Source organism: Nonomuraea sp. NPDC050547, from assembly GCF_044457345.1.
GTDB lineage: Bacteria > Actinomycetota > Actinomycetes > Streptosporangiales > Streptosporangiaceae > Nonomuraea.
On the sequence record NZ_JBITGW010000002.1, the window covers coordinates 1 to 229829 of the forward strand.

The 229829-nt window shown below is 70.9% G+C and carries 203 protein-coding genes and 2 pseudogenes (1 of these 205 running past the window's edge); 113 read left to right on the forward strand and 92 right to left on the reverse strand.

Features of this window, described 5'->3' with window-relative positions:
• A partial coding sequence (locus ACIBHY_RS04505; RefSeq protein WP_397306242.1) for a leucine zipper domain-containing protein occupies positions 1-243 on the reverse strand: 243 nt, incomplete at its 3' end.
• Between the two features lie 128 nt (positions 244-371).
• Complete coding sequence (locus ACIBHY_RS04510) at positions 372-3803, reverse strand: AAA family ATPase (protein ID WP_397305959.1); 3432 nt, start codon at positions 3801-3803, stop codon at positions 372-374.
• A gap of 207 nt (positions 3804-4010) precedes the next feature.
• On the opposite strand from ACIBHY_RS04510, the pseudogene ACIBHY_RS04515 reads away from it, so the two are divergent.
• From ACIBHY_RS04515 to ACIBHY_RS04550, 8 genes and pseudogenes are all read left to right on the forward strand, one after another.
• Positions 4011-4205, forward strand: a pseudogene (locus ACIBHY_RS04515) (GTPase); the annotation flags it as partial.
• Positions 4206-4946: a hypothetical protein gene (locus tag ACIBHY_RS04520; protein WP_397306252.1), complete on the forward strand. Its 741-nt coding sequence runs from the start codon at positions 4206-4208 to the stop codon at positions 4944-4946. It abuts the pseudogene before it with no gap.
• Between the two features lie 15 nt (positions 4947-4961).
• Complete coding sequence (locus ACIBHY_RS04525; protein ID WP_184961307.1) at positions 4962-5171, forward strand: hypothetical protein; 210 nt, start codon at positions 4962-4964, stop codon at positions 5169-5171.
• Between the two features lie 4 nt (positions 5172-5175).
• On the forward strand, positions 5176-7395 hold the full coding sequence (locus tag ACIBHY_RS04530; RefSeq protein WP_397305960.1) for a PKD domain-containing protein: 2220 nt from the start codon (positions 5176-5178) through the stop codon (positions 7393-7395).
• A gap of 426 nt (positions 7396-7821) precedes the next feature.
• On the forward strand, positions 7822-8244 hold the full coding sequence (locus ACIBHY_RS04535) for a hypothetical protein (RefSeq protein WP_397256023.1): 423 nt from the start codon (positions 7822-7824) through the stop codon (positions 8242-8244).
• 58 nt (positions 8245-8302) lie between these two features.
• The gene (locus tag ACIBHY_RS04540; RefSeq protein WP_397256021.1) at positions 8303-8866 is read left to right on the forward strand and encodes a hypothetical protein; all 564 of its coding nucleotides are present in this window, start codon (positions 8303-8305) and stop codon (positions 8864-8866) included.
• The gene (locus ACIBHY_RS04545) at positions 8859-9449 is read left to right on the forward strand and encodes a hypothetical protein (protein WP_397305961.1); all 591 of its coding nucleotides are present in this window, start codon (positions 8859-8861) and stop codon (positions 9447-9449) included. The genes ACIBHY_RS04540 and ACIBHY_RS04545 overlap by 8 nt, the downstream gene beginning before the upstream one ends.
• A gap of 6 nt (positions 9450-9455) precedes the next feature.
• Positions 9456-9653 (forward strand): hypothetical protein, encoded by a 198-nt coding sequence (locus ACIBHY_RS04550; RefSeq protein WP_397256017.1) that lies wholly within the window; start codon positions 9456-9458, stop codon positions 9651-9653.
• 52 nt (positions 9654-9705) lie between these two features.
• Here the strand turns inward: ACIBHY_RS04550 and ACIBHY_RS04555 are convergent, their stop codons facing one another.
• Positions 9706-10080 (reverse strand): ATP-binding protein, encoded by a 375-nt coding sequence (locus ACIBHY_RS04555; protein WP_397256015.1) that lies wholly within the window; start codon positions 10078-10080, stop codon positions 9706-9708.
• 72 nt (positions 10081-10152) lie between these two features.
• Positions 10153-10923, reverse strand: a complete 771-nt coding sequence (locus ACIBHY_RS04560) for a SigB/SigF/SigG family RNA polymerase sigma factor (RefSeq protein ID WP_397256013.1) — start codon at positions 10921-10923, stop codon at positions 10153-10155.
• 177 nt (positions 10924-11100) lie between these two features.
• Here ACIBHY_RS04560 and ACIBHY_RS04565 point away from each other — a divergent pair, with 177 nt between their 5' ends.
• Positions 11101-11430: an STAS domain-containing protein gene (locus ACIBHY_RS04565; RefSeq protein ID WP_397256011.1), complete on the forward strand. Its 330-nt coding sequence runs from the start codon at positions 11101-11103 to the stop codon at positions 11428-11430.
• Here ACIBHY_RS04565 and ACIBHY_RS04570 read toward each other — a convergent pair.
• On the reverse strand, positions 11427-12122 hold the full coding sequence (locus tag ACIBHY_RS04570) for an ANTAR domain-containing response regulator (RefSeq protein ID WP_397256009.1): 696 nt from the start codon (positions 12120-12122) through the stop codon (positions 11427-11429). The genes ACIBHY_RS04565 and ACIBHY_RS04570 overlap by 4 nt on opposite strands.
• A 60-nt stretch (positions 12123-12182) precedes the next feature.
• On the opposite strand from ACIBHY_RS04570, the gene ACIBHY_RS04575 reads away from it, so the two are divergent.
• The 8 genes from ACIBHY_RS04575 (at position 12183) to ACIBHY_RS04610 (ending at position 33086) form a co-directional block, all read left to right on the forward strand.
• Complete coding sequence (locus ACIBHY_RS04575) at positions 12183-14012, forward strand: SpoIIE family protein phosphatase (RefSeq protein ID WP_397256007.1); 1830 nt, start codon at positions 12183-12185, stop codon at positions 14010-14012.
• A 95-nt stretch (positions 14013-14107) separates the two neighbouring features.
• Positions 14108-15217 (forward strand): glycosyltransferase, encoded by a 1110-nt coding sequence (locus ACIBHY_RS04580; RefSeq protein WP_397256005.1) that lies wholly within the window; start codon positions 14108-14110, stop codon positions 15215-15217.
• Positions 15218-15459: 242 nt separating this feature from the next.
• Entirely contained in the window at positions 15460-16032 is a 573-nt protein-coding gene (locus ACIBHY_RS04585; protein WP_397305963.1) for a GNAT family N-acetyltransferase, read from the forward strand.
• Positions 16026-17312 carry a lysine N(6)-hydroxylase/L-ornithine N(5)-oxygenase family protein gene (locus ACIBHY_RS04590; RefSeq protein WP_397256001.1) on the forward strand — a complete coding sequence of 429 codons (1287 nt, stop codon included), beginning with the start codon at positions 16026-16028 and terminating at the stop codon, positions 17310-17312. The genes ACIBHY_RS04585 and ACIBHY_RS04590 overlap by 7 nt, the downstream gene beginning before the upstream one ends.
• On the forward strand, positions 17309-20335 hold the full coding sequence (locus ACIBHY_RS04595) for an amino acid adenylation domain-containing protein (RefSeq protein WP_397305964.1): 3027 nt from the start codon (positions 17309-17311) through the stop codon (positions 20333-20335). The genes ACIBHY_RS04590 and ACIBHY_RS04595 overlap by 4 nt, the downstream gene beginning before the upstream one ends.
• Positions 20332-31881, forward strand: coding sequence for an amino acid adenylation domain-containing protein (locus ACIBHY_RS04600; RefSeq protein WP_397305965.1), 11550 nt, complete (start codon positions 20332-20334; stop codon positions 31879-31881). The genes ACIBHY_RS04595 and ACIBHY_RS04600 overlap by 4 nt, the downstream gene beginning before the upstream one ends.
• On the forward strand, positions 31878-32084 hold the full coding sequence (locus tag ACIBHY_RS04605) for an MbtH family protein (protein WP_397255995.1): 207 nt from the start codon (positions 31878-31880) through the stop codon (positions 32082-32084). The genes ACIBHY_RS04600 and ACIBHY_RS04605 overlap by 4 nt, the downstream gene beginning before the upstream one ends.
• A gap of 51 nt (positions 32085-32135) precedes the next feature.
• Positions 32136-33086, forward strand: a complete 951-nt coding sequence (locus tag ACIBHY_RS04610; protein ID WP_397305966.1) for an ankyrin repeat domain-containing protein — start codon at positions 32136-32138, stop codon at positions 33084-33086.
• Between the two features lie 2 nt (positions 33087-33088).
• Here the strand turns inward: ACIBHY_RS04610 and entS are convergent, their stop codons facing one another.
• Positions 33089-34336 (reverse strand): enterobactin transporter EntS, encoded by a 1248-nt coding sequence (gene entS, locus ACIBHY_RS04615; protein WP_397305967.1) that lies wholly within the window; start codon positions 34334-34336, stop codon positions 33089-33091.
• 81 nt (positions 34337-34417) lie between these two features.
• Here entS and ACIBHY_RS04620 point away from each other — a divergent pair, with 81 nt between their 5' ends.
• Positions 34418-35446 carry an ABC transporter substrate-binding protein gene (locus ACIBHY_RS04620; protein ID WP_397305968.1) on the forward strand — a complete coding sequence of 343 codons (1029 nt, stop codon included), beginning with the start codon at positions 34418-34420 and terminating at the stop codon, positions 35444-35446.
• Between the two features lie 70 nt (positions 35447-35516).
• On the opposite strand, the gene ACIBHY_RS04625 is transcribed toward ACIBHY_RS04620, so the two are convergent.
• The 3 genes from ACIBHY_RS04625 to ACIBHY_RS04635 are packed head-to-tail and all read right to left on the reverse strand — an operon-like array spanning position 35517 to position 38672.
• Positions 35517-36566: a FecCD family ABC transporter permease gene (locus ACIBHY_RS04625; RefSeq protein WP_397255987.1), complete on the reverse strand. Its 1050-nt coding sequence runs from the start codon at positions 36564-36566 to the stop codon at positions 35517-35519.
• A complete protein-coding gene (locus ACIBHY_RS04630) occupies positions 36563-37585 on the reverse strand; it encodes a FecCD family ABC transporter permease (RefSeq protein WP_397255985.1) in 1023 nt (340 codons plus the stop codon). Before ACIBHY_RS04630 ends, ACIBHY_RS04625 begins: the two co-directional genes overlap by 4 nt.
• 22 nt (positions 37586-37607) lie before the next feature.
• The gene (locus tag ACIBHY_RS04635; protein ID WP_397255983.1) at positions 37608-38672 is read right to left on the reverse strand and encodes a PucR family transcriptional regulator; all 1065 of its coding nucleotides are present in this window, start codon (positions 38670-38672) and stop codon (positions 37608-37610) included.
• A gap of 76 nt (positions 38673-38748) precedes the next feature.
• On the opposite strand from ACIBHY_RS04635, the gene ACIBHY_RS04640 reads away from it, so the two are divergent.
• Together ACIBHY_RS04640 and pruA are read left to right on the forward strand one after the other, a co-directional pair.
• Positions 38749-39666, forward strand: a complete 918-nt coding sequence (locus tag ACIBHY_RS04640; protein WP_397255981.1) for a proline dehydrogenase family protein — start codon at positions 38749-38751, stop codon at positions 39664-39666.
• Positions 39667-41292, forward strand: coding sequence for an L-glutamate gamma-semialdehyde dehydrogenase (pruA, locus tag ACIBHY_RS04645; RefSeq protein WP_397305969.1), 1626 nt, complete (start codon positions 39667-39669; stop codon positions 41290-41292).
• Between the two features lie 60 nt (positions 41293-41352).
• On the opposite strand, the gene ACIBHY_RS04650 is transcribed toward pruA, so the two are convergent.
• Positions 41353-42180, reverse strand: coding sequence for a MerR family transcriptional regulator (locus ACIBHY_RS04650; RefSeq protein ID WP_397306243.1), 828 nt, complete (start codon positions 42178-42180; stop codon positions 41353-41355).
• A 53-nt stretch (positions 42181-42233) separates the two neighbouring features.
• On the opposite strand from ACIBHY_RS04650, the gene ACIBHY_RS04655 reads away from it, so the two are divergent.
• The 4 genes from ACIBHY_RS04655 (at position 42234) to ACIBHY_RS04670 (ending at position 46483) form a co-directional block, all read left to right on the forward strand.
• Complete coding sequence (locus ACIBHY_RS04655; RefSeq protein WP_397255977.1) at positions 42234-42704, forward strand: AAA family ATPase; 471 nt, start codon at positions 42234-42236, stop codon at positions 42702-42704.
• A gap of 47 nt (positions 42705-42751) precedes the next feature.
• Positions 42752-43729: an NAD(P)-dependent alcohol dehydrogenase gene (locus ACIBHY_RS04660; protein ID WP_397305970.1), complete on the forward strand. Its 978-nt coding sequence runs from the start codon at positions 42752-42754 to the stop codon at positions 43727-43729.
• A 64-nt stretch (positions 43730-43793) separates the two neighbouring features.
• Entirely contained in the window at positions 43794-45035 is a 1242-nt protein-coding gene (locus tag ACIBHY_RS04665; RefSeq protein ID WP_397305971.1) for a YibE/F family protein, read from the forward strand.
• Positions 45036-45151: 116 nt separating this feature from the next.
• On the forward strand, positions 45152-46483 hold the full coding sequence (locus tag ACIBHY_RS04670) for an erythromycin esterase family protein (RefSeq protein ID WP_397305972.1): 1332 nt from the start codon (positions 45152-45154) through the stop codon (positions 46481-46483).
• Positions 46484-46517: 34 nt separating this feature from the next.
• Here the strand turns inward: ACIBHY_RS04670 and ACIBHY_RS04675 are convergent, their stop codons facing one another.
• Complete coding sequence (locus tag ACIBHY_RS04675) at positions 46518-47081, reverse strand: TetR/AcrR family transcriptional regulator (RefSeq protein WP_397305973.1); 564 nt, start codon at positions 47079-47081, stop codon at positions 46518-46520.
• A 90-nt stretch (positions 47082-47171) separates the two neighbouring features.
• On the opposite strand from ACIBHY_RS04675, the gene ACIBHY_RS04680 reads away from it, so the two are divergent.
• From ACIBHY_RS04680 to ACIBHY_RS04690, 3 genes are all read left to right on the forward strand, one after another.
• The gene (locus ACIBHY_RS04680; RefSeq protein WP_397255967.1) at positions 47172-48065 is read left to right on the forward strand and encodes a TIGR03620 family F420-dependent LLM class oxidoreductase; all 894 of its coding nucleotides are present in this window, start codon (positions 47172-47174) and stop codon (positions 48063-48065) included.
• 62 nt (positions 48066-48127) lie between these two features.
• Positions 48128-48466 (forward strand): PadR family transcriptional regulator, encoded by a 339-nt coding sequence (locus ACIBHY_RS04685; RefSeq protein WP_397255965.1) that lies wholly within the window; start codon positions 48128-48130, stop codon positions 48464-48466.
• Positions 48463-49377, forward strand: a complete 915-nt coding sequence (locus ACIBHY_RS04690; RefSeq protein ID WP_397255963.1) for a hypothetical protein — start codon at positions 48463-48465, stop codon at positions 49375-49377. Before ACIBHY_RS04685 ends, ACIBHY_RS04690 begins: the two co-directional genes overlap by 4 nt.
• On the opposite strand, the gene ACIBHY_RS04695 is transcribed toward ACIBHY_RS04690, so the two are convergent.
• Positions 49374-50093: a DUF427 domain-containing protein gene (locus tag ACIBHY_RS04695; RefSeq protein ID WP_397255961.1), complete on the reverse strand. Its 720-nt coding sequence runs from the start codon at positions 50091-50093 to the stop codon at positions 49374-49376. The two genes, ACIBHY_RS04690 and ACIBHY_RS04695, sit on opposite strands and share 4 nt — an antisense overlap.
• Before the next feature lie 53 nt (positions 50094-50146).
• Positions 50147-50731 (reverse strand): hypothetical protein, encoded by a 585-nt coding sequence (locus ACIBHY_RS04700; RefSeq protein WP_397255959.1) that lies wholly within the window; start codon positions 50729-50731, stop codon positions 50147-50149.
• Positions 50732-50862: 131 nt separating this feature from the next.
• On the opposite strand from ACIBHY_RS04700, the gene ACIBHY_RS04705 reads away from it, so the two are divergent.
• Positions 50863-51822, forward strand: coding sequence for a response regulator transcription factor (locus ACIBHY_RS04705; protein WP_397096777.1), 960 nt, complete (start codon positions 50863-50865; stop codon positions 51820-51822).
• On the opposite strand, the gene ACIBHY_RS04710 is transcribed toward ACIBHY_RS04705, so the two are convergent.
• A complete protein-coding gene (locus ACIBHY_RS04710; RefSeq protein WP_397255957.1) occupies positions 51811-52239 on the reverse strand; it encodes an ATP-binding protein in 429 nt (142 codons plus the stop codon). The genes ACIBHY_RS04705 and ACIBHY_RS04710 overlap by 12 nt on opposite strands.
• A gap of 161 nt (positions 52240-52400) precedes the next feature.
• Between ACIBHY_RS04710 and ACIBHY_RS04715 the strand changes: the two genes are divergently transcribed.
• The 5 genes from ACIBHY_RS04715 (at position 52401) to ACIBHY_RS04735 (ending at position 57741) form a co-directional block, all read left to right on the forward strand.
• Complete coding sequence (locus ACIBHY_RS04715; protein ID WP_397255955.1) at positions 52401-52868, forward strand: adenylyltransferase/cytidyltransferase family protein; 468 nt, start codon at positions 52401-52403, stop codon at positions 52866-52868.
• A gap of 140 nt (positions 52869-53008) precedes the next feature.
• The gene (gene thrS / locus ACIBHY_RS04720; protein ID WP_397305974.1) at positions 53009-54184 is read left to right on the forward strand and encodes a threonine--tRNA ligase; all 1176 of its coding nucleotides are present in this window, start codon (positions 53009-53011) and stop codon (positions 54182-54184) included.
• A gap of 103 nt (positions 54185-54287) precedes the next feature.
• Positions 54288-56252 carry a TRAP transporter permease gene (locus ACIBHY_RS04725; protein ID WP_397255951.1) on the forward strand — a complete coding sequence of 655 codons (1965 nt, stop codon included), beginning with the start codon at positions 54288-54290 and terminating at the stop codon, positions 56250-56252.
• Positions 56249-57193: a TAXI family TRAP transporter solute-binding subunit gene (locus tag ACIBHY_RS04730; protein WP_397255949.1), complete on the forward strand. Its 945-nt coding sequence runs from the start codon at positions 56249-56251 to the stop codon at positions 57191-57193. The genes ACIBHY_RS04725 and ACIBHY_RS04730 overlap by 4 nt, the downstream gene beginning before the upstream one ends.
• Positions 57194-57297: 104 nt before the next feature.
• Positions 57298-57741 carry a DUF1850 domain-containing protein gene (locus tag ACIBHY_RS04735; RefSeq protein WP_397306244.1) on the forward strand — a complete coding sequence of 148 codons (444 nt, stop codon included), beginning with the start codon at positions 57298-57300 and terminating at the stop codon, positions 57739-57741.
• Here ACIBHY_RS04735 and ACIBHY_RS04740 read toward each other — a convergent pair.
• The 3 genes from ACIBHY_RS04740 to ACIBHY_RS04750 all read right to left on the reverse strand — a co-directional run bounded on the left by ACIBHY_RS04740 (position 57636) and on the right by ACIBHY_RS04750 (position 61572).
• A complete protein-coding gene (locus tag ACIBHY_RS04740; protein WP_397255947.1) occupies positions 57636-58607 on the reverse strand; it encodes a magnesium transporter CorA family protein in 972 nt (323 codons plus the stop codon). The genes ACIBHY_RS04735 and ACIBHY_RS04740 overlap by 106 nt on opposite strands.
• A 22-nt stretch (positions 58608-58629) precedes the next feature.
• Positions 58630-60321, reverse strand: a complete 1692-nt coding sequence (locus ACIBHY_RS04745; RefSeq protein WP_397305975.1) for a hypothetical protein — start codon at positions 60319-60321, stop codon at positions 58630-58632.
• Between the two features lie 99 nt (positions 60322-60420).
• Positions 60421-61572, reverse strand: coding sequence for a kynureninase (locus tag ACIBHY_RS04750; RefSeq protein ID WP_397306245.1), 1152 nt, complete (start codon positions 61570-61572; stop codon positions 60421-60423).
• 99 nt (positions 61573-61671) lie between these two features.
• On the opposite strand from ACIBHY_RS04750, the gene ACIBHY_RS04755 reads away from it, so the two are divergent.
• Positions 61672-62436, forward strand: a complete 765-nt coding sequence (locus ACIBHY_RS04755; RefSeq protein WP_397255943.1) for an IclR family transcriptional regulator — start codon at positions 61672-61674, stop codon at positions 62434-62436.
• A gap of 7 nt (positions 62437-62443) precedes the next feature.
• Here ACIBHY_RS04755 and ACIBHY_RS04760 read toward each other — a convergent pair whose 3' ends face one another.
• Positions 62444-63766, reverse strand: a complete 1323-nt coding sequence (locus ACIBHY_RS04760) for an MFS transporter (protein ID WP_397305976.1) — start codon at positions 63764-63766, stop codon at positions 62444-62446.
• Between the two features lie 77 nt (positions 63767-63843).
• On the opposite strand from ACIBHY_RS04760, the gene ACIBHY_RS04765 reads away from it, so the two are divergent.
• The 6 genes from ACIBHY_RS04765 to ACIBHY_RS04790 all read left to right on the forward strand — a co-directional run bounded on the left by ACIBHY_RS04765 (position 63844) and on the right by ACIBHY_RS04790 (position 69769).
• Complete coding sequence (locus tag ACIBHY_RS04765) at positions 63844-64431, forward strand: TetR/AcrR family transcriptional regulator (RefSeq protein ID WP_397305977.1); 588 nt, start codon at positions 63844-63846, stop codon at positions 64429-64431.
• Between the two features lie 44 nt (positions 64432-64475).
• Positions 64476-65471, forward strand: coding sequence for a C39 family peptidase (locus ACIBHY_RS04770; RefSeq protein ID WP_397305978.1), 996 nt, complete (start codon positions 64476-64478; stop codon positions 65469-65471).
• Between the two features lie 4 nt (positions 65472-65475).
• Positions 65476-67329 carry a prolyl oligopeptidase family serine peptidase gene (locus ACIBHY_RS04775; RefSeq protein ID WP_397255935.1) on the forward strand — a complete coding sequence of 618 codons (1854 nt, stop codon included), beginning with the start codon at positions 65476-65478 and terminating at the stop codon, positions 67327-67329.
• Complete coding sequence (locus ACIBHY_RS04780; protein WP_397305979.1) at positions 67326-68594, forward strand: M20/M25/M40 family metallo-hydrolase; 1269 nt, start codon at positions 67326-67328, stop codon at positions 68592-68594. Before ACIBHY_RS04775 ends, ACIBHY_RS04780 begins: the two co-directional genes overlap by 4 nt.
• Positions 68595-68684: 90 nt before the next feature.
• Complete coding sequence (locus ACIBHY_RS04785) at positions 68685-69422, forward strand: lytic polysaccharide monooxygenase (protein WP_397255931.1); 738 nt, start codon at positions 68685-68687, stop codon at positions 69420-69422.
• A gap of 128 nt (positions 69423-69550) precedes the next feature.
• Positions 69551-69769 carry a hypothetical protein gene (locus tag ACIBHY_RS04790; RefSeq protein WP_397255929.1) on the forward strand — a complete coding sequence of 73 codons (219 nt, stop codon included), beginning with the start codon at positions 69551-69553 and terminating at the stop codon, positions 69767-69769.
• 3 nt (positions 69770-69772) lie between these two features.
• Here ACIBHY_RS04790 and ACIBHY_RS04795 read toward each other — a convergent pair whose 3' ends face one another.
• Positions 69773-70402: a TetR/AcrR family transcriptional regulator gene (locus tag ACIBHY_RS04795; RefSeq protein WP_397305980.1), complete on the reverse strand. Its 630-nt coding sequence runs from the start codon at positions 70400-70402 to the stop codon at positions 69773-69775.
• A gap of 89 nt (positions 70403-70491) precedes the next feature.
• On the opposite strand from ACIBHY_RS04795, the gene ACIBHY_RS04800 reads away from it, so the two are divergent.
• From ACIBHY_RS04800 to ACIBHY_RS04810, 3 genes are all read left to right on the forward strand, one after another.
• Positions 70492-71742 (forward strand): FAD-dependent oxidoreductase, encoded by a 1251-nt coding sequence (locus tag ACIBHY_RS04800; protein ID WP_397305981.1) that lies wholly within the window; start codon positions 70492-70494, stop codon positions 71740-71742.
• A complete protein-coding gene (locus ACIBHY_RS04805; RefSeq protein ID WP_397305982.1) occupies positions 71735-72094 on the forward strand; it encodes a hypothetical protein in 360 nt (119 codons plus the stop codon). Before ACIBHY_RS04800 ends, ACIBHY_RS04805 begins: the two co-directional genes overlap by 8 nt.
• A gap of 143 nt (positions 72095-72237) precedes the next feature.
• Positions 72238-73452, forward strand: coding sequence for an ammonium transporter (locus ACIBHY_RS04810; protein WP_397255922.1), 1215 nt, complete (start codon positions 72238-72240; stop codon positions 73450-73452).
• Positions 73453-73456: 4 nt separating this feature from the next.
• Here the strand turns inward: ACIBHY_RS04810 and ACIBHY_RS04815 are convergent, their stop codons facing one another.
• The 11 genes and pseudogenes from ACIBHY_RS04815 to ACIBHY_RS04865 all read right to left on the reverse strand — a co-directional run bounded on the left by ACIBHY_RS04815 (position 73457) and on the right by ACIBHY_RS04865 (position 83547).
• On the reverse strand, positions 73457-74410 hold the full coding sequence (locus ACIBHY_RS04815) for an urease accessory protein UreD (protein WP_397305983.1): 954 nt from the start codon (positions 74408-74410) through the stop codon (positions 73457-73459).
• A complete protein-coding gene (gene ureG / locus ACIBHY_RS04820; protein WP_397305984.1) occupies positions 74407-75042 on the reverse strand; it encodes an urease accessory protein UreG in 636 nt (211 codons plus the stop codon). Before ureG ends, ACIBHY_RS04815 begins: the two co-directional genes overlap by 4 nt.
• Positions 75043-75067: 25 nt before the next feature.
• Positions 75068-75763 (reverse strand): urease accessory protein UreF, encoded by a 696-nt coding sequence (locus ACIBHY_RS04825; RefSeq protein ID WP_397255916.1) that lies wholly within the window; start codon positions 75761-75763, stop codon positions 75068-75070.
• Positions 75760-77478, reverse strand: coding sequence for an urease subunit alpha (gene ureC / locus ACIBHY_RS04830; protein WP_397255914.1), 1719 nt, complete (start codon positions 77476-77478; stop codon positions 75760-75762). Before ureC ends, ACIBHY_RS04825 begins: the two co-directional genes overlap by 4 nt.
• A gap of 134 nt (positions 77479-77612) precedes the next feature.
• A pseudogene (gene ureB / locus ACIBHY_RS04835) lies at positions 77613-77909 on the reverse strand (urease subunit beta); the annotation flags it as partial.
• Positions 77899-78618: a sirohydrochlorin chelatase gene (locus tag ACIBHY_RS04840; protein ID WP_397305985.1), complete on the reverse strand. Its 720-nt coding sequence runs from the start codon at positions 78616-78618 to the stop codon at positions 77899-77901. The pseudogene ureB and the gene ACIBHY_RS04840, both read right to left, overlap by 11 nt.
• A complete protein-coding gene (locus ACIBHY_RS04845) occupies positions 78615-78923 on the reverse strand; it encodes an urease subunit gamma (RefSeq protein WP_379617326.1) in 309 nt (102 codons plus the stop codon). Before ACIBHY_RS04845 ends, ACIBHY_RS04840 begins: the two co-directional genes overlap by 4 nt.
• Before the next feature lie 28 nt (positions 78924-78951).
• A complete protein-coding gene (locus tag ACIBHY_RS04850) occupies positions 78952-79851 on the reverse strand; it encodes an urea transporter (RefSeq protein ID WP_397255911.1) in 900 nt (299 codons plus the stop codon).
• Positions 79852-80502: 651 nt separating this feature from the next.
• Entirely contained in the window at positions 80503-81666 is a 1164-nt protein-coding gene (locus ACIBHY_RS04855; RefSeq protein WP_397255909.1) for a DegT/DnrJ/EryC1/StrS family aminotransferase, read from the reverse strand.
• The gene (locus tag ACIBHY_RS04860; RefSeq protein ID WP_397255907.1) at positions 81663-82544 is read right to left on the reverse strand and encodes a phytanoyl-CoA dioxygenase family protein; all 882 of its coding nucleotides are present in this window, start codon (positions 82542-82544) and stop codon (positions 81663-81665) included. Before ACIBHY_RS04860 ends, ACIBHY_RS04855 begins: the two co-directional genes overlap by 4 nt.
• 172 nt (positions 82545-82716) lie before the next feature.
• A complete protein-coding gene (locus tag ACIBHY_RS04865) occupies positions 82717-83547 on the reverse strand; it encodes a sugar phosphate isomerase/epimerase family protein (RefSeq protein WP_397255905.1) in 831 nt (276 codons plus the stop codon).
• A 99-nt stretch (positions 83548-83646) separates the two neighbouring features.
• On the opposite strand from ACIBHY_RS04865, the gene ACIBHY_RS04870 reads away from it, so the two are divergent.
• The gene (locus ACIBHY_RS04870) at positions 83647-84441 is read left to right on the forward strand and encodes an aldo/keto reductase (protein WP_397255903.1); all 795 of its coding nucleotides are present in this window, start codon (positions 83647-83649) and stop codon (positions 84439-84441) included.
• Here the strand turns inward: ACIBHY_RS04870 and ACIBHY_RS04875 are convergent.
• From ACIBHY_RS04875 to ACIBHY_RS04960, 18 genes are all read right to left on the reverse strand, one after another.
• Positions 84428-84970, reverse strand: a complete 543-nt coding sequence (locus ACIBHY_RS04875) for a hypothetical protein (protein WP_397255901.1) — start codon at positions 84968-84970, stop codon at positions 84428-84430. The two genes, ACIBHY_RS04870 and ACIBHY_RS04875, sit on opposite strands and share 14 nt — an antisense overlap.
• Before the next feature lies 1 nt (position 84971).
• Positions 84972-86000, reverse strand: coding sequence for a phosphotransferase (locus ACIBHY_RS04880; RefSeq protein ID WP_397255899.1), 1029 nt, complete (start codon positions 85998-86000; stop codon positions 84972-84974).
• Complete coding sequence (locus ACIBHY_RS04885; RefSeq protein ID WP_397305986.1) at positions 85993-87456, reverse strand: hypothetical protein; 1464 nt, start codon at positions 87454-87456, stop codon at positions 85993-85995. The genes ACIBHY_RS04880 and ACIBHY_RS04885 overlap by 8 nt, the downstream gene beginning before the upstream one ends.
• Positions 87457-87464: 8 nt before the next feature.
• Positions 87465-88490 carry a zinc-binding dehydrogenase gene (locus ACIBHY_RS04890; RefSeq protein WP_397255895.1) on the reverse strand — a complete coding sequence of 342 codons (1026 nt, stop codon included), beginning with the start codon at positions 88488-88490 and terminating at the stop codon, positions 87465-87467.
• Positions 88490-89236, reverse strand: coding sequence for a 5'/3'-nucleotidase SurE (surE, locus tag ACIBHY_RS04895; RefSeq protein WP_397305987.1), 747 nt, complete (start codon positions 89234-89236; stop codon positions 88490-88492). The genes ACIBHY_RS04890 and surE overlap by 1 nt, the downstream gene beginning before the upstream one ends.
• A gap of 6 nt (positions 89237-89242) precedes the next feature.
• Positions 89243-90217 carry a TIGR03621 family F420-dependent LLM class oxidoreductase gene (locus ACIBHY_RS04900; RefSeq protein ID WP_397255891.1) on the reverse strand — a complete coding sequence of 325 codons (975 nt, stop codon included), beginning with the start codon at positions 90215-90217 and terminating at the stop codon, positions 89243-89245.
• Positions 90210-90950 (reverse strand): class I SAM-dependent methyltransferase, encoded by a 741-nt coding sequence (locus tag ACIBHY_RS04905; RefSeq protein ID WP_397255889.1) that lies wholly within the window; start codon positions 90948-90950, stop codon positions 90210-90212. Before ACIBHY_RS04905 ends, ACIBHY_RS04900 begins: the two co-directional genes overlap by 8 nt.
• A gap of 23 nt (positions 90951-90973) precedes the next feature.
• Complete coding sequence (locus ACIBHY_RS04910) at positions 90974-92242, reverse strand: DegT/DnrJ/EryC1/StrS family aminotransferase (protein WP_397305988.1); 1269 nt, start codon at positions 92240-92242, stop codon at positions 90974-90976.
• Complete coding sequence (locus ACIBHY_RS04915; protein ID WP_397255885.1) at positions 92239-92724, reverse strand: hypothetical protein; 486 nt, start codon at positions 92722-92724, stop codon at positions 92239-92241. The genes ACIBHY_RS04910 and ACIBHY_RS04915 overlap by 4 nt, the downstream gene beginning before the upstream one ends.
• Positions 92725-92754: 30 nt before the next feature.
• The gene (locus ACIBHY_RS04920) at positions 92755-93876 is read right to left on the reverse strand and encodes a Gfo/Idh/MocA family protein (RefSeq protein ID WP_397305989.1); all 1122 of its coding nucleotides are present in this window, start codon (positions 93874-93876) and stop codon (positions 92755-92757) included.
• The gene (locus tag ACIBHY_RS04925) at positions 93765-94037 is read right to left on the reverse strand and encodes a hypothetical protein (protein ID WP_397255881.1); all 273 of its coding nucleotides are present in this window, start codon (positions 94035-94037) and stop codon (positions 93765-93767) included. The genes ACIBHY_RS04920 and ACIBHY_RS04925 overlap by 112 nt, the downstream gene beginning before the upstream one ends.
• On the reverse strand, positions 94034-94975 hold the full coding sequence (locus ACIBHY_RS04930) for a radical SAM protein (protein ID WP_397305990.1): 942 nt from the start codon (positions 94973-94975) through the stop codon (positions 94034-94036). The genes ACIBHY_RS04925 and ACIBHY_RS04930 overlap by 4 nt, the downstream gene beginning before the upstream one ends.
• Positions 94972-96822 (reverse strand): S9 family peptidase, encoded by a 1851-nt coding sequence (locus ACIBHY_RS04935; RefSeq protein WP_397255876.1) that lies wholly within the window; start codon positions 96820-96822, stop codon positions 94972-94974. Before ACIBHY_RS04935 ends, ACIBHY_RS04930 begins: the two co-directional genes overlap by 4 nt.
• Before the next feature lie 41 nt (positions 96823-96863).
• Complete coding sequence (locus ACIBHY_RS04940) at positions 96864-97814, reverse strand: NAD-dependent epimerase/dehydratase family protein (RefSeq protein WP_397255874.1); 951 nt, start codon at positions 97812-97814, stop codon at positions 96864-96866.
• 314 nt (positions 97815-98128) lie between these two features.
• On the reverse strand, positions 98129-99604 hold the full coding sequence (locus ACIBHY_RS04945; protein ID WP_397305991.1) for a glycosyltransferase family A protein: 1476 nt from the start codon (positions 99602-99604) through the stop codon (positions 98129-98131).
• Positions 99604-100740 carry a hypothetical protein gene (locus ACIBHY_RS04950; protein ID WP_397305992.1) on the reverse strand — a complete coding sequence of 379 codons (1137 nt, stop codon included), beginning with the start codon at positions 100738-100740 and terminating at the stop codon, positions 99604-99606. The genes ACIBHY_RS04945 and ACIBHY_RS04950 overlap by 1 nt, the downstream gene beginning before the upstream one ends.
• Before the next feature lie 30 nt (positions 100741-100770).
• Complete coding sequence (locus ACIBHY_RS04955) at positions 100771-101379, reverse strand: LmbU family transcriptional regulator (RefSeq protein WP_397255868.1); 609 nt, start codon at positions 101377-101379, stop codon at positions 100771-100773.
• Positions 101380-101911: 532 nt separating this feature from the next.
• Complete coding sequence (locus tag ACIBHY_RS04960; RefSeq protein WP_397305993.1) at positions 101912-102097, reverse strand: hypothetical protein; 186 nt, start codon at positions 102095-102097, stop codon at positions 101912-101914.
• A gap of 249 nt (positions 102098-102346) precedes the next feature.
• On the opposite strand from ACIBHY_RS04960, the gene ACIBHY_RS04965 reads away from it, so the two are divergent.
• From ACIBHY_RS04965 to galE, 9 genes are read left to right on the forward strand one after another with little or no spacing between them, the layout of a single operon-like run.
• Positions 102347-103009: a class I SAM-dependent DNA methyltransferase gene (locus tag ACIBHY_RS04965; protein WP_397305994.1), complete on the forward strand. Its 663-nt coding sequence runs from the start codon at positions 102347-102349 to the stop codon at positions 103007-103009.
• Positions 103010-103035: 26 nt separating this feature from the next.
• Complete coding sequence (locus tag ACIBHY_RS04970; RefSeq protein WP_397255864.1) at positions 103036-103704, forward strand: polysaccharide deacetylase family protein; 669 nt, start codon at positions 103036-103038, stop codon at positions 103702-103704.
• On the forward strand, positions 103662-104756 hold the full coding sequence (locus ACIBHY_RS04975; RefSeq protein WP_397255862.1) for a hypothetical protein: 1095 nt from the start codon (positions 103662-103664) through the stop codon (positions 104754-104756). The genes ACIBHY_RS04970 and ACIBHY_RS04975 overlap by 43 nt, the downstream gene beginning before the upstream one ends.
• Positions 104757-104783: 27 nt before the next feature.
• Positions 104784-106049, forward strand: a complete 1266-nt coding sequence (locus ACIBHY_RS04980; RefSeq protein ID WP_397255860.1) for a beta-ketoacyl-[acyl-carrier-protein] synthase family protein — start codon at positions 104784-104786, stop codon at positions 106047-106049.
• Positions 106039-107682 (forward strand): CoA-transferase, encoded by a 1644-nt coding sequence (locus tag ACIBHY_RS04985; RefSeq protein WP_397305995.1) that lies wholly within the window; start codon positions 106039-106041, stop codon positions 107680-107682. The genes ACIBHY_RS04980 and ACIBHY_RS04985 overlap by 11 nt, the downstream gene beginning before the upstream one ends.
• Positions 107679-108620: an ATP-binding cassette domain-containing protein gene (locus tag ACIBHY_RS04990; RefSeq protein WP_397255856.1), complete on the forward strand. Its 942-nt coding sequence runs from the start codon at positions 107679-107681 to the stop codon at positions 108618-108620. Before ACIBHY_RS04985 ends, ACIBHY_RS04990 begins: the two co-directional genes overlap by 4 nt.
• Complete coding sequence (locus ACIBHY_RS04995) at positions 108617-109393, forward strand: ABC transporter permease (protein WP_397255854.1); 777 nt, start codon at positions 108617-108619, stop codon at positions 109391-109393. Before ACIBHY_RS04990 ends, ACIBHY_RS04995 begins: the two co-directional genes overlap by 4 nt.
• Complete coding sequence (locus ACIBHY_RS05000) at positions 109383-110198, forward strand: ABC transporter permease (protein ID WP_397255852.1); 816 nt, start codon at positions 109383-109385, stop codon at positions 110196-110198. Before ACIBHY_RS04995 ends, ACIBHY_RS05000 begins: the two co-directional genes overlap by 11 nt.
• A gap of 16 nt (positions 110199-110214) precedes the next feature.
• Positions 110215-111198 (forward strand): UDP-glucose 4-epimerase GalE, encoded by a 984-nt coding sequence (galE, locus tag ACIBHY_RS05005; RefSeq protein WP_397305996.1) that lies wholly within the window; start codon positions 110215-110217, stop codon positions 111196-111198.
• A 220-nt stretch (positions 111199-111418) separates the two neighbouring features.
• Here the strand turns inward: galE and ACIBHY_RS05010 are convergent, their stop codons facing one another.
• Positions 111419-112498: a DUF5925 domain-containing protein gene (locus tag ACIBHY_RS05010; protein WP_397255848.1), complete on the reverse strand. Its 1080-nt coding sequence runs from the start codon at positions 112496-112498 to the stop codon at positions 111419-111421.
• Between the two features lie 79 nt (positions 112499-112577).
• Between ACIBHY_RS05010 and ACIBHY_RS05015 the strand changes: the two genes are divergently transcribed.
• Positions 112578-113759: an amidohydrolase gene (locus ACIBHY_RS05015; RefSeq protein WP_397305997.1), complete on the forward strand. Its 1182-nt coding sequence runs from the start codon at positions 112578-112580 to the stop codon at positions 113757-113759.
• Here the strand turns inward: ACIBHY_RS05015 and ACIBHY_RS05020 are convergent, their stop codons facing one another.
• Positions 113760-115283: a serine/threonine-protein kinase gene (locus tag ACIBHY_RS05020; protein WP_397255844.1), complete on the reverse strand. Its 1524-nt coding sequence runs from the start codon at positions 115281-115283 to the stop codon at positions 113760-113762. It lies immediately after the preceding gene.
• Between the two features lie 92 nt (positions 115284-115375).
• On the opposite strand from ACIBHY_RS05020, the gene ACIBHY_RS05025 reads away from it, so the two are divergent.
• The 5 genes from ACIBHY_RS05025 (at position 115376) to scpA (ending at position 124064) form a co-directional block, all read left to right on the forward strand.
• Positions 115376-117241: a potassium transporter TrkA gene (locus ACIBHY_RS05025; RefSeq protein WP_397305998.1), complete on the forward strand. Its 1866-nt coding sequence runs from the start codon at positions 115376-115378 to the stop codon at positions 117239-117241.
• Between the two features lie 17 nt (positions 117242-117258).
• Positions 117259-118188: an S-methyl-5-thioribose-1-phosphate isomerase gene (mtnA, locus tag ACIBHY_RS05030; protein ID WP_397255840.1), complete on the forward strand. Its 930-nt coding sequence runs from the start codon at positions 117259-117261 to the stop codon at positions 118186-118188.
• Between the two features lie 114 nt (positions 118189-118302).
• Positions 118303-120171 (forward strand): peptidoglycan-binding protein, encoded by a 1869-nt coding sequence (locus ACIBHY_RS05035; RefSeq protein WP_397305999.1) that lies wholly within the window; start codon positions 118303-118305, stop codon positions 120169-120171.
• A 48-nt stretch (positions 120172-120219) separates the two neighbouring features.
• Entirely contained in the window at positions 120220-121902 is a 1683-nt protein-coding gene (locus ACIBHY_RS05040; protein WP_397306000.1) for a methylmalonyl-CoA mutase family protein, read from the forward strand.
• A complete protein-coding gene (gene scpA, locus ACIBHY_RS05045) occupies positions 121899-124064 on the forward strand; it encodes a methylmalonyl-CoA mutase (RefSeq protein WP_397306001.1) in 2166 nt (721 codons plus the stop codon). The genes ACIBHY_RS05040 and scpA overlap by 4 nt, the downstream gene beginning before the upstream one ends.
• Positions 124065-124246: 182 nt before the next feature.
• Here the strand turns inward: scpA and ACIBHY_RS05050 are convergent, their stop codons facing one another.
• The 5 genes from ACIBHY_RS05050 to ACIBHY_RS05070 all read right to left on the reverse strand — a co-directional run bounded on the left by ACIBHY_RS05050 (position 124247) and on the right by ACIBHY_RS05070 (position 130686).
• Positions 124247-124714 carry a GNAT family N-acetyltransferase gene (locus tag ACIBHY_RS05050; RefSeq protein ID WP_397255833.1) on the reverse strand — a complete coding sequence of 156 codons (468 nt, stop codon included), beginning with the start codon at positions 124712-124714 and terminating at the stop codon, positions 124247-124249.
• Between the two features lie 66 nt (positions 124715-124780).
• Positions 124781-126217 (reverse strand): serine/threonine-protein kinase, encoded by a 1437-nt coding sequence (locus ACIBHY_RS05055; protein ID WP_397306002.1) that lies wholly within the window; start codon positions 126215-126217, stop codon positions 124781-124783.
• Complete coding sequence (locus ACIBHY_RS05060) at positions 126218-127684, reverse strand: serine/threonine protein kinase (protein WP_397306003.1); 1467 nt, start codon at positions 127682-127684, stop codon at positions 126218-126220.
• Positions 127684-129297 (reverse strand): serine/threonine protein kinase, encoded by a 1614-nt coding sequence (locus ACIBHY_RS05065; RefSeq protein WP_397306004.1) that lies wholly within the window; start codon positions 129295-129297, stop codon positions 127684-127686. Before ACIBHY_RS05065 ends, ACIBHY_RS05060 begins: the two co-directional genes overlap by 1 nt.
• Positions 129298-130686, reverse strand: a complete 1389-nt coding sequence (locus tag ACIBHY_RS05070) for a serine/threonine-protein kinase (protein WP_397255825.1) — start codon at positions 130684-130686, stop codon at positions 129298-129300.
• 575 nt (positions 130687-131261) lie between these two features.
• Between ACIBHY_RS05070 and meaB the strand changes: the two genes are divergently transcribed.
• The 6 genes from meaB (at position 131262) to ACIBHY_RS05100 (ending at position 137217) form a co-directional block, all read left to right on the forward strand.
• Positions 131262-132221 (forward strand): methylmalonyl Co-A mutase-associated GTPase MeaB, encoded by a 960-nt coding sequence (gene meaB / locus ACIBHY_RS05075; protein WP_397306005.1) that lies wholly within the window; start codon positions 131262-131264, stop codon positions 132219-132221.
• Positions 132222-132534: 313 nt separating this feature from the next.
• The gene (locus ACIBHY_RS05080; protein ID WP_397255821.1) at positions 132535-133164 is read left to right on the forward strand and encodes a TetR/AcrR family transcriptional regulator; all 630 of its coding nucleotides are present in this window, start codon (positions 132535-132537) and stop codon (positions 133162-133164) included.
• A 2-nt stretch (positions 133165-133166) separates the two neighbouring features.
• Positions 133167-133595, forward strand: coding sequence for an acyl-CoA thioesterase (locus ACIBHY_RS05085; protein WP_397255820.1), 429 nt, complete (start codon positions 133167-133169; stop codon positions 133593-133595).
• Positions 133589-133933, forward strand: coding sequence for a hypothetical protein (locus ACIBHY_RS05090; RefSeq protein ID WP_397306006.1), 345 nt, complete (start codon positions 133589-133591; stop codon positions 133931-133933). The genes ACIBHY_RS05085 and ACIBHY_RS05090 overlap by 7 nt, the downstream gene beginning before the upstream one ends.
• Positions 133934-134040: 107 nt before the next feature.
• The gene (locus tag ACIBHY_RS05095) at positions 134041-136266 is read left to right on the forward strand and encodes a CehA/McbA family metallohydrolase (protein WP_397306007.1); all 2226 of its coding nucleotides are present in this window, start codon (positions 134041-134043) and stop codon (positions 136264-136266) included.
• Positions 136267-136272: 6 nt separating this feature from the next.
• The gene (locus tag ACIBHY_RS05100) at positions 136273-137217 is read left to right on the forward strand and encodes an acyltransferase domain-containing protein (protein WP_397306008.1); all 945 of its coding nucleotides are present in this window, start codon (positions 136273-136275) and stop codon (positions 137215-137217) included.
• Here the strand turns inward: ACIBHY_RS05100 and ACIBHY_RS05105 are convergent.
• Complete coding sequence (locus tag ACIBHY_RS05105; RefSeq protein ID WP_397306009.1) at positions 137214-138023, reverse strand: TetR/AcrR family transcriptional regulator C-terminal domain-containing protein; 810 nt, start codon at positions 138021-138023, stop codon at positions 137214-137216. The genes ACIBHY_RS05100 and ACIBHY_RS05105 overlap by 4 nt on opposite strands.
• An 87-nt stretch (positions 138024-138110) precedes the next feature.
• On the opposite strand from ACIBHY_RS05105, the gene ACIBHY_RS05110 reads away from it, so the two are divergent.
• Genes ACIBHY_RS05110 through ACIBHY_RS05130 form a run of 5 tightly spaced genes read left to right on the forward strand, consistent with a single transcriptional unit; the run spans position 138111 to position 142495 of the window.
• Positions 138111-139616: an MFS transporter gene (locus ACIBHY_RS05110; RefSeq protein ID WP_397255810.1), complete on the forward strand. Its 1506-nt coding sequence runs from the start codon at positions 138111-138113 to the stop codon at positions 139614-139616.
• Positions 139600-140211 carry a TetR/AcrR family transcriptional regulator gene (locus ACIBHY_RS05115; RefSeq protein WP_397255808.1) on the forward strand — a complete coding sequence of 204 codons (612 nt, stop codon included), beginning with the start codon at positions 139600-139602 and terminating at the stop codon, positions 140209-140211. The genes ACIBHY_RS05110 and ACIBHY_RS05115 overlap by 17 nt, the downstream gene beginning before the upstream one ends.
• Complete coding sequence (locus ACIBHY_RS05120) at positions 140208-141275, forward strand: acyltransferase family protein (protein ID WP_397306010.1); 1068 nt, start codon at positions 140208-140210, stop codon at positions 141273-141275. The genes ACIBHY_RS05115 and ACIBHY_RS05120 overlap by 4 nt, the downstream gene beginning before the upstream one ends.
• A 41-nt stretch (positions 141276-141316) precedes the next feature.
• Positions 141317-141841 (forward strand): hypothetical protein, encoded by a 525-nt coding sequence (locus ACIBHY_RS05125; RefSeq protein WP_397255804.1) that lies wholly within the window; start codon positions 141317-141319, stop codon positions 141839-141841.
• Positions 141842-141898: 57 nt separating this feature from the next.
• The gene (locus tag ACIBHY_RS05130; RefSeq protein ID WP_397255802.1) at positions 141899-142495 is read left to right on the forward strand and encodes a phosphatase PAP2 family protein; all 597 of its coding nucleotides are present in this window, start codon (positions 141899-141901) and stop codon (positions 142493-142495) included.
• Here ACIBHY_RS05130 and ACIBHY_RS05135 read toward each other — a convergent pair.
• Positions 142483-144237, reverse strand: a complete 1755-nt coding sequence (locus ACIBHY_RS05135; protein WP_397306011.1) for an AMP-dependent synthetase/ligase — start codon at positions 144235-144237, stop codon at positions 142483-142485. The two genes, ACIBHY_RS05130 and ACIBHY_RS05135, sit on opposite strands and share 13 nt — an antisense overlap.
• A gap of 70 nt (positions 144238-144307) precedes the next feature.
• The gene (locus tag ACIBHY_RS05140) at positions 144308-144466 is read right to left on the reverse strand and encodes a hypothetical protein (protein WP_397255798.1); all 159 of its coding nucleotides are present in this window, start codon (positions 144464-144466) and stop codon (positions 144308-144310) included.
• Positions 144467-144491: 25 nt separating this feature from the next.
• Here ACIBHY_RS05140 and ACIBHY_RS05145 point away from each other — a divergent pair, with 25 nt between their 5' ends.
• Positions 144492-145013 carry a CGNR zinc finger domain-containing protein gene (locus ACIBHY_RS05145; RefSeq protein ID WP_397255796.1) on the forward strand — a complete coding sequence of 174 codons (522 nt, stop codon included), beginning with the start codon at positions 144492-144494 and terminating at the stop codon, positions 145011-145013.
• On the opposite strand, the gene ACIBHY_RS05150 is transcribed toward ACIBHY_RS05145, so the two are convergent.
• On the reverse strand, positions 145003-146211 hold the full coding sequence (locus ACIBHY_RS05150) for an ROK family transcriptional regulator (protein ID WP_397255794.1): 1209 nt from the start codon (positions 146209-146211) through the stop codon (positions 145003-145005). The genes ACIBHY_RS05145 and ACIBHY_RS05150 overlap by 11 nt on opposite strands.
• Before the next feature lie 86 nt (positions 146212-146297).
• On the opposite strand from ACIBHY_RS05150, the gene ACIBHY_RS05155 reads away from it, so the two are divergent.
• The 5 genes from ACIBHY_RS05155 to ACIBHY_RS05175 all read left to right on the forward strand — a co-directional run bounded on the left by ACIBHY_RS05155 (position 146298) and on the right by ACIBHY_RS05175 (position 152189).
• Positions 146298-147656, forward strand: coding sequence for an extracellular solute-binding protein (locus tag ACIBHY_RS05155; RefSeq protein WP_397306012.1), 1359 nt, complete (start codon positions 146298-146300; stop codon positions 147654-147656).
• Positions 147653-148552 carry a carbohydrate ABC transporter permease gene (locus ACIBHY_RS05160; RefSeq protein ID WP_397306013.1) on the forward strand — a complete coding sequence of 300 codons (900 nt, stop codon included), beginning with the start codon at positions 147653-147655 and terminating at the stop codon, positions 148550-148552. The genes ACIBHY_RS05155 and ACIBHY_RS05160 overlap by 4 nt, the downstream gene beginning before the upstream one ends.
• Before the next feature lie 3 nt (positions 148553-148555).
• Positions 148556-149365, forward strand: a complete 810-nt coding sequence (locus ACIBHY_RS05165; RefSeq protein ID WP_379619778.1) for a carbohydrate ABC transporter permease — start codon at positions 148556-148558, stop codon at positions 149363-149365.
• Between the two features lie 227 nt (positions 149366-149592).
• On the forward strand, positions 149593-151176 hold the full coding sequence (locus tag ACIBHY_RS05170) for an ABC-F family ATP-binding cassette domain-containing protein (protein ID WP_397255788.1): 1584 nt from the start codon (positions 149593-149595) through the stop codon (positions 151174-151176).
• Between the two features lie 38 nt (positions 151177-151214).
• A complete protein-coding gene (locus ACIBHY_RS05175; protein WP_397255786.1) occupies positions 151215-152189 on the forward strand; it encodes a hypothetical protein in 975 nt (324 codons plus the stop codon).
• Between the two features lie 46 nt (positions 152190-152235).
• On the opposite strand, the gene ACIBHY_RS05180 is transcribed toward ACIBHY_RS05175, so the two are convergent.
• Both ACIBHY_RS05180 and ACIBHY_RS05185 read right to left on the reverse strand, forming a co-directional pair.
• Positions 152236-152502 (reverse strand): zf-TFIIB domain-containing protein, encoded by a 267-nt coding sequence (locus ACIBHY_RS05180; protein ID WP_397255785.1) that lies wholly within the window; start codon positions 152500-152502, stop codon positions 152236-152238.
• Positions 152503-152548: 46 nt separating this feature from the next.
• Positions 152549-153406: a phosphotransferase gene (locus ACIBHY_RS05185; RefSeq protein WP_397255783.1), complete on the reverse strand. Its 858-nt coding sequence runs from the start codon at positions 153404-153406 to the stop codon at positions 152549-152551.
• 46 nt (positions 153407-153452) lie between these two features.
• Between ACIBHY_RS05185 and ACIBHY_RS05190 the strand changes: the two genes are divergently transcribed.
• A complete protein-coding gene (locus ACIBHY_RS05190) occupies positions 153453-154343 on the forward strand; it encodes a TIGR03619 family F420-dependent LLM class oxidoreductase (protein WP_397255781.1) in 891 nt (296 codons plus the stop codon).
• Positions 154344-154475: 132 nt separating this feature from the next.
• Here ACIBHY_RS05190 and ACIBHY_RS05195 read toward each other — a convergent pair whose 3' ends face one another.
• Positions 154476-155528: a serine hydrolase domain-containing protein gene (locus tag ACIBHY_RS05195; RefSeq protein ID WP_397306014.1), complete on the reverse strand. Its 1053-nt coding sequence runs from the start codon at positions 155526-155528 to the stop codon at positions 154476-154478.
• Positions 155528-156430: an N-acetylmuramic acid 6-phosphate etherase gene (gene murQ, locus ACIBHY_RS05200; RefSeq protein WP_397306015.1), complete on the reverse strand. Its 903-nt coding sequence runs from the start codon at positions 156428-156430 to the stop codon at positions 155528-155530. Before murQ ends, ACIBHY_RS05195 begins: the two co-directional genes overlap by 1 nt.
• Before the next feature lie 57 nt (positions 156431-156487).
• Here murQ and ACIBHY_RS05205 point away from each other — a divergent pair, with 57 nt between their 5' ends.
• Positions 156488-157606, forward strand: a complete 1119-nt coding sequence (locus ACIBHY_RS05205) for an exo-beta-N-acetylmuramidase NamZ domain-containing protein (protein ID WP_397255775.1) — start codon at positions 156488-156490, stop codon at positions 157604-157606.
• Here ACIBHY_RS05205 and ACIBHY_RS05210 read toward each other — a convergent pair.
• The 9 genes from ACIBHY_RS05210 to ACIBHY_RS05250 all read right to left on the reverse strand — a co-directional run bounded on the left by ACIBHY_RS05210 (position 157585) and on the right by ACIBHY_RS05250 (position 167689).
• On the reverse strand, positions 157585-158448 hold the full coding sequence (locus ACIBHY_RS05210) for a GNAT family N-acetyltransferase (protein ID WP_397306016.1): 864 nt from the start codon (positions 158446-158448) through the stop codon (positions 157585-157587). The genes ACIBHY_RS05205 and ACIBHY_RS05210 overlap by 22 nt on opposite strands.
• A 5-nt stretch (positions 158449-158453) precedes the next feature.
• A complete protein-coding gene (locus ACIBHY_RS05215) occupies positions 158454-159464 on the reverse strand; it encodes an ABC transporter ATP-binding protein (RefSeq protein WP_397255772.1) in 1011 nt (336 codons plus the stop codon).
• Complete coding sequence (locus ACIBHY_RS05220; protein WP_397255770.1) at positions 159461-160471, reverse strand: ABC transporter ATP-binding protein; 1011 nt, start codon at positions 160469-160471, stop codon at positions 159461-159463. The genes ACIBHY_RS05215 and ACIBHY_RS05220 overlap by 4 nt, the downstream gene beginning before the upstream one ends.
• A 2-nt stretch (positions 160472-160473) precedes the next feature.
• Positions 160474-161373 carry an ABC transporter permease gene (locus ACIBHY_RS05225; RefSeq protein WP_397255768.1) on the reverse strand — a complete coding sequence of 300 codons (900 nt, stop codon included), beginning with the start codon at positions 161371-161373 and terminating at the stop codon, positions 160474-160476.
• A complete protein-coding gene (locus ACIBHY_RS05230; protein ID WP_397255766.1) occupies positions 161370-162377 on the reverse strand; it encodes an ABC transporter permease in 1008 nt (335 codons plus the stop codon). The genes ACIBHY_RS05225 and ACIBHY_RS05230 overlap by 4 nt, the downstream gene beginning before the upstream one ends.
• 7 nt (positions 162378-162384) lie before the next feature.
• The gene (locus tag ACIBHY_RS05235; RefSeq protein WP_397306017.1) at positions 162385-164220 is read right to left on the reverse strand and encodes an ABC transporter substrate-binding protein; all 1836 of its coding nucleotides are present in this window, start codon (positions 164218-164220) and stop codon (positions 162385-162387) included.
• 131 nt (positions 164221-164351) lie between these two features.
• On the reverse strand, positions 164352-165338 hold the full coding sequence (locus ACIBHY_RS05240) for a zinc-dependent alcohol dehydrogenase family protein (protein WP_397255762.1): 987 nt from the start codon (positions 165336-165338) through the stop codon (positions 164352-164354).
• A complete protein-coding gene (locus ACIBHY_RS05245) occupies positions 165314-166096 on the reverse strand; it encodes an aminotransferase class IV (RefSeq protein WP_397255760.1) in 783 nt (260 codons plus the stop codon). The genes ACIBHY_RS05240 and ACIBHY_RS05245 overlap by 25 nt, the downstream gene beginning before the upstream one ends.
• A gap of 396 nt (positions 166097-166492) precedes the next feature.
• Positions 166493-167689, reverse strand: coding sequence for a M20 family metallopeptidase (locus tag ACIBHY_RS05250; protein WP_397255759.1), 1197 nt, complete (start codon positions 167687-167689; stop codon positions 166493-166495).
• 61 nt (positions 167690-167750) lie between these two features.
• Here ACIBHY_RS05250 and ACIBHY_RS05255 point away from each other — a divergent pair, with 61 nt between their 5' ends.
• From ACIBHY_RS05255 to ACIBHY_RS05280, 6 genes are all read left to right on the forward strand, one after another.
• The gene (locus ACIBHY_RS05255) at positions 167751-168530 is read left to right on the forward strand and encodes an HAD-IIA family hydrolase (protein WP_397096688.1); all 780 of its coding nucleotides are present in this window, start codon (positions 167751-167753) and stop codon (positions 168528-168530) included.
• A gap of 15 nt (positions 168531-168545) precedes the next feature.
• The gene (locus ACIBHY_RS05260; RefSeq protein ID WP_397306018.1) at positions 168546-169193 is read left to right on the forward strand and encodes a hypothetical protein; all 648 of its coding nucleotides are present in this window, start codon (positions 168546-168548) and stop codon (positions 169191-169193) included.
• An 85-nt stretch (positions 169194-169278) separates the two neighbouring features.
• Entirely contained in the window at positions 169279-170208 is a 930-nt protein-coding gene (locus tag ACIBHY_RS05265; protein WP_379619738.1) for an acyl-ACP desaturase, read from the forward strand.
• Positions 170209-170216: 8 nt separating this feature from the next.
• Positions 170217-172178 (forward strand): ABC1 kinase family protein, encoded by a 1962-nt coding sequence (locus tag ACIBHY_RS05270; protein WP_397255755.1) that lies wholly within the window; start codon positions 170217-170219, stop codon positions 172176-172178.
• 102 nt (positions 172179-172280) lie between these two features.
• On the forward strand, positions 172281-173318 hold the full coding sequence (locus tag ACIBHY_RS05275) for a S66 peptidase family protein (protein ID WP_397255753.1): 1038 nt from the start codon (positions 172281-172283) through the stop codon (positions 173316-173318).
• A 147-nt stretch (positions 173319-173465) separates the two neighbouring features.
• Complete coding sequence (locus ACIBHY_RS05280; RefSeq protein WP_397306019.1) at positions 173466-174272, forward strand: SMP-30/gluconolactonase/LRE family protein; 807 nt, start codon at positions 173466-173468, stop codon at positions 174270-174272.
• An 87-nt stretch (positions 174273-174359) separates the two neighbouring features.
• Here ACIBHY_RS05280 and arfB read toward each other — a convergent pair whose 3' ends face one another.
• Positions 174360-174767 (reverse strand): alternative ribosome rescue aminoacyl-tRNA hydrolase ArfB, encoded by a 408-nt coding sequence (gene arfB / locus ACIBHY_RS05285; RefSeq protein WP_397256115.1) that lies wholly within the window; start codon positions 174765-174767, stop codon positions 174360-174362.
• Positions 174768-174901: 134 nt separating this feature from the next.
• On the opposite strand from arfB, the gene ACIBHY_RS05290 reads away from it, so the two are divergent.
• From ACIBHY_RS05290 to ACIBHY_RS05300, 3 genes are all read left to right on the forward strand, one after another.
• Positions 174902-175678 (forward strand): hypothetical protein, encoded by a 777-nt coding sequence (locus tag ACIBHY_RS05290; RefSeq protein ID WP_397306020.1) that lies wholly within the window; start codon positions 174902-174904, stop codon positions 175676-175678.
• Positions 175679-175743: 65 nt separating this feature from the next.
• Positions 175744-176136: a hypothetical protein gene (locus tag ACIBHY_RS05295; RefSeq protein WP_397306021.1), complete on the forward strand. Its 393-nt coding sequence runs from the start codon at positions 175744-175746 to the stop codon at positions 176134-176136.
• A 3-nt stretch (positions 176137-176139) separates the two neighbouring features.
• On the forward strand, positions 176140-179571 hold the full coding sequence (locus tag ACIBHY_RS05300) for an NB-ARC domain-containing protein (RefSeq protein WP_397306022.1): 3432 nt from the start codon (positions 176140-176142) through the stop codon (positions 179569-179571).
• Here the strand turns inward: ACIBHY_RS05300 and ACIBHY_RS05305 are convergent.
• A complete protein-coding gene (locus ACIBHY_RS05305) occupies positions 179568-179816 on the reverse strand; it encodes a helix-turn-helix domain-containing protein (protein WP_397256122.1) in 249 nt (82 codons plus the stop codon). The genes ACIBHY_RS05300 and ACIBHY_RS05305 overlap by 4 nt on opposite strands.
• A 138-nt stretch (positions 179817-179954) precedes the next feature.
• Between ACIBHY_RS05305 and ACIBHY_RS05310 the strand changes: the two genes are divergently transcribed.
• From ACIBHY_RS05310 to ACIBHY_RS05325, 4 genes are all read left to right on the forward strand, one after another.
• Complete coding sequence (locus tag ACIBHY_RS05310; RefSeq protein ID WP_397256124.1) at positions 179955-180770, forward strand: hypothetical protein; 816 nt, start codon at positions 179955-179957, stop codon at positions 180768-180770.
• Entirely contained in the window at positions 180767-181357 is a 591-nt protein-coding gene (locus tag ACIBHY_RS05315) for an HAD family hydrolase (RefSeq protein ID WP_397256126.1), read from the forward strand. The genes ACIBHY_RS05310 and ACIBHY_RS05315 overlap by 4 nt, the downstream gene beginning before the upstream one ends.
• A gap of 71 nt (positions 181358-181428) precedes the next feature.
• Positions 181429-182931: a hypothetical protein gene (locus ACIBHY_RS05320; RefSeq protein ID WP_397256127.1), complete on the forward strand. Its 1503-nt coding sequence runs from the start codon at positions 181429-181431 to the stop codon at positions 182929-182931.
• A 66-nt stretch (positions 182932-182997) separates the two neighbouring features.
• A complete protein-coding gene (locus tag ACIBHY_RS05325; RefSeq protein ID WP_397256129.1) occupies positions 182998-184503 on the forward strand; it encodes an alkaline phosphatase D family protein in 1506 nt (501 codons plus the stop codon).
• A gap of 21 nt (positions 184504-184524) precedes the next feature.
• Here ACIBHY_RS05325 and ACIBHY_RS05330 read toward each other — a convergent pair whose 3' ends face one another.
• Positions 184525-185913, reverse strand: coding sequence for an FG-GAP and VCBS repeat-containing protein (locus tag ACIBHY_RS05330; protein ID WP_397256131.1), 1389 nt, complete (start codon positions 185911-185913; stop codon positions 184525-184527).
• 67 nt (positions 185914-185980) lie between these two features.
• Between ACIBHY_RS05330 and ACIBHY_RS05335 the strand changes: the two genes are divergently transcribed.
• From ACIBHY_RS05335 to ACIBHY_RS05345, 3 genes are read left to right on the forward strand one after another with little or no spacing between them, the layout of a single operon-like run.
• Positions 185981-187210 (forward strand): cytochrome P450, encoded by a 1230-nt coding sequence (locus ACIBHY_RS05335; RefSeq protein WP_397306023.1) that lies wholly within the window; start codon positions 185981-185983, stop codon positions 187208-187210.
• A 42-nt stretch (positions 187211-187252) separates the two neighbouring features.
• On the forward strand, positions 187253-189019 hold the full coding sequence (locus tag ACIBHY_RS05340) for an HSP90 family protein (RefSeq protein ID WP_397256135.1): 1767 nt from the start codon (positions 187253-187255) through the stop codon (positions 189017-189019).
• Positions 189016-191340, forward strand: a complete 2325-nt coding sequence (locus ACIBHY_RS05345) for a hypothetical protein (RefSeq protein ID WP_397306024.1) — start codon at positions 189016-189018, stop codon at positions 191338-191340. The genes ACIBHY_RS05340 and ACIBHY_RS05345 overlap by 4 nt, the downstream gene beginning before the upstream one ends.
• Here ACIBHY_RS05345 and ACIBHY_RS05350 read toward each other — a convergent pair.
• From ACIBHY_RS05350 to ACIBHY_RS05365, 4 genes are all read right to left on the reverse strand, one after another.
• Positions 191331-192740, reverse strand: a complete 1410-nt coding sequence (locus ACIBHY_RS05350; RefSeq protein ID WP_397256139.1) for an MFS transporter — start codon at positions 192738-192740, stop codon at positions 191331-191333. The genes ACIBHY_RS05345 and ACIBHY_RS05350 overlap by 10 nt on opposite strands.
• A 54-nt stretch (positions 192741-192794) precedes the next feature.
• A complete protein-coding gene (locus ACIBHY_RS05355) occupies positions 192795-193379 on the reverse strand; it encodes a TetR/AcrR family transcriptional regulator (RefSeq protein WP_397256140.1) in 585 nt (194 codons plus the stop codon).
• A 27-nt stretch (positions 193380-193406) separates the two neighbouring features.
• Positions 193407-194048, reverse strand: coding sequence for a heme oxygenase (biliverdin-producing) (locus ACIBHY_RS05360; RefSeq protein WP_397256142.1), 642 nt, complete (start codon positions 194046-194048; stop codon positions 193407-193409).
• A gap of 206 nt (positions 194049-194254) precedes the next feature.
• Complete coding sequence (locus ACIBHY_RS05365) at positions 194255-195607, reverse strand: phenylacetate--CoA ligase family protein (protein ID WP_397306025.1); 1353 nt, start codon at positions 195605-195607, stop codon at positions 194255-194257.
• 140 nt (positions 195608-195747) lie between these two features.
• Here ACIBHY_RS05365 and ACIBHY_RS05370 point away from each other — a divergent pair, with 140 nt between their 5' ends.
• The 6 genes from ACIBHY_RS05370 to ACIBHY_RS05395 all read left to right on the forward strand — a co-directional run bounded on the left by ACIBHY_RS05370 (position 195748) and on the right by ACIBHY_RS05395 (position 203455).
• The gene (locus ACIBHY_RS05370; RefSeq protein WP_397256145.1) at positions 195748-197079 is read left to right on the forward strand and encodes an ABC transporter substrate-binding protein; all 1332 of its coding nucleotides are present in this window, start codon (positions 195748-195750) and stop codon (positions 197077-197079) included.
• Complete coding sequence (locus ACIBHY_RS05375) at positions 197076-197951, forward strand: carbohydrate ABC transporter permease (RefSeq protein WP_397256147.1); 876 nt, start codon at positions 197076-197078, stop codon at positions 197949-197951. The genes ACIBHY_RS05370 and ACIBHY_RS05375 overlap by 4 nt, the downstream gene beginning before the upstream one ends.
• Positions 197948-198757: a carbohydrate ABC transporter permease gene (locus ACIBHY_RS05380; protein ID WP_397306026.1), complete on the forward strand. Its 810-nt coding sequence runs from the start codon at positions 197948-197950 to the stop codon at positions 198755-198757. The genes ACIBHY_RS05375 and ACIBHY_RS05380 overlap by 4 nt, the downstream gene beginning before the upstream one ends.
• Entirely contained in the window at positions 198754-200472 is a 1719-nt protein-coding gene (locus tag ACIBHY_RS05385) for a glycoside hydrolase family 36 protein (RefSeq protein ID WP_397306027.1), read from the forward strand. The genes ACIBHY_RS05380 and ACIBHY_RS05385 overlap by 4 nt, the downstream gene beginning before the upstream one ends.
• Complete coding sequence (locus tag ACIBHY_RS05390; protein WP_397256152.1) at positions 200469-201461, forward strand: LacI family DNA-binding transcriptional regulator; 993 nt, start codon at positions 200469-200471, stop codon at positions 201459-201461. Before ACIBHY_RS05385 ends, ACIBHY_RS05390 begins: the two co-directional genes overlap by 4 nt.
• 65 nt (positions 201462-201526) lie before the next feature.
• Positions 201527-203455 (forward strand): hypothetical protein, encoded by a 1929-nt coding sequence (locus ACIBHY_RS05395; protein ID WP_397306028.1) that lies wholly within the window; start codon positions 201527-201529, stop codon positions 203453-203455.
• A gap of 18 nt (positions 203456-203473) precedes the next feature.
• Here the strand turns inward: ACIBHY_RS05395 and ACIBHY_RS05400 are convergent, their stop codons facing one another.
• A complete protein-coding gene (locus ACIBHY_RS05400) occupies positions 203474-204133 on the reverse strand; it encodes a response regulator (protein WP_397256156.1) in 660 nt (219 codons plus the stop codon).
• On the reverse strand, positions 204130-205392 hold the full coding sequence (locus ACIBHY_RS05405) for a sensor histidine kinase (RefSeq protein WP_397306029.1): 1263 nt from the start codon (positions 205390-205392) through the stop codon (positions 204130-204132). Before ACIBHY_RS05405 ends, ACIBHY_RS05400 begins: the two co-directional genes overlap by 4 nt.
• A gap of 153 nt (positions 205393-205545) precedes the next feature.
• Here ACIBHY_RS05405 and lon point away from each other — a divergent pair, with 153 nt between their 5' ends.
• From lon to ACIBHY_RS05445, 8 genes are all read left to right on the forward strand, one after another.
• Complete coding sequence (lon, locus tag ACIBHY_RS05410; RefSeq protein ID WP_397256159.1) at positions 205546-207906, forward strand: endopeptidase La; 2361 nt, start codon at positions 205546-205548, stop codon at positions 207904-207906.
• A gap of 419 nt (positions 207907-208325) precedes the next feature.
• On the forward strand, positions 208326-209270 hold the full coding sequence (locus tag ACIBHY_RS05415; RefSeq protein ID WP_397306030.1) for a methionine ABC transporter ATP-binding protein: 945 nt from the start codon (positions 208326-208328) through the stop codon (positions 209268-209270).
• A 355-nt stretch (positions 209271-209625) separates the two neighbouring features.
• Positions 209626-210282, forward strand: coding sequence for a methionine ABC transporter permease (locus ACIBHY_RS05420; RefSeq protein WP_397256163.1), 657 nt, complete (start codon positions 209626-209628; stop codon positions 210280-210282).
• A 28-nt stretch (positions 210283-210310) separates the two neighbouring features.
• A complete protein-coding gene (locus ACIBHY_RS05425) occupies positions 210311-211144 on the forward strand; it encodes a MetQ/NlpA family ABC transporter substrate-binding protein (RefSeq protein ID WP_397306031.1) in 834 nt (277 codons plus the stop codon).
• Between the two features lie 164 nt (positions 211145-211308).
• Positions 211309-211899, forward strand: coding sequence for a hypothetical protein (locus ACIBHY_RS05430; RefSeq protein ID WP_397306032.1), 591 nt, complete (start codon positions 211309-211311; stop codon positions 211897-211899).
• Positions 211900-212011: 112 nt separating this feature from the next.
• The gene (locus tag ACIBHY_RS05435; protein WP_397256167.1) at positions 212012-213040 is read left to right on the forward strand and encodes a C39 family peptidase; all 1029 of its coding nucleotides are present in this window, start codon (positions 212012-212014) and stop codon (positions 213038-213040) included.
• 18 nt (positions 213041-213058) lie between these two features.
• Complete coding sequence (locus tag ACIBHY_RS05440; RefSeq protein WP_397256169.1) at positions 213059-214582, forward strand: acyl-CoA synthetase; 1524 nt, start codon at positions 213059-213061, stop codon at positions 214580-214582.
• A 150-nt stretch (positions 214583-214732) separates the two neighbouring features.
• Positions 214733-215950, forward strand: a complete 1218-nt coding sequence (locus ACIBHY_RS05445; protein WP_397306033.1) for a S1C family serine protease — start codon at positions 214733-214735, stop codon at positions 215948-215950.
• An 80-nt stretch (positions 215951-216030) separates the two neighbouring features.
• Here ACIBHY_RS05445 and ACIBHY_RS05450 read toward each other — a convergent pair whose 3' ends face one another.
• The 8 genes from ACIBHY_RS05450 to ACIBHY_RS05485 form a co-directional block, all read right to left on the reverse strand.
• On the reverse strand, positions 216031-216771 hold the full coding sequence (locus tag ACIBHY_RS05450) for an ABC transporter permease (RefSeq protein WP_397256172.1): 741 nt from the start codon (positions 216769-216771) through the stop codon (positions 216031-216033).
• A 9-nt stretch (positions 216772-216780) separates the two neighbouring features.
• Positions 216781-217662 carry an ABC transporter ATP-binding protein gene (locus ACIBHY_RS05455; RefSeq protein WP_397306034.1) on the reverse strand — a complete coding sequence of 294 codons (882 nt, stop codon included), beginning with the start codon at positions 217660-217662 and terminating at the stop codon, positions 216781-216783.
• Positions 217659-217967 (reverse strand): winged helix-turn-helix domain-containing protein, encoded by a 309-nt coding sequence (locus tag ACIBHY_RS05460; protein WP_397256175.1) that lies wholly within the window; start codon positions 217965-217967, stop codon positions 217659-217661. The genes ACIBHY_RS05455 and ACIBHY_RS05460 overlap by 4 nt, the downstream gene beginning before the upstream one ends.
• On the reverse strand, positions 217964-218590 hold the full coding sequence (locus tag ACIBHY_RS05465; RefSeq protein ID WP_397306035.1) for a hypothetical protein: 627 nt from the start codon (positions 218588-218590) through the stop codon (positions 217964-217966). Before ACIBHY_RS05465 ends, ACIBHY_RS05460 begins: the two co-directional genes overlap by 4 nt.
• Positions 218591-218669: 79 nt before the next feature.
• Positions 218670-220349 carry a thiol reductant ABC exporter subunit CydC gene (gene cydC, locus ACIBHY_RS05470; RefSeq protein ID WP_397306036.1) on the reverse strand — a complete coding sequence of 560 codons (1680 nt, stop codon included), beginning with the start codon at positions 220347-220349 and terminating at the stop codon, positions 218670-218672.
• Positions 220346-222025 (reverse strand): thiol reductant ABC exporter subunit CydD, encoded by a 1680-nt coding sequence (gene cydD, locus ACIBHY_RS05475; protein ID WP_397306037.1) that lies wholly within the window; start codon positions 222023-222025, stop codon positions 220346-220348. Before cydD ends, cydC begins: the two co-directional genes overlap by 4 nt.
• 6 nt (positions 222026-222031) lie before the next feature.
• Positions 222032-222763: a cytochrome d ubiquinol oxidase subunit II gene (locus tag ACIBHY_RS05480; RefSeq protein ID WP_397256181.1), complete on the reverse strand. Its 732-nt coding sequence runs from the start codon at positions 222761-222763 to the stop codon at positions 222032-222034.
• A gap of 10 nt (positions 222764-222773) precedes the next feature.
• Entirely contained in the window at positions 222774-223937 is a 1164-nt protein-coding gene (locus ACIBHY_RS05485) for a cytochrome ubiquinol oxidase subunit I (RefSeq protein ID WP_397306038.1), read from the reverse strand.
• A gap of 93 nt (positions 223938-224030) precedes the next feature.
• Between ACIBHY_RS05485 and ACIBHY_RS05490 the strand changes: the two genes are divergently transcribed.
• Entirely contained in the window at positions 224031-224354 is a 324-nt protein-coding gene (locus tag ACIBHY_RS05490) for a helix-turn-helix transcriptional regulator (protein ID WP_379626893.1), read from the forward strand.
• Here ACIBHY_RS05490 and ACIBHY_RS05495 read toward each other — a convergent pair.
• Positions 224326-224997, reverse strand: a complete 672-nt coding sequence (locus ACIBHY_RS05495) for a permease prefix domain 1-containing protein (RefSeq protein WP_397256185.1) — start codon at positions 224995-224997, stop codon at positions 224326-224328. The two genes, ACIBHY_RS05490 and ACIBHY_RS05495, sit on opposite strands and share 29 nt — an antisense overlap.
• 90 nt (positions 224998-225087) lie before the next feature.
• On the opposite strand from ACIBHY_RS05495, the gene ACIBHY_RS05500 reads away from it, so the two are divergent.
• Genes ACIBHY_RS05500 through ACIBHY_RS05510 form a run of 3 tightly spaced genes read left to right on the forward strand, consistent with a single transcriptional unit; the run spans position 225088 to position 226203 of the window.
• Positions 225088-225432: a VOC family protein gene (locus ACIBHY_RS05500; RefSeq protein ID WP_397256186.1), complete on the forward strand. Its 345-nt coding sequence runs from the start codon at positions 225088-225090 to the stop codon at positions 225430-225432.
• The gene (locus ACIBHY_RS05505; RefSeq protein WP_397256188.1) at positions 225432-225773 is read left to right on the forward strand and encodes an ArsR/SmtB family transcription factor; all 342 of its coding nucleotides are present in this window, start codon (positions 225432-225434) and stop codon (positions 225771-225773) included. Before ACIBHY_RS05500 ends, ACIBHY_RS05505 begins: the two co-directional genes overlap by 1 nt.
• A complete protein-coding gene (locus ACIBHY_RS05510) occupies positions 225763-226203 on the forward strand; it encodes an SRPBCC domain-containing protein (RefSeq protein ID WP_397256190.1) in 441 nt (146 codons plus the stop codon). Before ACIBHY_RS05505 ends, ACIBHY_RS05510 begins: the two co-directional genes overlap by 11 nt.
• Positions 226204-226459: 256 nt before the next feature.
• Here the strand turns inward: ACIBHY_RS05510 and ACIBHY_RS05515 are convergent, their stop codons facing one another.
• A complete protein-coding gene (locus tag ACIBHY_RS05515; protein ID WP_379626905.1) occupies positions 226460-226834 on the reverse strand; it encodes a thioredoxin family protein in 375 nt (124 codons plus the stop codon).
• Between the two features lie 338 nt (positions 226835-227172).
• Between ACIBHY_RS05515 and ACIBHY_RS05520 the strand changes: the two genes are divergently transcribed.
• Complete coding sequence (locus ACIBHY_RS05520) at positions 227173-228555, forward strand: pentapeptide repeat-containing protein (protein ID WP_397256192.1); 1383 nt, start codon at positions 227173-227175, stop codon at positions 228553-228555.
• Positions 228556-228723: 168 nt separating this feature from the next.
• On the opposite strand, the gene ACIBHY_RS05525 is transcribed toward ACIBHY_RS05520, so the two are convergent.
• Positions 228724-229829, reverse strand: partial view of a class II 3-deoxy-7-phosphoheptulonate synthase gene (locus ACIBHY_RS05525; RefSeq protein ID WP_397256193.1) — the 3' portion only. Its footprint extends 232 nt past the window's final position; only the last 1106 of its 1338 coding nucleotides appear in the window; the start codon falls outside the window, past its right edge; its stop codon occupies positions 228724-228726.

A 229829-nucleotide genomic window follows, 5' to 3' on the forward strand; every position in this document is an offset into this window, starting at 1 on the left:
GGCCGCCAGGACCCGCTGCTCGAGTTCGGCCGGGGTGCGGCGCGGGCAGGTGCGGGGTCCGCTGCGTCGTTCCTGCAGCCCGTCCCAGCCCTCCTCGCGAAACCGTCGCACCCACCGATGCCCGCATTGGCGCGAGACGCCCAGTTCTGCGGCCACATGCGCGACCGGACGCCCGTCGAACACGACACGACGAACGAGCAGACATCTGCCGTGGAACGTCAACCGGGCGTTAGCGTGACCCATCAAGACCTCCTGCGTGGGTGAAGTCAGCAACTCCACTACGCCGGAGGTCTTCTTCATGATCAATCAATCATGGCCACGTGTCATCAAGATCATGGCCAAGTACAGCTAGGCCGGTGACGGGCCTCGCGCTAGTTCGGTGGCTGGCCGAGCAGGGCTCGCGCTCGTGTCGCCAGTGAGGTCATGCCGCAGGGGAGCGCGGTCTGCAGCACCTTCTCCACCAGGGGCGCCGCCTCCTCCGGCCGGCCCTCCAGCACCAGCGCCCTGGCCTGGTCGTAGCGGAACCTGGCCAGCTGCGGGCGCATGCCGCCGGTGAACTCCTGCGCCGTCCGCAGCCGGCTCAGGGCCAGGTCGCGATCGCCCGCGGCCATCGCCGCCACCGCGCCGAACCGGGCCGCCGGGCCCATCAGCACCGTCGGCCACCCGGCCAGCGCGACCTCCCGCTCGTGCGGGGTGAACAGCTCCGACACCCGCGCGGCCAGCGCCGTCAGCTCGCTCCCGCCCGCGCCGGCCTCGTGCAGGTTCCCGCACGACTCGGCCAGCAGGCTCAGCGTCGGCACCCGCCAGCCGTGCGGAGGGAACGCCGCGAAGCCCCGGGTGTCGTCGGCCAGTTCGGTGAACCCGTCCATCGCCTCGCCGTACCGGCCGGTCTCGGCGTGCGCCAGCACCAGCGCGGCCCGCCAGATCGGGAAGTAGCCGTGCTGCTCCACCCGGCCCGCCAGGTCGGAGCGCAGCAGCACCTCCAGCTCGCCGCGCTCGCGCAGCAGCCAGTAGACCTGGCCGTCCCAGGTCTGGCGCAGGGTGCCGGCGGGCAGCACCCGGGCCTCCTCCAGCTCCTTGACCGAGCGCTCCGCCTCGCCGAACAACCGGGCCGCCGCCTCGTCGAACCGGCCGCGCCACAGGTCCATCAGCGTGTCGAGGGCGCTCTGCAGCCACTCGCCCAGGACGCGCGGATGGTCGGCGATCTGGCCGCGGTGCCGTTCGACCAGGGCGGCGGCGGACTGCAGCGCGCCGAGCCGCATCTGGTCGATGGCCAGCGCCACCAGGGCCTCGCTGTGGAAATAGGCCGAGCCCGCGCGGATGCCCGCGTCGTGCAGGGACTTGGAGATGCCCAGCAGCTCGGCGGGCGGCGCGAAGTCGTACAGGCCCCAGCGGCACTCGTTGAGCACCTCGCAGCGCACCTCGGGCGGGCAGCCGGGGCGCAACCCGGCCAGCGTACGGCGGGCCAGCTCCGGCCCGTCCAGCCACTCCCCGGCGACCGTGCCGGGGCCGACCGCCATCGTCGCCTTGTGCGCCAGGTGCGCGCTGAGCTGGGAACGCAGGTCGGCGGCCTCCTCCTCGTCGTCGTCGGCCAGCGCCTCGAGCGCGTCCTGCAGCAGGCGCAGCAACTGCTCGTCGACCTGCCCGGGGTCCGTCCAGCGCCTGGCCAGCTGGACCGCTGCGCTCGCGCGCAGCCGGGGCAGCTCCGCCGCCGTGTCGTGGGCGTCGCGGTAGTGCACGCCGGCCGTGTGCATGTCGCCTTGGGCGTTGCGGACGTCGCCCAGCGTCATGAGCAGGCCGAACCTGGTCACCGGGCCGCTGGGCAGGCGTATGCCGTACTCGGCCCAGGAACGCGCGGAGCCGACGCCGAAGGCGGCCAGCTCGGCCCGCGCGGCGGTCAGGCAGGCGGTGGCGACCTGCTCGTCGGGCACGTCGGGGCGGGCCGCGCGGGCGTGCACGGCCATGCGCACGGGAAGGTCCGCGGTCACCCGCTCGGCCGTGCGCAGGTGCTCACCGAGCACCTCGAACGCCCGCTTGTGCAACCTCCTGGCCAGGGCCGGGTCCTCCTCCAGCGTGGCCAGGACCTCCTCGCGCCACAGCTCGTAGCGGAAGCGCACGCCGCTGTGCGCCTCCACCGCGCGCTGCGTGACGGCCTCGGCCTGCTGCCGGTCGGCTTCGGCCGGTTCCAGCCCGAGCACCGCGGCGACCAGCGCGGTGTCGATCTCGCCGCCGCCGCAGGTGATCGCCGCCGCCGCCAGCCACGGCAGCAGCGGGCCCGGCCGCCGGCCGAAGCCGGGCAGGACCGACAGCTCGCCCTCGGAGTCGCGTACCTCGCACAACCGTTGCGGCAGCCCGCCCGTCAGCCGGAACGCCTCGGCCACCTCCCGCTCGGACGGCTCGCGCCCCCAGACGGCGGCCAGCCAGGCGGCCACGTCGAGCGGGCCCAGCGGACCCACGGTCACCGGCGACGCCGGGGCCTCCCGCCACGGTCCCTCCGGCCGTCCCGCCAGCACGAAGCCCACGGCCGCCTCGCCGAGCCCGCGGCGTACCTCGACCAGCAGGTCGCAGGCCGCGCGGCTGAGCAGTTCCGCGTTGTCGAAGGCGACGATCAGCCCGCCGCCCCTGGCCGCCCAGCGCAGCAGGCCGGCCAGCAGCGACAGCAGGCGCTGCCGGAAGTCCTCCAGGCCCGCGGGCGCGGGGGAGCCGGGCATGGCCGAGATGAAGTCGACGAGCGTGCGGTGGTCGGCGGGGGCCAGCGGGTTGTCGCCCGTGCCCAGGTCGCGCTGGAGGCGCGCGTACACCATGCCGGCCAGCGAGCGCCACGGCTGCAGCTCGCCGCTGTCCTGGCAGCTCACCACCACCGTGCGCGGACGGCTGGCCGCCGTGCGCGCGGTCAGCTCGGCCAGCAGCCTGCTCTTGCCCGCGCCCGGCACGCCCCGCACCGCCAGCAGCCCCGGCAGGCCGGTTCGGAGCGCGAGCAGGGCGGCGAGATGCTCCTGCCTGCCAACCAGCTCGCCGGGCACCTCGGGCGCCCGCTCCCGCGCGCGCGTGCCGTCCGGCGGCCGGTGCACGTCCACGCCGTGCTCGTGCAGCAGCAACAGGGAGAACGCCCGGTCCACGGCCTCGTCGCGCGGGTGCCGTTCCTCCAGGAGGCTCTCGGCCGCCGCCGCGCCCTCGTCGCGCAGCGTGCGCATGAAGCGCAGCAGCCAGATCGGGCCCAGGCCGTCGTGCCCCTCGCCCACCGGCCCGGCCAGCAGCGCGGCGACCTCGTCGTAGCGGGCCAGGCGCAGCGCGGTCTGGGCGAGGTTGCGCACGAGGTCCAGGCGCAGCCTGTCGAGTCTGCGCGCGTGGCGCGCGCAGGCCTCGGGAAGACCTTCCTGCCACGACGCGTACGGCCGGCCGCGCCACTCCCCGGCCGCCTTCGCCAGAACGGCCAGCGCACGCGCGTCGTCCCCGGCCCCGAGCCCGAGCAGGCCCTCCTTGACCGCGTACTCGAAGCGGTGGGCGTCGACCACCTCCGACACGTCGCCGTCGAGCACGTACTCGTTGGAGCCCCGCTTGGAGCTGATGACGAGCCCGCCTCTCGCGAGGGTCGGGCGGAACCTGGACACCAGCGGCGCGATGCCCTCGCTGAGCGGCGCCTTGCCCTCCTCCCACAGGGCGTCGGTGAGGATGTCCCGCGAGACGGACCTTCCCGCCGCGATGAGCAGGGTGAGGAGTCTCGCGGTCTTGCCCGGCACTTGCTGCGGGCGCCCGTCCACGATCACTTCCGTCCGGCCGAGCACCCGAATCTCAAACGTCACAGCGTCTCCACCCATCAATGCAAGATCATTGCAATGAGCGGCCCGCACAGTAGTAAACACGGCGATCGATGAAGTTTCTACCTATTGCGGGGGTGTTTGCTGATGTCACCGCCGACTCATTTCTCGGCCGAGCAACTAGAGCGCATAAAAGCGGATGTTCTGCATAAATACGAAAAAGAGGCGGCTAAGCCGCTTTCTGTGGTCATCATGGGGCAGACCGGTGCGGGCAAGTCGTCGCTGCTCAACGTCCTCTTCGGTGCCGACCTCCCGACCGGTGACGTCCGCCCGGTCACCAAGGAGCCAGAGGCCATTCATCTTCCCGGAAAATCCGGCCATTCCCTTACTTTTTGGGATATGCCGGGAATAGGGGAATCGGTCGGCGCGGACGTCGATTATATGGCGATGTATAGGGAGAAACTCATCGGGTGTGACGTCGTCATCTGGGCGCTTCACTCCGACAACCGATCCACCACCTACGAAGCGTCCTGCCTACGCCGCCTCTTAGGCGGCACAGGCGGCACAGGCGGCACAGGCGGCACAGGCGGCACAGACAGCGCGGCCCTGGCCAACAAGCTCACGTTCGTGATGACCAAGGTGGACATTCTCACGCCGCCGTCCTGGATCTTCGCCCTGCACCGCGACAGCGGCGTCTTCGCCCCCGGCGCCCGGCTGGCCGACAAGCTGGCCGCCAAGGCCCTGCACTACGAGGAGGTGTTCGTCCGGCCGTGGGCGCACGCGCTCGTCTCCACAACCTACAACCCCGGCGGCTTCGCCCACAGCGACGACCGGCTCGGCTACGACGACTACACCATCCGCTACCGCGGCTACGTCAGCGCGGAGGTGTGCCAGAACTACCAGCGCCGCTTCCCGGCCGAGGCCGAGGTGTTCGCCCGGCTGCGCGACAACCACCGCGTCCTGGCCTGCTCGGCGCTGTTCCGCTTCAACCTGGCCCAGCTCATGGTCGCCGTGGTCAACAAGCTCGGCCCTGGCGCCACCGCCCGGTTCCGCCGCCTGCTCGGCGAGGCGGAACAGCTGGCCGACGTGCCCGTCGACACCATGCGCGGTCTCGGCAACTTCCTCATCTGGGACGGCGCCCGCAAGCTGCTCGACCTGTCCGACCCGTCCCTTCCCCCGAAGCTCTGAGAGGAGCGCCGATCCATGGCGACGATCAGCGACGACGACATCCTGTACGCGGTCAACCAGCGCAGCAGACAGGACTCCGAATACCGCAGGCAGCTCGACAAGGCCATCAAGCGCAAGGACGAGGACGACATCGCCCGGCTGGTCCGCAAGGCCGTCAAGAAGATCCTCGGCATCCTCGTGGACGTCACCTTCGACATCATCGAGCGCATCCTGGGGAGGTGGTGACCCGATGCGGAAGCGGCGCAAGAGCGGGGACTCCCGCGTCCTGCCGGCGGTGGTGCTGGTCCTGGGCTGGTTGATCACCACCCCGCCCGCGACCACCCCGCCCGCGACCACCTCGGCCGTGCCCACGGCCTCCCCGGTGCCCACGGTCTCCTCGGCACCCACGGTCTCCCCGGCACCCACGGTCGCGCCGACCCCGGCCTCATCGCCGACCGTGACCTCCTCGCCGCCCGCCACCTCCTCGCCGACCTCGGGTTCCTCGCCGCCCGCCGGCTCCTCGGCGGCGCCCAGCCCCGCACCGGCCTCCACGCCTCTCTACCGCGTCGGTGGCATCGGCTGCGACGGCCACCCGCACCAGGAGCAGGCCGGAACCGTCACCCTCACCCGCGACGGCGGCTCACTCAGGGTCGACGTCGAGGTCAGCGACACCCTCTACCCCTCGCGCACCTTCACCGTCGAGGCATGGGAGGAGGCGCCGGGCTGCTATCCCGACAACGCGCTCAGAGTGCCGGGCGTGGGGCTGAGCACGAACTCCTCCGGCTCCGGCTCGACCTCCTTCACGCTGGCCCTGCCGTGGAGCCGGCTGTTCCCCGACGGCAGCACGGTCGTGCTGGGCGACGGCCAGGGCAGCGAGAGCCTCGTCGTCGTCCTGGACAGGGACAACTCGACCGGCGCCGGTGACAGCTACGCCGCCGGGCCCATCCGGCTCGACCCCGGCGGCCAGGCGCACGCCGACTTCACCACCACGCCGGAGGAGTCGGGCACCGACATCAGGTTCGACGCCTCGGCCAGCACCGTGCCGGACGGCGCCACCGCCCGTTACCGCTGGGACTTCGACAACGACGGCGCGTACGACGAGGAGAGCACCACCCCGGTGGTGCGCCACACCTACCCCGACAGCGCGGAACGGCAGGCCGCGCTCACCGTCGTCCCGAGCCAGGGCGCCCCGGACACCGTCACCAAGGCCGTGGCCGTGCCCGCCGACACCGTCGTCGTCCTGTTACGCGGCATCGAGGCGTTCGGCGTCACCCCCAAGGAGAGCGCCTACAAGCTGGTCACCGAGGCCGCCGCCTTCCGCGACCTGCTCAACCGGCTCGGCTGCACCGACCTGGCCGAGGTCGACAACGTCACCAAGCGCTGCAACACCACCGACCGGGCCAGGCTGCACTGGTCCCCGTACTCCTACCGCGGCCCGAACGGCCAGGCCGCCCCCCTCACCTACGGTGGCGCCGACACCTGGCCCGCGCTGAGCACCACCTCCGCCCACCTGGACCGCCAGATCAGGGAGATCGGCCGCGAGCACCCCGGCGCCAACGTGGTGCTGGTGGGCTTCAGCGAAGGCGGCACCGTCGCCGCCCGCTGGGCCGCCGACACCTCGAACACCTCCACGCCCATCGTGACCATCGACTCCCCGCTCTACGGCTTCTGGCCCGAGGACCGCGGGAGCGTCTGGCCCGAGGACATCCTCAACTACTGCGGCATCTCCGTCCCCGGCAACAAGGTCGCCGCGCCCGGCCCCGACTGGACGTTCTCCCAGGTCTGCACGCGCTGGGACCAGTTCGGCTTCCGCAGTCCCGTCTCCTACGACTGGCGGGCAGGGCGTTCGTTCGGCGAGGGCGGGCAGTTGTCCAGGGCGGTGCCGTTGCAGCTCTTCAGCGCCACCAACCTCAACGACCTGGTCGCCCCGCCGTGGTGGGCCCTGTCCCCGCTCGCCGACGGCAACCGGATCACCACCTGCTCCAGCCTCGCCGACGGCCACCACAGCTGCGCCCTGCGCGACGCGGGCGTCCTGACCGCGGCCAAGGGCGTGGTGGACGCCTCTCTCGCCGCCGCCAAGCACCGCGAACGGCCGGACGTCGCCCAGACCAGGGCCGGTTGGGGCACGAGCCTCGGCTCGCAATGGTTCGACGGTCACACCGCCACCGTCACCGCCCTGGGCGGCTTCGGCAGGATCGTCTCCGTCGGCCACTTCGGCATCGGCGACGGAGCCGCGGCCGGCCGCCTGACCTGCACGTGGACCAGTGCTTCCCCCGCGCGGAGCGCCCCGCTGACCGTCACGGACTGGACCGCCCGCTCGTACGTGGTCTTCTGGCGGCCGCCGGGCGTCAACATCCTGTTCCGCAGCCGGGTCCGCGTCCTGCCGTACGGCAACGGCGACACCTACTCCGCCGACGTCACCGGCAACGACTCCAGCCTCCTCCTCACCCCCGACCCCTGCCGCCCCTGACCTCCATCCCCGGGAATCCCGAACACCCCGGCCGAGCCGGGCAGCCCCCGACAACCTCGGACACGTCGGGGGCTGCCCGGCTCGGGGGAGACCACAAGACTTCCCCCGCCGCCCCGCCGCCCCGCCGCCGTGCCATCCCGCCACGCGCCGCTCCGCCGCCTTACGGGGCCGCCGCTCCGCTCGGGTCCCGGTCCGCCGCCCCGCCGGCGTGCCGCTCTGCTCCCCGCCGCGCCGCTGCTCCACCGCCCCGGTGCGGCGCTGCAGGGGAAGTGGATCCGCATCTCGGTAGGGCAGGGTCCGGGGTGGAGGGTGTTCGGAGGGCGGGGAACCGGGGGGAACCGGGCAAATCCGTACGACGTCCCGGATCCGCACCTGCGGGCCCGGGACGTCATAGCCTTGGGCGCACAGCCGAGCGGAGGTGCGGGGTTGGGGCGCAGGCCGACGATTGACCGGGACGAGCTGGCGAGGCTCGTCGCGCAGGGGCTCAGCGTGGCGGAGCTGGCCGGGCACTTCGGGGTCAGCGAGTCCGGGGTGCTGCAGGCCAAGCGTTCGGCCGGGCTGGTGAAGGGGTTGCTCGACCACAAGGCGGCCCTGCCGTGGAAGGTGGCGCGCGAGCACACCCAGTCCGGCCCCGCCACGAACCTGCGGAACCTGTCGGCGGCCGCGCAGGGCAGAGCGCCCCAGCCGGAGCGGCTCAACACCGCCCTGCGCTGGGCGCAGCGGCTCGTGGACAACGACCTGGACGTGGCCTACGACCCGGCGGAGGGGTTCAAGGAGGTGCCGGTCGCGGGCGTCTCGCATGTCGCGGCCGTGCTCGCCGCCGCCAGACAGGCCCTGGCCCGCGAATAAACCCTCTCGTTCAGGGCAGCCGAAGGTCTCAACCAAAAGAGACCGGAGGCGATGAGAGATGACCGCCGAGACGTGGATCTGGGTGGCCGTTGTCGTGATCGTCCTGGCGGCGGTCGCCGCCGTGGGTTACGTGGTACTGCAGCAGCAGAAGCGGAGCAAGCTCCGTTCGCGGTTCGGCCCCGAATATGAGCGCATCATGTCCGAGCATGACACCCGGCGCGAAGCCGAGCAGGACATGCTCGCACGTGAGCAGCGGCACGCCGAGCTGGACATCCGGCCGCTCAGCCCCGAATCCCGGGACGCCCACGCCAGGCGCTGGACCGAGGTGCAGGAGCGCTTCGTGGACGCGCCCGGCTTCGCCGTCACCGAGGCGGACCAGCTGGTCACCGCGGTGATGGCCGAGCGCGGCTACCCGACGGAGGACTACGGGCAGCGGCTGGCCGACCTGTCGGTCGCGCACGCCGCGACGCTCGACCACTACCGGCAGGCCCACCAGATCAGCGGACGAGCCGCCCACAAGGAGGCCTCGACCGAGGAGCTGCGCCAGGCGATGGTGCACTACCGCGCGCTGTTCGAGGAACTGCTGGAGGAGACGACCCGGGAAGGGCGACGAGATGGCTGACCATGACCGCCGCGAGGACGAACTACTCGTCCCCGCCCCGCGCGACGACGACAACGCACCCGACAGCAACGCACCCGACGACATCAGAAACGACGACACCGAGCACGGCAACACCAGAAACGACGACTACGACACGAGGGCCGTGTACGACACACAACCCTCATCCGCTCCGGTGGAAGCTCCGGTGGAAGCGCCGGTGGACGTGACCGAGGAACACGAGGCCGACCAGCGCCGCGAGCCCTACACCCTGCCGGCCGACGACAGCGTGCCGCCGGCGCCGCCGTACCCCACAGCCGTCGAGACGGCGCGGGGGAGCGGTCAGGAGTTCGGGGACGGCGCGTACACGAGCGGCCGGCTGGCCGACCGCTGGCGCGACGTCCAGTCGGGCTTCGTGGACGACCCCAGGGCCGCCGTGGAGCGTGCCGACGACCTGCTGGAGGAGCTCCTGCAGGACGTCACCCGTCAGGCCGGCGAGATGCGCGAGAGCTGGAAGAGCCAGCAGGACACCGAACAGCTCCGCCTGGCCCTGCGCGAGTACCGATCCGTCATGGAGCGCCTGATGGCGTTCGCAGAGAGGAAGTGACCCCCCATGCTGGCCATCGTCTCAGCGATCATTTTCGGCCTCGGCTTCCTGCTCGACCTGCTGAACACCAGGATCGCGGGCGGCATCACCGGGACCACGTTCATGCTGCTCGGTCTGTGCCTGCTGGCCCTTCACCAGGCCGGCATCGGTACGGCGAGCATTCGCGGCACCGCCGGCTCCTGGCGGGGGCGTAGCAGGCGCTGACGCGTCAGCGAACTCCCGCCGCGGTTCGCGGCGGGAGAACGGCACCAGCGCGTCACCCTTTCCCCGCGAAGCGGAGAACGACCGTCGTCCCCTCCTCCTCAGGATGAAACTGCACGCTGGCTGACAGAAGCCGCGCCACCCACAGCCCCATGCCGCGGGTGGCGTTCGGCGCTGGACGGGTCCGGCCGTAGTCCTCGTCGGTCCAGACGCCGCGGTCGCGGATCTCGATGACCAGGTCGCCGCCGTCGCTCCAGGAGCGCACGCGGGCGGTGGGCGAGCCGTGGGTGACGGCGTTGGTGGCGACCTCGTTGACGGCGAGCACGAGATCGCCCGCCTCGTGGTCGTGCAGTCCGGCCTCGCGGGCCCGCGCCTCGGCGAAGAACCGGACTTCGGGCAGGCCGCTCAGGGTGAACTCGAATCCGGACACGGGGGCACCCGGCGGGGGGCCGGGCGCCCTCGTGCGCGGGTCGGTCTCTCCGTTCACCCGATGGCCTGCCAATCAGCTGGTGAGGTCCTGCCGCAACTGGTCGAGGACCTTTCTGAGAATGCGGGAGACGTGCATCTGCGAGATGCCGAACTCCGCCGCGATCTCCGCCTGTGTGAGATTACCGAAGAAGCGCAGCAGCAGGATGTTCTTCTCCCGGTGCGGAAGCGCGTCGATCAGCGGCTTGACGGACTCGCTGTCGACGAGCTTGCTGAGGGAGTCGTCCGTCTCCGGGATGACATCGCCCAGAGAAGCGGCGTCGTCGTCGCTGCCGAGCGGCGCGTCGAGCGAGAGCGTGCTGTACGCGGCGGAGGCGTCGAGCGTGAGCAGGACGTCCTCCTCGCTGATGTTCATCTTGGCCGCCAGTTCGGCGACCGTGGGCGCACGCCCGAAGTCCTGGCTGAGCTCGGAGACCAGGCGGTTGAGCTCCGAGCGGCGCTCCTGGTAGACGCGCGGAACCCGGATCGCCCAGGTGCGGTCGCGGAAGTGCCGCTTGACCTCGCCGGTCATCGTCACCACCGCGTAGCCCCTGAAGGCGTGGCCCAGCGTGGGATCGAAGCCGTTGACGGCCTTCATCAGGCCGACGTAGGCGGCTTGGAGGAGGTCCTCGATGGGCTCGCCCCGGTAGCGGTAGCGGCGGGCGATCTCCATGGCGAGCGGGCGGTGCATCTCGACGATGCGTTCACGCAGCCGCTCCTTGACGCTGTCGGGGGTGTCCGGCTCGGTCGTTTCGGCCAAGAGCTGTTCGGCGGTCAGCTCTTCGAGGGCGTATTCCTTCACAGCCATTGCTGCTCCTTGGTCCAAGCCATGGAACGGCCGTCCGCCCGGAAAAAGCGAAAAAGCCCAGGCAGAGGCACGCCTCACAGCGTTGCAGACGGAAGCCCTCTGCTGGACTTCGAGGATGATTATCCCCGCTTTCGCCGGAAGTATTCCACCTATCTCAGGTGACAGTAAGGTTGCCTCGTGACACTGACCCTGACGTCCTCGCCCCAGGACGGGCTGACGGTGATCCGGGTGGACGGTGTCCTCGACGCCACCACGCGCGATCAGTTCGCCGACTATCTGTCGGCCGCCGGCCCCGACCTCGTCCTGGACCTGTCCGGCGTCACGTTCATGGACTCGCGCGCGCTGGGCCTGATCGTGCACCAGTGGCAGACCAGCCTTGAGGCCGGTTCCCGCTTCGCGCTGATCGGCGTGCGGTACAGCACCGCCAAGGTGATGTGGATCACCGGGCTGGCCAGCCGGCTGCCGCTCTACGACACGCTGGAGGACGCCAAGCGCGCCCTCGCCTAGCTGTTGCCGCTGTGCTCCTCCACCAGCAGCTTGGCCAGGTCGGCGACCTTGATCTGGTGATGCTGGGAGATGCGGCGCAGCTCCTCGAACGCGGCCTCGGCGGAGCAGCCGCTCGACTTCATGATGATCCCCTTGGCCTGGTCGATGATCGCCCGGCCGGCCAGCGCCTCCTGCATCTGCGCGGCGTCGGTGCGTACCTGCTCGAAGTCCCACAGGTTCGCCATGGCCACACTGACCTGCTCGGCCAGCATGCCGGCCAGGGCGTGGGCGTCGTGGCCGGGCAGGACGCCGGGCCGTACCGCGTAGAGGACGACCACGAGCAGGACCGGGTCGACCCTGATGGGCAGGGCCAGCACCGAGCGCACCCCCCAGCCGACCGCCAGCCCCGCGTACTCCGGCCAGCGGGGCTCGCGCAGCAGGTCGGGAGCGCTGATCGGGCTGCCGGTGCGGCGCGCCTCGACGCTCGGGCCCACGCCGAGTTCCCGCTCGCCCTCGACGAGACTGATCAGCTCGCTGTGGGAGCTGGCGACGAGCACGCGCTCCCCCTGCCACTGCTCGGCCGAGCCGCCGGAGCAGCCGGGCACCCCCGCCGCGACCGCGTTGGTCAGCCCCCGCAGCACGCTCTCGGTCGAGTTCTCGTTGTCCAGACGCCCGAGAGTCGCAAGCTCGCGGGCCAGCACCATGGTGTCCATAACGAGTGGGAACCTTCCCTATATGGCCGTCTTAATCCCTGATGGCGTAGCGTCGGCGTCATGACGACCCCGCTCGAACGCGCCCTCGACTCGCTGACGGAGCGGGTGTCGTCCCTCCGCACGGCCAGCACCGCCTACCCCGATCAGGCGGGTGAGACACTGGACGCCGCGCTCGCCGAGCTCGACACCGCGCTCGAACTGCTCGCCGAGGCCCGCAAACACCTCCGCCAGACGCCCAAGCAGGGCGCCAAGAGCGGCGCGCAGCGTGAGCTCAAGCTGCTGCGCCAGGTGCTCAGGGTCCTCCCCGTCCCGGTGTTCGTCCTCGACGGCGGCGCGGTGATCAGGCGGATCAACGCCGAAACCTCCCGGGTGCTCGGCAGCCCCGACGGCTACCTGGTGGGGCGCGCGTTCCCGCTGCTGGTGGAGACCTCGCGCCGGGCGGCGTTCCGCTCGCATCTGACCTCCGTGCTCCAGACCGGGCAGTCTGCCACGTTCGAGACACGCCTGAGTCACCAGGGCCGCACGCACACCGTCCAGCTCGTGCTCACCAGGCTCACCCTGCCGGGCGAGCCGCAGCCGCTGGTCGCCGCCGTCGCGCTGCCCACCGAGCTCCAGATTCAGGGGTACGGCGCCGCCGCCCCCGCCGCCTCCCGCCCCGACGCCGCCCTGCTCATGGCCGCGGCCCGCCGGCAGGAACTGCTGGCCGAGATGGCCCGCATCCTGCTGGACGAGGAGAGCCTGCACCGCCCGGTCGCCCTGGCCCGCGCCGCCAGGCTGCTGGCCGCCGACTGGGCCGACTGGGTGATCGCCGACGTCGTCCGCGACGGCGTGGCCCGCCGTACCACGGTGCTCGCGCCCAAGGACGAGCCTGTCGGCGAGCTGGCCCGCCTGGTGGAACGCGCGGACCCGCTGGCCGGTCCGCTGGTGGCCCAGGTGATGGAGCAGGCGACCGGCGTCCTGCACGAGATGGTCGACGACGAGTCCGTGCTCGGCGCGCACGCCGGCGGGCCCCTGCTGACCGCGATGGGCGCCGTGTCGGTGATGTGCGTGCCGATCGGCCCGGGGGAGGGGGCGCTGACGCTGGTCAGGACTCACAACCGGGCACCGTTCACGCTCGGCGACCTCGGCCTGATGGAGCAGGTGGGCGTCCAGCTCGGGCTGGCCGTGCGCGCCCAGCGCAGCTTCCAGAGCAGCTCGCGGGCGGCGGACGCGCTCACCGCGAGCGTGGTGCCGCGCACGATCCCCGAGACGCCCGGCTTCGAGGCGGCGGCGATCTACCACCCGGGCGCCTCGGTCGGCGCCGAGTTCTACGACGTCTTCCCGGTCTCCACCGGCTGGGGCTTCGCGCTCGGCGGCGCGGCGGGCAAGGGCGAGGAGGCCGCGTCGGTCAGCGCCATGGTCAGGGGCGGGCTGCGCGTGCTCAGCGTGTGGGAGAAGGACCCCGACCAGGTGGTCAGGCGGGTCAACGAGGCCATGGTGGCGCAGGGCGGCGGCATGTTCGTGATGGCGCTGGCCGGTTTCGTGAACGGCCGCCGCCTGACCCTGTCCTCGGCGGGTCACCATCCGGCGGCGCTGGTCTCGGCCGACGGCTCGGTCCGCTTCGTCTCGGGGGGCGGGGTGCCGCTGGGCATCGCGCCGGTGGCCGAGACCGCGAGCGAGGAGCTGACGATGGCCTCGGGGCAGACGCTGGTGCTCTACTCCGACGGGCTGGTCTCCTCCAGGAACGAGCGCGGCGAGCCGTACGGGGAGGAACGGCTGGCCGACGTGCTGGGCCGGCACGCGGGCCGCCCGCCCGCGACGGTGGCCAAGGCGGTCGAGGACGATCGGCACGCCTTCTCCGGCGGCCAGGTGTGGGACGAGATCGTGATCCTGGCCTTCCGACCTGCATAGGTTTGCGATCGGGGCGAAACAGGGTAGACATAGGGGCGTAGATCGCGTGCCTAAGACGCAGGCACACCTTGAACGCGCTATCGCTGAGGTGTGCCATGAATATCGCCATTGTCGCTTCGACCACCGGCAACCAGCGGCGTCATCTTCTCGCCGCCGCCCGTGAGCTCGGACACGACCACCGGGTCACCATCTACTCCCGCCGCACCAGCGCCGAGCCCAAGCAGCGCACCCGGCTCACGCAGGGCGTCACCATTGAGCACATCGACGCCGGGCCGGCCCGTGACCTGCCCGCCGACGACGTCGTCTCCTATCTGCCCGAGTTCGGCCGCTACCTGATGCGCAGGTGGAGCGCCGAGCGGCCCGACGTCATCCACGCCCACTCCTGGACCGCGGGCCTGGCCGCCGTGGCCGGTTCCGAAGGAATGGGCGTGCCGGTGACGCAGACGCTGCACCCGTCCGGGGCCACCCATCTGAAGCTGGAGCAGGCGCTCGGCCGCCGCGCCAGCGCCGTCATCGCGGGTTCCGGCGACGAGGAGTCGGCGCTCATCCGGCTGGGTGTGCCGCGCCGCAGCATCGCGGTGATCCCCGCGGGCGTCGACGTCAGCAGGTTCCGCCGCCTGGGCGCGGTCGCCGCCCGCGGCACCCGCAAGCGCATTCTGCACGTCGGCTCGCTCACGCCCGGCATGGGCGCCCACACCGCCGTGCGCGCGCTGAGCGCGATCCCCGACGTCGAACTCGTCATCGCCGGCGGCCCCGACCCCGCCGACCTGGACACCGACCGCGAGGCGCGCCGCCTGACCGACCTGGCCGCCAACCTGGGGGTCGGCGACCGCGTACGCCTGCTGGGCCGGGTGCCGCGCGCTCAGGTGCCGCGCCTGATGCGCAGCGCCGACGCGGTGATCACGCTGCCGCGCGAGGTGCCCAGCGGCGTCGTCGCCCTGGAGGCCATGGCCTGCGGCGTCCCCGTGATCGCCTCGGCCGTCGGCGCCCACCTCGACTCGGTGGTGGACGGCGTCACCGGCTTGCTGGTCCCGCCGGACCGCCCCGCCCGTACCGCGCGGCTGGCCCGCACGCTGCTGACGGACATCACGCTGCGCACCGCCCTCGGCTACGCGGGCGCCGACCGCGTCCGCTCCCGCTACTCGTGGGAACGCATCGGCCAGGAGCTCCTGCGGGTCTATGAGGACGCTCTCGTCCGCGCATGATCACTCAGACGTACGGCGGCGCCGCCCGGAGATCCCGGCGGCGCCGCCCGCATGTTCCGGACGGGCCGAAACGCGGGCTTAACGGCCCTCTCGATGGCGATTGTCCATGTCAGGTGGGATATGGCCTGTCTAGGGCTCTCACACGTGATTTTTCCGTCGTTGACAGGCTTCGCAACTGATGTTTATTTAGGCTTGCCTTGCCTAAGTTTAGTAAGGCGAGCCTAACCTTTGGAGTGGTAAGCGTGCTGAAGGACCTCATAGGGCCGCCGCCGCTGCCCGTGACGGGCGTCAGATGGCAGGTCACCCTGGTGGATTCACAAGCGGGTGACGCCGAGATCGTCCACACGTGGATGAACGAGCCGCACGTGGCCACCGCCTGGGACCAGGCCTGGCCGCTCGAGCGCTGGAGCGCGGAACTCGGCAGGCAGCTCGGTGGCGATCACTCCCGCCCCTGCCTGGCCCACCTCGGCGGCGAGCCGGTCGCCTACCTGGAGATCTACCGGGTCGCGCGCGACCGCCTCGCCCCGCTCTACCCCCACCGCCCCGGCGACCTCGGCGTGCACGTCGCCATCGGCGCCCCGGGCAACATCGGCAGGGGCCTCGGCCGCGACCTGCTGCGTACCGTCGCCGACGGCCTGCTGGCTGCGGACGACTCCTGCACCCGCGTGGTCGCCGAGCCGAACATCCTCAACACGGCCTCCATCCGCGCCTTCACCGCCGCCGGGTTCCACCGCGCCGGCGAGGTCACGATGCCGCACAAGATCGCCGCTCTCATGGTCCGCCCGCGCGACGAGGGGGATCTCCCCACATGGTGAACTCGGTCCACGACCTGGTAGGGATCGGTTTCGGCCCCTCCAACCTGGCCCTGGCCATCGCCCTGAACGAGCCGGAGGGCGCGGGCCTCGACGCGATCTTCCTGGAGAAGCAGGAGTCCTTCGGCTGGCACCGCGGCATGCTCATCGACGGCGCCACCATGCAGGTGTCGTTCCTGAAAGACCTGGTCACGATGCGCAACCCGGCCAGCCCCCACAGCTTCGTCGGCTACCTGCACGACAAGGGCCGGCTGGCCGAGTTCATCAACCAGAAGACCATGTACCCCACCCGGCTCGAGTTCCACGACTACCTGGAGTGGGTGGCCGGCCGCTTCGAGCACGTCGCCCGCTACGGGACCGAGGTCATCACCGTCGACCCGGTCGTCCGCGACGGCGTGGCGCGCTGCCTCGACATCGTCAGCCGGGCCGACGGCGAACTGGTCACCCACCGCGCGCGCAGCGTCGCCATCGCCGCCGGGCTGCGGCCGGTCCTGCCCGAGGGCGTCATCGCCGGTGAGCGGGTCTGGCACAGCCAGGAACTGCTGAGCCGGCTGGAGGGGTTCGCCGAGCCGTACCCGCGCAGGTTCGTGGTCGTGGGGGCCGGGCAGAGCGCGGCCGAGGTCGTCGAGCACCTGCACAGCCGCTTCCCCTCCGCCGAGATCTGCGCGGTCTTCTCCCGGTACGGCTACAGCCCCGCCGACGACAGCCCCTTCGCCAACGCGATCTTCGACCCGGCGGCCGTCGACCACTTCTTCGAGGCGCCCGGCGACGTCAAGCGCATGCTGCTGGACTACCACGGCAACACGAACTACTCCGTCGTCGACCTCGACCTGCTGCAGGAGCTCTACCGGCGCATCTACCAGGAGAAGGTCGCCGGCCGCCCGCGCCTGCGGATCCTGAACATGTGCCGGGCCGCCGGGCTGGATACCCACCGCTCCGGGGTGTCGGTCGGCGTGCGGTCCCTGGTCACGGGCGAGGCCGAGACGCTGCGCGCCGACGCCGTCGTGTACGCCACCGGCTACCGGCCGACCGACCCGCTGGACCTGCTCGGCGCGGCGGGCGAGTACTGCCTGCGCGAGGAGGACGGCGGGCTCAGGGTCGGCCGCGACCACCGGGTGGAGACCGCGCCCGAGCTGCGCTGCGGCATCTACCTGCAGGGCGCGACCGAGCACACGCACGGCATCACCTCCACGCTGCTGTCGACCACGGCCGTGCGAGCGGGGGAGATCCTGCGGTCGCTGCGCGCCCACGCCCGGTCCGAGGTGGAGGAGCCGGCCCGGTGACCGGCTCGCTGCTGGACCTCATCGAGAGCCGGATCGCGGCCGCCCCCGGCACGGAGGCCGTGCGCCACGGGCCCGCCTCGCTCACCTACGCCGAGCTGGACCGGGCGGCGAGCGCGCTGGCCGCCCGGCTGGCGGCGCGCGGAGCGGGGCCGGAGCGGATCGTCGCGGTGTCGCTGCCGCGCTCGCTCGAACTCGTGGTGGCGCTGGTGGCCGTGCTGAAGACGGGCGCCGCGTATCTGCCGGTGGATCCGGAGTATCCGGCGCACCGGGTGGAGTTCATGCTCGCCGACGCCTGCCCCGTCGTGACCCTGCGCCCCTCGGACGTGGACCTCTCCGCCGTTACGGCGGCGCCCGGCGTGCGGACGGACCCGCGCACCCCCGCCTACGTGATCTACACCTCCGGCTCGACCGGGCGGCCCAAGGGCGCGGTGATCACCCACGAGGCGATCGTCAACCGGCTGCTCTGGATGCAGGACGAGTACGGGCTGAAGCCGGACGACCGCGTCCTGCAGAAGACGCCCTCCAGCTTCGACGTATCGGTGTGGGAGTTCTTCTGGCCGCTCATCACCGGGGCCACGCTGGTCCTGGCCGATCCCGGCGGGCATCGCGATCCGGCGTACCTGGCGGCGCTCATCCGGCGCGAGCGGATCACCACGGTGCACTTCGTGCCGTCCATGCTGCGGGCGTTCCTGGCCGAGCCGGGAGCGCGGGAGTGCGTCTCGCTGCGGCGGGTCGTCTGCAGCGGCGAGGAACTGCCCGCCGACCTGGCGGCCGAGTTCCACCGGGTGCTCGGCGACCGGCTGCACAACCTGTACGGGCCGACGGAGGCGGCGGTGGACGTCACCTCGTGGGCCTGCCGCCCGGGTCAAACGGGTCCGGTGCCGATCGGGCGGCCCGTGTGGAACACCGCGATCCGCATCCTCGACCCCGGCCTGCGCCCGGCCGCGGAAGGCTCGGAAGGGGAGCTGTACATCGCCGGCGTCCAGCTGGCCCGCGGCTATCTGGGGCGCCCGGGGCTGACGGCCGAACGTTTCGTGCCCGACCCGTACGGGCCCGGCCGCATGTACCGCACCGGTGACCTGGCGCGGCTGCGGGCCGACGGCGCGATCGAGTACCTGGGACGGGCCGACGATCAGGTGAAGATCCGGGGGTTCCGGGTGGAGCCCGGCGAGATCGCCACGGTGCTGGCCGGGTGCCCGGGTGTGCGGCACGCCGCCGTGGTCGCCCGTACAGCTCCCGGTGGCGTGCAGCTGGTCGCCTATGTCGTCCCGGAGGCTGGTTTTTCGGGAAATATCGAGCTTTGGCGGGAGTTTCTGGTGGAGCGGTTGCCCGCTCACCTCGTGCCGCCGGCGTTCGTCGCCATCGCAGAGCTGCCCGTGACCGTGAACGGCAAGCTCGACCGCGCCGCCCTGCCCGAGCCCGAACGCGAGACCGGCGGCGAAGCCCCCGTCACCGTGGCCGAGCGCACGCTGGCCGGGTTGTTCGCCGAGGTACTCGGGCTGCCCGAGGTGGGCGCCGGTGACGACTTCTTCCGGCTGGGCGGGGACAGCATCCTGGCGCTGAGCCTGGTCGGCCGGGCCCGCCTGGAGAACCTGGCGCTGACGGCCGGTCAGGTGCTGGAGCTCGGCACCGTACGCGCGCTGGCCGCCGCGGCCCGCTCGGGCGTCGTCGAGGAACCTCCCGAGCACGCCCTCGGCACGGTTCCGGCCACCCCGATCATGCACAGGCTCCTGGAGCGCGGCGGGCCCATCGACGGGTTCAGCCAGTCGGTGGCGCTGCGCCTGCCCGCCGACGTGGACGAAGGCCGCCTCACCGCGGCCCTGCAGACCGTCCTCGACCACCACGACCTGCTGCGCGCCCGCCTGGTGGACGACCACCTGGAGGTACCGCCCCCCGGAACCGTCCAGGCGAGCACGATCCTGCGCCGCACGACCGGGAAAGCGGACGACGTGGCCCGGGAAGCGGGCGACGTGGCCGGGGAAGCGGGCGACGTGGCCGGGGAAGCGGGCAACCCGGACGACCTGGCTGGGGAAGGGGAGGCGGCCAGGAAGCGGCTGGCGCCCCGGGAGGGCGTGATGCTCCAGGCCGTGTGGTCGCCCCAGGCGCGTGTCCTGCGCCTGGTCGCCCACCACCTGGTGATCGACGGCGTCTCCTGGCGCGTCCTGGCCGAAGACCTCGCCCGCGCCTACAGCGGCGCGAGTCTGCCCAGGTCGGGGTCCTTCCGGCGCTGGGCCACCGCCCTGCCCGAGCACGGCCGCGCGGAAGAACTGCCGCACTGGATCACGACACTGACCGGCACGGCACCGGATGGACCCGGCACGCGCGCGAGCGCGGGGCGGCTGACGCTCACCCTGGAGGCCGATCTGGGGCGGACGGGTACCGCCGAGCTCCTGCTCACCGGCCTCGCGGCGGCGCTGTCGCGAGCCGGGGACGGCGGGGCCGTCCTGCTGGAGCTGGAGGGGCACGGGCGCGAGGACGAGCACGCCGACCTTTCGCGCACCGTCGGCTGGTTCACCAGCATGTTCCCGGTCCGGCTCGACCCGGGCCGCCCCGGCTGGGACGACCTCGTCGCGGGCGGGCCCACGGCGGGCCGTACGCTGGCGCGGGTCACCGAGCAGCTGGCCGCGGTGCCGCGCAAGGGCATCGGCTACGGCATCCTGCGCCACCTGAACCGTTCCCCCGAGCTGGACGGCCTGCCGCACCCCGCGATCTGCGTCAACTACCTGGGCCGCTTCACCGAGTCCGCCGCCGACTGGGCCATGATCACCGAGCCCGGCGCGCTGGCCGACGCCGCCGACGAGGGCCTGCGGCCCGCCCACGAGCTGACGATCGACGCCGCCGTGGTGGAGACGCCCGCGGGCCCGCGCCTGGACGCCACGTTCACCTGGGCGTCCATGGACGAGCGGGCGGTGCGCGACCTGGCGGCCGGCTGGTTCGCCGCGCTCGGCGCGCTGGCCCGTCCACAACCCCTGGTCGCCCTCGGCCAGGACGAACTTCACGACTTCGAGGAGATGCTCCGTTGAGCCGTGTCCAGGACGTCTGGCCACTGACCCCTCTGCAGGAAGGCCTGCTCTTCCACGCCCTCGGCGACGAGGCCGACCCGTACGTCGTGCACACCGCGCTCGACCTGCGCGGCCCGCTCGACGCGGCCGCACTGCGGGAGGCGGCCGAGGAACTGGTGCGCAGGCACGACAACCTGCGCGCCGCCTTCACCCACCGCAGGAACGGCGAACCCGTCCAGGTGATCGCCACCACGGCCGCCGTGCCGTGGCGCGAGGTGGACCTGACCGGGCGGCCGGAGTCGGAGGCGGAGCTGGTCAGCGCCCGCGAGCGGGCCGCGCGCTTCGACCTGACCGCGCCGCCGCTGCTGCGCCTCGTCCTGCTGCGGCTGGCGCCGGAACGGCACCGCCTGCTGGTCACCAACCACCACCTGCTGCTCGACGGCTGGTCCCTGACCCTGCTGCTGCGCGAGCTCATCGACCTGTACGGCGGCGCCGAGCCACCGGCGGCCGTGCCGTACCGCGACTATCTGACCTGGCTGGCCGCGCAGGACCGGCAGGCGGCGATCGCGGCCTGGCGCGAGCACCTGGACGGCCTGCCCGGCCCCACCCACCTGGCCGGGGGCAGAAGCGGCGGAGCCGTGCGGGAGGTGGTCGCCGAGCTGCCCGCGGACCTGACCGCGCGGCTCGGCACGCTGGCCCGCGAACGCGCGAGCACGCTGAACATGGTCGCCCAGACCGCCTGGGCGCTCGTGCTGGGCACGCTGACCGGCCGCGACGACGTGGTGTTCGGCACCACCGTCTCCGGCCGCCCGCCCGAGCTGCCCGGCGTGGACCGGATGGCGGGACTGTTCATCAACACGGTGCCGGTCCGGGTCCGGCTGCGGCCGGACGCCCCGGTCGGCGACCAGCTGTCCGGCCTCAGGGCGGAGCAGGCGGCGCTGAACGGGCTGTTCCACGTGAGCCTCGCCGACATCCAGGCGGGCGGGCTGTTCGACACGCTGCTGCTGTTCGAGAACCATCCGGTCGGCGGGCTGGGCGGCGCCAGGGGACTCGTGGTCGCGGGCGCCTCCGAGCGCGACGCGACGCACTACCCGCTGACGGTCTGCGTGCGCCCCGGCGAACGGCTGCGCGTCGAGCTGTCCTTCCGCGAGGACGCCTTCGAGCCCGCGGCGATCGAACGGATCATGGGCTACCTCGTCCAGGCCCTGACCCGGATGGCCGAGGACCCCGAGCGGCCCGTGGGCGAACTGGACGTCCTTCCCGACGCCGAACGCGCCACGATCCTCACCACCTGGGCGGGCACCCGCCCGGCCGCGCCGCCGGCGACGCTCGCGGAGGTGTTCCGCGCCCAGGCCCGCGCCACCCCCGATGCGGTCGCGGTCGTCGGCCCGGACGGCGCCGCCCTCACCTTCGCCGAGCTGGACGCCGCCGCCGACCGGCTGGCCGGAACGCTGGCCGCCCGCGGCATCGGCGCCGAGGACGTGGTCGCCCTCCAGCTGCCGCGCGGCATCGGGATGGTCGCGGCCATCCTGGGCGTCTGGCAGGCGGGCGCCGCGTACCTGCCGCTCGATCCGCGCTATCCGGCCGGCCGCCTCGCCCACATGCTGTCCGACGCCCGCCCCGCCCTGGTCCTCACCGACCCGCCGGACCTCACCGCCGCCCCCGGCCAGGCCCCGGTGGCGCCCGTCCGGCCGTGCCTGCCCGAGCATCCGGCCTACGTCATCTACACCTCCGGCTCCACCGGGACGCCCAAGGGCGTGAGCGTGCCGAACGCCGCCGTCGCCAACCTGCTGGAGTCGCACCGCGGCGACGTCATCGCCCGCGCCGAGGCGGCGGTGGGCGGGCGGCGGCTGCGGGTGGGGCACGCGGCGTCGTTCTCGTTCGACGCCTCCGTCGACCCGCTGCTGTGGATGCTGGCCGGTCACGAACTGCACGTCCTGGACGAGGAGACCTGCCAGGACCCCGAGCTGCTGGCCGCCTACACCGCGCGCGCCCGCCTCGACTACCTCGACGTCACCCCCTCCTACCTGCCGCCGCTGCTGGCCGCCGGACTGTTCGGCGAGGGATGCCACCGGCCCGCCGTCGTGGCCGTCGGCGGCGAGGCCGTCGCCGAGCCGCTGTGGCGCCGCCTTCGCGCGACCCCCGGCCTCGTCGCCCGGGACCTCTACGGCCCGACCGAGTGCGCGGTCGACGCCTACCAGCGGCGCGAGGACGGCACCGCCGCGCCCGTCGCCGGTCACCGCGTGTACGTGCTCGACGCCCGGCTGCGGCCGGTGCCCGCCGGGGTGACGGGCGAGTTGTACGTGGCGGGCGCCGGTCTGGCCCGCGGCTACCTCGGCCGGGCCGGGCTCACCGCCGAGCGCTTCGTACCCTGCCCGTTCGGGCCGGGGGGAGCACGCATGTACCGCACGGGCGACCTGGCCCGCTGGCGGGAGGACGGCGTGCTGGAGTTCGCCGGGCGGGCCGACGACCAGGTGAAGATCCGCGGGTTCCGGGTGGAGCCGGGCGAGGTGGAGTCCGTCCTGGCCGGGCATCCCAGGCTGGCCCACGCCGTGGTGACGGTCCGGCGGGACCGGCCGGGCGAGCGCCGTCTCGTGGCCTACGCGGTGCCCGCCGGCGACGGCGTGGGCGAGCGGGAGCTGCGCGGCTACCTGGAGGCGCGGCTGCCCGCGTACATGGTGCCCGCCGCCTTCGTGGTCCTGGACGGGCTGCCGCTGCTGCCCAACGGCAAGGTGGACCGGCAGGCGCTCCCGGCGCCCGGCGCGTCCGGGACGGCGGCGGGACGCGGGCCGAGGGACGCCGTCGAGCGGCGGCTGTGCGAGCTGTTCGCCGACGTGCTCGGCCTCGATCGGGTCGGGGTCGAGGAGGACTTCTTCGCGCTCGGCGGGCACTCGCTGCTGGCCGCCCGCCTGGTCAGCAGGATCCGGGCCGAGCTGGGCGCCACGGTGCGGGTGCGCGCGGTGTTCGACGCGCCGACCGTGGCCGGGCTCGCGGGCAGGCTGGGGCCATCGGGCGAGCGTCCCGCGCCGGTCGCGCAGGATCGTCCCGAACGGCTGCCGCTGTCGCACGCCCAGCGCCGGTTGTGGTTCCAGCAGCAGCTGGAAGGCCCGTCGGCCACCTACGCCATGCCGGCGACCCTGCTGCTGGACGACCCGATCGAGACCGGCCCCATGCGCGCGGCGCTCGGGGACGTGGTGGCCAGGCACGAGGCGCTGCGCACGGTGATCGGGCAGGCGGACGGCGAGCCGTACCAGGTGGTCCTGGACTCCGCCGAGGCACGGCGGCGGCTCGTCGTGCGCGACGGGGAGGGCGACCCCGCGGCGCCCTTCGACCTGGCGGCGGACCTGCCGATCCGGGCCTGGGCGGACGGGCGGCGGCTGCTGCTGGTGCTGCACCACATCGCCGGGGACGAGTGGTCGATGCGCCCGCTTCTCGATGACCTGTCGCTGGCCTACGCGGCGCGGCTGGAGGGGGAGGAGCCGGAGTTCGCGCCGCTGCCGGTGCAGTACGCCGACTACGCGCTGTGGCAGCGGCGCTGGCTGGGCGCGGCCGACGATCCGGCCAGCCCCCTCGCCAGGCAGCTCGCCTACTGGCGGCAGGCGCTCGACGGCGCACCGGCGGCGATCGAGCTGCCGGTGGACCGGCCCTGGCCCGCGGAGATGTCGTGGCGGGGCGCGAGCGTGGACGTCCGCCTCGACGCGGACGGCCTGGACGAGCTGGCGCGGCGGGCCGGTGTGACCACGTTCATGGTGGTGCACGCGGCGGTGGCGGCGCTGCTGACCCGGCTGGGTTCGGGGACGGACATCCCGCTGGGGACGCCGGTGGCGGGCCGGTCGGACGAGGCGTTGGCTGATTTGGTCGGTTTTTTCGTGAACACGGTGGTGTTGCGCGCCGACACCGGCGGCGACCCGACCTTCCTGGAACTCCTGGAACGGGTGCGCGAGAGCGACCTGGCCGCCTTCGACCACGCCGACGTGCCGTTCGACCTGGTCGTCGAGGCCGTCAGGCCGGAACGCGCGCCGGGACGGCACCCGCTGTTCCAGGTCATGATCGCCTACCAGCACGCCGCCGAGACCACCGCCGGGGACGTCGGGCTGGACGTCGCCAAGTTCGACCTCACCTTCGCCTTCACCGAGACCGGCGACGGACTGGCCGGGCAGGTCGAGTACCGCGCCGACGTGTTCGACGCCGCCACCGCCCACGGGCTCGCCGAGCGGCTGGCGGACGTGCTGGAGCAGGTCGTGGCCGCGCCCGATCGGCCGATCGGCGAGCTCGCGGTCACGGCCATGGACTCCGCCGCGGTCCCCGCGGCCGTCCCCGGCGGCGGCGAGCCGCCGGACACCCCTCAGACGCGGACCCTCTCCCGGCTGTTCGCCGAGGTGCTCGGCGTGCCGCACGTGGCAGCGCACGACGACTTCTTCCAGCTCGGCGGCCACTCGCTGCTCGCGGTCAAGCTGGTGAGCCGGATCAGGGCGGCGCTCGGCGCCGAGGTCGCGCTGCGGGAGGTCTTCCGACATCCGACCGCCGCCGGGCTGGCCGGTCGGCTCGTCCCGGCCCGCGACCCGGGGCCGGTGCCCGCGGTCAGGCCGGAGCGGGTGCCGCTGTCGCACGCGCAGCGCCGGTTGTGGTTCCTGCACCGGCTGGAGGGGCCGTCCGACACCTACAACATCCCGATCTCGCTCCGGCTGCGCGGGCCGCTCCGGACCGAGGTGCTCCGTGAGGCGCTGGGCGACGTGGTGGCCAGGCACGAGGCGCTGCGCACGCTGGTCGGCGAGGAGGACGGCCTGCCGTACCAGGTGATCCTCGACGCGGAGCGGGCGCCGCTCGCGGTGCTCGACGGGGCGGGCGATCCCGGCCATGCGTTCGACCTGGCCGGCGAGCTGCCGATCCGGGCGTGGCTGCGCGCGGACGGGCCCGACGAGCACGTGCTGCTGCTGGTGCTGCACCACATCGCCGCCGACGAGTGGTCGATGGGGCCGCTGCTGGAGGATCTGTCGCTCGCCTACGCGGCGCGGCTGAAGGGAGACGAGCCGGAGTTCGCGCCCCTGCCGGTGCAGTACGCCGACTACGCGCTCTGGCAGGCGGACCGCCCCGTCGACCTGGACTTCTGGACGCGGACGCTGGCCGGGCTGCCCGACCGCGTCGAACTGCCCACCGACCGGCCGCGGGCCGACGACCACCGGGGCGGGACGGTGGAGTTCGCGGTGCCCGCCGGGGTACACGACGGGCTGACCACCCTGGCGCGGCGGGCCGGCGCCACCGCCTTCATGGTGACGCACGCCGCGGTGGCGGCGCTGCTGTCCAGACTCGGCGCCGGAACCGACATCCCGCTGGGCACGCCGGTGGCGGGCCGGTCGGACGAGGCCCTGACGGACTTGGTCGGATTCTTCGTGAACACGGTGGTGTTGCGGGCCGACCTCGACGGCGACCCCTCCTTCCCCGACCTCCTCCAGCGGGTACGGCAGGCCGACCTGGCCGCCTTCGACCACGCCGACACCCCCTTCGACCAGGTCGTCGAGGCCGTCAACGCCTCCGGCAGAGACCTGTTCGAGGTCATGGTGGCCCACCAGAGCGGCCAGGCCGCACGGCTGCGCCTGCCCGGGGTCACGGTCACCGAGGAGCCGGTCGGGCACGCGAGCGCCAAGTTCCCGCTCACCTTCGCCTTCACCGAGACGGCCGACGGCCTGGCCGGGCTGATCGAGTACCGCACCGGGCTGTTCCGCGAGGACACCGTGCGCCGCCTGGCCGGATACCTCACCAGGCTGCTCGCCCAGGTCGCCGCCGACCCCGCCACCCGGCTCGGCGACCTGGAACTCCTGTCCGACGGCGAACTGCGCGAGGTGCTGGCCACAGGGGACGGCGAGGCCGCCGACGGCCCGCCCGCCACGGTGCCCGAGCTGTTCCGCGCCCAGGCCGCCGCCACCCCGGACGCCGTCGCCGTCGTCTGCGCGGAGGAGTCGCTCACCTACGCCGAGCTCGACGCGCTCACCGACCGGCTCGCCGGCACGCTCGCCGCCCGGGGCGCGGGCCCCGAACGGGTGGTCGCGCTCGCGCTGCCGCGCGGGATCGGCCAGGTCGCCGGGGTGCTGGCCATCGCCAAGGCGGGAGCCGCGTACCTGCCGATCGACACGGCCTATCCGGCCGAGCGGATCGCCATGATGCTCCAGGACGCCGAGCCCGTGCTGGTGCTGGCCACCCCGGACAGCCTGCCCGATGGGCCGGTGCCCGTCGTCCATCCCGGTGACGACGGGTCCGGCACGCCCGTGCCGCCGCTGCCGCTCAACCCCGCGTACGTGATCTTCACCTCGGGCTCCACCGGGCGGCCCAAGGGCGTCGTCCTGGAGCACGCGGGGGTGCGGCAGCTCGTCGCCACCGCCGTCGAACGCTTCGGCGTCGGGCCCGGCAGCCGGGTGCTGCAGTTCGCCTCGATCAGCTTCGACGTGGCGTTCTGGGAGATGACCATGTCGTTGTGCACCGGCGCCACGCTGGTCATCGTGCCCGCCGAGCGGCGCGTGGCCGGGCCCGAGCTGACCGGCTACGTCAACGAGCACCGCGTCACCCACCTGGCCCTGCCGCCCGCGCTGCTGTCGGCACTGCCCCCGGACTGCCTGCTGCCCGAGGGCTCGACGCTGCTGGTCGGCACCGAGACCGTGACCCCCGAACTCGTCCGCCGCTGGACGGACCGGCACCGCCTCTTCGACGCCTACGGCCCCACCGAGGCCATGGTCAACTCCACCCTCTGGGAGGCCGCCGGAGACCTGGAGAACCTGACCAGCGTCCCCATCGGCCACCCCGACGTGGGCAAACGCGTCTACATCCTGGACGGGCGGCTGCGCCCGGTTCCCCCCGGCGTCACCGGCGAGCTGTACGTGGGCGGAGCCGGTCTCGCCCGCGGCTACCTCGACCGGCCGGGGCTGACGTCCGAGCGGTTCGTGCCCGACCCGTTCGGCAAGCCGGGCGAGCGCATGTACCGCACCGGCGACCTGGCCCGCTGGCGGCACGACGGGGCCGTGGAGTTCGGCGGACGGGCCGACGGCCAGATCAAGATCCGCGGGTTCCGCGTCGAGCCGGGCGAGGTGGAGTCGGCCCTGCTGGCCTGCCCCGGTGTGCGCGAGGCCGTCGTCGCCGCGCACGAGTACGCCCCCGGCGACACCCGCCTGGTCGCCTACGTCACCGGCGCCCAGGACGACCCGGCACAGGTGCGGGCCCACGTGGCCGGCCGGCTGCCCGCCCACATGGTCCCCGCCGCCTACGTCACGCTGCCCGCGCTCCCGCTCATGGTCAACGGCAAGGTGGACCGCAAGGCCCTGCCCGCCCCGTCCGGCGGCGCCGCCGCCGTGGCCGCGCGCGCACCGCGCACGGCCGCCGAGCGGGCGCTGTGCGAGATCTTCGCCGACCTGCTCGGGCCGGCGCGCGTGGGCATCGACGACGACTTCTTCCACCTGGGCGGCCACTCCTTGCTCGCGGTACGGCTGGCCGCCAGGATCCGCGCCCGCTTCGGCACCGAGCTGCCGCTGGGCACGCTGTTCGGCGCCTCCACACCCGCCGCGCTGGCCGCCGCGCTCCAGCACCTCGGCACCGCGGGCGCCCGCCCCGCGCTCGTCCCCGCCGCCCGGCAGTCGCCGGTGCCGTTGTCGTCGGCGCAGCGCCGGCTGTGGTTCCTGCAGCGGATGGAGGGGGCCTCGGCGGCCTACAACATTCCGATCCGGGTACAGCTGGGCGACGCCCCGGCCGCGCTGGAGGCGCTGCGGGACCTGGTGTCCCGGCATGAGGTGCTGCGGACGGTGATCGGGGAGCGGGACGGCGAGCCGTACCAGGTGGTGCTGGGGGTGGAGGAGGCGCTACGGCGGTTCGCCGTGGGGGAGGCGGACCCCGGCGCGCCCTTCGACCTGGCCGCTGAGCTGCCGATCCGGGCCTCCTTGCCCACCGGCGGCGAGGTGCTGCTGGTGCTGCACCACATCGCCGCCGACGAGTGGTCGATGGGGCCGCTGCTGCGCGACCTGTCGTCGGCCTATGAGGCGCGGCTGGCCGGGCGTGAGCCGGAGTTCGCGCCGCTGCCCGTGCAGTACGCGGACTACGCGCTCTGGGAACGGCGGGCGCTCGGGGAGGACGGCGCGCTGGGCCGTGGCCTCGCGTTCTGGCGGCGGGCGCTGGACGGGATGCCGGAGGAGATCGTGCTGCCGCGCGCGCCCGGCGCCGGTGGCTCGGTGGGCTTCCGCCTCGGCGCGGACGGGCTGCGGGGGCTGGCGCGGCGGGCCGGTGTGACCACGTTCATGGTGGTGCACGCGGCGGTGGCGGCGTTGCTGGCGCGGCTGGGGTCGGGGACGGACATTCCGCTGGGGACGCCGGTGGCGGGCCGGTCGGACGAGGCGTTGGCTGATTTGGTCGGATTTTTCGTGAACACGGTGGTTTTGCGGGCCGACCTCGACGGGGATCCTTCGTTCCTGGAACTGCTGGAGCGGGTCCGGGAGAGCGACCTGGCCGCCTTCGACCATGCCGACGTGCCGTTCGACCTGGTCGTCGAGGCCGTCAACCCGGAACGCGCGCCGGGACGGCACCCGCTCTTCCAGGTCATGATCGCCTACCGGCACGCCCTGGAGACCGCGCTCGCCGTGGAGGAGCCGGACACCGGGCAGGAGGCCAAGTTCGACCTCGCCTTCGCCTTCACCGAGACGGCCGAGGCGCTCGACGTGCTGGTCGAGTACCGGGAAGGACTGCCCGGCGACGCCCTGGCCGCGGCGCTGGCCGCGCTGCTGGAACAGGTGGCCGCCGAACCCGGCCTGCGCCTGGCCGAACTGGACCTCCCCCCGGGCGAGCCGGGCCTGTCGTCGCGTGGCTCCGCCTCCCGGGCGCGGGCCGTGGCCGTCCGCCGTGCGGCCACGGCACTGCGCCGGGAACCGCGGGGACCGGTCGAGACCCGGATGGCGGAGATCTTCGCCGACGTGCTCGCCGTGCCCGAGGTGGGCGCGCTGGACGACTTCTTCCACCTGGGCGGCCACTCCCTGCTGGCCGTACGCCTGGCCGGGCGCGTCGCCGCCGAGTTCGGCACCGCCACCACGGTCAGGACGGTCTTCGAGGCTCCCACGGTCGCGGCCCTGGCCCGGCACGCGTCCGGCGCCGGTCAGGACGACGGCAGGCCGCCGCTGGTCCGGGCGGAACGACCGGACGTCGTCCCGTTGTCGGCCGCGCAGCGGCGGCTGTGGTTCCTGCAGCAGCTGGAAGGCGCCACGGCCACCTACAACGTGCCGTTCGCGGTCCGGGTACGCGGGCCGCTGGACCACGACGTCCTGCGGGCGGCGCTCGGGGACGTGGTGGCCAGGCACGAGGCGCTCCGGACGCTGATCGGGGAGCGGGACAGCGAGCCGTACCAGCTGATCCTGGACTCCGGCGAGGCACGGCGGCGGCTGGTCGTGCGCGACGGGGAGGGCGAGCCCGAGCTGCCCTTCGACCTGGCGGCCGAGCTGCCGATCCGGGTGTGGGCGCGGGCGGTGGGCGGCGACGAGCACGAACTGCTGCTGGTGCTGCACCACATCGCCAGCGACGAGTGGTCCGTCGGCCCGCTGTGGGCGGATCTGTCCGCCGCCTACGCCGCCCGGCTGCGGGGACGGGCGCCGGACACCGAGCCGCTCGTCGCGCAGTACGCCGATTACACGCTGTGGCAGCGCGACCTGCTCGGCGACGAGGAGGCCCCCACCGAGCTCGCCGCGCGGCAGCTCGCCTTCTGGCGGGCCGCGCTCGACGGGGCCCCGGACCGCCTGCCGTTGCCCTGCGACCTGCCGCGCCCGCCCGTCGCCTCGCCGGAAGGGGGCTCGGTCGCCTTCGGCGTCGACGCGGACGGCCTGCTCGGGCTGGCGCGGGGGAGCGGGGTGACGCCGTTCATGGTGGTGCACGCGGCGGTGGCGGCGTTGCTGACCCGGCTGGGGTCGGGGACGGACATCCCGCTGGGGACGCCGGTGGCGGGCCGGTCGGACGAGGCGTTGGCTGATTTGGTCGGATTTTTCGTGAACACGGTGGTGTTGCGGGCCGACACCGGCGGCGACCCGACCTTCCTGGAACTCCTGGAACGGGTGCGCGAGACCGACCTCGCCGCGCTGGAGCACGCCGACCTCCCCTTCGACCGGGTCGTCCGCGAAACCGCGCCGGCCAGGACGCTCGCCTGGCACCCGCTCTTCCAGGTCATGATCGCCCACCACGCGGCACAGCCGCCGCTCGAACCCCTGCCCGGCCTGGACGTCGAGCCCATCGGCGCGGGGACGGGCACGGCCAAGTTCGACCTGGCCGTCGCCGTGGGGGAGGACGGCTCCGGGGCGATCGAGTACCGGACCGACCTGTTCACCCGGCGGCGCGCCGAGGAACTCGCCGACGCCCTGGCCGCCCTGCTGGCCAGTGCCGCCGCCGACCCGGCCGCCCGCCTTTCGGCCCTCCTGCCCGACCCGCCCCCCTTCACCCGCCCGGACGCCTCCACTCCCGGCGAGCACCCGCCCGCCGTCGCCCGCCCGGACGCGCTCGCGTCCGCCGTCGCCCGTCCGGACGTCATCGCGTCCGGCGGGCACGATCCGGCCGTGGCGGAACGGCTGGCCGAACTGTTCGCGGAGTCACTCCACGGAGCCGGCGGCGCCCTTCCGGAGCACGAGGCGAACTTCTTCGAGCTCGGCGGCCACTCGCTGCTGGCAGCCAAGCTCGTCAACCGGATCCGCGCGGAACTCGGCGCCCCCGTCACGATCCGGGACCTGTTCGAGGCCCCCACCCCGGCCGGCCTGGCCGCCAGGCTCGGCGCTCCCGGACCCCGCGAGGGCGGGGCGCTCGACGGGCTGCTGCCGATCCGGACGGGCGGGGACGGGCCGCCGCTGTTCTGCGTGCATCCGCTGTTCGGGCTGGCCTGGTGCTTCATGGGGCTGGCCGGGCTCATGGACGGTCCCGTCTACGGGGTGCAGGCACGCGGGCCGGCGGGGCCGTACCCGCTGCCTGGGACGCTTGAGGCCATGGCGGCCGACTACGTCGAGCGGATCCGCGAGGTCCAGCCCAGCGGCCCCTACCGCCTGATGGGCTGGTCGTTCGGCGGGGTGGTCGCCCACGCGATGGCCGCCGAGCTGGTACGGCGCGGCGAGCGCGTCGACCTCCTCGCCATGCTCGACTCCTACCCGCTGAGCCCTGGCGAAGAGCCGGAGACCGGCGACAATGAGCAGGACGCGCTGCGCTTCCTGCTGCGCCTGGCCGGACTGCCCGAGCCCGACCGGCCCGTCGACCGGCGCGAGGTCGTCGCCACGCTCAGGAGGCGGGGCGGCCTGCTGGCGGAGCTGGACGAGGCCACGGTCGGCGCCATGATCGACGTCGCGGTGAACGCGGAGAACCTCATCCGGCCGGGCGCGCACCCGGTGTTCGAGGGTGACCTGCTGTTCGTCACCGCGACCGCCGACAAGGGCGGTACCACGCTGGACGCCGCCCGCTGGCGCCCCTTCGTCACCGGCGCCATCGACGAGCACGAGATCGACTGCGAGCACTACGAACTGGCCGACCCGGGGCCACTGGCCCGGATCGCCGCGATCATGAAGGAGAGACCGCGATGACCAACCCGTTCGAGGACGCCGACGGCGTGTACGTGGTCCTCGTCAACGACGAGAACCAGCACGCCCTGTGGCCGCAGCGCCTGCCCGCCCCCGCCGGGTGGACCCAGGCGTACGGCCCGGCGGGCCGCGACGCCTGCCTGGAGTACGTGGAGGAGACCTGGACGGACATGCGCCCGGCCAGCCTCATCCGCGCCATGGATTGACGTACCCGTCTGCCATCCTGTCCCGGTCGTTGAACGGAGAAAGGATGGCGGATGAGTGCTGACTGGTCGGGCATGGGAGGGGACGCCTGGAGCGACCTGGGCACGGTTCGCGCCAGATTGGCGGCGGGTGCGTCTCCGGACGCCGATGCCCGCCACGGCCGGACAGCGCTGTGGATCGCGGCCGAGGCGGGATCGCCCGAGGTGGTCGCCGAACTGGCCGCCCGCTCCGCCGACGTGGACGCCGAGGTCGACGGCAGGACCGCGCTGTGGTGCGCGGTCTACGCCGGCCGCGCCGACAACGCCCGTGCCCTCGCCGAGGCCGGGGCGAACCCGTGGCGGCCGATGATGAACGGCTGGCCGCCCGGCCGCCTCGCGCTGGCCGGTCCCACCCCCGGCCTGTTCCCCAGGCCGGACGGCGAGCCGGGCCTCACCGACGCCGAGCAGGCCTTCGTCGCCAGGGCGCGCGCCCTGATCGCCGCCCTGGCCGACATCACCGACGACGGTCACAGCGTCACGTGCGTGGCCGGGATCGACGCGGCGGAAGCCGTCCGCAGGCTGGAGGCGACGCCCGCCACCGACGAGGAGATCGAAGAGATCTTCGACGACCCCTTCGACGACATGGATGAGAACCTGAAGTTCCTCGGTGTGACCGACGTGCCCGGTGGTTGTGTCGTCGCCCAGCCGTGGGGGTTTGGGGCAGACATACCGGGCGTTCAGAAGGCGCTGTCGGCCGGTACTCGCTGCTATGGCCTCTACGCCAACCCCAAGAGCGGCAATCAGGGCAGCGCCGCCGTTGACGGCATCGTCGTCGAGTGGGACACGCACCCGGGCGGGGGAGATACCGACGAGTCGGAGCCGACGGAGGAGATCCTGCGGGCGTATCTGCTTCAGGGTCACGCGGAAGCCGAGCTCTGCGTTCGCGCGGGACTGTTGCTGCCCGACTCGCGTGCGATCACCGGCACGCCGGACCTGTGGGTGAAGCTGCCCGACCACTGGGTCTGACGTCAGTCAGTGGGCAGCGGGCGGGCGCGGCGCAGGGAGGGGATGGCCACGGCCAGCGTGGCCACCCCGGCCACGCAGGCCAGCCCGCCGATCACCGCCGCGCCGCCCGGCGGCGCGAGGCGGGCCAGGCCGCCGGCGACCACGTTGCCCAGGGCCGGGCCGACGGTCGCCTCGGTCAGCCACAGGCTCGACACCCGCCCGAGCAGCCGGTCGGGCGTGCGTGACTGGATGAGCGCCCCGGCCAGCACCTCGGAGACCACCTGCCCGACCCCGGACAGCGCGAGGAACGCCAGCGCCCACGGCAGGCTCACCGGCAGCCACGCGCTGGCGCCGAACCCGGCCACCGCCAGCCCCCACAGCGCCACCGCGCCGATCAGCACCCGCCCGGGACGGCGTACCCGGCCGATCCAGCCGCTGGCCAGCGCCGCGAGCAGCGCTCCCGCCGCGGGGGCGCTGTAGAGCAGCCCGGCCGTGGCCGCGTCGCCGCCGTAGTGCGCCGCAACGAACGCGGGAAACAGCGCGTACGGCGTGGCCATCAGCGTCCCGCTGAGATCGAGCAGGATCACCCCGGCGATCACCGGGTCGCGCCGGGCGAAGCGCACCCCTTCCGCGATCGACCGCAGCGGATGGGCGTCCCCGCCCCCGCCGGGCCGCAGCGGGCGCAGCATCCACAGCAGCACGGTCGTCACGACGGTGGTGGCGCAGGTGAGCGTGTAGCAGGCGCCGAACCCCGGCCCGGCGACAAGCAGCCCGCCCAATGACGGCCCGGCGATGGTCCCGACCTGCGTGGTGATGGAGGTGAGCGCCTCGGCGGCGGCGAGCTTGTCCCGGCCGACGAGCGCGGGCACGGCGGCCATGAGGGCGGTCTCGCTGAGCCCGTCGGCCAGCCCGATCAGCCCGGCGCTCAGGTAGATCACCCCGAGCCGCGGCTCGGGCAGGAAGGCGTTGACCGCGAGCACCGCGAACCCCGCCGCCGCCCCCGCCCGCGACCCCACGATGAGCAGCCGCCGGTCCATCCGGTCGGCGAGCACGCCTCCGGCGAGCGTGCCGGCGAGCAACGGCCCGCCCAGCGACAGGCTGATCAGGCTGACGTGGAGTGACGAACCGGTCATCGCGTACACCTGCATGGCCAGCGCCACACCGGTCACACCGATGCCGAGGAGGGAGACCATCCGGGCGGCGAAGACATAGCGGAAGTCGCGGCCGGTCCGTAGCGGAGTGATGTCGATGACCACGTGTCCCAGGCGCACGAGTCTCCCCAGACGGTCAAGATGACGTTAGATTACCCTAAAAAAGGGAAGCCTTACCTAACTTCTGAGAAGGGTAGTTTCATGGCATCCGGCATCACTCGTCGTCAGGCCCTCCGCGGCGGTTCCCTCCTCACGCTCGGAGCCCTCGCCGCCGCGTGCGGCACCGTCGACCCCGGCGGCGCGCCGGCCGCGCCCGCCGGCGCGGCGTCCAAGGCGGCGAGTACGGCGGGGCCGTGGTCGTTCACCGACGACCGGGGCAAGAAGGCGGAGGCGCCCGCCGCCCCCAAGCGGATCGTCGCCTACGTGGGCGCGGCCGCCGCGCTGTGGGACTTCGGCGTCCCGTCGGTCGGCCTGTTCGGCTCCACCACGCTCAAGAACGGCTCCAAGGACCCGCTCGCCGGGGACGTCGACCTGGCCAAGGCGACCTCGATCGGTACCGGCTACGGCGAGTTCAACGTGGAGAAGTACGCCTCGCTCCAGCCCGAGCTGCTGGTGACCACCAAGTTCAACGACCTGGTCTGGTACGTGCCGGAGAAGCAGATGGGCGACATCGAGGCGCTGGCCCCGCTGGTCGCGATCGAGACCGTCAAGGGCACCGACCTGAAGAAGGTCCTGGCCCGCTTCGAGGAACTCGCCGTCTCGCTGGGCGCCGACCCCGCCGCGCCCGCCGTCGCCCAGGGCAAGAAGGCCTTCGACGAGGCCTCGGAGAAGGTGGCCAAGACCGCGGAGAAGGGGCTGAAGGTCCTCGCGGTCGCCGGCGGCCCCGACCAGTTCTGGGTGGCCAGGGCCGGGGCCGGCGGCTACACCGACCTCACCTACCTGGCCTCCCTCGGCCTCGCGATGGAGAAGGGCGCCGGCGACGACCCGCTGTACGAGACGCTGAGCTGGGAGCAGGCGGCCAAGTACGAGGCCGACGTCGTCCTCTACGACGCGCGCAGCCAGTGGCTGACGCTGGAGGACATGAAGAAGAAGGCCACCTTCGCCGAGATCCCGGCGGTCAAGGCCGGCCAGGTGATCCCCTGGGTGGTGGAGACCCCCTACAGCTACCAGCGCCAGGCCGCCTGGCTGGACAAGCTGAACGAGCAGCTGTCGGCGTTCAAACCCCTGTGACCTCAGGCGGGCGCGGGGCGGCCCAGCTGTGAAACCTCAGGTGCTGCGGCCGCGGCCCAGCTGTGAAGCCTCAGGTGGTGCGGCGGCGGCCCAGCATCCAGAGCAGGTAGCCGCCGCCGATCGCGCCCGTGACCACCCCGGTCGGCAGCTGGGCCTGGCCGAACAGCCGCTGGGCGGCCAGGTCGCTGACCACCATCAGCAGCGCCCCCATCGCCGCGCTCGCCCAGATCGGCGGCCCCGCCACCCCGGTCAGCCGCCGGGCCAACTGTGGCGCGGTCAGCGCCACGAACAGGATCGGCCCGGCCGTCGCGATGGCCACGCAGGTCAGCGCGCTCGCGCAGGCCAGCGCCGCCAGCCGGGCCCGCTCGGCGCGCACGCCCAGCCCGACGGCGACCTCGTCGCCCATCTCCAGCAGCCGCAGCCGCGAGGACATGGCGGCCAGCACCGGCAGCAGAACCCCGCACGCGATCCAGATCGCCGCCACGTGGCCCCAGCGGCTCCCGGCGACGCTGCCGACCAGCCAGGTGGCCGCCTGGTTGGCCGACCAGAGATCGGCCCGGGTGATGAGGTAGGCGTTGACCGCGCCGAGCATCGCCGCCACGCACACCCCCACCAGGACGAACCGGGCGCCGCGCAGCCCGCCGCGGAAGGCCAGCAGGTAGACCGCCACCAGCGCGAGCGCCCCGCCTGCGACCGCGGAACCGGCGATCGCCGCCGAGCCGCCGCCGAACACCAGGATGCCGAGCAGCGCGCCCGTCGCGGCCCCCCGGTCCAGGCCGATGATGTCCGGGCTGCCCAGCGCGTTGCGGGTCAGCGTCTGCAGAACGGCCCCGCCCACCGCCAGCGCCGCCCCGACCCCGAGCGCCACCAGCAGCCGGGGCAGCCGCAGCCGCATCACCACGAACTGACCGGCCGCGCCGCCGTCGCCGGTCAGCGCCGCGATGACCTGCGCGGGTGAGAGCGGGTAGTCGCCGCTGCCCAGGCTGACCACGCCGACCGCGAGCGTGACCACGACCAGCGCGCAGGTCACCACGGCCGCGCGCAGCGACAGCCGATACGACCAGCCGCCCGCGCGCAGCCTGAACCGTTTGACCGGGCGTTCTGTCAGGGTCCTGGTCACAGCTCGCCCACCCGCCTCCTGCCGCGCAGCAGCGCGATCAGCACCGGGGCGCCGGCGAACGCCGTGATGATCCCGACCTCCAGCTCGGCCGGCCGTACGATGATCCGGCCGAGGACGTCGCAGGCCAGCAGCAGCGACGGCGCGATCACCATCGAGTACGGCAGCAGCCACCGCTGGTCGGGACCGATCAGCGCGCGCACGATGTGCGGCACCGCCAGCCCGAGGAAGAAGATCGGGCCCACCGCGGCGGTCGCGGCCCCGCACAGCAGCGTCACGGCGGTCACGGCCAGCAGGCGCGCCCGCCCGACGTGGACGCCGAGCGCGCGGGCCGCGTCCTCGCCCAGCGCCAGCGCGTTGAGCGCGGGCCCGAGCGCCAGCGCGAACACCGCCCCCGCCACCAGGAACATCCAGATCTGGCCCAGTGCGGCGGAGTCGACCGCGGCCAGCGAGCCCACCGACCAGAACCGGTAGCGGTGGAGCGTGTCGGAGTCGAGCAGCAGCACCGCCCAGACGATCGACAGGAGCGCGGCGTCGGCGGCGGTGCCGACCAGGGCCAGGCGGATCGGGGTGGCGCCGCCGTACCCGCGCGAACCCAGCGTGTACACCAGCACCGTGGCGCCCGCGGCGCCCGCGAAGGCGAACCACACCGAACCCCGCAGGTCGGTCAGCCCGAAGACGGCGAAGGCGAGCGCCACGCCCGTGGCGGCGCCCGCGTTGACGCCGAGGATGCCCGGGTCGGCCAGCGGGTTGCGGGTCAGCGACTGCATGATCGCGCCGGCCAGGCCGAGCGCCGCCCCCACCCCCAGGCCCACGAGCGTGCGCGGCACCCGCAACTCCCAGATCGCGGTCACCCCCTCCGCGCCCTCGCGGCGCAGCAGCGCGTCGAGGAGGGCGGAGGGGGACAGTTCGGCCGAGCCCAGCGCGATGCTCGCCGCGCAGACGGCCGCCAGCACCGCCAGGGCGAGGGTGAGGTTGCGCGCGTGGGCGGTGCGGCCTTTCCGGACGGTGAGGGACGTCACGTCACCTTAGGTTAGCCAAGCCTTATCCCAATGGCGAGGGATCCGACAGGTGCGCCGCCTTGAGGCCGAGATGGACGACCAGGCGGTCGTCCCCGTCGTCCAGGTCGCGGTTGAGGGCGCGCTCGGCCTTGCCGAGCCGGTAGTAGAGCGTCTGGCGGTGCACGCCCAGCTCCGCCGCCGCCTTCTGGGCGTGCCCGCCCAGATCGAGGTACGTCTCGACCGTGCGGGCCAGCTCCCCGTCGAGCCCCGCCACCTCCGCGGCCAGCTCCCGCAGGTCGGCCCGGCCCAGGCGGGCCAGCAGCCGGTGCACGCCCAGGTCCTCCCAGCGGGCGACCGGGGCGAAGCGGGTGAAGTGCTCGGCGATGCGCAGCGCCTGCTGGGCCTCCCGCCAGCTCTGCCAGGCGTCGGCCGGGTCCTGCCGGGGGGCTCCGATGCCGGCGGCGGTGCCGTACACACTCTGGAGGGTGTGCGCGACCTCGGCGGCCAGGTGCGCGGGGGACAGCAGCGCCACCGGCGAGCCCGCGAGGGCGAGCACGCCGCGCGGCAGGGTCCAGAGGGCGGCCACGCGGTCGGGCGACTCCCTGACGGCGAGCGCGGCCACCGGGCCCGGCATTCCGGTGGAGGCGGTGGCGCGTTCCTCGGGGTCGGCCGAGAGCAGGGCGCGCAGCCCGCGCCCGGCGTCCTGGCGGCTGCGCGCCTCGTGCGCCAGCGCGCTCGCGGCCCGTGCGACCAGGCCCCCTGCGCGGGCGAGCACCTCGTCGGACAGGGCACCGGAGTCGAGCAGCCAGAGGTAGCCGTAGGTCACCTCGCGATGGCGCAGCGGCCAGCAGATGCGCGCCTTCAGGTCGTGGTCGGCGGGGATGCGGACGGGGCCGTGCGCCTTGGCGATGCCGAAGCGCTCGAAGTAGTCGCGCACCTCGCCCGTGGCGCGGCGGCGCAGGATCGACTCCTGGCGGACCGCGTCGATCTCCCCGTGCTGCGCGTTGTAGGCCAGCAGGCGGAACGAACGGTCCTCCAGCGTCGCGGAAGCCCCGAGAACGCGGGCTATCTCGTCGACGGTCTCCTGGAGATCGGCGGTGTTGTGCATTTGTATGACAGCCTGCCACATCCCGCGTTACGGACGTCGATGGCTGTGGTCTGAACAGGAGTTTTAGGCTGGATGCATGCTCGGTCAACTGCTACTCGCCACGTCACGGAGCAGGCTCGTACGCCGCTCCGTGTCCGGCTTCCCGCTCACCCGCAAGGTGGTCGACCGTTTCGTCGCAGGCGAGAGCGCCCACGAGGCGCGCGCGGCGATCGAGCGGCTGGTCGGCGGCGGACTGACCGTCACCGTCGACCACCTCGGCGAGGAGACCCACGACGCGGGCGCCGCCGCGGCCACCGCCGAGGCCTACGTGACGCTGCTGGACACGCTGCGCCCGCTGGAGCTCGGCGAGCGCGCGGAGGTGTCGGTCAAGCTGTCGGCCGTCGGTCAGGAGCTCTCCGACGACCTGGCCCTGGAGCACGTGCGCGACATCTGCGCCGCCGCGGCCGCCAACGGCTCGGCCGTGACGCTCGACATGGAGGATCACACCACCGTCGACTCGACGCTGGGCATCCTGCGCAAGCTGCGCGAGGAGTACCCGTCGACCGGTGTCGCGATCCAGGCCTATCTGTTCCGCAGTGAGGACGACCTGCGCGAGCTCTCCGCCGAGGGCTCGCGGGTACGGCTGGTCAAGGGCGCCTACAACGAGCCCGCCTCGGTCGCCCACCAGGGCAAGGCCGAGGTGGACAAGGCGTACGTGCGATGCCTGCGGATCCTCATGGCGGGGAAGGGATACCCCATGGTGGCGACGCACGACGACCGCCTGATCTCCATCACCGAGCTGCTGGCCGACCGCTTCGGCCGCGCCATAGGTGACTACGAGTACCAGATGCTCTACGGGATCAGGACCGACAGGCAGGAGGCCCTGGCCGGAGCGGGCCACACGGTCCGCGTCTACGTGCCCTACGGCGACGACTGGTACGGCTACTTCATGCGCCGTCTCGCCGAACGCCCCGCCAACGTCGCCTTCTTCCTTCGTGCCCTTGGAGGCAAGTAAATGGACGCCATCAGCAACGTTCCCGCTCCGGCCAACGAGCCGGTGTTCGGCTACGCCCCGGGCAGCGCCGAGCGCACCGCCCTGGAGAACCGGATCAAGGAGCTGGCCGGCAGCTCCATCGACCTGCCCATGACCATCGACGGGAAGTCCCGCATGGGCGGCGGCGCGCCGATCGACGTGGTGCAGCCGCACAACAAGGCCTCCGTCCTGGGGCGTATCAACGACGCTACGGCCCAGGACGTGAAGGACGCGGTGGACGCGGCGCTGCGCGCCGCTCCCGCGTGGCGGGCGCTGTCGTTCGACGAGCGGGCGGCGGTCTTCCTCAAGGCGGCCGACCTGCTGGCCGGGCCGTGGCGGGCGACGCTGAACGCCGCGACCGTGCTCGGGCAGTCGAAGTCGGCGCAGCAGGCGGAGATCGACGCGGCCTGTGAGCTGATCGACTTCCTGCGCTTCAACGTGGCCTACGCCCGGCAGCTCTACGCCGACCAGCCCGTCTCCTCGCCCGGCGTCTGGAACCGGATGGAGTACCGGCCGCTGGAGGGCTTCGTTCTGGCGATCACGCCGTTCAACTTCACCGCCATCGCCGGAAATTTGCCGACTTCTGCCGCTTTGATGGGCAATGTTGTTGTCTGGAAGCCGTCGCCCACGCAGCAGTTCGCCGCGCACTTCACGATGAAGCTGCTGGAGGAGGCCGGTCTCCCGCCGGGCGTCATCAACCTCGTCACCGGCAACGGCGCCGCCGTCTCCGAGGCCGCCCTGACCCACCCCGCGCTCGCCGGCATCCACTTCACCGGCTCCACCGCGACCTTCCAGCACCTGTGGGCGACCGTCGGCGCCAACATCACCGGCTACCACGGCTACCCGCGCCTGGTCGGCGAGACCGGCGGCAAGGACTTCGTCCTGGCCCACCCCTCCGCCGATCCCGCCGTGCTCACCACCGCGCTGATCCGCGGCGCGTTCGAGTACCAGGGCCAGAAGTGCTCGGCCGCCTCGCGCACCTACATCCCGCGCTCGGTCTGGAACCGCATCAAGGACGACCTGGTGGGCACCGCCGAGTCGCTGACCGTGGGCGACGTGGCCGCCGACCTGTCGACGTTCATGGGCGCCGTCATCGACGAGCGCGCCTTCGCCAAGCACAAGGCGGCGATCGACCGGGCCCGCTCCTCGGCCGGGATCGAGCTGCTGACCGGCTCCTACGACGACTCCACCGGCTACTTCGTGAAGCCGACCATCCTGCTGTCGGACGACCCGGCGGACGAGATCTTCGTCAAGGAGTACTTCGGCCCGATCCTCGGCGTCCACGTCTACGACGACGCCGCGTACGACACCGTCCTCGACCAGATGGAGTCGGTCTCGCCGTACGCGCTGACCGGCTCGATCATCGCCCAGGACCGCTACGCCGTCGCTGCGGCCAGCGAGAAGCTCCGCTTCGCCGCCGGGAACTTCTACGTCAACGACAAGCCCACCGGCGCGGTCGTCGGGCAGCAGCCCTTCGGCGGCGCCCGCGCCTCGGGCACCAACGACAAGGCCGGCTCGATCTTCAACCTGATCCGCTGGGTGAACGCCCGCACGATCAAGGAGACCTTCGTCCCGCCGGTCGACCACCGCTATCCCCACATGGGCTGACCTGCCGGCCCATCGACGTACGCCCCCGGTTCCTGTGCTGCTCCGGGGGCGTACGCCGTTCTAGGCCTGGGACGCCTTCCTGTACCACTCGTGCAGCGGGGCCGGGTCCTCGGGCGGGGGCCAGCCGTTGACGATCGAGAGCAGCTGAAGGTAGCGGTTCCAGCGCGGGTCGGCGGTCGCCTCCATGTGCGGGACGGGTGCCGCCACCAGCGCCTTGGCCTCCGGTGAGGACGGGTCGATTCCGGCCGCCATGGCCTGCCGTACCCGGGAGCGGATGATCGCGACCGGATCGGGGCGCGGCACGGACGCGCCCGCCGGGTAGTGCTCGGCCAGCAGGCGCACCGCGGCGCGGAAGCCGGCGTCCTGGGTGAGCTCGGCCAGCTCCACCCAGGCTTCGACCTGTTCGACCTCGGGGTCGTCCGGGAGTTCCGGCGTGAGCGAGCACCGGACGCCGGCGTGGACGCCGGTGAGCGTCGCGTCGAGGAAGTCGTCGATCAGCCGGCGCCGCTCGTCCTCGGAAAGTCTGGCAAGTTTGTGCATGATGTCCGTCTCCTCAGGGGTGGATCCACGCCTGGCGACCGCTCTCAGCACCGCGCGCCGCAGCCGAAGCGTGCGCATCTGGACCTCCAGCGCCTCGGCGTGCGCGGCGGCGACCTCGGGCAGCGACAGCTCCCTGTCCACGACCTTGCGGATCGTGGCCAGGTCAAGGCCGAGTTCGCGCAGCGTTCGCACGAGGTCCAGGCGGGCGAGGGCGTCGAGGTCGTAGAGCCGGTAACCGGAGTGGCTGCGTCCGGACGGCGGCACGATCCCCTTGTCGGAGTAGAACCGCACGGTCTTGACCGTCAGCCCGGTACGGCGCGCGAGGTCGCCGATCGTGTAGCCGTCCATGCCGCTCACTCTCGCGCCTCCCCTTGGTGGAGACTCAAGTTACCCTCGCCGCTATGACGAAAGTCCTGATCACCGGCATGTCCGGCACCGGCAAGTCCGCCGCCCTGCGACTGCTGGGCGAACGCGGCCACCGTACGGTCGACACCGACTACGGCCCGTGGAACCACTGGGTGACCGGCGAGGACGGCGAGCGCGAGTGGGTGTGGCGCGAGGACGCCATCGCGGACCTGCTGGCCGGGCACCGCGAGGGCGCCCTTTTCGTGTCGGGCTGCACCTCCAACCAGGTCACCTTTTACCCGGACTTTGACCACATCGTCCTGTTGAGCGCGCCCGCTGACGTCATTCTGGCCCGCGTCGCCGCGCGGACGGACAACCCGTACGGCAGGCGTCCCGGGGAACGCCAGGAGATCCTGGACAACCTGGCCATGATCGAACCCCTCCTCCGCGGCGGCGCCACGCTGGAGATCGACACCCGGGCACCGCTCGACGAGGTCGTCGGACGGCTGGAGGCCCTCGCCCGGTGAAGTAAAGAAAACTAGACATGATGTCGAGTTTGCTTTACCTTGGCGGCATGACGATGAAGGCGATCACCCAGGACCGCTACGGCGGCGCCGGCGTCCTGGGCATGACGGAGCTGCCCCGCCCGGTGCCCGGCGACGGGGAGGTGCTGGTACGGGTCAGGGCGGCCGGGGTCGACGCCGGGGTCGTTCACCTCATGAAGGGCGAGCCGTATCTCATCAGGCCGATGCTCGGGCTGCGCGCGCCCAGGAACAAGGTGCGCGGCAGCGACCTCGCGGGCGTCGTCGAGGCGGTGGGCGCGGGGGTGAGCGCGTTCCGGGCCGGTGACGCGGTGTTCGGCGTCTGCGACGCGGCCTTCGCCGAGTACGCCGTCGCCCGGCAGGACAAGCTCGCCGCGAAGCCCGGCGAGGTGGGGTTCGAGGAGGCGGCCGCCCTTCCGTCGTCCGGGGTCACGGCGCTGCAGGCGGTGCGCGGGCGGGTCACACCCGGGCAGAAGGCGCTGGTCATCGGCGCCGGAGGCGGGGTCGGGAGTTTCGCGGTCCAGCTCGCCAAGGACCTGGGGGCGGAGGTCACCGGGGTGTGCGGGGCGGACAAGGCCGAACTGGTGCGGTCGCTGGGGGCCGGGCACGTCATCGACTACACCCGTCAGGACGTCACCGCCGGCTCGCTCCGCTACGACCTCATCGTGGACACGGCGGGCAATCGGCCGCTGTCGCGGCTGCGTCGGGTCCTCGCGCCGCGGGGTCACCTCGTCATCGTCGGCGGGGAGGGTGGCGGGCGGTGGCTGAGCGGTCTGCAGCGGCAGTTGCGGGCGGCGCTGCTGAACCCGGTCACCGGGCAGACCCTCCATGCCCTGTTCGCCGTCACCCGGGCCGAGGATCTGCGGGAGCTGGCCTCGCTGGCCGCCTCCGGACGGGTCAGGCCGGTGGTCAGCCGCACGTACCCGCTGGAGGAGGCGGCCTTGGCGGTCGGGGAGGTGGCGGGCGGGCACGGGCGGGGCAAGATCGTCGTGACCATCGGCGCCGCCTGACCAGCGCGGCCCCGGTAACCTTCCTGGCGGAACCCCCTTTCCCGCTGAGGAGAAACACCCGCCCATGGGCGCCAACCACTCCCACGGCCCCGCCGTACCCCCGTCGAAGAGAGCCGTGCTGGCGGCGCTCGCCGTGCTGGTTCCGCTGGCGGTCGCGACCGTCGCCGCGCTCGTGTGGTTGTGGCCCTCACCTCCCGAGGCGCCCGCCTCGCCGGAAAGCGGCCTGGCCCGCTACACCGCCACCATCCAGGCCGTCACCCTGACCCCGTGCCCCGAGGAGCCGCCGGTCGACGGTGGTCAGAAACTCCCCCCGCCGGACCCCGCCACCTGCGGCGACGCCGTGGTCAAGCTCACCAGCGGCCCCAATCCCGGCAAGGAGGCCAAGCTCCAGCTGCCCAGCGGGCCGGGTGCGCAGATCTTCCACGCCGGCGACGACGTCATCGTGGTCTACGCGCCCGAGCCCACGCTCGACGTGTCGCCGTACCGCCTGTCCGACCACGACCGTTCGACGCCGCTGTGGTTGTTCGGCGCCGCGTTCGCGCTGGCCGTCGTGGCGTTCGGCCGGTGGCGGGGGCTGAGCGCGCTGTTCGGGCTGGGGGTGACGTTCGCGGTGCTGCTGCTGTTCGTGCTGCCCGGCATCCTGGACGGCAAGCCGCCGCTGCTGGTGGCGATCGTGGGCTCGGCGGCCATCATGCTGACGGTGCTGTTCCTGACACACGGCTTCACGCTGCCGACCGCGATGGCCGTCCTGGGCACCCTGACCAGTCTGGTGATCACCGGCGCCCTGTCGTACGTGTCACTCGACCTGGCCCACCTGGCCGGCATCACCGACGAGGCCGCCTTCAACCTCGGCATGAGCTACGACATCGACACCCAGGGCCTGCTGCTGGCGAGCATCATCATCGGCTCCCTGGGCGTCCTGGACGACGTCACCGTCACCCAGGCCGTGACCGTCGCCGAACTCTCCCACGCCAATCCCGGCTACGGCTTCCGCCGCCTGTACCGCGCCGGCGGCCGGGTCGGCAGGGCCCACATCGCCTCGGTCATCAACACCATCATCCTGGCGTACGCCGGGGCGTCGCTGCCCCTGCTGCTGCTGATCAGCGTCGGACGGGAGCCGCTGGGCCAGGTCCTGACGAACCCGGTGATCGCCCAGGAGATCGTCCGCAGCGTGGTGGGCACGCTGGGGCTGATCTCGGCCGTCCCGATCACCACCGCGCTGGCCGCCCTGGTGGCCCGCCGTACCGCCGACCCCGCCCCGCCCCCGACCCCACGCCGCGCGAGGCACGCCGCCCACCACCAGTAGGGGCCGCCCTACCACGAAGACGCTGGTCAGCGTCATGGGCGCGGCGGCGGTGCGCCCATAGCCTCGTGAAGCCGGATCTCACCACGAGATCCTCGACAAGCGAGGGGCAAGACCGAATGACCGAGCGCATCGGCCGTACAGGACTGCTGGCGGCGATCGTGGCGGGGGCGGTGCTCGCTCCCGCGGCCGCCGCCGTCGCCGTCACGCCGGGGGGCGGGCAGGATCCGGTACGCGCCCTGGAGCGGGCCGCCCACCCCCTCCGCTCGACCGAGCCCGGCGGGCACACGGCCGACCTGCGGGCCCTCGGCGCGAGCATCGGCGACGCCAAGGTGGTGGGGCTCGGGGAGGCCACGCACGGGTCGCACGAGTTCTTCGCCATGAAGGAGCGGGTCTTCCGCCACCTCGTCGAGAAGAAGGGCTTCCGGACGTTCGCGCTGGAGGTGAGCTGGCCGGCGGGGCTGGAGATCGACGACTACCTGCGGACCGGCGAGGGTGACGTGCGCGAGGTCACGAAGGCGGCGCTGGCGAACTCGCCGTGGGACCGGGAGGAGTTCGTCAGCCTGATCGCGTGGATGCGGGACCACAACCGCCGCAACCCCGGCCGCATGGTCCGCTTCATCGGCGATGACGTCGGCGCGCCCAAGGTGAGCGACGCGTTCTTCGGCCGTGTCACCGGATACGTGGAGCGCGACCATCCGGACTCGCTGAGGCGGCTCGACGAGCTGTACACCGGCCTGCGCCCGATCGACGACGCGTTCGCCTACCTGCGCAAGCCGCTCGCCGAGCGGCAGCGGCTCGCCGCCCAGGCCCGGCAGGCGCTGGAACTGGTCGGCGGCCTGGAGGGCAAGGGCACGGACGCGTTCGAGCTCGCCGTCCAGAACGCGCGGTCCATCTCGCAGACGGCCACGTTCCTCGCCTTCGACCTGACGGACCGGGCTTCGCTGCCGCAGGCGCAGCGGTTCCGCGACCAGGTGATGGCCGACAACACGGCCTGGTGGCAGCGCCGTACCGGCGGCAAGGTGCTGGTGTCGGCGCACAACACCCACGTGGCGTACGTGGCCGCGAACCCCGCGCTGTACCCCAAGACGCAGGGGGCGTACCTGCGTGACGCGCTGGGCGAGGGGTATCTGCCGATCGGCTTCACCTTCGGCCGGGGCTCGTTCCTGGCCACGGACGGCAGGCTGGGCGGCGAGTGGAAGAAGTTCACCGTGGGTACGGCCGAGCACGGGATGAACGAGTACACCCTGGACAAGGTGCGCCACCGGGACTACTACCTCGACCTCCGCACCGCCCCGGCCGCCGCGCGCGCCTGGCTGGACGTCGCCCGTCCCACGCGCGGCATCGGCATCGCGTACCCGTTCCCGCCGGAGAACGTCGCGCTCGGCCGTTCCTTCGACGTCCTCGTTCACCTCGACGCCATCAGCGAGGCCACCCACCGGCGTCCGTGACCGGCGCGCGGGCCTCGGCGACGGCCCGGGTGTGTCAGGTGCTTGGCTTCGGGCTTCCGTTCGTGTGGCCGGAGCGGAGGCCGTCGAGGGTCAGGGTGAGCAGGCGGTCGGCGCGGGCCGGGTCGGGTGCGGACTGGGCGATGCCGGCCGTCAGCTCGACCAGGTCGGTGAAGTCGATGTCGGGGCGCAGGCCGCCCTCGCTCTGGGCGGGGAGCAGGAGGCGGTCGGCGGCGGTGCGGAGCATGGCCCAGCAGTCCACGCCGGCGGTCGAGGTGGGGAGCATCATGCGGGCGCCCAGGCCCTGGTCGGTCATGGCGTGGACGGTCAGCAGGCGTAGCCAGGCGATGAGCGCCTCGCCCGGTGGCTCGGCCGCGGCCAGTTCCTCCGCCTGCTCGCACAGCCTCGACAGGCGGCCCTCGAACACGGCGGCCAGCAGCGCGTCCCGCGTGGGGAAGTGCCGGTAGAGGGTGCCGGGTCCGACGCCGGCGCGCCGGGCGATCTCGTTCAGGGACGCGTCGGGACCCTCTTCCGCGACCACCGCGATGGCCGCCGCCACCAGCAGGTCGCGGTTACGGCGGGCGTCGGCGCGCAACGTCACGGGCACCTCCGGGCGAGTTGAAAACGGAGAACTTCTCCGATTATAGTCCCGCAGTATCCGGAGAGGTTCTCCGGATAGAGGAGGAGCATCATGACGGACCACGGCCTCGGCAGGATCGGCGTCTGGACCTTCGCCTTCGACGGGCGCCCCGCGTCGGAGGTGCGCGAGGCCGCGGCCGAGATCGAGGAACTGGGGTACGGGACGCTGTGGTTCGGCGAGGGGTTCGGGCGCGACTCGGTGAGCCAGTCGTGGCTGCTGCTGTCGGCCACGCGACGGATGACGGTGGCCGCGGGGATCGCGAACATCGCGCTGCGCGACCCGATCTCGATGGCCGCCGCGGAGCGGGCGATCAACGAGGCATACCCGGGCCGGTACGTGCTCGGCCTCGGCGGGCACCGGATCAGCGACGAGCCGATCGAGATGGACGGCTACTCCATCCCCAGCAAGGGCAGGGCGGTCGCCTCCATGAGCGCCTACCTGGACGCCATGGACGCGATCCCGCTGACCTCGGCGGCCTCGCCGTACCCGCCGAGGAGGGTGCTGGCGGCGCTCGGGCCGAAGATGCTGGCGGTGGCGGCCGGGCGCACGCTGGGCGCGCACCCGTACTTCGTGCCGGTGGAGCACACCGCGCGCGCCCGGGAGACCATGGGGCCGGACGCGCTGCTGGCGGTCGAGCAGGCCGTGGTGCTCGACACGGACGTGAGCCGGGCGCGCGAGGTGGCCAGGGAGCACGTCGGCTTCTACGCCGGCGCCGCCCCGCACCAGATCGCCAGCCTGCGGCGGCTGGGGTTCGGCGAGGACGAGATCAGCCAGGTGGGGGACCGGCTGGTGGACGCGATCGTGGCCTACGGCGACATGGCGGCCATCGAGAAGCGGGTGCGCGAGCACGTCGACGCCGGGGCCGACCACGTGTGCCTGCAGGTGCTCACCGCCCGTCCCGGCGAGATGCCGCGTGCCGAGTGGCGGGAGCTGGCGGCGCTCTGAGTCCCGGTTCTGTCACCCGGGGGACAGGGCTACGGGCGGCGTACCCTATGTAGATTCTCGGCATGCCCTCCGAAGTCCGTCTGACCACCACGGTGGCCACCGTGCTCCGGATCTTCCTCGAAGACGTCTCCGAGCCCCGCTACGGCTTCGAGCTGATGAAGCACGCCAAAGTGCAGAGCGGGACGCTCTACCCGATTCTCGCCCGGCTGGAGGCGGCCGGCTGGATCGAGGGGCGGCGCGAGGTCGTCGACGCGCGGCACGAGGGACGGCCGCCGCGCCGGCTGTACCTGCTCACCGGTGGCGGCGCGGCCTCGGCCAGGCAGGCGCTGGCCGAGCTGAGCGCCCGCCTCACCCCGCCGCCGCCGCGTGGCGCCGTCCGGCCCGAGGGCGGATACGCGTGAACACCTTCATCGCCATCGCCGCCGCGATCGGGGCGATCCTCGGGACCGCACTGGCCGAACTGGTCAGCGAGGAGATCCGCGGCCGCCTCGACCGTATCCCGGAAGGGCTCCTGCGCCTGGCCAGGCGGCGCCTGCCCGAGGACATGCGGGTGCCGCTGCACGACGAGGAGTGGTACCCGGAGCTGCAGGAGGTGCTCAAGGGCGAGGACGCCAGGCCGATCACCCGGCTGGTGACGGGCGTCAGGTTCAGCCTCGGCCTGATCAGGACCGCCAACGTGGTGGCCTCGATCCGCAACCGGCGGGTCACGCTGCAGGCCGAGCACGACCGGTGGGTGGCGTTGGCCGACCTCCTGCGCTTCCCGGCCAACGCCTGCGTGCTGATCACCGGGCTGGCGTTGTCGGCGGCGGCCGGGGTGCTGGTCGGCCTGCTCGTCCCCCAGATCCTCAGCATCACCCCGGCGCTCGGCGTGGTGCTGACGTGGGCGCTCACGGTCGCCTTCGGCACGATCGTCGGCCTCGCGCTCACCCTGGTCCTGGCCAACGGCCTCAGGGGCGCCACGCACAGGATGCTGCTCCTGCGCGCGCCGGTGGTGCGCAGGCCCGAGCAGCGGCGCGAGCCGTTGCGGGCCCGGCTCATGAACCTGCTGCTCGGGCGCGACCGGGACAACGCCCACGGCATGCGCACCGCCGCCTTCCTCGGCTCCTACACCGGCGTGGGGCTCGGCGCGGTGCTGGGGGAGCGGCTGACCACGTTCTGGCAGCCGCTGCTGCTCACGGCGATCACGATCGCCGCGCTGATGGTGCTGCGCTTCTCGCTGGTGTCGGCGCCGCGATGGTGGCTCAAGCGCCTGCGCCGCCGCCTGGAGGACGACGCGGGCGCGCCGCCCGACGAGGGCCGCGAGCAGATCTAGGAGAACGGCGTCCTGGGGCGGTCCTGGAGCACCTCGTCGACGTAGATGTCGAGTTTCTCGTTGTAGAAGGAGATCAGGCCCGCGACCCGTTCGCTCTCGGGCAGCGGCGTCCGGTAGGACCAGGCCAGGTCCTTGCGGCCGTTGACCGTCCAGTACTCGGCCGTCCCCTTGTACGGGCAGCTCGTGGCCGAGTCGGTGTGCTCCAGCAGGTCGAGGCGGACGTCGATCTTGGGCAGGTAGTACCGGGCGGGCAGCCCGGTCTCGAACAGAATCATGGCGTGGGTGGAGTCGGCCACCGTGACGCCGTCCACCTCGACCCTGATCCGCCGGGAACTGGGCAGGATGTCCACGCGGCTGTACGGGTCGCGCGGGTGCACGTACACCTCCTCGTCCTCCTCGAACCAGGCGTCCATGGAGTCCCAGTCGAGCCGCACGTGCCCGCGCAGTTCCTCGATGGGGGAGTCGGGATAGGTGAGGGCGGCGTTCTCGGCGACCTTGCCCCCCGCGCTCACCGCGTGCACGACCGCCTCACCCCGGCTCGGCGACCGGCTGGTGGCCCCGCTCGCCTTGAGCGCCCCGGACGCCACGTCGTCGAGCGGCAGGTAGTAGGTCGGGTAGTGCGGGCTTTCCCAGACCAGCAGGGCTCTGGTGGTGTCGGCGACCACCTGTCCACCGAGGTAGGCGCGTACCCGCTTGGCCGTCGGCTCGACTCTCAACCGGCTCTTCATAGCTTCGGCAACCGCACGCGCCGCCCCGCTATTCCGGCCGATCAGAGACCGAACGCGGTCAGGGTGGCGAGGGTGGTGGTCAGGCCGGCGGCGGCGCCCGCGCTCACCTGGGCGGGCGTGTGGTGGGACAGGCGTACCCTCGCCCAGCACACCAGCGCCACCACCGCGCCCCCGATCAGGACGGTCGGTACGGCGGGCAGGACGTAGGCCATGACGACCACGGTGCCCGCGCACACGGCGGCGTGGAAGGAGATCTTCCACCGCAGCGTGATCGGGATCGTCACCGCCAGCGCGGCCAGCATCGCGGTGACGGTCGCGACCAGCAGGGTCGGGGCGCCCAGGGCGATGAGGAGGATCAGCGCGGCGAGCACCGCCGCCACGGCGCTGAGCAGCGGGCCGGTACGGCGGGCCCGGTCCACGATGTGGTGGGAGTCCAGGCGGCCCGATCGCACGCCCGCGGCGATCACCGCCGCCGGGACGCCGCCGCACAGGGCCGCGGCGAGCACGCCCCACCCGGCCCCCTCCCAGCCCGAGGAGACCAGGCCCACCAGCGGCGGCATCGCGATGACCAGGACCTGCGGCGCGAGCAGGTCGGTCACCTTCCTGGCGACGAGATCGGCCGTCATGCCAGCGATCATGACATGACGGCCGAATCGGTCTTCAGGTGGGGCCGGGGGGTTTTCTGGAGACTTGGGGAAACCGATGCCGAGTGCGCAGCACAAAAGCTCATGAATTCCGCCCAGTGGTATAAAGAGCCGTGGCCGAGATCCCCCTGCTACAGGCGTTCGCCGAGGTCGGCTACCAGGTGGCGGGCGGAGGCGGCGCCCACGGCGCCATGGCCGCGCTGCGCCGGGTCGTCCCCGTCGACGCCTACGAGTTCGTGGCCTACGACCCCGACACCGGCCGCCACCGCAGCGTCGTCTCCAGCGGCCACGAGCGCATCGATCGCGACGCCGCGGAGGAGTACGCCGCCCTCGACGCCTACAAGCGCGCGATGGCCGCCCGCGCCCCGCTGGCCATGCCGGACCCGGGCACCCGCCGCTACTTCCGCCGCCACCTGGAGCCATACGGCTGGCGCGCGGGCCTGACCGCGCCGCTGTTCCTGGCCGAGGGCCGCTACACCGGCCTGCTCCACCTGGCCTACCGCCAGGCGCCGCCCGAGGGCGCGGACGCGCTGGTCGAGGCGGCCGCGCCGACGCTGGCCCACGTCACGGACCTGTCGCGGTGCGTGGTCGCCCCCACCGCGCCGCCCGCCGGCTACCGCGCCGTCGCCTTCGACCGGGCAGGGGTACGGCGGGCCGTACCGGGAACCGAGCCCTCGCCCGCCCTGTACGGCGAGCCCGGCCTGGCCGCCTTCGCCCGCGCCTTCATCGACTCGCGCGAGCTGAGCAGGCGCGGCCTGTGGCTGGACGCGGCCGGCCAGTGGCGCGACGTGCGCGTGATCAGGGCGGGGGTCGGCTTCCAGGGCTCCCTGCAGGGGGCGGTGGTCGCCGAGCGGCCGTGCGGCCTGCCGTACGAGCTGACCGGGCGTGAGGTGGACGTGCTGACCCGCGTGGCCGCGGGGGACTCCAACCCGCAGATCGCCGCGGCGCTGGTGCTGAGCGTGCGGACGGTCACCACGCACCTGGAGCACATCTTCACCAAGCTCGGCTGCGACAGCCGCACCCGGCTGACGACCAAGGCGCTGGCCGAGGGGCTGTGCCGGTTAGACCTGTAACGCCCAGACCTCGGGGACGGTGACCAGCAGCAGCTCGAACCAGACGCGGTTGGCCCCGTTGGAACGTTCGAATCCCCAGCGGTGGCTGAGCGCCTCCAGCAGCGGCAGGCCCCGTCCGCCGGTGGTCAGCCCGCCGGCGCGGCAGGCGCACGGCGGCGCGTCGGAGCCCGCGTCCTCCACGCACACCCGCACCAGGTCGCCGGTGGCCCGGACGCTGACGGTGAACGTGCCCCCGGCGCCCGACTGGGTGTGCAGGACGGCGTTGGTGGCCAGTTCGCTGGTGAGCAGCACGGCCTCGTCGTGTAAAGGGTGATCGCGCCCGATCGCGCTGGTCACGGCGTTCCTGGCCCGTGCGACCTGGGCCGGTGCCCCCGGTAGCCGGACGACCGATTGGCTGTGAAAGTCCGGCGCTGCCATGGCGACCTCCCCGATTTCGCTGACCTCATGAGACGCGCGAGGAGGGGGTCGCAGATTATCGCGAAAAGGTAGGAATGCCCTTTCCCATGGTCGCCTGCGCGCCCGTTTGCCATGACCAAGTACGCTGCGATCGACGAGTCCGCCGACGGAGGAGAGCACGGGTGAGCAGCCTCGAGGCCGTGTGGGTGCGACCCTACGACCAGCCGGGCGCGGCGTACGTGACCGGTGTGTTCGACATCCTGCACGTCGGCCACGTGCGCTATCTCGACGCCGTGGCCGCCCGCGGGCTGCCGCTGGTGATCGGCGTCGAGGACGATCCCCGCGTACGCGCGTGGAAGGGACCCACACGCCCGGTCAACCCCGCCGCCGAGCGGGCCGAGGTGCTGGCCGCGCTGCGCTGCGTGAGCGGCGTGTTCGTGGTGACCGGCCCGCCCGAGGCCCACGGCCCCGAGGACTACATCGACCTCATGGCGCCCATGCGTCCCGGCGCGCTGGCCCACACCGCGGGCGACCCGCACGCGGGCGGCCGGTGCGCGGCCGCGGCGCTGCTCGGCGCCGAGTGCTGGGAGCTGGAGGCCATCCCCGGCCGCTCCACTACCCGGATCGTGAATGCGGCCCAGGGACGCTGATGCTACGGTGAGCCCCATGCAGCGCGTTCACGTCACGACGACGCCGGACCCCGTCCCGGCGCGCTGATTCCTGCTCTCCGGGCGAACGCCCGGAGACGCGCTCGAAGGTCGTTCGCCCCCTTCCATCCAGGGGAACCACCATGAACGATCACCGCAAGCTCGGCCGCGAACTCGCCATCTTCGGCACCGACCCGCTCATCGGCTCGGGACTGCCCTACCTGCTGCCCGCGGGCGCCGCCGTCCGCAAGGCCGTCGAGGACTACGTCCACGAGCTCGAACGCCGCAACGGCTACCAGCACGTCAACTCGCCCGTCCTCGGCAAACAGGAGCTCTACGAGCTGTCGGGCCACTGGTCCCACTACAGCGAGGACATGTTCCCGCCGATGGAGGTGGGCGGCGAGCGCTTCGTGCTGCGGCCGAGCCTGTGCCCCCACCACGCCCTCATCTATCGCTCGCGCCGGCGCAGCCACCGCGAGCTGCCGCTGCGCCTGGCCGAGCTGGGCGGGCAGTACCGCTCGGAGATGTCCGGCGTGCTCGGCGGCCTGAACCGGGTGCGCTCGATCCAGCTCAACGACGGCCACGTGTTCTGCCCTCCCGAGCGGGCCGCCGACGAGGTCGCCGCCGCGCTCGACCTCATCGAGGCCGCCCACGCCCAGCTCGGCATCAAGGCCGCCCGCTACCGGCTGTCGCTGGGCGGTTCGTCGGACAAGTTCGTCGACGACCCCGCGCTGTGGGCGAGCTCGGAGCGGGTGCTGCGCGAGGTGCTGCACGCGCGCGGCCGGTCCTATGACGAGGAGTACGGCGAGGCCGCCTTCTACGGCCCGAAAATCGACATCCAGATAGCCGGCCCGGCGGGCCGCGAGTCGACCCTGTCCACCGTCCAGGTCGACCTCTACATGCCCGGGCGCTTCGAGCTGTCCTACGTGGGCGGCGGGCGTCCGGCCATGGTGCACCGCAGCGTCGTCGGCGGCATGGAACGGCTGCTGTCCCACCTGGTAGAGGCGCACGGCGGCGCGCTGCCGGCCTGGCTGGCACCGGTGCAGGCGGTGGTGGTGCCGCTGTCGGAGGCGGAGCTGCCGGCCGCCCACGACCTGGTACGGCGCTGCGTCGAGGCGGGCCTGCGGGCCGAGCTGGCCCACCCGGACCGCGGCAGCCTCGGGGCCAGGATCCGGGCGCATCGGCTGGTGCCGTACCAGCTGGTGGTGGGGTCGCGCGAGGCGGCGGACGGATCGTGCGCGGTGCGGCGGCGCGACGGCGGGCAGGAGGGAAACGTGCCCGTCGCCGAGCTCGCCGCGCGTTCCCGCCCGATTTTCTGACCGCTGAATTATCGTCGAGAAATCAATGAGATAACGGACCCTTCCCAGGGACCTAAACAGGCTCGTAAAGTCCCCCCCAACGCCATGTCGGGGAGGCAAGAACGTGACCGAAGTAAGTGACAAGCGTGCGGCCGAGTTGGTCTCGGCCGCGGAGGGGGAACGTCCGGCCCGTGAATTGTCCGGGCCGTTACGGCTCGGCGTCTGGATCATCGGCGGCCTCCTGTCGGCCTACTCCCTCGTCGTGGTCTTCCAGCCGGTGGAGCCGGTGCAGCACAGGATGACGTTCCTGGCCGTGGCGCTGCCGCTGGTCTTCCTGCGCTACCGCTCCGGCCTGGTCTCCCTGGTGCGGCGCCTGCGCCGGCAGGAGCCCGTTGAGCAGCAGCGCGGCGAGGCGCCCACGATCCTCGACTGGGTGCTCGCCGCGCTGTCGCTCGGTGTCCTGCTCTACCCGCTGCTCGACATCGACGCCTTCCGCGACCGCGGTTCCAGCTCCAACCTCAGCACCTGGGACATCATCGGCGGGCTGGGCCTGACCGTGCTGCTCCTGGAAGCGGTACGCCGCACGGTCGGCAGCGCCCTCAGCATCATTTGCGGAATTTTCCTGGTATATGCCTACCTCGGGAACTATTTGCCGGTCAGCTGGCCGATCGGGCACCGCGGATTCGACCTCGGCCAGATCATCTCCCAGCTCTACACCGGCACAGAAGGATTCTTCGGCGTCCCGATGCAGGTGGCGGCCAGTTACATCATCCTTTTCACCATCTACGGCGCGGTCCTCGACTACTCCGGCGCCAGCAAGTTCTTCATCGACCTGAGCTTCGCCGCCTTCCGCAAGTCGCGGGCCGCCCCCGGCCGCACCGTCACCACCGCGGGATTCCTGCTCGGCACCGTCTCCGGCTCCGGCACCGCCACCACCGTCAGCCTCGGCAGCGTAGCCTGGCCGGTGCTCAAGCGGGCCGGCTACCCCCGCGAGGCCGCGGGCGGCATCCTGGCCGCCAGCGGCATCGGCGCGATCCTGTCGCCGCCCACGCTGGGCGCGGCCGCCTTCATCATCGCCGAGCAGCTCGGGGTCGGCTACCTGACGGTGCTGCTCTACGCGACGATCCCCACGATCCTGTACTACCTCGGCATCTTCCTGGCCATCGAGATCGACTCGCGGCGGTTCGGCACCCACGCCGTCCAGGTGGACGCGCCCAAGGCCGGCAAGCTCATGCTGCGCTTCGGCTACCACTTCAGCTCGCTCATCCTCATCATCGTGCTGATGGCGCTGGACCGCTCGGCCTTCCAGTCGGTCGTCATCGCCACCCTCGTCGCGTTCGCGCTGTCCTTCCTCGACCCCGCCCACCGCATGGGGCCCAAGCGCGTCGGGCAGGCGCTGGCCAAGGGCACGCTGGAGGTGCTGCCGGTCACCGCGGTCTGCGCGGCGGCGGGCATCATCGTCGGCGTCATCACCCAGACCGGGCTCGGGCTCAACCTCAGCTCGATCATCGTGGACGTGGCCGCGGGCAACCTGATCTTCACCACGATCATGGCGGGCCTGGCGGTCATGCTGCTGGGCCTGGCGGTGCCCGTGACCGCGAGCTACATCATCGCCGCGGTCATCATCGCCCCCGCGCTCATGACGCTCGGCGTCGACAAGGCCGAGGCGTACATGTTCATCTTCTACTACGCGGTGCTGTCGGAGGTGAGCCCGCCCACGGCGCTGTCGGCCGTCGCGGCGGCGGCCATCACCGGCGGCAACAGCTACCGCACGATGATGATGACCTGGCGTTACACGCTGCCCGCCTTCCTGGTGCCGTTCGCCTTCGTGCTCACGCCCAACGGGCAGGCGCTGCTGGCCCAGGGGCCGATCGGGACCATCCTGGCGCTGACCGCCGTCTCCGGGGTCGCCGTCCTGGCGCTGGCGATGGCCACCGGCGGCTTCACCGGGTGGCCCGAGCGCGTGATCGCGGCGGTCGCCGGAATCCTCCTGCTCTTCCTCGAACCTGTCCCGATCGTCGCCGGTTTCGCGGTTCTGGCCGTGGCGACAGCCGTACATCTCATTCGAAAAAGGAGAACTCCAGCGTGAAACGTGTGCTCATCACCCTGGCGGCGGCTGTCGTGGCGCTCGCCGCGGCCGCGGGCTGCGGCGGCGGCAACAGGTTGTCCATCGCCACCGGCGGCACCACGGGCGTCTACTACGTCTACGGCGGCGGCCTGGCCAAGCAGATCCAGGCCAACGTCGCCAACACCCAGGCCACGGCCTCGGTCACCTCGGCGTCGGTGGAGAACATCAAGCTGCTGGCCACCGGCAAGGCCGACATCGGCTTCTCCCAGACCGACACCGCGGCCGACGCGGTCAACGGCGTCGGCTCGTTCACCGAGAAGCAGCCGATCCAGGCGATCGCCCGCATCTACGACAACTACGCGCAGGTCGTCGTCGCGCCCGGTGTGGCCGCCACCAAGGTCGCCGATCTGAAGGGCAAGCGCGTCTCGCTCGGCCCGCCCAACTCCGGCACCCAGGTCATGGCCCGCCGCATGATGGAGGCGGCCGGGCTCAACCCCGACAGCGACGTCACCAAGTCGCAGCTGTCGATCAACGAGTCGGTGCAGGCGGTCAAGGACGGCACCATCGACGCCTTCTTCTGGGTCGGCGGCGTGCCCACCGCCGGAATCGTGGACCTGGCCACGAGCAAGCCGGACATGAAGATGCTCGACACCAGCGACGTGCTGAGCGGCATGCAGACCAAGTTCGGCAAGCAGTACGTGACGCTCGACGTGGACCTGGCGGGCTCCTACAAGCTCACCGGCGCGATCAAGACGATGGCCGTCGGCAACGTGCTGCTCGTGCCGGACAAGATGGACGAGCAGCTCGCCTACGACATCACCAAGACCCTGTTCGAGAAGAAGGCCGAGCTGGTCAAGGTGCACTCGGAGGCGAACAAGCTCGACCCCAAGCTCGGCCAGCAGGTCGAGCCGGTCGTGCTGCACCCCGGCGCGGCCCGCTACTTCAAGGAGACCCAGGGCTGATCAGGCTCCTGCTCGCGCTGCTCGCGGCCCTGGCGCTCGGCTCGGGCGCCGCCGCTGGCGGCCCCGCCGTCCACGGCCTGGCCCTGGGCCGGGGCGGCTTCGCCCTGACCTACGTGCACTCCATGTACCACGCGCCCTCCGCGGAGATCTTCTCCGTGGAGGGCCGCCGTTTCACCATGCGCGCGGTGATCTCCGAGAGCGCCGGCGTGCTCGACTACTACGCCCTCGACGGCGCCCGCTCGCGCACGGAGGGCGGCCTGTGGGTGCTGCGGCTGTCGGCGCCGGTCACCTACGACGGCCTGGAGCTCATCGCCAGCCCCGTCGGCCGCCGCACGCTCGTGGCGGGCGGCCGCTGCCTGCCGCTCTACCCCGCCTCCGGCGCCGCGCGGGTACGGCTGGCCGTCGGCGCCGCCCAGCCGGGCGGCGCCGCCGCGGCCCCGTGCTACAACCAGTCCTTCTTCTTGAAGACGGTGTACAGGGCCACCGAGGCGCCCGCCACGACCATGGTCGACATCCAGAAGCCCCACGGCTGGCCCTCGCCCGGATAGGGCACGTTCTGCCCGTAGAAGCCGGTGATCGCGGTCGGCACCGCGATGATGGCAGCCCACCCGGTCAGCCGCTTCATGATCTCGTTGAGCTTGAAGCCCTGCTGGGCCAGGTGGGTCTCGCGCAGGTTGCTGATCAGCTCGCGCAGCGAGTCGACCCAGTCGGTCACGCGCAGCACGTGGTCGTAGACGTCCTGGTAGTAGGGGCCCATCTCGGCGTTGACCAGGACCTGCCGGTCGCGGCGCACCAGCGTCGAGAGCACCTCGCGCATGGGCAGCGTGACCTTGCGGAAGCGCACCATGTTCTTGCGCAGCCGGAACGTGCGCCGCTGCAGCTCCCGGTTGTTGCCTGCCTCGCCGAACAGCGCGTCCTCCAGCTCCTCGACCTGGCCGTCGAGCGTCTGCACCAGGTCGAAATGCCCGTCCACGACGTAGTCGAGCAGCCCGTGCAGCAGGAAGGCCACGCCGTGGCGGGCGGTGTGCTCCCCGCTGGCGTCCCAGCGGGCGACCACGTCGTCGATGGTGAAGCGGTCGTTCTCCCGTACGGTCACCAGCGCGTTCTTCGTCACGAAGACGTTGATCTCCACCGGGTCGAGGTCGCCCTCCTCGTCCAGGTAGATCCCGTACACGGTGATGAACAGGTGGCTGTCGTACACGTCGAGCTTGGGCCGCTGGTGGTCGTTGAGCACGTCCTCCACGGCCAGCTCGTGCAGACCCAGTTCCTCGCTGATGACGCCGAGCTGGCCGGGGGTGGGGGAACACAGGTCGAACCAGACCACGCAGTCGTCGTCGCAGACGTACTCGGAGACGTCGGCGATGGGGAAACCCTTCTTCACCACGACGCCGTCTTTATACAACCGGGTGCGCATTTACCGCATTATGGCCTATCGCCTAGCGGGCGCTGTTCCGGAACGGCTTCGCGGGCCCGCCCAGGTTCGGCGTCCCCAGCAGTTTCCCGGACGAGAGCGCGTAGATGCCGTCGTTGGTGAACACCCACACGATCTTCCTGTCCCATTCGGTGTAGATGGCATGGGTCTGGTTGCCGAGCGCGTAGTCGGGGACGGCGGCGCTGTATCCCGCGGGCACGAACTGGGCGGCGATCTTCGGCCGGCGCACGTCACGCGTGTCGAAGAACTGCACGCCCGCGTTGTAGAAGGCGTAGGCGAGCAGGCCCTGGGCCGGGTCGCCTGGCGAGGTGTAGGAGCCGGAGCGCTTGGGGCCGAAACTGCCGCCGCGCTGGCAGTAGTCGCCGAACCGGGCGCCGGGCGCGGGCTTCGGGCGGGGCAGCGCGCCGACGATCCTGGGCTTGGCGGGGTCGCGGGCGTCGACCTGGAAGACGTCCTTGTAGGGCTCGTGGCAGTCCTCGCCGAGCGGGTAGCCGGAGACGTAGACCATGCCGGTCTTCTCGTACTGGGAGACGTCGACGTTGTCGGCTTCGGTGCCGCCGGAGGAGACGGGGAGGTCCAGGTGCGCGATCTCCCGCATCTTGGACGGATCCGAAATATCGAGAATCGACAGGCCGTAGCCGCCCATGGCGGCGAAGCCGTATTTTCCGGCGACGAAGAACGGCATCCGGGCGCCCATCCACGACGTGCGGTTGCCGCAGCGCGGGTTCTTGGCGTAGGCGGCCTCCTCGCCCGCCACCTGGCCCTTGCGGTGCCACTCGCCGACCAGGCGCGGCCTGGTCAGATCGGACATGTCGTAGGCCTGGTAGCCGGGGGAGTAGAGGTAGGTGGGGACCTCGGTGTTGCTCCAGCTGTCCAGCGGCGCGACGGCGACGTACATGTACTTTCCGCCGGTCCAGTAGGGCACGTCGAGGGAGCCTGAGCCCTGCTGCACGCCCGGCTCCGGGCCGCTCAGCGTCGGGTCGGTGGTGACCGTGGACAGCAGCGTCCAGTCCTTCCTGCGCGGGCCGTCCAGGCGGTAGACCTTGAAGCCCTTGAACGTCGTCTGCGCGCGCAGCTTCGCCACGCCCTCCGGGTTGCCGAACTTCGAGCGCTCCGGGCTGTCGCCGAGCTCCTCGACCTGCCGCTTCTGCTCGAACGACTGGATCATCACGTAGTGGCCGTCGCGCCACTGGATGGTGGCCGCGCCCCAGTAGTCGGCCTGCTTCCAGTCCTTGCCGGTGAGCCGCTCGACGATCCGCACCCTGCGTACGTCGGTGACGTCGTAGACCCGGGCCTCGGTGCGGTCGTACTGGAACAGGTAGCGGCGCCCGCCGAAGTCGACCACGTTCTGCCAGGTGTGGAAGTAGTCAGGGGTGAAGTCGGGGCCTCGGTAGGCCGCCTCGACCTTGATCGGGCCCTCGGTGTAGGAGCGGGGGTCGTAGCCCTTGGTCTTCGGGAACAGGTCCTTCGCGCCGCCGGGGAAGGAGACGCGTTCCTCGCCCGGCGGCGTCAGGTCGGGGTGGCGGAAGGAGCCGTCGAGCTGCATGCCGTACGTGCCGGGGCCGGGGTCGCCGGGGCGGCGGTCGCCGCACACCGTGGGGACGCCGTCGTCGGCGGCCTGCGCCGTGGCCGGAGGGACTGTCAGCAGACCGGCCACGCTCGCCGTGGCGAGGGCGCGGTGGAGGAGTCGGCGCATCGGGGGGTGCCTTTCGTGGGGGATGCGCCAAGAGTGCCGATCACCGCTCATGTTCCCAAGAGCCGGTTCCACCGCGCGGAACCGGCCGCGCGGCGTGCGTCAGGTGACGGCAAGGCGGACCGCGTACCTCTCCTCGCGCCACACTTCCTTCTCCAGCACCTCGGCCACGGTCTGGGCGGCGTTACAGACGTCCACGTAGCGGGTGTACAGAGGGGCGAAGCCGAAGCGCAGGATGTCGGGGGCGCGGAAGTCGCCGTGCACGCCGTGGTCGATGAGCGCGCGCATCACCGGGTAGCCGTCGTGGTGGTAGAAGCTCACCTGGCTGCCGCGGCGCTCGGGGTCGCGCGGGGAGGCCAGCTCCAGCCTGTCGCCGACCAGGTCGATGAAGAGCGAGGTCAGCGCCATGCTCTTGGCGCGGACCTGGTCGAGGTCGACTCGTTCCCACATGTCCAGCGCCGCCTCCAGCGCGGCGAACGACAGCACGTGCGGGGTGCTGACCGTGAAGCGCCGGATGCCGTCGGCCCGCCGGAAGCCGGGTTCGAACGCGAACGGCTCGGCGTGGCCGTACCAGCCGGACAGGACGTTCTCCGCGACGGCCTGGTGGCGTGGATGGACGCGGAGGAAGGCGGGGGCGCCGGGGCCGCCGTTGAGGTACTTGTAGGTGCAGCCGACGGCGAAGTCGGCGGCCGAGACGTCCACGCGCAGCGCGCCGACGCTGTGGCAGACGTCCCAGATCATCAGCGCGCCCGCCTCCTGGACGCGGGCGGTGACCTCGGGCACGTCGTAGCGGGCGCCGGTGCGGTAGTCCACCTCCGACAGCAGGACGGCTGCGGCGTCGTCGAAGCGGCCCTCACCGATGTCGCGCAGCTCCCCGAGGCCCTCGATCATGTAGTTGTCGGTGGGGAAGTTGCCGCGGTCCACGACGATCACGTCACGGCCGGGGCGCAGGCGCATGGCGGCGTTGACGGCCTGGTAGACGGCGATGGAGGTGGTGTTGCCCGCCACGACCTCGCCGGGTCCGGCGCCGATCAGCGGGGCCAGGCGGTCGCCGGTGGTCAGGGGCTGGGCGTACCAGCCCGCCTCGTTCCAGCCGCCGACGAGGTGGCGGCCCCACTCGTCCTCGACGGCCTGCCGCACGCGCTCGGCCGCGGTACGCGGCGGCGCCCCCAGCGAGTTGCCGACCAGGTAGATCTCGTCCTCCGGCAGCGCGAACTCGTCCCGGAACGCGCGCAGCGGGTCTTCTTGGTCCATGGCCAGGCAGGCCAGGCGATCAACCACTGGTCAGCTCCTCAATAAATGCACATTTAACGCCTATGTTGGTATAGAACCCCTGGTGGGCGATAGACAAGAATGCGTTCCGTGACACGGAACCCGGACCGTCTCTCGATGCTGGAGAAATCCTGGCTCGTGCTGGACGCCTTCCGCCCCACCGGCGGCCCGCTGCGCCTCATCGAGGTCGCCGAGCGCTGCCAGCTCCCCAAGACCACCGCCTACCGGCTCCTCACCGACCTGACCGCCATCGGCGCCGTCGAGCGCCGCGAGCGCGGTTACGTCCTGGGGCGGCGGCTGTTCGAGCTGGGCAGTACGGTTCCGCTGGAGCGCGACCTGCGGCACGCGGCGCTGCCGTTCATGCACGACCTGTACGAAGCCACGCGCGAGACCATCCACCTCGGGGTCCGCGACGGACTCGACGTCGTCTACGTCGAGAAGCTGCGGGCGCACGAGTCGCTCGCGCTGCCCTCGCGCGTCGGTGGCCGCCTGCCCCTGAACTGCACCGGAGTGGGAAAGGCGCTGCTGGCCTACTCCTCGCAGGGCCTCATCGACGAGGTGCTCGCCCGGCCCCTGCGCCGGCTCACCGCGCACTCCATCGTGGACGCCAAGCGGCTGGAGGAGGCGATCGGCCAGATCCAGGTGGCCGGGCTCGCCTATGAGCGGGAGGAGGCGCAGATCGGCGGCGCCTGCATCGCCGCGCCCATCTTCCGCGAGGGCACGGTCGTGGCCGCGCTCTCGGTGTCGGTCCCGCTGTCGCGCTTCCACCCGACACGCCTGGCCCCCGCGGTCAAGACCGCCGCCCTGGGCGTCTCCCGGGCTCTGACCCGCTCCACCCTCCGCTGACCCTCCCCTACGGCGAGCGGGTGACCGGGGCGCCGGTCACGAGGTCCTGGGGGCGGACCAGCACCAGCGCGATGACCGCCGTCACGACCGACAGCGCCGCGGCCGTGTACATGACCAGGGAGGCGCCGCCAGCGGCGTAGGGAATGCCGAGCAGGCCCACACCGGCCGCCGCCCCGATGGCCAGCATGGTGTTGACCATGCCGGAGGCCATCCCGGCCCGCTCCTTCTCCACCACGTTGACCGCGAGCGTGGTCTTGGGCGTCGCGGCCAGGCCGCCGCCCACGCCCCACAGGATCAGGCCTGGCAGGAAGTCCCAGGCACTCGCGGCCGGTGCGAAGGTCATGGCCATGTGGACGCCGCCGAGCCCCAGGACGGCCGACCCCCCGGCGATGAGGAACGACGGAGAGAACCGGGCCAGAAGCTTGCCCGCCAGCAGGCCGGTGAGCAGCTGGGGGATGAGGATGGCGGCCATGAGCAGGCCGGTGGCCAGCGGGGTGAGGCCGAGCTCGCGTTCGAAGTACAGGACGTAGTAGACCGAGCTGCCGATCGTGGCCACCCGGGAGACGAACGCCAGCAGCGAGGCGGCCACGAACGTCGGGATGCGGAACAGCGACAGGTCGAGGACCGGGGCCACGGCCCGGCGTTCCACCAGGAGGAAGGCGGCCAGCAGGAGGACGGCGGCGGCTCCGTACCACCACTGGGCGAGGGTGAGGGCCAGGTTGGCCGCGGTGAGAAGGAGCAGCAGCAGCGCCGCGCCCGGCCAGTCGATCGGCGCGGTGCCGCGCGCGGCGTCGGCGGGCAGGACGCGGCGGCACAGGAACAGGGCCACGATGCCCACGGGCACGTTGACCAGGAACAACGCGCGCCAGTCCGACACGGCGAGCAGGATGCCGCCGAGCACCGGCGCGGCGGCCCCCGCGGCGCCGAGCGTGGTGCCCCAGACGGCGATGGCCATGTTGCGGCGCTGGCCCTCGTAGGTCTGCGCGAGCATCGGCAGCGCGTTGGCCATGATCAGCGCGGCCCCGGCGCCCTGGGCGAGCCTGGCCAGGTCCAGGGCGAGCGCCGACTGGGCCAGGCCGCAGGCCAGCGAGGACACGGTGAACACAGTGATGCCCGCCGTGAACATCGTGCGCCGGCCCAGCCGGTCCGACAGCGAGGCGGCGGGTTGCTGCAGGGCGCCGAAGGTGACGGTGTAGCCGATGATGATCCACTGCGCGGCCGCCAGCCCGCCGCCGAGGTCGGACTGGATGGCCGGCAGCGCGATGGAGACGATCGTGATGTCGATGACGAGCAATGCGGTCGCGGCGATCGTCATGATCAGGACGGCCAAGGGGAACTCCTTAGGGAAGGCTGCCCTCACCTTAAAGTCCACACGTGTGAACTTCAAGGCTGATAAGCTGCCGCCCGATGGAGCGCACCAGGAAGCGGCCCGAGTTCCGCAAGGGGCGGCCGACGCTCACCCGCGAGGCCATCGGGCGCGCGGTGCTCGAACTCGGCGACGCGGAGCTGACCATGCGCGCGCTCGCCGCGCACCTGGAGGTCACGCCGCGGGCGCTGTACAAGTACGTGGCCGACCGCGACGACGCCGTACGCCTGGCCGCCGACCAGCTCCAGAGCCAATGGCTCCTGCCCGAGCTCGACCCGGCCCGGTGGCGCGACAGCCTGCGCGAGCTCTGCCTCGGCCTGCTCGACCTCTACCGGCGCCACCCGGCGGCGCTGCGCCTGGCCGAGACCACCGCGCTCGACGTGCACGAGAACACCCGGCGCTCCAACGAGGCCATGCTCGCCTTCTTCGCCGCGCTCGGCCTGCCGCCCCGCGACGCCCACCGCGCCTGGCGCCAGACGATCGCCGTCGTGGCCGGGCACAGCGAGATCGAGCGCTGGCGAGCCCGCGCCTCGGCCCACCGGGAGATGCCCTCGGAAGAGGACACCTTCGACGACGTCGTGGAGATGCTCGCCGCCTGGATCGCCGCCCTCGCCGCCACCAGTACGTAAACCTTCCGATGCGCTCCCCCCGGGCCGAAACCACAATGGTGCCGGTGCCCGTCTCCTACACCCGGCTCGCCCAAGGCCGCACCGCCTTCACCGAGCTGGGCTTCGCCGCGACCGAACTGGTGCCCTCGTGGACCGCGAGCGCCCCGGACGGCTCGTGGATCGAGGTCGCGCTGCAGGCCAGGCTGGTCTCCGGTGAGCCGACCAAGTGGTACGTGATGGGCCGATGGTCGGAGGAGCCCGGCCGTACGTCGGTGCCGGGCCAGGGCGACGAGCACGGCGACGTGGCCGTCGACACGTTCGTGGCGAAGGCGCCGGTGAGCGCCTGCCGGGTGCGCGTGGAAACGCACGGCGCGGGCGCGCGGGTCAGGTCGCTCGGCGTGCTGGCCTCGGCGATCCCGCACCGCCCGAGCGTGGCGCCCACCCCCGCGGGTACGGCCGCCGCCGTGGAACTCGACGTCCCCCGCTACTCCCAGCGCGAGCACACCGGCCACTACCCCGAATGGGACGGCGGCGGCGCCAACTGGTGCAGCCCCGCCTCGGTCGCCATGGTGCTGGCCTACTGGGGCAGCGGCCCGGAACCCGCCGACCTGTCGTGGGTCACCCCCGGCGACCCCTGCCCCGCCGTCGACCACGCCGCCCGCGGCATGTACGACCAGAGCTACCAGGGCACCGGGAACTGGCCCTTCAGCGTCGCCTACGCCGGCCGCTACGGCCTGGACGGCTTCGTCACCAGGCTCCGCTCGGCCCTGGAACTGGAGACGCTCGTCAGGGCCGGCGTCCCGGTGATCACGTCACTGTCGTTCAAGGAGCACGAGCTGCCCGGCTCGGGCTACTCCACCGGCGGCCACATCCTGGTCGTCGCCGGATTCACCGCCGCGGGCGACGTCGTCGTCAACGATCCCGCCGTGCCGGAGGTGCGCAGGATCTATCCGAGGGCGGCGTTCGAGAACGTCTGGCTCCGGAGCTCGGGCAGCGGCGGCATCGTCTACGTCCTGCACCCGCCCGGGCACGTGCTTCCCCCTTCCCACGGCAATTGGTGACCAGATGAGCATCAGCGCGATCGACGTGGCCAGAACCGACGGCGCCGCCCAGTGGGTGGAGGCCGTCCCGACGCCGGACGGCGTCGAGGTGTGGTGGGACGAGCCCCGCCCGCGGGAGGGCGGGCGCCGCTGCGTGGTGCGCCGCCTGCCGGACGGCTCGCGCCACGACGTCCTGCCGCGGGGGTGGAACGCCCGCAACCGGCTCATCGAGTACGGCGGGCGGTCCTGGCGCCCGCTGCCCGGCGGCGCCCTCGTCTTCACCCACTGGGCCGACCAGCGCCTGTACCTGCTCCACCCGGAGAAGGACCCGATCCCCCTGACGCCCGAGGGCCCCCACCACTACGGCGACCTCTACCTGCCGCCCGGCCGCGAGGAGGTCTGGGCGGTCAGGGAGACCAACGGCGCCGCCCGCGACCTGGTGGCGGTCCCGCTGGAGGGCGGCGAGCCGCGGGTGATCGTCAAAGCCCACCACTTCCTCATGAACGCCCGCCTGTCGCCGGACGGGCGGCACCTGTCCTGGATCGGCTGGGAACACCCCAGCATGCCCTGGGACGGCACCGAACTGTGCGTGGCCGAGCTCGACGGGGAGGGGGCGGCGGGGCCGTACCGGGTGGTCGCGGGCGGCGAGCGCGAATCGGTCGTGCAGGCCGAATGGCGCGACCCGGACACCCTCTACGCCGTCACCGACCCGACCGGCTGGTGGAACCTGCACGAGATCGCCCGCGACGGCTCCCGTTCGCGCAACCTGACGCCGGTGGAGCTGGAGTTCGGCAACGCGGTGTGGAAGCCGGGCGCCACGTGGTTCGCGGTGGCGGGGGAGGGACTGGTCGTCGTGTACGGCTCGCCCGACGATCGCCGGCTCGGGCTGCTCGACCCGGCCGGCGGCGCCATCCGCGACCTCGGCGGCGACGCCACCCACTGGGCCTCGACGGTGTCGGCGGCGGGCGGGATCGCGGCCGGGGTGGCGGCCTCGCCGTACACGCCGATGGAGGTGACGGCGGTCAGCCTCGCCGACGGCGCGCACACCGTCGTGTCGGCGCCCAAGCCGCTGCCTCCCCGCGAGCTGCTGCCCACGCCCGAGAGCGTCGTGATCGAGGGCGTGCGCGCCCACCTCTACCCGCCCGCGGCCGGCCCCGCCCCCTACGTCGTCTTCGTGCACGGCGGTCCGACCGGCATGCACCCGCTGATGCTCGACCTGGAGATCGCCTACTTCACCTCGCGCGGGCTGGGCGTGGCCGTGGTCAACTACGGGGGCTCGACCGGGTACGGCAGGGCCTACCGGGAGCGGCTGCGGCACCAGTGGGGCGTCGTGGACGTGCACGACTGCGCCAAGGTCGCGCGCGGCCTGGTCGAGCTGGGGCGCGCGGACGCGGCCAGGCTCGCCATCCGCGGCGGCAGCGCCGGCGGCTGGACCACCGTGGCCGCGCTGGTGCACAGCGACGTGTTCGCCGGCGGCGTGGCCCACTACGCGATCACCGACCCGGCGGCCTGGGCGGGCGAGACGCACGACTTCGAGTCGCGCTACCTGGACGGTCTCATCGGCCCGCTGCCCGAGACCGGGGAGCGCTACCGCGAGCGCTCGCCCCTGCTGCACGCCGGCCGCGCCTCGGGCCCGTGCCTGATGATGCACGGCCTGGAGGACAAGATCGTGGATGTGGGCCAGGCCGAGCGCTTCGTCGCCGAACTGGACAGGCACGGCAAAGAGTGGGCCTTGCTCACCTTCCCCGGCGAGCAGCACGGCTGGCGCCGGGAGGAGACTATCGTCGCGGCGCTCGAAGCCGAACTGGCCTTCTACGGCCGCATCTTCCACTTCGACACGCCGGAAGTGACCGCACTCGACCTTCGGGGGGCCAAGTGAAGAGCGTCGCCGAGATCTGCTCGGACCTGATCAGGTTCGACACCACCAACCCGGGCTCGGGCGAGCGCCCGGCCGCCGAGTACGTGGCCACGCTGCTGGAGGACGGCGGCATCGCCACGGAGGTGTTCGAGTCGGCGCCCAGGCGCACCACGGTCGTGGCGCGCATCGACGGGGACTCGCCCGACGCGCTGCTCATCCACGGCCATCTCGACGTCGTGCCCGCCGACCCCGCCGAATGGCGCATGCACCCCTTCTCCGGCGAGGTCACCGACGGCTGCGTCTACGGCCGCGGCGCCGTCGACATGAAGGGCTCCTGCTCGATGACGCTCGCCACCGTCCTCGGCATGGCCGCGCGCGGCGAGCGCCCCAGGCGCGACCTGGTCCTGGCCTTCCTCGCCGACGAGGAGGCCACCGGCGAGTACGGCTCGCGCCACGCCGTCACCGAGCACCGCGAGCTGTTCGACGGCGTCACCGAGGCGATCAGCGAGTCCGGCGGCTTCAGCGTCCCGGCCGGAGACGAGCGCGTCTACCCGGTCGCCGTGGGCGAGCGCGGCACCGCCTGGATGAAGCTCACCGCCCACGGAGTGGCCGGCCACGGCTCCCGCCCCGCGATCGACAACCCGGTCGCCACCCTCGTCCACGCCCTGTCGCGCGTGGCCGCCCACGAGTGGCCGGTACGCCTGACGCCGGCCGTGCAGGCCCTCATCCAGTCGTTGTCCGAGATCACCGGCGGCCCCGTCGACCTCGGCCGCCTGGACGAGGAGGCCGAGCGCCTGGGCGTGCTGGGCACCCTTTTCGAAGGCCAGATCCGCAACTCCGCGAACCCGACCATGCTGGACGCCGGCTACAAGGTCAACGTCGTCCCCTCCACCGCCTCCGCCCACGTGGACGGCCGCTACCTGCCCGGCCTGCAGGAGGAGTTCCTGGCCACCATCGACGACCTGCTCGGCCCCAAGATCACCCGGGAGTTCGTCAACCTGGAGGACGCTCCCGCCGCCCCCTACCCCTCGCCCTTCTTCGACGAGATGGCCGCCGCGCTCCTCGCCGAGGATCCGAAGGCCAGGCCCGTCCCGTACCTGATGAGCGGCGGCACCGACGCCAAGTCGTTCGCCAGGATCGGCATCGAGGGCTACGGGTTCGCGCCGCTGATGCTCCGTCCGGACCTGGACTACTTCGGCATGTTCCACGGCAAGGACGAGCGGGTGCCGGTGGAGGGCCTGGAGTTCGGCACCCGGGTGCTCACCCGGCTCCTGCGGGGAAACTGACCTTTCCCGACCAGAGACTTCACTAATAGGAAACTTTCCTTTTTTATGAAGGAGGAAGCATCCCCCTAGCCACCGTAGAGGAAGCATGACATGCGAAGGTTGATCACCTTCATTGCCATGGCGGTCGTCGCCACAACCACCGTTGTGTACAACGCCTCGCCCGCCTCCGCGCACGGCTTCATCACCAACCCGCCCAGCCGCCAGGCCAACTGCCACGCGGGCAAGGTCCCCAACTGCGGGCAGATCGTCTGGGAGCCGCAGAGCGTCGAAGGGCCCAAGGGCCAGCGCAACTGCCACGCCGGCGACGCCCGCTGGGCCCCGCTCAGCGACGACTCCAAGCCGTGGCCGGTCACGACCGTCACCAGCACGGTGAACTTCACGTGGTACATCCCGGTCCCGCACTCCACCAGCACCTGGGAGTACTACGTCGGCACCGAGCGGGTCGCGGTGTTCAACGACCGGGGCAGGCAGCCGCCGTCCACGCTCACCCACACCGTCGACCTCGGCAACCGGACCGGCCGCATCAAGCTGCTGGCCATCTGGAACATCGCCGACACCCAGATGGCCTTCTACAACTGCGTCGACCTCCAGATCGGCAGCGGCCCCGGCGAGCCCACCCCCACCCCGACTCCCACCGTGACCCCGACGGCCACCCCCACTCCGACGCCCACGGCCACCGGTCCCGCCGGGAGCTGGGCGGCGGGCACCTCCTACACCCCCGGCACGCGGGTGACCTACAACGGCGCCACCTACCAGTGCCTGCAGGCGCACACGGCGATTCCCGGCTGGGAGCCGCCGAACGTCCCCGCCCTCTGGCGCCGGACCTGACCTGACACCCGCCGGTGCCCGGTGAACCCGGGCACCGGCGGATGCCAGGGCACAGCGCTGGATCATGCAGCGGCTGCCAGGAAAGAGGAGGCTTCGGGGTGGAGAATGCGGAATGTAAACTGGTGGTCGTGACGCTGTCCGGCTGCAACGCCATCTGTCTCGGCGGGCCGTGCCATGGCGTGCTCGCCCACGTCGACCAGGACATCGGCGTCCTGGACATCCCCGTCCCGCCCGGCCGGCCGGGCGAGCCCGAGCGGCGTGCCGGGTACCGGATCACCCGCGAACGGGTGCGCTACTGGGGTCAGGCCGAGCCGTTCATCGCCCTGCACTGGGCGGGGCCGCCCTGATCTCTAGCCCCTGCCCGTGGCCAGGTCGGCCGTGATCCGGTCGGCGGTGATCGGCTCTCCGGGCAGCGGGGTCGCCTCCTGCGGGCGCAGGCCGTCCAGGAGGGTGGTCAGCATGCGTGCGCGTACCGCGTCGTTGAGCTGTCCGGAGATCGTCGGCAGCGGCCGGGTCAGGACGGCGAGGAACATCACCAGATCGGCCGCTCCCACGTCGTCGCGCAGCGCCCGTTCCGCGCGGGCCGCGGCGACCAGCGCCTCCAGCGCGTCCAGGAGTTCGGCGCGGGCCGTCTGGAACTGCGGGTCGGTCTCGACGTGGCCGCCGAGGATGGGCAGCATCGCCACGTCGCCCCGCTCGACCACCCGCGTGGCGAAGACCGTGAGCGCCCGCCGGGCGGTGGGCGCGGCGGCCAGGGTGCCGGCCGCCAGCGCGGCCATCTGGCCCATGTGGTCGAAGGCCACGCACCTGATCAGCTCCAGGCGGGTGGGGAAGTGCCGGTAGAGCGTGGCGTTGCCCACGCCGGCCCGTTCGGCGATCTGGTCGAGCGGAGCCTCCGGCCCCTGCTCCAGGAAGGCCAGGTGCGCGGCGCGCAGGATCTGCTCCCTGTTGCGCCTGGCATCGGCGCGTAGCTCTTTCACGGACCGCTCCCTAACCGTGGACACTCTCCCCGGTTATGTTACAGTCCGAGCTAACCGGGGAATTTATCCCCATTTAGTGAAGGAGTGAGATGGGATCCATCGCGAGAACCTCGCTCTCCTGCGTCGTGACCGGCGGCGGCCCCGCGGGCATGGTGCTCGGCCTGCTGCTGGCACGGTCGGGCGTGGAGGTGGCGGTGCTGGAGAAGTACCCCGACTTCCTGCGCGACTTCCGCGGCGACACGGTGCACGCCTCCACGCTCGGCCTGCTGGATCAGCTCGGCCTGGGCGAGCGCTTCGCCCGGCTGCCGCAGCAACGCGAACGCCGGCTGCGCATGCGCTTCGACGACGGCGCCGTCACCGAGGACTTCACCCGCCTGCCCGGCCGCCACCAGCACATCGCGCTGGTGCCCCAGTGGGACTTCCTCAACCTGCTCGCCGAAGCCGCCAGCGCCGCACCCGCCTTCCACCTCGCACAGAACGCCGAGGTGACCGACCTGATCACGACGGAGGGCCGGGTCGGCGGCGTGCGCTACCTGGACAAGGACACCGGCCTGACCCACCGCCTCGACGCGCCCCTGGTCGTGGCGGCCGACGGACGCCACTCCACCGTGCGCCGCCTGCTCGGGCTGCGTCCGCGCGCCGCCACCGCCCCGCACGACTGCCTGTACGTACGCGTCCCGCGCGCCGCCGGCGACCCGGACGGCACGATGCTGCGCTTCTCCTCCTCCGGCGGCCTCATCATGATCAACCGCGGTGACTACTGGCAGGTCGCGCTGCTGATCGGCAAGGGCACGGCCGACGCCGCACGGGCCGACGACGCCGCCTGGGTGCGCCGGACCATCGCGCGGCTGGCACCGTACACGCAGGACCGGATGGCCGCGCTCGACCCGCACGACATCGCGGCCCTGCAGATCCGCATCGACCGGCTGGACCGCTGGTGGGCGCCCGGCGCGCTGCTGATCGGCGACGCCGCGCACGCCATGTCCCCGATCGCCGGCGTCGGCATCAACCTGGCCATCCAGGACGCGGTCGCGACCGCCCGCATCCTGCTGCCCGCCCTGCGCCGCGGCCACGTCACCGACCGGGACCTGGCCCGTGTGCAACGGCGCCGCCAATGGCCGACCGTGCTCACCCAGCTCGCCCAGCGGCGGGCGCAGGAGAGCTTCGTGGCCGCCCGCATCGACGCCGCCGGCACCGGCGGGCCTCCGCTGCGCATCCCGCAACCCCTGCGCACGCTGCGGCACTGGCGCGGCTTCCCGCACCTGTTCGGGCGGATCGTCGCGTTCGGCCTGCGCCCCGAGCGGCTGACCGGGCCGCTGGAGCCGCTGAGCCATGCGTAGCCGGGTGTTCGTCACGCTCAACGCGCTCGCGACGCTGGTGACCCTCGCGGTCTCGGTCCTCGTGATCGCCGACCCCGGCCTCGCGCTGCCCGCGGGGACCGAGATCACGCCGGGGGTGGACACGTTCGCGCGGGCCTGCGCGGTCCGGTCGCTGGCGGTGGGCGGCGCGCTGCTGGTGTCACTGGCCCGTGGCGCGCGCGGTGCACTCACCGCGCTGCTGTGGGCGAGCGGGCTGACCCAGCTGGGCGACGCCGCGATCCACGCGCTGAACGGCAGCCCGGCCGTCGTGTCCGCCGGGGTGCTGGCGGCGGTGGCGTTCGGGTCGCTGTGGTGGCTGCACCGCGACTCGTAGGCCGAGCCGCCTTTTGCCTGCCATTCGGTAAAAGAATTGTCGCGATAATCAAGCCGTCCGCAGAAACAGTTCAGTGCGCGTTTTCGGTCGCCGGGCGGGGGTCATATTCCCTGGGCGGCCCGCGATTGAGAAGGAGCTCTCACATGGCGGATGGGTTGAATACCGGGGACTCCGCGTGGGTGCTGGTGAGTTTCGCGATGGTGCTTCTCATGACGCCTGGCCTCGCGCTCTTCTACGGGGGCATGGTCCGCGCGAAGAACGTCATCAGCGTGCTGTACATGAGCTTCGTCTCCATCGCCGTGGTGACGGTGATCTGGTTCCTGTACGGCTACGGCCTGGCGTTCGGCAGGGACCTGGGCGGGGCCGGGCTGATCGGCTGGGGCGACTGGGAGTTCTTCCAGATCAGCCCGTCCGTCCCCTACGGCAGAATCCCGCTCTACGTCTTCTCCCTCTTCCAGCTCGTCTTCGCGATCATCACACTCGCGCTGATCAGCGGCGCGGTGGCCAACCGGGTGCGGCTCGGACCGTGGATGGTCTTCGGCGTCGTCTGGATGACGCTGGTCTACGTGCCGATCGCGCATTGGGTCTTCTCCAAGGGCGGCTGGATCAACCGCTGGGGAGTGCTCGACTTCGCGGGGGGCCTGCTCGTCGAGCTGAATTCGGGGGTGGCGGGGCTGGCATTGGCATTGGTGCTCGGCCCGTCGCTGCGCTTTCGCCGGGAAGGGCCGCCGCAGCCGGAGAACATTCCGATGGTGATGACCGGCATGGGCCTGTTGTGGTTCGGCTGGTTCGGGTTCAACGGCGGGTCGGCGCTGACGGACGGCGCCCTGGCGGCCAACGCGGTGACGAACACGATGATGTGCGCCTGCGTGGCGATGATCGTCTGGATGCTCCTCGAACGCCGGCGTTTCGGCCGGTTCTCCCGGCTGGGCGGCACCACCGGCGCGCTCGCCGGCCTGGTCGCGATCACGCCGGCCTGCGGGTACGTCAACCTCTTCGGCGCGACGGTCATCGGGATCGTGGCCGCGGTGGTCTGCGCGTACGCCGTGGAGATCAAGACCACGGTCGGCTACGACGACACCCTGGACGTCGTGGGCATTCACGGAGCGGGCGGCATCGTCGGCCTCGTGCTGCTCGGCTTCTTCGCCACCGGCCAGTACGGGAGCCCGATCGCCGGATTGTTCTTCGGTGGTTCGATCGCCTTGCTCGGCAAGCAGATCGTCGCCATTCTCGCCGTCGGCGCCTATTCCTTCGTGCTGACGTTTCTCATCGGCAAGGCCGTGGACCGCCTTTTCCGCCTCCGCGCCAGCGCGAGCGAGCAGGCCGAGGGCCTCGACAGCGAACTCCGCATGGGCTGAACGGTCACTGTTTGCGGGCCTTGGGCGCCGGCACGCCCAGCAGCAGGCGGCGCACGGCGTCCCAGACCTCGTGGAAGGCGGACAGGACCTCGGGGGAGCGGTCGCCGAGGAGACGAGCCCAGGCTCCCCGGTCCCCGGGCAGCACGCCCGTCCCGGCGCGCAGGCCGGAGCCGGCCAGCGCCTCGTGCATCGTGTCGGCGACCTCCTGCGCCGGACGAGCGGTCGTGACGACGTACAGGGTGGACATGACGCCGAAACCCGCCATGACCGCCGGGCCGTCCACCGGGCCGTCCCCGGGGACCAGGCGCATCGGGTCGGCGAACAGGAGCCCGCCGCCGGGCTCGCGCACCTCCACGTCGGTGCAGTACGCGGTGTACGCGTGCCGTTCGCCCCTGGCGAGCCTGCCCGCCAGCATCGTCTCGCCCAGCACCACGGTCGCGTCGGCCGCCGCGGTGACCGCGGTCCGCTGGTAGTAGCGGCTGCCGGCGAAGGCGATGGCGGGATCGGGCAGGTACTCGAGGTAGCCGCCGGGATCGGCGTTCAGCTCGACCAGTTGCGTGGCGTAGTCGTGCTCCATCCGGTACAGCCGGGTGGCGCCCTGCGTGGTGAGATGCACCGACGCCCCGGCCTCACAGGAGACGTCCACGCGGTAGCGGTCCCCCTGAAGCACGCCGCCGCCCGACATCATGAGCATCACGTACGGCATGCCCGGCACCGCCGGATCGTAGTAGTGCGGCCGGGTGATGTGCAGCGGAGCCTTCTGGAAATGCCCGGTCAGCTCGGTCCGCTCACCCACGCGCCGGAACGCCAGATCCAGCACGCCGACCTTGCCGGGACTGCCGACGGGCAGGGTGTCGAGCGCCCCGGAGTGGCGCCGCACCGGCCGGGGGATCCAGTCCGGCTGGTAGCGCTCGGGGGCCAGCCGATCGGGTACGGCCCCGCCGCCGAGCGTCGTCACGCCGGAGCGGTACACGCGGCCCCCGCCCTGCTCTGGATGAGGTCGGCGACCTCACCGACCCCCGTGCCGGTCAGGCAGTCGGTCAGCGTGACCGGGCCGTCGCCGCGCACCATCCTGGCGTCCCGCTCCATGATCCCCAGGTCGGTGCGCACGTACTGCGCGATGTCGATCTTGTTGATGACCAGGAGGTCGGAGGTCGTCGTGCCGGGACCGCGTTTGCGCGGCATCTTCTCGCCCTCGGCCGTGTCCAGCACGAAGATGAACATGTCGGCGAGCACCGGGCTGAAGGTGAGGGTCAGGTTGTCGCCGCCGCTTTCGAAGAACAGCAGATCGATGTCGGGAAAACGGTCCAGCAGGTCGGCGCCCGCCGCCAGGTTCATCGTCGGGTCGTCGCGGACCGCCGTGTGCGGGCAGGCGCCCGTCTCGACACCCACGATCCGCCCGGGATCGAGGATCCCCGCCAGCGTGTGCCGTACGTGCTCGGCGTCCTCCTGGGTGTAGATGTCGTTGGTGATCACCCCGACGCTGTGCCCCCTGTCCCGCAGCATCGGGACGAGGGCCTCGATCAGCGCGGTCTTCCCCGAACCGACCGGGCCGCCGATCCCCACCTTGAAGACCTTCTCCAGTTCCATGCTCTCCGCCTTCTCTCGTGGTCGGTCAGGTGATGAACAGCCGGGCCGGCGCCCGCTGGTGCCCCGCCGCGACGGTGTCGGCGAGCGGAACCGAGCTGTGCAGGTCCCGCGGGTCCTCGACGCCGAGCGCCGCCCGCGCGACAAGCTCCAGATCCGGCCGTACGGCACGCAGCAACGCCTGCGCACGGCGGAAGTCGGTGCATCCCAGGCGGACCGCCGCCGTCACGTAGCTCGCGGCGAACGCGTACAGGTCGGCGGCCACGGCCCGCGCCTCGCCGACACCGAGACCCGCGTACAGGGCGCCCACGACCACGGCGTGGTTGCCCGGCGTGGCCCTGCCGGTCACCAGCTCCGCCAGGCGCGCGGCCTCGGGGATCGGGAAGGCGAACGCGGCCGTGTCCAGAACCTGGCGTCCGGTGCGCACCGACGCCGTGCGCTGCTCCTGGACGAGCTTGGTCGCGTGCAGCCTGCGGTCGACCTCGGCCACCCGTTCCCAGTCGCCGGCCAGGACCGCGCGGTGGGCCAGGACGAGCGCGGCGGCGTCGCCCGGTCCCACCATGTTGTGAAGCAGGTCGGCCAGCAGCTCCCGCAGGCCGTCCGGGCCCACCGGCCCGAGCTGGGTGTAGCCCTCAAGCCCGTGCGACAGCGTGTACATCCCGCTCGGGAAGCCGGAGTCGGACAGCTGGAGCTGGGCCAGCAGCGCGCCGAGGTCCTCGCTCACAGGAAGAACAGCCGGTTCAGCGGCAGCTTCTTGGCCGGTTCGATGTGCACGGGCTCGCCGTTGAAGGTCACCTTGTAGGTCTCCGGGTCGACGCGGATGTCGCCCAGCGTCGCGTTGCGCACCATGTGCCGCTTGTCGACGGTCCGGCACTGCCGTACCGGACGGACCATGCGGCGCAGGCCGAGACGGTCGGGCACGCCGTCGTCGATGGCCGCGCCCGACATGAAGGTGACGCACGTCGCCGCCAGCGCGCTGCCGTACGCGGCGTACATCGGCCGGTAGTAGATGGGCTGCGGCGTCGGCAGCGAGGCGTTGGCGTCGCCCATCTGGGCCCAGCTGATCAGGCCGCCCTTGATGACCATCGTGGGCTTGGCCGCGAACGTGGACACCGGCCACAGGACGATGTCGGCGAGCTTGCCGTCCTCCAGCGAGCCGATGGTGTCGGCCATGCCCGAGACGCGCGCCGGGTTGATCGTGAGCTTGGCGACGTAGCGCAGGACCCGGAAGTTGTCGTTGCGCGCGGAATCCTCGGGCAGCGGGCCGCGCTTGTCCTTGCAGTGGTGGGCGACCTGGAAGGCGCGGGTGAACGACTCCCCGATGCGGCCCATGGCCTGGGAGTCGGAGCCGATGATGCTGATGATGCCCAGGTCGTGCAGGACGGTTTCGGCGGAGATGGTCTCGGCGCGCACGCGGCTCTCGGCGAACGCCACGTCCTCCGGAACGTCGTAGCTGAGGTGGTGGCAGACCATCGTCATGTCGAGCAGCTCGTCGATCGAGTTGACCGTGTACGGCAGCGTCGGGTTGGTCGAGGCCGGGCAGACGTTCGGCTCCCCGGTCACCCGGAGGATGTCGGGGGCGTGGCCGCCGCCCGCGCCCTCGGAGTGGTAGGTGTGGATCGCGCGCCCGTTGATGGCGCTGATCGTGTCCTCGACGAACCCGGCCTCGTTGAGCGTGTCGGTGTGCACGGTGATCTGGATGTCGAGGTGATCGGCGACCGAGAGCGCGCAGTCGATCACCGCGGGCGTGGCTCCCCAGTCCTCGTGGACCTTCAGCCCGCAGGCCCCCGCCCGGATCTGCTCCTCCAGCACGCCGGGCAGGCTGCTGTTGCCCTTGCCGAGCACGCCGATGTTGATCGGGATGTTCTCGAAGGCCTGCAGCATGCGGCCGATGTTCCAGCCGCCGGGGGTGGTGGTGCAGCCGCGGCTGCCGTCCGCCGGGCCCGTGCCGCCGGCGACCAGGGTGGTGACTCCGTTGCTGAGCGCGTTCTCGACCTGCTGGGGTGCGATGAGGTGTACGTGGGTGTCGATCCCGCCCGCGGTGGCGATGAGGTTCTCGCCGGAGATCACCTCGGTGTTGGCGCTGATGACCAGGCGCCGGTCGACGCCGTTCTGGGTGTGCGGGTTGCCGGACTTGCCCACCCCGACGATCTTCCCGTCCTTGACGCCGATGTCGCCCTTGACGACCCCCAGGACGGGGTCGATGATCACCGCGTTGGTGATCACCAGGTCGAGGGCGACGGCTCCGCCGGTGGCCGGATCGGCGGCCATGCCGTCCCTGGCGGTCTTGCCCCCGCCGTACTGGGACTCATCGCCGTAATGGCCCTCGGTGTAGTCCTTCTCCACCTCGACGACGAGATTGGTGTCGCCGAGCCGGATCCGGTCGCCCACGGTCGGGCCGTACATGGACGCGTACTGCCGGCGGCTCATGCTGGTCATGCGGCTCAGCCCTTCTTCCTGGTCTTGGCGGGCTTCTTGCCGGTCTTGGCCGGCGCCGGTTCCGGCTCTTCGAGATAGCCGCGCTCGCGCATGCGCCTGAGCGCCTCCTGGTGCGCGTCGCGGCTGCGGACGCCGCCGTTGAGCAGTCCGCCGAATCCGACGATGCGCCGGCCGCCGCCGTACTCGACGAGGGTGACGCGTTTGGTGTCGCCCGCCTCGAAGCGGACCGCCGTCCCCGCCGGGATGTCCAGGCGGGTGCCGAACGCCTGCTCGCGATCGAAGCTCAGGGCCCGGTTCACCTCGAAGAAGTGGAAGTGCGAGCCGATCTGGACGGCGCGGTCTCCGGTGTTACGCACGGTGAGCGTCACCCGGGCCTGGCCGGCGTTCAGCTCGATGTCGCCCTTGCCGTAGATGTATGGGTCATCCGACATGCGTGTGTGTCTCCTCGTGAATGTGGGTGTGCGGCATCGGTTCGGCCAGGCCGTCGTCGCGATGCCCGCTCCAGCGATGCCCGGCCTCCGCGGCGCGCCGGTGGATGAGCGTCAGGAGGGAGGCGCGCCCGAGCAGGGGCCCGGCCGTCCGCGTCCCGGGCCGGGCGGGCGCCGGGACGAACGAGGCGGGCACCAGGACGACCTCCTCCGCGCCCAGCAGCCGGCAGCGCTCCACGCCCTCGTCCACGTCGGGATCGCCGCCGCTCAGCGCCACCTCGACCCAGCGGACCGGGGTGAACTGCCGGACGAGCCGGGCGATCTTGAACAGCTCGGCGTCGGGCTCGGGCCCGATCGCGGGCGCCACCAGCAGGACGGCGGACGCGGCCGTGAGCTTGGCGTGGACGAGCGCGGCTCGCAGCCAGCCGACCAGGTGACCGGTGCCGGCCAGCGGCCGGGCCAGGAGCAGTTCCCCGTCCGCCCGCCCGCGCGCCGCCCAGCGCAACGCCTGAGCCGCCACGGCGGAAAGGTCCGGATCGCGGCCCAGCGTCATCGGCACGACCACGGCCGGGCGCCGGGAGATCGCGGAGCGCAGCTCGCGATCCACGGCGCAGACCCGCGGCGCGTCCGGGCCGAGCAGCGGCGGCAGGCAGAGACCGCCCCGGCTCTCGGCCCCCGCCGCCAGCAGGATCTCGTAGCCCGGCACCGTCATTGCGCGCCGACCGGATCGTGACAGGACACCAGCTTCGTGCCGTCGTCGAAAACCGCCTCCACCTGCAGGAGCGAGAGCATCCCTCGCACCCCCGGCAGCACGTCGTCCGGGCCGATGACCTTCTTGCCGAGCTCCATGCACTCGGCGACCGACCTGCCGTCCCGCGCCGCCTCGACGACCGCGCAGCTGATCAGCGCGACCGTCTCCGGATAGTTGAGCTTCAGCCCGCGATCCTTGCGCTGCCGCGCCAGCTGCGCCGCGGTGAAGAGCAGCAGCTTCTCCATTTCCCTGGGGGTGAGATTCATGAGAGTTCCTTTCTGAACGGGTCACGCGTCACGTGCGCGCGATCCTGGAGAACATCGGCACAGCCGCCAGGAACGTCCACGTCACCAGCACGAACGGCCACGTCAGGGTGTGGCCTCCGGCCACCGCGAACAGGTTGCCGACCCCGGCCGTGAGCCCGGCCGCGCCCACCACGCCGATCAGGGCGTAACCGGCGCTCACGGGCGTGGCCACGACGAACGTGCCGAACAGCGCGACCCCCGTCAGCACGGAGTTGTAGCCGTAGAGCCCGGCCCCCAGATCGGCCGCCTGAGCACCCAGCGCCCACCCCGTGAGCAGCCCGACGGCACTGGACACCAGCGCCACCAGCCCCACCCGCCACCCGGCGACCACCAGCCCGGCCAGGAAGATGAGGCCCACGTACCACTGGCCCTGAAGGAAGACCTGGCCGATCCCGCTGAACGTGCCCCGCCACAGGTGATCCCAGCTCATGCCGGTGCCCGGAGCGGCCGCCGACGGCGCCGCCGTACTGACCTGCCGGGCCCAGACCCTGCTGAACGAGGCCCCTCCGACCACCATCACCGTCGTGACCACACAGAAGGGCGCGGTCAAGCCAGACAGCCTGTACGGCTTCAGCAGCACGTCGAGCGCCGAGGTGAGAACGCTGCCCGCGGCCGCACCGAAGATCACGAGCAGGACGGTCATCCAGCTCACGTCGAAGTAGAGGGCCAGCCCCACCCCGATCAGCGTCCCGCTGAACCCCTCCAGGCCGGGCGCCACCCGTTCATCCCACGAGGCTCCCAGCAGATGGGCGGTGAGCGTGGCGGTCACCGCGCCCAGCAGCCCGAACACCCCGAACCGCCAGCCGCCCGCGAACAACGCGACCAGAAACACCAGCCCCACCCAGGGATTCGGCTGGAAGACGACTTGGGCGACACCTTTGAGGATCACCCGCGGCAGGTCGTTGCGCGGTACCCGAGATGTCCCCGATGACATGAACCCAGCCGTTCCCGCCGCTACCGGATGATGACGCCGGGCCCCTCACCTGCAAGGGGCGCGACATCTTGGCATCTATCCCTGACCGAAAGGGGAAAAGACCAAGGACGGCCATCGAGTGGACAAATTCCTCCTGGTGGCGGCCATCGCCGTCGGCTTGCCGGGCGGGCGGGACGGTGCTCGGCCTGATGCCCGGCGTCGTGCTGGAGGGCGATCAACGCCCGCTACCGGCCTCTGTTCGACCACAGTGTTCATCCGTCCGCGCCGGGCTACGAGGTCATGTGCCCAGAGAGCCAGGTTCATGGGATCGCACGAGCCCGACAGCCATGAGCGCCGTTGTGGCCCGGGCTCGATGACACCTCGGCCGATCTCGCCGTTGCTATGGCGTCCACCTGTCACACGCGGTGCCGAGAGAATTACCGGCTCGCAGTACTGGTGTCAATCGCGCATGCGAAAGACCTCACGCAAGGCTCTCTCGGAACACCTGACACGATGACCCGTCGGCCACACCTCTGACGGCCCCCTCGTGGATGTGAGGGAGGTCTTCCGCAGGATGATTCCTAGTTGACGAGATCGATCCACGTTCGGGTGAATGGCGGTCTTCGACTACGGACAAGCAACGCGTAACGTCTCCACCAGACCGTTCACGTGGACGTCGACGTCCGACAGGGGGTCCGGGAGGGCGAGCGCGACGGCCCCGGCGTTGTGCTGTTCCGCGCCGTCGAACGGGCCTGCGAGGCGTGGAGACCACGTTTCCCGGGTGGTGGCGAGGGGCGGAATGGCGGCGAAAGTCGGCAACTGGTCAAGACGACCGCAGGTGTGCCGCCAAATCCGGTCGTCTCCGGCGACCTGTTCGAGGAGCCGGGTGCGCCGACTCTCGTCGCCCAGATGGACGACGACTCTGGACGCACCACCGATCGTGGCGTCAGAGGCGAGGCCGAACGTCACGCCAGGCACGGCGTCCAGGGCTGTCGCCAGCAGACGGCCGGTCCGCGCGTCCCGGATCAACCGGTCATCGAGCGTCTCCAGGTCGTGCAGTGCGAGGACCGCAGCCAGAGGGTGCATACGGTGCTTGAGACCGAATCCAGTGGAGGCGAACTGCCGCAATGACTCCTCGGTCACTTCGGTCGTGGGTCGGTGACGCGAGTTCCCCAACAGCAATGCACGTTCGTACACGCTTCGCGAGTTGGTGACAAGGCAGCCTCCCTCGCCCGCGCTGACCACCTTCTCAGACTGCATGCTGAACGCGGCCACACTGCCGATCGCCCCCACGACCCGCTCGCCGATCCGTGCTCCGTAGGCCAGTGAGCAGTCCTCGACGACATGCACGCCAGCCTCGCGGGCGATCGCGCAGATGGCAGTCATGTCTGCGGGGATGCCGTGCATGTGGGTGACCACGATGCACGATGTGCGGTCGGTAAGGGCCCGTGCGACCGCCTGAGGGCAGATGTTTCCAGTGACAGGATCGACATCGACGAGCACAGGACTGAGCCGGCACTGCATGATCGGTGAGATCGAGGCATGGAAGGTAAGCACCGGTGCGATCACCTCTGAGCCGGGGGGCAGGTCCAGCCCCACGTAGGCCGCGTGCAAAGCCGAGGTTCCATTGACCGTGGTGAGCGCGTAGCCGCAGCCGGTCAGCGCCTCCATCCGCCGTTCGACTTCGCCCAGGACGCCACCGCCGTCATGGATGGACAGCGGCAGATCGCGCCGAACGTAGTCGGCGACTCTGCGGGCCAGCGCCTCAGTGATGTCTGGACGGTTGCTCACGGGGTGGCCTTGAGGCAGCGGCGTTCCATGCTCTCCCGATAGGGCCGCATGTCCAGGTCCGGATACCGTCTTGCGACGGCTGCGATGGTGCCTGCCGTCCAATAGGGGTCCTCCGGCGCCGGAAATCCGAGGGCGCTACGTGCTGTCAGGGACAAGGCCGGGATGAGCTCCGACTTCTGCCGCCGATGCAGCTCGCGCGCCCATGGGGTGCTACCGATCCACGGCCAGGAACTCGCCGCGTACGTGAAGGACACTGTCACCCGCACCGCGCCTGCGACGGTGATGTTCGCGCCACGGTGCACGACGTCGGGCGTCATGAAAAGTACCGAGCCCGCGCTCCCTGCCGCTGGGACCTCTTGCTCGCTCAACGCCGCGAACTCAGGACTGTCGAACCATTGGCGTTCACGCGATAGCGCTTCCGTCTTGGTGAGGCTTATCAGCCGGGTAGCTCCGGTGTCGGCGCGCACGTCGGTCAGATAGAGGTAGCCCTTTACTTCGCGGTAGGCGCCATTCTGCCGCGGGACCACCAGGGTGTGCTCCGGGTAGTCGGCGTGCAGTGGCTGGTCGTAGTCGGCATGCCCGCCAACCTTGACCCAGAGGCTTGATCGGGTCAGGCGCGGCGTATCGCTGCCGAGCAGGGCGCGAACGCAGCGCAGGATACGTGCATCGAGTACCAGGCGCGTGAGCTCGTCGTCGTCAAAAGGGAATGAGGCGAACCCATCCCATTGGCTGCCATTCTTTGTGGTGCTGGGCCGGTGTTTCATGGCTGCGCGACATGTAGTCGCGACCGTGTCGGAATCGACGACACCAGGTATGACCGTCCAGCCGTGCTCATCCAGCTCGGCGCGGTAGATGGCGCTATCAGTCATCGCGCGCATAGCCTTCCCGAAGAAGTCATAGTCAAGCGGGCGCAGATATGAGGGCGGTTGCCGAATGTATTTCTTACTGAGTGGAATTTTCGATTGGTTTGTGACCGTACTGTGAGATTTTGGGTCCGTCAAGAGAGCCAGTTGAGCTGTCTCGCCGGCGAGACAGAATATGAGCGGCCCGTCATCGGAGATGACGGTTCATAAGGGGCACATACGCCTGGGCGTAGGCGGCCATGGTGGGCAGCGCGCTGTCCGGCACCGGGGTGAAAGGCGCCAGCCCGGGTGGGAACGCCTCCAACGCCAATGGGCCGTCGTAGCCGATTTCCCGCAGGGTGCCGATGAGCGCGGGCAGGTTCAGGGAGCCGCTGCCGGGAGCCTGCCGGTTGCTGTCCGCGACTTGCACATTGACCACGTGAACGCCGCCGGACCGTACCGCCATCGCGACGTCAGACTCCTCCATCATGGCGTGGAAGGTGTCCACCACGAGCCCGGCCGCCGACGAATCCACGTCGCTGAGAAGCCGAAGACCGTCATCGACGGTGCGCACCAGCGCGCAGGTGTAGCGATTCAGGAGCTCGATGCCCAGCTTCGTGCCCGCCGACTTCGCATGTTCGGCCACCGCTTTGATCTCCTCCACGGCATGACCCCATTCTGCCGCGGGCGACTCCTCGTGCCAGTGACGTCCGACCGCGGTGACGGCCACCCCCACCACCCCACAGCCGAGATCCGCCGCGAAATCGACGCAACGCAGCAGGTGGTCCCGTGTCGCCCGGCGGACCTTGGGATCGGCAGCGCTGAGGTCCCTGCCCGTCCTTAGCCGGGCGGCCGCGCTGAGCGCGGTCACGGTCAGTCCGCGATCGGTGATCATCGAACGCAGGGTGTGCCGTGCCGGGTAGCTCCCGGGATCTCCCAGGAGTTCCACTCCGGTGAAGCCGGACCGGGCGAGCAGGTCAAGCAAACTGTTCAGGCCGAGAGCCTGGGGAAAAATGCTGTCGCAGACGCTCAGTTGCATGTGCCGGCCCTTTTCTGGCGAGGGAATGGACGCGCATAATGCGGAAAGTTTTCGCAGAGGCATACGGGGGGACTTGTGCGAAGAGATATTGGATTGGGATTGCTGGGGCTGTCCATAGAGGGGCGCCCCTCTCTGGCGAAGGCGGTCGGTGTGATTCGTGCGGCGTTGGAGGGAGGCGCGCGACTGCTGGACACAGCCGATGTGTACGGCATTGCCGGTGCCCCGCCGGGATACTCAGAAATCCTGGCGGCGAAGGCAGTGCGTGGTTTTCGTGGTGAGGTGGTCCTGGCCGCCAAAGGCGGTATCGTTCGCGGGACGAATGGAGCACGTCGTCCGGACGGACGCGCCGGACACGTCCGCGAGGCCTGTACGGCGTCCCTGACGCGCCTTGGCGTTGAGCAGATCGACTTGTATCAGCTTCATCGGCCTGATCCAGACGTGCCGTTCAGCGAATCGGTCGGATGCCTACGAGAACTCCTCGAGGAGGGGTTGATCAAAAGGGCAGGCATCAGCAACGTCACTGTTGCTCAGATCGAAAGGGCGCGCACCCTGCTGGCGCCCTTTCCACTCGGGTGCGTGCAGAACGAGTTTTCGGTTTTCAATCGCGTGCACCAGCCCGAACTCGACTACTGCACCGAGCACGGCATTCCCTTTCTGGCATGGGCGCCGCTCGGTGGGCAGGCCGCGGCCGGACAGTTGAGCGACCTGAAGCCCGTGCTCCGCGAAACCGCCAGGCGCCATGGCGTCTCGGCGCATCAGGTGGCGTTGGCCTGGCTTCTCGCCAAGGGGCCGACCGTGATTCCTGTCGTCGGCGCCCGGCGCGTCGCCACGATCCTGGATTCGCTCGCGGCTGACCGAATCGCACTTCCCCCGGAAGCGATCAGCCTTGTGTGAGCGCCCCACTGGCATCGATCCATCCGATGCGGGTGAGGATCGCGCAGGCGAGCTCGGGAAGTTTCACACCGTCCGTGGGGAAGACATGATCGGCGACATCACTGTCGTCGAACCAGGTACTCAGGTACTCGGCCCGCTTGAGCAGCGAGTCCAGTGACGATCCGGTCTCGCGCTGACGCAACCGCCGGTGAAGTGTGTCCCGGCTGGCGGCGAGCCGGCAGACCACAAACTCGGGGTCGGGCAGCGCCTCGCGGATCCGGTCCAGGTAGTCGCGGGTCTCCACGACGCGGTTCAGCACCAGCCGCTGCGCGCCGTTGCTCTCATAGTTCCGCCAGACGTCGCGCAGGTTGGTCAAAGCGACCTCATCGTTAAAGGAGTCGCCTGCGGGAAAGGGGTAAGACAGGCAGAGCGCGTCCAGGTCCACGGCCGCGTGGGGAATATCGCGAGCCGCCAGCTGGTCGTAGATCTCCTCAGTGACGGCACTCTTTCCGACGCCGGGAGGTCCGGTCACGACCAGAACGGGAAGCATGCTATTCCTTTCCGTCAACGTACGTTCGCAGTACGTCATGCCATCGGTTGTCGTCACGCAGAGCGCGGAAAGTGGTGACTGAGAAGCTGTCGGTGACGCCCTGGTGGAAGGCGTTCCTACGGCGGAGGCCGGTGACGTACTCACTGCCGGACGCGCCGAGGTAGCACATGAGGAAGTACGGTAGCAGCGATCTTTCCGTGTACGTCAGCGGCCGATGCCGGTGGTAGGTGGCCACGAGCCTGCCTGCCCGCCGAGTATCGAGCAGTCGGTGCTCGTCGAGCCCCCATGAGGTGATGAGCGAGCACAGGTCATAGATTCTGTGCGATTCCAGGCAATCGTCGAAGTCGAGGAGCGCCGTCAGCCGGCCCTTGTCGTCGACCAGGACGTTTGTTTCGTTGATGTCCGCGTGCACCAGTCCTGTCGGAAGGTCAGCCGCCGATCGGATCGCGCTCGCGAGTTCGGACCGCACGGTGTCCAGGTCTCCCAGGAACCCGGACATGCCGGCGATCGTCGCGACGTCCTCCCACTCCCGCGCCCTCGTGAGGAACTCCGTCACACGACGCAGCGGATCACCGCGTTGCCGTCTCTTTCCGGGCAATGCCACATTCCACGTGAGCCGATGCAACCGGGCCAGCTGGGCGGCGATCTGGCATCCTAGATTCAGGTCGAACGAGCCGAAGCCGCCCGGCCGGGATTCTGGCCGCTTTCCGGGCAGGTAGCCGAAGACGGCCACTGGGCGTCCGGCGACGAACCGGAAGAGGTCCTTGGCGTGGGAACGGATCAACGGTGGCGTGGGAAAGCCCTTGCTGCTCAGATACTCGACCGCACTCAGTTCGTAGACCAGGTCCGCATGATCCGTCGTGCGACGATAGTGCCGGACGACGAGACGCTGCGTGCCTTCTTCGAGCAGATAGTTGTCGTTGATCAGGCCACCCGGCAGGCGTGTCATCTCAGCCGTGCGGGCATCGATGCCCCAGGCCGTCGCGAACTCGCTCCACGTACCCTCAAGCATCAGAACCGGCTCAGACATAGCTGAACCACACCGGAGCCGCCGCTTGGTGTGACGGGCGCCGCCGCCGGGGGCCCTGGCCTGCCCACGCGGCCCGGACGTTATCCAGCGCCTCGCGCAGGCCGGTGATGTTCAGGATCCGCACCTGCTCGCCGTCGAGGTCCCAGTCCTGTTCGCCGAGCCCGAGCAAACCGAAGGTGATCACCGCCTGTCTCCGGGCGGCTTCCTGGTTCTTTCGCACCTCCGCGATGGTGCGCCAGCGATCGGTGAGTTCGGCTTCGAATCGATGGACGTTATCCGCCGAGATACGGGCGGTGAACTGGGCGCCACTGAGCAGTGCGGGAAGATCTTTTTCGACGAGGTTCTGCAGGGTCTCGTTGGAGTAGAAGTTCCGGTAGTTGCCTGCGCGGTCGTAGGGCGAGATACCGTCGTTGGCCTGCAGTAGCCACCGGCGTGGCGAGCCCTCGGCGCGCTGGCGGGTCAGCTCCACGGTGTGAGTCTGGGCCGCGACGCCGTTGCCGGTTACGGTGCCTCTGATGATGGAGACCTTCTCCCCTATGTCGGCGTCGTTGCCGAGCCAGCGGTCCGGTGTGTAGCCGCGGATCATCGCATACGCTTCGGCGGTGAATGCGGTGTTCCACCCGTTGGTCGCCACACGGTTCCAGCGGAAGTCGAAGTCGGGGTTGAACTCCGCACGCAGCTGGGGTAGCCGGAAATAGCTTTCCGTGATGTTCCAGCTACGTCGCATGACCGTCACCAGATCATTGGACGTGTAGATCCAGGGACAGCGATCTGTTCCACCGCGGACCGCGTCGAGCTCAGGTCGGCGATCAAGGGTCTCCAACTGGGTCCACAGTTGCCGAGGGTCCGTCCAGACGAGATCCGCGTCCTCGGCCGCCATATAGAGCGGCCAGCGGTAACGTCGTCGGGAAAGGGCGCGGAAGACGATCAGGTCCACGAGGTACCGGCACGCCAGCGTGAGCGGGCATGGCGCGCCTTTCGGGAAGCGGATGTCGATGACGTGGACATTCGTGAGGCCATGACGAACGCAGTGGTCGCGCACCAGGCTTGCCGTACTGTCGAATTCTTCGCCCTCGAAGACATTGTTGAGAACCAGAATCTCATAGGCCTCCGGGCGTAGCGGGGCGAAGCCGGAGTCCGTCTGCTCGGTCAAGAGCCTGACTGTCTCGCCGATCGACTGGGCCTCGTACCGGGAGGGGATGAAGACGGCGATCCTGCAGTCCTCGCTCATGGCAGGGCAGAGTGCCGCCATCGATTCGACCTCGTCGCGATGCGGTCGCGGAACTGTCTCCCAGTAATCGCGCAGCCTGCGCAACTCCCGTTCTGCGTCGCGCCGCGGGCGCTGGCCCTGCCGATCCAGCAGCGGGGAGCCCGGTCCTGCCACGTGTACGTATGGGTCGAACTCCGCTCCTCGTTCCTGCAGGAACGCGTAGTGCTCTTCCAGCGACTTGGGCATGTGACCTCTTAGATCCCGTGGTGGCGCAACAGCACCTTGATGGAGCCGGAAGACTTGTCCGCGGCCAGTGCGAAGGCCTTGGCTGCCTCCCGGACAGGAAGAATGTGGGAGACGACCTCTTCAGCCCGCAGGCGACCGCTCGCCAGCATCGCCACAGACGCCGCCATGTCATCCCGCCGGTCGCACGCGTAGGTGTTACTGCCCTTGAGCGCGGCCTCTTTCGTGATGAGCAGGCGGGTGTTCACCGGCACCGATTCTTCGTGTTCGCCGAGTAACGCCACCACGCCGCCCGGCCGTACGAGGCGGACGGCGGTGTCGATGGCATGCGCTCCTTCTGCGGCGACCACGACACCGTCCGCCCAGTTCTCTGGCGCGTCCCCGGCGGTGACCGTCTGCGCGCCGGCGAGCGCGGCGGCTGCCTCTTGGTGGGGATAACGTGCCAGCATGAGCAGGGCCGACACGCCCAGCAACCGCCCCACGCGCAGCGACAACTGGCCCAGCGTCCCTCCGCCGATCACGGCCAGCCGTCCCTGGAGCGGGGGTCCCGCGTTCTCGGGGGTACGGTCGCCGTATGCCGTCAGCACCGCGCGATGTGCGACGGCGACCGGCTCTGCGAGGGCTGCGCAGTGCCCGAGCCCTGGTGGTATCGCCATGACGGCCGACGCCATGACGGTGGCTGTGCCCGCGAAACCCCCATGGCCGTTCTCCGCCATCCACCTGCGATGCTGGCAAAGGTTGATGCGGCCGGAGAGGCAACTCGCGCAACCGCCACAATGGGCGTAGGCGCGCGCGGTCACCCTCTGGCCGACGGACAAGCCACGAACTCCCTTGCCCAGACAGACAATCTCGCCGACAAGCTCGTGCCCCGAAGCCCGGCGTTGCCGCCGTGCCCGAGGGTCCAGGTAGTGCCGGACATCGGTTCCGCAGATCCCGGCGTACGCGGTTTTGATGCTGACCTGCCCTCTTACGGCCTTTGTGGCGGGAAGGGTTCTCACCTCGACCCTTCGTGGGCCGATACGGAGTACGGCCAGCATCAGGTGGCCCTCAGGCTCAGACGAGCGGACAACTCCTTGCTCAGGGTCGAGCAGCCGCCCACCGCCCGATACCCGGCCAGGCGGGTCACCGTGACATAGCGATCCTCGAGCTGTGCTTCGTCCGACTCCGGGGGTGGTGTGGCCGGGTGGTCGCGCTGGATGGTGCCGTCGCCGTGATTGATCGACATCACCCTGAACGGGGCCAGTGCGGCAGGACGGACCCCGTTGATGTCGCCGAGCTCCAGATTGGGGACGTTTACGTTGAGGACTTGGGGTCTTCGTTCTTCGCCGAGCAGGGCCGCCGCCTCGATCGCCACCCGGACTCCGCTGTGCACCCGCCACAGGGCTCCGCGGATCTGGCTGACCGCGACGGCGGGGATGCCAAACTGCGCCGCGACCAGAGCCGCCCCTACCGTACCCGAGTAAAGTATGTGCCGCCCGGTGTTGGCTCCGAAGTTCACGCCGGAAACGACTAGATCAGGCGGGGCGCCAAAGGCGCCAAGACATGCTGCGGACACGATGTAGCCCGGTGTACCGGCGACTGCCCAGATGGACGGTTCGTCGTCGAGGTTGCGGATCCGTACGGGGGAAGAGGCAGGGGGAGCGCCCAACCAGGCGCCACATCCGCTGACGTCGCCGTCAGGGACGGCCACCACCACCTCCGCGTCCAGGGACTTCAAGCCGGATAGGAGGGGCGCGACGCTCTCCGAGTCGACGCCGTCGTCATTGGTCACCAGTATCCGCACGCTGCGTCACCCACCCATTTCTACGAGCGGTTCAAGGGGTTCGCCACTGAGTTGCCGCACCACGGGGGCGAACGTCTCAAGGGCGCCGCTGTGCACCACCCAGTACGAGATTCCGAGCTCCGCGCCATGCCTGCGGATCTGATCGCAGATGTCCTCGACCTCGCCGACCAGGACCAGGGGGGACCGTCCGGCCTCGCTCGGGCTCAGGCCCAGCATCGGTGCGGCGACCGAGTCCAATACCTCGTTCCTTTCCTTGGTCACCGTGGCGAGGAACGTCTGGCACTGGATCTGCTTACGCGCCAGCCCTTGCATGGTCAGGCGGTCGACCAGAAGCCGCCGGCGGTCGAGAAACCTCTCGAACGAGGACGACGGTCCGGTCTCCGGGCCGACCGCCCCGGAGAACATTGTGGCGCTCACGCCGATGATGTCGGCCATGTCCGCCGCCAGGCTGAGCATTTGCCGTCCGCCGCCGCCCATCATCAGCAGCGGCTGGGCGGTCCTCGGACGGGGCTCCGGCTTGGCGCCCTTGAAGTGGTAGAACTCCCCGGAGAAGGTGACCGGCTCGTCCCCTGCCGACCACAGCGACCGCAGGATGTGCACGTACTCGGCAAGTCGGCGGATCCGGACGGCGCCGGTTTCCAGCATCACCCCAGTGCGCTCGAAGTCCTTGAACATCCATCCCGCGCCCAGCCCGCATTCCACGCGGCCGTCGCTCATGAGGTCCAAGGTGGCGAGTTCCTTGGAGACAGTTACGGGGTTGCGTAGACAGCAGTTGAGCATGAGAGTCCCGAGCTTCAACTCCCGGGTGATGGCCGAAGCGGCGCCGAGCGCGGTGAACACACCCCACTGCCGGTCGGCGTGGTCGGGCATCAGCAGCGAAGAGTAGCCAAGGTCCTCTGCCTTCTTTACCGTGTCGGACCACTCGGCGGCGTTCCACGCGCGGCCTACCTGGACGCCGAATCTGAACCGTGCCTCAATCATCAGACGAACCCGCCTTGGTGTAGCGCAGCATCCGCTGGCCTCGTGGGTGGGGATATTCGGCCTGCTCGTACAACCGGAGCTCCAGGCCTTGTTGCTGTGCGATACCGCTGAACAGGGACAGCGGATGGCGGAAGTTGGTGCCGACGAAGTTGCGCCACTCCGCGCCCAGGAAACAGGTCACGTAGAAGCGCCCTCCGGGCTTGAGCCTGGACACTGCCCGGCCGATCAGCGCTGCGACATCGGCGGCGGGCATGTGTACTACCACGCTGTGCGCCAGGATGACGTCGAAGGATCGCTCGGGCAGCCGTGGGTCGACCGGGTCCAGAAACTCCAGCGTGGGCTCCTTGCCCGCCAGCCCCTCACTCCTGACCAGCTGGCGGGCGGCGTCCAGGAGAACCAACGATATGTCGACGCCCACGTAGCTCCCGGGATTCAGGTACCCGATGATGTGACGCCCGCCGCGAAGGCTCCCGCAGCCGTAGTCCAGCAGGCTGTCGGTAACGCCTAGCCCCTGCGCTCTGAGGAACTCCAATTGCAGCGGGCCGACCTCGTTCCATAGTCCCCCCACCGCGAGGGCCGGGTTGGCGCTGCCCCGGCGGTCCATGAGGGCCGCATAAAACGACTGGTAGGACATCTTGCGGTGCTGGAAGCGCAGCGCCAGCACCTCATAGGTCTTGCGACGGGTCAGCAGCCGCGTGGCGCTCCGGACCTTTGCCAGAATGCCGCTGTCCAAGATCACTCCTCAGGATCGTCCGATCATGGACGGTAGGCTCCGTACTCCTCGGCCGCGCCCTTCGCCGGCTCGGGGTTGGCCACGATGAACTCCCACACCTTCTTCACCGCCTCGGCCGCGAGCCGGGCGTCGTCCACACCGACACCCGGACCCGTTTCGAGGTCGAGCAGCACAGCGTGCTCGGCCTCGGCATTTGGGCAAGCCGGCTGTCCGGCGGCTGGCCGGCCCGCTCGCTCCGCGACCTGAGCCGTCCGCTGGACGATCCAGGGAATCTGGTGTGCGAGCGGGTGCGGCGGCTTGGCGCTCACGTTCTCCTTCTCGATCGCCGCGACGAACCAGTCCCGCAGAGGTGCGAAGGCAGGTGGCAGCCGGACCAGCTTGCGGTAGAAGCCGGGACGGTCCCTATCGCCGAACGGTTCAACGGCGTCGAACAGGACCAGACCGCTGTCGTGAAGGACCTCGTCGAAGATGGTGGCCGCGGCCTTCCGCGCATCGAGCTCCCGCCCCAGATCGGCCAGGCCCTGCCTGCCGGCGATGGCCGAAAACTCGGGGAGCGCGTAGGAGAATCCTTGTCGGACGGGACCACCCCAGTCGTTGTTCTTCCCCCGGTTGACGAGCTGGCGCAGGATGCGTTCGGCCGCGGGGTCCCGGGCCATGACCACGCCCCCTTCGCCGACCGAGATATGGTGACGCGGCGAGGCCAGGCTGTAGCAGCCGAAGTCTCCCATGGTGCCCACCAGGTGCCCGTTGACCACCGCGCCGTGGGCCTGACTGCAGTCTTCGATCAGGGCGATGCCGCGCGATGACAGCTGGGCACGTAGGTCCGCAACATCCATGGGGACGCCGTAAAGGTGTACCACCATGACAGCACGGGTGTGCTCGGTGACCAGATCCAGGATCCGCTGGGCGGATGGGAGGATGGAGCGCGGCTCGGAGTCGTACAGCACGGGGATCGCCCGTTCCTGCAGGATCGCCGAGATGGCGCTGAAGTAGCACACAGTGGGCGCCACGACCTCATCGCCGTCGGAAACGCCGGCTGCGACCAAGGCCGCGTGCAGGGCAGAGGTGCCGGAATTGACCGCCACCGCCACGGGGACTCCGTGATAGGCGGCGAATTCGGCCTCGAAAGTACTCGTTTCCTGCCCGCCGTACCATTCGGCCAGCATGGAGTCGGTGACCAGGTGCTCGACGCGTTGCCTGGTCAACGCGTCGGCTGTGAAGGTCGGCCGCACCTTGGCGGGCCGGTGGGGCTTGCCGCCGAAATATGCCAGCCGTTCGTCGGGACGACTCACTTTTCGCCTTTCTCATTCGACAGGAGCTCGCCAAGGACGGACGCGAACAGATGGACGCAGTGGTCGGCCGTGGACCACCGGACGGTCGTGCACCGCGTGACAGAGTCCAAGCCGACGACGAGACTGCTGCAATCGGTGCCCTCTTCGATGAGGAGCAGCACGGGCACCTTGAGCGCCGAAGCCCAGCCGAGTTCGATGTGCACCCCACCGGAGATCGGCACGCCGGGTATCGCCACAAGCAGGGCGGCCGTGCTCACCCCTTCGAAGTCGAGCGGGACGCACGTTTCCGGCGGCATCCATTCGCTGCCCCACGCCTCGCGGCGGTGCGCGTTGTAGACCTTCTTGCCGTGTTGTTCGACCACCTTGATGAGGCGCTCCAGCAGAAGTTGCCTCTCTGGTTGGAGCGCGCCCACCTCTGGATCCATCCAGCTCGCGAACGGCGCCGCCAAGAAGACATGGCCGCCTGGGGCAGTTGCGGTCATCGGCTGTCCTTTCCCTACTGAGTCGTTTCCCTACTGAGTCGTTGGCCCGCTGTCCGTGAGGAGTGATACGCGCTGGCGCGTCCGCGCCGATCGTTCGGCGGCGAAGAGGAAGCCGCTCGCCGCGGACGCACTTTCCACCGCCGTCGGGAAGCTCTCAGTGCGGGGGCCACGCAGCCAGCCGGCCAGGTCGATGTAAAGGCTTCGTTGCGCCGACTCGTCGTCGCGATACCATTCCGTGGCTCCCTCGAGCCGGCGCACGCCGCTGACAAGGGTGTAACCCTTGTTCACGGTCACGTCGAGCCAGCCCTCCGTGCCACGGGCATGCACGACGAGGGCGTTCCACGGTGCGTCCTCGTCTCCGCGGACCAGCGGCGCCACCGCGCCGTGGACCAGATGCATCCTGGCCGCGCCGAGGCCTGCGACGGCGATCAGCTCGGCCGGAGTCTCCCGCGGGCCGTGCCGTTCAATACCGCATGCTGCCGCCAGCACCCATCGAGGTGCCGGGACGCCCGCGAGCGAGGCGATCTCAAGGCCGAGGGAGATGACGTGTTCCCCCTGCTCGAACGGTGCGAACCTGGTGCTGAGCCGTACCTCCGCCAGCTCGCCGAGCCACCCTGCGCCTACGTACCTCAGCAGCTTGCGCCAGTGCGGCATCCATCGGTACTGCGTGTTGACGAAGACGGGAGTGGACCGCCCGATCTCCTGAAGGTCCGCCAGGTCGCTCGGCGTGAGCGCGATCGGCTTCTCCACGAGTACGGCCGGGCATCCCGCCGAGACGAGCGCGCGCACCAGCTCAGGCCTGCTCTGCGGCGGTATGGCCAGTACCACGAGCTCCGGCTGGAGTGCGGTGCACGCTTCCACCGGATCCTCGAAGGCGTGAGTGTCCGCCAGGCGCATCGACGCTGCGAGCTCGCGCGCTCTGACCCCGTTGACGTCGCAGAGCCCGGCGAGCAGGTACTGCCCCGAACTGAGTTGCGCCTTAAGGTGAGCCTTCGCGCGTCGGCCGCATCCGACATGGAGGACACGGATCCCGCCGGATGTCAAGGAAGCAGCCCCATGCTCGGGGTGGCCCGGGTCAACTGCTCGGCCCACTGCTTGGCTGTGCGGGATGACGCGTAGGCCGCTTCGTCGGGGCGAGCGCCGAACTCGCACACCAGAAGGCTCCAGCACTCGAACAGTTCAAGGGGGTCGACCCCGGCGTCGCCGTAGAGGTCGTCGTTCGGGCGGATGCCGTCGGGAAGGTTCCTGCGGGGGTATTCGGAGATGAGGTCGATCACTCTGCGCACGGCGAGTTCTGTGGTTGTGCCGGTCATCTCAACGCCTCAATCCTGTTGCGAAGGAACAGGTTCATTTCGCGCGAGGCGTCGTCGCAGCCGGCACACGCACCGTGCCGGCCTGTCCCGCATAGCGCCTTGACGCCGGCGGCGCGCGAGGAGCCGAAGACGTCCGGCCATCGTCGTTCGAGGAGGCTTCCCCAGGAACGATCGGTGTACGCGAGCATGTTGCAGCCGTAGACCTCGCCGCTGACCCCGTCGACGTAAACGGTGAACTCGGGGACCTGACAGGGACTCGCATGGTGCTCCTGCTTGGCGGCTACAAGCCGAGTGCCAAGAGAGCGGCAGCGTGCTGCCAGGGAGTCCAACGCTTCGTCGAAGGCCGCCTTCTGCGCAGGGGACGGCGCCAGAAGGTCGTGGCCGCGCACCGGGATCAGATGCCACCAGGTGGGTGGCGCGCTGAGCTCAGCGAACATTGATGCCATCGCAGCGAGATGTTCGATGTTCAGGCTCTGCACCACAGTATTGACGCCCCATACGAGGTCCGACCGGGCGATGGCGTCGATACCCGGCTTGATCCGTTCGAAGCTGTTGCGCACGCCACGGATGTCCTCGTGAACTCCGCCCACACCATCGAGTGAGAGGACGATCTCCGCCAGTCCGGCTGCGATCAGGGAGTCGAGCCTGCGCGACACCAGAAGGCCGTTGCTGATCACCGAGGGTCGGGTGCCGTGCTCGGCGACGATGCTGATCAGCTCGGGCAGCCTGCGGTACATCAACGGTTCGCCGCCGGTGAAGCGGATGTACTCCGGTGGCGCGCTGAGAATCTCACCAAGGAGCGAGAGATAATGGGCAGGGGGCCTGTCGTTCTTCGGCAACTCCCAGCAGTCGCACATATTGCAGCGCAGATTGCAGTTGTCGAAAAGTTTGAAATATATCAACTGCGGCGGCCGTGCGGCAGGTGGTGAGTCCTTCATGACGCTTCACCCGGCAGAAAATCAAACACCCGGCCGTAGAAGGCGAACTCCTCGGAAAAGGCTCTGACGATGGTCTCCGGCTGCCGGAATCCGTGACCTTCGTTTTCGAAGGTGACCAGTTTGTGGGGGACATCGTTCGCAGACAGCGTGGCGGAGAGTCGCTCGGCCAGAACCGGCGGAACCGCCTTGTCGGCCAGTCCCTGAAGGAACAGGACCGGTTTCTTGATCTGCTGCGCCAAGTGCACGGGGGAACGCTTGCGGCGTTCTTCGACATCTTCCGGCCGTGAGCCCAGCATCGCGATTGCGTAGCCCCGCTCGAATTTCGTGGCCAGGGTGCCGATCCTGGTGGCGTCGGACTGCCCGTAATAGCTGACGGCGGCCCCGAACACGTCATGATGCACAAGCGCGGAGAGGGCGAGGAATCCACCCGCGCTCCACCCGCGGATCGCCAAGCGATCCCTGTCGGCCAGACCTCGATCCGCCAACTCCAGGGCGAGGTCCGCACAGTCCTCGACGTCAATGATCCCGTAGTGACCGATCAGCCGTTGGCGGTATTCACGGCCATATCCGGTGGAGCCGCTGTAGTCCATGTCCAGAACGGCGAATCCGCGGCTGGTGAAAAACTGAAGCTCCAGCTGCATCATGCCGTTCACATGCAAGGTGGGGCCGGCATGGCAGTTGACGAGCAACGGCGGCGCCTTGTCGGCCGGTCCGTGATGCGCGTCGTTCTTCGGCGGATAGTAGAGGCCGTGGCACTCCTGACCTCTTCGCCCCCTCACCGAAACCGCCACCGGCTCGGACAGCGCCGACTTTGGTACGGCCGCCGAGCCAGACGTGCGCAGACTTGTGATCTTCTCGTCGGAGACGGTGACGATCTCGTCCGCCATTGTCGGGCCGCCGCCGATGACCACGCAGCGGTCCCCGGCAGCGCAAATGTAGGCACGGAACGCGCGGTGCGGCAGATCGATCTGCCGGAGGGCGTCGTTCTCGATGACCCCCAGAGAGAGAAAGGGCCCTTTTCCGAAGAGGCACATGATCCTGCCGTCTTCTAGGAAGGTGTAGGTGCTCAGGCCCATGGCCCACATGGGATAGCCGAACTCCGCTTCCACGGAGGCGAGCGGCACCTGCGTCCCGCCAGAGACGCGATACAGGTTCCACCAGTTGGTCCGGTCGCTGACGAAGTGAAGGAGGCCGGCCGGGCTCCAGGACGGCTGGAAGACCGACTCGTCCTCACCGCCGGCGACCAGTTCGACGTCGCCGACCGTGCCGTCGGGGCTCAGACGTCCGACCATCAGTTCGGTCCCGTCCCACGGCATTCTGGGGTTGTCCCATTCCAGCCAGGCGATCTGCCGGCCATCCGGAGAGATCTTCGGCGCGGCATACAGATCCCGCCCCGAGGCGATGACCTGAGGCTCCGCGCTACCGTCTGTCGGCAGCAGCACGATCTCGTTGTGGACACACCCGGCCTCCCGGCGCTCACGGACACAGACGAGGGCCCGCCCGCCGGGAGCCACGTGCAGGTCCCCGTGCCGAACCGAGGATTCCGTCGTCGACTCCGGTGTGATCGGTTCCGGCTTTCCGTTGCTCACCATGCGGTAGATCCGCTGGTCGTCGAAATGGACGAAGTACAGATTCTCGCCCCGTGTCGCGAACGCCCCGCCCCCGAACTCGTGGACGAGAGACCGTACGTTGAAGGGCGTGGGCGTCAGGTCGCGAACCTCACCCGCGTCGTCGAGTCGACACAGCACCCTCCGTCCGTCTTCGTCGGGTCTGCGTTCCAGCCACATTGGTTCGCCCGCGTGCACTCCGACCGCGCTGAACGTCCTTCCCCCCTGGGCGACCATCATGGGAGTGATGGGAGAGGTCCATGATCCATAAGCACTGATCATCATTTGAACTCCAGTTGCTTGCTGAACCACTCGATCGTGCGTTTGAGGCCCACCTCGAAGCTCGTCACCGGGTTCCAGCCGAGAACTGCTCTGGCCAGCGTCGTGTCCGGTCTTCTAACGTGCGGGTCGTCGATCGGCCTGTCGATGAAACGCACCACCGGTGTCATGCCGACGTGGCCGGCGATGCGGTGTGCGATGTCCAGAACCTTCAGCTCTTCGGGGTTTCCCAGGTTGATCGGCCCGGGATGAGCCGACATGGCCAAGGCAAGAAGTCCTTCGACGAGGTCGTCTACATAGCAGACTGATCGGGTCTGCGTACCGTCGCCCGTAACTGTCAGGGGTTCCCCACGCAGGGCTTGGCAGATGAACGTAGGTATGGCCCGGCCGTCATCGGGGCGCATCCGGGGACCATAGGTGTTGAATATTCGGACAATGCCGGTGTCGGTTCCCTTTGTGTTGCGGTAAGCGGTGGCCAGCGCCTCGCTGAAACGTTTGGCTTCGTCGTAGACGCTGCGCGGGCCCACCGGATTTACGTTTCCCCAGTAGTCCTCCCTCTGAGGGTGAACGAAAGGATCGCCATAGACTTCCGACGACGAGGCGAAGACAAATCTTGCCCGCTTTTCGTGTGCCAGGTCGAGCATGTTACGCGTGCCCGTACTGCCTACCTGAAGTGTTTCGACGGGGAAAAGCAAGTAGTCCTTCGGCGAAGCTGGAGAGGCCAAATGCATCACCAGGTCGACAGGGCCGTTGACCCGGACGGGCTCGGTCACGTCACAGGCAACAGCCTCGAAGTTCTCTGCTTCCAGCAGATGCGCCACGTTTTCCAGCCGGCCGGTTGTGTAATTGTCCAAGCACACCACCTGCGCTCCATTGTCGACGAAGCGCTCACACAGATGGGAGCCGACAAATCCAGCACCACCCGAGATGACGACACGTTGGTGTACGGTCATGGCTCCAAAGTCCCAACCACGCGCATGGCCTCCACTTGGCTATTCCATGGGAATAACACGTTATGTGCGGTCTGCGGATTGCCACAAGGTTTGCGCTGGGTATCGCGGTTCTCAGTACTGTGCCGCCGGTTCCAGATGTGCGAGTACGGCCCAGCACCCACGCGACGTATCCGCATTCCTCAATAGCGACTCGTCCATGATGAGGCCGAACTCGTGCTCCAGTCCGATGAGTAGTCCTACGACATCGGCCGTGTCCGCTCCGAGGTCAGCGACGAAACGGGTATCAGGGCCCATCGACGCATCACCGGACAGCCCTAGGTGTTCGTAGAAGCGGAACTCCGCGCGCTGTGCCATGTTCTCTCACTGTTTCTTCCCGGCGCGTGGGGGCCGAGACAAGGCATCCGGGGGTCAGAAAGGGTGCGTGCTCGCACAGTGCCGAGTATGCGTGCGAGCCGGGTGATGCCCGCCAGCTTCACCTGGCCTTCCCCGACCACATAGTCGGAGTGCGGCTCCAATCCGAGCCACGACATGGTGGTCTCGAACTGCTTCCGCGCCGACGCGGGATCTTTCCGCACCTTGAGCATCAATCTCAGGCGCTCGTCGAGTACGGCCTCGAACCGGTGCAGATTGTCGCGGTTGATCCGGCTCGTGGATTCGGCCAGCCGCAGTAGCGCATCCGGATCCTGGGTCCGGATGGCCGCCAACGCCTCTGGGGAGTAAAAGCCCTCCCCCTGGGCGTCGTACGGCCCGATACCTGTGCCCGCCATGATCAGCCATCGCCGGGGGGAGGTGTGCACGCGCAGCGCCGTCCGGCCCACCGTCCACGTCTGGGGCACGAAGCGATCACCCCGCCACGAGCCGCGCAGCACGGACAGCCGCTCACCCAGGCTGAGATCATGTCCGAAGACATGGCTGTATCCGGTGATCATGGCGTAGGACTCCAGAGTGATCATCGTGTTGCTGCCCGCGGTGCGCACCCGATTCCATGAGAAGTCATAACGGGCGTTCAGCTCGGGGCGCAGGGGCGCCAGCGCGAAGTGGAATTCGACGAGCTGCCACGACAACTCCGAGAAGAGCGTGAGGTCGTTGTGCGCGAGGATCCAAGGCGTGTAAGCGTTGCGCGGGCACGCGGCATCGAGATGGGGATGGCGTTCCAGCCACACCAGGTGATGCCAAAGGTGTCGCGGATCGATCCAGACCAGGTCAGCGTCAATGCAGGCCAGAACGAAGGGCAGGAGCGCGGGGCCCCGGCTCAGCACACGGTGTACCGCCACATCGGCGAGAGTTTGGGCGGCCAACGCGACCGGGTTGCCCAGCCCTCTGGGCAGACACAGGTCGAGGATGTGCACGCGTCCATCCGCACGATGCGACGCGCTCACCTTCGCGACGACGTCCCTCGTATCGTCGAAATCCTGGTGCGATGGCGTGTTGTTCAGGATGATGATTTCCAGGCAGCTGAGCAGTTCGCCGGCGCCGTCCACCTGGTTCAGCAGCAGTTCGAGCGTATGCCCGATATTGCGTTCCTCATGGCGGGCCGGGACCAGCACCGCCATACGGCATTCCGGCGACATCGGCGGCAGCCCCGCGGTGAGCCGCTCTATCTGCTGTTGCCGGGCGTGTCCCAATCCCGACCAGTAGCTTTCCAGTCGCCGCTGCATGCGGCGTGCGTCGAAGCGGGGAGGGGAGCCGTCCGCAAGGCACAGCCGAGATCCGACACCGGACTCCCATCTCAGTGGTTCACGTTCGGCGTCCTCGAGGGCATGTAAATGGGCGGACAGCTTCTGGTCCATCACCGTGAGACCACGGATCTGAGGATTTCCGCGATCTGAGACGCGCCAGCCGCGGGGACGCGGGACGGTTGCTCGCTGTGCCGGGTGCCGAGGAGCGCATGCTCCAGGTTCCGCCGTAGAGCGGCCCGTACGTCAGACGTTCTCCTGGTATCGGTTCCCGCCGCCGCGAGACTGTCCACGATGTACTTGACCGCGGCTTCCTCACCGAGCAGGCGAAGGCGTTCCACCTCGCGGACGTCGAAGACGGCAGGCGGCCAACCGACATGAGGCAAGTCCTTCGTCACCTCAAGAGCGTGCCTGGCGTTGAAGATCTGGCTGAGGTTCTGCGGGGGCAGCAGGCATATCGGGACACCCATCGAGACGCATTCGGTGATGGTGGTGAGCCCGGGCGAGGTGAGCACAATACGGGCATAGCGCGCTATGCCCACGAACTCCCGATGGCGAAGCTGGCGGCGATCGACGGTGATGGTCATGTCACGCGTATCGACGTCCGCGTTCATCAGCGCGTCATGGTTCCCGGCCACGACCACCCGCTCGTACCCGGCGGCGTCCAGGGCCTCGATGGCGGGTTGAAGGACGAGATTCGCGTAGAACGACTCCGCGGCGCTGGTCACCGGCGACTCGACGCCACCGACCGAAATGAGCGCCACACCCCTTTGGCCGCTCGCGGGCTCGACCGGTTCGGGCACGATCCCCTCGACCCAGTGCAGGTGCTCGATCCTGCGCAGCACAGGCCAGGCCGTGTGAGGGATGCTGGGACACATCTGCGCGCAGTAGGCGGTCGCAAGGAAGGGCACCGCATCCGAGGGGGACCACAGGAACGGAAGGCTGTCGACGTAGACCACGGGCACTCCGCACTTCTCCGCGATCACCGCCGACTGTGGATCGAGCACAGAAAGCACAGCTGACGGCCGCTCCTTCTGGATGACGTCCTCCAGAGGAGTATCGGTGTCATAAGCCGCGTCGTACGCGAACTCGCAAATGTGCTGACCAAGCCTGGTGCCGTGGACGACCAGCCGAAATCCGGAGAGGTATTGTGCGATCGAATCCAGCTTCGCCGCGGGCCCGTAGCCGAAGTCGCACGCGGTCGCCACGATTGTGGAAACCTCTTCCGCGCGCTCTGGAAAGGGGGACATCGAACCGTCCTTTCGGTCACGCTCGCCTGTCTACAGCACACTTGCTTCGGCGGAGTCCGCTACGGTAGCTGCCGCGTCCACAGTCTGGATGATCCAATCGGACAGATCGCAGTCGGCCTTTTCGGCGGCCAGTTCCCAGAGCTGCTTCCTCTCCTCGGTCACGCGAATTTCAATGGCGTTGCCGAGTCGTATGGAATTACCGTTGCAGTGTGCCTGCCGGCCACCTTTCATCTGCCGGCGCAGTTCGTTGCGTGACCAGCCCATCTCCTCTGCCCGGCTGAGCCATTGGTCCTGCTCGTTGGCGGAAAGGGCGGCTACCTCGACATGATGTTGCATGCTCAGCGTGTCTCGCCGGCGAGACACGGGGAACTTCCTGGCGATCCATGCATAGTTGCGTAGCGTCTGATAATCTAGCGATGTCTCTTCGATAGCTGCCTTATATCGCTCTGGATACTTTTGCTGGCCGTACACCAGCCAATCGCCGAGCCACCAGGAAGAGGAGTCGGAGATTCTCGAGAGCTGCTGGCCGATCTCCATCCATGCGTCGATGGGCAGCCGTGAAGGAAGCGAGAGCGAGGTCGCCCGGGTGAGCGCCTCAGGTTTAAGCGGGCGTTTTCTTCGCGCGGAAGAGTGTCTCAAAGTAGCAGTCGAACCGTGTGGCACTCGCAATCCCCGATCTGCACGGCGGTACCCGTCGTGCGTCTTTGTTAAGAAAACTTCCCACCACGGTTGCTAACCGGTATGGCGATTGTCAACGGTCGGGCCGAAAGTCTAGATGATCTTACCTGTAAGTCCTGGAGCCACTCATCCGCCCAGTGCTCTCCGTTGGGGCCTGATGCCCCGCAGGCGGCACTCGCCGATGCTCCGACCCTCGTCCCCGATGAAGTTGTCCCTCCGCCATTCAGCTGCCACCGGCTGGATGCGCACCCGCACCACATGGCGGCCGCCTCCGCAATCACTTGAAGCCTTACGCGCCGCCGTACCGGAAGACGCACACCGCACGGGATTCCGTCCGGGCGCCGATACTCACCGCGCGGCCGGCGCGCCTAGTACGGAAGCCGCCATTTGTCAGCCGAGCCGGTGTACGTGGTGGCCCAGGCGGGCCCACCGGTGGGGACCACCGGGCATGTACCAGTGGCGGCGATGCCAGGCTGTCCGGCGGGCGGTGTCCTCACGACGGGCTGGGCGCGTCGGCGGCGTCGAACAGGTGCTTGATCGCGGCGATGGCCGGGGACGTGCTGGGTCTGCGCGTGCCCGCGGCTCGAGGCCGGCGGGTGGCGGGACCTGGGGGTCCCGGTGAGACGCCGGGCGCTTCTTCGCTGAGGCCGGCAGCCGCTCCCGATCTTGTGTCCTTCACACAGTCATGATCATGATCGGGGCACCGGTTGCATCGGCTCTATGTCACAAGATCGCATCAGCATAGATTGCGTCATCCCAGGTCACTATGCGAATCACGGTCGCCGTTCTAGCAGAGGAAAGGGCGCGGAGGGCAACAGGACGGCCGGGCAACCGTTTACATCTGCGCAGTGGAATGTGTACCAAGGCATTTCGGCCCGCTTTTCCTGAGCGGCCTGCAGCAGAAGGATCGCGTCTTATGACAACCGACATGGAGTACTTCGATCAGCGTTACTCGGCGGAGTCCGATCCTTTCCTTTTCGAGCAGCGGTGGTACGAGGAGCGGAAACGGAAAGTAACTTTTGCCTGTCTGCCAGACCGTCGATATGAGACGGCGTTCGAAGCCGGTTGCGCGCCCGGCTTCCACACGATCGAGTTGGCCAGGAGGTGCGACCGCGTCCTAGCCGCCGATTTCTCTGCACCGGGGCTGGCCAGATCACAGGAGCGATACCGGGTTCACGCCACGACGGAAGAGCTCGGTAGTGTGGATTTCCAACGTCTGCTTCTGCCGCAGCAGTGGCCGGATGGGCAATTCGACCTCATTCTTGTGGCCGAGATGCTCTACTACCTGGAAGTGGCTCTGTACAACGAGTTCGTCGAGCGCACAGTGCGCAGTCTCAAGCCTGGCGGGGTATTAGTTCTGGTTCACTGGACGCCACGTCAGAAGATGACGCTGGACGTCCCAGATCATCACCGTGGTTTCGCGGCGCACGAGGACCTGGTCGCGCTTTGCCAGCATCGTGAGCAGTTCATCCTCGACGTGTTCGGCCGGGGTGGGCAAGAAGCATTCCGGACCAGATCGGGTCTGTTCGCGGAGCCGGAGATCGCAGCGGCCCGCGCCGAGAGGAAGCGCGTCCGCGATGCCGCCGAGTAGTTGACGTCCAGCGCACGGGAGCCCTCGTGAAGCGAATAGTCCTGACTTTTGATGTCGAGCATCCCGACCAGCCGGACGGAGACCCGGCAGCCGTCGCTTCCATTCTGCGTGACCTGCATAAACTGAGCCTCAAGGCGACGTTCTTTATCCAGGGAGCCTGGGCGCGGGCCTACCCCGCACTCGCCAAGGCGGTCGCGCACGACGGTCACGTCGTCGGCTTGCACTCCCAGTGGCACGCTCCTTACGTCTATCTTTCCGACAGCGGGATCGCGAAGGATTTGATTCGTGGCCGCGAGACGGTCACCCGTGTCACAGGATGCGATCCTCTGCCATGGTTCAGATTGCCGTACGGCCTGGGCGCGGATGATCCGCGCATTCTCGCGGAGCTGGCTCGCCACGGATATCGAAACGTCCATTGGAACATCGATCCGCGCGACTGGGATGCCGCGGCCTCGCCCGACGACGTGGCCGGAGCTGTCGTCTCGGGGGTTCGCCAAACCGATGGTCCATGCGTGGTCGTGTGTCATGCCTGGTCACGGTCGTCAACCGCCGCACTCTCCACCATAAGCCGGTTGCTAGAGGGGGACGGTCGCTTCGTCGCCGCGGACGAGCTGTCCGACGAGGACCTTCGCGTGGTAGCCACGCAGCCCACGTGGGTGCGCACGGCACGCCCGAAACCTGGATCTCCCAGGTGACGCGCGGCCCCTACCGCCTGAGCGCGGCGGTCATGACTCATCCCAAGCGGCTCGACGCCGCGATCGCCATCGCGCGAGCCGTTCCCCGGCCCGAGTTCCAGCTCGTCCAAGATCCCCAGCCGCACGGCCCGAGCGGTTCTCTGCGGACAGCCGTGAAGGCCTGGAGCGCTGCCGACCCCTCGGCCACGCATCATCTCGTGGTCCAGGACGACGCCCTGCTCTGCGAGGACTTCGAGCGGCGGCTGCATCGGGCCCTACGCGCCTGGGATCACGGTGCTCTGGCGCTGAACACCACGTGGAACAGCTGGAACGGATCACTTGTCACGCTCGGGGCGGTCACCGGCGCAGCCATCATGCCGGCGCTGGACGAAGGGTGGACGCCATCGGTGGGGCTCGTCATGCCCGTGACGGTCGCTCGGGAGTTCGCCGGCTACTGCGAGACCCAGATTCATGACCTGGACCTGCCCGACGATGCCGCCCTGTGCCGCTTTTTCACGGTCGCTGGCGTTCCGACCGCTCTTTCCGTGCCCAATCTGGTGGAGCACGCGGGCCGGCAGAGCCTCGTGGGGAACGGTTCGCAGGGATCGCGCCGCTCGGCCTGTTTCCTGTCCGACCCGCCGTCGACCGCGCGGTCGGACGCTGCGATCGGGCGCTTGCCAGAGACTATCCCCCACCTGCACAAAGGCGTGGCGTATTGCTTGGTACGGCAAGCGCGTCCGGACATGTACGCGCGGGTTCACCACGGGCAGTGGCTCGCGGAACAAGGCCTGCCCGCGGCCGGGCTTCGCCTTCTCTTCGGAGAAGACCTGAGCCGTCTTCCCGCCCCATCGCATCCTCTGCTCCTCGATGAGGAGCTTTCGTGGGCCTATTGGATCACCGCGTATCTCATGGGCCGGCTCGCAGATCCAGCGCTGGCGAGCCCGCAGGTCCGGCGGGAGGCCCTGGCCCGGCTGGCGCGAGGCGGTTTGTGGCCCAGAGCGTCGGAGTCGACGCTGGCGGACGCTCAGGAGAGTTTCGCGGACCTGGGCGAGCTAGCACTCGTACGCGAATGAGTCCTTTCCCAGGAAGGAGAGCCGGAGATGGGAAGCGACGGTCCAGCCGTTCTCGTATCGGGGATCGGGGTCATGCTGCCAGGCGCCGACTCCACGCATGACCTCTGGGCGCATCTCGTCGGCGGGCGGTCCCAGGTGCGCCCGCTGGTGCATCCACTGCCCGAGATCGACGTGCATGTCGGCGCTTACATCGAACACTTTGACTATCGCGACTACTTACCTGACCTTTCTCCCGCACATGCCAAGTGGTACAGCAGGGAGATCATGCTGGTACTCGCCGCGCTGGACCATGCGAGACGAGACGCGGGCCTTGACGCAACACCGCTTGATCCCGCTCGGGTGGGCGTGCTCGCCTCAAGCTCCCGGGGGCCCGCGATGTGGTGGTCGAGGGATCAGACGGTGACGGGCTTCGCCGAAGGGATTCCCGTTAGCGACTCGATCTTCGCCTCGCTCGCGGGCTGCCCGGCCAGTCTCGGCGCCATAAGAATCGGCGCCGCCGGGCTCGTGAGCACGATCAGCAACGCCTGTGTGGGCGGCCATCAGGTCATCTCCCTGGCGATGAATGCCATCAGATCAGGCGAAGCCGACGTGATGTATGTCGTCGGCCATGAATTTCCCCTGGTCAAGGAGGTCATGCAGATTTATGGGTCTCAGCGGCTGCGGGTTCTGTCCCGGGAGAAGGCGTCTCCCGTCGAAGCGGTCAAGCCGTACGACAGTAATCGCGATGGCTTCGTGCTGGGGGAGGGTGCCGTGGTCCTCGTGCTCGAACGTTCCGACCATGCCCGTCGCAGGCAGGCGAATGTCTATGCGCGGCTGATGGGCGGCGCAGCCATGAGTGAGGGGCAGCATGGGATGCGCATGGACATCACCGGCCAGGGTGCGGCGGAGACCATGATGCGAGCCCTGCGCCATGCGGGTTGCTCGCCCGGCCACGTGGACTATGTCTGCGGTCACGGCACGGCCACCAGATACAACGACCTGGCGGAGGGACGCGCGGCACGGATCGTCTTCGGCGAGCAGTCGCGGCGTCCGCCGTTGGGGTCGATCAAACCTGTCTACGGTCATTTGCTGGGTGCCGCGGGAATCCTCAACTGTGCCGCGGTCGCGCTCATGTTGAAGTACCAGTGTCTTGTTCCTACGATCAACTGCGTCAAACCCGATCCGGAGTGCGCCGGTGATCACGTAACCGAAGGCGCACGGCGGGCGCCGCTGGCCGTCGCCATGTCCATGGCGTTTGCCGTCGGCAGCCAGAATTCCGCGATCGTGCTCGGAGCCGTCGATCATGACACCTGACGGTAAGTTCTTCGCGCGCATCGATGAGATGTGCGAGAGGCTGGTCGAGCCAGGTGCGCATGTGCACTTCGCCTCGACGATGTCACGGCCCAATGTGCTGGCTCTCGTGTTCTCCAAGGTGTTCCGAGACAGGGCACGGTTCGTCGTCAGCTCGAACGCCCTGCACGCTTCGCTGCACGCGCTCACGATCGCGGGACTCGTGGAGCGGGCGATCATCTGCTTTGCGGGGGACACCGTGCCCTCGCCCCGCCCAAACCCGCTTTATCGGAGAATACAGGTTGGTGACCCATTCCTGGCTGAGGAATGGAGCATCCTGTCGTTGTTGCAGAGGCTGATCGCGGGTGCCACCGGCGCGCCGTACACAAGCACGACTTCGCTGCGCGGGTCCGACCTGCCTACCAACGCCTCAATCACCGACACCGGAGTCATACCGGCTCTGCGGCCCGACGTCACGATGATGCACGCCCATTGCGCTGACACGAAGGGCAACCTCTATCTCGCCGGTCCAGTGGGGGAGGGGTGGTGGGGCGCCATGGCGGCTCGCCAAGGTGTCATCGCCACCGTGGAGGCAGTGGTGGCGACACCGCCCAAAGACGGAGTCGCCTGTTCGATTCCCGCCTCCCGGGTCCTCGGCATCTGCCACACGCCCTATGGCGCGCATCCGCAGGGCCTATCGGCACTGCCATCGGCCGGGGTGAAAGGCTACCTGGACGACTACGCGTTCCAGGAGGAAACCGGGCGCGCATGCAGGGCTTCAAGTGATGCGAAGGACTGGCTGGCCACGTGGGCCACCGCCTCCCACACGGAGTATCTCGACCAGCTGGGAAGCCGACGGCTGGACTCGCTCCAGCTTCTGTCCTCGCACCTGCCCGGCACGCCGGACGCCGATCGTGCCGAACCCATCTCACGCAGAGAACTTCACGTCATCCTTGCGGCCAGGGCCGTGGTCCGGAGGTCGCGAACGCGAGACTACGGCGTGCTCCTGGCCGGCATCGGCGCTGCCCACCTTTCGGCCTGGCTCGCCGCCCGCCTCCTGCGTTCGCAGGGAGCCGAGATTCAGGTGGTCGCTGAGCTCGGGCTAATTGACTTTCTGCCGACCAGCGGTGACGTCCATCTCTTCTCCCAGCATCACGTCCGGGAATGCCGTCAGCTCGCCGGGACGCACGAGGTCCTAGGCGGACTGATCGCGGGCGGCGCCGGTCGCACGCTCGGGGTGTTGTCCGCCGGGCAGGTCGACGAACTCGGCAGGCTCAATTCCAGCAGGGCGGCGGACGGTGGCTTCCTGATCGGGTCCGGTGGGGCCAACGACATAGCGTCGCATGTGGACGTCGTAGCCGTAGTGCCGGCGTCCCAACGACGCTACCCGCGCGGTGTGTCCTTCGTGACCGCCTCGGGCGAGAACGTCAACAGTGTTGTCTCTGAGTACGGAAGCTTCGCCCGATCCGAGACGAGCGGCCGCTTCGAGCTGACGACCTGCGTCGACGGCATCCGCCCCGCGGAGTTCGTGAAAGACAGGACCGGCTGGAACGCCACTCTGGCCACGGATCTCCTGGTCGAGCCACCGGTCACCGTCGAGGAACTTTCACTTCTCCGCTCCCTTGACCCCACCGGTGTGTATCGGAGGCCGACATGATCAAAGTTGTCGACCTGAGAAAGGTCTTCCGCCGGCCCCGGGCCTTTTCCGGGCCCTTCGGATCCCTGCGCGCCTTGACTACCCGGCAGTACGTGGAGAAGGTCGCCGTGGACGGCGTCAGCTTCGAGGTCGGCGAGGGCGAAGTCGTCGGCTACATCGGCCCGAACGGCGCCGGGAAGTCCACCACGATCAAAATGCTGACCGGGATTCTCGTGCCCACCGGCGGCACGGTGCAGGTGGCAGGGCGCGTGCCGTGGAAGGAGAGAAAGGCCAACGCGCGCTCGATCGGTGTGGTTTTCGGGCAGCGTACCCAGCTGTGGTGGGATCTCCCACTGATCGATTCGCTGCGCGCGGTGGGCGCACTCTACGACGTGCCCTCTTCGCGGTTCGAGCGTGCCATGCGGCGCATGCGTGACCTGCTGGCGCTGGACGACTTTCTCGACACACCGGTGCGGCAGCTCAGCCTGGGCCAGCGGATGCGTGGTGACCTCACAGCCGCGATGCTCTACGAGCCGCCACTGCTGTACCTGGATGAGCCCACTGTCGGTCTGGACGTGTTCGCCAAGGAGGCGATACGCGGATTCATCAAAGAGATCAACGAGACTGGCCGTACGACAGTGATTCTGACGACGCACGACCTCTCCGACGTCGCCGCCCTTTGCCGGCGGATCATTCTCATCAACTGCGGCAAGGTGCTCTACGACGGCGGGCTCGACAAGTTGGTGCGGATGTACGCACCGCCTCGTCGGCTGGTCGTCCAACTGGTTGGAGGTCCGGGAGAGCTTCATGGAGTGCGCCGGGACGTGAACGGCCGGTATGTGCTGGCGATCGGCGGTTCGCTCCCTGAACTCGTCGCTCGGATCTCCGCCGAACACGCCATTAGCGACCTCACCATCGAGGAGCCCACTCTCGAAGACGTGATCAAGGAGATCTATTGATCCGCCAGCTCTCCGGGGTGGCCCGGGTCGGCCTTCGACTGGCATTCACCTACCGAAGCGATGCCTTCATGACCTCCATCGTGCTGGTCGCCCAGGTCCTCCTCCTGCGCATGATCTGGACCGGACTCTACGGCGCGCGGCAGCAGGCCGGCGGGCTGACGTTGCAGGAGCTTCTCGTCTATCTCACTCTCGCCAACCTTCAGGCCTTCGCCATGAACATGACCATCGGCCAGATCATTCACCGCCGCATCCGCCAGGGCGTCGTCTTCTTCGACCTGGCCCGCCCCACCGCGTACCTGGTGCACATGGCCGTCCTGCAGGTGGGCAACACGTTCGGCATGCTGCTCCTGCTTGTACCGGTCGTGCCGCTGATGCTGTTGATCGGGTCCATTTCCCAGCCGGTCAATCTCCCTGCGTACCTGGGAACGCTGGTCCTGGGCTACGTCATCGGGGTGATGATGGCGCTGCTGATCTGCCTCGTCGGTTTCTGGACCCTGGAGACGAACGGACTCTTCTTGCTCTACCGGCTCATGAGCCAGTTCTTCGCGGGAACCATGGTGCCGCTGAGCTTCTTTCCGGGTGCTCTGGGAGACCTGGCGGACCTGTTGCCGTTCAAGTTCATGGGCTATGTGCCCGCTGCCATCTATGTCGGCAGCGTCACTGAGGTCTCGCAGGCGCTCGTGGTGGAGGCCGTCTGGATCGTGCTGCTGGCCGGAGTGCTCTGGCTGGTCTGGACGCGTGCGCACCGGCGGGTAGTGATCAATGGCGGCTGAGCCCTGGCGGACCGTTGGCCTGTACCTGCTGCTGCTCAGGGCTTCGATGCGCAGCGCCGTCCAATATCGGTTCAACACCCTGATCGGCATCATCGCCGGCGCTGTCTACCAGGGCAGTGGCTTCGCCTTCATCTGGGTGGTGATGACCTCCTTTCCTACGCTCGGCTCCTGGAGTCTCGCGGAGATCGCCTTCCTCTATGGCCTGCGTCTCACCGCCCACGCACTCTGGCTGATTCCGCTGAGTGGCCTGATCGGGATCGAGTGGATCGTCAGGGACGGGGAGTTCGATCGATTTCTGCTCCGGCCACTCAACCCCCTGGTTCAGTTGCTGGCCAAGGACATCGGGCTGGGGCAGGTGGGTGACCTCCTGGTGGGGCTGACTTTGCTGATCATCGCTGGTCAGCAAGCCGGCGTTTCCTGGGGACCGGGTCTGATCGTGTTCTGCCTGGCCTCCATCGTCGGCGGTGCGCTGGTCGAGGCGTCCTTCTTCCTCGCGCTGGCGTCGCTGACGCTGCGCATGTTCCACACGTTCACGCTGCGGATCTTCATCGACGACGTGTTCAGCCGATTCGGCTCGTACCCGATGCAGATCTTCGGGGCGCCTGTGCAATGGGTACTGACGTTCGTCCTACCTGCCGCCTTCGTTGCCTACATTCCTGCCAGCGTCGTCCTGGACAAGACCGCGACGCTGAATGTGGAGCCCGTCATCGCCTACGCCAGCCCTTTGCTAGGCGTGGTTCTGTTCGCCCTGGCGTGTCTCTTCTGGGGGCGCCAGGTCCGCCACTATCAGAGCGTCGGTCACTGATCGAGAGAGAGACACCATGAGGGTCCTGGTCACGGGAGGCGCGGGCTACATCGGCAGCGTGGTCGCGGCACAGTTGCTGGAAGGGGGAAACGAGGTGACGGTCTTCGATGATCTGTCCACGGGCCACGAAGACGCCGTGCCATACGGTGCCAGGTTCATCCGCGGTTCGATTGAGCATCCGCCGCTCGACGGCATGGACGCCGTCCTGCACTTCGCGGCGAAGTCCCTGGTGGGGGAGTCGGTCCGGCAGCCGGGACGATACTGGGCACACAACTTCGTGGGCACTGCCAAACTTCTTGAGGCCATGCGTGTCCGGGGGGTCCGCAAGATCGTGTTCTCCTCGACCGCGGCCACGTACGGCGAGGCGGAACGCCTGCCCATCCAGGAAGACCACCCGACCCGGCCGATCAATCCCTACGGCGCGTCCAAACTCGCCGTCGACCACTTGCTCGGCGCCCATGCGGAACTCCACGGTCTGGGCGCGGTCAGCCTGCGCTACTTCAACGTGGCCGGCGCCTACACGGCCCGGGACGGCCGTGTGTACGGTGAGCGGCACGCTCCGGAGACCCATCTCATCCCGAACATCCTGAAGGTCGCGGCCGGTGAGTCCGAGTCGGTCCGCGTCTTCGGCGCCGACTTCCCCACGCCAGACGGTACCTGCGTGCGCGACTACATCCACGTCGCCGATCTGGCCAGGGCGCACCTGCTGGCGCTGGAGAACTGCTCGCCGGCCACGCACAAGATCTACAACCTGGGCAACGGCGCCGGGTCCTCCGTCATGAAGGTGCTGAACGTCGCGCGGGAGGTGACAGGTCACCCCATTCCCGCGCTCGTTGGCAACCGGCGTCCGGGCGACCCCGCGGTCCTTGTGGCCTCTTCGGAGAAGATCCGGCGCGAGCTGGCCTGGAAGGCGGAGCGGGGGGACCTGGAAACCATGGTCTCTGACGCGTGGGCCGCCTTTCGCTCTCCCGAGACGCCCCAGGTTGCGCCGTCCGCCTGAGATCGGCCCGGATGGCCGGAGCCGGCCGGCGGGTGCGGAACAAGGGGCCGGTGACCGTACCGGCTTGCCCTGACATCCCACCGCACCGCCAACCAAGCGGCACTTGATGTCGCTCGATCGACGACGAGCGCTGATCTGGGCAGCGCGACCAGCGGAGCGCTGGGATGGGATCCGGCCTCGGTCAACGGGCGAGGTCCGGGGCGGCCGCGACCCTGCGCTCTCAGAGGTAGAGGCCGGTGGGTTCGGCGGTGGCTGCCGGGGCCAGGGCGGTGCCGTTGCGCTTGGCGTACAGTTCGGCCAGGGTGGCGCCCTCCGGGCCTATGCCGTCCTGGGTGCCCAGCCATGAGGTCGCCTCCGCGTGTGACAGGGCGCCGACCTCGATCTGGGCCAGGCAGCGGCCGGGCCGTACCACCGCGGGGTGCAAACGCGCGAGGTCCTCGTTCGTGGTGATCGCGACCAGCACGTCGCGGCCCTGTCCCAGGAGACCGTCGGTCAGGTTGAGCAGGCGGGACAGGCCCTGGCCCGTCATCTCCTTGGCGCCGGAGCGGATGAGCTCGTCGCAGTCCTCCAGCACCAGCAGGCGCCAGCGGGAGCTGCCCTCGTCGTCCTCCTGGTCGTAGCCGACGGCGACCTCCATGAGGTAGCCGGGCTCGGCGAACAGATGCTCCGGGTCCAGGACGCAGTCGACCTGGCACCAATCGCGCCACTGGCCGGCGAGGGTGCGCAGGAGCGTCGTCTTGCCGGTGCCGGGCGGGCCGTGGAGCAGGACCAGGCGGCCCGTCACCTCCGCGGGGGTGACGGCCATCAGGGCGTCTATGGAGGTACGGGCGGCGCCGGAGTAGTTGCCGGAGATCTCCGACCAGGCCTGCGTGGTGATGGGCTTCTCGGAGCGGTGGCCGCCGTGCGGGCCGCGCCACCAGAAGCCCATGCGGCTGTGGTCGTCGGTCGGCTCGGGCTCCTCGGCGCCGTCGGTGCACTCCCGCAGCACCGAGCGGGCCAGGTCCTCGCTGACGGCGGTGACGGAGACGGTGGCGGTGCGGTTGCGATGGCGTACGACGCGCAGCGTCCAGCCTTCACCGGTGACCAGGCGTGACTCGGTGCCCTCCTCGACCTTCGCGGTGCGCACCACCTTGCCGGTGGCGGGCTGCAGGGCGGCGTCGGGGCGTACGCGCTCCAGCTCGGCCTGCCGTGACCACGGCTGGGTGCCGGTGGCGAACGGGGACAGGGCGAGAGCGTCGATGACGTCGATGGCCGAATCGGCGTCGTCGAGCCACAGGTTCATGGGCAGGCCGGATGACATGGGCTCAATGATCCAGGTCAGCGCCATCCGGTGTCGAAGGATTTTGCGTGAAATAACGGTATACCACTATCTTCGGGGGATGACCGACCTGCTCCTGCGCGATGCCCGGATCTGGGGCTCCGACGCGCTCACCGACCTGCTCATCCGCGACGGCGCCGTCGCCGCCGTCGGCACGGACCTGGCCGCCGGCGGCGTGCCCGTGGAGGGGCTCGGCGGCCGGCTGCTGCTGCCCGGGTTCGTGGACGCGCACGCGCACGTCGACAAGACCATGTGGGGCGGCCCCTGGGTTCCGCACGACGCCGGTCCCGGCCTCATGGGCAAGATCCGCAACGGCGTCGAGGCCCGCCCTGCGCTCGGCCTGCCCAGCGCCGACTACATCACCGCGCTCCTGCAGCAGATGGTCGTCTCCGGCACCACCCACGCCCGTTCGCACGTGGACGTCGACACCGCCATGGGCCTGGCCGGGGTCGAGGCGGTGCGCGAGGCCGTGGCCCGCCTCGAAGGCCGCATCACCGTGGACCTGGTCGCGTTCCCGCAGGCCGGCCTGCTCACCGCCCCCGGCACCGCCGACCTCATGGACCAGGCACTCGCCGCCGGGGTCGGGCTCGTCGGCGGCATCGACCCCGCGGGGCTGGAGAACGCCCCCGTCGAGCACCTCGACGTGATCTTCGGCCTGGCCGAGAAGCACGGCGCCGGAGTCGACATCCACCTGCACGACGGCGGCCCGCTGGGCGTGTGGCAGTACGACCTGATCATCGAGCGCACCCTGGCGCTCGGCATGCGCGGCAAGGTCACCATCTCCCACGGCTACGCGCTGGGCGAGGTGCCCGCCGACGTCCAGGCCCGCGTGATCGCCCGGCTGGCCGAGGCGGGCGTCTCGCTCGCCACCGTCGCACCCGCGAGCGCGCCGCCGCTGCCCCTCACGGCCCTGCGCGAGGCGGGGGTCGCGGTCGGCGCGGGCAATGACGGGGTACGCGACCTGTGGAGCCCTTACGGCAACGGCGACATGCTGGAGCGGGCACTGTTCCTGGCCCAGCGCAGCCGGTTCGTCCGCGACGAGGAGATCGAGATCGCCCTGGAGGCCGCCACCCTGGGCGGCGCCCGCGTCACCGGCCGGCGCGCCGGGTTCGCGGTGGGGGATCCGGGCGACTTCGTGGCGGTGAACGCCCGAACCCCGGCCGAGGCGGTCTGCGTACGCCCGGCCCGGTCCCTGGTCGTCAAGTCCGGCCGGGTCGTCGCCCGCGAGGGGCGCCTGGTGTGATCAGCGCCGCCGTAGGTCGCCGGTCTGGGTGACCATGTCGTTGCCCGGCACGTCGCGCCACTTGTAGGCCAGGACGTCGCCCTTGAGCGTGAGCCAGATCGTGCCGGGAATGCACCCGCCCGCGGAGGGCCCCAGGGTGAAGGTCAGCGCGCTGCCCTCGACCTTGGTCAGCGGGATGGTCGCGGCGCATTCGGACTGCGAGTCCTTCTCGGTCCAGGACGCCGTGGCCGCGCCGGCCTTGAGCGTGACCGTGTTGATGGAGCCGTCGGTGTCCAGGAAGTTGGTCGACTGGGTGTGACCGGCCCAGGAGCCCGCGAAAGCCTTGGGAATCTTGATATTTCCGGACTTGACCGGGATGGGCGGCTCGCTCGCGGGCTCCTCCTCCGACGGCCGCGGGGTGGCCGGCGACGAGACCGCGGCTGTGGAGGACGGCGGGGGAGTGCTGGAACGTGCCGACCACAGGCCGTCCGGGCCCTGGTTCAGCAGGAAGACGGCGGCACCGCCCGCGGCCAGCGCGACCACGGCGGCGATCCCGCCCACGAGCACGCCGCGCCCGCGGTCGCGGGGCGAGCTCTGCGTGGTCAGCGCCGGTGACTGCGGGCCCGTCAGGTGGGCCGCGCCCCGCGTTCCGGAAACGGCTCCCGTGTACGGCACGCCGGAAACATCAGACCCCCGGCCCCCCGAACCAGGACCGCCCGGAGCGGGGGCGTGGTGAAGGGGAAAGGCCGGGGCGGCCTTCGGATCCACCAGGGCGACCATCAGGTCCCTGGCCCTCGGGCGGCCCGCCGGGTCCTTGGAGAGGGCGGCGGCGACCGGGCCGCGCAGCCGTTCGGGAAGAAGGGACAGGTCGGGCTCGGCGAACAGGACGCGCTGCATCGCCGCGGGCACCGTCTCCGCGCCGAACGGGCTGATCCCGGTCGCCGCGAACACCATCGTCGCCCCCCAGGCGAACACGTCGGAGGCGGGCGAGGCGGGCGTGCCGTGGATCTGCTCGGGCGACAGGTACGCGGGGGTCCCGATCAGGCCGGAGGTCATCGTGGCCGCCCCCTCGGCGCGGGCGATGCCGAAGTCGACCACCCGCGGCCCGTCCGGCCCCAGCAGCACGTTGGCGGGCTTGAAGTCGCGGTGCACGATGCCGGCCGCGTGGATGGCGGTCAGGGCGGTGGCCGTACCGACGACCAGGCGCTCGAGGTCGCCGTCGCGCAGCGGGCCGAGCGAGCGCACGCGGTCGGCGAGGGAGGGCCCGTCCACGAACTCGCTCACCACGTACGGCCGCGAGCCCGACACCGAGACGTCGAGCACCCGGGCGGTGCAGAAGGAGGCGATGCCCTCCATCGCCTGGAGTTCGCGGGCCAGGCGGGCGCGGGTGACCGGGTCCCCGGCGCTGAGGAGTTTCACGGCGACCTGGGCGCCGGAGCGGGTGCGGGCGAGGTACACGATCCCCTGGCCACCCTCGCCGAGTCGGGCGTCGAGGACGTAATCGCCCAAAGCCTCCGGATCGCCTGGTGTCAGGGGGGTCACCATGGCCGATACGTTACCGGTCGGCATGCGTTTCGGCAGTTCGCCCGGTACCTTGTGTCGTTGGTCAAAATTTCCCTCTATGTGGAGGTATCGGGGTGTCCAGGGTGACGTTCCGCGAGCGTGCTCGGTACTGGTTCGACAACACCATGTCCAAAGGCACCCCGTCGCTGATCGGCTGGCTCGCCGTCGTCTCGGTCGCGCTCATCCTCGTGGTCACCGGGCTCACGCTCTGGCTGGCGCCCGAGGAGCCGGAAGGCGTCGGCGGACCGGGCCACGTGCTCTGGATCTCGCTCATGCACGCCCTGACCCCCAGCAAGGTCGCCAGCGACAAGGGCAGCGTCTGGTACATGACGGTGATGTTCGCCGGCTCGCTCGGCGGCATCTTCATCGTCAGCATGCTCGTCGGCCTGCTGTCCAACGGGCTCAAGCAGCGCGTCGACCGGCTGCGCCGGGGCCGCTCCCGCATCGCCGAGTCCGGGCACACCGTGGTGCTGGGCTGGTCGGACCAGGTGTTCACGATCGTGGGCGAACTGGCCAAGGCGCACGCCAGCCAGCGCGGCTCGGTCATCGCGGTCCTCGCCGAAGGCGACAAACTCGCCATGGAGGAGGAGATCCGCGAGCGCGCCGGCGACCTCGGCAGAACCCGCATCGTCTGCCGCACGGGACGCCCCACCGAGCCCCGCGACCTCAGCCTCATGAACCTGGCCGCCGCCCGCTCGGTCGTCGTGCTCTCCCCGGAGGGCGAGGACCCCGACGCGCACGTCATCAAGATCCTCCTCGCGCTCGCCAAGCGCTCCGGCATCCATCCGCCGGTCGTGGCCGCGCTCACCTCCGGCCGCAACATGGCCGCCGCCCGCCTGGCCGGCGGCCCGCTCGTGCACCTGGTCGACTCCGACGACACCGCCTCCCGGCTCATCGTCCAGTCCTCACGCCAGTCGGGCATGTCGGTCGTCTGCATGGACCTGCTCAACTTCGACGGCGGCGAGATCTACCTGCGCCCCGCCGAACTGCTGGAGGGCAAGACGTACGGCGAGGCGCTGCACGGCTACCACTCCGCCACCGTCATCGGCCTGCGCACGAGCGCCGGCGTCGCGCTGAACCCGCCCATGGACACCGAGATCGGTCCCAAGGACGAGGTCATCGTCATCGCCCACGACGACTCCTCGATCTGGCCGGCCGCCGGCGCCCCGAAGATCGACGAGACCGCCGTGGCCGTCTCGGAACGTGCCAAGCACGCCGCGGAGCGCACCCTGCTGCTCAACTGGAACGGCCGCGCCGAGCAGATCGTGCGCTACCTCGACGGCTACGTCGCCCCCGGCTCCGTGCTGGAGGTCGCCGCCGACCACCCGAAGGCCGGGGCCGACCTCACCGGCCTGCGCAACCTCACCGTGAACCTCAAGGACTGCGACACGACCGACCGCTTCGCCCTCGAAGCGCTCGGCCTCGGCCTGTTCCAGCACGTCATCGTGCTGTCCGACGACCGTTTCAAACCGGACCACGCCGACACCCGCACGCTCATGACGCTGCTGCAGCTGCGCGACATGCAGACCAAGCTGGGCGAGCACTACTCGATCGTCAGCGAGATGCACGACGAGAGCAACCGCTCGCTGGCCGAGGTCACCGAGGCCGACGACATCGTCATCAGCGACACCGTCATCGGCCTGCTGCTGGCCCAGCTCGCCGAGAACCAGCACCTGGCCGACGTCTTCGGCTACCTCTTCGACTCCCACGGCTCGGAGATCTACCCGCGCCCCGCCTCCGCCTACGTCAGGACCGGGGTCGAGGTCGGCTTCTCCACCGTGGTCGAGGCGGCCCGCCGGCGCGGGGAGACCGCCATCGGCTACCGGACGGCGTACGCGCGCAACAAGCCCCCGCACTACGGGATCGTCCTCAACCCGGACCGGTCCCGGCGCGTGTCGTTCGGCCCGCATGACTCGGTCATCGTCCTGTCGGAGCGCTGAGGCCCCACAATGACCCTGTGAGGACCATTGACTGGGTGGACGGCGCCATCGAGCTCGTCGACCAGACGAAGCTGCCCGACGAGCTCATCACCCTGCGGATCACCGACGTCGACACCCTGATCGGGGCCATCCGGCGGCTGTCGGTGCGCGGCGCGCCCGCGCTCGGCGTGGCCGGCGCCCTCGGCGTCGTCCTGGCGGCGGGCGACGCCGCCCAGATCGCCCGGCTGCGCGCCGCTCGCCCCACCGCCGTCAACCTGGCCTGGGCCGTCGACCAGGTCGCCGCGCTCCCGCCGGAGAAGGCGCTGAAGGCCGCCCTGCGCATCAGGGACGAGGACATCGCCGCCTGCCACGCCATGGGCGCGCGCGGCGCCGACCTGCTCGAAGGCGACCGGCTGCGGGTCATGACCGTCTGCAACACCGGCGGCCTGGCCGCCGTGGAACGGGGCACCGCGCTGGGAGTCGTCCAGACCCTGCACGAGCGGGGCCGGCTCGGCGAGGTCCTGGCGCTGGAGACCCGGCCCCTGCTGCAGGGCGCCCGCCTCACCACCTGGGAGCTGGCCCGCATGGGCGCGCCGCACCGGCTGGTGACCGACTCGGCCGGACCGTACCTGCTGGCCAGGGGTGGCATCGACGCGGTGCTCATCGGCGCCGACCGCATCGCCGCCAACGGCGACGTCGCCAACAAGATCGGCTCGTACGCGCTGGCGCTCGGCGCCGAGCGGGCCGGAGTCCCCTTCATCGTCGTGGCCCCCGAGTCCACCATCGACGAGGGCACCCCGTCGGGCGAGCAGATCGCCATCGAGGACCGAGGCCCGGAGGAGGTCACGGCCATCCGAGGTGTACGGCTGGCGCCCAAGGGCACGGAGGCGGTGAACCCGGCGTTCGACGTGACACCCCACGACCTCGTCACGGCGATCGTCACGGAGAGGCGGGTGATCCGGCCCTAGCGGGCTCCGGACGACCCCAGGCGGCCCAGACGAATAAGGGCAACTCCCGGACCGGCCCGCGTCTCCCGCGTTACGCTCAGTTGTCACCTCAACGTGATCCCCCGGGAGCAGACCGTGGCCATCGACCTCATTCTTCGGCGCGCATGGAATGCTCGGCCGCCGCGCGGCGACTACACGCAGCTCGACGCCACACGCGGCGTGAAGGTCCACTACACAGGAGGCCGTGTCGACCCCGGTCTCACGCGTGACCACGCCAAATGCGTCGCTCTTGTCCAATCCATCCAGAACCACCACATGGACGGCAACGGCTGGATCGACATCGGCTACTGCGTCGACGAGGAAACGGAGATCCTCACGCAGAAAGGGTGGAAGTCTTATCGAGAACTGCGGCAGGGCGACCTCGCGCTCACGCTCAATCACGAGTCGGGGCTCTCGCAGTGGCAGCCCGTGCTCGAAGTCTGCGTCTTTCCCGCCGCGCGCCGGGAGATGATCCGGATGGAGGGCTACTCACACTCCTCCCTCACCACACCCCAGCACCGCTGGCCGGTCGAGCGCTATCGCCGCCGCACCGGCACGACGCGCCAGAAGGGGCCCGACGGTCAGTGGCTGGCCACCGGCAAGGCCAAGCGCACCGTCGTCGAGTACGAACGGCTCTGGGCGACCTCGGAGACGCTCGGCTACTGGGACCGCATCCCTTTGGCGGCCCCGTGCGCCGACCTGCCGGTCGAGGCCAAGTGGTCGGACGCCTTCGTCGAACTGGTGGCCTGGTTCTGGACCGAAGGTCACATCATGTCGCTGCGCGGCGGTGGTAAGCCCACCGGCGTGGCGATCTACCAGTCGGCGGCCAACGCCGCCAATGTCGCCAGAATCCGCGGAGCACTGACCGAGGTCTTCGGCCCGCCGGTGGACTCCTTCCCACGCGTGGGGCGCGGTACGGACGGGGTGCCCCGCTGGCGAGAGGCGAGTAACCGGCATCTGGTGGAGTTCCATCTGTCCGCCGACGCCGGACGGCGGCTGCTGGAGACCGCACCGGGCCGTGTCCCGTCGCACGACTTCCTGCTGACGCTCACCAAGGCCCAGCTTGGCCTGTTCATCGAGACCTCCCTGGCCGCGGACAACGCGGGCGAGGGCCAGCTCGCGCACAAGGACCGCGCGATGGCAGAGGCCTTCATGTTCGCGGTGGTGCTGGCCGGGAAGGGCGCGTCCCTTCACCGGCGCCCGCCGGACTCGAGTTGCAAGACCGACATGTGGAAGGTCACCATCCGGCGGCAGGGATACCTCGCGCCGATGAGCGCGGCGAAACGGGCCACCGGCACCTTCGAGGTCCGGCGGGAGTTCTATGACGGCGAGATATGGTGCCCGAGAACCGACAACCAGAGCTGGCTGGCTCGTCGGCGCGGCAGTGTCTACTTCACCGGCAACACGTATGCCGTCTGTCCGCATCGGAAGGTGTTCGAGGGGCGGGGGCCGCACCATCTGCCCGCCGCCAACGGGGCCGGGCTCAACGCCGGTCACTACGCAGTGCTAGGGCTCGTCGGCAACGCCGGGCTGGTGCAGCCGCCCGACACGATGCTGCACGGCATCATCGACGCCGTCGAGCACCTGCGGGCCAAGGGCGCCGCCGGGCGGGAGATCAAGGGGCACCGCGACGGCTTCGCCACCGACTGCCCGGGTGAGGCGCTCTACGCGTGGGTGCGCAAGGGCGCGCCGCGTCCCGGTGCGAGCCCGCCGGACCCCGATCCGCCGTCCGCGCCGCCCTTTCCCGGGCGGCTGCTGAAGTACCCGCCGGTCATGTCCGGGCAGGACGTGCGGACCTGGCAGACGCAGATGAAGAAGCGCGGCTGGGAGATCGACGCCGACGGCGCGTACGGGCCCGCCTCACGTGACGTGTGCCGCAGGTTCCAGCGCAACCAGGGCATCGCCGACGACGGGATCGTGGGGCAGCTCACGTGGCGGCTGGCGTGGGAGGCACCGCTTCCCTAGGCGACCCCGGAGCATTGTTCTGTAGCGGTTCCGCCTAATATCCGAGACATGGAACTGGCAGCCGGGTATCCCCCCGTCACCCGTGACGACTGGCATGCGATGGCGCTCGCCGTGCTGGGCAAGTCCGGCCTCGACTTCGAGGCGCTGACCAGCCGTACCTACGACGGGCTCACGCTCCAGCCGCTCTACGACGCCGCCGACCTGCCCGGCACGCCCCGGCCGCCGCTCGGCGCGCGCGGCTGGGACGTGCGCCAGCGGCATTCCGCGGCCGACCCCGAGGCGGTCCTGGCCGACCTGGAGAACGGCGTCACCTCACTGTGGCTGGACGTCGGCCCGGACACGATCCCGATCGCCGACCTGCCGCGCGTGCTCAAGGACGTCTACCTGGACCTCGCGCCCGTCGTGCTCGACGCCGGGCCGCTGGCCGAGCAGGCCGCCGAGGTCCTGCTGGGGCTGGCCGCCGGACGTCAGGGGCCGGTACGCGGGAATCTGGGGGCCTCGCTCGCCTCGGTGCCGCCGCGGGTGGTGTCCGCCCTGGCCAGGCGGTGCGCGCAGGGGTACCCGGAGCTGCGGGCGGTGGTCGTGGACGCGACGCCGTACCACGACAGGGGGGGAAGCGACGCGCAGGAGCTCGGCTGCTCGCTGGCGCTCGGTGTCGCGCACCTCAGGACGCTCACCGGCGCCGGGCTGAGCGTGGAGGAGGCGTTCGGGCAGCTGGAGTTCCGGTACGCGGCGAGCGCCGACCAGTTCGCCACGATCGCCAAGCTGCGGGCGGCGCGGGTGGTGTGGGCGCGGGTGGCCGAGGTGTGCGGCGGGCCCGCGCGGCAGGCGCAGCACGCGGTGACCAGCGCGGCCATGATGACCGCGCGCGACCCGTGGGTGAACATGCTGCGCACCACGCTGGCCTGCTTCGGCGCCGGGGTGGGCGGGGCGGACGCGGTGACCGTGCGGCCGTTCGACGCCGCGGTGAGGGAGCCGGACGCGTTCGGGCGGCGGATCGCCCGCAACACCCACGCGCTGCTGATGGAGGAGTCCGGCGCCGCCCGGGTGGCCGATCCGGCGGGCGGCTCCTGGTACGTGGAACGGCGTACGGCGGAGCTGGCCGAGGCGGCCTGGGCGTGGTTCCAGGAGATCGAGGCGGCCGGAGGGCTGCCGGACGGGGCCGGGGAACTGGTGGCCGCGCGCATCGCGCGGGTACGGACCCGGCGTGAGGCCGACATCGCGCACCGGCGCCTGCCGATCACCGGCGTGAGCGAGTTCCCGGACCTGGAGGAGAAGCCCCTGCCGGGCGGCGCGCCGAGGGGGAGCGGGCGCTACTCCGAGCCGTACGAGGAGCTGCGGGACCTGGCCGACGCGCAGCCGGAGCGGCCCACGGTGTTCCTGGCCACGATCGGCCCGGTCGCGGCGCACACCGCGCGGGCCGCGTTCGCCGCCAACCTGTTCCAGGCGGGCGGGCTGGCCACCGAGAGCGCCGGGCCCGGTGTGGACGCCGAGCGGATCGCCACCGCCTTCGCCGTCAGCGGCGCGCGGGTGGCGTGCCTGTGCTCCAGCGACAAGCTGTACCCCGAGCACGCCGAGGCGGTCGCCGCGGCGCTGAAACGGGCCGGCGCGAGACGCGTCTGGCTGGCGGGGAAGGGGGAGTACGAGCACGTGGACGGCCGCGTCTTCGCCGGGTGCGACGCGCTGGCGGTGCTCAGGACGACCTTCGACGACCTGGAGGTGGCACGATGAGCATCCCCGACTTCACCTCCGTCCCGCTCGCGGGCGGCGCGCCGGAAGACGTGCCCGAGGTGGCGGGCGAGGTGTGGGAGACGCCGGAAGGCATCGGGGTCAAGCCGCTCTACACGGCGGCCGACCTCGACGGGCTGGACTTCCTCCGGACCTATCCGGGGGCGGCGCCGTACCTCAGAGGGCCCTATCCCACGATGTACGTCAACCAGCCGTGGACGGTCCGGCAGTACGCGGGCTTCTCGACGGCCGAAGACTCCAACGCCTTCTACCGGCGCAACCTGGCGGCCGGGCAGAAGGGGCTGTCGGTGGCCTTCGACCTGGCGACGCACCGGGGGTACGACTCCGACCATCCGCGGGTGGCCGGGGACGTCGGGATGGCCGGGGTGGCGATCGACTCGATCTATGACATGCGGCAGTTGTTCGACGGCATCCCGCTGGATCGTATGTCGGTGTCGATGACGATGAACGGCGCGGTGCTGCCGATCCTGGCGCTCTACATCGTGGCGGCCGAGGAGCAGGGCGTGGCGCCCGAGCAGCTGGCCGGGACCATCCAGAACGACATCCTCAAAGAGTTCATGGTCCGCAACACCTACATCTATCCCCCGACACCCTCCATGCGGATTATTTCGGATATTTTCTCTTATACGAGCGAGAAGATGCCGAAATTCAACTCCATCAGCATTTCGGGCTATCACATCCAGGAGGCCGGGGCCACCTGCGACCTGGAGCTGGCCTACACGCTGGCCGACGGGGCCGAGTACCTGCGGGCGGGGGTGGGTGCGGGGCTGGACATCGACGTGTTCGCGCCCCGGCTGTCGTTCTTCTGGTGCATCGGCATGAACTTCTTCATGGAGGTCGCCAAGCTAAGGGCCGCGCGCCTGTTGTGGTCGCGCCTCGTTTCCGGATTTAACGCGAAAAATCCGAAATCTCTGTCCTTGCGGACCCACTCGCAGACGTCCGGCTGGTCGCTGACCGCCCAGGACGTCTACAACAACGTCGTGCGCACCTGCGTGGAGGCCATGGCCGCCACCCAGGGCCACACACAGTCGCTGCACACCAACGCCCTCGACGAGGCGCTCGCCCTGCCCGGCGACTTCTCCGCCCGCATCGCCCGCAACACCCAGCTCCTGCTCCAGCAGGAGTCCGGCACCACCCGCGTGATCGACCCCTGGGGCGGCTCCTACTACGTCGAGCGCCTCACCCACGACCTCGCCGAACGCGCCTGGGCCCACATCAGCGAGGTCGAGGAGGCCGGGGGCATGGCCAAGGCCATCGACGCCGGGCTGCCCAAGCTGCGCATCGAGGAGGCCGCCGCCCGCGCCCAGGCCCGCATCGACTCCGGCCGTCAGCCGGTGATCGGCGTCAACAAGTACCGGCCCGCCGCCGACGAGCCCATCGACGTGCTCAAGGTCGACAACAGCGCCGTGCGCGCCCAGCAGATCGACAAGCTGCGCCGCCTGCGCGCCGAACGTTCCGGCGACGAGGTACGGCAGGCCCTCGAAACCCTCACCAAGGCCGCGGACGCCGCCCAGAACGGCACCCGCGGCGCCGGCCTCGACGAGAACCTCCTGAAACTCTGCGTCGACGCCGCCCGCGCCAAGGCCACCGTCGGCGAGATCTCCGACGCGCTGGAGAAGGTGTACGGCAGGCACGCCGGCCAGGTGCGTACCATCTCCGGCGTGTACCGAGACGAGGCCGGCCCCGCCGCCAACATCGAGCGCGTGCGCGAGGCGTGCGCCGACTTCGAGCGCGCGGAGGGCCGCCGGCCGCGCATCCTGGTCGCCAAGATGGGCCAGGACGGTCACGACCGGGGCCAGAAGGTGATCGCGACGGCCTTCGCCGACCTGGGCTTCGACGTGGACGTCGGCCCGCTGTTCCAGACGCCGGAGGAGGTGGCGCGCCAGGCCGTCGAGGCCGACGTGCACATCGTCGGCGTGTCCTCGCTGGCCGCCGGGCACCTCACGCTGGTGCCCGCGCTGCGCGAGGCCCTCGCCGCCCTCGACGCGGAGGACACCATGATCGTGGTGGGCGGGGTGATCCCGCCCGGCGACTTCGCCGAACTGCGGGCGGCGGGCGCCAGCGCGATCTTCCCGCCGGGCACGGTCATCGCCGACGCCGCCCTCGGCCTCCTGAAGGACCTGACCGCGCGGCTCGGGCACTGACGGGATGGCCCCTGGACAAGTGAGGCGCAAGTGTCACGCATGCGAGCCGCAGTTGAATCCGGTCTGACAGCTCTGACTGGAAGGACGTGTGGTGTCCATGCCGTTGCACGATCAGTCCGAGGCTCCGGCGGCGTACGGTGTCGGCTGGGGCAGAGGCTCCCGATAGCGACAGATCGTCCGTCTCACCTTCCCGGAGGGCGGGTGCCTCCGGGAAGGTCGATCTGGTACTTGACGAAGCCCGGGTTGACGGCGACCTTGTCGTACAGGCGGCGGGCCGTGGTGTTGCCCTCCTGGGTGTGCCAGTAGACGCGGGCGCAGCCGTTGGCCCGCGCCCAGTCGGTGACCGCGGCGATCAGGGCCCGCCCCGCGCCCTTGCCGCGTACGTCCGGGGCGGTGAAGAGGTCCTGCAGGTAGCAGAGGTCGGTGTCGGGAGCCGAGGTGCTGCCGTGGACGAGGAAGTGGGTGATGCCCACCAGCCGTCCGCCGAGCCGGGCGCCGAGCGCGTGCAGCCGGGTGCCGGACTGGAACTCCTGCCATGCCCTGTCGTACATGCTCTGCGGCTCGGTGCGCCGGTAGAAGGCGATGTAGCCGCGGAACAGTTCCTCCCAGACGTCGCGATCCGAGGGCAGCAACTTCTCCACAGTGACCATGCACCGCAATCTACGGACGAAACCGCAGGTGGGGCATGGCCACTCGCGGCCCTTACCGCCCGACCACTACTCCTCGGGCCAGGGGGCGCCGTCGCAGGTGCTGAAGGTGAACGTCCGCGTCATGGCGTTGGGGGACAGCACCCGGAACCGCACCGTGTGCGGCCCGTCCGACCGGATGTGCGCGTACCCGAGCACCAGCTTCGTCGGCGCCGTCGCCGCGGCCTTGCCCATGTCGCGGCCGTCGAGGATCCACCGATAGGTGAACGGCGTCTTCTTGCCGGCGCTCACGGTGGCGGCGATGTTCGACTGCCGGTAGCAGTCGCCGGTCAGCAGTCCCTCCGACCGCAGGCTCACCGACCCCACCCGCCCGCGGGGCGCGGCCGGTGCGGACGTGGTGGGCTTCTGCGTGGGCTCGTCTGTGGCGGGCACGTCTGTGGTGGGCTTGGCGCTCGGGGTCTCCCGGGTACGGCTCGCCGCCGGCTTCGGCGTCCGGGACGGCTTGCCTGACTTCTTGGCCGTCGGCTTGGGCAGGCCCGAACTGCTCGGCGGAGGCGTGCTCCCGGACGGCAGCCCGAGCGGCGTCTGGGCGACCGGCCAGGAGATGCCGGTGACCAGCGCCGTCACCAGCCCGGAGGTCACCACGACCGCTCCCGCCGCCGCCCCGGCCACCAGCAGCGCCCGCCTCCTGCCATCCCCGCCGGAGGTGCGCGGCGCCGGGGAGTCCGCTCGCGGCCCCGCTTCAGAGGGCGCGCCGATGAGCTGGAGCAGGACCTCCTGCATCGCCGGGCGGTCGGCGGGGTTCTTGGCCAGGCAGCGGGTGACGATCGGGCGCAGGGGGCCCGGGAGGTCGCCGAGGTCCGGGTCGGCGTGCTGGATCCTGGTGATGACCGCGGGCAGGGAGTCGTTGCCGAACGGCGGCCTGCCCGTGGCGGCGTACACCATGACGCCGGCCCACGCGAACACGTCGGTCGCGGGGCCGACCCCCGTGCCGGCCAGCTGCTCGGGGGCCATGTAGGACGGGGTGCCGACGATGCTGCTGGTCATCGTCAGGGAGGCGCCGGACCGGGCGATGCCGAAGTCGATCACGCGGGGGCCGTCGCGGCCGAGCAGGACGTTGCCGGGCTTGAAGTCGCGGTGCACCACGCCCGCCCGGTGGATGGCCGCGAGCGCGGTGGCGGTGGCCACGGCCAGGCGTTGCAGTCCCGCCCCGCCGTGCCGCCCGGCCTCCGCCAGGGACGGCCCCTCCACGTACTCGGTCACGATGTACGGCCGGCCGCCGGTCGAGGCGTCCAGCACCTGCGCCACGCAGAACGGCTCCACCCGCCGCAGCGCCGCCACCTCCCTGGCCAGGCCGTCCCCGCCCTCGCGCAGCACCTTGACCGCGACCTTGGCGCCGTCCGGCGCCTGCCCCAGGTAGACCACGCCCTGGCCGCCCTCGCCGAGGCGGCCGGTCAGCCGGTAGGCGCCGATGGCCCGTGGGTCGTCGGGACGGAGCGGCCGCATCTACGACGTCGCGCACATCGTGAACGACACGGACGCGGAGCCGCCGCCGACGACCCTGTACGCGGCGGTGTGGGGGCCGTCGGACAGGGAGAGCCGGCGTTTGGAGAAGACGTAGTCGCTGCGGCTGCCGTCCGGGAGCTTGCCGGAGCCGGTCTCGATGACCTCGCCGTCCACGATCCACTGGAAGGAGTAGCGGGAGCCGGGGACGGTGGAGTCGATCCCGGCGCCGAAGTTCATGGAGCCCACGTAGCAGGTGCCCTCGTCCTTGATCTTGGACGCGCCCTGGGAGCGTACGTAGGCCACGGTGAACCGGGCGGCCTTGGTGGGTGTGGGGCGCTTGGTGGGGGTTCGGGTGGGGGTGGCCCTGGTGGGGCTCGGGCGTACCGGGGCGCGGGTGGCGGTGGGGCGTACCGGAGTGCGGGTGGGCGTCGGCCGGGCGGTCTTGGTAGCCGGTGCGCTCGCGCGGGTCGGGCCGTCGGCTGGTTTCCGGGTCTTGCCCTTGCCGCTCTTCGACACCTCTCCCGAGCCGGGCTGGAGTGCCAGCGTGGTGGGCTGTCCGGCCAGGGTGACCTTCCACACGACGGCGGTCCCCGCGGTCAGCACCAGCGCGGTGGCCACCGCCGCCCCCGCCAGCACCGGTACCCGGATCCGCCGGGGCCCGCCGCCGGCCCGCCGTTTCCGGCTCGCGGCCGCCTGGGCGGTCGCGGGGCTGCCTGCCGTACCTCTGCCGGATGGGCCGCCGAGCAGACGGAGCAGGACCGCCTCCATGGACGGGCGGGCGGCCGGGTCCTTGGCGAGGCACGCGTAGACCACCGCGCGCAGATGCTCGGGCAGGTCGCCGAACTGGGGTTCGTTGTGCAGGATGCGGTTGATGATCGCGGGCAGTGTGTCGCTGCCGAACGGCGGCGTCCCGGTCGCGGCGAACACGATCACCGACGCCCACGCGAACACGTCGGCGGCGGGCCCGACGCCCGCGCCGGCCAGTTGCTCGGGGGCCATGTAGGCGGGGGTGCCGACGACGCTGCTGGTGACGGTCAGGGAGGTGCCCGCGCGGGCGATGCCGAAGTCGATCACGCGGGGGCCGTCACGGCCGAGCAGGACGTTGCCGGGCTTGAAGTCGCGGTGCACCACGCCCGCGCGATGGATGGCCGCGAGCGCGGTGGCGGTGGCGACGGCCAGGCGGTCGAGGTCGGCGCCGCCGTGCCGTCCGGCCTCCGCCAGCGAGGGCCCGTCCACGAACTCGGTCACGATGTACGGCGTGCCGCTCGCCGACGCGTCCAGCACCTGCGCGATGCAGAACGGCTCCACCCGCCGCGCCGCCGCGATCTCCCGCTCGAAGCCGCCCTCGCGCAGCACCTTGACCGCGACCGGGGTACCGTCCGGCGCCACGCCCAGATACACCACGCCCTGCCCGCCCTCGCCGAGCTTCCTGACGATGCGGTACGGCCCCACGCCCGGCGGTGTCACTAGTCCTCCATCGAGCAGACGCTGAACGGCATCGACCTGGCCGCGCTGCCCGGCGCGGTGACCTTGAGGGTGACGTTGTGCCCGCCGGTGTCGAGCATGTACTGGTGCGCCAGGGCCGGAGCGGTGAACTCACCCTTCGGCACCCAGGTGCGGTTGCGGTGCTTGACCTGCCCGTCGACCACCCACGCGTAGCTGATCCACACCTCCGACCTGCTCGACTCCAGCGAGCCCGAGAACCCGACCGGCGGCATGTAGCAGCTCGCCGTATGGTCCTGGCCGGGGCCGCCGTGCAGGTCGATGCCGAGGACCCGGACCCTGGCGGCGGCCGGCGCGGGCTTCTTCGTGGTCCGCACGGGGGTGGGGGTGGTGCGTTCGGGCGTGGGGCTCTGGGTGGTGCGCTCGGTCGACGGCTTCGGCCTGGGGGTCTGTTTCGGGGTCTTCCTGGGGGTGGGCCTGCGGGTGGTCTTGGCGGGGCGCGGGGTCTTGCCGCCGTTCGCGCTGGGTGTCGAGGTGTACGGCGCGGCGGCCGCCCACAGCCCCGAGCCGCCGCCGAGCCAGGTCAGCCCCGACACCAGGCCGCCGGCCACCACGACGGACCCGGCCGCGGCCAGCGGCACCACGAGCGCGGCCCTGACCGGCTTGCGGAGCCGTACCCGGTCGCTGGCCTGATCGCGACGCGCGCCGGGATCGGTAAGCGGGCCGGCTTGGGCACGCTCCCACGCGGGGCCCGCGTGTCCCCGCGCCGGGCCCTGGACTTCAGGGCCGGGGCGCTGGTCGCCGCCGAGCAGGCGTAACAGGACCGCGCGCATCGGCGGGCGCGCGGCGGGGTCCTTGGCGAGGCAGTCGTACACGACGCCGCGCAACTGCCGGGGCAGCTCGCCGAGCTGGGGTTCGTTGTGCAGGATGCGGTTGATGATCGCGGGCAGTGTGTCGCTGCCGAATGGCGGCGTCCCGGTCGCGGCGAACACGATCACCGACGCCCACGCGAACACATCCGCCGCCGGCCCCACGTCGTGCCCGGCCAGCTGCTCGGGCGCCATGTAGGCGGGCGTGCCCACGATCCCGCTGGTCGCGGTGGCCGCCGCGTCGATCGCGCGGGCGATGCCGAAGTCGATGACCCGCGGCCCGCCCGGCCCGAGCAGCACGTTGGCGGGCTTGAAGTCGCGGTGCACCACACCGGCCTCGTGGATCGCCGCCAGCGCGGTGGCCGTCGCGACCGCGAGCCGCTGCAGGTCCGCGCCGCCGTGCCGCCCCGCCTCGTGCAGCGACGGGCCTTCCACATACTCGGTCACGATGTACGGCCTGCCGTACCCCCGGCCGGGGACGCCCTGCCCGGGACGGTGCCGCCGGCCGGGGCCCGGAGCGTCGCCGAGAGAGGCGTCGAGGACCTGGGCGATGCAGAACGGTTCCACGCGGCGCGCGGCCGCGATCTCCTTCGCGAAGCGGTCGTCGCCGCCCAGCCCGCCGCGCAGCACCTTCACCGCGACCGGGGGGCCGTTGTCGGCCTGCCCCAGGTACACGACGCCCTGGCCGCCCTCGCCTAGCCTGCCGACCAGTTGGTAGGGACCGACGGCGGCGGGGTCGTCGGGACCGAGTGGCGCGAGCGTGCCCATCTACTCCGTCCCCACCGGGCACACCTCGACCGCGATCGACTCGCGGGCCGTCACCGGCGAGGTGACGCGCAGGGTCACGGTGTGCCGTCCGGGGAGCGTGATGGCGGGCGGCGGGACGACGGCGCGGGTGCGCGCCTCGGTGATGTACGCCGTGCCGCGCCGCGCCACCTGCCCGTCCACGATCCAGGCGTAGCGGAAGCGCACCGGCCAGCGGGTTCCCTCGACGAGGCCGCTGATCACGGTGTCGCCCACCTGGCAGTCGCGGGTCTGGGCGGTTCTGACGCCTTGGGCGCGTACATACAGGACCCGGATCGTGCCGGCATCCCGCGTGGAGGAGGCGCTGGGGGAGGGCAGGCTGGAGGTGCCGGGGGAGGGCGTGCCGGTCGCGCGCGGGTGGCGGACGCGGGTCTTGGCCGGCTTCGGGCTTGAGGAGGACGCGGAGGCCGGCGTCACCGTCGTGACCACGGGGCCGGCGTCGCGGCGGGGGTCGGAGGTGAGCCAGACGATCGCCCCTGACAGGGCCAGCACCATCACCCCGGACACGCCGGCGATCAGCGCCCGCCGTACCCCTCGGCGGGCGGGTGAGCGGCCCGCCTTCGCGGCCGGGAGCGGCTGCTCACCACCCAGCAGTTGCAGGACGACCTGCCGCATGGCGGGGCGGAGCCCGGGATCCTTGGCCAGGCAGCCCTGCACGATCGCGCGCAGCGGCTGAGGCAGGTCGCCCAGCTCGGGCTCCTCGTGCAGGATCCGGTTGATCACCTCGGGCAGCGTGCCGTCGCCGAACGGCGGCTTGCCCGTCGCGGCGAACACCACCGTCCCCGCCCACGAGAACACGTCGGCGGCGGCCCCGGCGCTCTGCCCCGACAACTGCTCCGGCGCCATGTAGGCAGGCGTCCCCACGACACCGCCCGCGCTCGGCGTGTGGTCGTCACCGGCCAGCCCGAAGTCGACCACCCTCGGCCCGCCAGGACCCAGCAGCACGTTGGCCGGCTTGAAGTCCCGATGAACCACGCCCGCCTGATGGATCGCCGCCAGCGCGGTCGCGGTCGCGTTGGCCAGCCGCTGCAGCTCGGCGCCGGTGTGCCGTCCCGCCCGCCGCAGGGGCGGCCCGTCCACATACTCACTCACGATGTACGGCCGGCCGGCGAACGAGGCGTCCAGCACCTGTGCCACGCCGAGTGGTTCCACGCGGCGGGCGGCGGCGATCCGCTCGGCGAGGCGGTCGTCCCCTGTCCGGCCTTCGCGCAGCACCTTGACCGCGACCGGCACGCCGTTCCTGGCCTGGCCCAGATAGACCACGCCCTGACTGCCGGCGCCGAGCCGCCCGACCAGGCGGTAGGGTCCCACCACCGCCGGATCGCCCTCGCGCAACGGTTCGACGTGCGGCATGAGGGGAGTGACTCCTGTGACGGCTGAGATGAATCTCCAGAGACCCTAGCGCGTAGAGACACGATTTGTCGGAACTTAGTCCGATAAACACGTAAACACCCCCCACCACCAGCCCAAACACCCCACCATCCCGAACCCCACCCCAAGAGCCTCCGCCCCGCGGCCCCCTGTTGCCCCGAAAGGGCACCACCCGCCCGCACCCCGCAAGACCGGCGGCGACCCACCCCACCCCCACAGAACCGCCCCACAGAACCGCCCCACAGAACCGCCCCACAGAACCGCCGCCAACAGAACTGCCCCCGCAGGGCTGCCCCCGCAGGGCCGCCCCCGCAGGGCCGCCCCCGCAGGGCGGCGCGCCTTGGAGGGCACCGCCCCCTCGGAGGGCGCTGTCCTCCGGAGGGTGGCGTGCCTGCGAGACCGGTGGGTGGTTTGCCGTGTGCCCTTGTGGAGGGGCGTCGCTGGAGCGCGGTGTGGCTGCGAGGTCGGTGTCCAGGCTGGGTTGGGGGTTGGGGGTTGGGGGTGGTGGGGTGTGTGGGGTTGGGTGGGTGGGGGTGGGGAAACGTACGATCGGGGGCATGCGGTCGGTCGAGGACTATGTCGAGGGTGTGAAGGCCGGGTCCCGGACCTGGATCGGGCGGGCGATCACGCTGGTGGAGTCCACGAAGAGTGACCATGCGCGCATGGCGCAGGACGTGCTGGTCGCGCTCACCCCCCTCGCCGGGCGGACGTGGCGGGTCGGGGTGTCCGGGGTGCCGGGGGTGGGGAAATCCACTTTCATTGATGGGTTCGGGACTTTGCTCACCGAGACGGGGCATCGGGTGGCGGTGCTGGCCGTTGATCCCTCCTCCACCCGGACGGGTGGCAGCATCCTGGGGGACAAGACGCGGATGGGGCGGCTGGCGGCTGATCCGCAGGCCTATATCCGGCCTTCCCCCACTTCGGGGACTCTCGGGGGAGTGACCAAGGCGACCAGGGAGGCCATGGTCGTGGTGGAGGCCGCCGGGTACGACGTGGTGCTCGTCGAGACGGTCGGCGTCGGCCAGTCGGAGACCGCCGTCGCGGACATGGTGGACAGTTTTCTGCTGCTGAGCCTCGCGCGTACCGGGGACCAGCTCCAGGGCATCAAGAAAGGGGTGCTGGAGCTGGCCGACGTGATCGCCGTGAACAAGGCCGACGGGGAGCACGAGATGGCGGCGCGCAAAGCGGCCAGGGAACTGGCCGGGGCGTTGCGCATGCTGCGTTCGGAGGGGCCGCCGCCTCCGGTCCTCACCTGCAGCGGGCTGACCGGCGCCGGGCTGGAGGAACTGTGGCAGCAGATCGGCGCCCACCGGGAACGGGTGGACGTGGCGGCCAAGCGCCGCGCCCAGCAGGTCCGGTGGACGTGGACCTTGGTCCAGGACCGCCTGCTGGCCGAGTTGCGCGCCGACCCCGAGGTGGCGGCGCTCACCAAGGGGGTCGAGCGCGAGGTACTGGCCGGCGAACTCACCCCCGCCCTGGCCGCCGACCGCCTCCTGGCCGCCTTCAAACGCCGCTGACCGCCCCGCCGTAGCCGCCCCACCCCCAAAGCGCCCGCAAACCCACACGCCACCTGCCCTCACGCGCCGCCGCCCTCGCGCGCGCCGCCTGCCCTCGGGCCCACGCGCCGCCGCCTGCCCGCCCGTGCGTGTGCCGCCTGCCCGCCGTGGGTGTGCTGCCCGCTCCAGCGACAAGGCTCGCGCGGGCCCGCTTGTTTCCGAGGGCGCCGCTCCGGATGTGCCGCCGCGCGCACGAAACGCTGTCACAGGCCGTGCTCCGGGGCGCTCGGAACCGGAAAACAAAACGACCGGTCGTTCGTATATAGTCGAGCCCATGACCGATGGACGCAGGCTGCGTGGGCAGCGCAGCAGGGAGGCGATTCTCGAACGCACCGTCGCCCTCGCCTCCGTGGACGGGCTCAGCGGCCTCACCCTGGGACGGCTGGCCGAAGAGTCCGGCATGAGCAAGTCGGGCTTCTTCGCTCACTGGCGTGACAAGGAACAACTCCAGCTGGACGCCGTCGACTGGGCCGCTCGCCAGTGGGTGGACCACATCGTCCGCCCCGCCATGCGCGCTCCCGCCGGCGTGCGCCGCCTGTTCGCGATGCACGAGGCCCGCCTGCGCTTCTACGAGGACGGTGTCCTTCCGGGCGGCTGCTTCTTCTTCGTCGCCCAGGCCGAGTTCGACGACCGTCCGGGCAAGGTGCGCGACCGGGTGGCCAAGGCGATGGCCGACTGGCTCAACGCCGTACGCGCGATGGCCGGCGAAGCCGTCACCCTGGGCGAGCTCGAGGCCGGCACCGACCCCGGCCGCCTCGCGTTCGAGATCAACGCCCTGGGTGAGGCGACCGTCGTCCATGCCCGGCTGATCGATCCGGCCGAGGCCTACTCCTACTCCCGCGCCGCCGTCCTGCAGCGCCTGCGCGGACTCGCCACCGACCCCTCGCTTCTCCCGGAGGATTGACCGTGACCCAGTTCAAGCCCGTTCAGGTGCACTTCGACGACCTCGATGCCATGGGCCTGCTGCACAACTCCCGCTACGCCCTGCTCGTCGAGCGCGCCGTGTCCGCCTTCTGGACCGAGGCGGGCTGGCGGTTCGACCCGGCGCTGTCGAAGTTCAAGGACGTCTACATGGTCGTGCGCGAGTTCAAGATCGTGTACAACTCGCCGGTGATGGGCGCGGGCGACGTGCTCGTGGAGTTCTGGATGGAGCGCATGGGACGGACGTCCGGCGTGTACGGCTTCCGCGTCCTGTCGGCCGACAAGACGGTGGTCCACGCCGAAGGCCACCGCGTGAACGTCAACCTCGACTCCACCACCCTGCGGCCCACGCCGTTCTCCCCGGAGATCCGCGAGGCGGCGGCCGTCCTGATGCGCGAGCCCGCCGCATGCTGAGCACCCGCTGGCTGCCCGGACCCCACGTGCCCGGCGACACCGCGGTGGTGGTCAGCGAGACCGCCTTCCAGCTCAACCGCGCCATCGATCTGCCGCGTGCCTGCTGGGTCGGCTGGCGGTTGAGCCGGTTGTGGCCGGAACTGGAGGGCGCCGTGGCGTTGCGGCTCTGGGCGGACCCGCTGCGGCGCCGTATCGGATCGGTGTCGGTGTGGCGGGAGGGCGCCGATCTCGACCGGTTCGTACGGCTGCGCGCGCACGCCGACATTGTCCGCGCCTACCGGGGCAAGGGCACGCTGACGACCAGGACGTGGGAGAGCATCGGTGTCCCCGGTGGGTGAACTATCCATCGCCGGGTGAAATATCGCTACTCGTTTCCGCACGGGCGGCTACCCAGAGGTGTGGCGTGTGTCACGATGGCGCGCAGTCGACGACGGGGAGACCGCACATGTGTGATGACCCGATGCTGCCCGAACCGGTCGCGGGGGCCCTGCGAGAGTACGGCGGGCTGCTCGGCGAGCACGGCATCACCTGGGGCGAACCGGAGATCCACTACGTCAAGCTCTTCGCCAGAAGGCGCGTGCTCCCGCCCGAACTCCAGGGCCGTTTCTGGCGGGTGGCCTTCGGCCGCCTGGCCGCCCGTTACCCCGGCGAACCGCTGGAGGGCCTCGGCGCCCGCCTGGCCGAGCCCGACTACGACGAGATCCTGCGCGACACCCTGGAGGGAGAACTCCCCGCCCACGCCGCCGCCCTCCGCCTCACCCCCGGAGGCCCGGTACTCGACGGCACCCCCCGGGTAATCCTCCGCGGGAAAGAAAAGAGCCACAGGGAAGAGGACGCCCGCTGGGGAGAGAACGGGCGCGACGAAGAGGATGGCCGCGAGGCAGAGCGCGGCCGGGGGAAAGAAGACCGAGGGGGAGAGAACGATCGCGGGGGAGAGGGCGGCCGCGGGGAAGGAGACGACCGCGGGGGAGACGCCGACGTCAGAGTTCCGCTCCTGGTGGACTCGCGGCGCCCCGACCAGGGCGCCGACCCGGTCACCGTCCGCATCGGGAGCTTATGTCGCGAAATATCACCTCAAGGTGCTTGGCTGACCGAGATCACCCCCACCACCGAGGTCACCCTCGACGGCACCCCGGTGGACACCACACCCCTGTTCAGAGTCGCCGAGGCGGCCAGGGTGAGGCTCCGCTCGCCGTACCCCTGCCGCTGGAGTGTCACCGGCGACGGCGGCCAGGGCTGGTTCCCGACAGGCGTCCCGCAGCGCCATGACTTCCACGGCCGCCCCTACTTCCACGGCGACGACCTCACCCTCGACGTCCCCGCCGAACCCCTGACGATCACCGCCACCCGCGGCATGGAGTACGACCAGGCCCGCACGGAGCTCATCCCCCGCCCTGGCCACGACCACCAGGTACGGCTCACGCCGCACCGCATCTACCACGCGGCCGCCCGAGGATGGTACGGCGGCGACCTGCACACCCACCTCAACTGGGCCGGTGACCTCGTCGCCGCCCCCGCCGACGCCGCGGCCGCCCAGCACGGCGAGGACCTGCACGTCCTGAACCTGCTGGCGGGCAACGTCTCCGGCGCCCGCGTGTACGACCGCGAGGCGCTGGCGCACTGGATCGGCCGCGCCCTGCCCTGGTCCGACGCCACGCACATCGCCAGGATGGGCGCCGAGTACCGCAACGACCTGCTCGGCCACGCCTACGCCTTCGGCCTGACCGCCGAGCCCGGCCGTCTGCACACCGGCTTCGACGGCGCGCCCGACTGGCCGCCGAACGCCGCCGCCCTGGCCGGGTTGCGGCGGCTCGGGGCGCTGCTCGGTTACAGCCACCCGTTCGGCCAGCCGGTGCGCGACGACGATCCGGCGAAGGCGTTGTTCGGGCCGGTGGCGCGGGACTGCTCGGCCAGCGCGCTCGTCGCCGACGCCGCGCTCGGCCTGGTCGACAGCCTGGACGTGCTCACCCACGCCTCGATCCCGGCCACGGCGGCCGTCTACCGCCGCCTGCTGGGCGCGGGGAACCGGCTGGCCGTCACCGCCGGAACCGACACGATGATCTCCTTCACCCGCTCCGACAACCAGTCGAACCCGCCCGGCTGGGGCCGCGTCTACGCCCGCGTGGACGGGGCGCTCACCGCGGAGTCGTTCGCCGCGGCCGTGCGGGCCCGCCGTACGTTCGCCACGACCGGTCCGTGGCTGGAGCTGTCGGTGGACGGCCACGGGCCGGGCGCGACCGTCGCCGCGGAGCCGGGCGGGCGGCTGTCGGTCACCGCGACCGCGATCGGCCCCGAGGTGTCGGCGGTGCGCATTCGCACCGCCGACGGGGTGCGCGCGGGCGCCGGACGGCTCGGCGGCGGTGACGACGCCCTGACCGTCACCGTCGAACTCGACGTCCGCGAGCCCACGTACGTGCTGGCCGAGGCCCTGTGCGAGCCGCACCCGCGCACGCTGACCGCCACCGGGTACGCCCTGACCAGCCCCGTCCACGTGGACGTCGGCGGCAGGCAGGTGGCGCGCGGCTCCGACGTGCGCTGGTGCCTGGACTGGCTGGACCTGCTGGAGGACCTGGTCAGAACCCACGCCAGGCTGGACGCGCCGGGCCAGCTGGAGGACCATCTGGAGCTGATCGAACGGGCCAGGGAGGTGTACAGAACCCGGCTAGGCTGATCGCCGATGGACATCAAGAACCTTCTGCGCGAGCACCCCGCGTGGCTCGCCCACCTCGAGTCGCTGGGCGGCTTCGAGGCCCGCCCGCCCGCGCCCGGCGACCTGCTCGGCGAGCTGATGCGGCTGACGGTCCCGCACGAGGACGTCGCCGGGGTGATCACCAGCGCGCCGGAGCCGGGCACGCCGCAGTGGTGGTTGCTCGAACGCTGCGTGCACTCCCTGGTCTCCGCCATCGACGTGCGCGACGACCCGCCCTTCTTCCCCGACCTGCCCGAGCTGGGGCCGTACTTCTATGTGCACGTGTTCATGGCGGCGCTGCCGTACACGCGGGAGTTCCACCGCGCGCGCGGCATCCCCGAGGAGGTGTCGCACGAGACGCTCGCCGACATCGGCCGCAACATGGCCGTGCACCGCAAGCGGCACGGCGGGCCGGGGCTCCACGCGCCGTTCTGGTACATGGCGCACGTGCGCGGGATCCTCTACCAGCTGGGTCGGCTGCAGTTCGCCCGCGACCGGATGGCCGGCCGGACCCTGGAGGCGGTGCGCGCGGCCGGGGTGCCGGTGGGCGAGGACGGCCGGACGCTGGGGCTGCACATCCCCGACTTCTGCGGGCCGTTCCCGCCCTCGGCCTGCGCCGACTCCCTGGAGCGGGCGCGCGCCTTCTTCCCCAAGCACTTTCCCGAAGAGGACTACCCGGTGGTGACCTGCAGTTCGTGGCTCCTGGACGACCAGTTCGCCCAGTACCTCCCGGCGAGCTCGAACATCATGTCCTTCCAGCGCCGCTTCCGGCTGCTGCACCGCTTCGAGACCAGCGGGATGATGGACTTCGTCTTCGGCGCGGACGCCAAGGCCGATCCGCTGCCGCGCCGTACCAGCCTGGAGCGCGCGATCGCCGACCACCTCGCCGCCGGCGGCACCTGGTACGGCCGCGTCGGCTGGCTGCCCCTCTAGACGGTCTCCACGAAGGCGGCCAGGCCGTCCAGCATGATCCTGAGGTTGACCGCGAAGATCTCCTCCAGGTCGGCCAGGACGTCCGGGCTGTCGCGCAGCGCGCTCTGGCGCGGGTAGCGGTCGGCGCCCAGCTCCTCGTAGACGGCGGGCACGGTCACCGCGCGCCACTGGCCCAGCGAGATCCCACCCCGCCGGTCCGCGGTGACCTCGCTCACCCGTAGCAGCGCCAGCCCTTGCACGAGCCCGCTGATGCCCAGGTAGAGGCGGTGGGTGGTCACCGGGTCCAGGCCCAGGCCGTCGAACGCGCCGAGTCCGCGTTCGAAGCGGGCCAGCAGGCTCGGGACGAGCGGCGGCCGGACGGTCGCGATCACCTCCAGCAGCCACGGGTGCGCCGAGTAGAGCTCCCACTCCCACCGGGCCGCGGCCTCCAGCTCGGCCCGCCAGCCTCCCGGGACCGGGGGCCCGGAGTCCAGGCCGTCGGCGAAGACGGCCTCGACCATGAGGTCGATCAGCTCGTCCTTGCCCTCGAAGTAGTTGTACAGCGACATCACCTTGACGCCGAGCGCGCTCGCCACGTGCCGCATGGACAGGCTCTCCAGGCCGTCGGCGCCGGCGATCCGCACGGCCGTGCGCACGATCAGCTCCCTGGACAGGACCGCCTCGCCGCGCTGCTCCCGCGCCGGCGCCGCGACCACGGACCGGCGTGCCCGGTAGGCGCGGGCCTGGCAGGAGCGGGAGCAGTACAGAGGTCTGCGGCCCCGCCCGGGAAGCACGAGTTCCTTCCCGCACCGTGCGCAGGTCGCCATTTCATCACACCCTTTTTCCGTGACGAAATGATATCACTCACCTGCAAAAAGCCGATAGGAAGGGCATTACGTACATCGTAAGGAGGAATGATGGAAAAGGCGGGCCCGCGGGAATGGGCGGGGCTGGCGATCCTCATGCTGCCCGTCCTGCTCATCTCGGTCACGGTGACCGTGCTGTTCTTCGCGCTGCCGGCGCTGACCGCGGAGTTGGAGCCGAGCGGCACGCAGCAGTTGTGGATCGTGGACGTCTACGCGTTCCTGCTGGCCGGGCTGCTCATCCCGATGGGCCATCTGGGCGACAGGATCGGCCGCAGGCGGCTGCTCCTGCTGGGCGCGGTGGCCTTCGGTCTGGCCTCCGCGGCGGCGGCGTTCGCGCCCCATGCCGACGTGCTCATCCTCGCCCGCGGCCTGCAGGGCGCCGCCGCGGCCACGCTGATGCCGCCGACGCTCGCGCTCATCCGGGTCCTGTTCGCCGACCCGCGGCAGTTGCGGATGGCGATCGCCGTCTGGGCCGCGGTCTTCACGCTCGGCAGCGTGGCCGGGCCGGTCGCCGGAGGGTGGCTGCTGGAGCATTTCTGGTGGGGATCGGTCTTCCTGGTCAACGTGCCGATCATGCTCGTGCTGCTGGTGCTCGGCCCGCTGCTGCCGGAGTACCGCGATCCCGCTCCCGGCCGGTTCGACCTCGCCGGCGGGGTCCTCGTCCTGCTGGCCGCGCTGCCCCTGGTGTACGCGGTGAAGAAGGCCGCCGAGCAGGACTTCTCCGTGACCGTGTGGGCCGCCGCCGCGGTGGGAGCGGTGTTCGCCGTGCTGTTCCTGCGCGGGCAGCGCGCCCAGGCGGACCCGATGATCGATCTGACGCTCTTCCGGCGGCCCGGCTTCGGCCTGTCGCTGGCCGCCGCCACGCTCGCGGTCTTCGCCCTGGTCGGGACGTTCTACTTCCTCACCCAGTACCTGATGTCGGTGCTCGGCATGCGGCCGATCGCCGCCGGGCTCATGATCGTGCCGGCCGCCGTCAGCGCGGCCGCCGGATCGGTGCTTGGGGCGGGCCTCACCCGGTGGCTGCGGCCCGGCAGCGTCATGGGGTCGGGGATGGTCTGCGGGGCGGCCGGGTTCCTGCTGATTGCGGGGCTGGGCGCCGAGGCGGACCTGCCGCTGCTGTTCGGCGGGCAGGTCCTGCTGGGCTGGGGCATCGGATCGGTCCAGGCGCTCGCCTCCGGCCTGGTTGTCTCCACGGCGCCGCCGGAGAAGGCCGGATCGGCCTCAGGCCTGTTCGAGTCGGCCACGGAGTTCGGGCAGGCGCTCGGCGCGGCCGTACTCGGCAGCATCGGCATGGCCGTCTACCGCGCGGCGCTCGCCGCGTCCATGCCGCCGGAGGTGCCCGCCGGGCAGGCGGCGGTGGCCAGGGAGACGCTGGGCGGCGCTCTCGCCCTCGACGCCGGTACGGCACTCGCCGCCGCGGCCCGCGCCGCCTACGTGGACGGCATGCGCACGGCGGCGCTGGCCGGAGCCGTCGTCATGCTGACCATGGGCGTTCTCGTCCTGCGCGCGCTCTGGCCGCGTGTGCTAAATTCTGGCCATGCGGTCAGAAAATAAGCCGACCGGCCAACGATCGTTCATCGAAGAGGCCAGGCGGACGCAGATCATCGCCTCGGCCATCGAGGTCCTGGCCGAGGCGGGATGGGCGGGCGCGTCGCTGGCGAACATCGCCAAGCACGCCGGCATCAGCAAAGGCGTCATCTCCTACCACTTCGCCGGCAAGGACGAGCTGATGGAGGAGGTCGTCGAGCAGGTCTACGCGCAGATCGCCGAGTACGTGCTGGCGAAGATGCAGGGCGAGAAGTCCGCCACCGAGCTCCTGCGCACCCACGTCCTGGCGGTCGCCGAGCACATGCGCGGCAACCGTTCCCGGCTGAAGGCCATCGGCGAGATCTTCCACAACCTGCGCGGCCCGGACGGCGGAGCCCGCTACGGCCCGCAGACCAACGAGGAGATCTACCAGGCCCTGGAGCTGGTCTACAAGCTCGGCCAGGACACGGGCGAGTTCCGCGCCTTCGACCGGCGCGTCATGGCGGTCACCCACTCCGCCGCCGTCGACGCCATGTTCACCTACTGGGTGGTCATCCCCGGCCACGACCTCGACACCCACGCGCGCGAGCTGGCCGACCTCCTCGAAAGGGCCGTCAAGTGAAGACCGAGACCCGCACCAGGCTGCCGGCCGTCGACAACCTGCGCGTCGTGCTGACCGCGCTCGTCGTCGTCCACCACGTCGCCGTCACCTACGGCAACATCCCCGCCTGGTACGTCTTCGAGAAGGCGCGGGACGGCTCCGGCGTCGCCCTGGACCTTCTGGTCATGTTCAACCAGGCGTTCTTCATGGGGTTCTTCTTCCTCATCTCCGGCTTCTTCGCCCCGCGCTCCTACGACCGCAAGGGCCCGGGACCGTTCATGCGCGACCGGCTGAAGCGGCTCGGCATCCCGCTGCTGGCCTACCTGCTGTTCCTGCGGCCCGTCGCGCTGGCCGGGATCTACGACGGCTCCATGCCGTACTGGCACTTCTACATCGGCTCCTGGGACCCGGGACCGATGTGGTTCGTGGAGGTCCTGCTGGTCCTGACCGGCCTCTACGTGCTGTGGCGCCGCTCCGGGCGGCAGATCGAGGAACGGCGCGGCACGCCGACCTTCCGCGCGATCGCGCTGTTCGTGACCGGGCTGACGCTGGCCGTCTTCGCCTGGCGGTTCCTGGTGCCCGTGGGGCAGTACTGGCCGGTCGCCGGCCTGCCCACGCCCTCCTACCTGCCGCAGTACGCCTCCATGTTCGTCCTGGGCCTGATCGCCTACCGGCGTGGCTGGTTCGAGACGCTGCCCAGGCCGGCGGCAAAGTACGGGTTCATCGCCGCCGGTGTCGCCTCGGCGGTGCTGCTGCCCGCCGGGATGTGGACCACGGGCTGGGCCGCCCAGCTCGGCACGGCGGCGTGGGAGTCGGTGTTCGCGGTCTCGATGGTCATCGCGCTCAGCGTCTGGTTCCGCGAACGCTTCAACCGGCAGGGCCCGTTCGGCAAGTTCCTGGCCGACCAGGCGTTCACCGTCTACATCATCCACCCGCTCGTGCTCGTCGGCGTCAGCACCCTGCTGTCCGGGCTGGCGGCGCCGGCCATCGCCAAGTTCGCGCTCGTGGCGGCACTGGCGCTGCCGATCTGCTGGGGTCTGGGCTACCTGGTGCGCTCGATCCCCGGCGCCAACCGGATTCTCTGAGCGGGCGGGAACCCCGGGCGGCCGGGCGGTGTATCCGGGACATGAGACGCACGCTCCTCGCCGCGACCGCCCTGCTGCTGAGCGGCTGCGCTGCCGCCACCGGCGGCACCCTGCCCTCCACCGTGCCCGAGCCTCCCGGCCGGCGCGTCTGCGCGGGCGCCAACCAGCCGGACTTCGACGCCGGCCTCGCCGGCCGCGTCGTCGTCTCCGGCCCGTCCGCGCTGCTCGCCTTCGGCCTCGCCCCGCCCCCGAGCGCCCAGCCGTCCGGGGGCGGGCGGCCGGTGCGCGGCTTCAAGCTCGCCGTCCGCGCCGAGCCGGGCGCCGACTTCACCGTCACGACCCGCACGGCCGGCACCGCCCTGCTGTTCGACCGCGCGAAGTACCGCCGCGACAACACCTACACCCTGTCCGACGGCACCCCCTCCTACCGCTTCACCGGCTGCGCGGACCAGCGCGCGCTGTGGGTGGGCAACGTCCTGACCACCGGCCCGACCAAGGTCGAGCTCTCCATCCGGTACGGCGCCGCCGACCACCCCGTCACCGTCACCGCCTACACCGGAAAGTGACACCCGCCGCCCGCTCCCACGCGTGACCCCGGGCGGCGATTGGGCAGTATGGGGTGTATGCGACTCCGCTCCCGCCTGCACCGCTGGGACAAACGCCTGTTCAAGGCCGTTGCCAACGCGCACCTGCCCGGCCTCGAAAGCGTCCTGCCCCCGCTGTCCAATGCGGCCAACAACGCCGTGCTGTGGGGCCTGATCTCGGGCGGGCTCGCCTTCACCGGCAGGCGCAGGCTGCGCAGGGCGGCCACCCGCGGCCTGCTGGCCATCAGCGTGGCCAGCCCGCTGGCCAACATCGCCGCCAAGCGGGCCTTCAACCGCAAGCGCCCGCTGGCCGACTTCCTGCCGCTGGCGCGGGTGCTGAGAACCCCGTCGTCGACCTCGTTCCCCTCGGGCCACTCGGCCACGGCCGCCGCCTTCGCCACCGCGGTCGCGCTGGAGGCGCCCCGGCGGATCAGCGTGCCCGTCGGGGTGGTGGCGGGGGCGGTCTGCTTCTCCCGCGTGTACACCGGCGTGCACTACCCGGGCGACGTGCTGGCCGGGGCGGCCATCGGGGTGGCCGCCGGGCTGTTCACCCGGCGGCTGTGGCCCGACGTGGGCGAGGCCGTACCCGTGCTGAGGAAGGCGCGCCCGGAGCGTGCGGACGGTCAGTCGGAGTAGAAGCCGTCCAGCACCTTGCCGTGATGCTCCTCGACGACCTTGCGCTTGATCTTGAGGCTGGGCGTCAGCTCCCCGGTCTCCACCGTGAAGTCGCCGGCCAGCACGGCGAACTTCTTCACCGTCTCGTAGCTGGCCAGGCTCGCGTTGATCTCGTCGATCGCCTTCTGGACCTCCGCGCGCATCCTCGGGTGCTCGCGCAGCGCCTCGGCGTCGGCGGGCAGGTTCTCGGCCTCGGCCCAGGGCCGCACCACGTCCATGTCGAGCGTGACCAGGGCGGTGCAGTAGTTGCGCCGGTCGCCGTGGACGAACACGTGCGACAGGTACGGGCAGGCGGCCTTGATCCGGCCCTCCAGGTAGGTGGGCGCGACGTACTTGCCGCCGGAGGTCTTGATGAGCTCCTTCTTGCGATCGGTGATGCGCAGCCGGCCCTGGTCGTCGAGTTCGCCGATGTCGCCGGTGTGCAGCCAGCCGTCCTCCAGCGCCGCGGCGGTGTCCTCGGGCAGGCCGTGGTAGCCGCGCATGATGCCGCGCCCGCCGATGAGCACCTCGCCGTCCTCGGCGATCTTCACCGTGGTGCCGGGCAGGGGCGGGCCCACGGTGCCGAACCTGACGGTGGCGGGCCGGTTGAGGAAGCTGCCGGCCGACGACTCGGTCAGGCCGTAGCCCTCCAGGATGGTCAGACCGGCGGCGTCGAAGAACTCGGCGATGTCCTGTGACAGCGGGGCCGCGCCGGAGATGAAGAAGCGGATGCGCCCGCCGAAGCGCTCGCGCAGCTTGGCGAAGACGAGCCGGTCGGCCAGGCGGTACTCGAAGCCGGTGGTGACCGGGATGGACGCGCCGCGCTGGCGGGCCCGCACGACGCGTACGCCGGTGGCCTTCGCCCAGGTGAAGATGCGCAGTTTGAGGCCGCCCTCGTTGCGCATGTTCGCGGCCACCGTGTTGTGGATCTTCTCGAAGATGCGCGGCGCGGCGGCCATGAAGGTGGGCCTGAGTACGCCCATGTTCTCGGCGATCTTGTCGAGCCGGCCGTCGAGGGCGGTGGGCACGCCGCAGTCGATCATCACCACCTCCAGCAGCTTGCCGAAGGAGTGCGACAGCGGCAGCCACAGGAAGTGCAGGTCGTCGGGGCCCAGCAGGCCGAGTTCGCGGACCGAGGCGGCGGCGAACAGCCAGTTGTCGTGGGTCAGCTCCACGCCCTTGGGCCGCCCGGTGGTGCCCGAGGTGTAGATGAGCGTGGCCAGGTCGTCGGCGGAGATGGCCTCGACCATGGCGTCGTAGTCGCCCTCGCCGGCCACGTCGGCCAGGGGAACCACCCAGCCGTCGTCGGCGGCCGTGCCGTCGATGACCACGACGTGCCGGACGTCGGGCAGCTTCTCGCGCACCGAGCGCAGTTTGGCGACCTGGGCGTCGTCCTCGGCGATGACGAGCGTGCTGCCGGAGTCGGTGATCACGAACGCGGACTCGTCGGCGGTGTTGGACGGGTAGATCGTCGTGGTGGCCGCGCCCGTGGACAGCACGGCCAGGTCGGCCAGGATCCATTCCAGGCGGGTGGAGCACAGCAGCGCCACGCGCGTGCCCGGCCCCGAGCCCAGCCCGGCCAGGCCGAGGGCCAGCTCGCGCACCCGGTCGCCGGCTTCTCGCCACGACAGGGACGTCCAGCCGCTCTCGGACGGCGTGCGGTAGGCCTCGGCGTCCGGGGTGGCGTTGACCCGGTCGCGCAGCAAGGCGGGAATGCTGGACATACCTGACCTCCTGAGGGGGGTGTTGGTGCCGACAATAGGACGAACACCCTCGGAGAGTCGATGGTGCCGGTCAGTCACATCCCACGCGTGTCGCGGCGATCGCGACATCCGCCCCGCCGCTCGCACGCACCTCCCAGGCCCCGCATTCACAGCGGAAGTAGGCGACCAGGCCCTCGGACGTGCGATGGGAGGAGACGGCGGTCAGTTCGTGCAGATGTGTGGAGCGCATGGCTCCAGCCTGATGTAATGAGCTTGTGCATTTCAACGCTTACGGAGGCAACGGGGCGGCCCTGTCCGCCGACCTGGTCAACACCGCCGACTACTCACCCGGCGCGCTGACGGCGATCCTGTCCGCGAACGCGATGCTGCGCGCCGAGCTCACCCCGGCCCAGGCCCGGGAGCTGGAGCTCTGGGCGGGCCGGCTCGGCCCCGTCTTCGGCGAGCGCGACCAGGAGACCCAGATCGCGCTGGTCAACGACCTGCTGAAGATGACGGCCGCGACGCCGTACGTCAGCGCGCACGACGGCAGGAAGCCGCACCTGCACTTCTTCGCCATCGACGCCGACATCGTCAGCCGGGCCAAGGACACCACCGCCGGCGGGCTGGCCATGGCCATCTCCTTCTCCGACGGCCGCCGCCTGGGCCGCTGCGACCGCGAGGGCTGCCCGACCGTCTACGTCGACACCTCGCGCAACGGCCGCCGCCGCTTCTGCTCGCTGGCCTGCGCCAACCGGGTCAACGTGGCCAACCACCGGGCCCGCCGGGTCACTCCCTGACCAGGCGGTCCAGCCGCGGCGCGTAGGTGACGTGGAAGACCAGCGACGCCGCGCCGATCGCCGCCGCGTCCGCGGCGATGGGGGAGACCTCCACACGTACGGCCTGCAGCCCCCTGGCCAGCACCCGGGTGGAGACCGCCCGCCCGATCACGTCCCGGTAGAGCCCGCCCAGTTCCCGCACCGCCGGCCCGCCCAGCACGAGCAGGTCCACGTCGAGCATGTTGACGATCGAGACGGCGGCGTCGGCCAGCCGGTCGGCCGCCTCGGCGGCCACCGACAGCGCGAGCGGGTCCCCGGCGGCCGCGGCGGCGCACACGGCCGCGTGGCTGAGCCGCCCGCGCGTCAGCACCGACTCGGCGCCCAGCGCCAGGCGCTCCCTGGCCGTGGCCACCATCGCGCTCGGGCAGCACAGCGCCTCCACGCAGCCGCGGTTGCCGCAGTAGCACTCGGGCCCGTCCGGCATCACGGTGACGTGGCCGAACTCGGCGGCGTTGAGAGTGCGGCCCCGGTAGACCTGCCCGTCGAGGAACAGCCCGCCGCCGATGCCGGTGCCCAGGTACAGGTAGGCGAAGCTGGGCACGGCGCGGGCCAGGCCCGCCCAGCGCTCGCCGATCGCCGCCGCCGTGGCGTCGTTGTCGACGGTGACCGGGTAGCCGACGTGGCGTTCCAGCAGGCTCCTGATCGGGACTCCGTCCCAGCCGGGCAGGCGCGGCGGGGTGACGATGACGCCGTCGGGGTCGAGCGGGCCGGGGGAGGCCAGGCCCACGCCGAGCACCTTGTGATCCGGTACGCCGGCCTCCTTCAGCAGGCGGCGGGCGGTACGGGCCAGCGTCCTGACCACGGGCTCCGGCTCGGCCCCGCGTACCGGGCGGTGGAGCTTGACCAGCGGGCGGCCGGCCAGGTCCGCGAGCACGTAGGAGACCTCGCCGGGGTCGAAGTGGATGCCGACCGCGTACCCGGCGGCCGGGTCGACGCGCAGGATCGTGCGGGGCTTGCCGCCGGTGCCGGGCGCGGAGCCGTCCTCGACGACCAGCCCGTCCTCCAGCAGTCTGCGGACGATGACGGAGACGGTCTGCGGCGTCAGCCCGGTGATGCCGGCGATCTGGACCCGGCTGATGCCGTCGGAGGCCTGGACGGCCTCCAGCACGACCGCCCGGTTGTAGGTGCCGACCTTGGGCAGGTTGGTGCCCATCTGCATGAGCTCAATCTCACACGAAGGCGTTGACTCTGTAAATCAATTTGATTTACCTTCGCGGTTAACCGGCGACATAGGGGAGTCCCCCGATGAAACGTGTCCTGATCGCCTCCATCCTCGTCATCGGCGTGGCGGCCTGCGGCTCCGGAACGAAGGAGCCCGCCGCCGGCGGCGCCAAAGAGCTCGAAGTCCTCTACAAGGTCGAAACCACCTGGCCGTACCTGGAGAAGATGCTCCAGAACGCCAAGAAGCAGTACGAGGCCACGCACAAGGGCGTGACGATCAAGCTGACCCCGGTGCAGGGCAACAACGAGGCCTACTACACCAAGCTCGCGCTGCTCAACCGCTCCGCCGACTCCGCGCCCGACCTCTACTACCACGACACCTTCCAGGTCAACGCCGACGTCGCCGCGGGCAAGCTGGCCCCGCTCGACGCCTACCTCGGCTCCTGGCCCGACTGGGGCACGCAGTTCCCCGACTCGGTCAAGCAGGCGGCCAAGGGCGGCGACGGCAAGATCTACGGGGTCCCGATCAGCACCGACACCCGCGGGCTCTGGTACCACAAGGACGTGCTGGCCAAGGCCGGCATCGCCGTACCGTGGGAGCCCAAGACGTGGGCGGACGTGCTCACCGCGGCCCGCGCGATCAAGCAGAAGGCCCCCGGCGCCATCCCCTTCAGCATGTACTCCACCAAGATCCATGGCGAGGCCGCCACCATGCAGGGCTTCGAGATGCTCCTGTACGGCACGCCCGCCGGCACCCTCTACGACCAGACCCAGAAGAAGTGGATGGCCGCGGGCAAGGGCTTCACCGACTCCCTGGCCTTCATCAACACGATCTACCGCGAGAACCTCGGCCCCAAGCTGTCCGACGCCCACAACGCCAAGCTGAACGACAAGCACACGCTGGAGTGGTTCCCGCAGGGCAGGCTCGGCATCCTGCTCGACGGCGCCTGGACCCCCTCGGCCTGGAAGCCGACCGGCACCAAGCCGTGGCCCGACTGGACGCGGAAGATGGGCTGGACCCGGATGCCGACCCAGAACGGCCAGGCGCCCGGCGCGGTGAGCATGTCGGGCGGCTGGGTGATGGCGATGAGCTCCTACACCCCGCACAAGAAGGAGGCCTTCGACTTCATCACCACCGCCACCAACAAGGAGAACTCGATGCTCTACTCGGTCGGCACCGGCGACCTGGCCACGCGCAAGGACGTCGCCGCCGACCCCGCCTACAGCGCCGACAACCCGTCGGTGAAGTTCTTCACCGACCTGGCCGAGGTCACCCACTACCGCCCGGCCTTCGAGGAGTATCCGAAGGTCTCGGCCGAGGTTCAGGAGGCCATGGAGGCGGTCACCACCGGCGCGCGCGGCCCCGAGGAGGCGGCCAAGGCCTACTCCGACACCCTGCCCGGTGTCGTGGGCGGCCCCGGCAAGGTCGTCGCGGGCGGATGACGGCCACCGCCTTTTCCCGGCCGGTGGCACGGGGCCCGTCGGGCAGGCGGCGCGCCCTGCGCCGGCTGGCGCCGCTCGGGCCCGCGCTGGTCCTGCTGGTGCTCTTCCTGGCCGGCCCGATCCTGTGGAGCCTGTACGTCGCGTTCACCAACGAGACGCTGTCGGGCACGAACTCGGTCAGCCCGAGCTTCGTCGGCCCCGCCAACTTCGTGCGCATGTTCGGCGACGCCGACTTCGTCAACTCCTTCACGCTCACCTTCGCCTTCGTGGTCGGCTCGGCCGTGGTCGGGCAGAACACGCTCGGCCTGATGATCGCGCTGCTGCAGCGCGGGCGCTCGCGGGCCACGCGCAGCGTCGTCAACGGCGTGGTGATCGCGGCGTGGGTGATGCCCGAGGTCGTCGCGGCGCTGTGCTGGTTCTCCTTCCTGGCCGAGGAGGGCACGCTCAACACGCTGACCGGCATCGGACAGGAATGGCTCTACACCGCGCCGATGGTCGCGGTGATCCTGGCCAACGTCTGGCGGGGGACCGCGTTCTCGATGCTGGTGTACTCGGCCGCGCTGTCGGAGGTGCCCGCCGAACTGGTCGAGGCGGCGGCCGTCGACGGCGCGGGCACCTGGCAGCGGCTGTGGCACATCACGCTGCCGCTCATCCGGCGCTCGATCATGGCCAACCTCATGCTGATCACCCTGCAGACGCTGGCCGGCTTCGGGTTGATCTACACCCTGACCGGAGGCGGGCCGGGCAACGCCAGCCAGACCACGCCGCTCTACATGTACGACAAGGCGCTGCGCTACGGCGAGATCGCCTACGGCTCGGCCATGGCGCTGGTGATGCTGGTGATCGGAGCGCTGTTCTCGCTGGTGTACCTGCGGCTGATCAAGGTGGAGGACTGAGGCATGGGCCGACTCGCCGCCCGGATCGCGCTGCTGGTGGTGGCCGTGTCGTTCGCGGCGCCGTTCCTGTGGGTGGTCATCGCCTCCGTCCAGCCGGGCGCGGGCCTGTCGGCCCAGCCCACGGGGGAGTTCTCGCTCGGCAACTTCCAGGCGGTGCTCACCTGGGAGACCACGATCCTGCCGGTGATCAACTCCATCGTGATCTCGGCGGGGACCGCGCTGATCACCGTGCTGGTCGCGGCGCTGGCCGCCTACCCGCTCTCCCGCTACGAACTGCGCTACAAGCGCTCGTTCATGCTGACGCTGCTGTTCACGACCGGGCTGCCGCTGACGGCGATCATCGTGCCGGTCTACTCGATGTTCTACCGCTTCAACCTCTACGGCTCGGTGCCGGCGATGGTGCTGTTCCTGGCGGCCAGCGCGCTGCCGTTCGCGATCTGGCTGATGAAGAACTTCATGGACGGCGTACCGGTCGGGCTGGAGGAGGCGGCCTGGGTGGACGGGGCCGGATGGGTGCAGTCGCTGGTACGCGTGGTCGGCCCGCTGATGGCGCCGGGCATCGCCGTGGTCGGCATCTTCGTCTTCGTTGGCCAGTGGGGCAATTTCTTCGCCCCCTTCGTGCTGCTGGACGAGCCGGAGGAGGCGCCGGCGGCGGTCACCATCTACACGTTCTTCTCCCAGTACGGCCAGGTGGCCTACGGCGAGCTGGCCGCGTTCTCGATCATCTACACGGCCCCCGCGGTCGTGCTCTACGTGGCGGTCAACAAGTACCTGGCCGGAACGTTCAATCTCGGCGGCGCGGTCAAGGGCTGAAAGGAGCTTGCGGCGAAATCTTGGGCCGCCTACACTTTTTCACGTCTTATCACCTAGCCCAGGGGGCAGCTGACGTGAGGGTTTGAGGTCGCGGGCACCGCGCCGTTCCGCCCTGTCGTGGGCACGCGCGCAACCTGGACCTCTGGCGTTCCGCCACCTCACACGGGCGTTTCGCGGTGTTTCCCGCCAAGTCACGACTTTTCGATCTTTGTGATGGGAGCCACCTCATGTCTTTTTCCGTGGTCATCGACCGCGTCTCCTACGGCTGGGCCGACGGAACGCTGGTGCTCGACCGGCTCGAAACCGCCTTCCCGGCGGGACGCACCGGGCTGATCGGCGCCAACGGGTCGGGCAAGTCCACCCTGCTCAAGATCCTCGCCGGGGAGCTTCGGCCCACCGGCGGCGGCGTGAGCCTGTCCGGCCGGGTCGGCTACCTCGCGCAGAACCTCACCCTGCGCCGGGAGTCCACCGTCGCCGGCCTGCTCGGCATCGCCGGGGTCCGGGCGGCGCTGCACGCCATCGAGTCCGGCGACGTCGCCGTCGCGCACTTCGAGACCGTCGGCGACGACTGGGACGTCGAGGAACGGGCACGCGCCGAACTCGACCGGCTCGGCCTGGACCACGTCGGCCTCGACCGCACCGTCGGCACGCTGTCCGGCGGCGAGGTCGTCATGGTCGGGCTGGCCGCGCAGTTCCTCAAGAACCCCGAGGTGCTGCTGCTCGACGAGCCCACCAACAACCTCGACCTCCAGGCCCGCGAACGGCTCTACGCCGCCGTCGCCTCCTGGCCCGGGGTGCTGGTGATGGTCAGCCACGACCGCGCCCTGCTGGCGCTCGCCGACCAGATCGCCGAGCTCCGTGAGGGCCGGGTACGCGTCTTCGGCGGCAACCTGGACGACTACGAGCGCATGCTCGCGGCCGAGCAGGAGAGCGCCGAGCGGACGGTACGCGCGGCCGAGGCGGACGTGCGCAGGCAGAAGCGCGACCTCGCCGAGGCGCACGTCAAGCTCGACCGCCGGGTCCGCTACGGCAACAAGATGAGCGCCCGGAAACGGGAGCCGAAGATCATCATGAACGCCCGCAAGCGAGAGGCCCAGGTCTCCGCGGGCAAACACCGGATCATGCACACGGAGAAACTGGAGGGAGCCCTCGACCGGCTGACCGAGGCCGAGCAGGCCGTCCGCGAGGACCGCGAGGTCCGCATCTCGCTGCCCGAGACCGCCGTGCCCTCCGGGCGGGTGGTCCTGGACCTGCCGCTGGAGCACGCCGTCCGGCCGGACGGCGGGGCCGTACTCGAAAGGCTGCTCGTGCAGGGGCCCGAGCGGATCGCGCTGACCGGTGCCAACGGCTCGGGCAAGACCACGCTGCTGCGGCGGATCGCCGGGCAGGGCGCCCTGGTGCCCTCCCGGTACCTGCCGCAGCGCCTCGACCTGCTGGACGAGGACAGGAGCGTGCTCGACAACGTGCGTCTCCTCGCCCCGGACGCCGGGGTCACCGAGGTGCGCTCGCGGCTGGCCAGGTTCCTGTTCCGGGGCGAGCGGGTGCACCAGCCGGTGTCCACGCTGTCGGGCGGCGAGCGCTTCCGCGCGACGCTGGCGGCGCTGCTGTCGGCCGACCCGGCGCCGCAGCTGCTGCTGCTGGACGAGCCCACCAACAACCTCGACCTGGCCAGTGTGCGGCAGCTCACCCAGGCGCTGTCGGCCTACCGGGGCGCGCTGATCGTGGCCAGCCACGACCTGCCGTTCCTGCGGGAGCTGGGCATCACCCGCTGGTTGCGCCAGGACAGGGAGCATGGCCTGTCGGAATCGTGAATTGACGCAAGGGGATCAACCGGGCAATAGTGTGGCAGGTGGCTGTCCCCCGGTTGATGACCTGCGTGCTCGCTCTCGCGACCCTCACCGCCTGTACCTCAGGTGTCAGCGGACCGACCGGTGGTGAGCCCGTCGCCAGGGGCGTGGCCGGCGGCCCCGGCACCGCCAAGCCCAGCACCGGCACGGGAACCACCGCACCGCCCGCCACGGCGCTCACCCCGGAGAGCTACAAGAGCGAGCTGTCGGGCCGCAAGCGGGCCATGACCGACGCGATCGACTCCATGATGGGCGCGCGCACGGTCAAGACCCTGAACACGAGGGTGGAACGTGCCGAGGAGGCACTGCGCGGCGCCGCCGACGAGCTGTCGGCGGTGACGCCCCCGCAGGAGGTACGCGCCCAGCACGACGCCTACGTCGGCAGCCTGCGCGAGTTCGCCGCCCAGCTCGGCTCGACCCTCGGCAAGGTCGGCAGCCGTGACGTGTGCACCCCGGGCGGCGTGCTCACCGATCTCAGCGCCGCGCTCAAGCAGCTCGACGAGACCGGCGCCGCGCTGCAGGCGGCCGGCGACTACCCGGCCGACGTGATCGAGGTCAAGGCCGCCGCCAAGCAGAGCCGGCGGCTGAGCACCGGCAAGTTCATCAAACGCGAGAACCTCAACGGCCGCAGCTCGCTGCAGATCGACAACGGCTCCACCCGCGACGCCGTCGTGACCGTGATGCGCGGCGGCACCAAGGCCTTCAGCATCTACGTCCGCAAGAAGGGCAAGTACAAGGTGCGCGGCGTCCGCGACGGCAACTACAAGATCTACTTCACCCACGGCGTCGACTGGGACGGCAAGAACCGGGCCTTCACCCGTGACTGCAGCTTCGAGCGCTTCCAGAAGTCGGTGAAGTTCAAGACCACCTACACCGCCTCGCAGATCCTCTGGCACGACTGGCGGATCACCCTGCACGCGGTCTCCGGCGGCAACGCACCGACCGACCCCGTGGACCCGGAGAGCTTCCCCAAGTAGGCCGAAGGGCCGCGCGGACGCCCGCGCGGCCCCTGTCGTCACGTCTTCAGGACGAGAACAGCATGCCCAGGAAGCTGTCCTTGCGCTTGTGACCGTGGTGGTAGCCACCGTGGTGGCCGCCGTGCGACGGAGCGCCCCAGGCGGGGCCGCCGGGCGCGGGCGGCGGCGCGCTGCGATACTGCGACTCCATCCTGGTGATCGTCTCGAGCTCGCCATAGTCCAGGAAGATCCCCCGGCAGTTGTCACACTGCTCGATGTGGACCCCGTTGCGCTCATATGTCCGCATGTTGCCGCGGCACTTGGGGCACTGCATCCGCTTGATCTCCTTGCCGTCAGGGGAAAACTCTGTGCGTGCGCCACTATGGCAGGCCCTGAGGGAGCCCGACAATTCTGTCGCACGCCTCGATCAACGAATGCTCCACCTCATCGAGTTCCCGGCCGTCGCGGGCGGCGTTCACGACCGCGACCGCCGCCAGCTGGGCGGTCAGCGCACGAGTCGGCACATCCAGCCTGGCCCACGGATCCGCCGGGTCCAGCGCGGGGCCGCCGGAGGCCAGGTAGGCGCCCAGGAAACGGTCCCAGACGGGCGCCTCCAGCAGGCCGGCGGCGTACCAGGCCGCCGGGCGGGCCAGATCCCAGACCGGGTCGCCGACGCCCAGGTCGTCGATGTCGATGAGCAGCCAGCGCTCCCGCCGTACCAGCTGGCCCAGATGCCAGTCGCCGTGGGTCAGCAGGCCGGGGGCGGGCTCGGGCTCGGGCAGACCGGCGAAGGTCATCCGGATGAGCTGCTCGACCGGGCCGTCACCGGCCATGCGCCGCACCGCGCGGGCGGCGCGCGCGGGACCGCCCGCCTCCGGAAGCGGCGACACCACCGGCAGGGGTACGGCATGCAGCCGCGCCAGCAGCCTGGCCCCCTCTTCCCACGGCGCGGTGTCCGGGTCGACGGTCTGCCCGGCGGGCCAGACGGTGACGGCCCGCCCCGCCACGTCGAGCACCTCGGTGTCGAGCGGCGCGAGCATGATCCCGCTGAGCGCGGCGGCCCCGGCGGCGCGGAGCCGCGGCGCCAGCAACACCGGGTCGTCGCGCACGGAGTGCGCCTTGACCACGACCTCGCCCCTGCGCACCACGACCACGTCCGTGCGGCTGGGATGGACGTCGGGCGCGCCCGTGCCCCCGTAGTCCGCCGCCACCCTCGCCAGTTCCTCCGTGAGACCCACTTGATAAGACTAGGTGTCCCAGCACGATGCCAAAGCGGGAGATGTCATGAAGATCAGCTTCGGGGCGCCGATCTCAGGGCCGTGGGCCCGGCCGGACAACATGCGCACGGTGGCCACGCGCGCGGAGGAACTCGGCTACGCGGGCCTGTGGACCTTCCAGCGCCTGCTCTATCCGGAGGGCCACCCGATGGGGCCCGTCTACCGCAGCGTGCACGACCCGCTCATCACGCTGGCCCACCTGTCGGCCGTCACCGAGCGGGTCGAGCTCGGCGTGGGGGTGGTCAACGCGTTCATGCAGCCGGTGATGCTGGCCAAGCAGCTGGCCACGCTGCAGACGCTCGCGGGCGGGCGGCTGGTGGCCGGGGTGGGGCTGGGCTGGCTGGAGGAGGAGTTCGCCGCCTCGGGCGTGGACTTCGCCGGGCGCGGGCGCAGGGGAGAGGAGTTCGTGCGGGTGCTGCGCGCCTGCTGGAACGATGAGGTCGTGGCGCACGAGGGCGAGTTCTACCGGGTGCCGCCCGCCCACATGGACCCCAAGCCGGAGCCCGGCCCGCCGCCCGTCCTCATGGGCGGGGTCGCCGAGCCGGCGCTGCGCAGGGCCGGGCGGATCGCCGACGGCTGGATGAGCTCCAGCCGCGAGGACCTGACCACGATCGACCGGAAGATCGCCCAGGTGAAGGCGGCGGCCGCGGAGGCCGGGCGCGACCCGGACGCCCTGCGCTTCGTCGTCAGAGGCGTCACCCAGGTCCGGACCGGGCAGCGCGCGCCGCTGACCGGCACCTACGCGGAGATCCGCGCCGACGTGGACGAGCTGGCGGCCAAGGGCGTCACCGAGGTCTTCCACGACCTCAACTTCGACCCCGAGATCGTCACCGCCCCCGCCCACGAGGCCATGCGCCGAGCCGAGGAGGCCCTGGAGGCACTCGCTCCCGCTTCCTGACGCCCCGGGTAACTCATGCGCAAGGGGAGCGCCTCCACGGCTTTTGCGCGGGGGGAGCGCTCCACGGCGTTTGTGTGGGGAGCGCGTCCGGGCCGGCGGTGCGGCCGCCGCGCTTCCGCGGCGGCGGTCCGGCTACTGGGCGAGGCGGAGTGCTTCCGTGGCGACGGCGTGGCGCAGGGCGCGGATGCCGTCCCTGCCGCGCACCGGGTGGACGGCGTTGGTGAGCAGGACGACGGTCAGGCGGTGCACCGGGTCGACGACCAGCGAGGTGCCGGTGAAGCCGGAGTGGCCGAAGGCGCCTTCCAGCGGCCCGACGATGGATGGGTCGCCGAGGCGCACGCCGAGCCCGTGCCGGAACGCGGCGCCCTCCGCGCCCTGGTCGCGCAGCATCTCGGCGACCGTCTCCGGCCGCAGGACGGGCCCGCCGCCGAGCCGGAGGTTCTCGCCGAAGCGCAGCACGTCGTCGGCGGTGGAGAAGATCCCGGCGTGCCCGGCGACGCCGCCGAGGCCGTAGGCGGTCTCGTCGTGCACCCGGCCGCGCACGCAGCCGGGGCCGGGACGCTCGGGCTTCCACTCGGTGGCGGCGATCCTGGGCAGCTTGCCGAGGCCGGGGTTGTAGCCGGTGTCGGCCAGGCCGAGCGGCCCGGTCACGCGGGCCCGCACGAGCTCGTCGAGCGGCGCCCCACCGGCGAGCTCGGCGATCCGCCCCACGGTGACCATGCCGACGTCGGTGTAGAGGTACGGCCCGCCGACCGCACCGGTCACCGGCGTGCCGACCATGGCGGCCATGCGCGCGGCCGGGCCGGCGTCCGGCAGTTCGAGGTCGATGCGGCGGGTGGCCTGCAGCCCGGCGGTGTGGGTGAGCAGCCGGCGCAGCGTGACGCGCGGATCCTTGCCGGGCAGCCACCGCGCCACCGGCTCGTCCAGCCGTGCCGGCCCGTCCTCGGTCAGCGACAGCACGGCCGCCGTGGTGAACAGCTTGCTGATCGAGGCCAGGTCGAAGATCGAGTCACGCTGGGCCGCCGGCCGTTCGGGAGCGAGGGTGAACTCCAGGTCGGTGTAGCGGACCAGCTCGCCCGCGACCGAGGAGGCGGCCACGACGCCGTCGACGGCGATGAGCGCCACGGCCGCCGAGGCGGTGCCGGGAACCGCTTCTGCCAGGATCGCGTCGAGCCGGTCGGACATCAGCTCTGCGCGCCTTCCAGAGCGTCGGCCAGCCGTTCGCCGTGCTCCTCCAGCAGGGTGCGGGCGGCTGCGACGTCGATGCCGTGCCTGATCATCAGGACGGCGACCTTGGCCTGGCCGTCGGCGGCCTCCAGCGTCGTGCGGGCGGTCTCGGCGTCGGCGCCGGTGATGTCGCCGACCATGCGCACGGCCCGCCCGGCCAGCTTGGAGTTCATGGCCGACATCTCGATCATCTGGTTGCCGTAGGTACGGCCCAGCCTGATCATCGAGATCGTGGAGATCATGTTCAGCACCAGCTTCTGGGCGGTGCCCGCCTTGAGCCGGGTCGAGCCGGTCACCACCTCGGGACCGACCACGACCTCGATCCCGTGCTCGGCCGCCGCCGACAGGGGCGCGCCGGTGTTGCACGACAGGCCCACGGTCAGCGCCCCGCGCCCGGTCGCCTCACCGAGCGCGCCGATCACGAAAGGGGCGCGCCCGCTGGCCGAGACGCCGACGACGGAGTCGTCCGCGCCGACCTCCAGCTCCGCGATCGCGGCGGCGCCCGCCCCGGCGTCGTCCTCGGCGCCCTCGATGGACCGGGTCAGCGCGTCGGGTCCACCGGCGATGATGCCCTGGACCAGCGACGGGTCCGTGCCGAACGTGGGCGGGCACTCCGAGGCGTCCAGCACCGCCAGGCGGCCGGAGGTGCCGGCGCCGACGTACAGCAGCCTGCCCCCGGCGGCCATCCGCGCGGCGATCGCGTCGATGGCGGCGGAGATGTCCGGCACGGCGGCGGCGACCGCGGCGGGGACGGACGCGTCGGCCTGGTTCATCAACTCGGCGATCTGCTCGGTCGGCAGCCGGTCAATCTGGCTGTAGCGCGGATCGCTCTGTTCCGTGGACAGCTCCGGATCACTCATGACGCTAATTTCCACCATCTACTTCTCTCTTGTAAATAACTTTCAGACAATGGGTTCATGCAACACGTAAGAACCGGAGCCGAACGGCTGGCCAACGACCCCTCGCTCGTCCCCGGAGAGCGGATCGGCCTCATCACCAACCCGACGGGCGTCCTGCCCGACCTGACCCCTGCCCTGGAGGCGCTGCTGGCGGCCGGAGTGCCGGTCACCGCGCTGTTCGGGCCCGAGCACGGCATGCGCGGCACCGCCCAGGCGGGCTTCAGCGAGAAGGACGCGCTCGACCCCAGGACCGGACTGCCCGTCTACGACACCCACCAGATCTCCGGTGACGAGCTGGACGCCGTCGTGGCCGCCTCGGGGGTGGACACGCTGGTCTTCGACATCGCCGACGTCGGAACCCGCTTCTACACCTACATCTGGACGATGTACGACCTGCTGACCTCCGCCGCCCGGCTGGGCGTGCGCTTCGCCGTCCTCGACCGGCCCAACCCCCTCGGCGGGACCGTCGTCGAGGGCCCCCTGCTCGACCCCGCCTTCGCCAGCTTCGTCGGCCGCTTCCCGCTGCCGATCCGCCACGGCAGGACCGCGGGGGAACTGGCCCTGATGTTCGACCCCGACGTGCTGGTCGTCGAGATGGACGGCTGGACGCGCGCGATGTCCTACGCCGAGACCGGGCTGCCCTGGGTGATGCCGTCGGTCAACATGCCGACCGTCGACACCGCCCTGGTCTACCCCGGGACCGGGCTGTTCGAGGGCACCAACTTCTCCGAGGGCCGCGGGACCACCCGGCCCTTCGAGCTGGTCGGCGCGCCGTACGCGGACGAGCGCTACGCCCGCGAGCTCAACGCCCTCGGCCTGCCCGGCGTGCGCTTCCGCGAGGTGTCCTTCACCCCCACCTTCCAGAAGCACGCCGGCAGCACCGTCTGCGGCGTCCAGCTGCACGTGCACGACCGGCGGGCCTTCCGCCCCGTGCTCACCGGCCTGTCGATGCTCCACCTGGCGCGCACCCTCTACCCCGGCGACTTCGCCTGGTGGGGCCCCAACCTGTTCATGGAGCACCTGTGGGGGTCCGACACGCTCACGCGCTGCCTGGACGACGGCGGCGACCCCCGCGAGCTGTGTCCCGACCCTAGCCTCCCCGATGGCCACCTGCTCTACCCCAGCTCGCGGCGGTAGAGCCAGAAGACGCGTTCGGCTCGCGCGCCCACGGCGCGCGAGTAGAACCGCAGTGGTCCCACCCACCCGATCTGCGCGCAGGCCTGCCCCTCGTCACGCTGGCAGGCCAGCGCGCGGCGCAGCAGCACCCGGCCCACGCCCAGCCCCTGCGCCGCCGGAGCGGTGCCCATCGGGCCGAACCAGCCCGGCCGCCCGCCCCACGCCGCGAACGCCAGGATCTCCCCGTCGCGCTCGGCGTAGACGACGCCGGCGGCCGTCTCGGCCTCCCAGGCCCAGCTGTCGTTCCAGTTGCGGCGGGCGAACTCCACGATCGGCTCGCGGTCGCCGCCGCCGGTGCTCACGCCGACCCGCACACCCCGCGTGGCCAGCAGAGCCAGGTCCTTCTCCACGCACAGGTCCGTGCCGAGGTCGGCGGTCATGTTCCACGCCACGTGGTAGCGCTCGTAGCCCAGCCGCTCGGCCAGCGCCGCCGCGGGCGTGTAGCGCACGTCGATGCCCGGCCAGGCGTAGCACGGCGGGTTGCCGGCGAAGCGCGCCTGCGCCGCGCCCCGCGCGCGCAGCCACTCCTCGGCCGCGCCCACCAGCTCCCGGCCGCGCCCCTTGCCCTGCTCATCCGGATGTACGGCCAGCAGATCGATGTGCCCGAGCGCGGCGTCACGCGTCGACATGGAGGCGAAGACCACCCCGCCACCCTCGACGATCGCCGTCCAGCGCCGGTCGGCCGGCGGCCGCGCCAGCCGCTTGACCAGCGCCGCCCCCTCCGCGGAGTCGTACGTCAGCGCCGCCCGCGCGATCCGCCCCGCCTCCTCCAGGTCGGGCTCGGTCCCGCGCGTTCCCCCCACGGGCCTCACACCCCGCTCATCGGCCGGGCGATCACGTCGCGGCGCTCGGGATAGAAGCAGGCGTGCTCCTGCGGCGCCCCCTCGGTCACCTGGAGCACCGGCCGCTCGGTCTCGCAGCGGTCCTGGCGGAACGGGCACCGGCTGGCGAACAGGCAGCCCTGCGCCTCCTGGCTGCCGTCCAGCGCCTCCACCGGCACGACCGGCTGGGCGCCCGGCTCCTCCAGGCCGTGCAGCACCGGGATGGCCGACAGCAGCGACTGCGTGTACGGGTGCACCGGGTCGGCGATCACGGTGTCCACCGGCCCGCGCTCGACGACCTGGCCGCGGTAGATGACGTACATCTCCCCGTCGTCGCCGATGTAGCGCGAGGTCGCCACGTCGTGGGTGATGAACAGCACGCTGACGCCCAGCCGTTCGCGCAGGTCCTTCAGCAGCGCCAGGATGCCCAGCCGCAGCGACACGTCGATCATGGAGACGGCCTCGTCGGCGACCAGCACCTCCGGGTCCACCGTCAGCGCGCGGGCGATGACCACGCGCTGGCGCATGCCGCCGGACAGCTGGTGCGGGTAGCGCGACAGCACGCTGCCCGGGTCCAGGCCCACCAGCGACAGGACCTCCGCCGCCCGCTCGTCGATCCACTTCTCGTCGCGGCCCGTCTGCTTGGCGCGCAGCTTGAGCGGCGCGTAGAGCGTCTGGTGGATGGTCCGCGTCGGGTTCAGCGCCGAGTACGGGTCCTGGTGGATCATCTGGATGCGCCGGAAGTACGGCTGGCGCTGCTTCGGCTTCAACGACGACATCTCGGTGCCGTTGATGCCGATCTCACCGCCGTCGTAGGTCTCCAGCCCGGCGATGATCCGGCCCAGCGTCGTCTTGCCGCAGCCCGACTCGCCGATGAACGAGACCGCGCCGCCCTTGGGGATCTCGAAGTCCACCCCGCGCAGCGCCTGGACCTCCCGGCCGGCGAGCACACTGCCCCGCTGCTTGAAGGTCTTGGTGATGCCTTTCCCCGTGATCACGCGAGCTCGCCTTCCCTGGATGGCACCTTGACGGCGCTGTCGACGGCGTGACAGGCCACGATCCGCTCGCCGTACGCCTGGGCCGCCGGGTCGACGGTGTCGCAGACGTCCATGCGCAGCGGGCAGCGCTCGCGGAACACGCACCCTTCCTTCGGCACGGTGGCCAGGGTGGGCGGGCGACCGGGCAGCGCCTGGGCCTCGTTGATGTCGCCCACCAGGCGGGGGATGGCCCTGATCAGGCCCCTGGTGTACGGATGTTGCGGGTCGGCCAGGACCTCGCGGGTGGGGCCCTGCTCGACCAGGCGGCCGCCGTACATGACCGCCAGCCGGTCGGCCACCTCGGCCACGACGCCGATGTCGTGGGTGATGACCAGCGTGGTGAGGCCGCGTTCCGCGTGCACCTCGCGCACGATCTTCAGGATGTTCGACTGAGTGATCATGTCGAGCGCGGTCGTGGGCTCGTCGAGCACCACGAGGTGCGCGTTGAGCACCAGCGCCAGCATGATGCCGACGCGCTGGCGCATGCCGCCCGACAGCTCGTGCTGGTGGGAGTCCAGCACCCGCGCGCCGTCCAGGCCCATCCGGCCCAGCAGCTCCCTGGCCTCCCTGACCAGGGCGCGCAGGTCCTCCACGCCGTGGGAACGGCCGAGGTCGAGCAGTTGCTTGCCGACGGTCTTGAGCGGGTTCAGCGAGTTCTGCGCGGCCTGGAAGACGTAGCCGATGTGCCGGCCGCGGGCCTTGCGCAGCTGCTCGCCCCGGAACTCGGCGACGTCGCCGAGCCCGTCGATCTCCACGCTGCCGTGCTGGATGCGGCCGGGCGGCTGGACCGCGTTGAGCAGCGACAGCGCCATCGTGGACTTGCCCGAACCGGACTCGCCCACGATGCCGGTGATGGTGCCCGGCTTCAGCTCCAGACTGACATCGCGCACGGCGGGCAGTTCGCCCGCCGGGGTCTTGTAGACGACCGTCAGGCCGTCGATGCGCACTCCCGGCGCCTGTTTTGCCACCTCTACTCCTCGCGCAGCCGGGGGTTGAAGATCTCGTCCATGGCGTCGACCACGAGCACGATGCCGAGCGTGAGCAGCAGGATCGCCAGCAGCGGGGCCAGCAGATACCCGAGCGCGTACGGCTGGATCATCGCGCCGGCCTGGAAGACCGCCAGGTTGAGCATGACGCCCCAGTTGTCCGACTCATAGGGCAGGACGCCGAGGAAGAACAGGCCGACCTGCGCGTAGACGGCGCCGGTGACCGCGATGAGCATGTTCATGGCGATGTAGGGCGCCATGCTCGGCAGCAGTTCCTTGCCGACGATGTGCGTCGTGGAAAGGCCGAGCCCGCGCGCCGCCTCGATGAAGCCGCGCTCGCGCAGCGACAGCGTCTGCGCCCGTACGGCCCGCGCCACTCCGCCCCAGCCCAGCAGCCCGAGCACCAGTCCCATCTGGAACGGGTTGCCGAACTTCCACACCGTGGCCAGCACCAGCAGCAGCGGCAGGCCGGGGATGGTGAGCTTCATGTCGGTGACCCGCATGAGCACGGTGTCCCAGCGGCCCCGCTTGAAGCCGGAGAACAGGCCGAGACCGGTGCCGACGACGACCGTGATGACCGCGGTCACCGCCGCGCTGAGCAGGACGTAGCGCGAGCCCTTGACGACCAGCGCGACCACGTCGCGGCCCTGCGGATCGGTGCCGAACCAGTGCTCCCAGCTCGGCGGCTGGGTGATGGCGTTGGCGTTGTCGGGCAGGATGTCCGGGTAGAACATCGGCCCGAAGACGCCCATGAACGCGAAGCCCAGGATGATGACGACGCCGACCATGCGGCTGGGCTTGCGCTTCATGACCCGCCACACGCCGTGCCAGAAGTTGCGGCGCATGGTGGCGCTCGTGCTCGTGCTCTCCAGGATGACGCTCATGAGGCCTCCTCTCCGCCGCGCACCCGCGGGTCGATCACGGTGTAGAACAGGTCGGCCACGATGTTGGCCACGATGACCGAGGCGGTGATCAGCAGGAACGCGCCGCCCATGAGCGGGTAGTCGCGCAGGGTGATGCTGTCGATGAGCAGCAGTCCCAGACCCGGGTAGTTGAAGATCTTCTCGATGAAGACGGCGCCGCCGAGCAGCAGGCCGAGCGAGAGCGCCAGGATCGTGAACAGCGGCAGGATCGCGTTGCGGGCGATGTAGCGGAAGACGATCGAGCGCTTCATCCCGCGCAGTTCGGCGGCCAGGATGAAGTCGTCGCCGAGCACCGTCACCACGCTCGACTTCATCGCCAGGATCCAGCCGCCGTAGGCCGACAGGGCGTAGGTGGCGACGGGAAGCACGGCGTGCTGGGCCAGCGAGCCGAGGTAGCCGCTGTTCCAGCCGGGCTCGAACAGGATGTCCACCGGGCTGTCGGGCGGCAGGAGCGGGATCAGCGTCGCGAAGATGACGACCAGCAGCATCGCCAGGATGTACTGCGGGATGCCGTGCAGCAGCGAGCCGGAGATGGCCAGCGCGTCGCCGAGCTTGCCGGTGCGCTTGATCGCCGCGTAGACGCCGAAGACGACGCCGACGAGGAAGCTGAGCAGGGTGCCGATCAGCACCGGAAGAACGGTCCATTTCGCCGCCTCGGCGAGCACGTCGGTGACCGGTTGCCCGGGCCGGGTGATCGAGATGCCGAGGTCGAAGCGGAACAGCCCGCCCATGTAGGCGAGGTACTGGTCCCACATCGAGCCCGAGGGCAGGAAGCCGTACATCACCTTCGTGGCCTGCATCGCCGCCTCGGGCGACATGCCGCCTTCGAGCAGCTTCTCGTAGCGGGCCGCCACCGGGTCGCCCGGGATGTTGTTGACGATGAAAAAGCTGATCGTCGCGACCACGAGGATCATGACGATCCCGCGGGCCAGGTGGCCCGCGAGACGCCGCGCGATAACCGTCATGGGTGCCTTACTGCTTCTTCTTGACCAGACCCTGCTGGATCCAGACACCCGAGGGAAGGACGCCGGTTCCGAGGCGCAAGATCTCGTCGTCGTGGGGCCAGCCGGTGAAGCGGCTGTTGTTGACGAACTGGTTGTTGATGTAGTCCCAGAGCTGGATGACCGGCAGGTCCTGGTTGGCCGCCTGCGCCAGCTGGCTCATGATCGGCTTGGCCTCGTCGGGGCCGACCGAGTTCAGCTTGGCGGTGAGCTCACCGGGGTTGATCTTGCCGCCCTCGACCTCGATCTGCTCGGGGCCGCCCATCCAGTTGCCGCTCTTGCCGGCGGCCGAGTGCTTGATCTTGCCGCCGACGTTGGCCCAGCCGTTCGAGGCGCCGTAGAGGCGCTGGAAGATGTCGTACGGCGCGGGGCCGAGCGCCATCAGCCAGAAGCCGACGTCGTACTTGCCGGCGGCGAGCTCTTCCAGGTAGACCGGGTAGTCAGCCGTGGTCACGACCTCGGCTTCGATGCCGGCCTTGGTGAGCTGGCTCTTGATGTTCTCCTGCGCCGACAGCCAGTCGGAGAACCCGGCCGGCGCGTGCATGGAGACCTTCCACGGCGAGCCGTCGGCCAGCGTCCACTTGCCGTCCTTCTTGGTCAGGCCGGCGGTCTTGAACTCCTCCTCGGCCTTGGCCAGGTCCGTCTTGTACTGCTCCAGCTTGGGCAGCGTCTCGGGGATCCAGGCGGCGGCCGCCTTCTGGTGGATGCCGCTGGTGGTGGCCGCGGGGGTGCCGCCCTCGGGCGAGGCGACCTTGGTGACCTGCTCGCGGTCGATCAGGTAGGCCAGGCCCCTGCGCACGTGCACGTTGTCGTAGGGCTTCTTGCTCTGGTTGAAGGCCATGCTCACGGCGACGGGGGAGTACCCCTTGATGACCTCGCTGCCCGGGGCGGCCTTGATGCGGTTCATCACGTCGGTCGGAGCGGCGACGAACCCGGAGTGGTCGAGCTTGCCCTGGGTCAGGTAGTTCCAGATCTGCTCGTTGCCGGTGAAGTTGAGGATCTTCACCTGGTCCGGCGCGACGTTGGCGACGTTGAAGAAGTTCTTGTTCTTGACCAGCAGCGCCTCGCCGGGGTTGGCCCGCTCCAGCACGAACGGGCCGCCGGCGACGTCCTTCTGCGGTGCGAAGGCGATCACCTGCTGGCCCAGCTTGGTGATGTCCTCGCGGGCCTTCTCGGCCTCGGCGCCGTCACCGCGCGCGGTCTTGATCGTGTCCCAGATGGTGGCGGGGACCGCGGCGCTCCAGATGTGGGCGGGCAGGACCGTGGTGTCCAGCACGCCGCGGGCGAACTTGGGGCTGGGGTTGGAGAGATCCTGTGTGATCTTGACGGTCTTGTCGTCCACCACGGTGACGTCGGCCGCGGCGCCCGCGGCGCCCGGGGTGACGGCGAAGGCCGTGCTGCCCTGCGTGTAGGCGAGGGCGATGGAGAGCTTGACGTCCTCCGCGGTCACCGGCTTGCCGTCCGACCACTTGGCGTTCGGCTGCAGCTTCAAAGTGATCGAGGAGTTGTCCGGCGCGATCTCCCAACTGGCCGCCATGCCCGGCAGCGCCTTGTTGGGGTCGGTCAGGTGGTTGACGACCCAGCCGATCTTCATCGTGGTGTACCCCGGGAAGGCGTTGCCCTTCGGGTTGTACGGGTTCGGCGGCGCGCTCGCGTCGATGCCCGGCCTGTTCACGTCGATCGTGGTGAAGAGCCCGCCACCACCGCCCGAGCCGGACTTGTTGGTGGTGCCGCTGCCGCCGCCGCTACACGCTGTCACGCCGGCCGCAAGGCCCAGCAACGCCACTGCCGCTGCTAGTCGCTTCATTTACCGCTCCGGAGATAGTTCTGGGGTTGTCCGGACCTTATGGGCAGGTGGAGGAGGCGTCAATAATCTCCAGAGGTTGTGAGGTTAATGTAACTTTCCTTCATGGACCCCTTGTGTGGCGCTTGGCGCCATCACCCGATGATAAGGACCGCTGCGCCGTTGACCTGGCCGTTTGCCAGATCCATGAGCGCCAGGGGGGCGTCGTCGAAGCTGTAGGCGGTCGTTTTCACGCTCGGCGGGTGCTGACCGGCCAGGCGCAGGTAGGAGCGTCCGTCCTGCCGCGTGTTGGCGGTCACGCTGCGTAGCACGCGCTCCTGGAAGAGGTGGCGGTCGTAGTTCAGCGCCGGGATGCCGGTCAGGTGGATGCCCGCCACGGCCAGCGTGCCGCCGCGGTCGAGCGCCTCCAGGGCGGGCGGCACGAGGTCGCCGACCGGGGCGAACAGGATCGCCGCGTCCAGCGGCTCCGGCGGCTCGTGCCCGCCGGCCGAGGCCGCGCCCAGTTCCAGGGCGAGCCGCCTGGCCGCGGGCGACCTCGTGACGACGTGGACCGTGTGGCCCAGCGCGATCGCTGCCTGGGCGGTGAGGTGCGCGGAGGCGCCGAAACCGTAGACGCCCAGCCTGCCGCCGGACCCCGGCAGGCCCGCCTTCATCAGGGCGCGGTAGCCGATGATGCCCGCGCACAGCAGCGGCGCCAGCCGTTCGGCCGGGACGTCGCCGGGCAGCGGGTAGACGTAGTCGGCCCTGGCCACCACGTACTCGGCGTACCCGCCGTGCGCGTCCCAGCCGGTGTAGGCCGAGTCCGGGCAGAGGTTCTCATCCCCGCGCAGGCAGTACCGGCACCGGCCGCACGTGCTGCGCAGCCAGGCCACGCCCACCCGGTCGCCGCCGCGCACCCGGCCCACCACCTGATGGCCGGGCGTGACCCGCGGACGGCGCGGCGGCAGGTCGCCCTCGGCCAGATGCAGGTCCGTACGGCAGAGCGCGCACGCCTCCACCTTGACCAGCACCTCACCCGGCCCCGGCACCGGGACCCGGCGTTCCTCCATGACGAGCGGCCGCCCGGGGGTGTCCACCACCCAGGCGCGCATCATCCCTACAGGCGGGGTATCGGATCCCATGGCGTGTCCTCATAGACGGTGAGGATGGGGGAGAGGTCCTGCGGCTCGGCGGACAGGACCAGATCGTCCACCTGGCCGACGGGGCTGACGCCCCAGGAGTTCGTGAGGAAGACCGCGGCGAAACCGGCCAGGTCGGCGGGCTTCAGCGTGCGGACGGTCTGCGGGATGCCGGCCAGGGGCAGCCGCCGTCGCAAGAGCCGCAACGTGATGCCCTCCAGCATCGCCGCCTGCGGCCACACGACACGCGAGCCGTCGAAGCAGCCCAGGTTCGTGATCGTGCCCTCGGAGATCGTCCCGTCGTCGGCGACGAGCAGCGCGTCGTCGAAGCCCTCCGCGGCGGCCCGTCGGCCCAGGTGGATGGAGGGGAACCCGCCGCCGTGCTTGATGTGCGGCAGGAAGCGCTGGTACGCCACCGTCATCAGCCGCTGGGGCGCGGACGGCGCGTCGACCGGGGCCCCGGTCGTCACGATGACGTGCAGGCGGCCGGTCAGCACCACGTTCACCCGGACCGAGGCGTCGTGCAGGTCGCCGCCGAGCGCGGCGGCGATCGACTCGACGACCAGGTCACGGTCGACGGGCAGCCCGTAGAGCTCTTCGGTGGCCTGGTCGAGCCGGTCGAGATGCAGGTCGAGACCACGAACCGCGTGGTTCCTGACCTGCATGGCGGTGAAGTGCCCGCCTCGGGCGGCGATCCCGAGACCCATGTCGGCGCCGGTCGCGGGCCTGCCGTCGACCACCGCACGCTCCTGAGCGATCACCCCTCCACCCTATGACCGCGTCAAGAACCCACCCCACCCAGGAGCCACCAAACCGCCCGGCCGGAGAGCCTGAACCGGCTAAGGCCCGCCCCAGCCGGCCAAGCGGCGACCCGACCGGCCCAAAGGCCCTGGCCGGCCACGTACTGCCCCGACCGGTAAAGAACAGCCCCAGCCGGTCAAGCGGCGGCTTGGCCAGCCAAAGGGGCCGTAGCCGGTCACATGGCGTCGTGGTCGGTCAAGGGGCGACCTTGCCGGTCACGTGGTGGCTTGGCCGGTCAAGGGGGGCCGTGACGGCGGGTGCTCCGTCCGACGTGAGAAGCGACCCCCACGATCGACGCCCGCCCAATGCGGCGGGTGGCGTGGGGGCGGCTTCGCCGTAATGTACGGGAAGGGTTGTCAGAGAGAGGCGAGGCGAGAATGGGCGAGGGCGGCGTAGAGGGCGGCGCCGTCGGGCAGGACGGCGTCGTCGAAGGCGGCCTCGGGTGAGTGGTTGTACGGCGCGCTGGCCGGATCGCGGTCGGCCGGGCAGGCCCCCAGGAAGATGAAGGCGCCGGGCACCTGCTCCAGCACGTACGAGAAGTCCTCCGAGCCCATCACCGGCTGCGGCGTGACGAAGAACCGGCCCGGCCCGAACAACTCCTCGACCGTCTGCCCCGCGAACTCCGCCTCCGAGGCGTTGTTGACCGTCACCGGGTAGCCCATCCCGAACCCGGCCTCCACGGCCATGCCGTTCGCCGCGGCGATGCCCTCGACCACCTCGATCACGCGCCGCTTGACCAGCGCCCGGTTCTCCTTGCTGAAGGTCCGGATGGTGGCCTGGAAGTGCGCGTCGTCCGGGATGACGTTGTCGACCGTGCCCGCGTGGAAGCTGCCCACCGTGATGACGACCGGGTCGAAGACGTCGAACTGCCGCGTCACCAGCGTCTGCAGCGCGGTCACCATCTCGCACGCGGCCGGGATCGGGTCGAGCGCGCGGTGCGGCGAGGAGCCGTGCCCGCCCTTGCCCTTCACCGTGACCAGGAACGTGTCGGCCGCCGCCATGAGCGGCCCCGGGCGGCTGGCGAACAGCGCCGGCGGCAGCATCGCCGACACGACGTGCATGCCGTAGGCGGCCGCGACCCGCCGGCCGGGCGCGTCGAGCACACCCTCGTCGATCATGTACTTGGCGCCCTCGTAGCCCTCCTCGCCGGGCTGGAACATGAACACCACGTCCCCGGCCAGCTCCGTGCGCCGCGCGGCCAGCAGATGGGCGGCCCCGGCGAGCATCGCGGTGTGCAGGTCGTGGCCGCAGGCGTGCATCTGGCCGTCGTTCTGCGAGATGTAGGGCAGGTCGTTGCGCTCGGCGACGGGCAGCGCGTCCATGTCGCCGCGCAGCAGTACGGCGGGGCCGGGCCGCCCCCCGCGCAGCACGGCGGTGACGGAGCTCAGCGACGAACCGGTCGTGATCTCCAGGGGCAGGCCGTCGAGCGCGGCCAGGACCTTCTCCTGCGTACGTGGCAGGGTGAGGCCGATCTCGGGCGTGGTGTGCAGCGAGTGGCGGAGCCGGACGAGCTCGTCCCGCATGTCCTGGGCGGATTCCGTGAACGACGACATGCCGTCATTCTTCACATCCCTGTTGCCATGTTGACAAGCGGGGCTCGCTACGATTGTCCTCGTGACTGAGCGTAAGCGCATCGACTCCTGGTTGTCCGACATGGATGGCGTTCTCGTGCACGAGGGGCTGCCGGTGCCGGGGGCCGATGAGTTCATCAAGCGGCTGGCGGAATCCGGCAAGCCCTTCCGGGTGCTCACGAACAACTCGATCTACACCCCGCGCGACCTCTCCGTACGGCTGCGCGCCGCCGGCCTCGACGTGCCGCCCGAGTCGATCTGGACCTCGGCCCTGGCCACGGCCCAGTTCCTTCAGGACCAGCGCCCCGGCGGCTCCGCGTACGTCGTCGGCGAGGCGGGGCTGACCACCGCGCTGCACGAGGCCGGTTACGTCCTGACCGACCTCGACCCCGACTACGTGGTGCTCGGCGAGACCCGCACCTACAGCTTCACCCAGATCACCCGCGCCATCCGCCTCATCGAGGCCGGCGCCCGCTTCATCGCCACCAACCCCGATCCGGTCGGTCCCACGAACGAGGGTTCGCTGCCGGCCACCGGCGCGGTCGCCGCGCTGATCACCAAGGCGACCGGCGTCGAGCCGTACTTCGTGGGCAAGCCCAATCCGGGCATGATGCGCAGCGCGCTCAACGCGATCGAGGGTCACAGCGAGAACACCGCGATGATCGGCGACCGGATGGACACCGACATCGTCGCCGGCATGGAGGCGGGCCTCTTCACGATCCTCGTCCTGACCGGCGTGATCCAGCGCGACCAGGTGGACCGCTATCCGTACCGGCCGTCGCTGGTCGTGGAGTCGGTCGCCGATCTCATCGACCTAATCTGACGCTCCCTGTCAGGTATGACCGCGAGGCTGGACGACATGACCCGCATCTACCTGGAAAGCGGCCTGAAGAGGGTTTTCGCCTGCTCGCTGGAGTGGCCCGGCTGGTGCCGTATCGGCAGGTCGGAGGAGCAGGCGATCGAGAACCTCATGCACTACGCGCCCCGCTACGCCGTCGTGGCCGGAGAGGCCGCGCTCGCCTTCGAGCCGGGCGAGCCCGAGGTCGTCGAGCGGCTCAAGGGCGGCGCGACCACCGACTTCGGGGCGCCGGAGAAGGAGCCGGAGGCCGACCGCGCGGCGGTCGGAGCAGACGCGGCCGCCCGTGACGTCGCGCTCATGCGCGCGGCCTGGCGGTTGTTCGACGAGACGGCGGCGATCTCGCCGGAGGAACTGCGCAAGGGGCCGCGCGGCGGGGGCCGCGACCGGACGAAGATGGTCGATCACGTCACCGAGGCCGAGCGCAACTACGCCCGCCAGTCCGGTGTGCGCCACCCGCCCTACAAGTCGGCGGCCGACCGCGACGCGATGCGCGACGAACTCGCCGCCGTGCTGTCCCGGCCGTGGCCGGGCAGCTGGGAGCACAAGTGGACGCCGCGTTACGTCGTGCGCCGCGTCACGTGGCACGTCCTCGACCATCTGTGGGAAATGGAGGACCGCTCGGCCTGATCCTTGTGGGTTTCGCACACAAAAGTCGGTTTTGCCCATCGGGTAGCCTAACCTACGGTGCCGTAACTTCAAGGAGACGATCTTTATGGCGATGACTCAGACGGAACTGCTGCACGCGCTGGAGCCCGTGGTCGCGGGCGAGCTCGACCGCCATCTCAAGGTGGCCAAAGAGTGGTTCCCGCACGAGTACGTTCCCTGGAGTCAGGGCCGCGACTTCGACGGCATCTACCAGGGCGAGGCCTGGCAGGACAGCGACTCCAAGATCCCCGAGTCGGCTCGGGTGTCGCTGATCGTGAACCTCCTCACCGAGGACAACCTCCCCAGCTACCACCACGAGATCGCCACCACGTTCGGCCGCGACGGCGCGTGGGGCACCTGGGTGCACCGCTGGACCGCCGAGGAGGACAAGCACGGCACCGCGATCCGCGACTACCTCACGGTCACCCGCGCCGTCGACCCGGTGGCGCTGGAGCGGGCCCGGATGATCCACATGGAGCAGGGCTTCCAGACCGAGTACGGCACCATGCTCCAGCAGCTGGCCTACGTCTCCTTCCAGGAGCTGGCCACCCGCATCTCCCACCGCAACACCGGCAGGGCCACCGGCGACGAGGGCTGCGAACGGCTGCTGGCCAGGATCGCCGCCGACGAGAACCTGCACATGCTCTTCTATCGCAACCTGCTCAAGGCCGCCTTCGAGCTGGACCCCAACCAGACCATGCGCGCCGTCACCGACGTGGTCACCACCTTCCAGATGCCCGGCTCCGGCATCCAGGGCTTCGCCCGCAAGGCGATGATCATCGCGAACGAGGGCATCTACGACCTGCGCCTGCACCTGGACGACGTGCTCATGCCGGTGCTGCGCCAGTGGGCCGTCTTCGACCAGACCGGGCTGGACGCCGAGGGTGAGAAGGCCCGCGAGGAGCTGGCCGGGTTCCTGGAGAAGACCGAGGTCACGGCCGCACGGTTCGTCGCCCGCAGGGAAGAGCGCAGGGCCAGGGCCGCCAACATGGGATGATCTCCCCCATGGACGTCCAGACCTCCTTTTTCTTCTCGTTCGCCGTCCTGGTCATGGTCTTGATCGTGGCCAGGCTGGCGCAGCGACTGCTGGGCGTCCATCTCGGCGGGTTCCGGGTGTTCCTGGCCGCGGCGATCGGCTTCGGGTTGTCGGGGCCGATCTTCGCGCCGATCATCGGTGGGTTCCAGAACCTTCAGCCGGGGGAGGACCCGGGCTTCGGCGCCGTCTGGGTCATGATCATGCTCGGCATGCTGGCCGTGCTGATCCCGATGGTGATCCTGGTGATGGCCGAGGCGCTGGTGCCGCCCGGCTCCATCCCCGGCCCCATCGAGGTGGTCAAGGGACTGCGCGGCCGGATCTCCCGGGGCCGCCGCTACTCCCAGATCACCCGCATCGCGATCAGGCACGGCCTCGGCCCCTACCTGCGCGGCCGGGGCGAGAGCCTGCACGACCGCTCCGGCAAGGTACGGCTGGCCCGTTCGCTGCGCGAGGCCCTCGACGACGGCGGCGTCACCTTCGTCAAACTCGGCCAGGTGCTCTCCACCAGGCGCGACCTGCTTCCGCCCGAGTTCGTCGACGAGCTCGGGCGGCTGCAGGACCAGGTGGCGCCGCTGCCGTGGGAACGCGTCGAGCCGGTGCTCGCCGCCGAGCTCGGCGGGCCGGTCGACCAGGTGTTCGCCGCCTTCGACCGGGTCCCGCTCGCCGCCGCCTCCATCGCCCAGGCCTACACCGCCCGCCTGCACACGGGCGAGGAGGTCGTGGTCAAGGTCCAGCGGCCCGGCATCGGCACCGTCGTGGCCAAGGACCTCGACATCGTGCGCAGGCTGGCCGTCACCCTGGAGTCCCGCACGAAGTGGGGCCGTTCTCTAGGCATGCGCGACCTGGCCGAGGGGTTCGCGGTCGCGATCCGCGAGGAGCTCGACTTCCGCATCGAGGCGGCCAACATGGCCGCGGTCGCCGCCACCCCGAGCGACCAGGTCACCTACCCGGTGCCGTACCCGCGCATGTGCACCGACCGGGTGCTGGTCATGCAGCGGCTGAACGGCAAGCCGCTGGCGGGCGTACCGGGGGAGAGCGCGCGGCTGGCCCGTGACCTGCTCGACACGCTGCTGCGCCAGATCCTGCTGGAGGGCGTCTTCCACGCCGACCCGCACCCCGGCAACATCATGGTCCTGGACGACGGCAGCCTCGGCCTGCTCGACTTCGGCTCGGTCGGCCGCCTGGACGCCTCCGTCCGCGCCGCCCTGCAACGCTTCCTGATGGCGCTCAACCGGCAGGACCCGCTCGGCGTGACCGACGCCCTGCTGGAGGTCGTCCCGCGCCCCGAGGACATCGACGAGGCCGGGCTGGAGCGCGCGCTCGGCCAGTTCATGGCCCGCCACCTCGGGCCCGGCATGGACAGCGCCGCCATGTTCACCGACCTGTTCAGGATCGTCTCCGAGTACGGGCTGTCGATCCCGCCGGAGGTCGCCGCCGTCTTCCGCGCGCTGGCCACACTCGAAGGCACGCTGGTACGGCTGGCGCCCGGCTTCAACCTCATCACCGAGGCCCGCGCCTTCGCCGGCCGCTACCTCGCCGAGCAGTTGTCCGGCACCACCCTGAAGGAGGCCGTGGTCCAGGAGGCGGCGGCGCTGCTGCCGATGGTGCGCCGCCTGCCGCGCCGGATCGAGCGCATCGCCAGCGCGGCCGAGCACGGGCGGTTCTCGGTCAACGTCCGGTTGTTCGCCGACGAGCGTGACCGGCGCTATCTCACCGGGCTGCTGCACCAGATCCTGCTGACCGTGCTGGGGGCCACCGCGGGGATCATGGCGGTGTTCCTGCTGGGGACCGAGGGCGGGCCGGTGTCGGTGGCGGCCCTGAACCTCGGCCTGTTCGATCTGCTGGGCTACAACCTGCTGGTCATCGCGGCGATCCTGGTGCTGCGGGTGCTCGTGCTGATCTTCAGGCGCAAGGAGGACGTTCCGTCGTGACGGGACGCTCCGTCGTGACGGGACGTCGCGCTGGGGCACCGTCGTGATCGGGTGCCGGGTGGACGGCTCGGTGGTGATCGGGTGTCGAGAGGAAGGCCAAAGATGATGATTTATCCGCCCAAACCGCAGGCGGGGGACAAGGTGGCCGTGCTCTCGCCCTCGGCCGGGTTGCCGGGGATCCTGCCGCTGCCGTTCGAGGCGGGGGTGCGGGTGCTGCGTGAGGAGTTCGGGCTGGTGCCGGTGGAGTTCCCGGCCACGCGGGTCATGGGGGCGAGCGCGCGCGATCGGGCCGCCGACGTCAACGCCGCCTTCGCCGACCCGTCGATCAAGGCCATCATCGCCAGCATCGGCGGCGACGACCAGATCACGGTCACGCCGTACCTCGACGACGCGGTCATCCGGGCCAGCCCCAAGCCGTTCTTCGGCTACAGCGACAACACCAACCTGCTGCTCCACCTGTGGAACCTCGGCATCGTCGCCTACCACGGCGGGTCGGTCATGTGCCAGTTCGGACGGTGCGGCGGCATGCACCCGGCCAGCGCCGAGTCGCTGCGCGCCGCCCTGTTCACCTCCGGCCCCTACAAGCTGCCGGAGTCCTTCGAGTTCAGCGACCTGGACAAGCCGTGGGACGACCCGGCCTCCTTCGACGCGCCACCGCCGGCGCGCCCGTGCGACGGCTGGCGCTGGCACCGCCCGGACCGGGTCGTCGAGGGCGCCACCTGGGGCGGGAACCTGGAGATCCTGTCCTGGCTCCTGATGGCGGATCGCGGCATCCGGGACGCGTCGGCGTACGAGGGCATGGTTCTGATCGTCGAGACCAGCGAGGAACTGCCCTCCTCCGACGAGGTCTTCCGCATCCTCCGCAACATGGGCGAACGCGGACTTCTCGCGAAATTTCCGGCCATCTTGATCGGCCGCGCCAAGGCCTGGTCCTTCAGCCGCCCCCTGACTCCGGAAGAGCAGGTCACCTACGCCGGCGACCAGCGGGAGGCGGTCCTGAAGGTCCTGGCCCGCTACGCCCCGGACACGATGGCGGTCTTCGACGTCGACTTCGGCCACACCGATCCCCAGGTGGTCATCCCGTACGGCGGCCAGATCCGCGTGGACGGCCCCGCCCGCGCCATCACCGTCACCTACTGACCACCCCGCCCCGCTTTCCCCCGGCCCCGGAGGTTCCGGCCGGGCCGTGGAAAATTCGTGAGGAATCTTGGGCCCGGCATGTCGAGAACGCCGCTTCGGCTTCTACGTCCCGGATGAGAACACAACCTCACAACAGGAGGAAGTCAGATGGAGACTCTCATCGGCGGCGGCGCGTTCTTCGAGGGCGCGCGCTGGCACGAGGGGCGGCTGTGGGTGTCGGACTTCTGGCGGCGCCACGTCCTGGCGGTCTCGATGGACGGCACCGCGGAAGTGGTGGCCGAGGTCCCGGGGTCACCGTCCGGGCTGGGCCGGCTGCCCGACGGAAGCCTGCTGGTCGCCTCGATGATGGACCGCAAGGTGCTCAGGATCGCCGACGGTAGGACGAGCGTGCACGCCGATCTGTCCGCACTGACCGAACTGCCGGTGAACGACCTGGTCACGGACCCGTCCGGCCGCGCCTACGCGGGGGCGTGCGATTTCGGCGGGGCGCCGACCGCCCTGTACCGGGTGGACCCGGACGGCGGCGTGCACGAGGCGGCCGCCGGCATGGCCTTCCCGAACGGCCCGGCCATCACCCCGGACGGCCGCACCCTCATCATCGCCGAGTCCTACGCCAACCGGTTGACCGCCTTCGACCTCGCCCCCGACGGCGCCCTGGTGAACCGCCGCGTCTGGGCGGACCTGGGCTCCGCCAACCCCGACGGCATCGCGCTGGACAGCGAGGGCGCGGTCTGGGTGGCCGACGCGGGCGGCAACCGGGCGATCCGGGTGCGGGAGGGCGGCGAGATCGTCCAGGAGATCAGCACCGGGGACGTGGGCGTCTTCGCCTGCGCCCTCGGCGGCCCGGACGGCCACACCCTCTTTCTGTGCACCGCCCCCACCTACGACCCGGAGGAGGCCGCCCGCATCCTGAAAGCCGAGATCCGCACCATCCGGGTGGCCGTCCCCGCCTGACCCCCGCCGGAAGGCCCGCGCACAGGGCGCGGGTGGTGATGGCTCGGGGGTCGTTAATCGGGTACGGCAGGCGCGCCGCCGTACCCGCTAGACGTCGCGGCGCAGGCGCTTCACGTCGGAGCGGGCCTTCTTGGAGGCCAGGCGGCGCTCGACCGAGCCCCGGGTGGGCTTGGTCGCGCGGCGGCGCTTGGGCGGCGGTGCGATGGCCTCGCGCAGCCGCTGGGCCAGGCGCTGGACGGCGGCCTCACGGTTGCGCAGCTGGGAGCGGTACTCCGAGGCGGCGATGGTGATCAGCGGCCCGCCCAGCCGGGCCAGCGCGCGCTCCTTCAGGGCGGGCGGCAGCGCGGTCGTGGCGGAGACGTCGAAGAGGAGTTCCACGCGGCTGTCGGTGGTGTTCACGCCCTGGCCGCCCGGCCCCGACGAGCGGGAGAAACGCCAGACGAGCTCGGCGTCCGGGATGACGACCGAGTCGTTGACGACCAGCGGGGCGGGCATGGGAGATCTCCTTTGGTGAGTGCTCCTCTACGGTATCTGCCCGGTATGTGCGGCCAGCAACGGATTTTCCGGATGTGCCGAACAGGGCGCGCGTGTGACTATGAGGGGAACGCTCTGCGGGAGAGGCGGATTCCATGGACGACCTTGCCGTGCGCATAGGCCTGACGGTGGTGCTGGCCGTGATCTCGGCGACGGCGTTCCTGCTCCTGCGCTGCCAGGGCAAGGGCCGGCCTTTCGGACCGGAGGGACGCTGGCTGGCGGTGTCCATCATCCTGCTGACCGGGCTGGTCTCGGCGGGGGTCGCCCTCCTGTTCGGCGCGATGCTCAACGACAACCTCGCCACCCTGCTCGGCGCGGTGGCGCCCAGCGGGTTATGGCTCAGCCAGGTACGCGCCCACGAGGAGGGCCGCCGCTCGCTGGCGAAGGAGGCGGCGACGTTCTGGCTGGTCTCGCTGCTGGCCAGACTCGACCAGGCGATGGCCGAGGACCAGCGCGCCTGGTGCGAGCGACGGATCGACGACGAGTGGAGCGTGTACGAGCTCAGCATGGCCGCCAACCGCTACCACGAGCGCATCGGCGAACGCCTGACCCCCGACGAACGGCGCCGCGAACGCATCCACGCCCGCCTGGACGCCATCGACAGAAAACTCGACGTGGCCGCCCTGATCGAGGACGGCGCCCCGCGCTCCAAGGTCGTCACCGCCCTGGGCGGCTCCCGCCACACCCGCCTGGCCCGCTACGACCGCTACCTCAACGACCTGACCCGCCTGCGCGGCATCCTGCGCCACGACGCGGAGAGCGAACTGCTGCGCCTGCTGTCGTCGGCCTATCGCAGCGGTTACCGTTCGCTACCCCTCTACACTCCGCCCTCACGTCTTGCCGCCGCCGGGCCCGTGCGCCCGCATCCCTAGCGGGAACCGGCTGCCGCGCGGGAGCCTGAGGTGACACCATGGCCGCATCTCCCAGAGGAGGCGGGATGGATCCGGTCACCTTGGTTGTGACGGCGCTGGCCGCGGGCGCGGCGCTGGGGCTGAAGGACACCGCGTCGGCGGCGGTCAAGGACGCGTACGAGGCGTTGAAGGGGCTGGCCAAACGGCGGCTCGACGGCCGTCCCGACGGTGAGCTGGCGCTGGATCGCCACGAACAGGCACCCGACACCTGGCGCAATCCCCTGCTGGCCGAGCTGGCCGCCGCCGGCGCCGAGGGCGACGGCGAACTGGTCACGGCGGCGCGGGCGCTGATGGAACTGGCCGACGCCGCGGGGTCGCGGGCGGGCAAGTACACGGTCGACGTGCGCGGCGCCCAAGGCGTGCAGGTGGGTGACAACAACCAGCAGGCCAACGTGTTCCACGCCCCGCCCGGCCGGTGACGGGTGGACGCGCGCGCCGCCCAGGGCGTCCAGATCGGCGACGGGAACCAGCAGTTCAACACGTTCATGATGGCGCCGGGGGCCGCGGACGCGCCGCCGTTCACGGCGCCCGGCCTGCCGCGCCACTTCGTGCCACGGCCCAGGGAGCTCGAAGGCGTCGTCGGGCGCCTGCTCGGCGGGGCCGTCGTGGTCGTGCACGGCGGCGGCGGGTTCGGCAAGTCGACGCTGGCGGCCGCCGCCTGCCACGACGACCGCGTCCGCGCCGCCTTCCGCGACGGCATCCTGTGGCTGCGCTTCGGCCAGGCCACCACACGCGAGGGCGCGGTCGCGCTGCTGCACGACCAGATCCGGCTCCTGGCCCCGCACACCCACGCGGCCAACGACCTCGGCGCCGCCTCCGCCCAGCTTCGCTCCCTGCTCGCCGGCCGCGCCGTCCTGCTCGTGCTGGACGACGTCTGGTCCGCGGGCCTGCTGCCGTACTTCCTCTTCACCGATACGCCCTGCCTGGTCACCACGCGGCTGGACGCGGTCCTGGGCAGGGCGGGCGGCCGGCCGGTGCCCGTCGGGGAGCTCACCGCGGAGCAGGCCGCCGAGCTCCTCATGAGGTGGCAGCCGGAGCCGCCGGACGCCGTGGCCGCCGCCCTGCTGACCGCCCTGGCCGGGCGGCTGGGGGAGTGGCCGCTCATGCTCGAACTCGTCGGCGCAGAACTGCGCTCGCTCGTGGCGGCCGGCCGTACGACGGCAGAGGCGGTGGCGCACGTGGAGCGTCGCCTCGCGCTCGACGTCGGCTACCTCGACCGCCACAGCGACGAGGACCGCAACGCGGCGATCTCGTCGTCGCTGGACGCGAGCGTGTCGCTGCTCAGGCCGGAGCACCGGGCCCGCTTCGCCGAGCTCGCCGTCTTCCCGGCGGGCGCGGACGTCCCGTTCGGCACGATCTGGCGGCTGTGGCGGGCGACGGCGGGCTACGACGCGCTGGCCGCCGAGGACGCGGTGGAGGAGATGTACCGGCTGGCCCTGTTCACCCGCTACGACGTCAGGCGCCGCCTGCTGCGGCTGCACGACGTCGTCCAGCGGCTGATCGTGGGCAGGGCCGGCGACCTGGACCTCCTGCACCGCCGCCTCCTGGAGTCGTGGGGCGACCCGCGCCACCCGCCCGACGCGTACGCCTGGACCTTCCTCATCCACCACCTGCACCAGCTCGGCAAGGACGAGGAGATCAGGCGGCTGCTGTCCGACTTCGACTGGGTGTACCGCAGGCTCCAGGCGACACCGGCGGCCGGGCTCATCGCCGACTTCGCCGAGCGCTGCCCGGATCGCGACGGCGAGTTCGTCACCGCCGCGCTGCGCATGGCGGGGCCGGCGCTGTCGGACCCGGCGCAGCTGGCCGCCCAGCTCGTGGGACGGCTCGCCGGCGTGCCGCCGGGCCTGCCGATGGTCGAGCGGCTGCTGGAGGAGGCCCGCCGCTACGAGTCCGCGCCGTCGCTGCTGCCCGAGCGGGTTCACCTCCTGCCCGCCGACCGCGGCGTGCACACCAGGGTGCACGTGGGCTCGCCGATCCTGTCCGCGGCGCTCAGCGAGGACGGCGCGTACCTGCTGACCGGGCAGAACGACGGCACGATCGGCGTCTGGGACTGGCGCCGCCACGAGCGCGTCTCCGTCCTGGACTGCGGGGTCGGGCAGCCGTGGTCGCTGGCCGTCCAGGGTGAGCTGGTGGCCGTCGGCGGCGCCCACGGCTCGCGGTCCGAGCAGGCGCCGCGGGCGCCCGTCCAGGTCTGGAACTGGCGCACCGGTGAGCACGTCCGCGACCTCGGCGGTGATCTTCCGGACGTCGGCGAGGGCTACTGCACGCACGTGTGCGGGACGCTGGCCGCCGTCACGAACGGGGAGATGAACAACCGGATCGAGCTCCTGGACTGGATCCGGCACACGCGCCTGACGCTCGACGCCGACACCGGATCCACCGGCAACAGTCCCGACGAGGTCTTCCTGGCTCCGCCGTACCTGCTGCACCACTCCAGGTCGTCGCGCCACACCCACGTCTACGACCTGCGCCGGCAGGAGTGGCTCGGGGGCACGAACGGGCAGGTCGGCATCCGCACGATCCCGTTCGTGGTGGGCGAGGCGGTGTGCCTGGCGGCGCGCTGGACGGACGTGCCCGACGTGCCGGGGCTGCTCTTCCGGCGGAGGGCGGAGGCCGCGCGGCAGGGCGGTCAGCCGCGGTCGGCCGACGCGGTGTGCGACATCTGGGGCTATGCGGCGACGGTGTCGGCGGTCGCCCGCGACGGGGCCCGCACGCTCGTCGGCGGCCACGTCGTGGACGTCTACGACCGGCTCGACCAGCCCCCCGTCGGCTGTCTCGAAGGCCACTCCGAGCTCATCACGAGCATCCACCCGGCGGGCGACGCGCTGCTCACGACCTCTCACGACGGCACGATCAGGATCTGGGACCGGCGGCGCCCGCAGGCGCCGCCCGCGGGCGGGCGCTTCCATCAGCCCCCGATCTCGGCGCTCGAAAGGGAAGGCGAGTCCGTCTTCGCCGGGACGCTGTCGGGCACGATCGAGGAGTGGGACTGGCGCACGGCCACGCTGCGCGCGAGCGCCTCGGCCGGTACGGCGGTGCGCGTCCTCGCCGCCAACGACCGGTGGCTCGTCCACAGCACCTTCGACCATCCGAAGCGCAGCGAGTTCACCGTCCGCGACCGGCGCCGGTGGACCGATCCGGCGGCGTCGGCGCCCGTGCGCGCCGGCGGGTCGGCGCGCGCGGCCATCCTGGAGGCGCACCAGGCCGTGGTGGGCGCGCGGCTGTGCGGCGACTCCTGCGCCGTGGTCGTGCGGCCCTACTACACCCCGGACAACTCCCTCGGCGGCGGTCCGTTCACCGGCAACTGGATCTGCGTGGCCGACCTGGCCACCGACACGGTCGAACTCGTCGTGGGCGAGTGGGTCTCCGCCGTCGACCTGTCCGCCGACCTGGTCGTCGCGGGCACGGCCGGGGGCGAGGTCAACCTCTGGACCAGGAGCGGCGCCCCCGTGTGGAAGTTCCCCGCGCACGAGGGCCTCGTGCTCGACCTGCGCGTCTGCGGGGAGTGGCTGTTCACCTGCGGCGTCGACCGCATGGTCAGGAGCTGGCAGCTGCGCACGGGTATCGCGCGACGCGCGTTCGGCCCCTTCGCGGGCCCGGTGACCGGGCTGCACGTGCGCGGCCGGCTGCTGGTCACGGCGGCAGAGGACCAGTGCGTCACGGTCTTCGACCGCTACGACGGGCGCGAGCTGGCCCGCTTCGACGACGACGTCGCGGTGACCAGGGCGGTGGCGCTGGGGGATGACCTGGCCACGTTCGCGGCCGGCGGGATGTCGGGCTTCCTGCACGTGCTGCGGGCCAACGGGCCGCTGCGCGCGGTGTTCGGGGCGAGCCCCGGAACGGGTGCCTAGGTGTGCCGGTCCTCGGCGTCGGAGAGGGTGAAGTCGAGGCGGGCGCCGAGGGCCGTGACGACGGCGCCGAGCGTGCGCAGGGTGAGGTTCTCGTCGCCCGAGAGGATCTGGCTGACGCGGCCCGCCGACACGCCCATGGAGGCGGCCAGGTCAGCGCGAGTGATCTTGTGTTCGCGCATGTACCAGGTGATCTCGTCCACGACTTCCTGCGCGAACGGCGACGTTTCCTCGCGTCTGCTGGCCATCTCCGGCTCACTCTCTGCTGACTGACTCCACTTTAGCTCTACCTAAACCTTTAGGCAAGCCTAAAGGTGGTCAATCCAACTGCAAGTCGGATATGCCACGATCTTGCCGACATCAACGGGGCCAAGTGGGGAGGCGCTGTGACGGCGATCGTCGGCGTGCACGGGATCGGCAAGTACAAGTACTACCTGGAGGCCGGCAACGACGTCGCCCGCGCGGCGACGGCGATGCGCGCCAAGTGGGACCGCTACCTCCACGCGTCGCTCGGGGGCGAGACGCGCGCGTACTTCGCCGAGGTCGCCTACTTCGCGCATCTGCTCAACGACCCGCGCCCGCCCGGAGTTCGCGAGGCCGAGGCGATGCGGGTGCGCGAGCAGATGGTGCTGGCCGCCTGGGCCAAGGAGCTCGGCGTCGGCGAGCACCTCACCGGGGCGCTCAAGACGTTCGCCGGCTGGCTCCTGGACCGGCTCGACGGGCGGGCGGCGGCCTTCGCCAAGCTGTTCTGCCCCGAGGTGGCCACCTACCTGGCCGACGCGGGCCGCCGCGAGGAGGTCCGCGGGCTGGTGGCCGCGTCGCTGCGCCGCCACCGCCCGAAGGTGGTGATCGCCCACTCGCTCGGCAGCGTGGTCACCTACGAGACGCTCTGGGCCAACCCGGACATCGAGGTGGACCTGCTCATCACGCTCGGCAGCCCGCTCGGCATGCGCAACGTGATCTTCGAGAAGCTGCTGCCCGCCCCGATCGACGGCCGCGGCGAGCGACCCCGCGGCGTCGGGCGCTGGGTGAACATCGCCGACAAGGACGACATCGCCGCCATCCCTCCCGAGCTGCGCGAGAGCTTCGCCGGCGTCGACGAGGAGCAGCTGGTCAACCTCGACTGGATCGACTTCCACACCGCGGGCAAGTACCTCGGATGCGGCGCGCTCAACCCGTACCTGCGACCCTATCTGGCATGACCTGGATAGTTTTCGACTACGGCGAAGTCCTTTCCCTGCCGCAGCCCGCGGCCGACGTCGCGGCCATGGTGCGCGCCGCGGGCGCCGAGCCCGCCGCGTTCGAGCGCGGGTACTGGGCGCACCGGCTGGAATTCGACCGGGGCGCGCTGAGCGATGAGCAGTACTGGTCGAAGGTGCTCGGGCGCGAGGTCCCGCGCGGGGAGGTGTCGCGGCTGGTCGCGCTCGACGTGGTCAGCTGGACACACCCGCACGACGGTACGGTGGCCGTCCTGCGCGAACTCCTCGACCGGGGCCAGGACGTGGCGCTGCTGTCCAATGCCCCGGTCTCCATGGCCGACGGCGTGGACCGGCTGCCGTGGATCGCCGGGATCGGCCCCCGCTTCTACAGTGGCCGCCTCGGCCTGGTGAAACCCGACCGGGAGATCTTCGAGCTGATGGCCCGCGAGCTGGACGCCCCACCGCGGGAGATCGTCTTCATCGACGACCGGCAGCTGAACGTGGCGGGCGCCGCGCGGGCGGGCCTGACCGGCCTGCACTTCCGCGATCCCGAGACCCTGCGGCAGGAGCTCGGCGCGCTGCTGAGCTGACACCCGGCCGCCTTCTGGATCCCCAATAAATGTGGGCGGTTTGTCGGGGTTGGTGATCTATGGTGACCGGCATGGACGTGGAGAGCCTGCTCGGTGAGGCGTACGGCATGCCGTACGGCGAGGCCAGGACCGTCGTGACCGAGCGCGCGCTGCGTGCGGCGCAGGCGGCCCGTGACCCCGGGCTGGTGGTGCTGACCCGCTTCGAACTCACCGCCGCCTACCAGCTCGGCGGCGAGCCGGCCAAGTCGTTCGCGGTCTTCTCGCGCAACCTGGCCGACTACGACCGCGACCCCTCGCTGTTCGGCGAGCGCCGGCTGTGGCGGCTGCTGTGGCAGTACAAGTGGATCGTCGGCAGCCTGCGCAGGTTCCCGGAGATCCCGCTGCGCCGCGCCCTGGACGGCCTGGACGACATGGAGCGGCGCTACCGCGAGGCCGGCGAGGGCCTGCAGGCCGTGTACGCCCGCCGCTGCCACGTCGCCCAGCACCTCGGCGACCGGGCCGCCGCCGAGGAGTGGTTCCACCGGTGGCGTACCGCGCCGCGCGACGAGCTGTCCGACTGCGCCGCCTGCGACGTGCGCGGGGTGATCGCCTACCTGTCCTGGACGGGCCGGGACGAGGAGGCCATCGTGGCGGCGGCGCCGGTCCTGTCCGGGGCCATGACGTGCAGCTCCCAGCCGCAGGGCATCCTGGAGGCGCTGCTGCTGCCGTACGTGCGCACGGGCCGGCTGGAGGAGGCCGCATCGGCGCACCGGCGGGCGTACCGGATCGTTCAGGGGCGGCTGTCCGACCTCGACGACATGGGCACGCACCTGCGGTTCCTGGCCCTGACCGGCAACGAGAGCCGCGGCCTTGAGATCCTCCAGCGCGAGCTGCACCTGCTGGAGCGGCCGCCCTCGCCCAGCGCCGCCCGCGCCTTCATGACCGGGGCGGCCGTGCTGCTGCGCCGCCTGGAAGAGCTCGGGCACGGCGGCACACCGGTACGGCGCGGCGGCGCCGACGTCCCGGTCGCCGGGCTGCGGGCCGAGATGGAGGCGGGCGCACGCGGCGTCGCGGCGGCCTTCGACGCCCGCAACGGCACCGGCGAACACATGCGCGACCTGGAGGAGGTGCTGGCGGCGGCGCCGTACCTCACGCGATTGGTGCTCGCGCCCGCGGCCGGGGAGAGCGACCCCGCCAGGCTGCTCGCCCGCGCGGGAAGGCTGCGCGGCGACGGCGAGGATGCCGAGGCGGCGGCGCTGTTCGAGCGCGCGGCGAGCCTGTACCGGCGGGCGGGCGACCGGGCGGGGGAGGCGCGGGCCATGCTCGCCTACGCCAAGTCCGTGTACTACGCCGCCGACGAGGAGGAGGAGATCCGCGCCGCCTACGCGCGGGCCCGCCCCGTCGTCGAGGCGGCGCAGGAGGAGTCGCCGCAGGATCTCGCCGAACTGGCCTACGACGAGGCGGTCGCGCTCGACTGGCTGGAGCTCCACGAGGACGCCCTGCGCGCCTGCCGCGAGGCCGTCGCCCGCTACACCGCGCTGGGAATCACCCACGACGGGGCGATTTCCCTGCTTGAGGTGCTTGAGCATGACTGACGCTGTTCATCTGCCCTTGACTCCAGGGTCACGACCGGGTCAGCGGAGCCGGACATATCTGGAATCGTGGACCGCAGATCCTTCCTCGCAGCGGCAGCCGCCACCCTCGTGCTCCCCGCCCCCGTCACCTCCTCCTCCCGGACCCTCGCCCGCGACCCCTTCACGCTCGGGGTCGCCTCGGGAGATCCCTCGGCCGACGGCTTCGTGCTCTGGACCCGCCTCGCGCTCGACCCGCTCGGCGCCAACGGGCGCGGCGCCATGCCCTCCCGCGACGTCGAGGTGGACTGGCAGCTGTCCGCCGACGAGCGCTTCGGCACCATCCTCCGATCCGGTACGGCCACCGCCCGCTGGAAGGACGCCCACAGCGTCCACGTGGAGCTGGACGGCCTGGAGCCGGGCAGGGAGTACTTCTACCGCTTCCGCGCCGAAGGCCGCCTCTCGCCCACCGGCCGCACCAGGACGGCCCCGTCCGGCGCCACCCAGCCGCTGGCCTTCGCCGTGGCCGCCTGCGCCCACTACGAGCACGGCTTCTACACCGCCTACCGCCGCCTGGCCGAGCAGGAGCCCGACCTGGTGCTCTTCCTGGGCGACTACCTCTACGAGTACGGCCCCTCGGGCTACACCGCCCTGGCCGGCCGGGTGCGTACGCACACGCCGGGCAAGTGCGCCACGCTGGCCGACTACCGGCTGCGGCACGCCCAGTACAAGAGCGACGCCGACCTGCAGCGCGCCCACGCCGTCGCGCCCTGGCTGGTCTCCTTCGACGACCACGAACTGGAGAACAACTGGGCCGGCCCCGTCTCCAGCACCGGCGCCCCCGCCTTCGCCCACCGGCGCGCCAGTGCCTTCCGCGCCTACTACGAGAACATGCCGTTGCGCCGGGCCAGCCTGCAGGGCGCCGTCCTGCGGGTCAACCGCCGCGTCTCCTGGGGCACGCTGGCCCGCTTCCACCTGCTCGACACCCGCCAGTTCCGCGACGACCAGGCCTGCCTGGACGGCGTGCGGGCCGGGTGTGACGAGCGCCTGTCCGAGCGGCGCACGCTGCTGGGCGGCGACCAGTGGCGCTGGCTGTCGGACGGCCTGCGCGCCTCCACGACCCAGTGGAACCTGCTCGGCCAGCAGATCCTCATGATGCAGCGCGACTACAAGCGCGGCCCCGGCCGGGAGGTCAACCTCGACGCCTGGGACGGCTACGCCGCCGAGCGCGCCCGCCTGCTGGAACTGATGTCCACCACGTCCAACCCGGTCGTCCTGACCGGCGACGCCCACATGCACCACGCCGCGTCGCTGAAGCTGAACTTCGACGACCCCGACAGCCCGGTCATCGCGCCCGAGCTGGTCGCCTCCTCGATCGCCAGCGACGGCGACGGCTACCGCGACAAGGTGTGGATCGAGGAGGGGCTGGCGGAGAACCCGCACATCTCCTACATCGACCAGCGGCGCGGCTACATCATGGCCCGCCTGACCTCCACGGAGCTGTCGGCGGAGTTCCGCACGCTGGAGTACATCTCCCGCAGGGGCGCCCCGGCCAGGACCACCCACCGCGTCACGGTCCCGACCTCCGCGCCCTGACCTCTGACGGAGCCGGCCGGGTCAGCCGAAGGCGTAGCCGTACAGGCCGGAGCCGGCGCCCAGCTTGGTGGCCTTGTTCGCCCGCAGGCCCGGGTGCGCCCCCGGGCGGCGGGCGCCGGGCAGCAGGGTCAGGACGCCGTCGCCGGGGGCCGCCACCACCAGGCCGTAGATCGGGCGGGAACGGCCCAGCAGCCTGTAGCGCGGGGTCGAGGCCAGAGCGGTCATCGCGGCGCCGAAGTCGCGGCCCTTGCCCTTGATCAGCAGGTCGCCGTGGCGGGTGAGGCCGCCGGAGCGGGTTCCGGCCAGCACCTGGACCGCGCGCTCGCCGGGCACGCCGATGGCCAGTTCCGCGTCGCCGTCGCCGTTGAAGTCGCCCGCGGCCAGCGACGCGCCGAAGCGGTCGTAGTAGCGGGGCTCGCCGTTCAGGACCCGCTGCGTCCACGCCTCGCTGCGCGTGGTCCGCAGCCCCGAGCGCGAGCCGTAGATCACGTGGACCATCCCGTCGCCGTAGTCCATGGCGCGCTGGTTGGCGCTCAGCCCCTCGCCGGGCGCGCCGATCGCCAGGTCCGCGCGGCCGTCGGCGTTGAAGTCGCCGGTGGTCAGCGAGGCGCCGAACGCGTCCCACTTCTCCGAGGAACCCTTGATGCCGCGGCTGTCCTGGGTGATCTGGACCGCGTGCCGGCGTACCGGGTCGAGGACCGTGGCCGAGCCCTGCCCGTCCGTGGTCACGCTGTCGGCGGGCGCGCCCACGACGAGCTCGGCGCGGCCGTCGCCGTCGAAGTCGCCGGTGGTCAGCGCCGCGCCCCACTGGTCGGTGACGCGCCCCTGCTGGCCGACCCAGCGGGTCTGCTGGGTGATCTGGTACGGCTTGCGCTTCTTGAGGAAGTGCACGACCACACCGCCTCCCGCCCCGAGGCCGGGGGCGCCGACGGCCAGCTCGTCGTCGCCGTCGCCGTCGAGATCGCCGGCGGCCAGCGCGGCGCCGTACCTGTCGCCACGCGGCCTGCCCAGGGCCAGCTGCCGCCAGGCGACCAGGCCGCGCGGGCCGCCGCGGTACACCTGCACGACCCCGTCGCCGTCGGCGCCCGGCCGGGCCGTACCGGTGAACTCCTCCGACACCCCGACCGCGAGGTCGGCGCAGCGGTCGCCGTCGAAGTCGCCCACGGCCAGCGCGGAGCCGAAGGAGTCGCCGGTCTCCGCGCCGTCCTGGCGCAGCGTCGCCTTGCGGCCGGAGCCGTAGAGGACGTTCACGGATCCGGCCCTGGAGCCGGTGTACGGCGCCGCCACCGCGAGGTCGGCGCGGCCGTCGTCGTCGAAGTCGGCGAGCCGCCCGCCGCACCCGGCGGAGGCGCCCGCGGAGGCGGGGGAGAGCAGGGGCACGACCAGGCAGGCGGCCAGCAAAGCGTTCATGTCTCCAGTCATGTCCGCACCGGCCGAACCCGGCATGAACACGGCAGGAACGTGCCACGATAGGCGGGTGAGCATCGACCTCGCGGATCTGGACTTCTGGCGCAGACCCCTCAAAGAACGGCACGAAGCCTTCGCCCGGCTCCGCCAGCTCGACCGGCCGGTGTTCTTCCCGGAGAAGAAGATCCCCTTCTTACGCTCCGGCGCCGGCTTCCACGCCCTGGTCCGCCACGCCGACGTCGTGGAGGCCAGCCGCAACGCCAAGGTGTTCTCCAGCGAGCCCGCGGTCACGAACCCGGAGCCGCCCGGCTGGGTCAAGCACGTGTTCGGCGAGTCCATGGTCAACCTGGACGATCCCCGGCACGCCCGGCTGCGCCGTATCGTCACCCGCTCCTTCAGCCCCCGCATGCTGGGCAACCTCCAGAACGACATCGACGCCGCCTGTACGCGCATCGTCGACGACGTCGTGGCCCAGGGCCCCGGCGACTTCGTCGGCCAGGTGGCGGCCCGCCTGCCCATCCACGTCATCTGCGACATGATGGGCATCCCGCAGCAGTACCGGGCCAAGGTCCACGAGCACGTCGACGTCTCCACCGCCTACACCGGCGTGCGCCCGAGCCTGCTGCGCAGCGTCGCGCTGGCCGGGCAGAACATGCTGGCCCTGCTCTCCCTGCAGCGCCTGGTCATCAAGCTCGGCCACGAGCGCCAGCGCGAGCCCACGGGCGACCTGGTCTCGCTGCTCGTCAACGCCAACCCCGACGGCGAGCGGCTGACCGACAAGGAGCTCGGTTCGTTCTTCGCCCTGTTGCTGGTCGCCGGCAACGAGACCGCCCGCAACACGATGGCCCACGGCATCAAGCTTCTCACCGACCACCCCGCCCAGCGCGAGCTGCTGCTCGGCGACTTCGACGCCCACATCGGCGGCGCGATCGAGGAGATGGTCCGGCACGTCTCGCCGATCATCCAGTTCCGCCGCACGGTGACGGAGGACTACGAGCTGCGCGGCCTGCACCTGAAGAAGGGCGACAAGGTGGTGCTCTTCTACGGCTCCGCCAACCGCGACGAGAGCGTCTTCCCCGACCCGGACGCCTTCGACATCACCCGCGACACCAAGCCGCACGTGGGCTTCGGCGGCCCGGGGCCGCACTTCTGCCTCGGCGCCAACCTGGCCAGGCAGGAGATGCGCTCCATGTTCCGCGAGCTGTTCACCCGGCTGCCGGAGATCAGGACGGTGGGCGAGCCCGAGCTCCTGCTGTCGAACTTCGACAACAGCGTCCGCACGCAGCGCTTCACAAGCTAACAATTCGGCTTATGTCACCTCCGGGAACTAGGGTGACTCGGCGTGGAGAACGCCTTTCAAGTTGACCTGCGCGGTGTCGTCGATCTCCTGAGCCGGCACCTGTATTCCAGCCCGCGCGTCTACGTGCGCGAGCTGCTGCAGAACGCCGCCGACGCGATCACGGCCCGCCGTACCGGTGACCCCGACGCCCCCGCGGCGGTGACGATCGAGGTCGGCGACGGCCGGATCGAGGTCAGCGACAGCGGCGTCGGGCTCACCGAGGACGAGGTGCACCTCCTGCTGGCCACCATCGGCCGCTCCTCCAAGCGCGACGAGCTCGGCTTCGCCCGCCACGAGTTCCTCGGCCAGTTCGGCATCGGGCTGCTGTCCGGCTTCCTCGTGGCCGACGAGATCCGCGTGGAGACCCGGTCCGTCACCGGCGCGCCCACGGTCGTGTGGACCGGCCGCTCCGACGGCCGCTACAGCGTCGAAGCCGCTCAGGCCGAACGCGCCGAGCCGGGCACCACCGTCACCCTGGCCGTGCGCGCCGACGCCGCCGACTGGGTCACCGAGCGCACCGTCACCGAACTGGCCGAGCTCTACGGCTCGCTGCTGCCGATCGACGTCACCGTCAACGGCCGCCCCACCACCGTCGGCGGCCCGCCCTGGCAGGCCCGCCACGAAGGACCGGAAGACCGGCGCGCCGCCCTCATCGCCTACGGGCGCGACCTGTTCGGCTTCACCCCGTTCGACGTGCTCGACCTGAACGTCCCGGAAGCCGGGCTGAGCGGCGCCGCGTTCATCCTGCCCAGCCAGGCCAACCCCGCCGTCAAGGGCGCCCACCGCGTCTACCTCAAGCGCATGCTCCTCACCGAGCACGCCGAAGGGCTGCTGCCCGGCTGGGCGTTCTTCGCCCGCTGCGTCGTCGACGCCGGCGAACTGCGCCCCACCGCCTCCCGCGAGGCGCTCTACGAGGACGACCTGCTGGAGCACGTACGCGAGCAGCTCGGCGCCCAGCTGCGCGCCTGGCTGGTACGGCTGGCCGAGACCAACCCGGACGGCCTGCGCGCCTTCCTGCGCCTGCACCACCTCGGCGTCAAGGCCCTGGCCCTGCACGACGACGACATGCTCCGCCTGGTCGACCGCTGGCTCGAGTACGAGACCAGCTCAGGACCCATGACCCTCGCCCAGTTCCGCGCCCTGCACCCGCGCGGCCGCTACACCGCGAGCGTCGACGAGTTCCGCCAGCTCGCCGGCGTCTCCGGCGCCCAGGGCGTCGGACTGCTCAACGGCGGCTACGTCTACGACGGCGACATCCTGCGCGGCCTGTCCCGCATCGACCCCGAGGCCCGCCTCGAACCGCTCGACCCCGCCGAGCTGGCCACCCAGCTCGCCCCGGTCGACCCGGCCGCCGAGCTGGCCGCCCGCCCCTTCCTCAACGCCGCCGCCCGCGCGCTCGACCCGCTGGGCTGCGAGGTCGTGCTGCGCGACTTCGACCCCGCCTCGCTGTCGGCCCTGTACCTGACCAGCCGCGCCGCCGAGCACCACGCCCAGCTGCGCGAGGCCAAGGACGCCAGCGACGAGCTGTGGGCCGACGTGCTCGGCGCGATGGAGCGCTCGCTGGCCGCCGACCGGCCCCGTCTCGTGCTCAACCACCGCAACCCGCTCGTCCGCAAGGTGCTGTCGCTCAGCGACATGAACCTCGCCGGAACCGCCGTCGAAGCCCTCTACGGCATGGCGCTCCTGCACGGCCACCACCCGCTGCGCCCGGCCGACAGCGCCGCACTCAACCGCTCCTTCCTCGGACTCCTTGATTGGGCCACTTCGTGATCGACATCGACGACCTCATCGACGAAGCCTCCGACCTGCCCTACGGCGAGGCCAGGACCCTGCTCCTGGAGCAGGCGCTGCGCCACGCCGAGTCGGGCGGCGACCGCGAACAGATCCTCGCGGTGCGGATGGAGCTCACCGAGGCCTACCAGTTCGGCTCGGAACCGGCCAAGTCGTTCGCCACCTTCTCCCGCTGCGTGGCCGACTTCGACGCCGACCCCGAACTGTTCGACGACTGGCAGACGCACACGCTGCTGTGGCAGTACAAGTGGATCGTCGACTCCATGCGCGACTTCCCGCAGGTCCCGCTCGGCCGCGCGCACGACGCGCTGGCCGAGATGGAGCGCCGCTACCGCGAGGCGGGCGCCGGGCTGCACGCCGTGCACGCCCAGCGCTGCATGGTCGCCGGGCACGTCGGCGACCGGGCCGCCGCCGAGGAGCACTTCCACCACTGGACCATCACGCCGCGCGACGAGATGTCCGACTGCGAGGGCTGCGACCCCGACGGCAAGATCATGCATCTGGCCGCGCTCGGCCGCGACGAGGAAGCGGTCGCGCTCGCCGCCCCGGTCGTCGCCGGGCACCTGACCTGCGAGAACCAGCCGCAGAGCATCCTCAGCTGCCTCCTGCTGCCCTACGTCAGGACGGGCCGGTACGCCGAAGCCGCCCAGGCCCACCTCAAGGCGTACCGGCTGATCCAGGCCCTTCCCCACTACACCAGCAACCTCGACCTCCACCTGGAGTTCCTGGCCCGCACCGGCAACGAGAACCGCGGGCTCGAGATCCTGCAGCGCGAGCTGCCGCGGCTGGAGGAGCGGGCCTCGCCGCACACGCTCATGAGCTTCCTGGGCGCGGCCGGGCTGCTGCTGCGCCGCCTGGAGGAGCTCGGCCACGGCGACCTCGCCGTCGCCGTGGGCGGCGCCGAGACGTCCGTCGCCGCGCTGCGGGCCGAGGTGACCGGGCGGGCGCGCGAGCTCGCCGCCGCCTTCGACACCCGCAACGGCACCCGGGAGCAGAGCGCCAGGATCGAGGCCTGTCTGACGGCGGAACCGCTGGTCGACCACCTTCCCCTGGTGCCCCACGCGCGCCGGGTCACCCTGTCCGGTACGGCGCCGCGCGAGGGCGAGGGCGAGGCGCCCGCGGCGGAGACCCTCCCCTCGATCAAGGTGCCCGGCGGCGACCAGGCCGTGGCCGAGCTCACCCGGCTGGCCCAGGAGCACGCCGAGGCCGGACGCCGCCAGGAGGCTCTCGACCTGCTCGCCGGCACGCGCGACGGCTCACTGCTGTTCCTGCGCGCCCGCCTGGAAGAGCCCGTCACGGCCGCCCGCACCCTGCGGGCCGCCCGCGTGGCCCTGCGCGCCGAAGGCGACCTCGCCCTGCTGGCCACCGCCGCCCTGACCCACGGCGAACTCCTGCGCCACCTGGCCACGACCCCCCAGGACGCCGAGCTGGACACCACCCCGGACGAGCTGCCGGAGGAGCCGGGCTCGCTGGAGGAACTGCTGGCCGCCTACGGCGAGGCCGCCGCGGTGAGCAGGGACCCGGAGCAGAGGGCCGTCGCCCACGCGGTACGCGGCGAGGTGCTGGTCGCGGTCGATCGGCCCGAGGAGGCGGCCGAGGACCTGATCGAGGCGGTGGCCCTGTTCACCGCGCTGGGCGGCACCGCCAACGCCGCGCTGGCCCGCGTCGACCTGGCCGCCGCGTACCTGTCCACGGACCGGGTGGTCGAGGCCGCCATCGCCGCGGAGGAGGCGCTCGGCCTCCTGGAACCCGGCGACTACGACAACCGCGTCAACGCCCAGTGGACCAGGGCGCACGCCCGCCGCATGCTCGGCGAACGGGAGGCGGCGCTGGCCGACTTCACCGAGCTGGCCGGGCTCTACGCCGAGCCGATCCGCGCCGCCCGCGCCTGGGAGGCCGCCGGCATGCTGCTGGGCGAGCTCGACCGGGACGAGGAGTCGTCCGGCGCGTTCTCCCAGGCCGTCCAGAACTACGTGGACGCCGGCGCCCGCGAGGAGGCCGGCACCGCGATGCGCAAGCAGCTGTCCGCCCTGTACTGGGCCGACCAGGCCAAGGCCGCGCTGGAGGCGGTGGCGCCGGTCAGGGACTTCCTGCGTACGCTCGACGGCGAGCAGGCGGCGTTCGAGCTGGCGGCGCTCGACTACGACGAGGCCAGGATGCTGCTCTCGCTCGACCGCCACGCGGAGGCGGCGATCCGCGCCCGCGAGGCGGTCGCCGCCTTCACCGCCCTCGAGCTGGCCGACCTCGCGGAAGCCGCCGCCGACCTCCTCGAGCACCTCGAACAGCCGGATCAGGACTGAACGCTCTCGTCCTCCTCGTCGGGGGCGAGCACGTTCCGCCGGATCGTGACCACGGTGATCAGCGCGGCCACCAGCATCATCCCCGCGCTGATCAGCATCGCCGTCTCGAAGCCCGCGTCGAACACCGCGGGCTTCTTGAAGGCGTCGCCCACCAGCCCCACCACCGGCGGGATGGCGGCCACGGCGAACAGGCTGCCGGTCCTGGCCACCGCGTTGTTGACGCCGCTGGCCGTACCGGCGTAGCGCTCCTCCGCGCTGGCCAGGACGGTGGCGGTGAGCGGGGCGACCACCGCGGACAGGCCCAGGCCGAAGAGCGTGACCGACGGCATGACCTGCAGCCAGTACGAGGAGCCTTCGCCGATCGTGCCCATCCAGAGGAACGCCGCACCGGCCACCAGGATGCCGATCGTCATGGGCCAGCGCGGCCCGGCCCGCTTGGCCAGCTCGCCCGCCCGTGACGACAGCAGCAGCATGAGGATCGTCACCGGCAGCATGGCCGAGCCCGCCGCGATCGGGCCGAACCCGGACACCACCTGCAACTGCACCACCAGCAGGAAGAAGACGACGCCCATGGCCGCGTACACGATGAACGTGACCACGTTGATCGCGGTGAACACGTGGTCGCGGAAGATCCCGACCGGTACGAGCGCGTCGGGCGAACGCCGTACCTGCACCCAGACGAACGCGGCGCCCAGCAGGAGTCCGGCGATGAGCGGGACGGGGGTGCCCGTCTCGATGAGGCCGTAGGTGATGCCGGCCAGCGCGAGCGCGGCGAGCGCGGCGCCGAGCACGTCGAAGCGGCCCGTGGCCTGCTCGTCGCGCGTCTCGGGCACGTGCCTGATCGTCACCCACACCACGAGCGCGGCGAACGGCAGGTTGATGAGGAACGCCCACCGCCAGCCGGCCGACTGCACCAGCCAGCCGCCGAGCAGCGGGCCGATCGCGCTGGCCACGCCGCCGAGCCCGGACCAGGCGCCCACCGCGCGCGGACGTTCGCCGCGCACGAACGACGCCTGGATGATCGCCAGGGAGCCCGGTGTGAGCAACGCGCCGCCGATGCCCTGCAGGGCGCGGGCGGCGATGAGCATTTCGATGTTCTGCGCCGCCCCGCACAACGCGGAGGCGATCGCGAACCAGACGGTTCCGATGAGGAAGACCTTGCGCCTGCCGTAGCGGTCGCCGAGCGAGCCGCCGAGCAGGATGAGACCGGCCAGCGTGAGCGTGTAGGCGTTCACCGTCCACTGCAGCCCGGCCATTCCGGCCTTCAACTCCTCGCCCAGAGCCGGCAGCGCGACGTTGACCACGGTGCTGTCGAGCATGGCAAGTCCCGAGCCCAGCACGGTCGCCGCGAGGATCCACCGCCCCTGCGCGGATTTAAGAGTGATGTGGCCGTTGTCCATGGGGCAATCCTGTCACCGGGCTCCGCGAACGTTCGGCCGCCCCCGGGTTCCGCGTCAGCCCTGGCCGAGCGCGCGCAGGACGAAGCCGGAGACCAGCTTCTCCGCCTCCTCCGGCGTCAGCGTGCCGCTGATCAGGGGAACCCGCTCGGCCCCGATCACCGCGAGGATCATCCGCGCGGTCGCCTCCACGTCGGTGACCTGGAAGGCCCCGCTCTCCAGGATCTCGACGAGCACCCGCTGCATCGGCGCCACGTGCTCGGCCAGCTGCTGGTAGGCGTCGGGGCCGAGGGTGGCGCTCAGGTCGGCGGCGCCGGGATGCGGGTGCGCCAGCAGCCCGGCCAGCTGCAGGCGGATGAACGCGCGCAGCCGGTCGGCGGGGGAGGCGTCCGCGGGCAGGTCACGCTCGTAGCTGTCGAGAAAGTACTGGGTGACCCGCTCGGTGAAGGCCAGCAGCAGCGCGGCCTTGTCCGGGTAGTAGTTGTAGAGCACCGTGCGGGTGATGCCGGCCTCGCCGGCGACGTCGGTCATCGAGATGGCGTCGATCCCCTGCACGCGCGACAGCCGCGAGACCGCCTGCAGGATGCGGTCCTGCGTCTGGGCGCGGTGCTCACCTATGGTCGCGGCGCTGATCCGGGGCATAACCTCATGTTAGGCGTACGGCGCCGCCTAAGCCGCTGCCTTGACCGTGTGAAGGAGTTCGGCCAGCACCTCGGTGTTGAGCTGGTAGGCCAGTTTGACCTCGCGGATCACCCGCCGCTGCTCGCGATCGTCGAGGTCGAGCGCGTCGAGGCGGGTCCGGTACTCGTTCTTGAACCGGGGCAGGCTGCCCACCTGGTCGAAGATGTAGAAGTCGACGCCGCCGCCCTTGGCGTAGCCGTAGATCTTCTGCAGCTCCATGCGGATGAACTGGCCGCCGGACAGGTCGCCCATGTACCGGGTGTAGTGGTGGGCGATGTAGCCGCAGGGCCAGTCGGCGACCTGGTTGATCCTGGCCACGAGGGTGCGGGTGGCCTTGGAGGGGGCGATCCGGTCGCGCCAGGCGGGGCCGTAGACGGTGTGGAGGTCGCGCTCCAGGGCTTCCTGGCGGTAGAGCTCGGGGAAGACGAAGCGGCCGGCGACCGGGTCCCCCGCCAGGGCCTTGGACGCGCCGTCGAGGGCCAGGTAGGCGAAGTAGTGCTGGGCGATCATCTCGCCGTACTCCTCCGCGCTCAGGCGGCCGCCCATGAGCTCCTTGAGGTAGCTCTCGTCCTCGGCCGACTCGTGGTCGGCCCAGGTGGCGGTCTTCAGGATCTCGGAGAACGACGTCACGGCTCACCCCGTACTGGACTGGTGTTTCACGACACAGTGTCACAAAGCGTGGGGCGGCCGTCAAGCTGACACGATGTCATCAACCTTTGGGGAACCCTGTTCGGAACGCGTAGCCGCGAAGATCACTCCTGAGCGTGGAGGAGGGCGCGTGGGTCCCGCGTGTGCTTGCCGGGGGTTCGGGGGAGCGTCTCGTGTGCGGGCGGTGGTTACTGGGGTGGGCGGGTGTAGCGGTGTTTGGTTCCGGGTGGGAAGTAAGTCGGGTCGGCGGTTTCGCGTAGGCGGATTATGGGGGTTTGGTGGGGTTGGGGGACGTAGGCGGTGAACTCGCTGTTCAGGCGGTTCAGCTGGGTGCGGATCGAGGTGGCGGCCAATCTGGACAGGGAGGGGGTGGGTGGGGTGCCGGGGGAGAGTTCTATGGTGATGATCAAGTGGCGGTTTCTCGTCTTGTCCTCTTCCACTTCCATCACGAATTTTCCGGTGACCGAGCCGGCGATCTCCGGTTGTTCCAGGCCGATGGCGACGTTCTCCGGGTAGATGTTGGCGCCGTAATACGACACGGTGAAGTGGCTGCGGCCGAACACGTACGCGAACGGGTGCTCAGGGCCTCGGGCCGACGGAGCGAGGCCGTGGGACCGGGCGAAGGCGAGCATGCCGGCGTACGGGATGAGGCCGCCTTCGTCGGCGATGTGGTAGCGGATCAGCGGGATGCCGTTGTCGCCGGTGAACACCAGCGTGCCCGCGTGCTCCTCGAAGTAGCGCACGGACGGGTCGTACTGGACCAGCGTGGGCAGCCGGGACTCCCCGAACAGGCGCCTGGCCAGGTCGGGACGGCCTGACAGGAAGCGGCGCAGTTCGATGGAGAGCGGGGTCTCGTTGCCGAGGACGCCCGCGTCGGCGGTGCCGTACAGGCTGGCGGTGGAGGTGACGGGGTCGGCGATGCCGGCGCGCTCGCACACCAGCGTGCGCCACTCCTCGCTGAAGACCTCGCCCGCGGTGACCAGCTTGAGGTGGTACGCGGGCCAGCCGGACCCGGCGTCGATCACGTCCTTCAGGAACGGCGGGTAGCCGAGCAGGACGATCTGGTCGAAGTGCGGCGCCAGCGGCGGGATCACCCGCAGGATCTCGCGTTTGTCGCTGCCGGGCGCGATCGTGGTGACGCGGTGGCCGCGCTCGGCCAGGTGGCGCACGCAGTTGAGCGTGAACAGCCCGCCCACCCAGGTGCCGAGGGCGAAGCAGACGACGGCGAGCGTACGGCGGGAGCGGGTCTCGAAGGCGTCGAACACCTCCTCGAAGCGGTCGGCGATGACCCGCTCGTCGGCGGCGGAGCGGGGCCAGAAGGACGGTTCGCCGGTCGAGCCGGAGGAGACGGCGATCATGTCGCCGATCACGCCGCCCCTGCACAGGTCGGGCAGGGGGTAGCGGCGCGTGTAGGTGTCCTTGGTGGTCAGCGGGAGGTCGTGGAACGGCGTGGCGCGGGGGTCGGCGCCGTGCGCGGCGAGGAAGGCGCGGTAGGCGGGCACGCTGTCCGCCACGTCGTGGAAGAGCTGGACCGGATCCACGGTGCGACTGTACGCCACGCCGGACTTGCGGCGCAGCCGTCACAGAAAAACGAAAGTTTTCATCGAAGGATTGCAAGCGCGGAAATGCCCCGGTAACGTCCCGGGCAATCCTCGCGAACCCCCCACAGGAGAGACCGCCCATGGACCGTCGTCGTTTCCTCCAGCTCAGCGCCCTGACCGCCGGAGGCACCCTGCTCAGCGCCTGCGGCGGAGGTGGCGCCCAACCGGTCAAGGCGGGTCCCACCGGCACCGCCGCGACCGGCGAGATCACCGTGTGGAGCTGGCAGGGGCCGGCGGCGATGATGAAGGAGCTGGTCCCGGCCTTCACCAAGCGGTTCCCCGGCGTCAAGGTCGACGTCCAGGACATCGGCAACCCGGCCATCTGGGACAAGATCACGACCGGGCTGGCCGCCGGTGGGCAGGGGCTGGGCGACGTGCTGCACATCGGCGTCGACTACCTGCCCGCCTATATCGAGAAATTTCCGGATGGCCTCGCCGACCTCGTCCCCCTCGGCGCCGACAGGCACAAAGGCGGCTTCGCCCAGGGCATGTGGGAGACCGTCAGCCGCGACGGCAAGGTCTACGCCCTGCCCTGGGAGGCCAACTCCGCCGGCTTCTACTACCGCGCCGACCTGTTCGAGAAGGCCGGCGTCGATGTCGAGGCCGTCCAGACCTGGGACGAGATGATCGAGGCCGGGATCACGCTCAAGGAGAAGACCGGCGTCCAGCTCCTCGGCATCGACAAGGCCGCCACCCAGGCCGACTCCGCCAACCTCTTCCAGGCGCTCATGCAGCTCCAGGACGCCTTCTACTTCGACATGCGGGGCAACATCACCCTCGACTCGCCCGCCGGGGTCACCGCGCTGACCATCATCAAGAAGCTCAACGACGCCGGCCTGGTCGCCGACTACGGCGGCGGCTGGGAGGCGATGATCGGCTCGATCAAGAAGGGCGGCGTGGCCGTGCAGCCGATGCCCACCTGGTTCGGCGGCATCATCGAGGAGACCGTCCCGGCCGAGAAGGGCAAGTGGAAGGTACGGCTCCCGCCCGCCGTCACCCGGGGCGGCAAGACCTCGGCCGTCGTCAACTCCACCCACCTGGCCGTCACCGGCACCAGCAAGCACCGCGAGGCGGCGTTCGCCTTCGCCGAGTTCGTCCTGACCCGCCCGGAGAACCAGGTCGCGATCTACAAGGGCAAGGGCATCGCGCCCGCGCTCATGTCCGCCTACGAGGACCCGGCCTTCCACCAGGCTTCGCCGTTCTTCAGCGGCCAGAAGAAGGGCGAGATCTTCCTCGACTCGCTCAAGCAGCCCTCCTACGTCACCAACTACTCCGCCGACTACCCGCGCGCGCTCAAGGCCGTCACCGACGCGCAGACGAAGGTGCTGCTCAAGGGCGCCGACCCGGCCGCGGTTCTCAAGGAGGCGGCCGACCTGATCGCCGGCCAGACCGGCCGCAAGGTGCTGCGGTGACGGCGAGCGCCCTCAGGTCGCCGATGCGGCTGGCGCCGTACCTGTTCGTGCTGCCCGCCGTCGCGCTGTTCGCGATCTTCAAGCTGTATCCGATCGCCTGGTCGTTCGTGCTCAGCCTGTTCAGGACCGACGGGGCGCTGCAGACGTTCGCCGGCGCCGCCAACTACGAACGCCTGGCCGGCGACCCGCTGTTCTGGACGGCGCTGCGCAACACCGCGCTCATCATGGTCGTGCAGGTGCCGCTGATGCTGGGGATCGCGATCGCGCTGGCGGTGGCGTTCAACTCGCCACTGCTGAAGCTGAAGGCGTTCTTCCGGCTGGGCTTCTTCCTGCCGATGGTGACCGGGCTGGTGGCGTACGGCATCCTGTTCGGGGTCCTGCTCAATCCGCAGGGCGGGCTGGTCAACTGGTTCCTCGGGCTGTTCGGCGTCCCGGAAATCCCCTGGCTCACCGACACCCTGTGGGCGCGCGTCGCCGTCGGCCTCGCGCTGACCTGGCACTACACCGGCTACAACGCGGTCATCTACCTGGCCAGACTGCAGGCGCTGCCCCAGGACCACTACGACGCGGCCTCGGTCGACGGCGCGGGCGCCTGGCGCCGGTTCTGGCACGTGACGCTGCCGGGACTGCGGCCGGTGCTGCTGCTCACGGTGGTCATGTCGACGATCGGCACGCTGCAGCTGTTCGACGAGCCGTACGTGCTGACCGGTGGCGGCCCCGACAACGCCACCCTGACGCTCGGCATGTACCTCTACATGAACGGCTTCCGCTACTTCGACTTCGGCTACGCCTCGGCCATCGCCTACGCGCTGGCGGTCATCATCGCGATCCTCGGCATCGTGCAGTTCAAGTTCCTGGGTGAAAAATCGTGAAAAAGGTGATGCTGACCTCGACACTGCTCATCACCGTCACCGTCGTCCTGGTGCCGTTCTACTGGCTGGCCATCGCCGGCACCCACAGCACCGGCGACATCTTCGGCAGCCCGCCACCCCTGCTCCCCGGCGGCCACCTCCTGGACAACCTCGCCAACCTCGAAGAGGGCATCGGCTTCAGCAGGACCGTGCTCAACTCCCTGCTGATCTCGCTGATCTACACGATCCTGTCCGGCGCCGTCTGCACCCTGGCCGGGTACGGCTTCGCCAAGTACTCCTTCAAGGGCAGGGAACTCCTGTTCGGCCTGCTCATGCTCGGCCTGGTCATCCCGAGCCAGGTGACGCTGGTGCCGTTGTTCAAGATGATGCTGGCTCTCGACTGGCTCAACACCTACCAGGCCATCGTCCTGCCGAACCTGGCGCTGCCGTTCGGGATCTTCCTGATGCGCCAGAGCATGTCCGCGCTGCCGGACGAGCTCCTGGCGGCCGGTCGCGCCGACGGCTGCGGCGAACTGCGGCTGTTCGTCCGCATCGTCCTGCCACCGATGCGCCCGGCGCTGGCCGCCCTGGGCATCTACCTGTTCCTCTACCAGTGGAACGACTTCGTCTGGCCCCTCATCGCGCTCCGCACCAAGGACGCCTACACCATCCCGCTGGCCATCGCCTCCCTGCAGGGCGCCACGGAGACCGACTACGGCCAGATCCTCGCCGGAACGGCCGTCGCCGCCCTCCCGATGGCCGTGCTGTTCCTGTTGCTGCAACGACACTTCGTGTCCGGACTTCTCGCTGGAGCTGTGAAAGAGTGAGCGTCACGACGGCGGAGCTGATGCCCGCGCCCACCGCCCACCTGCTCGATGACGTACGGCTGGCGGTGCTGCCCGCCTCCGCGCGCCGGGAGCTGAAGCGGCTGCCCGGCGGCGCCGCGGTGCTGGAGATCCACTCCGGGCAGGAGATGGAGATCCGGCTGTCGGTGGCGCTCGGGGACGCGGTGGGGTTCTGGCACCCCGACTGCCGCTGGAGCCGGACGATCGTGGCCGACTGGGCGGGGCGGGCCGACATCTCGCTGGTCAAGGGGGCCGCGGCCGGATGCCTCTATGACAGTTCCGGACGGACGATGCTGGCCTTCGCCGCCGCCGATCCGGTGCCCGAATGTTCGATGCGGTTCGGGGTGTCGGAGGAGAACAAGGCGTTCGTGGTGCATCTGCGGGCGCCCGCCGGGACCTACCGGCTCTACCTCGCGCCCCGGTCGGACAGCGTCGCGGTGGCGATGCGGCTGCTGCGGGCCGAGCTGGGACGAGGGCCGGCGCCGGTGCCCGCTGCGGCTCGCGAGCCGGTCTATTCCACCTGGTACGGCTTCAGCCAGGCCGTCGAGCAGGAGGCCGTCGAGCAGGAGGCCCGGCTGGCGGCGGATCTGGGTTGCGGTGTGGTCATCGTGGACGACGGCTGGCAGGAGAAGGGGAACGGGCGCGGCTATCCGGGCGTCGGCGACTGGCAACCCGATATCACGAAATTTCCGGATCTTAAGGGTCATGTCGCTCGCGTGCGGGCGCTCGGCCTCAAGTACCTGCTCTGGGTAGCGCCCCTCCTGCTCGGGGCCGAGGCGGACCGCTTCGACGCGCTCGCCCAGTACGCCCCCGCCTCCGGCGGCCCGCCCGGCGCCCGTGTGCTCGACCCCCGCCACCCCGAGGTGCGGGCGCATGTCGTGGACACGTGCGCCCGCCTGGTCCACGACTACGGCCTCGACGGGCTGAAGATCGACTTCCTGGACGACGCCATGGTCTACGCCGGCGAGCCCACCCACGGCGACGTCGCCGACGTGGGCGAGGCCATGCGCCTCCTGCTGACCGAGGTGCGGGCGGCGCTGGCGCCCGAGGCGCTGATCGAGCTGCGCCAGCCGTACGTGGGGCCGGGCATGGCGGGCTTCGGAAACATGCTGCGCGCCGACGACTGCCCCGCCGACGCCGTGGCCAACCGGGTCCGCACGATCGACATCGGGCTGCTGGCCGTGCGCGGGGCCGTTCACTCCGACATGCTCATGTGGGATCCGGCGGCGCCGCCCGCGAGCGCCGCCAGGCAGCTGATCGGGGCGCTGCACGCCGTACCGCAGATCTCCGCGCGTCTGGCCGGCCTCGGCGCGGAGCAGCGCGAGATGCTGCGCTTCTGGCTCGCGCAGTGGCGGCGGCTGCGGCCGCTGCTGCTCGACGGCGAGGTCGAGCCGGGCCGCCCGGACGAGCTCTACCCCGTCGTGCGGGCCGGGCGCGGCGACGCGTGCGTCGTCACCGTCACGGCCGAGCGGGTGGCGGCCCTGGACACCGCCCGGCACCGTAAGATCACCTTGGTCAACGGTACGGCGGCGCCGCGCCTCGTCGTCGAGGTCGCCGGGCCGGGAGGGGTGTTCGCCACCGTGGTCCACGACGCCGCCGGCCGTATCATCGAACGGGCGCGGCGCCGGCTGGAGCCAGGCCTGAGCGTGCTGTCCGTGCCGCCCTCCGGGCTGGCGATTCTGGAGGGGACCCCGTGAAGATCGGCATCACCGAGCTGGCCGCCCGCGCGGGCGTGAGTGAGGCCACGGTCAGCCGGGTCATCAACCGGCGCTCCGGGGTCGCCGCCAAGACGCGCGAGGCCGTCGAGCGCGCCATGAACGAGCTCGGCTACGAACGCTCCACCCGCGGCCAGATCGTCGCGGTGATCACGCCGTGGCTGTCGAACCCGTTCTTCTCCGAGGCCAGCGAGCTGATCGAGGCGGCGCTGGCGCCCCACGGGCTCAAGGGCGTGCTCTGCCCGGCGCTGCCCGGCGGCATACAGGAGCGCGAGTTCGTCACGTCGCTGGCCGACCACGGCGTCGCGGCGGTGGTGTTCCTGTCGGCCAGCAACACCGTCGAGGGCGCCGACCCCGAGACCTTCAACGTGCTGGCGGCGCGCCGCATCCCGTTCGTCGGCGTCAACGGCGGATTCGAGGGCCACGACGCGCCCGTCTACTCCACCGACGACTTCCAGTCGGCCGAGCTGGCCGTCGACCACCTGTGGGCGCTGGGACACCGCGCGATCGGCATCGCCTCGGGCCCGGTCGGCAACCAGCCCGCCGACCGGCGGGTCAAGGGCTTCCGCGCGGCGCTGGCCAGGCGCGGCGCGGCCGAGACCGAGCGGTGGATCGTCCGGCAGCACTACACCATCGAGGGCGGCCAGTCCGCCGCGCTGAGCCTGCTCAAGCAGGGCGTGACCGCGATCGTCGCGGCCAGTGACTTCATGGCGCTCGGCGTGATCCGCGGAGCCCGCCGCGAGGGCCTGTCGGTGCCCGCCGACCTGTCCGTGGTCGGGCACGACGGTTCCATGATCATGGAGTTCGCCGACCCGCCGCTGACCACCGTCCGCCAGCCGGTGGACCGGCTGGCCAAGGAGGTCGCCCGGGGCGTGGTCGCGCTGGTGAGCGGCCGCGAGGTGCCCACGGGCGAGCTGCTGTTCAACCCCGAGCTGGTCGTGCGCGGCTCCACGGCCGCGCCCCGCGCCTGACCTCTTTCGTCCCGGCTCCTTCCTTCCGTAGTACCGCACGATTCATCCGATCATCGGGAGACCCCATGAAACGCGTCGTGTTAACCTCCGCCCTCCTCGCCGCCGCTCTCGTCACCCCCGCCGAGGCCGCCTCCGCCGCGGCGCCGCTCGTCATCGTCAACCCCGGCTTCGAGAAGGGCCCCGAGGGCTGGACGTTCACCGCCGGCTCCGGCGTCGCCACCAACAACCCCCACGGCGGCGCGCGGCTCATCTACCTCGACTCCGGCCCCGGCAAGAGCGTCAGCCAGTCGATCACGGTGTCGGCCGCGGGCCGCTACTCGATCTCCGCGTGGATCGCCACCGGCGGCGCGGACGGCACGTTCTCCGCCAAGGTCAACGGCGCCGAGGCGGCGAGCGTCACGTTGCCCGCCCGCGGCGTCTACAGCCGCTACACCCTGTCGCGCCTGAGCCTGAACGCCGGCGACACCCTGGAGATCGTGTTCGGGTCCGGCTCCGGCTGGGTCAACGCCGACGACCTCATGATCTCCCCGGCCGCCCCCGCCGACCCGCGGGTGAGCTCGGGCAACCCCAAGGTCGTCGCGATGTTCGACTGGGCCAAGGCCAAGGCCGCCGGGTGGGTTCACCAGGACGGCGTCGTCGGTCCCATCAACATCGGGGCCACCAACCCGGTCGACCCGGGCGAAGCCCCGTACACCCCGACCTACTGGGGCGGATACGCCCACCGCACCGCGTACTACTCGCGTGACTTCGCCCACCAGCTCGCCGGCGCGCACATCCTGGGCTTCGACGCGGAGAACAAGAACATGCTGCGCTCGTTCGCCGCCAGCGCGACGCCGGAGCACAAGTTCTATCCGGTGTGGGCGATCAACTTCGACGCCAGGACCTGGCACACGATCGACTACAAGTCGCCGACGAACTTCGTGCGCGAGGTGCCGGCCACGTTCGAGCTGGTGGAGAAGGCCAACCAGGCCTTCCGCTGGACCGGCGACCGCGCCTACCTCGACGACCCGGTCTTCTGGGACTACTACCGCAACGCCACCACCGGCTTCGTCGAGCAGCACGACGGCGCCAAGCCGAACGGCGTCGCCGAGGGCACCGGCAGGGGCATCTTCCAGGGCGTGGCCAGCTACAACGAGGTCAGCCGCGAGCCGCTGGCCGAGGCCGGCGACGGCATCGGCGCCCAGTACCAGGCCTACCGGGCGCTGGCCGACATGGCCCTGGACAAGCGCGAGGTGCGCCTGTCGATGGAGACCGGGGCCCGCGCCCGCGACCTCAAGCGCTACTTCAACCAGACGTGGAGCGTGAAGCCCGGCACGGATGAGTTCGTCCGCGCGTACACGATCGACGGCGCCCCGCTGACCGGCTTCGGCAAGGAGAACAGCTGGTTCATGCCGATGAAGGGCATCATCGACGCCGGCCCGCGCAACGACGCCTACCTCGACTTCGTCGACGCGCAGGCCTCGGGCCCCGACCGGCCGGCCAACATCGAGGCGATCACCTACCTGCCCGACACCTTCTTCCGCCACAACCGCAACGACACCGCCTGGAAGTGGATGCAGCACGTCTACGACCAGCGCGACGCCCGCCACGTCAGCAACCGCCAGGGCCTCAACGGGGACTATCCGGAGGTTCCGTTCACCCTGGTCAGCCAGACCGTCGAGGGCCTGATGGGCGTCCAGCCCGACGCCCCGAGGCGCACGGTCGCCACCCAGTCGCGCCTGCCCGGCGACATTCCCTGGCTGCGCGTGGACGCCGTACCGGTCGGCGGCGGCACCGTGGACGTCCGCCACGACGGCCGGACGTCGACCACCTTCACCAACCGCACCGGTGGGCTCACGTTCTGGGAGGCCCGCTTCCCGGCCGGGCACCGCTGGCTGACGGTCGCCGGACACCGCGTGCCGGGCGTCCAGAAGACGATCGACGGCGTCCGCCACACCGTCGCGGTCCTGCCCGTCCGCGACGGCCGGACGGTCACGGTCTCGGTCGCGAGCTGACGCCCCGGGAAGCCGTCGTCAGTCTCCCGGGCGGACGAGGCCGCTCTCGTAGGCGTAGACGATGGCCTGGGCGCGGTCGCGCAGGCCGAGTTTGGTCAGCACACGGCCCACGTGTGTCTTGACCGTCTGCTCCGACAGGACCAGCTTGGCGGCGACCTCCTGGTTGGACAGGCCGCGCGAGACCAGGACGAGGACCTCGGTCTCGCGCTCGGTCAGCCGGCCCAGGCGGCGGGTCGACGGGGCGCGCGGGCCGCCGAGGCGGGCGAACTCGCGGATGAGGCGCCGGGTTACCGCGGGGGCCAGGAGGGCGTCGCCGCCGGCGACCACACGGACGGCCTCGGCGAGCTGGACGGCCGAGGCGTCCTTCAGCAGGAAGCCGCTGGCACCGGAGCGCAGGGCCTCGTAGACGTAGTCGTCCAGATCAAAGGTGGTCAGGATCAGGATTCTGGCCGAAATATCCTCGCGTTGAGCGATGATTCGGGTTGCTTCGAGGCCGTCCATCACCGGCATGCGCACGTCCATCAGGATCACGTCGGGCCGCAGCTCCGCCGCCCGCTCGACCGCCTGCGCGCCGTCGGCCGCCTCGCCCACCACCTCGATGTCGCTCTGGGCGCCGAGGAAGACGGTGAAGCCGGTGCGTACCATGCCCTGGTCGTCGGCGATCATGACCTTGATCACGCCGCCTCCAGGGGCAGCCGGGCGACGACCTCGAAGCCGTCGGCGATCGGCCCCGCCTCCAGCGTGCCGCCGAGCAGCACCGCCCGTTCCCGCATGCCCACGAGCCCGTGCCCGGCCCCGGCCGAGGATTCGGCGGGCCTGGCGCCGGGGCCGTTGGCGACCCGTACGACCAGTTCGTCCCGCTCCCGCGCGACCTCCAGGGAGACGGTCGCCCCCGGCGCGTGCCGCATGACGTTGCTCAGCGACTCCTGCACGATCCTGTACGCCGACAGCCCCACGGCCTGCGGCACCTCCTCCACCTGCGGCGATCTTCTGAACAGCACGGCCAGCCCGGCCGCCCGCGCGTTGGCCACGAGCGCGTCGATCCGCTCCAGGTCCGGCTGCGGCGTGGTCTCCTTGCGCCCGTCGGCGTCGCGCAGCACGCCGAGCACCTGCCGGAGCTGGGCGATCGCGTCCAGCGACAGCGAGCGGATCACCGCCAGCCCCTCCTCCAACTGCCTGGCGTCCCCGGCCGCCTTGAGCGGCACCGCCTCGGCCTGAATGGCGATCACCGACATGTGGTGCGCGACCACGTCGTGCAGCTCGCGCGCGATGCGCGCCCTTTCCTCCAGAACGGCCTGCGCCCCCTCGGCCACCACCTTGAGCTGCGACTCCTCGGCCAGCCTGGCCGAGGCCCCGCGCCGGGCCCGCACGTTGTAGCCGAGCACCAGCGGCACCGCGAACACGGCCCCGGCCATGGGCAGCACGTTGGTGTTGACCACCCCGACGAAGGCCATCGAGACGACCCAGACGGCGATGGACACGCCCTCGGTGTTGCGTGAGGCCACGGTGTACAGGACCAGCACGTACGTCAGGACCAGCGGCCACGTGTAGGAGATGCCCTGAGGGGGAAACCCGTCGATCGTCCGGTCGACGAACACGTACGCCGGCAGCGTCACCAGCGCCGCCCGCCACGCGCCCAGCGGCCAGCGGTCACGCAGGGCCACGGGCAGGGAGAGCGCCAGGAAGGCCATCTGGAGCACCAGCGGCGAGGGCGCCTCCACCTTCTGCGCGTCCAGCCGGTCCCACAGGTCGGAGCCGGCCACGCCGTACAGGTAGAGGGCGAGGGCCAGCTCGGCCAGCCGTACCCCGTCGAGGGTGGTGAAGGGGGTCAGCCAGCGCGGCGCGGGGACGCGCGTGCGGCGGGTCGTGAAGGGAGGCGGCTCGGCTTTGCCCGTGAACAGTGCGAACTTCAGCGGCCGCACCAGGGCGGATATCACCTGAACGACCCTATGGCCGGTGCCGGGTAGCCCGCGTCACTCTCAAGGGCTACTTACATGATTACGATCGCCGTGAGCGAACATCGGCAAGCTTGGGAACATTCAGAGGCTCCGATGAATTGAGTCGGTATAACTCAACCCTTGGGAGTTCGCATGAGTGAGAAGCTGATCCTCCCGGTGCTGCCGCTGGACGACGAGGTCGTCCTGCCCGGAATGGTGGTGCCGCTCGACCTGTCCGACTCCGAGGTGCGTGCTGCGATAGACGCGGCCCAGGCATCCGGTGGCAACAAGCCACGGGTGCTTCTCGTTCCCCGGATCGACGGCAGATATGGCGCGATCGGTGTGCAGGCCGTGGTGGAGCAGGTCGGACGACTGCCGGGCGGTGAGCCGGCGGCGGTCGTACGCGGAGTGAACCGCGTGCGCGTGGGCACCGGCACCACCGGGCCCGGCGCGGCCCTGTGGGTCGAGGCCGACAGCGTCGACCGCGTGGAGCCCGGCGAGCACGCGCATGAGCTGGCCCGCGAGTACAAGGCGCTGGCCACGACCATCTTGCAGAAGCGCGGCGCGTGGCAGGTGGTCGACCAGGTCAACCAGATCGACGACCCCTCCGTGCTGGCCGACAGCTCCGGCTACACGCCGTGGCTGACCACCGCGCAGAAGGTCGAGCTGCTGGAGGCGCCCGACCCGGCCGACCGGCTGGCGAAACTGGTCGACTGGTCACGCGAGCACCTCGCCGAACTCGACGTCGCCGAGACGATCCGCAAGGACGTCCAGGAGGGCATGGAGAAGCAGCAACGCGAGTTCCTGCTCCGCCAGCAGCTCTCCGCCGTCCAGAAGGAGCTCAGGGAGCTCAAGGGCGACTCGGCCGAGAGCGAGGAAGAGGACTACCGCGTCCGCGTCGAGGCCGCCGACCTGCCCGAGAAGGTGCGCGAGGCCGCGCTCAAGGAGGTCGACAAGCTGGAGCGGACCTCCGACCAGTCGCCCGAGACCGGCTGGATCCGCACGTGGCTCGACACCGTCCTCGACATCCCCTGGAACACCAGGACCGACGACACCTACGACATCAACGGCGCCCGTGAGGTGCTGGACTCCGACCACACCGGCCTCGACGACGTCAAGGACCGCATCATCGAGCACCTGGCCGTGCGCAAGCGCCGCCAGGACAAGGGCCTCGGCGTGGTGGGCGGCCGCCGCAGCGGAGCCGTCCTCGCCCTCGCCGGTCCTCCCGGAGTCGGCAAGACCTCGCTCGGCGAGTCCGTCGCGCGCTCGATGGGCCGCAAGTTCGTCCGCGTCGCCCTCGGCGGCGTGCGCGACGAGGCCGAGATCCGCGGCCACCGGCGCACCTACGTGGGCGCGCTGCCCGGCCGCATCGTCCGCGCGATCAGGGAGGCGGGCTCGATGAACCCCGTCGTCCTGCTCGACGAGGTCGACAAGGTCGGCGCCGACTACCGGGGCGACCCGACCGCGGCGCTGCTCGAAGTGCTCGACCCGGCTCAGAACCACACCTTCCGCGACCACTACCTCGAGGTCGAGCTCGACCTGTCGGACGTGCTCTTCCTGGCCACGGCCAACGTCCTGGAGGCCATCCCCGGGCCGCTGCTCGACCGCATGGAGGTCGTCACCCTCGACGGCTACACCGAGGACGAGAAGTTCGCCATCGCCCGCGACCACCTGCTGCCCAAGCAGCTCAAGCAGGCCGGTTTCGAGGCCGCGGAGATCTCCTTCGAGGAGGGCGCGCTGCGCCGCCTGGCCACCGAGTACACCCGCGAGGCGGGCGTGCGCTCCCTGGAGCGCGCGGTCGGCCGGGTGATCCGCAAGATCGCGGCGAAGGACGAGGTCCCCGTCACCGTCAGCGCCGAGGCGCTCGTCGACTACCTCGGCCGCCCGCGGTTCGTGCCCGAGTCGTCGCTGCCGGAGTCCAAGCAGCGCACGTCGGTGCCCGGCGTGGCCACCGGCCTGGCGGTCACCGGAGCGGGCGGCGACGTCCTCTACGTCGAGGCGTCGCTGGCCGACCCCGAGACCGGCGACACCGGGCTCACGCTCACCGGCCAGCTCGGCGACGTGATGAAGGAGTCGGCCAGGATCGCCCTGTCCTACCTCCGCAGCCACGGCGCGGAGCTGGAGCTGCCGGTCACCGCGCTGAAGGACCGGTCGGTGCACGTGCACTTCCCGGCCGGCGCCGTCCCCAAGGACGGTCCGTCGGCGGGCGTCACGCTCACCACCGCCCTGGCCTCGCTGCTGTCCGGCCGCCTCGTCCGCAACGACGTCGCGATGACCGGCGAGATCTCGCTCACCGGGCGGGTCCTGCCGATCGGCGGCGTCAAGCAGAAGCTGCTCGCGGCGCACCGGGCGGGCATCACCACGGTGCTCATCCCGGCCCGCAACGAGCCCGACCTGGACGATCTGCCCCAGGAGATCCGCGACGAGCTGACCATCCACGCGGTCGGCGACGTGCGCGAGGTCCTGGACATCGCCCTCGCCCCGGCCAAGGTCGCCGCCTCCGCGGCCGCCTGACGCCTCCCGCGCCTGCCCCGCCGTACCAGCTGGATCTGGTACGGCGGGGCAGCTTGGCGTTCCACGCCCGTGAGGCAGCTCACAACCGGCCGGGGGAATAGGGCACGGTAAAGAGGTCGTTGGCACCAGCGTGAACGAGGCATACGCGAAAGACATGAGCGCCATGGGCGACGTCATGTGTCGTGGCATGCGCCGAATGCGCGCGATGGCCTGTCAGGCCCGCTGAGCGACCCGCCCGCCCGTTCTCGCCGAAGGTACCTCCTCATGATCGCACCACCCAGCTACGTGCTGCGCAGGCTCAGCCACCTGCCCTTCCACCCCGGCACGCGCTAGCCCTTCCCCCTCACCAGCCTGTTCCAGCTCGAGTTCGTCTCAGCGGCCCGCCCACGCGTGGTCGCCATCCGTGATGGGGAAATTTCGTGATCCAGGCTTCCGGCCTGCGCAAGCAGTACGGGGACACCGCCGCGCTCGACGGCGTCGACCTGCACGTGCGCAAGGGCGAGATCTTCGGCGTGCTCGGCCAGAGCGGCGCCGGCAAGAGCACGCTGCTGCGCTGCGTCAACCTCCTCGAACGCCCCGACGCCGGCACCGTCACCGTCGACGGCCAGGACCTGACCCGGCTCGGCGACCGCGAGCTCAACCAGGCCCGCCAGCGCATCGGCATGATCCACCAGCACTTCGCCCTGCTGTCGTCGCGGACCGTCGCGGGCAACGTGGCGTTCCCGCTGGAGGTCATGGGCGTGCCCCGGGCCGAACGCGAACGCCGCGTCGCCGAACTCCTCGACCTCGTCGGGCTCGGCGGCCGCGGCGCAGACCGCCCGAGGCAGCTGTCCGGCGGCCAGAAGCAGCGGGTCGGCATCGCCAGAGCCCTGGCCGGCAACCCGGCCGTGCTGCTGTCCGACGAAGCCACCTCCGCCCTGGACCCCGCCACCACCGACTCCATCCTGGGGCTCCTGAAGCGCCTCAACACGGAACTCGGCCTCACCATCCTGCTGATCACCCACGAGATGAACGTCGTCAAGGCGGTCTGCGACTCGGTGGCCATCATGGCCGGCGGCCGCATCGAGGAATCCGGCACCATCGCCGGCCTCATCCGCACCCCGGGCTCGCGCCTGACGCGCGAGATCTTCCCCCTGCCCGCACCGTCACCGGGCGACATCACCCTCACCTTCACCGGCCACGCCGACGAGCCGGTGATCTCGGAGGTCGTCCGCAAGTTCGACGCCGACATCAACGTGCTGGGCGGCGCCATCGAAGACCTCGCCGGGTCCCGCGTGGGCCGCCTGCGCGTCACCCTCTCCGGCGACCCGGCCGCGCTTTCGTACCTGCGCGACAAGGGCCTGCTGGTGGAGGTGGCCTCGTGATCTTCCCGCTCTCCCCTGCCGCGCGTCCGTTGCGACGACTCGCCGTTCGCCCGCTGCCCGTCCGTGCGGGCGCCGCTCTTCCGCTACGGCGGGGCCAGGTGGGCGCCGCCCGCCGCCGTGGGCTCGCGCCGATCATCCGAGCGCCGCGCACGTCGGACGTGGCCCGCGCCGCCACGACGCGTACGTGGCCCGCCACCGTGCCCCTGTCACCCGCCGCACCTGCTGCGCCGCCCACCCCCGACCACCACCCCGCCGTCTCGGCGCAGGGAACCGGGCCGGGGCGGGTGCGTGGTGCGCTGGGCTTTCAGGTCGGTGGGGCGGGAGCTGCTTCGGTGGCTGAAGGGTGGGGGGTTCTGTGAGCTGGGATGAGATTGTTCCGCTGCTCTGGGAAGGCGCCGGGCAGACGGCGGCCATGGTGGGGCTGGCCACTCTGTTCACCGTGGTGCTCGGGCTGCCGCTCGGCGTCTCGCTGGTCGTGTTCGATCGGGGTGGGCTGCGGCCGGTTCCGGCGCTCAAGGCGGTGCTCGGGGCGGTCGTCAACGTCGGGCGGTCGCTGCCGTTCATCGTGCTGATGATCGCGATCATCCCGTTCACCCGCCTGGTCGTCGGGACGACGATCGGCACCATCGCCGTGGTCGTGCCGTTGACCGTGGGCGCGGTGCCGTTCTTCGCGCGGCTCGTGGAGACGGCGCTGCGGGAGGTCGGCGGGGATGTGGTCCAGGCGGCCCAGGCGATGGGCGCCGGCCGTACCGCGATCGTGCGGAAGGTTCTGCTGCCGGAGGCGCTGCCCGGGATCGTCGCGGGGATCACCGTCACCGTGGTCGCGCTGGTCGGGTACTCGGCCATGGCGGGGACCGTCGGCGGCGGCGGGCTTGGGGACCTGGCCGTCCGTTATGGGTATCTGAGGTTCGAGGGGCAGGTCATGGTCGCCACGGTCGTGGTGCTCATCGTGCTCGTGCAGCTGATCCAGAGCCTCGGGGACCTCGTCGCGCGGCGCATGTCGCACAAGTAGTTCTTTTCACATCAAAAGGAAGATCAATATGAAGATTCGCGCTTTCGTGGGTGTCGCTGCCCTGTCGTTGTTGCTCGCCGCATGCGGTACGTCGCAGTCCGCCACCAGTTCGGCCAAGCCGGCCGCCGAGTCGGCCGACACGGTGCTCAAGGTGGGCGCCAGCCCGGTGCCGCACGCGGAGATCCTCACCTTCGTCAAGGACAACCTGGCCAAGCAGGCCGGGCTGAACCTCGAGGTGGTCGAGTTCACCGACTACGTGCAGCCGAACGTGCAGCTCAACGAGGGCCAGCTGGGTGCCAACTTCTTCCAGCACAAGCCGTACCTGGACGACTTCAACAAGTCCAAGGGCACCAAGCTCAGCTTCGTCACCCCGGTCCACCTGGAGCCGCTGGGCCTGTACTCGAAGAAGATCACCAACGTCGCCGCGCTGGCGAACGAGGCGACCGTCGCGGTGCCGAACGACGCCACGAACCTCGGCCGCGCGCTCAAGCTGCTGGCCGACAACGGCCTGATCACGCTGAAGGAGGGCGTCGGCACCGCCGCCACCGAGCGCGACGTCACCGGCAACCCGAAGAAGCTGACCTTCAAGCCGCTGGAGGCGCCGCTGCTGCCCCGCTCGCTAGAGGACGTCGACGCGGCGGTCATCAACGGCAACTACGCCATCGAGGCGGGCCTGAAGCCGGCCTCGCAGGCGCTGGTGCTGGAGAAGACCGAGGGCAACCCGTACGTCAACGGCCTGGTCGTGCAGGAAGGCCACGAAAAGGACGCGGGCGTCGTGACCCTGGGCAAGCTGCTGCAGGACCCGAAGGTCAAGGAGTTCATCAGGAGCAAGTACGCGGGCGCGGTCATCCCGGCCGAGTGACGCGGAAAATAAAGATCCCCCTCCCCGGTGATTTCCGGAGGGGGATCTTTATTGTTTGTCAAAGATCGGGAAAAGAGCCTTATCAAGTAATTTGAAAGTGTTCGGCAATCCCCGCGACGTACCAATGACGAGTCAGCACAACCTCTCCCGAGGAGGACCTCGAAGTGCGATTCGTCTCACGAATCCTGATCGGCGTCGCGGCGGCCACCATGGCCGCCGTCGCCGCCCCGGCCGTCGCCGGCGCGACGACCGCCACCACCACGGCCACCACCACCGCTTCGCCCTACTACGAGGCGGACTGGGGGCCCTACTTCTCCAGCGACCACAAGTCCAGGGCCGAGGGTCACGTCAGCGTCGACAAGAAGCCCTACAAGTTCTGGTACTGGAAGACCTTCCACGTCAAGAAGCAGATCTGCTGGAAGGACAAGCACGGCGACAAGCACTGCAAGTGGGTCGTGGAGAAGGTCAAGAAGAAGGTGTGGAAGTGGAAGCACCACTACTTCTACACAGTCGACAGCAAGCTCACCAACACCAAGTGGTGGGGCGGCAAGAAGTGCGCGTGGGAGACGTTCAAGGTCGTCGGCTTCGACGGCTCGACCTCCTTCAAGAACTTCAGGAACTGCACCAAGAACCCGAAGCACTACTCGTTCTCCGGTAAGAACGCCGCGCACATCTACGTGGACGTGAGCCGGGGCGGTTTCTTCGGGCCGAAGAGCCACCACTCGGGCTGGCAGCCCGTGTACCACTTCTCCTGATCCCCGCGGTTGGGCGGCGAAGCCGCGATCTCTCCCCGTCGAGATCGCGGCTTCGCCGTACCTGGAGGAAATTTTGGGGTGGGACATGCGCGAATGCGGCCATGGATAAAAGGTGCGCATTCTGATCGCGATATTGATGGTGATGCCGGGGCAGGCGGGGGACGGGCGGGTCGTCTACCGGCGGGAGGCCGGTCTCGTGGCCGGTGGCTTCGTACGGGCGGGCGCCTGGGAGGTGGCCCGCTGGACCGGGCCGATGCGGCGGATCGGGTTCGCCGCCACCGAGATCGTGCCGTCGTGGACCGCCGCGACTCCGCCGGGCAGCTGGGTCAGGGTGGAGCTGCGGGTGCCCGGATCGGGGTGGTACGTGATGGGCCGCTGGTCCTATGACGGCGTGCGGACCACCGTGAAAGGGCAGGCCGACGCCCAGGGGCGGGTCGCCGCCGACGTGTTCAAGGCGGGGCGGGCGGTGACCGCCTACCGGCTGCGCGTGTCGCTGTATCGGCGGCCGGGCTCCGCCGCGCTGCCGGAGATCCGAACGCTGGGCGCGGTGGCCTCGCGCGCGGGCGGCACGCGAGCCCGCGGCGGGCGGGCCTGGGGGCGGGAGCTCGCGGTGCCGCGCAAGTCGCAGCTCGCGCACGCCGGCCACGGCGGCGCGGCGTGGTGCGGCCCGACCGCAACCGCGATGGTGCTGGCCTACTGGAAGAAGGGGCCGCGGCCGGAAGAGATGTCCTGGGTGCCGCGTTCCGACCCGGACCCGGCGGTCGACCACGCGGCCAGGCACACCTTCGACAAGGCCTACGGCGGCACCGGCAACTGGGCCTTCAACACCGCATATGCCGGAAGTTTCGGACTCGACGCGTCGGTGGCCAGGATGCGCTCGCTGGCCGAGGTCGAAGACCTGGTCGCGGCGGGGGTTCCGGTCGTGACCTCGCTGGCCTTCACCCGCGAGGAGCTCGGGTACGCCTCCGCCGGCCACCTCATGGTCGTCACCGGCTTCACCCGCGACGGCGACGTCATCGCCAACGACCCGGCGGCGCGTGGCGTGCGGGCGATCTACCCGCGCAAGGCCTTCGAACGAGCCTGGCAACGTTCCAGTACGGGCACCGTCTACGTCATCAGGCCCTTCCGGCCCGACGCTTAACCGAATATCGTTCGGTTCATGTATCCGGGAGCCATCGCAGCAGTCACCCCCGACAAGCCCGCTGTGATCATGGCGGGCTCCGGGGAGGTCCTCACCTACCGCCGGCTGGACGAGGAGTCGAACCGGCTGGCCCACCTGTTCCGCTCCGCCGGGCTGCGGCCGGGCGACCACATCGCGTTCATGCTGCCCAACCATCCGCTCTTCCTGGCCGTGGCCTGGGCCGCACACCGATCCGGCCTGTACTACACCGCGGTCAGCTCCCGGCTGCAGGCCGGCGAACTGGCCTACATCGTGGACAACTGCGAGGCCCAGGTCTTCATCACCAGCGCCGAACTGGCCGACGTGGCGCGGGCCGTGACCGGCGTACGGCTGCGCCTCATGCTGGACGGCGTGGCCGACGGCTTCGACTCCTACGAGCAGGCGGTGGCCGCGCAGCCGGTCACGCCGATCGAGGACGAGTCGCAGGGCGCCGACATGCTCTACTCCTCGGGCACCACCGGCAGGCCGAAGGGCGTCAAGCCCAAGCTGTCGCACGCGGCGCTGGACGAGCCGGGGGCGTTGTTCAACCTGGTGTCGTTCCTGTTCGCGCCGGAGCGGGACAGCGTCTACCTCTCGCCCGCGCCGCTCTACCACGCCGCGCCGCTGCGCTACTGCATGACCTTCCAGCGGCTGGGCGCGACGGTGGTGGTGATGGAGAAGTTCGACCCGGTCCGCTACCTAGAACTTGTTGAGAAGTATCACGTCACGCACTCGCAGCTCGTGCCCACCATGTTCATCAAAATGCTCAAACTTCCCGAAGAAGAGCGGACAAAGCACGATATTTCCAGTCTTAAGTTCGCGATCCACGCGGCCGCCCCCTGCCCCGTCCCCGTCAAGGAGCAGATGATCGACTGGTGGGGCCCGATCGTCCACGAGTACTACGCGGGCACCGAGGGCAACGGCTTCCTCTACGCCGGCCCCCAGGACTGGCTCGCGCACAAGGGCACCGTCGGCCGGTCCCTGCTGGGCAAGGTGCACATCCTCGACGAGGAGGGCAACGACCTGCCGCCCGGCGAGCACGGCACGATCTACTTCTCCGACGGCCTCACCTTCGAGTACCACGGCGATCCCGGCAAGACGCGCGCCGCCCAGGACCCGGGGGGCCGCGGCTGGACCACCCTCGGCGACATCGGCTACCTGGACGAGGAGGGCTTCCTCTATCTCACCGACCGCCGCTCCTACATGATCATCTCCGGCGGCGTGAACATCTACCCCCAGGAGTCGGAGAACGTCCTGGCCCTCCATCCCAAGGTGGCCGACGTGGCGGTCTTCGGCGTACCGGATGAGGAGATGGGCGAGCAGGTCAAGGCCGTGGTGCAACCCGCCGACATGAGCGAGGCGGGACCCGCGCTGGAGGCCGAGCTCATCGCGTACTGCAGAGAGCGGCTGGCGCACTTCAAGTGCCCCAAATCCGTGGACTTCCGGGAGGAGTTGCCCCGCCATCCCACCGGCAAGCTCTACAAGCGGTTGCTCCGTGACGAGTACTGGCCGAAGCCGGCCTGAGAATCGCATGAGAATCTCACCGCCCCGGACTCATCCGACCAGGGCGGATAAGGCCCGCGTCAGCCCGTTCAGAAGCCTCTGATCACCGGCTTAAGCTGCCTTAACAGCGACATTGGCACCCTTGAGGCATCGGGACTTGAGGAGATGACGATGGACGCGAACGAGCCTCGCGAGCAGGGCTGGACCCAGTTCGGCGCCAAGCCGCCGGCCGCCGGGGGCTTCCCCAGCCAGGACACGGCGATCCTGGCGCCGCCCCCGCCGCCGCCCGCGGCCAAGAAGCAGGGCTTCACCGGGGGACAGAAGGCGATCGCCGGCCTGGCGCTGGCGGCCATGGCGATCGGCGGCGGCGTCGCGGGGGCGGCCATCACGAGCGCCTTCCAGACGCCGCAGATCGTCCAGTCGGCGCCGAGCCCGGCCTTCAAGCCGGCCTCCAACCAGATGACGATCAGCGAGGTGGCGACCAAGGTACAGCCGTCCGTCGTCATGATCCAGGGCCAGAACGCCGGCGGATCCGGCGTCGTGCTCTCCGAGGACGGCCTCATCCTCACCAACAACCACGTCGTGGCCGCCAACGGCAAGGGCAGCCAGTTGTCGGTCAAGTTCAGTGACGGCAAGACCGCCAAGGCCACCGTCGTCGGCACCGACCCGTCCACGGACCTGGCCGTCATCAAGGCCGAGGGCGTCTCCGGGCTGACCAAGGCCGAGCTCGGCGACAGCGACCAGCTGAAGGTCGGCGACGCCGTCCTGGCGATCGGCAGCCCGCTCGGCCTGGAGGGGACGGTCACCTCCGGCATCGTCAGCGCGCTCGACCGCACGCTCAACGTCGGCGGTGAGCAGGAGCAGCAGGTTCCGCCCGGCTGGGGCCGCGGCGGTCAGGACTCCGCCCCGCCCACCAGCATCGGCGGCGCCATCCAGACCGACGCCTCGATCAACTCCGGTAACTCGGGCGGCGCGCTCGTCAACGCCGCCGGCCAGGTGGTGGGCATCAACACCGCGATCGCCACGAACGGCAGCAACGGCAGCATCGGCCTGGGCTTCGCCATCCCGGTGAACACCGCCAAGCAGGTGGCCGACCAGCTCGCCGCCACGGGAACCGTGAAGCACGCCTTCCTCGGGGTGAGCGTGACCGACGCCAGCGGAGACGTGCCCGGGGCGCTGGTCCGCCAGATCACCGAGAACAGCCCCGCCGCCAAGGCCGGCCTGAAGCAGGGCGACCTCATCACGCGAATCGGCGACAAGCCGGTCGATGGTGGGGATACGGTGGTCGGACAGGTCAGAGGTTTCAAACCAGGCCAACAGGTCAAGATCATATACATGAGGGACGGGAAGCAGAGCGAAGTGACCGTTACCCTCGAAGAGAAGAAATAGGACCCCCTCACGGACGGGTGCGCCGTCGAGATCGCTGCGGACTCGGCGGCGCACCCCCGTTCGTACCCCTGGGCGGGCGGCTAGGCGAAGCGGCGTCCCTCGTCGCGGCGGTAGGCCCAGGCGGCCAGCGCGGCCGTCGCGACGATCCAGCCGGCCAGCGTCACCAGGGCGGTCACGTTCGGGGACATGCCCGTGACGGTCCACCACATGAGCTCGCCGGCGCCCCTGCTGGGCAGGAACAGCGACAGCGTCCGGACGAACGACGGCATGATCTCCAGCGGCAGCATGAGCCCGCCCAGGATGGCCAGCGGGAAGAACGCCACCTGCGACACCGCGATCGCCCCCTTCGACGGCATCATGTAGCCGATGAACAGGCCCAGCAGCATGAACGGGATCGTCGCGACGACCAGCGCGCCCAGGGCGAGCGCCAGCCGCACCGGGGTGATCCGCGCCGAGGTGAAGGCGGCGGCGATGATCAGGACGGGGATCACCGAGATGAACATGGAGATCACCGTCGTCACGATCCGGCCGGCGAAGGCGGGCACCGGACCGGCGGGCAGCGTGCGCAGGTAGGGGTTCCAGGGTTGCTCGCGATCCTGTGACACCGAGACGGCCAGTGAGATCAGCGCGGCGGAGATGGCGCCGAAGAGCATCATGGAGCCCGTGGACCGCGTGGCGGCGACCGGGTCGTCGCCCGCGAACGGCACCACGAACGCCAGCATCGTCGCGGCGGGGAAGAAGGAACTGGCCACGAGGCCGATCGGCACCCGCAGCTGCTCGATCATCAGGTAGCGGGTGTGAGCCAGGATCAAGCTGGACATGCGCACTCCTCAGGCGGTGACGGGCTCGGGGGCGGTCAGGTGGAGGAACGCCTCCTCCAGGGAAGTCGGCCGGATCTCCAGGCCGGTGAACGGCGTCCCGCCGCGGACCAGCGTCACCACCAGGTGGTCGGCGTCGGCGGTCATCAGGTGGGTGCGCTCGCCGTCCCGCTCGCTGGACAGCACGCCGGGCAGGTCCGGCAGGGCGGCGGCGGTCAGCGAGACGCGCTGCACGCCGACCATGTCCCGCACGGCGCGGACGGTGTCGTCGGCCAGCACGTGGCCCTGGGCCACGACGATGACCCGCTGGGCCAGCGCCTCGATCTCCTCCAGGTAGTGGCTGGTCAGCAGCACGGTGCCGCCGTCCTCGTGGAAGGCGCGGATGCCGTCCCAGAGGGTGCGCCTGGCCTCGACGTCCAGGCCGGTGGTCGGCTCGTCGAGGAAGACCAGCCGCGGGTCGCCGGCGAAGGCGAGGGCCACGGCCAGGCGGCGCTTCTGCCCGCCGGACAGCCCGCCGATCTGGCGCCGGTCCAGGTCGGACAGGCCGAAGCGCTCCAGGACCTCGCCCTTGGGACGGGCCTTCGGGTAGTGGCTGGTGACGAAGCCGACGACCTCGCCCACGCGCAGCGCCTCCGGCAGGCCGGTCTCCTGCGGGGTGACGCCGATGCCGCGCCGTACCAGAGGGTCGAAGGGGGAGCCGCCGAGCAGCTCGACCGTGCCGGAGGTGGGGCGGCGCAGGCCGACGAACAGGTTGATGAGGGTGGACTTGCCGGCGCCGTTGGGGCCGAGCAGGCCGACGAGCTCGCCGGCGCGGATCTCCAGCGAGACGCGGTCGAGGGCGAGCACGCCGCCGTAGCGCCGGGTGACGTCGATGGTTCGCGCGAGAACGCTCATGGGGTGCCTCCAGCGGTGTCGAGCAGGGCGCGGATCGCTTTGGTGTACTCGTCGAAGGCCGCCCTGCCGCGCTTGGTCAGCGCGACGTAGGTGACGGGGGTGCGGCCCTTGTGCGTTTTGGTGATCTCCACGTAGCCGGCCTCTTCGAGCTTGGACAGGTGAACGGACAGGTTGCCGGCGGTCATGCCGAGCACGTCCTTCAGGCCGGGGAAGGCGAGCCGGTCACCGCCGGGCAGCGTGTTGAGCGTCGCCACCACCCTGAGCCTGGCCTGGGCGTGGATGACGGGGTCGAGCTCGTCGTTCACCGCTGCCTCCGCAGCCACAGGCCGGTGGTGACGGCGCCGCCACCTCCGAGGACCGCCAGGAGCAGGTAGATCCAGCCGCCGCCCAGCACGGTGCCGACCACGTCGACCACCGTGACCCAGACGCCCAGCAGGAACTGCGGCCACAGCCGGTAGATCGCGCCGCCGGCCATGTAGAGCAGGCCGGCGACCAGCATGAACAGAGAGGTATAGAACGGCCCGATCGTGTCTTCCTGAAGATGCGGGACGAAGCGTGCGGCGATGACGCCCATGGCGTTGAAGCCTACGAACCAGGCCAGCCCGTACATCGCGCCACGGGTCTCGGACTCGCCCTTGATGTGGCCGCCGGAGCGGAGCAGGGCGATGATCATGAGGACGAAGGCGATGATCTGGGTGCCCCAGAGCACGGCCAGACCCACCTGCCAGGTGATCGGCAGCAGCCCGTTGCCGTCGCCCTGGAGGCCCTGGCCGAGGAAGAGCGTGCCGAAGCCGATGAACCAGGACACCCCCCAGGGCACGTACATGAGCAGTGGGTCCGGGAGGAACCGGCGCATCGCCGCGGTCTGCTGCTGCTCGATGAGCCGGAGCATCTCCTCCGGGCTCGGGGTGGCCTCGTGGTCTGTCATCGCCAAACTCCTCGATAGCTCAAACTGGTTTGAACTATAAACCAAAGGGGTTTGCGATGTAAACCTGTCGGCCGGGGGATCAGCGCCGGGTGAGGGCCTCCGACTGCCAGAGGTCGCGGTAGTAGCCGGGGACGGCGACCAGGTCGTCGTGGCGGCCGCGCTGGATCGCCCGGCCGTGCTCCATGACGATGATCTCGTCCACCTGCTCCAAGCCCTTGAGGCGGTGAGTGACCAGCAGCGTCGTGCGCTCGTGGGTGACGTCCAGCAGGTCGGCCATCAGGGCGTCGGCCGTCTCCTCGTCCAGCGCCTCGGCGGGCTCGTCGAGGAGCAGCACCTGCGGGTCGTACAGGAGCGCGCGGGCCAGAGACAGGCGCTGCAGCTGACCGCCGGAGACCGTCCTGCCGTCCTCGCCGAGCTCGGCGTCCCAGCCGGTCCTGCTCACCCACTGCTCAAGCCGGGCATCGCGTACGGCACGCGCCAGATCGTCGTCCGTCGCGTCGGGACCGGCCAGCCGGAGGTTGTCGCGCAACGTGGTCTGGAAGATGTACGGATCCTGGGTGAGGCCGGTCATCAGCGTTCTCACCTGGCCGGAGTCGAGCTCCGCCGTGTCGACGCCGTTGACGCGGACACTGCCGGACTCCGGCTCCAGCAGGCGCATGAGGGCCGCCAGGACCGTGCTCTTGCCCGCGCCGCTCGGGCCCACCAGGGCCACACGCCTGCCGGGTTCGAGCGTGAACGAGATGCCGTCCACGGCCGCGGGCGCGCCGGGCGCGTGCCGTACGACGAGGTCGTCGACCGCGACCGTCACCGGCCCCTCGGGCAGCGCGGACGGAACCGGCGGCTCGGCGACGGCCGGGGAAGCCGAGCGCACCTCGCGCAGGCGGCGCAGCGCGGACGTGATACCCGCCATGCGCTCGCCCGCCGCGGCCAGCGGCAGCACCGGCTCGAACGACACCAGCGCGGTCAGCGCGAGCACCGCCGTCGCCACCGTGTCCGCGCCCGCCGCCCGGGCGGCCAGGACGATCCCGGCCACCGTCAGGCCCTGTACCAGCGTGCCCACGCCGAGCGAGGCCGCGTGCACACGGGACTGGCGGCGTTCCAGAGCGGCCAGTTCCGCGTCGGCCTCCATGGCCTTGGCCAGGGCGCGCTCACCGGCCCCGTACGCGGCCAGGTCGGCCGAGCCGTGCACCAGGTCGGCGACCCGCTCGGCCAGCGTGGCCCTGGCCGGGGCCAGGCGGGCCGACCAGCGGCGGGCGGCGGCGGCCGTGCCGGCGGGCAGCAGCACGCCCGCCACCACCAGGCCCGCCAGCAGAACCAGCGCGGCGAACGGCGCCAGCGTCAGCGCGATCACGACCGCCGCCGCGCCGGTGATCAGCGCGGCCGTCGCGGGCAGCAGGACGCGCACCAGCAGGTCCTGGACCGCCTCGGTGTCGTCGACCATGCGGCTGAGCAGGTCCGCTCCGCCGTGCCTGGGCTGCTGGGGCGCGATGAGCGAGCCGTAGAGCCGTTCGCGGGTCTCGGCCTGGGCGCGCAGGGCGACGTCGTGGCCGGTCAGGCGTTCGGCGTAGCGGAAGACGCCGCGGCTGGTGGCGAAGGCGCGGGTGGCCACGATCGCCACGCTCAGCGCGGCCAATTCCGGCTGCTCGGCGGCCCGCGTGATCAGCCACGCGGCGGCGGCGATCAGCCCGAGCCCGGCCAGATCGGCCGCGGCCCCGGCCAGCACGGCCCAGACGATCCGCAGGCCCATGCGCCGCTTCACCGGATCTCCCTCACGTCGTCGCCGGAGCCCGCCACGGTGGTGGCGTCCCGGCGGGTGTCGGACACGACCCGGCCGGCGTGGATGCGGATCACCCGGTCGGCCAGGTCGATCATCGCGGGGCGGTGGGCGACGATGACCGCGGTGCGCCCTTCGGCCAGGGCGGCGGTGGCCTCCACGACGGCGGCCTCGCTGCGGCCGTCGAGGCGGGCCGTGGGCTCGTCCAGGAGCAGGACCGTCGCGCCGGGCAGGCAGAACGCCCTGGCCAGGGCGATGCGCTGGCGCTGGCCCGCCGAGAAGTTGGCGCCTCGCTCGCCCACCAGGGTGTCGTACCCGTCGGGCAGGGCCTCGACGAAGGCGTCGGCGTGGGCGGCCTTGGCGGCCCGCCGTACCTCGGGAAGGGTGGCGCCGGGGGCGCCGAGGCGGATGTTGTCGGCGACGGAGGCCGCGAACAGGTGCGGGCGCTGCGGCACGAACGCCAGCTCGTCGGGGGTGTCCGGCGGGCGCCCGCCGACCAGCACCCGCCCGGAGGCGGGGGAGACGAAGCCGAGCAGCAGGTGCAGCAGCGTGCTCTTGCCGCCGCCGCTCTCGCCGACCAGCGCGACCCGCTCGCCGGGCGCGATCACCAGCGAGACGTCCTCCAGCGCCGCGACCTCGCGGCCGGGGTAGCGGACGGTGACGTTCTCCAGCCGGATCTCCGGCGGCCCCTCACCGCGCTCCGTGCGGGCGGGCGCGGGCGTGGGCCCGACCTCTTCCTCCAGTACGGCGAAGGCCGCGTCGGCCGCCGCCACACCCTCCATCGAGGCGTGGAAGCGGGTGCCCATCATCCGCAGCGGCAGGTACGCCTCGGGCGCCAGCAGCAGGACGAGCAGCGCGGTGGTGAGGTCGAGGTTGCCGCCCAGCAGCCGGAGCCCGATCGGCACCGCCACGAGCGCCAGCGACAACGACGCGCACAGCTCCAGCACCAGCGACGACAGGAACGCCACCCGCAGTGTGCGCATCGTGGCGCCCCGGTGCGCGTCGGCGACCTGCTCGATGACGGTGGCCTGGTAGCGGGCCCGGCCGAAGGCGCGCAGCGTGGGCAGCCCGCGCACGACATCGAGGAAGTGCCCGCCGAGCCTGGCCAGCGCGTGGAACTGCCGCTCGGTGGTCGCCTTGGTGTGCATGCCGACCAGCGCGCCGAAGATGGGGATGAGCGGCAGCGTGACCAGCACGATGACCGCGCTGGCCAGGTCCGCGGCGAACAACCGGATGAGCACCGCCAGCGGCACCACCCCGGCGACCGCCATGGCGGGAAGGTAGCCGGTCAGGTACGGGTCGAGCCGGTCGAGCCCGCGCCCGGCCAGCGTGACGAGCTCACCGGAGCGGTGGCCGGCCAGGCGCGCGGGTCCCATCTCCCGCAGCCGGCCGAGCAGCCGCTCGCGCAGCGCCGACTTCACCCCGGTCGCGGTACGGCCGGCGAACACGCCCTGGCTCCACCCGAGCAGCGCCCGCAACCCGACGGTCAGCGCCAGCACGCCCAGCGCCGCCAGCGTGAACCTGCCGGACAGCACCCCGGCCAGAAGCTCGGCCTGGACGAGCACGAGCAGTCCCGCCAGCGTGGCGGCGGCCAGGGTGACGGCCAGATGCCTGCGCACCGACTGCTCGGCCCGCATGAGCCGCAGGAGATCTTTGTGCACGAGTCCTCAGAAGAACGACGGAGTACGGATGGCGCCCCGGAAGGTCCGCCAGACCCATACTTGCGCGCCGACCATGACGGGCGCGAACGGCAACACCATGAAACTGAGCACATTCAGGCTGGAACCGGCCGCCGATGAGGCCATGAGGAAGCCGGCCGACCCGATGAGCAGGGCGATCACGGGCGCCGCCGCGGCCAGTCCGGTGAGCAGGAGCCGCCCGGCCTTCCCGCCCTCGCGCCAGTTCAGGAACGCCCGCCCGTGCATCGCGAACAGCACGGCCAGCAGCGCCCCGAGCCCGAGTCCGAGCGGGTGCAGCAACGAGGCGGTGAACCCGGTGGCCGCGGCGTACAGCGCCACACCCCACCCGGCCGACAGCCCGAGCGAGCCCAGCGTGATCATGAGGTCCCAGAACGAGCGCCACGCGGCCCCGTCCATGCGGCGGCGGAACCACAGCCCCGCGTCGCGCAGCACCCACGACAGCAGCATCGCCACGACGATCGGGTAGAGCCCGAACAGGACGGGCCCCTCCAGCATCGGGTAGACCCCGAACAGCGCCCCGGCCACCGCGACCAGCCACACCTCGTTGGCCAGCACGTACGGCGCCATGGCGGCCACCATCCGGTCCCTGCGCTCCTGGGGGCGGCCCAGCATCAGCAGGCCGACGCCCAGGTCGAAGCCCTCCAGGGCGAAGTAGCCGGCCAGCAGCACGGCGAAGATGACGAACCAGATCAGTTCCATGTGAAGGCTCCTAGAGGCTCATCGCCGGCTGGCGTTCCTCGGCGGGGGCGCCGAGGGCGAGGTCGGCGGGGCCGCGCCGTACCACGCGGACGATGAGGACGTAGTCGACGACGGCCAGCAGGCCGAGCACGCCGACGAACCCGATCAGAGAGGCGGTGATCATCCCGGACGTGAGCCCGGGGGACATGGCGTCGGCGACGGAGAGCTTCTCCCAGATCATCCACGGCTGGCGGCCGATCTCCCTGGCCATCCAGCCGAGGATGGACGCGACGAACGGCAGCGGCGTCATGATGATGATGATCAGGTGGGTCCAGCGCCACTTGGGCAGCCAGTGGATCAGCGGCAGCATCACCAGCACCACCATGAACCAGAGCAGATGCCCCAGCTCCATCATGAAGCCGAGCCCGACGGCGGCCGCGGTGTTGTTCTCGAACTTGCCGGTGTCGATGACCCCGAACTGCGCGTACCCGGCGCCGAGCGCGAGCGTGCTGCCGATCGCGGCGGTCGCCACCCCCATGCGCAGCGACCTGGTGAAGAACTCCCCCTCGTGGGTGCGGCGCCTGAGCTGGTACGCGCCGGCGCCCGCGAAGACCATGCCGCCGGTGAACAGCGCCGCCCCGATGATGTGCGGGAAGGCCAGGACCAGTGAGGGGTTGGTCAGCAGCGCCCCGAAGTCGACCAGTTCCATGTGGTCGCCCTTGACGACGGAGCCGACCGGGTTCTGCAAAAAGGAGTTGGCGACCATGATGTAGAACGCGCTGGCGTAGGCGGTGAGCGTGACGATCCAGATGCAGGCCAGGTGGAGTTTCTTGGGCAGCCGGTGCCACCCGAAGATCCACAGCCCGAGAAACGTCGACTCCAGGAAGAACGCCACCAGCGTCTCCATGGCCAGCGGCGCCCCGAAGACGTCGCCGGCGTAGTGTGACAGCCCGCTCCACGAGAGTCCGAACTGGAACTCCATCACCAGTCCGGTCACGATGCCCAGGGCGTAGTTGATCACGTAGATCTGGCCCCAGAAGCGGGTCATTCCCTCATAAAGCCGCTTGCCCGACAGCACCCAGCGCGTGTTGAGGATGGCCACCAGCGGGGCCAGTCCCAGCGTGAGCACCACGAACAGGAAGTGCAGGCTGCCCGTCAGCGCGAACTGCGTGCGCGCCAGATCCAGTGCCTCCATGGACTCCGTCCCCGTCGTTGTTGTGTCTGCCTACATATAGAGAGCCTACATGTAGACTGTCTATATGACGAACGGGAACCTAGGATTGTCGCCATGAACCCGGACGCGCTCCGCGGCCATCTGGACGCCCTGCTGCTCTCCGTGCTGGAGCACGAGCCACTCCACGGCTACGCGATCATCGAAGCCCTGCAGGAACGCAGCGGCGGCGCGCTCAGCGTGCCGACGGGCACGGTCTATCCGGCGTTGCGCAAGCTGGAGCGCGTGGGCTATCTCGCCAGCGAATGGGCGACAGTCGGCGGCCGCAAACGCCGCACCTACCGGCTCACCGGCTCCGGCAGGCGGCAGCTCGAAGGCGAGCGATCCGCCTGGCGGGAGTTCACCGCCACGATCAGTGGTGTGCTACGGCCGTCCTCGTGATCCGCAGGCACCGCACCGCGCAGTACAACTGCACACCGGCCAGCACGTAGCTCGCCACCGTCACCATGACGCCCGGGGGATAGGCCGTGAAGCCGATCGGCCCCTTCACCCCGATCGTCAGGATCATGCCCAGGATCGTGGTGAGCGCCAGCATGGCCAGCACCAGCCCGCCCAGCGAGCGGGTCACCAGCCGCGCCTTGGGCAGCAGCCGCGCGCCGCGCCCGAGAGCCAGCAGCGACAGCCCGCCGCTCACGCCCACCGCGACCTGCACCAGGTCCAGCGCCAGAGAGATCGCGCCGAACCAGGCCGGCTTCTGCGCCCAGATGGACGGATCGAGCGGAAACACCTGCCAGATCATCGACCAGGCCAGCGCCGTCAGCGGCACGCTCACGAACAGCAGCCCGCCCAGCCTGCGCCCCGCGCACGCCGTCAGCTCGCTCTGGTACCCGGGCGCGATCTCCTCGACACTCCCGAACTCCTGAACGGCCAGCCGCTCGGCCTCCTCGCGCGCCAGCCCGTCCGCCTCGTAGGCGTCGGCCGTGTCGACCAGGCTGTCGCGGGCCTCGACGACCATGTCGCGCCTGGGTCCCGTCGGCCCGTACAGGGCCCGGCCCAGATCGGCCACGTAGTCGTCGATGAGCATGCCTCGATTCTACGGACGACGGCCTCGGGGACTCATCAGGGATTCCCCCGATATTGATGCGTAGGATATTTCCTACGTATAGTGGGCGACATGGAAATCTCCACTGTGACCATTCCCGTCTCCGACCAGGAGACGGCCCTGGCCTTCTACACCGGCCCCCTCGGCATGGGGATCAGGACCGACAACCCGTTCCCGATGGGCCGCTGGCTCACCGTCGCGCCCGAGGGCGGCGCGACGACGTTGCTGCTCGCCTCGTGGTTCCCCGAGATGGCCCCGGTCGGCGGCCTCATCCTGACCGCGCCCGACCTCGACGACCTGGCCGCACGCCTGAGGTCGGCGGGAACCGCCGCCGACGGCCCCTCCGACGAGCCCTGGGGACGCCGGCTGCTCTTCCAGGACCCGTTCGGCAACGGCTACGTCGTCAGCCAGGGCTGATGTCCTCCGACGCCCTGTTCGCGGCGCTGGCCAGTCCCGCGCGGCGGCGGCTGCTGGAGCTCCTGCTGCGCGAGGGGGACCAGCCGGCCGGGCGGCTGGCCGAACGGTTCGAGATGAGCCGCCCCAGTGTGTCCGAGCACCTGAAGGTCCTCAGGGACGCCGGCCTGGTGGCCGAGGCCCGCCAGGGACGCGAGCGCCATTACCGGCTGGAGGCCGAGCCGCTGATGCGGCTGCGCGACTGGCTCAGCCCGTACGAGCGGTTCTGGCGGGAGAGGCTGGCCGCCCTCGGCACGGTCCTCGACGAGATGCCCGAGACGATGGATGAGCAGGATGATGACTGACGACCTGACCGCGATTCGCGTCGACCACTTCTACGCCCACCCGCCCGCCAAGGTCTGGCGCGCCCTCACCGACCCCGAGCTGATGGCCAGGTGGCTGATGCCCAACAGCTTCCGGCTGGAGATCGGCCACGAGTTCACCTTCACCACCGAGCCACGCCCGAACGTGGGCTTCGACGGCATCGTGTACTGCCGGGTGCTGGAGATCGAGCCGCGGAAGCTCCTCAAGATCAGCTGGAGCGACCGCAAGAAGGCCGACTGGACGGTGAGCTGGCGCCTGGAGGGCGAGGGCCGGGGGACGCGGGTCTTCCTCGACCACGAGGGCTTCGACCCGGACGACCCGGCCCAGCAGTTCAGCCGCAAGATCATGGGCGGCGGCTGGCGCACCCACCATTTCGCCAAGATCGCCGAACTCCTCGCCACCCTGCCCTGACCCACTCCCGGCCCTTGGACCACGCCGGCTCGCCGACCGGAGGCCGGTGGGCGGCCGTGCACGTCGCGCCGGTCTCCGGCGCGGGTCTTCTCGCCCACCCGGCGCTCCAAGCGTGGGGGCGGCCATGGCTGGAGAGCCCCGGCCGCCTCCGCCGCGTCTCAAGGGCCGGTGTCACCGGGCGATGGCCGCACCGTCCGCCCGGGATGTGAGAAGGACCTCGCCGTCGACGAAGGGCGAGGTCCGGAGGGTCAAGCCGTCAGGTCTGGTCGGCCTTCTTGAGCTCCTCGGCCAGCTCCGACCGGATGGAGTCCATGTCCAGCGCCCGTACCTGTCCGATCAGGTCCTCCAGGGCCGGGGCCGGAAGGGCGCCGGGCTGGGCGTAAACGACGATGCCGTCGCGGATGGCCATGATCGTCGGGATCGAGGTGATCTCGAAGCCCTGGGCCAGCGCCTGCTGAGCCTCGGTGTCGATCTTGCCGAAGGTGATGTCGTCGTGCTTCGTAGACGCCTTCTCGAAGATCGGCCCGAAGGTACGGCAAGGCCCGCACCACGCAGCCCAGAAGTCGAGCAGGACGATCCCCTTGTCGGCGATGTCGTTGAAGTTCTTCTCTGTTACTTCGATAGTCGCCACAAGTGGCTCCTCGTATCGTCGTTGAAGTTGCAACGGTGTCAACCACTCACCGCTTTCCAGCATTCCATGTCCCGCCGGGCCCGCACACCAGGCTCCGGCGGGACACGCGATGCCGGTGCCTCGGACCGCTCGGCCTCGCCGTAGTGAGCTGAGGTCGCCGCCGCTCACGGGCAGCCGGTACGGCGCCGGCCGTGGGGCGGGTGCGGATCGCCGGCCGGGTTGAAACGCGGATGACCAGCGCTTCAAGGGCCCGTGGCGTCGTATATGTCCGCATGAAGGTGGATAGAGCATTGATACGGCGAACCTTGACCGGCGCCGTGCCCGGGTATGACCACTGCATGGACTGGGTCACCTGCGCGCATTCCGGCGCCTGCACAGGCTTCGCACACCAGCCTCACGGCACCTGCCTGCTCCACACCACGCCCGAGGCGCGCGCGGAGGTGCTCCGCACCTTAACCCCCGGCCGCCTCGTGGACCTCCGCGGCACCACCATCGACGCCGAACTCCTGGACCAGGTCCTGGAGGCCACCGAACGCAGACCCGGCAGAACCCGCCTCGACCGCGCCCACTTCACCTGCGAGACGCGCTTCGCCGGAGTCGCCTTCCTCGGCGACGTCTCGCTCGACGGAGCGAGGTTCGACCGCCTGGCGTCCTTCTTCGGCGCGCGTTTCGAAGGCAACGTCTCTCTGGCCGGCGCCCGCTTCGCCCGCGAACTGTCCTTCCACGGCGTCAGGGTCCGCGGCCACCTGTCGCTGGACAGGGCCGTCCTGGCCCGCGACGCCCTGTTCAGCCAGACCGCCTGCGGCCGCGGCCTGTCCTGCGAGCGAACCCGGTTCGACGGGTTCGCCACCTTCGACGCCGCGACGGTCGGCGACGGCGCCAGTTTCCGCGGCGCCCGCTTCGGCCGCACGCTGTCCTTCCGCAAGGTCGTCGGCCCGGCCGCCTTCGACGCCGCCCACTTCCTGGGCAACGTCTACGTCTCGGTCACCGGCCGCCTCTCGGCCGCCCACGCGCACGCCGAGTCGGGACTCGACCTGTGCGTCACCGGCTCGGGCGCGGACCTGCGCCACGCCGAGATCACCGGCCCGCTGCTGCTGCGCCTCACCGACGCCCAGGCCGACCTGGAATCGGCCGTCCTGCACCACCCGTCCGCCATCTCCGGCCGAGGCCGCGCCGCCCTCACGTCCCTTCGCGAGGTGAACGCCCCCGCGCTGAATCTGACCGGCCTGGACCTGTCCACCTGCCGCTTCGCCGGCTACGGCGACCCGGCGGGCCTGCGCCTGAAGGACTGCGCCTTCGCGTTCACACCCAGCGGCGTCCGCTTCGGGCTGCGGTGGCCGCCGATGCGCTGGTTCTCCCGCCGCCGCTCGCTGGCCGACGAACACCTGTTAAGAGGCTGGACCGCCCCCGGCGAGACCGCCGCCAGCGCGGAACGCCTCGCCGTCCTCTACACCGGCCTGCAGGCAGGCCTGGACGACGAGTCCATAGCCAGCGACTTCGCCTTCGGCGCCATGGAAATGCGCCGCAAGGCCGGGGCGTCACGGCGATGGTGGCTGGCCCTGTCGTGGCTGCTGTGCGGCTACGGCCTGCGGATGGGCAGAGCGGCACTGTGGCTGGTCATCCTCATGGCCATCACGGCCGGCGTCTTCTGGACCTCCACCAGCCAGGCCACTCGCCGCCCCGTCCCCACCCAGCCCGACCCCTCCATCCACCTTCCCTGACACCCCGCCCCCGGGCCGGATCGCGCGTGGCGCCGGTCACGAGCGGAGTTGTCGCGGCGAGCGGCCCGTGAGCCCTCACGACCATCGCTCGACAGAGGGAAAGGAAGTACGGCGGGGCGGGCGAGCCGGCCCCGCCGTAACGGAAAGGCGCTTGAAACAGATGCGTCGCTAGACCGAGCGGTAGAGCTCGGCGACGCGGAAGGCCAGGTCCAGGGACTGGGAGCGGTTGAGCCTCGGGTCGCAGGCGGTTTCGTAGCGGAGGGCGAGGTCGTCCTCGGCGATCTCCTGGCCGCCGCCCACGCACTCCGTCACGTCGTCGCCCGTGAACTCGATGTGGATGCCGCCCGGGTGCGTGCCGAGCGCGCGGTGCACCTCGAAGAAGCCGGCCACCTCGTCCAGCACGGCGTCCAGGCGGCGCGTCTTGTGGCCGCTCGGCGCCTCGAACGTGTTGCCGTGCATCGGGTCGCAGATCCACGCCACCTGCGCGCCCGACGCGGTGACCTCCTTGACCAGCGGCGGCAGCAGTTCGCGGATCTTCGGCGCGCCCATGCGGGTGATGAACGTCAGGCGGCCGGGCTCGTTGGCGGGGTTGAGCTTCTCGATCAGCGTGAGCGCCTCGTCGGCCGTCGTCGTGGGGCCGAGTTTGACGCCGATCGGGTTGCGGATGCGGGAGAAGAACTCCACGTGCGCGCCGTCGAGCTGACGGGTGCGCTCGCCGATCCACACCATATGAGCGGAGACGTCGTACGGCAGGCCGGTGCGTGAGTCGATGCGGGTGAGCGCCTGGTCGTAGTCGAGGATCAGGGCCTCGTGGGAGGAGTAGAACTCCACGGTGTGGAACTCCTCCGGGTCGGCCCCGCAGGCCCGCATGAACGCGAGCGCCTGGTCGATCTCCCTGGCCAGCTGCTCGTAGCGGCGCCCGGCGGGCGACTCGAGCACGAAATCCTGGTTCCAGGCGTGCACCTGGCGCAGATCGGCGTAGCCGCCCTTGGTGAAGGCGCGGGCGAGGTTGAGCGTGACCGCCGAGGAGTGGTACGCCTTCAGCAGCCGCCACGGGTCGGGCACCCGGGACGCCTCGGTGAAGTCGAACCCGTTGACCATGTCGCCCCGGTAGGCGGGCAGGGTGACGCCGTCGCGGGTCTCGGTGCCCTTGGAGCGCGGCTTGGCGAACTGCCCGGCGACCCGGCCGATCTTCACGACGGGCACCTTGGCCGCGTAGGTGAGGACGATGGCCATCTGCAGCAGCGTCTTGAGCTTGTTGCGCACGTTGTCGG

Excerpts from the sequence above, each read along its gene's own strand:
- ACIBHY_RS04520 (WP_397306252.1), top strand. The coding sequence starts at position 4,206 with ATGTATAGGGAGAAACTCATCGGGTGTGACGTCGTCATCTGGGCGCTT.
- ACIBHY_RS04525 (WP_184961307.1), top strand. The coding sequence starts at position 4,962 with ATGGCGACGATCAGCGACGACGACATCCTGTACGCGGTCAACCAGCGC.
- ACIBHY_RS04530 (WP_397305960.1), top strand. The coding sequence starts at position 5,176 with ATGCGGAAGCGGCGCAAGAGCGGGGACTCCCGCGTCCTGCCGGCGGTG.
- ACIBHY_RS04540 (WP_397256021.1), top strand. The coding sequence starts at position 8,303 with ATGACCGCCGAGACGTGGATCTGGGTGGCCGTTGTCGTGATCGTCCTG.
- ACIBHY_RS04545 (WP_397305961.1), top strand. The coding sequence starts at position 8,859 with ATGGCTGACCATGACCGCCGCGAGGACGAACTACTCGTCCCCGCCCCG.
- ACIBHY_RS04550 (WP_397256017.1), top strand. The coding sequence starts at position 9,456 with ATGCTGGCCATCGTCTCAGCGATCATTTTCGGCCTCGGCTTCCTGCTC.
- ACIBHY_RS04560 (WP_397256013.1), bottom strand. The coding sequence starts at position 10,923 with ATGGCTGTGAAGGAATACGCCCTCGAAGAGCTGACCGCCGAACAGCTC.
- ACIBHY_RS04570 (WP_397256009.1), bottom strand. The coding sequence starts at position 12,122 with ATGGACACCATGGTGCTGGCCCGCGAGCTTGCGACTCTCGGGCGTCTG.
- ACIBHY_RS04575 (WP_397256007.1), top strand. The coding sequence starts at position 12,183 with ATGACGACCCCGCTCGAACGCGCCCTCGACTCGCTGACGGAGCGGGTG.
- ACIBHY_RS04580 (WP_397256005.1), top strand. The coding sequence starts at position 14,108 with ATGAATATCGCCATTGTCGCTTCGACCACCGGCAACCAGCGGCGTCAT.
- ACIBHY_RS04590 (WP_397256001.1), top strand. The coding sequence starts at position 16,026 with ATGGTGAACTCGGTCCACGACCTGGTAGGGATCGGTTTCGGCCCCTCC.
- ACIBHY_RS04605 (WP_397255995.1), top strand. The coding sequence starts at position 31,878 with ATGACCAACCCGTTCGAGGACGCCGACGGCGTGTACGTGGTCCTCGTC.
- ACIBHY_RS04610 (WP_397305966.1), top strand. The coding sequence starts at position 32,136 with ATGAGTGCTGACTGGTCGGGCATGGGAGGGGACGCCTGGAGCGACCTG.
- ACIBHY_RS04620 (WP_397305968.1), top strand. The coding sequence starts at position 34,418 with ATGGCATCCGGCATCACTCGTCGTCAGGCCCTCCGCGGCGGTTCCCTC.
- ACIBHY_RS04635 (WP_397255983.1), bottom strand. The coding sequence starts at position 38,672 with ATGCACAACACCGCCGATCTCCAGGAGACCGTCGACGAGATAGCCCGC.
- ACIBHY_RS04640 (WP_397255981.1), top strand. The coding sequence starts at position 38,749 with ATGCTCGGTCAACTGCTACTCGCCACGTCACGGAGCAGGCTCGTACGC.
- pruA (WP_397305969.1), top strand. The coding sequence starts at position 39,667 with ATGGACGCCATCAGCAACGTTCCCGCTCCGGCCAACGAGCCGGTGTTC.
- ACIBHY_RS04650 (WP_397306243.1), bottom strand. The coding sequence starts at position 42,180 with ATGGACGGCTACACGATCGGCGACCTCGCGCGCCGTACCGGGCTGACG.
- ACIBHY_RS04655 (WP_397255977.1), top strand. The coding sequence starts at position 42,234 with ATGACGAAAGTCCTGATCACCGGCATGTCCGGCACCGGCAAGTCCGCC.
- ACIBHY_RS04660 (WP_397305970.1), top strand. The coding sequence starts at position 42,752 with ATGACGATGAAGGCGATCACCCAGGACCGCTACGGCGGCGCCGGCGTC.
- ACIBHY_RS04665 (WP_397305971.1), top strand. The coding sequence starts at position 43,794 with ATGGGCGCCAACCACTCCCACGGCCCCGCCGTACCCCCGTCGAAGAGA.
- ACIBHY_RS04670 (WP_397305972.1), top strand. The coding sequence starts at position 45,152 with ATGACCGAGCGCATCGGCCGTACAGGACTGCTGGCGGCGATCGTGGCG.
- ACIBHY_RS04680 (WP_397255967.1), top strand. The coding sequence starts at position 47,172 with ATGACGGACCACGGCCTCGGCAGGATCGGCGTCTGGACCTTCGCCTTC.
- ACIBHY_RS04685 (WP_397255965.1), top strand. The coding sequence starts at position 48,128 with ATGCCCTCCGAAGTCCGTCTGACCACCACGGTGGCCACCGTGCTCCGG.
- ACIBHY_RS04700 (WP_397255959.1), bottom strand. The coding sequence starts at position 50,731 with ATGACGGCCGATCTCGTCGCCAGGAAGGTGACCGACCTGCTCGCGCCG.
- ACIBHY_RS04710 (WP_397255957.1), bottom strand. The coding sequence starts at position 52,239 with ATGGCAGCGCCGGACTTTCACAGCCAATCGGTCGTCCGGCTACCGGGG.
- thrS (WP_397305974.1), top strand. The coding sequence starts at position 53,009 with ATGAACGATCACCGCAAGCTCGGCCGCGAACTCGCCATCTTCGGCACC.
- ACIBHY_RS04740 (WP_397255947.1), bottom strand. The coding sequence starts at position 58,607 with ATGCGCACCCGGTTGTATAAAGACGGCGTCGTGGTGAAGAAGGGTTTC.
- ACIBHY_RS04745 (WP_397305975.1), bottom strand. The coding sequence starts at position 60,321 with ATGCGCCGACTCCTCCACCGCGCCCTCGCCACGGCGAGCGTGGCCGGT.
- ACIBHY_RS04750 (WP_397306245.1), bottom strand. The coding sequence starts at position 61,572 with ATGGACCAAGAAGACCCGCTGCGCGCGTTCCGGGACGAGTTCGCGCTG.
- ACIBHY_RS04755 (WP_397255943.1), top strand. The coding sequence starts at position 61,672 with ATGCGTTCCGTGACACGGAACCCGGACCGTCTCTCGATGCTGGAGAAA.
- ACIBHY_RS04765 (WP_397305977.1), top strand. The coding sequence starts at position 63,844 with ATGGAGCGCACCAGGAAGCGGCCCGAGTTCCGCAAGGGGCGGCCGACG.
- ACIBHY_RS04775 (WP_397255935.1), top strand. The coding sequence starts at position 65,476 with ATGAGCATCAGCGCGATCGACGTGGCCAGAACCGACGGCGCCGCCCAG.
- ACIBHY_RS04785 (WP_397255931.1), top strand. The coding sequence starts at position 68,685 with ATGCGAAGGTTGATCACCTTCATTGCCATGGCGGTCGTCGCCACAACC.
- ACIBHY_RS04800 (WP_397305981.1), top strand. The coding sequence starts at position 70,492 with ATGGGATCCATCGCGAGAACCTCGCTCTCCTGCGTCGTGACCGGCGGC.
- ACIBHY_RS04805 (WP_397305982.1), top strand. The coding sequence starts at position 71,735 with ATGCGTAGCCGGGTGTTCGTCACGCTCAACGCGCTCGCGACGCTGGTG.
- ACIBHY_RS04810 (WP_397255922.1), top strand. The coding sequence starts at position 72,238 with ATGGCGGATGGGTTGAATACCGGGGACTCCGCGTGGGTGCTGGTGAGT.
- ureG (WP_397305984.1), bottom strand. The coding sequence starts at position 75,042 with ATGGAACTGGAGAAGGTCTTCAAGGTGGGGATCGGCGGCCCGGTCGGT.
- ureC (WP_397255914.1), bottom strand. The coding sequence starts at position 77,478 with ATGACCAGCATGAGCCGCCGGCAGTACGCGTCCATGTACGGCCCGACC.
- ACIBHY_RS04840 (WP_397305985.1), bottom strand. The coding sequence starts at position 78,618 with ATGACGGTGCCGGGCTACGAGATCCTGCTGGCGGCGGGGGCCGAGAGC.
- ACIBHY_RS04845 (WP_379617326.1), bottom strand. The coding sequence starts at position 78,923 with ATGAATCTCACCCCCAGGGAAATGGAGAAGCTGCTGCTCTTCACCGCG.
- ACIBHY_RS04860 (WP_397255907.1), bottom strand. The coding sequence starts at position 82,544 with ATGCGCGCGATGACTGATAGCGCCATCTACCGCGCCGAGCTGGATGAG.
- ACIBHY_RS04865 (WP_397255905.1), bottom strand. The coding sequence starts at position 83,547 with ATGCAACTGAGCGTCTGCGACAGCATTTTTCCCCAGGCTCTCGGCCTG.
- ACIBHY_RS04875 (WP_397255901.1), bottom strand. The coding sequence starts at position 84,970 with ATGCTTCCCGTTCTGGTCGTGACCGGACCTCCCGGCGTCGGAAAGAGT.
- ACIBHY_RS04880 (WP_397255899.1), bottom strand. The coding sequence starts at position 86,000 with ATGTCTGAGCCGGTTCTGATGCTTGAGGGTACGTGGAGCGAGTTCGCG.
- ACIBHY_RS04885 (WP_397305986.1), bottom strand. The coding sequence starts at position 87,456 with ATGCCCAAGTCGCTGGAAGAGCACTACGCGTTCCTGCAGGAACGAGGA.
- ACIBHY_RS04890 (WP_397255895.1), bottom strand. The coding sequence starts at position 88,490 with ATGCTGGCCGTACTCCGTATCGGCCCACGAAGGGTCGAGGTGAGAACC.
- ACIBHY_RS04900 (WP_397255891.1), bottom strand. The coding sequence starts at position 90,217 with ATGATTGAGGCACGGTTCAGATTCGGCGTCCAGGTAGGCCGCGCGTGG.
- ACIBHY_RS04915 (WP_397255885.1), bottom strand. The coding sequence starts at position 92,724 with ATGACCGCAACTGCCCCAGGCGGCCATGTCTTCTTGGCGGCGCCGTTC.
- ACIBHY_RS04925 (WP_397255881.1), bottom strand. The coding sequence starts at position 94,037 with ATGACCGGCACAACCACAGAACTCGCCGTGCGCAGAGTGATCGACCTC.
- ACIBHY_RS04930 (WP_397305990.1), bottom strand. The coding sequence starts at position 94,975 with ATGAAGGACTCACCACCTGCCGCACGGCCGCCGCAGTTGATATATTTC.
- ACIBHY_RS04935 (WP_397255876.1), bottom strand. The coding sequence starts at position 96,822 with ATGATGGTCGCCCAGGGGGGAAGGACGTTCAGCGCGGTCGGAGTGCAC.
- ACIBHY_RS04940 (WP_397255874.1), bottom strand. The coding sequence starts at position 97,814 with ATGACCGTACACCAACGTGTCGTCATCTCGGGTGGTGCTGGATTTGTC.
- ACIBHY_RS04945 (WP_397305991.1), bottom strand. The coding sequence starts at position 99,604 with ATGGACCAGAAGCTGTCCGCCCATTTACATGCCCTCGAGGACGCCGAA.
- ACIBHY_RS04950 (WP_397305992.1), bottom strand. The coding sequence starts at position 100,740 with ATGTCCCCCTTTCCAGAGCGCGCGGAAGAGGTTTCCACAATCGTGGCG.
- ACIBHY_RS04965 (WP_397305994.1), top strand. The coding sequence starts at position 102,347 with ATGGAGTACTTCGATCAGCGTTACTCGGCGGAGTCCGATCCTTTCCTT.
- ACIBHY_RS04980 (WP_397255860.1), top strand. The coding sequence starts at position 104,784 with ATGGGAAGCGACGGTCCAGCCGTTCTCGTATCGGGGATCGGGGTCATG.
- ACIBHY_RS04985 (WP_397305995.1), top strand. The coding sequence starts at position 106,039 with ATGACACCTGACGGTAAGTTCTTCGCGCGCATCGATGAGATGTGCGAG.
- ACIBHY_RS04990 (WP_397255856.1), top strand. The coding sequence starts at position 107,679 with ATGATCAAAGTTGTCGACCTGAGAAAGGTCTTCCGCCGGCCCCGGGCC.
- ACIBHY_RS05000 (WP_397255852.1), top strand. The coding sequence starts at position 109,383 with ATGGCGGCTGAGCCCTGGCGGACCGTTGGCCTGTACCTGCTGCTGCTC.
- galE (WP_397305996.1), top strand. The coding sequence starts at position 110,215 with ATGAGGGTCCTGGTCACGGGAGGCGCGGGCTACATCGGCAGCGTGGTC.
- ACIBHY_RS05010 (WP_397255848.1), bottom strand. The coding sequence starts at position 112,498 with ATGTCATCCGGCCTGCCCATGAACCTGTGGCTCGACGACGCCGATTCG.
- ACIBHY_RS05015 (WP_397305997.1), top strand. The coding sequence starts at position 112,578 with ATGACCGACCTGCTCCTGCGCGATGCCCGGATCTGGGGCTCCGACGCG.
- ACIBHY_RS05020 (WP_397255844.1), bottom strand. The coding sequence starts at position 115,283 with ATGGTGACCCCCCTGACACCAGGCGATCCGGAGGCTTTGGGCGATTAC.
- ACIBHY_RS05040 (WP_397306000.1), top strand. The coding sequence starts at position 120,220 with ATGGAACTGGCAGCCGGGTATCCCCCCGTCACCCGTGACGACTGGCAT.
- scpA (WP_397306001.1), top strand. The coding sequence starts at position 121,899 with ATGAGCATCCCCGACTTCACCTCCGTCCCGCTCGCGGGCGGCGCGCCG.
- ACIBHY_RS05050 (WP_397255833.1), bottom strand. The coding sequence starts at position 124,714 with ATGGTCACTGTGGAGAAGTTGCTGCCCTCGGATCGCGACGTCTGGGAG.
- ACIBHY_RS05055 (WP_397306002.1), bottom strand. The coding sequence starts at position 126,217 with ATGCGGCCGCTCCGTCCCGACGACCCACGGGCCATCGGCGCCTACCGG.
- ACIBHY_RS05065 (WP_397306004.1), bottom strand. The coding sequence starts at position 129,297 with ATGGGCACGCTCGCGCCACTCGGTCCCGACGACCCCGCCGCCGTCGGT.
- ACIBHY_RS05070 (WP_397255825.1), bottom strand. The coding sequence starts at position 130,686 with ATGCCGCACGTCGAACCGTTGCGCGAGGGCGATCCGGCGGTGGTGGGA.
- meaB (WP_397306005.1), top strand. The coding sequence starts at position 131,262 with ATGCGGTCGGTCGAGGACTATGTCGAGGGTGTGAAGGCCGGGTCCCGG.
- ACIBHY_RS05080 (WP_397255821.1), top strand. The coding sequence starts at position 132,535 with ATGACCGATGGACGCAGGCTGCGTGGGCAGCGCAGCAGGGAGGCGATT.
- ACIBHY_RS05090 (WP_397306006.1), top strand. The coding sequence starts at position 133,589 with ATGCTGAGCACCCGCTGGCTGCCCGGACCCCACGTGCCCGGCGACACC.
- ACIBHY_RS05095 (WP_397306007.1), top strand. The coding sequence starts at position 134,041 with ATGTGTGATGACCCGATGCTGCCCGAACCGGTCGCGGGGGCCCTGCGA.
- ACIBHY_RS05100 (WP_397306008.1), top strand. The coding sequence starts at position 136,273 with ATGGACATCAAGAACCTTCTGCGCGAGCACCCCGCGTGGCTCGCCCAC.
- ACIBHY_RS05105 (WP_397306009.1), bottom strand. The coding sequence starts at position 138,023 with ATGGCGACCTGCGCACGGTGCGGGAAGGAACTCGTGCTTCCCGGGCGG.
- ACIBHY_RS05110 (WP_397255810.1), top strand. The coding sequence starts at position 138,111 with ATGATGGAAAAGGCGGGCCCGCGGGAATGGGCGGGGCTGGCGATCCTC.
- ACIBHY_RS05115 (WP_397255808.1), top strand. The coding sequence starts at position 139,600 with ATGCGGTCAGAAAATAAGCCGACCGGCCAACGATCGTTCATCGAAGAG.
- ACIBHY_RS05125 (WP_397255804.1), top strand. The coding sequence starts at position 141,317 with ATGAGACGCACGCTCCTCGCCGCGACCGCCCTGCTGCTGAGCGGCTGC.
- ACIBHY_RS05130 (WP_397255802.1), top strand. The coding sequence starts at position 141,899 with ATGCGACTCCGCTCCCGCCTGCACCGCTGGGACAAACGCCTGTTCAAG.
- ACIBHY_RS05135 (WP_397306011.1), bottom strand. The coding sequence starts at position 144,237 with ATGTCCAGCATTCCCGCCTTGCTGCGCGACCGGGTCAACGCCACCCCG.
- ACIBHY_RS05140 (WP_397255798.1), bottom strand. The coding sequence starts at position 144,466 with ATGCGCTCCACACATCTGCACGAACTGACCGCCGTCTCCTCCCATCGC.
- ACIBHY_RS05150 (WP_397255794.1), bottom strand. The coding sequence starts at position 146,211 with ATGCAGATGGGCACCAACCTGCCCAAGGTCGGCACCTACAACCGGGCG.
- ACIBHY_RS05155 (WP_397306012.1), top strand. The coding sequence starts at position 146,298 with ATGAAACGTGTCCTGATCGCCTCCATCCTCGTCATCGGCGTGGCGGCC.
- ACIBHY_RS05160 (WP_397306013.1), top strand. The coding sequence starts at position 147,653 with ATGACGGCCACCGCCTTTTCCCGGCCGGTGGCACGGGGCCCGTCGGGC.
- ACIBHY_RS05165 (WP_379619778.1), top strand. The coding sequence starts at position 148,556 with ATGGGCCGACTCGCCGCCCGGATCGCGCTGCTGGTGGTGGCCGTGTCG.
- ACIBHY_RS05170 (WP_397255788.1), top strand. The coding sequence starts at position 149,593 with ATGTCTTTTTCCGTGGTCATCGACCGCGTCTCCTACGGCTGGGCCGAC.
- ACIBHY_RS05180 (WP_397255785.1), bottom strand. The coding sequence starts at position 152,502 with ATGCAGTGCCCCAAGTGCCGCGGCAACATGCGGACATATGAGCGCAAC.
- ACIBHY_RS05190 (WP_397255781.1), top strand. The coding sequence starts at position 153,453 with ATGAAGATCAGCTTCGGGGCGCCGATCTCAGGGCCGTGGGCCCGGCCG.
- ACIBHY_RS05195 (WP_397306014.1), bottom strand. The coding sequence starts at position 155,528 with ATGTCCGACCGGCTCGACGCGATCCTGGCAGAAGCGGTTCCCGGCACC.
- murQ (WP_397306015.1), bottom strand. The coding sequence starts at position 156,430 with ATGAGTGATCCGGAGCTGTCCACGGAACAGAGCGATCCGCGCTACAGC.
- ACIBHY_RS05205 (WP_397255775.1), top strand. The coding sequence starts at position 156,488 with ATGCAACACGTAAGAACCGGAGCCGAACGGCTGGCCAACGACCCCTCG.
- ACIBHY_RS05225 (WP_397255768.1), bottom strand. The coding sequence starts at position 161,373 with ATGAGCGTCATCCTGGAGAGCACGAGCACGAGCGCCACCATGCGCCGC.
- ACIBHY_RS05230 (WP_397255766.1), bottom strand. The coding sequence starts at position 162,377 with ATGACGGTTATCGCGCGGCGTCTCGCGGGCCACCTGGCCCGCGGGATC.
- ACIBHY_RS05235 (WP_397306017.1), bottom strand. The coding sequence starts at position 164,220 with ATGAAGCGACTAGCAGCGGCAGTGGCGTTGCTGGGCCTTGCGGCCGGC.
- ACIBHY_RS05240 (WP_397255762.1), bottom strand. The coding sequence starts at position 165,338 with ATGGGATCCGATACCCCGCCTGTAGGGATGATGCGCGCCTGGGTGGTG.
- ACIBHY_RS05250 (WP_397255759.1), bottom strand. The coding sequence starts at position 167,689 with ATGTCGTCGTTCACGGAATCCGCCCAGGACATGCGGGACGAGCTCGTC.
- ACIBHY_RS05260 (WP_397306018.1), top strand. The coding sequence starts at position 168,546 with ATGACCGCGAGGCTGGACGACATGACCCGCATCTACCTGGAAAGCGGC.
- ACIBHY_RS05265 (WP_379619738.1), top strand. The coding sequence starts at position 169,279 with ATGGCGATGACTCAGACGGAACTGCTGCACGCGCTGGAGCCCGTGGTC.
- ACIBHY_RS05270 (WP_397255755.1), top strand. The coding sequence starts at position 170,217 with ATGGACGTCCAGACCTCCTTTTTCTTCTCGTTCGCCGTCCTGGTCATG.
- ACIBHY_RS05275 (WP_397255753.1), top strand. The coding sequence starts at position 172,281 with ATGATGATTTATCCGCCCAAACCGCAGGCGGGGGACAAGGTGGCCGTG.
- ACIBHY_RS05280 (WP_397306019.1), top strand. The coding sequence starts at position 173,466 with ATGGAGACTCTCATCGGCGGCGGCGCGTTCTTCGAGGGCGCGCGCTGG.
- arfB (WP_397256115.1), bottom strand. The coding sequence starts at position 174,767 with ATGCCCGCCCCGCTGGTCGTCAACGACTCGGTCGTCATCCCGGACGCC.
- ACIBHY_RS05290 (WP_397306020.1), top strand. The coding sequence starts at position 174,902 with ATGGACGACCTTGCCGTGCGCATAGGCCTGACGGTGGTGCTGGCCGTG.
- ACIBHY_RS05295 (WP_397306021.1), top strand. The coding sequence starts at position 175,744 with ATGGATCCGGTCACCTTGGTTGTGACGGCGCTGGCCGCGGGCGCGGCG.
- ACIBHY_RS05305 (WP_397256122.1), bottom strand. The coding sequence starts at position 179,816 with ATGGCCAGCAGACGCGAGGAAACGTCGCCGTTCGCGCAGGAAGTCGTG.
- ACIBHY_RS05315 (WP_397256126.1), top strand. The coding sequence starts at position 180,767 with ATGACCTGGATAGTTTTCGACTACGGCGAAGTCCTTTCCCTGCCGCAG.
- ACIBHY_RS05320 (WP_397256127.1), top strand. The coding sequence starts at position 181,429 with ATGGACGTGGAGAGCCTGCTCGGTGAGGCGTACGGCATGCCGTACGGC.
- ACIBHY_RS05330 (WP_397256131.1), bottom strand. The coding sequence starts at position 185,913 with ATGAACGCTTTGCTGGCCGCCTGCCTGGTCGTGCCCCTGCTCTCCCCC.
- ACIBHY_RS05350 (WP_397256139.1), bottom strand. The coding sequence starts at position 192,740 with ATGGACAACGGCCACATCACTCTTAAATCCGCGCAGGGGCGGTGGATC.
- ACIBHY_RS05355 (WP_397256140.1), bottom strand. The coding sequence starts at position 193,379 with ATGCCCCGGATCAGCGCCGCGACCATAGGTGAGCACCGCGCCCAGACG.
- ACIBHY_RS05370 (WP_397256145.1), top strand. The coding sequence starts at position 195,748 with ATGGACCGTCGTCGTTTCCTCCAGCTCAGCGCCCTGACCGCCGGAGGC.
- ACIBHY_RS05395 (WP_397306028.1), top strand. The coding sequence starts at position 201,527 with ATGAAACGCGTCGTGTTAACCTCCGCCCTCCTCGCCGCCGCTCTCGTC.
- lon (WP_397256159.1), top strand. The coding sequence starts at position 205,546 with ATGAGTGAGAAGCTGATCCTCCCGGTGCTGCCGCTGGACGACGAGGTC.
- ACIBHY_RS05425 (WP_397306031.1), top strand. The coding sequence starts at position 210,311 with ATGAAGATTCGCGCTTTCGTGGGTGTCGCTGCCCTGTCGTTGTTGCTC.
- ACIBHY_RS05440 (WP_397256169.1), top strand. The coding sequence starts at position 213,059 with ATGTATCCGGGAGCCATCGCAGCAGTCACCCCCGACAAGCCCGCTGTG.
- ACIBHY_RS05445 (WP_397306033.1), top strand. The coding sequence starts at position 214,733 with ATGGACGCGAACGAGCCTCGCGAGCAGGGCTGGACCCAGTTCGGCGCC.
- ACIBHY_RS05450 (WP_397256172.1), bottom strand. The coding sequence starts at position 216,771 with ATGTCCAGCTTGATCCTGGCTCACACCCGCTACCTGATGATCGAGCAG.
- ACIBHY_RS05455 (WP_397306034.1), bottom strand. The coding sequence starts at position 217,662 with ATGAGCGTTCTCGCGCGAACCATCGACGTCACCCGGCGCTACGGCGGC.
- ACIBHY_RS05465 (WP_397306035.1), bottom strand. The coding sequence starts at position 218,590 with ATGACAGACCACGAGGCCACCCCGAGCCCGGAGGAGATGCTCCGGCTC.
- ACIBHY_RS05480 (WP_397256181.1), bottom strand. The coding sequence starts at position 222,763 with ATGGAACTGATCTGGTTCGTCATCTTCGCCGTGCTGCTGGCCGGCTAC.
- ACIBHY_RS05485 (WP_397306038.1), bottom strand. The coding sequence starts at position 223,937 with ATGGAGGCACTGGATCTGGCGCGCACGCAGTTCGCGCTGACGGGCAGC.
- ACIBHY_RS05490 (WP_379626893.1), top strand. The coding sequence starts at position 224,031 with ATGAACCCGGACGCGCTCCGCGGCCATCTGGACGCCCTGCTGCTCTCC.
- ACIBHY_RS05495 (WP_397256185.1), bottom strand. The coding sequence starts at position 224,997 with ATGCTCATCGACGACTACGTGGCCGATCTGGGCCGGGCCCTGTACGGG.
- ACIBHY_RS05500 (WP_397256186.1), top strand. The coding sequence starts at position 225,088 with ATGGAAATCTCCACTGTGACCATTCCCGTCTCCGACCAGGAGACGGCC.
- ACIBHY_RS05505 (WP_397256188.1), top strand. The coding sequence starts at position 225,432 with ATGTCCTCCGACGCCCTGTTCGCGGCGCTGGCCAGTCCCGCGCGGCGG.
- ACIBHY_RS05510 (WP_397256190.1), top strand. The coding sequence starts at position 225,763 with ATGATGACTGACGACCTGACCGCGATTCGCGTCGACCACTTCTACGCC.
- ACIBHY_RS05520 (WP_397256192.1), top strand. The coding sequence starts at position 227,173 with ATGGACTGGGTCACCTGCGCGCATTCCGGCGCCTGCACAGGCTTCGCA.